This is a genomic window from Nonlabens sp. (assembly GCF_018401815.1).
Lineage (GTDB): Bacteria > Bacteroidota > Bacteroidia > Flavobacteriales > Flavobacteriaceae > Nonlabens.
In genome coordinates this window covers 1-230,686 of the sequence record NZ_JAGYKG010000004.1, presented here as the reverse complement: position 1 = coordinate 230,686, position 230,686 = coordinate 1, and the positions used below count along the sequence as shown (strand labels likewise).

The window sequence follows — 230,686 nt, the reverse complement described above, 5'->3', positions numbered from 1 at the left end:
TCTACCGCATGACATACGATCTTCCTTACAGTTTAGTGACAAATAACCCTTGGTTTTTTATAGCCTTGACCAGCATGATACTAGGAACCCTTTTTTTTATTGCGGGATTTTTAGGAGAACTCATATTGAGAAATAGCCATCAAGGAACTCGCTATAAAGTGGCAGAAGAAATTTAGTAAGCAGTAGGCGGGCTGTTTTACAGCAAGCTGTAAATTGGAGTAGGCAGTCACTACTTCCTACAGCACACAGAAGGCGTATTCCATTTTGCTTACTCAACTATCAATGCCATCTACTGCCTACTCACATTTGTGAGCATAGCAAACAAATGAACCTTCCTACTGCCTACTCTTTTTACTGCCTACTTATTCCTATATTTGTCTAAGCAAATAAGATGACCCCACATGAATAAAGACCACATTCTTAAAACGGCACAATCCTGGACTCACGAGCCATTTGATGAGGCTACCATAACGCGCACACTAGCCTTAATCACGGCAGATAATGATGAGTTTAAAGAATCATTCTACAAAGATTTGGAGTTCGGTACTGGTGGAATGCGAGGTATTATGGGAGTGGGAACCAACCGGATTAATAAATATACCTTAGGAAAAAACACCCAAGGCCTTTCTAAATATTTAACTGAACAATTCCCTAAGGAACAAGTAAAAGTAGCTATAGCCTACGATTGCCGACACAATTCTAAAGAACTTGCACAAGTAGTCGCAGACGTTTTCAGTGCTAATGGTATTCATGTATATCTTTTTGCAGAGTTGCGCCCTACTCCACTGCTTTCTTACACCGTAAAAGCAAAAGGATGCCATGCAGGAGTTGTATTGACTGCAAGTCATAATCCGCCAGAGTATAATGGTTACAAAGTATACTGGCAAGATGGTGGTCAGTTGGTCCCACCACAGGATCAAGAAATATTAGATAGTATAGGATCCACAGACTTTAGTGACATCAATTTTAATGGAAATCCTAAATTGATAGAATTCCTTACTGAGGAAGATGATAATGCCTTTATAGAAGACAGTATCAAAGCCGGCCGAATAGCTGGTGATATAGATCGATCTCGATTAAAAATTGTTTTTACCAGTCTTCACGGTACGAGTATTACCTTACTACCAGAAACGTTGAAACGTGCGGGTTATACCGATTTACATGTCGTTAAAGAACAAGCTTTTCCAGATGGTGATTTCCCAACGGTTCCATCTCCTAACCCCGAAGAGCCAGAAGCATTAAAAATGGCTGTTGATCTGGCTGATAAAATTCATGCTGATATTGTAATAGGAACAGATCCAGATGGCGACCGTTTAGGTGTTGCCGTGCGAGACAATGATGGTAACATGCTATTGCTTAATGGCAACCAGACCATGATTGCTATGACCGATTTCCTTTTGAAGCAAACCGATTTAAAAACCTTAAAGAATCCATTTATAGGCTCTACAATTGTTTCTACACCTATGATGCACGATTTAGCGCGTTCCTATGACGTAGAATGTAAAGAAGGTCTGACTGGTTTTAAATGGATTGCAAAGATGATTGAAGACTATCCTGGCCAAGACTTTATAGGTGGTGGAGAGGAAAGTTTTGGATATATGGTAGGAGATTTTGTACGTGATAAAGATGCTATTACAGCAGCATTATTAGCTTGTGAGATGTACGCTTTCGCGAAAGCGAATAACTCTACCACTTACAAAGAGTTGATAAAACTCTACCTAACACACGGCTGTTATCAAGAAAAACTCGTTTCCCTTGTTAAAAAAGGAATTTCTGGAGCAGAAGAGATCAAACAAATGATGGTAAATTTAAGGGAAAACCCGCCTGCTCAGATAGGTGGACAAGATGTCACCATTATAGAAGACTATGCTGCCAGTACTCGAATAAACAAGCAATTGAACAAAAATGAACGCATTAATATTCCTAAAGCTAATGTGTTGATCTTCTATCTAGCCGATGGCTCAAAGATTGCAGCACGTCCTAGTGGTACAGAACCAAAAATAAAATTCTATATCTCGGTAAAAACAGCGCTGCATGAAGTAGAAAATTATACTAACGTTCGCGCGCAGTTAGAAGAAAAAATTAAAGGCATTCTTGCCAGTTTTGACATGTAAGCAATGAATTATTTTAAAGAGATTTTACAGTATGCTAAGCCCTATAAGGGCTATGGAATACTCAATATAATTTGCAATGTGTTTTTTGCTTTTTTTGGAGCCTTGAGTTTTATTTCATTGATTCCAATGCTCGATGTTCTTTTTGACAAGACGCAACAAGTCACCACAAAACCAGAGTGGACCGGAATACTTGACCTAATGTCTTATATCAAAGGTTCTTTGGGATTCTATCTCACTAGCGAAATAGGTGACAAAGAAACGGCCTTATTACTGGTCATAGGATTGGTATTGGCCCTTTTCTTTTTGAAAAATTTATTCGGTTATTTAGGAATGTACTTTATTGCGTTTCTGCGCAATGGGGTTTTGAGAGATATTAGAAATGATATGTATTCTAAAATAGTGCATCTTCCCATCGCCTATTTTTCTGAAAAAAGAAAAGGTGATGTAATTGCAAGAACAAGTGCTGATGTACTGCAAGTACAAAACAGCTTTCTATCCATATTGGAACTTATAGTTAAGGAGCCTTTAAATATTCTATTCTCCCTAGCCCTTATGATTGTTATCAGCCCTAAACTGACCATCTTTATGCTTCTATTTTTGCCTGTTTCTGGTTTTTTAATCTCTCGAATAGGTAAGAAACTTAAAAAACGAAGCGATCAAGTTCAAAAAGAACAAGGATATTTCATGTCCCTACTGGAAGAAACTCTGGGTGGCCTTAAGGTCATAAAAGGATTTAATGCTGAAAATAGGTTAGAAGAAAGTTTTCAAAATAGCACCAGTAGGCTTTATAGATTTGCGGTCAAGCTTAACCACAGAAAAGGACTAGCGAGTCCAGTTAGTGAATTTCTCGGCATTTTGGTTATAGGTATTTTACTTTGGTATGGTGGTCGCCTTGTTATTGTAGAACAAGATATTGAAGGGACTACTTTTATAGGGTTTATGTTACTTGCTTATGGAATTTTAACTCCGGCAAAAGCACTGTCAAAAGCCAGTTATCAAGTAAAAGAGGGCGATGCAGCTGCTCAGCGTGTGCTCGAAATACTTCATACTAAAAATGATATTGCAGATCAACAAGGAGCTGTAACTATTCCCGCTTTCGCGAAAGCGATAAACGTCAACAATATCACCTTCTCTTACTTGGAAGAACCCGTACTCAAAAACTTTTCCCTTCATATTAAGAAAGGATCTAGTGTGGCCCTAGTGGGGCAAAGTGGTTCTGGGAAAAGTACTATAGCAAATTTACTTACCAGATTCTATGATGTAGAAAAAGGAAGCATTAGCATAGACGACTTAGATATTAAGGAAGTAACGCTTAAAAGTCTAAGAGATCAAATAGCTATTGTGACCCAAGATTCTATCTTATTCAATGATTCGATTGCTACCAACGTGGCCTTAAGCGACAAAAATGCGTCTGAAGAACAAATTATCGAGGCCTTAAAAATTGCCAATGCTTGGGAATTTGTAAAAGAACTTCCCGAAGGCATTTATACCAATATTGGTGACAGTGGGAATAAACTCAGTGGTGGACAAAAACAGCGCCTTTCTATTGCCCGAGCAGTACTCAAAAATGCCCCAATCCTGATTCTAGATGAAGCTACTAGTGCTCTAGATACCGAAAGTGAACGACTGGTGCAAGATGCCCTAGAGAAAGTGATGAAAAACAGAACTTCTATAATCATTGCCCACCGTCTATCTACTATTCAAAAAGCTGATCATATTGTAGTTATGAAAAAAGGGGAAATCGTAGAGCAAGGAACTCATGCAACTTTAATTGCTCAAGCAGGACTTTACCACAGTTTAGTAGGCATGCAAAGCTTAGGGGCATAAATTTTAGTATATTTATCTGATAAAATTGAAAAACATGAACAAGCTTCTTCTTCTAGTTGTATTTCTAATCGCAGGCACTTCCCTATCAAAGGCTCAAGAGACTGTCGATGTGCTAATGAAAAAGGCACTGAGTGAGGCGGCAGCTTCAGAAAAACACGTACTCGTTAAATTTGAAGCTTCTTGGTGTGGGTGGTGTCACCGCATGAATGAGCAACTAAAAGATCCAAGTGTAGCTTCTTATTTTAAAGAAAATTATGTGATGCTTCCAATCGTTGTTTTTGAAAATGGCAATAACGTATCCTTAGAAAACCCTGGCTCTAGAGAGTTATTAAAGAAATATAAAGGGGCAACGGCTGGACTGCCATTTTGGGTCATTCTTGATGGATCAGGAAATGTGATTACCAACTCTTTTAATGAAAAAGGTGTAAACCTAGGCTGCCCAGCTTCTCAAAAAGAGGTTGTTGTTTTTATTGAAAAATTAAAAGCCACCTCTGAGATGAGCAAGGAAGACGAAAAAAATGTGGCCATCGTGTTTACTAAAAAATAATTTCAAAAAAAACTTGCCTTAATAGCTTATTTGACGTTTTAACAGGAAGTATAAAGGTTGGTTTTTTTACTGTAATTAACTGTATCCAACCTGTACTAAGCGCATGTCCTCCAACTGCGTTCCCATTTAAGAGTTCCTAGAAGCAATCTTTTAATCCTACCTTTGTTATATTAACAAATCCTTCTATTTAATGAATTCTATTTTGCACCGATTTGATCTAAAAGAAACTATCGATGTGCCTTCAAAATTCACTTTTCCCTTTCTTTACGAGCCACATCCACTGGCGGTAGAAGCTGTACAACAATTAAAAACCTATCTAGATGGGTTTAAAAATTGGTTTTACGATTTGAATTTAGGACCCAAAAATTACCAGCACCCTCTTGGAAAGATGTTTGGAGTTCTAGTTGTAGAAGATAGCTCCGGAAAATTGGGACATCTATGGGCTTATTCTGGTGTCATTACTGGAGAACAAAAGGATTCTCTATTTGTTCCTTTAGTATTCAATATGTTCTCAGAGAATAGTAATTATTTCAAAGAAAATTCTCAGCTCGATGTCTGGAATAAAAAAATCACTATCTTAGAAAAGGATGTCCTTTACCTGAAAAATAAAAAACAGCTTCAAAAATTAGAAAAAGAAAACGAGCTGCTGCTCTACAATCAGCGTAAAAAACATTCACAACTTAAAGCCGAGCGTAAAAAACAACGTGAAGAGGCAGTGCATTCTCTAACTGAGAGCGCCTATCAAAAATTACTGGATTTGCATCAAACAAAGGGAATGCATGCCAAGTTTCTTTTAAAGGAATACCAGGTGTTTTTAAATGCGAAGAAGGCTCCGCTAGAAAAAGCTATTGCCATACATGAGGAAGAAATTAAAGAGTATAAAACAGCCCGGAAGGAATTATCCAACAAGCTTCAGAGTTGGATTTTTGAACAGTATCAATTCCTCAATGCAAAGGGAGTTTCTAAAAATGCCCTACACCTTTTTAAAAATATACCGCCCTACTTTCCACCTTCGGGTACTGGCGACTGTGCTGCACCTAAATTGTTGCAATATGCATATCGCAACAATTTAAAACCAGTTGCGATGGCAGAGTTTTGGTATGGAGCATCTCTAAAATCACAAATTAGAAAGCACGGCCATTATTATCCGTCTTGTCGTTCTAAATGTGAACCCATCCTAGAACACATGCTACAAGGTCTGGAGGTGGATGATAACCCTATGTTGATCAATCCTGCTGTAGGGAAAGAACTTTCACTCATTTATGAGGACGATTATATTATGGCAGTAAATAAGCCAGAGGAGTTCCTTTCTGTGCGGGGTAAAACTATAGAAGATTCTGTGGAGTATAGAATGAAGAAGCGTTTTCCTCAAGCTACTGGACCACTTATAGTTCATAGACTGGACATGAGTACTTCTGGAATCTTAGTACTTACAAAATCCTTAGAAGTTCATAAAAAACTACAAGAACAGTTTGAAAACCGCAGCGTTAAAAAGCGGTATGTGGCTTTATTGGAAGGGGAAGTAAAAGAAGATATTGGGTTTATTGATTTGGCTCTACGCGTTGATCTGGATAACCGTCCTTTTCAAATGGTAGATCCTGTGTACGGTAAAAGTGCTCGAACAAAATTTGAGGTTTTGGAGCGTAAAGATGGCAAAACTAGGGTGTATTTCTATCCCATAACAGGTCGCACGCATCAGTTGCGTGTTCATGCCTCCCATCCCTTAGGACTGAACTGCCCAATTATAGGCGATGATCTATACGGTTTTAAAAAAGACCGATTGTACTTACATGCAGAGCAACTGGAATTTACACATCCGGTAACTTTAAAACCTGTTGTGATTCACGTACCTGCACCTTTCTAAGCTGTTATTAGACTTGTGGATAACTAGATGCCCTTATTATTTTAAGACGGGAGCACAGGTCGTATTTTTACCATAAATGTATTTTTATGTCTCAAGAATTGAATTGGTTGTTGTTTTTGACCATCGGTGTGTTGATCGGTGCTGTTGTGGCTTGGTTTTTTGCAAAAACACGTTTCGCAGGAACTATAAATCTTCTAGAATCAGAGAAAAATCAATTGGACTCTCAACTTTCCAAATTGCAGCCTGCTTTAGAAGAACGCGATCAACTGCGACATGAAAATAGCCAGTACAGCGCACAATTAGAGCAAAAACTAGAAAACCTGCAAGAATTGGCTGGTCGACTTCAAAGACTAGATAAAGAATATCGCGAGATCGCTATTGAAAAAGAGAACTTAAATATATTACTTGCTGAGCAACGTACCGCTTTCGCGAAAGCGGAAGAAAAGCATACAGAAGCACAAGGGGAAATAGAAAAACTCAATGAAAAGTTTACCAAAGAATTTGAGAACCTCGCCAACAAAATTCTAGATGAAAAAAGCATCAAGTTTACCGACCAAAACAAAAAAAATATAGAACAAATTCTGAGTCCGCTACAAGAAAAGATCATAAGTTTTGAAAAGCGTGTAGAAGACACACATAAAGATACCATAGACCGTCAAAGCGCCTTAAAACAACAGATTTTAGGTCTTAAAGAACTCAACCAACAAATGAGTAAAGAAACCAACAACCTCACCAAAGCATTAAAAGGAGATTCAAAAATGCGTGGGAATTGGGGAGAGTTGGTACTGGAACGAGTGCTAGAAAAATCTGGTCTTGAAAAAGGATCTGAATACGAAGTACAGCAAAGCATTAAAACTGAAGATGGAAGAAGCTTGTTTCCCGATGTAGTGATCCACCTTCCAGGAGGCAAGAAAATGGTGATCGATTCAAAAGTATCTCTTAATGCGTACGAGCGTTTTATCAATGAAGAAGATGAAGAGCTGCAACAACGTTATCTAAAAGAGCACGTAGCATCGCTTAAAAAACACGTGACCGACCTTTCTGGAAAGAACTATCACGATTACCATATAGAAAGTCCTGATTTTGTCTTGCTATTTGTGCCTATCGAGCCTGCTTTTGCTATGGCTTTAAATCTTGACGGCAACTTGTATAGTGAAGCTTTTGATAAAAATATAGTGATTGTTACCCCTACCACCCTACTGGCTACCTTACGTACGATTGATACCATGTGGCAAAATGAAAAACAGCAAAAAAACGCACTGGACATTGCAATTGCTGCTGGGGCTTTGTACGATAAATTTGTAGGACTTACAGAAGATTTGATCAAAGTAGGCACCCAAATGGATACGGTACAAAAAACCTATAAGTCTAGTATGAACAAGCTTACAGTAGGTTCTGGAAACCTGGTAGGCCGTATTGAACGATTAAAAAGATTGGGAGCAAAAGCTAACAAATCTCTTAATGAAAAACTCGTTAACCGAGCTATAGAGAGTGATCCAGACGTTTTGGAAGCTGGTGATGAGCCTTTGAGCTAGTGAAGAACCTGAGCTTTTTGTTCTGTTGTCCATTAGGAATTTTGTGCCATTAACACTAATTATTACGCAATAATGTAATAATGTGTTATTATTACGCTTTTACGTAATAATTTAAAACAGCTGATATGGAAGTAGTACTTGCCGGTGATATTATAGGTTCCCAGAAGAATCAACCAATAGCCTATCTCAAGACCATAGAAGAGGTATTAAAAAGATACTCAAGCCCCAACCGGTTCTTAATTTACCGAGGTGATAGTTTCCTAGCATGGATGGACCGTCCCGAACTGGCTCTTGATTGTGTTATAGAGTTAAAAGCTGCATTAAAAAGGACAGCACTTCTGGAGGTGCGTATAGCCATAGGTCTGGGTAGCGTAACCATGATCGATAACGATATTGCAAAATCTACTGGAACAGCACTTACAAAGTCTGAAGAGTTACAGGATATACTAAAGTCTAAAAAGCAAGAAATAATGATAGACAGCGGTAGACACTTAGATGTGTATATGAATAGTTTATTAAAAATGGCACTCCTCTTCATGAATGAATGGACAGAAAATGCTGCTGCTACCGTTTATGAGATGTTCAAAACACCACATATTACTCAAGCAGAGTTGGGTAAAAAACTAGGGGTTCAACAAGCTACTGCTAGTAGAAGACTCAACCGAGCTCACTGGCAAGAAACCCAAGAAGTTTTAAGCGTATTTAAACACTATTATAAAGACGGGAGCGATGGAAGTATTGATTAAACTTTTAATAGTACACTTTCTGGGCGATGTTGTCTTGCAGACTGATCAACTCATAAAGAAAAAAGAAAAACACCTGTTGGGTTCTGACCACCTTTATTGGAACCTTCTTCTTTTGGGGCGATACCAAATACTTTATTACAGAGGTAACAAGAGAGAACAGTCCTCATTTTAATCGAGATTAATTATTGAAATTCCGCTTTCGCGAAAGCGATATACCTATACCTATTATTGAACTACCCGTAAATTATGAAAGATAAATTCAAATCCCCAGAAGAATCTAGAGTGATGCTATCACTACTCATGTTACCTTCTAATGCTAACTTTTCAGGCAAAATACATGGTGGCTATGTGCTTTCCCTTATCGACCAAATTGCGTTTGCTTGCGCTTCAAAACACAGTGGGGTTTATTGTGTAACGGCCAGTGTAGATGTAGTGGATTTTAAAGCACCCATAGAGGTAGGCGAGATGTTGACTCTCAAAGCCACTGTTAATTACGTAGGTACCTCTTCTATGGTAGTAGGAATACGTGTAGATGCAGAAAACATTCAAACAGGCGAGTCTAAGCATTGTAATTCTTCTTTTTTTACTATGGTAGCCAAAGATGAGCACGGAACAACCGTACCTGTTCCTGGACTTAAAATAAGTAATGAAACTCATGTGCGCCGATTTGCACGAGCCATAAAAAGGAAGAAAATAAAAATAAAAAGCAACCGAGAAATTGACACCGCTAATTTCTCTGACGCTAGCTATAAAGAAGAGTTAAAGAAATATAATGTAGAAATCAATCTTTAAAAAACACGTACCAGATTAAATCCAAAATAAAACCTTCCTTCTGTCCAGTCGCCTGTTGCTTGACTCAAAAAACCATTGGTTAACATAGGCTGAGCGTTTGTAAAATGCATTTGGAAAACGTGGCCTCCGGTTTCCAGGTCCACACCTATACTTAAAGGATTTACAAATGGACTGCCGTCTGCGCGATTCAAATGATACCCGTAATCGGCATTGAGACTCCACCTGTTAGTTAATTTATATCGGGCACCTAATCCCATAGCATATTGCGTATTGTCTTGTGGATCAAAAGCGACAAAATTTTGGTGGAATAAGGTAGGACTTAGTTGGGCCGACAATCTTTTAGATATTTTCCTAGCTATAATAAATTGAGCGGTATACCCCAGTCGATCTATAAATTCTAATTTAGGGTAAATGGACTTATCTAATTCCGTATTGGCATCTATTGCTGTAAATAAAGCAATAGAAAAAGGAACACCTTCTTCTTGTTGTTTTTTTAATTTAAATTTTGTGGCAAGTTGGTAGGTTTTATTAAAGCCCGTACGACTTGCTTCCACATGCATCCATTCGGTAAGTCCGTAAGCAAATTGAAATCGAGTAACGGCATTATCCATACCGAAGAGGTCATCGATACCATTCTCTACACTTCCAAAACGGTGAGAGATGATCAATTGAAATTCTTTAGGAGCTACTAATTTGGTAGTTTCAAAATTGACCACTTTCAATGATTTCCATGTAGCGATTACTTCTTGATCCTTCTCAGGATCGAGTCCTTCTAATAAATCTTCTTGAGCGCCAGCAATTAGAGCCGACAAGAATACGAATAAGGTGGATAGATGTTTCATAATATCAAAAAAAGCCGCCTAAACAAATAGAGCGGCTGTAATTAATGGGTTATTATTTATTTTTTGATGAATTTCTGAGTAGAAACTTTGTCACCTACGATTACCTGACTGATATAAATTCCTGTAGACAGAGAAGTCACATCAATTTGGGTTTGTCGTTCTATGCTGCGTTGTAATACGGGCTGTCCATTCATATTGTAAATAGTTAAGGCTGCTTCTTCAGAATTTGCCAATTCAATAGTCACGTCATTTACGACATGAGTAGGAAACAATTTAAAGGAACTGATCAACTCGTCTGCATTAGTTAACACCGCAGAAGACTGGCCATTAATCATTTGATCACCACTATTAGCTCCATTATTATTAGCTTGAAGGGTGGCGTAATAAAAAGTTACTGGTCCCTGATCTGAAGCTGGCGCTGTCCATCGTAACGTCCAGTTGTTACTAGTGTTTCCGGCAGAAGTATGTGTTAATCCAGTGCCCCCATTGCGCAATTGAGTGCCTGCTCCTGCAGTCCAAGAACCTACTTTAGTTCCGCCAGCAACTTCTGCTGTGATATTAAAACCAAATTTTGACACACTAGACCCATTAATCATAAGATTCATATCATAGGTTTGTCCTGCGATGTAAGCCGCAGGCACACTAGTAAGTGATGGTGTACCGTTATGGGTTGCTCCCGGAGCATGACAATTGGTACAGGTGTTACCGGCGTCTCCAGGTGATCCTGAAAAGCTAGCTGGTTGACCACTTGAAAAACTTACAAGTATCAATAATGCAACAGGAATTGCGGTTAAAACACTGTAAAATGAGTAGTTCTTTTTCATAAATTTTTAATTAGAGGGGTTTATAACTATCGCTTGATCTATTTTAATTTCTTCCAGTAAGTCGTCGTATCCCAAACAACGACCTTTTAACGTGTAGGTTTGATTTAAAGCAACCTTGTGTGGCGTGTTGAACTCTATAAATACTTGACCATCTAAAGTTATAGAGTTCGTTGATGTAGCAGTGGCTACCCCTGAAACTTCAATCACCTGATCTAATGCATCTGTATCATTAGCGCTGTCCTGATCAGTAAAAAGATCTATAAGTTCTGAAGAGGTATAGGATGCCGTTGCATTACTTGTTACCACGTCACGGTGATCCTGATACAAATAATTGTACCCAAGAATGCCTAGGATGACGATAATAAAAAAAACTATAAGTACTATTTTTTTCATCTGTAATGCCAAATATCTTCTAAATTTATAACATATTGCACATAATTATATATTTAAAGCAAAATAATCCGACATGAAATACACGTTTTTTAGCATATTTGCTGCTCTAACACTCGCCTCTTGTTCTAATACGAGTCCGGATGATCTGGTAGACGATACTCCGATTACAACAACCATAAAGTATACTACAGACATTTTTCCAATTGTAGAAAGTCAATGTTTGTCCTGTCACAACGATAATTCTGCTTCTGGAAATAATAGTTATAGCAGCTATACTCAATTTAGAAACGCCACAGAAAACGGCAATGTTATTGATCGAATTACTAGAAGTGTAGGAGACCCGTTACTCATGCCTCAAGGCGGTCAATTACCTCAAAACAGTATTGACATTATTCTGCAGTGGCAACTTGATGGATACCTAGAAAATTAATCTTATGAAAAATATTTTTATTTTATTACTACTAAGCTCTTTATCGCTCCATGCTCAAAAGAAGGTGACCAAAACAGGAAGCATACACTTTGAAGCTTCTGTACCTTCTTTTGAACCTATTCAAGCTACTAATAATAGCACCACCGTGGTACTTGATGACCAAGGAAACCTAGCAGCACTGGTTTTGATCAAAGGCTTCAGGTTCCCTATTGCTTTGATGCAAGAACATTTTAATGAAAACTATATGGAAAGCGATGACTATCCTAAAGCTACTCTAAGAGGTGCATTATTGAATTATGAGAATTACCTAAAAGACGGCTCCAGGCAGACGTTAAGATTTAAAGGAACTCTCGAGATGCATGGAGTTATAAATGATATAGAAATTCCAGTAGAGCTTGTCTCTACTCAAAAGGGTTGTAAATTACACGCTGATTTTAAAATCAATCCTACCGATTACAAGATTGATATTCCCTCTGTTGTTAGAAAAAAAATAGCGGATCAAATAAAAGTAGCCGTTGATGCTACTATGCTTGAATAAGTAAAAAATGTCCAGATACATTCGGTTTGCACCTTTTTATTTTATTCCTTTGCTCCTATTCTACTCTCTTAGCATTCATTTCATCAAAAAAGAAGTCGTCGTTAGGAATATCAAAAGTGATTCCTGTTACCTTTCCATAGGCATCACTTTCAAATTTGATGGTTCCAAAACTGAACCAGGCTTGTGGCTCCTTCCATAATACTTCATAGGAGTCGTAATTAAAATGCTTCAAACTGCTGTTCAATAATGGCGTGTGTTCCCATAGTAATTGGAGCTTTCCATCTTTTTCAACCACTTCAAAGTTTCCATAAATATCTGCATGATACCTTCCTAGGATGGCTTCTTTTTTGAGAATAGGCTGAGTTCCTTTTATTTGCTTTTCCTTTCTTTCTGCTATTCTCGTGTCGCTTGCTTTCCATTGATCATAACTTTCTAGCATTTCCTTGCTCCAGTCTTTTTTATCTCTGTTCAGGAAACGATCTAATATGTAATAGGCGATAGCATTGGTTGGTGCTTTCACACCATTGGTCAGCACCACTACACACCCAATTTTTCATCTGGTAACATTTGCACTGTAGAAATCATTCCGTCGTAACCACCGCCATGACGCACTCTAAAGTTACCGTAATAATCACCTAAAAACCATCCCAAACCATAACCCGCATATTGGGATCCAGTAGCATTTCTTTTTACCTGATTTACACCAAAACTGTTGTGTAAATTCCACATAGTATTGCGGCTGTCTATAGAAAAAAGAGTGTCCTGATCTTTTACCCCGTGATTCATGTTGAGAATCATCCATTTGCTCATATCATGAACGCTAGAGATCATTCCACCTGTAGACTTCACATTATCCCAACCTACCCATGGAATTGCATAATTCTTATTATTAGCATCCAGCGCATGAGGAGTCGCCACATTGGTATTGTTTCCAAAATCTTGAATGCTCACCACTGTATCATGCATCTCTAACGGTTTCAAAAAACGCTCCGTCACATTTTCTTTAAAGCTCTTGCCGGTTACTTTTTCTATCAAGGCCCCTGCGGTAATAAACATCAAATTAGAATACCCATAACCATCTCTGAATCCGTAGGCTTGGGGAACAAACTTAATGCGCTTTACCACTTCTTCTGTACTCAACTCAGACTTGTACCAAATCACATCACCAGAAAAAGTCCCAAGTCCTACATTGTGACTTAGCAAATCTTCAATAGTCACCAGCCTGCTTATCGCAGGATCATATAGCTCAAAATACGCCAAATGATCTTGCACTTTATCTTTCCAATTGACTTTACCCTCGTCTACCAGTTGTGCCATAATTGCCGCTGTAAAAGCTTTTGTATTACTGGCAATCGCATAAAGTGTGTGCTCATCTGGCTGTTGCTTTTCATTTACATCCATCTGACCGTAACCCTTTTCAAAGACTATTTTACCGTCTTTTACAATACCAACACTCAAGCCAGGAATATTCCAGTCTTTTTGTGTCTGAGAGATGTAGTTGTCTAGCGCTTTGTAATCTACTTTTTGAGCAAATACCGCTGTAGAAATGAATACAACAGATAGCAATAGAATCTTTTTCATGAAATAGCTTTTAAGGAATGAAGATAGGGATTGTTTCGCTTTCGCGAAAGCGAAACAATATCCATAAAAACAACAAAGCCACAGAAGCTATCAACTTCTGGGGCTTTGAATATAAAATCAGTAGTTAGTGGGTGGAAAAGGAACCCTTACTATTTTCCAAAACTAAACCCGGATTGTTTTCTTTCTAACTGCTTCCGGATCTTATAAATCAAAGGAAACGTCATCCACATGCCTATGATTCCTAAAAATAACAATCCCAAAACTTTATTCGTTTTTGAAAGCTGTCGCATGGGAGCTACTTGAAGAACATACCAAATAGCATAAGCTGTAATTGGTAAACCTAATGCCGTAATAAATAGGAATGGCACCGCATCACGGAAGAACTGGTCATAAAAATCTGGAAAGCCGAAACTTAAAACAAATCGGCTTAAAAAGATAATGGAGTAAAACAGGATCAACCATTGCACATTTCTGGTATGCTTATATATGCGCTCTTTGTTTATATCTTCCATATTCTAAAAGTAACATTTTAGTTATGTCTTGACAAGTATTTAAACAATAATAATTTTAAGAATATCAGAAGGTCTTCCTATATCTTGAAATCTCGCCCTTCTCGACTGCGCTCCAACTGACCCATAATGCTTTCATATGTCCTCGCTTTCGCGAAAGCGAAACTCAAGGTCTACCAACAAGAAAACCCTAAAAGTTAGTTGCTTTTAGGGTTCTCTTTTGTAACATTTCATACTGTAAAATGCTTGGTCGAGCACTGCATAAATTTCAGCAAAGGCTTGGTCTAGACCTCATTTAATAATCTCGATGTGGAATCGATCTCGACTATAGCTCGAACTGACAACTTTTACTTACTCAAATACATTCTGCGTCTCGCGTATAAATCATAAAACGCATCGTCTTTTAAGCTGTCGATAAACAAGATGCTTTCTCCTGTAGATTTCATTTCTGGTCCTAGACGCTTGTCCACGTTAGGGAATTTATTGAATGAAAATACAGGTTGCTTGATCGCATAACCATCCAGTTGAGGGTTGAAATCAAAATCGGTCACCTTGTTGTGTCCTAACATCACTTTTGTAGCATAGTTCACATAAGGTTCTCCGTAAGCCTTTGCTATAAATGGAACCGTACGTGATGCTCTTGGATTAGCTTCAATGATATATACCATATCATCTTTAACCGCAAACTGAATATTGATCAAACCTACCGTTTCTAATGCTAGTGCAATCTTTTTAGTATGGTCTTTAATTTGTTGCATCACCAGATCCCCTAATGTAAAAGGCGGTAGCAAAGCGTTAGAATCTCCAGAGTGCACTCCGCAAGGTTCTATGTGCTCCATAATACCGATGATATAGACATTTTCTCCATCGCAGATCGCATCTGCTTCTGCTTCTATAGCTCCATCTAGATAATGATCGAGTAAGAGCACATTATTAGGTATTTTTCTTAAAATATCTACTACGTGTTCTTCGAGCTCATCTTTATTGATTACGATTTTCATTCCTTGTCCTCCGAGCACATAAGAAGGTCTTACCAAGATAGGAAAGTTCAATTCGTCTGCCGCGGCGAGCGCTTCAGCAGGTGTAGTTGCTGTAGCAAATTCTGGATAAGGGATATCATTATCTTGTAATAATTTAGAGAACAATCCGCGATCTTCAGCGAGGTTGAGTGCTTTATAGCTGGTACCCAAAATCTTTATTCCGTATCGATCTAGTTTTTCAGCTAGTTTTAGAGCGGTCTGACCACCTAATTGTACGATCACACCTTCTGGTTGTTCATGACGTATGATGTCGTAAATATGTTCCCAAAAGACTGGTTCGAAATACAATTTATCTGCTGTATCAAAATCGGTAGAAACCGTTTCTGGATTACAGTTGATCATGATAGTTTCATAGCCACATTCCTGAGCAGCATAAACGCCGTGAACACAACAGTAATCAAACTCAATTCCTTGCCCTATACGGTTAGGACCAGAACCTAAAACGATTACTTTCTTTTTATCAGACACGATACTTTCGTTTTCCACGTAGCGTTTCCCATCAGCAGTTTCAATGTCTGCCTCAAAAGTCGAGTAGTAATAAGGAGTATCTGCCTTGAACTCTGCCGCACAGGTATCCACCAATTTATAAACTCGGTTGACATTCATTTCCTCACGCAATGTGTAGACCTCAGACTCGAGACATCCCAACATATGTGCGATTTGACGGTCAGCAAATCCCTTTTGTTTTGCTTCTAGTAGTAGCTTTCGCGAAAGCGTGCTCACATCAAACTTCCCGATTTCTTTTTCTAGTAAGAAGAGTTCTTCAAACTGCTTTAAGTACCACATATCTATTCTGGTAATCTCGTGAATGCGCTCCAATGAGATTCCCATAGCAACAGCATCGTATAATGCAAAAACACGATCCCAACTGGCGTTAGTTAGTTTTTCAATTACTTGGTTATAATCGGTATAGCCTTTTCCATCTGCTCCAAGACCGTTGCGCTTAATTTCTAGCGACTGTGTGGCTTTGTGAAGGGCTTCTTGAAACGAGCGACCTATACCCATCACTTCACCTACCGCTTTCATTTGAAGACCTAATGTACGATCTGCACCTTCAAATTTATCGAAATTCCAGCGAGGTATTTTTACAATAACATAATCTAAAGTAGGTTCAAAAAGAGCTGAAGTGTTACCAGTAATCTGGTTGTTCAACTCGTCTAGTGTATAACCTAGGGCTAATTTAGTAGCAATTTTTGCGATAGGATAACCTGTAGCTTTACTTGCTAAAGCTGATGATCGAGATACACGAGGATTGATCTCAATAGCAATGATCTCTTCTCTTTCATCTGGACTTACTGCAAATTGTACATTACAGCCACCTTCAAATTCACCAATACTGCGCATCATGTGAATAGCCATATCGCGCATCTTTTGATACGTACGATCTGACAAAGTCATTGCAGGTGCTACCGTAATAGAATCTCCTGTATGGATTCCCATAGGATCCATATTCTCGATGGTACAGATAATAACTACATTATCATTTTTATCACGCAGTAATTCTAATTCATATTCTTTCCAACCCAAAAGAGCTTTATCAATCATGACTTCATGGATAGGAGATACCTCTAGTCCCATGGTCAATAACTCGTCATAATCTTCTTCTTTATGAACAATCGCAGCACCAGCACCTCCTAAAGTAAAAGAAGAACGAATACATAATGGAAAACCGAATTCTTGAGCAATTTCTTTTCCTTTCAAAAATGATGTAGCGGTAGCTTGAGGTGCCATCCCGATACCTATTTCACCCATCAATTTTCTAAACTTCTCTCTGTCCTCTGTAATATTAATAGCGTCAATATCAACACCTATTAAATCTACACCATGATCTTCCCAGATCCCTTTTTCTTGGGCCTCGATACATAAATTTAATGCTGTTTGACCACCCATAGTAGGTAAAACTGCATCAATTTGTGGATGCTCCTTTAAAATTTTTCTTAAAGAAGTGGTATTCAATGGCAATAAATAAACATGATCTGCCATACTTGGATCAGTCATGATGGTTGCTGGGTTGGAGTTGATTAAGATAGTTTCAATACCTTCTTCCCGTAGGGATCTTAGTGATTGAGAACCAGCATAATCAAACTCACAAGCTTGACCTATGATGATCGGTCCACTACCTATTAATAAAATGGATTTGAGGTCGTTTCTTTTTGGCATTGTAGTGTATTTTTCTAAAGCTTAAATATCGTAAAATTTGGGTATAAAAAAGGGCGTCAATTCTAAAGAATTAACGCCCATTATATGATTATAAGTAACTCATTACCTCTTGTGTCTTCTTTCAGTAGAAACAGATAGTTTTTTACGTCCTTTAGCTCTACGACGTGCAAGAACTTTACGACCACTTACAGAAGCCATGCGCTCTCTGAAACCGTGCTTGTTTCTTCTTTTTCTTTTACTTGGTTGGTATGTTCTCTTCTGTGCCATAGCTTGAAATCTGTGTCTATATGTAAAAAGGCTTAAAAACCTTCATTTTTAATCGGCTGCAAATATAGCAACTCTTATATTACCTACAATAGATAATGTATTTTTTTTACAATTATTTTCTCTGCGGTAAATATAAGCTTGTTACAGCACTAAAAGTCCTTTTTAACGGCCGATTGTCTTTTGAAATCCCTTTTACTAGTCCCCCATACTTAGCTCCTGTTCACAACTACTTACTTACTTCGATACTTCTTAAAAGTAAAATAATAAGAAGCAACCCTTTTTACTAAATAGCAAACAGCTTCCGTATTGAAGAAAGAGTAATCGTGTTCTTCCAAAAATACCCCCCTACAAGTCGCAACACAATTAAAAATAGATCAAACATCTTCTCTAACAAATAGAAAAATAGAGCCCTTAGGTTTAAAAAACCTATGTAGTTATTTTATCCTATAACAACCAAAGTTAACAAGTTTTAAAAATCACAGGTAGGCCCTCTCCTAATCTGTTAGCTCTTCGCATCAAGCATAAATAAATGAGGTTAAGTTATTTCTTTATTACAGGTTTTTACAGTTCCGGAAGAATTACTAAAAACGTACCGTTGCTTGTAGCAGGCAACACCTATGTACCAATTAGACTAAACTACATCATTATCTATTTTTTACCTATGAGCTAAATGAATTACTAAAACCTCATGTCACTATACTTGAGTATGGTAAAACCCAACATTACAAAGACAGCAGGTTTTTCAAGGAATACGCATTTATAAAATGAATACATAATTCACTTTATCGATGATTTTAATGATATAAAACTCTTTTAATAGGTAAAATCTTACATTTAATCTAAAATAAATAACCTTTAGGTAATTATTTAAGTGTGCATAATTTTTGTTTTAAACTATTAATTATTTTTGGACCGGTGGTTGCATAAGTGATTAGAAGGGTTAGGGGACTGCTAATTACATTTCACCACTGCAGCTTTTTAAAAGTTGCTTAAATGGAGCTTCGGCTCCATTTATTTTTTTGTTTGATGTCATTTCTAGTTTCCATTAGTAACGGCAAGAATAATTGAAAAGCTTTCCACGACCTTACATTTCAGAAAAACCTGGTTTATGTTGACAAAAATTTACGGAAGTGCTGTTTTTGGTATTGAAGCTACCACAATTACCGTAGAAGTCAATGCCGATAGAGGAATAGGCTATCATCTAGTTGGACTTCCAGATAAAGCGATAAGCGAAAGTTCTTACCGTATTACTGCCGCCCTTAAAAACGTGGGTTATAAAATGCCTGGCATGAAATTGATACTTAATCTCTCTCCAGCCGATTTGAGAAAAGAAGGAAGTGCCTACGACTTGCCCCTTGCACTAGGAATACTTAATGCTTCTGGACAAATTAACAGCGATTTATTTAAAGATTATATCATTATGGGAGAGCTTTCTCTCGACGGACAGTTACAGCCGATAAAAGGAGCTTTACCTATTGCCATTAAAGCACGAGAGGAAGGGTATAAAGGGTTTATTTTACCTCAACAAAATGCAAGAGAAGCAGCAATTGTAGATGGCCTTCATGTGTATGGAATAGATAACATTCTGAAAGTAATTAATTTTTTCAATGAACAAGAAGAGCTGGAACCAACTATTGTGGATACTAGAGATGAATTCTTTCAAGCACTAGAACACCCAGAATTTGACTTTGCAGACGTCAAAGGTCAAGAATCAATCAAAAGATGCATGGAAATCGCCGCTGCAGGAGGGCATAATATCATTTTAATAGGTCCACCGGGTGCGGGAAAAACCATGCTAGCTAAAAGATTGCCTTCTATATTACCTCCAATGACCTTGCATGAAGCCTTAGAAACTACCAAAATTCATAGCGTTGCTGGTCGTACACAAGAAAAATCAGGATTGATGGCGCAACGGCCTTTTAGAAGTCCTCATCATACCATTTCAGATGTGGCCTTAGTCGGCGGTGGTGCCTACCCCCAACCTGGTGAAATTTCTCTTAGTCATAACGGCGTATTATTTTTAGATGAATTACCCGAATTTAAACGAACGGTGTTGGAGGTGATGCGCCAACCTTTAGAAGATCGAGAGGTAACCATCTCAAGAGCAAAGTTCACAGTTACTTACCCCTCCAGTTTTATGCTGGTAGCCAGCATGAATCCAAGCCCGGGTGGGTATTTTAATGATCCGAATGCCCCAGTGCAAAGCAGTCCATCTGAAATGCAACGCTATCTAGGAAAAATTTCTGGACCACTGCTCGATCGCATTGATATTCATATTGAAGTAACTCCTGTGCCTTTTGAAAAACTAACTGAAGAGCGACTTGCAGAAAAATCAACTGTTATTAGGGAACGTGTTACTGCAGCTAGAGACATTCAAACCGTACGCTTCAGCAAAAATGAAAAAACACATTACAATGCACAAATGACCGTAAAAGATATTAGAAAATACTGCACTCTTGACGAGGAAAGCAAACAAATGCTTAAACATGCAATGGAACGATTAAATCTAAGCGCCAGAGCATATGATCGCATACTCAAAGTTGCTAGAACTATCGCTGACTTAGCTGCTATAGAACAAGTAAATTCAACTCATATTGCTGAGGCTATTCAATATAGAAGCCTAGATCGTGATGGTTGGCTAGGTTAATCATACAAATCATCAGTAAAAGTTGCTTTTACTGATGATTATCAAATTTTAATTCGATTACTCTATCAGTTGATGTATATTGACTTACTTTATCGCCTTTTCTATAATTTTAAAGCTTTGATTTATGCCTTTAACTATACTTCCACTAACTGATCTCAGAGAGTCTTTTGACAATGACAAAGACATCCTCAGCTCTATTTTAGATATTTTCATGGTAGAAGTACCTGAAGACTGTCTTTTGCTCCAACAAAGCATAGAAAGTGGCGATTATGGGACTGCAGGAATGCAAGCCCATAAAGTAAAATCTAGTTATAGAACCTTAGGAATTACAGGAATGGCAACTATTTTACAAGAAATAGAAGATCGTGCAAAAAACAAAAAGGACATGCAGGATATTCCACATTTACTCGCTCAATTTAATGAAAATTATGAGCAAATTAATGCGCAAGTTTTATATACCAGAGAACAGTTATAAATGTTCGTAACATTTTCCTATTTATTTGTTTTTTTTTAAATTAGAATGCCTGAGTCTTATCATTACTTCCTTTTTTTAAAAAATAAAAAGGTCTACAACTAGTTGTCGATAAAGTCTTGATACTCCCTAAAGAAAAACTCTAAGCGATCCATATAGGTGTAAAAAAACTCATAAACCTTAGGCCAGTCGTGTTTCTTCTGTATTTTTACACCTTCGCATGTGACAAATACTCTAGAAATAGTCTTACCTGATTCCACTACATAATTCTCTTCAAAAATAAGTTCCTCACTCACCTCTTCCTTCATTATATTTTTAAGGCTTATTAATTTTTCATAGTAATAAGCTCTAAAAATGCTATCATCATGAGTGATATCTATAGATACCAATGCCCGCCTATCTTCAAATGAAAATTTGAGTATCACATTTTTTAGTTTTGTGTCGTACAACAACCATTTGCGATCGTATCGCTTTCCAAACATAATCCAGAACTGTTGTCTTACATTCTTTGCTTCTTCTTTAGAGTACATTTTAATCGATAACATATCAAATATATCTTATAATTATAATATTTGTTTGATACTACATCGATTTCGTTATTTTTTAAAAAAACATTTTACACCACTTAATAATTATTTTATTTTTCTTCCCGATTTTAATCATTTAATAAGTAATTACCATGAATTTCAAATACGTACTTTGCTCAATTACGTCGCTTATTGTCTCTTATGGAATCGCTCAAGTAAGCTTTACAGCTAATGGAAACAGTGGTTTTGGTAGTGCAATTGGTGGCAGCTCCCTAAGTATTAGCGAAAATGCTGGAACAGTCACCATAGACTTCAATAAGGGAGTTGGTGGTGATTTTAATGATACTTTGGTGATCTATTTTGACACGGGCGTGTCAGGCAGAACAGTTATAGATGCCAATGTGGATGACGAAAATGATGTTCACAGACGGGCTATCAGCTCGGCCGGTTTCGATGCTTCTGACATAAGCTTTCCACCTGGCTTTGAAGCCACTCATGCAATTGCAGTAAATACTTCGTTTGGTGGTTTGTGGAGTATTCCAGCTACGGGATTTGTTAGTAATGGTGGACTACCTTTTGTTGTGGCTGTAGGTCATCCGGGATCTAACACATCTAGTTCTTTTCAAATGACTTTTAGCTATACGGATTTGGGCACAACTCCCGCTAATGGCTTTGATTTTGTAGCTACTTATCTCAACGGGAGCAACGGATTTCTTTCTAACGAAGGATATGGCGGTGGTTTCCAAACTTCAGGAAATTACGGAAATCAACCCCTTAGCATCACCACATACTATAGTTATCCAGACGATCAGATTTTTGGGGTTGCCACAACTGCTACTGATGGATTATATGCAGACAATAGTACTTGGACCAATGGTAACCCGCCTGCAAGTACGGATCAAATTACCATAGATCATAATGTGACCGTTAACACTAGTCCTATTATAAATAATTCACTAACCATTAACTCTGGTAAAAGTCTTACCATCGATCCAGATCAGGTGCTGACCTTAAATGATAGTATCAACAATATAGGCACCTTAACATTTAGCAGTAGTAGCTCGGGAAGCGCTCAATTGATTAACGGCCCTAATGCTAGCATCTCACAACCGGTCGAAGTCAATAGGTTTATACCTGCATTAGACAATAGCCGTCGTGCTTTTAGATTTGTAACCTCAGCCGTAACTACTTCGGGTTCAATTTTTGAAAATTGGCAAGAAAATGGAGGAACAGCAGCTGGTTTAGGAACGCACATTACAGGAAATGGAGGTGCTACTAATGGTTTTGATACCACAGGAACCAATAACCCATCCATGTTTGATTTTAATCATACTACAGGTCAGTGGGCAGCAGTAACAAGGACCAATTCCAATACTGATATTTTAACCGCAGGAGCGCCTTATCGTTTGATGGTACGAGGAGATCGCAATTATAATTTGGGATCTGTTCCTGCAGACCCGGTTAATAGTAACGTTACCTTAAGAGCAACTGGAACACTGAATCTAGCTTCGAGCGTTAATACAGGCCCTTTGAACCCTGTTGTAAATGGTTTTAGCTTTGTGGGTAACCCATACCAAGCTACTGTAGATATAGCGCAGGTAACTAAAAACAATGTAAATCCTAACTTTATTTACGTTTGGAATCCCAACGCTAATACCCGTGGTGCGTATGAAACTGTTACTGTCAACAATGGTACTCCAGTCGCCAATCAGTTTATCCAGCCAGGACAGAGCTTTTTTGTATCCACTATAGCCAACGGTCCTGCTTCTCTAGATTTTAAAGAAAGCGACAAGCAGACTAATGGAAACTCCATCGGCTTTTTTTCAACACCTTCACAGCGACCCTTTATTTCAGTTGCTCTGAACAAAGATTATCAAGGAAATGATATTAGAACCGATGAATTAAGAATGTTTTTAGATGGAAACAATGCCGTTACTATAGAAGATGCCATCAAATTGGATAACTTAGACGAAAATATCGCAAGCCTTAATAATGGCTTGCGCTTCAGTATTGAGAATAAAGCTATGCCTATAGGTGGAGAGGTAATCGCATTAGATATCCAAAACTACCGTGCTACGGCATATTCTTTTAAAATAGTCCTGAATAATTTAAATACTGGCATCAGTGCCAAATTGCATGATGCCTATTTAAATACCAATCATGATCTTAATAATGGTGAAAATATAATTTCTTTTACAGTAGATCCCGCAATTACTGGAGCTGCAGCGGCTAACCGTTTTTCATTACAGTTTTCCAATAGCACGTTAAGCGAGAACGAAGAATATAAGAGCTTATTTAATTTCTATCCTAATCCTACTGAAAATGGTGTTATCATTTTAGAATTGGACAGGCTACAGCATGAGACTGATTTAATTATTTATGACTCTTTAGGCCAAATGGTTGATTTCTATCGTTTAAACGACACAAATACAACTTTAGACCTCTCAAAATTCAGTGCTGGTATCTATGTTATAAAGGTACAATCTGGCGATCGATCTGCTACTAAAAAATTGATCATCCATTAAATTCAACATCAATCTAAAAACTCCCTTGAAAATCATTTCAAGGGAGTTTTTTCTTTTACTCAATTAAATCTGGGTAAATCCAATCTTAGTAAAGTTATTTTTTAGTTATTCTTTAATCTTTATTTTAGATTCCCACTACCTTTGTAGTATGTTTAAAAATGATACTATTGTTGCCTTGGCAACTCCTGCTGGCTCTGGTGCTATAGCCGTAATTAGAATCTCTGGTTCCAATGCGCATCGTATTGCAGGAGCTATTTTTGTTCCCGCTTTCGCGAAAGCGGAATCAAAATCATTACAAGAAACCTATAATCAATTAGGAGCCAATACGGTCACTCTCGGACACATCTATAATGGCGACCGAGTAATAGATCAAGTAGTATTGACCAAATTTGTGGCGCCAAAATCATACACTGGCGAGCATGTAGTAGAACTATCCTGTCACGGTTCCATATATATCCAACAAGAAGTCATTGCGGTTTGCTTAAAGCATGGTGCGCGTATGGCACAAGCAGGAGAATTTACCTTACAGGCATTTTTAAATGCAAAAATGGACCTTTCACAAGCAGAAGCCGTAGCAGATTTAATCGCCAGTGAAAGCGAGACGGCACACCAGATCGCCCTACAGCAAATGCGAGGTGGTTTTTCTAGTGAGTTAAAAAACTTGAGATCACAATTACTCAACTTTGCTAGCTTGATAGAGTTAGAATTGGATTTTAGTGAGGAAGACGTTGCCTTTGCCAACCGTGATGAGCTCCGAACCTTATTGAATAACAGTCAGCACACCTTGAGAAAACTCATCGACTCCTTTGCTTTAGGAAATGTATTAAAAACAGGTATTCCAGTCGCTATAATAGGCGAGCCTAACGTAGGGAAATCAACTTTATTGAACGCCTTGCTCAATGAAGAAAAAGCTATTGTAAGCGAGATTGCGGGAACCACACGAGATGCTATTGAAGATGAAATTAATATAGAAGGAGTGCGCTTTAGACTTATTGATACGGCAGGCTTGCGAGAGACAACAGATACTATAGAAGGTATGGGCATTAAGCGTTCTTATGCTAAGGCAGAACAGTCCAGACTAGTTTTATACCTACTCGATGCTACCCAACTCCATACCGCTCCTAATATTATTCATTGCTTGATGCGCATACAAATTATGCGCGAAAAATTCCCTGATAAACCTTTGGTAGTTATTTTAAACAAGATCGATCAGATATCAGGACTCGAGCATGCTGAAATTACCAAACAAATTCAAAAGAAATCACCAGATACCATTCTGATTTCGCTCAGTGCCAAATCTCACGCTGGTGTAGACGAATTAAAAACGGCTCTGGTACAAAGTTTTAATAGCGGTGCCCTTTCTCAAGATGATTCTATAGTGAGTAATGCCAGACATTATGATGCATTACAAATGGCCTATAGCTCTTTGCTAGAAGTACAAACAGGAATAGAAAACGATATCTCCAGCGAGTTTCTTGCCATAGACATACGCGCTACAGCCGAGTCGTTAGGCATTATTACCGGTGAGATCACTAACGATGAATTGCTGGGTAATATTTTTAGTCAGTTTTGTATTGGGAAGTAACCCCAAGAATTACCTATCAGTATCTTTTTTAGAACTGCAAGCCCAAAAATAAATAGGCCTGTTGTTATGCCTATTTAAGAAAAGGGTGTCCTGCTAGCGGCTAAAAATCCTACACCCAGTTCCAAGAACTACACTAGCCCATTCCCAAAAGAAACTCCTTAATTATAGGGTGTTTTAAGAACTCTTGACCCATTTAAGAAAGTATAAAGTTACCTAGAATACCAGATCAAACAGAAGCCTATTTTGACCACGTAAAAGCTTGTGTACCTACAAGAGTTACACAACAGTGGCAATAAATATACTGAAAGGTAGAATGATTTGCCAAACCCTGAAAATAGCCCTTCCCTGTATTCTTCGTGCTTAACCTTAAAAAAATGAAGAAGCTGCTGGATTACTGTAAGGAAAGTTGTAAAAGTAGTATTAGTTTGGACGAATAATTGAAAAGAACAATTACTTAATGAGAACATGAAAATAAAGTTCATTCCTTTTCAAATCATAAAATAACTAACTACTTCTGTCAAAATAGATAGTACAAATAAAAACAAGGCGTGGTCTGAAAGCCACATATAGGAGCAAAAATAAAATACAAAAATGAAAAAGATCTGTTCCCAATTTTAGCTATTCTTAATGATAGCCTTATCTAGTTGTTCTTCAGATGACGAAGGAGGAAACAACAACACCGAAAACGCTACCGAGCTAATTCTTGGAACTTGGCGGCTTGTATCATCAACGGAAAACGGAACAAGCCTTTCGCAGGATGAATGTGATTTACAAGAAACATACAGCTGGGATTCTTCTGGCAATTTCACAGAAATACTATATGACAATAATACAGAGCCTTGTGGCAGCCCATTTGAGAATAATGGCTCTTATACGATTTCTGCCACTGTAAATGATGTTACTTTTACATTGGGTAATGATATACTTTTACTCAACAGACTAAAATATAAATGAAAAATCAACTTGTACTACTGCCAGAAATATACAGATAATGGAACGACTATTGAATTCATAGACAATTTATCAAAACTAATGATTCACCATTAATTAACTAATACTAACTGTCGTATATATCTCATAAATAAACAATGCTTAATTAAGTCTAAGCCATATATTTACTCAGGTCACAAATTTTTTAATTTGGCTTATTGAAAAGGTAATAAAAAATTAAAAAATTCTTGCTTGTGTATAACTGGTGTCAGTATTTGGCTTCATTTACACATGAGCCATACACAAACGTTAGTTGGCATATGTGATGTCATTGCACATTTAAAATTAAGTTTGTTTAGGATTCATCATTTCAAGGTCGATGTAGTTAATTTCAAACTTGACTAAATATAGACAAATGATTTTTTTATTAAACAGATAGATTGTTAAATGTTAATTTAAACAATGATTATTATGGAAGAAGAAAATTAATTTTGGGAAAAACGTTCGCCTTCACAGGTGACAAATTTTGATTTTACATTTTGTGTTTAATCCTTTTGCCTGTATTTGGATTAGGCTTAATAATGTTTTTAGTTCGATTTTAAAACTAAGTTTACTAAATCATGAGGTTACAGAAGAAAGAATTATTGAACAAACTGGTATTTTTTCTAGAAAACAGACGAGACAGAATTGTATCGTATTAAAGATATTAGATTAGAAGAACCGTTTTTTTTAAGAATGTTCGGATTATCAACAATTTTATTAGTTACATCAGACAAATCTTCTCCAATAATAAAAATACATGGAGTAAAGAATGGAAATGATTTACGAAAAGAATTAAGGATTGCGGTTGAAGCAAGACGTGATAAGAAAGGTGTGAGAGAAAGAGATTTCGAATAACATACGCGAGCTAACACGTGATCACAAAACATAGCTATTATCTCCTTTATGAGAGGTTTCAGTTTATTTGTGCTAGATCCAGTTTAATAGAAAACATCGCTATTTTCAAGCTACTATTTTCATATACATCACCATTGCAATTAAGAATGAAAGCAGAAAAATACATTATTGGAATTGTACTTGGATACGTTTTGAAAATAATGAAAGCACGTAAAAAAGAAACTAAATTCAATAAAGAATTTGCAAGTATAAGGCACGGAAACTACCCTAAATTTATAAACTTAGTTAATGGTGATATTCCTGAAATGGTTGTATCCAATCGTGGCAAAATTGAAGTAAATCCTAAACCTAAGGCTGAAAATATTGACTTTTTAGGATTGATAATGGCAGGTCCATCAATGAAGGATTTTTATGAAAAATGTGTTTCCGAATACGGGCGTGTTTTTATAGATAATGTACCCTCAAACCAACCATTATCAAATTTGGACTGGTTGTTCACAGCTTAATGCACTCACGCGAATAATTATAAAAAGTTGAAGAGAATCATACATTTGAAAACATAATTAATGACTTAGACAAAGTCTATTTCATTAATGAAATAGATATCAAAAAGGAAAAACTATTGAATGCGATTAAACACGGAACAGAAAAAAAACTACTCTTGGTCTGAGGGAATAACTGATTTTAAAAAGCACAAGATGCTATGACCGAAAGACAATAGTATTAGAATATTAAAACTTTCCTAACAACCCAAATAATAAATTTAATCAAGCAGCCCTCACCTATACTCACAAAACCCTTGTGTAATTCCCCAGACCTCATTTGTATTCACTAAATCTTGTTACATGCAGCAAACCATACACAAACCCTGAATTTCAAATAATCCTGAGTAAAACAAAACAAACAAAAAAATCGAGGCAACACCTCGATTTTTTTGTTTACTGTTTACGCTACCCAAATAAATTATAAGCTGTAATATGGTTTCCCGTAACCGTATGGATCAAATTAAAAATACCTTTATAACCTTTAGTTGCTTTTTTCAACGCATAAGCCAAGGCTAAAAACAACAAAAGAGCTATTTTTAGCCTATGCTCTACAAGAGCCATAAAAAGAAGAAATAAAACACATGTTCGAACAAACATTTAAAAATATAGACGACCTGCTTTATAAAGATCCAGGCAGACAGTTAATCTGATCAAGAGAGCCAACCTCTTGGGTGCATACCTTACGTTACTTAGACGAATTAGAACAAGACAAAGCAGACGAAGCCGAATTTGGTGCTGAGAAATAGTCACAGTTTGCCATTAGATGAAGAGCAATGTTGGGCCAAAAGGGCAATGCCTAAAGGAGAAAGTGCGTGGACACTGAGGTTCTCGAAGTGGACCATCACGTTGCCCTAACAGGACCAGACTTGGTTCAGTTTGTAGATGGCAAGCTATTTCCTTATTTGGCTGCATTCAAACAAAAAGCCGACAATCCCAAAACCATTGAATACAAGATTGGAGAAATATTCTCTGAGCTAAAAAACAAAATTCAAAGTGGGAAAGCAACTTATGAGAGATTTTAAATGTTTTTTTTGACGCGCGCTTCCCTTTTTCGTGCCTCAACTGACAAACATGAGTTAAGTCATTTGTACGAGACCAAGATCAAGAACATGGGGAATGCAGGTCGTAATGGTGGACAATACTACACCCCAAGACCGCTTATTCGTGCGATGATTCATGTGATGGACCCACAAATTGGCGAAACCATTTATGATGGTGCAGCAGGTTCTTGTGGTTTCTTAGTAGAAGCCTGGCCGCCGACCATGTGCATGAACTGCAATGGAAAAACAATCAGACACCTTAAAAACGCTACAAGAAGACACCCTTTACGGTAAAGAGAAAAAGAACTTGGCCTATGTCATTGGGATTATGAATATGATTCTCCACGGCATTGAAGCACCCAATATTCTTCATGTAAATACGCTAGGCGAAAACATTCGTGACATACAAGAGAAAAACCGTTACCACGTTATTTTAGCAAATCCACCCTTTGGAGGAAAGGAACGACCAGAAGTACAGCAAAATTTTGATATTGTAAACAGGAGAAACTGCCTTTTGCTTTATGTGGCATTTTATCAAGAGTCTAAAAACATAGTGGTCAGCAGCAATTGTTATTAAAAAACACGGTATTAAGCTGTCAGACAACGCTGTAAACAGGAAACTCTGTCAGCTGCCCCGAACCTACATACCTTAATCTACTCAGGTACCCTCAGTGCAGGCGTTGTAAAACGGTGGTCTCGTTTCTTCCAAAAGGCGAACCTATCGTAAAAGATTTGGCACTACCGCTAGACCCAGGACGCAATTACGGAAAAACCAATCCTTTAAATGATACCGATATGGAAGAGTTTATCGCTTTCGCGAAAACGAAACCCGAAAGCGAGCAATCGTGGAATATAAATGTAGCAGACATAGTATCTGCGAAACCTGATTTAGACATCGGTTAAAAAATCTTAACACAATCTGAAAGAAGCAGACCTTTTACGCAGTCCGATGTTATTTTAGTGAATAGTCGTGGAAAGTTTGATACAGACAATGGTCACCTGATTCTTCAATCAATCAAATAAATTGATATGAGTTGGGGCGAAAAATATTAAACGATTAATTAATGTCATGGAAGTAATGTAGGGCAGGTCAGTCACCAAAAGGTAAATATTATAATAAAGTTGGTGAAGGGGCTGCCATTTTATCAAGGCAAAAAAGAATTTACAGATAGAGAAATAGGCGAGCCAACTACTTGGACAACAAAAACAACAAAAGAAGCATTTAAGGATGATATTTTAATGTCAGTAAGAGCACCTGTTGGACCTATTAACATAGCTACACAGCACATCTGTATTGGAAGAGGTTTAGCTGCAATTAGAGCTTCTGACAAAGTGGATAATGATTACTGGTTTATTCAAAATTATTGGAAAGCGAAATAATTGGTAATGTTGGAGCTGTTTTTAATTCAATTAATAAAACACAAATTGGTAATATTCCACCTAACCACCAATTTCAGAACAAAAACAAATGTAAAGGATACTTTGATAAAGCCTTTGTAGCCATGACCAAGCCAAAGCCAATACGAAAAACATGTGTAAAAAACGCGCTAAAGAGCTGTTTCAATCTAAACTCAATGACATTTTTAGTCAAAAAGGCGATGGTTGGGAGGAGAAGACTTTGGGTGATATTGGTCAAGTGCAAACAGGAACTACACCTTCCACGAAGGATAAATTAAACTATGGTGTTTACATCCCTTTTGTCAAACCGCCACATTTCAATAAAGATGGCTCAATTGATTCAGGCGAAAGTATGTTAAGTAAAAAAGGATTAGAAAAGGGTCGATTGTTTTCTGCCAATTCCATTTTAATGGTTTGTATTGGAGCAACAATTGAAAAACTGGATTTTCTGAAACTCCTGTTAGTTCAAATCAACAAAATTAATGCATTAACTCCAAATGAAAATTATATTCCTAAATTATTGTATTACGCATTAATTTCTCCTTTCGTACAGAATCAAGTATTGTCCATTGGAAAAAGTGCTCAAGCTACTTACTGATACAATAAATAAATCTAAATGGTTAAAATTAAAAGTTCATCTAATACAGACAAAAAGAAGCAATCCACTATTGTTGAAACACTTGAAGAATTAAAAGAAAATTGCATTGAAATTGAAATAAACTACAAGAAAAAACTAGAAGATTTAGAAGACCTCAAAAAATCCATTCTTCAAAAAGCCTTTGCAGGGGAACTAACTAAACAATTGATAATTGAAAATGTATGATGGAAAATTAATAAAGCAACTGTCGCAAAATATAAGATAGTTCAACTATACAGAAAATGTATTATGCAAAACATGCATGATGGAGTTGTAAAGAAATCCTTGACTGTTAGAAAAGAATTGAGTTGTTGTAAAAAAGGCACCAACTAAAAATAGTAGTATGGAAAATAAAATAGATATATTTAAATCCACTGACGGTATAGAAATTCAGGTAAAACTGGAAAACAATACCATTTGGCTTGATGCTCACTTAATTGCAAAGTTATTTGGAGTGCAACGACCGGCTATTGTAAAACATGTTGGTAACATATACAAATCTAAAGAGTTAAACGAAAAATCAACCTGTTCCAAAATGGAACAGGTTGCATCTGATGGAAAACTTCGTAAGATGAAATTGTATAATTTAGATATGATTATTTCAGTTGGGTATCGCGTTAACTCTTCTCGTGCTACACAATTTAGACAGTGGGCAAATCAAGTCTTAAAAGATTATTTAGTTAAAGGTTACGCACTTAACGAAAAAAGACTAGCACAAAAAGAACAAGAAGTAAAGTTACTAAAAGATGGTATTCAGATTCTAACCAGAACGGTTAGTGCCATTGAAGAAAAAGCATCTAACAATACCATTTTAGAAACCTTGCAAAAGGCTTAAGCCTATTAGACGATTATGACCATGAACAATTAGATACTAAAGGATTAACTACTAAAGCTGCTAACTACCCAAGTTTAAAAGACTATCAAGCAATAATAAACGAAATGCTTAAAGACTTTGATAGTGATGTCTTTGGAAAAGAAAAAGACAAAAGTTTTGAAAGTTCTGTTGCTCAAATAGGAAAAGGATTTGGAACAGATGATTTTTATCCTACATTAGAAGAAAAAGCAACCACACTTTTATATTTAGTAGTAAAAAACCACGCGTTTGTAGATGGAAATAAACGTATAGCAGCAGCTTGTTTTCTGAAATTTTTGGAGCAAAACAACATGCTTTTTAATGCTGAAAATCAACCTATTATTAGCAATGATACCTTAGCGAGTTTAACGCTTTTTATTGCCTCTAGCAAACCCGAAGAAATGGAAACCATAAAACGATTGGTGATTAGCGTATTAAACAGAAACAAATGAACGAAGCACAAACCAAACATGATTTAATAGAACCTGCATTGCGTGAAGCAGGTTGGGGTATTGTTGAAGGCAGTCGTTTGCGTTTGGAGTTTCCTTAATACCAGTGTTGGTCAAAACAGGCGTGCAACACCATTGTTTGCAGATTATGTTTTAGAATACAAAAACAGACGCATAGGTATCAGCCCTCAAAACGAGATCTATATTATACTGATGGTGTTGGTCAGGCCAAAGATTATGCAGAGCGTTTAAAACATTCGTTTTAGCTATGCTACCAATGGTTTGCAAATCTATGGATAGACATGGACGTAAAGGTACTGAAGGTGATGTATCAACTACCCAACACCAGAGCTATGGAAATGACCTTTCCAACACCCAAAGAGGATTACAAAAATTGAGATTGCCAATTGAAAGAACGCTTATTCACCATTCCATTATGGCTAGGCACATGCAACCAAGATGTCAATGGGCAAAATGCCATCGCCAAAGTATTAGAAGGTTGTTTCTGAGAAAAAGATAGAATTTTACTAACCTTAGCCACAGGGACAGGAAAAACAGCTATTGCCTTTCAAATAGCTTGGAAATTGTTTCATGCTAAATGGAACTTAAAAACGTGTGATGGGAGTCGCGCTCCACGTATATTATTTTTGGCAGATAGAAATATTTTAGCAGATCAGGCTTTTAATGCATTCAATGCATTTGATACCATAGATGAAAATATTAAGGTGCGTATTAGACCTTCTGAAATTAAAAAGAAAGGTGGTGTTCCAAAAAACGGAAGTATATTTTTTACCATTTTTCAAAGTTTCATGACTACAGTAAAAATGGAAGAAGAAGAAAATGAACTATCCCTTGCTGCTGAACCAAAAGCAAACTATGCAGCTTCGGACTTTAACTTTGGTCAATACCCAACAGACTTTTTCGATTTCACTGCAGACGAGTGTCACAGAGGTGGTGCAAACGATGAAAGTTCTTGGCGCGCCATAATGGACTACTTTGCTCCTGCTGTTCAGTTAGGTTTAACCGCTACGCCTAAACGAGATGTAAATGTAGATGCCCTACGACTATTTTGAGACCCAAGTGTACAGCTACAAACTAAAAGTTAGAAGGAATTAAAGATGGTTTCTGTAACGTCTTTAAGGTCGTGTGTTGTAAATAAATGTCACAATAGATGATTATACTTATACTTCTGACATTAAGAAGGTGATATTGAAGATGCAGGATCATATACAGAAGCAGATTTTAAGAGAATTTGGTTGAGATTAAAGCAAGAGAACAATACAGAGTAAAACTCTTCATGGATGCTACAGGTAAATAAACCAAAAATTGTTTTGTGCTACCAAATTCACAGGCAGCAGTTAGAGATTTAATCAATCAATATGTGCCAGTAAAAGTTCCAATTACTGCCATAGGTGCAACTCGCTGATGATGGTAAAATTGGAGAACAACATTTACGGGATTTTCAAGACAACGAAAAAAAGCATTCCGTCCATATTAACTACTTCACAAAATTAAGCGCTATGGAGTTGATGCCCTGAAATTAGAAATATAGTTTTAATGCTAGACCAGTTAATTCAATGGTTGAATTTAAGCAGATCGTTGGTAGAGGAACTCGCCTTTTTGATGGGAAAGATTATTTCACCATTTTCGATTTTGTAAATGCCCACAAACATTTCCAAGACCCAGAATGGGATGGCGAACCATTAGAACCTGAACCATCAACAGGAGGCGGGAAATCAAAAGATTGTAATGTTTGCGGAGAAACACCCTGCGTTTGCGAAAAACCAGAGCCAAACCCTTGTCCTGAATGTGATAATATTCCTTGCGTTTGTGAAACGCCACCGCGACAAATGATTAAAGTGAAACTCTCAGATAACAAAGTGAGAGAAATAGATTCTATGGTTAAAACATCTTTTTGGAGTCCATCAGGAAAACCAATAGGCCATCAAGAGTTTTTAAATCAACTATATGGAGATTTACCAGCATTCTTTAAGGATGAAGAAGAATTGCGAAAACTTTGGAGTTTACCAGACACTCGTAAAAAATTGCTGACGGAGTTAAGCGAAAAGGGATATACAAATTCGCAATTAGAAGATTTGAGAAACTTAATTCATGGAGAAGATAGCGACCTTTTTGATGTGTTAAGTTATGTAGCCTACCACAAAGACCTTGTTCCAAGATTGGAAAGAGCAGGAAGAGCTAAAATTCAAATGAATGATTACAATCCAAAGCAACAAGAGTTTTTGAATTTTGTACTAGACCAATATGTAAAAGAGGGATTTGAGGAGTTGGACATTGATAAACTATCACCCTTATTATTATTAAAATACAATGCCATTTCAGATGCAAAGCGTGAACTAGGAGATATTAAATCGATTCGAGACACCTTTATAGGTTTCCAACAACATCTCTATCAAGAAATAGCAGTGTAGAGTGAAAACCAAAGCTCAAAGCCATACACCTTACCAAGTCGCTTAAAAGACGAAAATGAAGGTAGCGTATGTCTTTGACAGTGCTAAAAACAGAATAATGTGTTGAAGTATAAATAATAGTTTGATGTAATTTTAAACTGAATGAGCACATTTTGAATTAATAAATATAATGGAAGTTGTTTCTCTACAATGCATATCTAGAATGTGTAATAAAAATTGATTTAGTGGTAGTGGTGTGATATAACTTCAAGTTCTGAACTTCCTTAAAGTCCTTAAAACCCTTAGAGTCCTGCCTACCCTTTCACCCACACAAGGACTAGCTTGACCGCACAAACATCTTATTTTTCTTTATCCTGCAATTTCTTTTTTTATAGCTTATTTGTACCCTATTTGTTGCCCAAAGTCTTGAATCCCTTCTATAGCAAGACTAGGCAAATACTGTATCGGAAAGTAAGCAGTAAAAAAGACAGATATATATTTCTAGAAGTTCTAAGCTACGTATGCGAGTGTTTTAAATTAAATCCACCAAGTAGTGTATGTATCCCCATTGACATTTTTATGTTCAATCAAAGAAGTATTCCTGTTTGTTTTCTTAAGAAATATGGTAGCTATCCATAATTAAAATAGTTATTAATCAACCTGAAACGCATCTTAACCTCTTTAATACCAGTTTATTTTATAAAACTGAATAGAACAACCCCTTTAAATCGAAAGAAATACTGCCTAAGTAATGAAATAAAAAAAGCTTATATTGATCAGAATGGGAAAACCCGTAATACATCTATAAATGGAACCTTTATTTTTACCCTAGAAGAAAATAACACCTATAAAATAATAATTAGTTAAGAATGTTCCAAAAAATATTGATATCGGATGACTTTGGTAGTGTCAATCAAGGCGTGCTTAAAGTATTAGAGCAATTAGGCATTTCAAATACGCAAGAAGTGCACTACTGTGATGATGCCTATTTACAACTAAAAAGTGCTCTAAAGAATAATGATCCTTTTGATCTATTCATCACAGATCTCAATTTTAAAATAGATCATCGAGCTCAAAGATTTGCTTCAGGAGAAGCTATTATTGAACAATTAAAAAAAGAAATGCCCCATCTTAAAATCATCGTTTACTCTGTAGAAGACCGATTACAGAAAGTCCGACAACTGATTAACCAGCTTAAAATTAGTGCTTACGTTTGTAAAGGCAGAAATGGATTAGTTGATTTATCAAAGGCCATTCTTTCTGTTCACGACAACCGCTTATTTTTATCTCCTCAAATAGAACAGGCCCTACATGATCGAAATAATATAGAAATAGATGATTACGACATAAAACTCTTAAATTATTTGGCGTTAGGTAATTCCAAAGAAAGGATCAGTGAATTTTTTAAAAATGCCGGTATTTCACCTAACAGTTTGAGCTCTATAGAAAAAAAACAGAGCAAGCTATTTATTAAATTTAATGCTCATAACACTGCACATCTCATCGGCATTGTAAAAGATCTTGGACTTATTTAATTTACTCAATTGAGGGAACCCGTAAGTTTTCTATCCAATAACCTCTTAAGTTTGTAATTGTAAATAACAAAAGGTTATTTATATCCCTGGGGGGGGGGACTAAGCACACACTGTTAGGGTGTGTGCTTTTGTGTTTTTATAAGACTTGCTTTCGCGAAAGCGGAGTAACATCTTCAACTTCGATAAAATCACATCACAGCCTTATAGCAGGTGATTAGGTTAAAGCCACTTTTAAAAAAGGTTGTAATGGTCATCAACATGGTTTTTACCTGCTGGCAACAACGTGTTTTTAGGAATACTTCCTTGTTGCCAATTACTTAGGTTTTCTACGGTGGTCTGCGCAATATTTGCTAGTGCTTCTTTTGTGGCAAAGCCTTGATGAGGAGTAAGTAAGATGCGATCGTCTTTAAGCATTTTATCCAGGTCATCATCATGAGGGTGATTATTTGACCTATCATAAAAAAACACATCGCTTTCTTTTTCATACACGTCGGTTGCGTAACCTCCTAAGAGATTTTTACTTACATGTTCCAAAACATCTTTGGTATGTATAATTGCACCTCTTGCTACATTGATCAATAACGTTCCCTTTTGCATCAAAAGCAGCTTTGATTTATCGATAAGATGATGCGTTTGTGGAGTTAATGGAACACTTAAGATGATGACTTGGCATTTTTGAAGTAACTGCTCCAAGGAACTATAGGAAAGCTGAAATCTTTTTTTAAGCTCTTCGTTTTCAAAAGGGTCTACAGCCATAAGCTGACAACCAAATCCGTTCAATAGTTGAACGATAACACTTCCTATTTTCCCTGTTCCTACAACCCCTACTGTTTTATCTTTCAGATCAAATCCAATAAGATGATCAAGGGTAAAGTTGTAGTCTTGTGTTTGTTTTCGTGCAAGAACCACCTTCCTATTTAACGCCAACAAAAGCATTATTGCGTGCTCTGCAACGGCATAGGGAGAATATCCAGGAGAATGTGCTACTTTAAAATCCAATCGTCTTGCTACTTTAAGATTGACATTATCATATCCGGCAGAGCGTAACGTAATGTATTTTACGCCGAAATCCTTGAGCTTTTCCAGCACAATCCCACTGGCATCGTCTGCAGAGAAAATAGAAATCGCTTCAAATCCTAAGGCCATCTTGGCGGTCTTTGTCGTTAGCCTATCCGTGATGTATTTAAAAGAGTGTAGGTCCTTATTTGCTTCTTCTAAAAAAGGAATTTCAAAATCTTTTGAAGAGTATAGTAGTGTTTTCATAATTAAAATTTAGAGCTGCTGATTAACAGATCTTGTTCTTCGAGAGTCCACAAGAGCATTTTTATATATTCTTTAATGGCTTTTTTGTCAGAATCTAATTTAGTTACATCTATAGATGCTCGCCATATGACTTGCCGCTTATTCTCTGGACAGATACAGTAGAGGACACTTTGCGCATGATAAACCACATAGTTCTCTATTTGATCCTCTATATTATCCAAGTCCTGGTTCGAATAATAGTCACTTCCAAAATTGTCAAACGTCTTATTTAAATTGCGGTAGCTTTGTACTAGAGTTATCTTATCCTCAGCACCTATTACTTTAGAAACCAGCACAGCATCATAACCTTGGGAAAGCAAAAGGGCCTCAAGATCTTCCAATTCTTCTTCTGTGAAGGCTTTGTTTTTATTATGATTCTTAAAAAAATCATCGCTGTTAAATGCATTCACTCCTTTAGTTCTAAGATCAGTTACCAGTCTTTTTTCAAAATCACTGCTGTTCTTTTTATCATTAGATATAGAAAGCACTAGTACCTTTTGTGCTTGAAATGCATCTATTTCTGGATTTTTCCAGTTTTCTACTAGCTCTGAATCCGAGCAATTAAATAATCCACAACCAAAAATTAAAAAAGCATATACGAATCCATTGTTCATTGCAAAAAGTTTATCGTGAAAAATATAATGAGTTTACTTAACTATAGTTGAATTCACAATTGGTTGCTCGTTCTATGATTTTAGAGCGTGTAAAAAAAAGGAGACAAGTTCCCACTCCCCTTAAAAATAGGAACTGTCTCCTAACACATCCAATTAATTGGATCGTGGTATGGTAGTCTTAGATGATGTATCACTCAAAAAATCTATAAGAGTGGTGACGTATCTCCTACAAAAAGAACTTTATTGCTAATTTCAATACGTATTGAACTGATAGCTTCAATGGATCTTTTTATATGTTGTAAAAATAACTTGTGAATCTTTCCGAAAAAATGATATAAGTCAGTACTTGATTAAAGTATTTTAAAAATATATAAATCACCTATTAAGTTGAAAGCTCCACACTCACTACTTCGTTAAGTTCTGGAATATGTATGCGCCACTTTTTTTCTGTTTGTAGTTTTACGCGTAAAGCATCAGCAGCAGCAGCTTCACCATGTACGAGATAGGTCATATGAGGTGCTGTATCTAAATAGCCCAGCCAGTCTAGTAATTCTCGTTGGTCTGCATGTGCTGATAAACTCATTAATTGATGCACTTGAGCCTTTACAGGAACATACTTGCCATATAGTTTCACCTCGTGAACGCCTTCTTGTAAGTGTCGACCTCGAGTTCCTTCAGCTTGATAACCTACGAGTAGTAGTTGTGTGCTTTCCATGTCAATCATCTGTTTTAAATAAGTAAGCACCCGCCCACCAGTGACCATACCACTACCGGCGATTACAATCTTAGGCCCTTGTTTATCTATAACTTCCCAAGTCTCTTTATATGATGTCACTATATTGATGTGATCACACATTGCTTCATATTCTTGCAAAGACAGTTTATGCCATTTTGGGAATTGTTCAAAAACAGCGAGCACATTATTCCCCATAGGACTATCCACATATATTGGAATATTAGGAATTCTATTCTTTTGATACAATTTCCAAAGAATATACATCAGAGTTTGTAAACGTTCCACTGCAAAAGAGGGGATAATAAGCGTGCCTCTACTCTCTATAACCTTGTTCACTAGCGCTATAATTTTATCCTCTGGTGGGTCCTCTTCGTGAAGCCTATCACCATAGGTGCTTTCTAAAAATAGATAGTCTGCTCGCAATGGTCGTTCTGGAGGTGCTAATAAATAATCTATGGGCCTTCCTACATCTCCTGAAAAAACAAATCGTTTCCCATACATTTCTAGTTCAATAAAGGTCGCGCCTATAATATGACCTACGGGTTGAAACCTGCACTTTACATGCTGGCTTAATCTGATCCAACTTCCCTCTTCTATAGGTTTAAAAAATCTCAGCGTGGCAGCAGCTTCTTTTTGATTGTAAAAGGGTTTTGCAGGATGGTGTTTTGTAAAGTGTTCTTCGTTAGCGCGCTCAGCATCCTCTTCATGAATTCGCGCGCTATCCTCCAGTATGATACGAGTAATTTCCAAAGTAGGAGCTGTACCCATGATGGTACCTTTAAATCCTTGTTGAACCAATCTAGGCAAATAGCCCGTATGGTCCAGATGACCATGAGTAACCAGCACCATAGCTATAGCCGAAACATCAACGGGTAAATCTACCCAATTGCGCTCTCTGAGTTCTTTAAGGCCTTGAAACATACCGCAATCAATTAAAATATGAATCTCTGGGGTTTCTATAAGGAATTTGGAGCCGGTAACCGTCTTTGCTCCACCTAAAAAGTGAATTTTTAGACGATGCTTTTCTGTTGGTGGGTGCATTACAAAGTAGTTTTATTTCATGAAGTATTTTTGCCTTTCTCGTAGCTGCAATTTTTAAATGGTCCAAGTAAGACGGGTCATTGAGCAATTGTTGACACAAGACTATATCTTTGCTCAATAAGAAGTTTTTTTCTCGACTAGAAAGCAGTGTGGACACTGTAATGGGATAAAGACCTAATAGATCAATACGTTCTTTAAGTCCGTTTTCTTTAGGGTAATCCCAACTCAAAAGTTTTAAGCCTACGCAGTTTCCATAAGTGACAGCGTCTGTAGTGAAACGAGTATTAGTAACCACCCAACCTTGGGTGGTTACTTGATCACTTTTGCCTTGGTTCTCGACAATATCCCGATACCTAGAATGAATGTATAAGGGTATTTTTACATCGCAATTGCGCCCCTCTTCCCCGTGAAATTTACATTCTATATATAATTTTACAGTTCCTAAAGTGGCTACTACATCCACTTCATGCTTCACACATTTACCTTGCAACAGCTCCCCTATTTGCGTCTTATATCCAGAATAATTGAATACTTGACCTATGAATGTTTCAAATGGAAAACCTGTAGGACCCAACTCATAAATGGCCTTTTTAAGTTTGTATTTAGAAGCAAAAACCGATTGCTTCTTTTTGAGTAATTCATAGGCCTTATTGTGAATTTCATTGCTAGAAATTCCTTGGTACAAGTCCTCTCCTAGGACATCAAGGATGTGCTGTATTTCCTTTTCATTTGCTCCACTGTATCCTAAGGAGCGCCTCAATTTATCTAGAGAAAAAGCTTCTTTTTCTCCAGATGATTTTTTTATAATAATTTTAGACTTAGACAATAGTGAGAATTAAAGTGGTTGCTATGTTGTGTTTCGCTTTCGCGAAAGCCTTATACCCAGCAGAAAAATACGGCACATTCTATTTTGACGGGTAGTTCCATCCATAGCGGTGCAACTCCATAACCTAATAGCTTTTTAACTAATTCCGTAAATCGTGCATCACTAATAAAGGCACTTTACTAAACATTCCTAATTCTTTTACCATAGGTTTTGAAAATATATTGGAAAAAAAACTGTGCTTTCTATTGATAAAAGCAACCATATCACTGTTGCGACTTTCAATAAATCGCTGGACCCCGTTAGCTACATTAGAACCACCTAAGTGATGCCAGGTGAACGAGGCTCCTTCTAAACATTCTTCTAGAAGTTTTCTATCTTCTAATTGTTCTTCATCTAATTCTTGATCTTCACCAATATGCAATACGCAGATATTAGCATGTTGAATTTGTGCGAGCTCTACCAGATATAGCAACTCCCTTCTTTTGTAATGCGTTTTAAAACTAGTAGGAAAAACAATCTCTTTTAAATGTACCACATGAGCATCTAATGGAATACCGAGTATGGGACAATTGCGCAATTCTTCCATGACTCTGACTGTATTACTACCAAAAAGTCTGTTCTCATAATCACTAGCACCTTTTGTTCCCATAACAACAAGTTCTATATCTCGTTTCTCTACCACAGAATATATCGCCCTTAAAGGGTCGTTAAATTGAGAAACGGTGATGTAATTGTGCTTGTGATTTTTATCTCTAAAATCAAGCATTTCTAAGACTTTTGCCAATCCTTCTTCTGACTTTGCCTTTGCACTGTCATAGGAAAGCGTGCCGGGCTCTGAAACCATCATTTCACTGGTACTATATATAGTGGAACCATGTGCATTTAATAAATAAAACGTACACTCCTTTTCTTTAAAAAGAGCTGCAGCGTAAATGATGGCATTCCAAGCGTTTTTTGAAAAGTCGGTTGGGATAAGTATTTTCTTTTTCATTTTTAAGCCTTTACATTGAGCCATAAAATTAAAACGTCCTCCAATAGCGTACTATGACATTTATCAGATGTTGTCTGGCAGTATCAGCAGAGGTACTTCCAAGTGAAAACTTGCTTTTTCTACAAATGATGTTTTGAGAATGCTCTTGAAAAAACCATACTTATGATAGGTGAGTACCAATAAATGTATATCGTGCTGCTCACAAAATTCAGTAAGCGTTTCTTCTATTGATTTAGTACTATCTATCCAGTGAGGGATATAAGCTAGGTCTTGCAATTTATTTTTAAGATTTATGTAATGAAGCTCGACATCTGAAGATTCCTTAGATTGATGGTAAACATGCACCAAATGAAAATTTGCCTGGTGTTCTTTTACTATTTTTTTTAAAAAAGCAAATTGGTTTTCTTGATAACTATATTTAAGATCAGTAGCATAAACAACATTTTTAGGTTCCTTAAAATCCGATTTTTCAGGTATTAAAAATACCGGAATAGGCGTGATGTTTTTAACCACTCTCACTGCTTGACTTCCCATAAATACCTCTTTTAAGCCAGTAGCTCCCGTTGTCCCCATTATCAAAAAGTCTGTCTCCACATTATCAATTAAATCATTGATAATATCTATCAAAGGTAATGCTCCATAGAAAAATTCCACTGTTAAGGCTATACCCTCACTATCTCTTATTATTTTATGTTTCATCTTCTCTAATTCATTATAAACAGTAGCTCTTACTTTTTTTGCAATAGCATCATTCATCCTGTTGTCCAATCTGCTTAAACTTTCATATAGTTGCTCTTCATAAGAGTGCACTAATAGAATTTTGCAACCTTCACTAGGTAGTAATCTAGTTGCATAAAATAAAGCGTTGTATGCATTATCGGAGAAATCGGTAGGTACAATTATAGATGCCATAATGGTTGTTTTAATAGTTAAAGCGCTACACTGCTATTTTCCATGTTCTGTGATACTCATCAGTTAGGTGTAGGCAGTATTAAAAATGGTAACTTGGTATGAAAAGTGATGTTTTTAACGATGGATTTTCCCATCAACCGATCAAAGAAATTTAATGGATAGTCTATTACAACCATTAAATCAATTTCTAACTCTTCTTCAAATACATAAATACAATTCTCTAAAGATGAAAACTTAGGAATCACATGAAAACTGCACGGAATATCTTTTAATATAATTTTTAGCTGCGTTAGGTATTTTTCTTCCAGGGTACTCAAATCTGGATCGCTGTAAACTTGAACGAGATGTACAGCAGCTTTACCGATCTTTGAGAGTTTTATTAAAGGCTCAAACACTGCTTTGCTACAGCTTTTACTAACATCTATTTCTAATCCGATTTTTTTTAAAGTTGTAAAACTTGCCTTTTCTGGAATAATAAGAATTGGGATTTCTTGTTGTAGAGCAACTATACTATAGGTAACACTCCCTATAAATATTTCTTGAAGTCCTGTAGCACCTTTACTTCCCATAACGATATAATCATAGGCTCCTTTTTCAAAAGAGGCTATTCCTTCCTTGAGATGCCCTTCATAAGCCTCTATTGCATACTGATGCCATTCTGGTTGATTTGTTTGAAAAATTTGAGATTTAAGCGAGTTTAATTTATGAGTAGACTTCACTTTTAAATCTTGATAAATAGTAGCTAATCGCTGTGGACTGATATTTCCCAATAATTGCAGTGCAGTAGGCTCATAAGCATGAAACAAAGTAACCTCTACGGCAACTCTTAAAAATAACTGTTGGATATAAGATATCGCATTATAAGAATGTGAACTAAAATCGGTAGGTAAGAGAACTCGTAACATAATTATTGAGTTAGTTGCTGCGGAAGAATCAAGAAAGGCACATTAGAGTGATGTACTATTTTTTGCACTGTAGGAGTGAAAAGTAAATTTTCAAAAAAATTATGCCTGTTGTGCACCAGCACTAGTAACTCTATGTTATGCTCTAATTGAAACTCTTCCATTGCATCTAATACTTCAACTCCTTTAACGATATGTGTGACAGAAGTATCCGATTTAAAGAAGGCTTTTAAAGCTTGTTGGTTTTTAATTTGTTGGTCTGTGAAACTTGCTCCTTTTAAGACATTTAAAAAAATTAACCTAGAACTGTATTTGGAACACAGTTGCTCTAAAAGGTCTAATCCCTTTTGATTGGTATCCGTTTTAAAATCTGTTGTAAAGAGAATATCTTTAGGAAGCTGGTAAGCGTATTCTGCTGGCACTCCTATAACCGGAACTTTGGCATTCTTTATTACATGCAAGGTCTGTGAACCAATAAAGACTTCTTTCAACCCTGAAGCCCCTTTGGTCCCCATTATTACAATGTCAATATCAAGGTATTCCACCTGTTCTTTTACCTCTAGACTCAACATATTGAAAGAGGATATTCCACGAAAAACATGCTTGCTGTCTTGAAATTTTAAAGCGACTTTGTCTATTGCTTTTTGTACTTTTTTTTCGGACGCCTCTTTAAATAGTTCTCCTATATCCATATTCAAGGCTGGATCCATTCCATAAGCTGTTGCAGAATACAAGGCTACCGGCTCATAGGTGTTTAATACAAAAAAAACACAATTCTCATCTCTAAAAAGCTGCACAGCATACTCCATTGCATTTAAAGAAACATCAGAAAAATCAATAGGTAATAAGATATTTTTCATAGTATAAAATTTTATCTGGGTAAGTTTTGAAGCGTTAGAAATGGAATCTTAAGATGCGTGCTTAAAAAATCTACCGTTGGTAATTGTAATAAAGACTCCAGAAAAGAATGTTTAGAATTTACTAATACTAATAAGTCACTATTATTTTGGATAATGAAATTATGGAAGATCGTTGCAGGAACTCCAGGATCGTGACGCTGGTAGGTTATTTTGCTTTCGCGAAAGCGAGATTCTAACAAGGCCTTAATTTTAAGCTGTCGCAATGATAAGGTATCGGATTTTGCGAGGTGTAGTAAGGTGATCTCAGATCCATGATGGTGTGCGATATCACTAACAAGGTCCAATTCCCTATTTTCAAATGGAATCAATAATTCTGAAGGAAATAAAATATGATCTGGGCTTTTAAACTCTAGCTCCAATGGAATTGCTAGTACGGGACATGTTACACTTTTTTTTACTTCTAATGTGTTACTGCCAAAGCTTAATGTGCGATCAGCTGTTTTTCCTTTGGTCCCCATAACAATGAGGTCGGCGTTTTGAGCATCTACTAGATCATTTATCTGAGTAATAAACGTTCCGCAAATAACTTTAGTTTTAAAATGATGGAGTGGATTATCCGTCAGATAGTCTACTCGTTCAAGTAAGTGGTCCAATTGCGAATCAAATTCTTGTAGTAAATGTCGCTCCCTCTCTTCATAAGTGTGAACTATAATAAAGGTAGCCTCCACATTAATAAAATACTGCAAAGCACAAGTTAAAGCGTTAAAAGCATTCTCTGAGAAATCGGTAGGAATGATAATAACTCTCATAGTAACATTGGGTTTTACAATACCAAAACTAGTGGCTATCCCAATTTAAAACTATGACTTTAATCAGTTCTAGCTTACAGCACTTAGCTTTTCAATCAAGAGCGATTATTCATGTATAATCAAAAAAGGCACTTCTTCACGATAATCCCTGCCTCGTTCTTTATTTTTTAAAAACAGTATATGTTCTAAAATATTGATGTTTTTTGCAAATAAAATAACCAGATCTACCTGATTCCTATTGATATAAAATTGGAGTCCCTCATCCATCGTTTTATCGATAACAAAATGAAAACTATGAGGAAGACGACCTAAGGTACTTTGCAAAAAAGATTTGTTAACATTTTGATTGATAGTCAATGCCTGACGTAATTTGCGAAGTTGTAAGACGTGAAGATGGCTTTTGTTATCCTTGATAAATTTTACTAAAGTGTTTGTAGAGCGTGCCCGATGTGCAAAGTTAAAATCAGATAGGAGCACTAATTGTTTAGGCTGCTCACATTTAAACTTTTTGGGCAGCATGAGAATTGGGCATTTTACTCTGGTTATAATATCTTTAGGAAGGCTTGTCTCTTTACCCTGATTTGAAATGATCGGATGCCTGGTTTTAAGTACAATTAACTCTATATCATAGTCTGAAACCGCTTCTTTTATATTTTGAATAAAATTTCCTCTCCATGGCAACGAAATGATTTTTTGATTACGAGTTAAACGTTCTTCAAGATCTGTTAACTGTTTTTTTAAATTTGTTTCTTTGAATTCCCTTTGAATGACATGAGCATCTAATTTAAGATCTAGAGCAGTTACATAAATAAGGTAAAAACGCATTCCTGCATAGGGATACATGGACAGCACGCATTTAACGAGCTTCCATGAAGGGCTTTTGAAATCAATAGGGATAAGGATGTTCTTCATTACAAACACGTTTAATAAAACAAATGTATTTGCCTAAGAGTTAAGAATTGATGATAAAAATCAATTTTGGATCATCAACTACTAAATAAGCCTTTAAAAATAGTACTATTCTAAATGTTCTAGCTTTTTTAGATCAAGTATTCTAATATTGCGACCTTCGATTTCAATAAGACCCTCTTTCTTAAATCCAGATAAGGTACGTATCAAGCTCTCTGTAGCAATACCAGCAACACTAGCTAGGTCATTACGAGCAATACATATAGTTCCTTCGGTAGTTTTATTAAGTACTTTTGCAAATTGCAAAATGGTTTGTGCTGTTTTCTTGCGCACGGAGCTGTACGCCATTTGCAATAATTGGTTTTTTATCCCCGCCACATCGTCCGTTAAAAGTTGTAAAAGCTCCATAGAAATATTCATACTCTTATTTAGTATTTCTCTAAGTGTTGATTTTAAAACTCCTACCACTATTACATCTTCTAGTGCTTGTGCCGATTCTTTATAAGCGACATTATCTAGAAGAGAAGTAAAGCCTAAAAAATCATCGGCTTTATAAAGTGCTGTAATTAACTCCTTCCCGCTTTTATCTATTTTATAAGTTTTAATTATTCCTTTTAAAATGAGATAAATTCTAAAAGAACGACCAGTTTCTTTATATACATGCTCTCCTTTTAGAAAGGTAAATTGTTCTCCTTCATCATCAAAAAAATTCTTTAAATCGCTGAGATTGCGCAATTGATCCTCTTCAGGTATTGCGTTTGCTGCCAGCATTAAATCATTAAGTATAGTAGCTTTTGCGATTCTACTTTCTATGGCGCTAACCAGTTCCTCTTCCTCAAAAGGTTTGGCCAGGTAATCATCTGCACCCAAGTTCATTCCTTTGCGTATTTCTTTATGCTCGGTTTTGGCAGACAGGAATATAAAAGGTATTTGAACGGTGCAAGGATCTAAAGATAAGGCTTCAAGGACTCCATACCCATCTATCTTTGGCATCATAATATCACAAATAATCACGTCTGGACGGTTTTGTTTTGCAAGGGCAATGCCTATGTGGCCATTTGAAGCTGTAAGTACTTGAAAATTCAATAACTCTAATAATTCTGCAGTGTTTTCTCTCAAGGCAGTATCATCTTCTATAAGGAGTACTTTTTTCATGAAACACTATTATTTACTAATGGTAGTAAGATACAAAAAGTAGACCCTTTACCTGCATCACTAACAAATGATATTGTAGCATTCAAATTTTTTAAATGATTTTGAACAATATTAAGACCAATTCCTGTTCCTGGGGTGAGTAATACATTTTCTGCTCTAAAGTAGCGATCAAAAATAAAAGGCTGCTCCTGTTTTGGAATACCTATACCTTGATCTATAATTTTTATTTCTAGATGCTCTGAAAGTTCCTTTACTTCGATAAGCACCTTAGTGTGCTCTCCAGAGTATTTTATGGCGTTATGAATAAGATTACTCAGAGATAATTCGAGAATTTTTTCATCAAAGGCTAATATGATGTCATCGGCATTTTTAGGGTAGTGAATGTTCTGCCCATTTTTGAGGTGCATATTGGCATCATAAATCACTTCGTTGAGTACTTTACTTAAGGGAAATGAAGTAGTTTTATAAATAGCTTTCCCTGTATCTAGTCGCTCTATAGACAAGAAATCGTCTATAATAGTGTTGAGGTATTTCACCTTATTTTTTATGGTATTGAGGTGCCTTTCTCTTTGTTCTTGTTGGTCTTCAGTAGTATATTTTCCAACAAGTGTCGCAGAGGTAAGAATACCACTAATAGGGGTTTTGAACTCGTGTGAAACCAAGGATAAAAACTTCGTTTTTAATTCATTGAGCTCCTTTTCCTTTTGTAAGGCTTCTTTAGCGTTATTTTCGGCATTAATACGCAAAATGACCTCTTGCTTTAGTTGCTCTACGGCTTTATTTAAAGAATCCGTACGTTCATTTATCTTTTCTTCTAGGTGGTCATTGAGATCGGCAATTTTCATTTCACTTTCTTTGCGTACAGTGATATCGGTAATTAGAGACATGACATACCGATGATTGTGTAATACAAATGGGTTCAAACCAGCCTCTACTGGAAATTGAGTCCCATCCTTGCGCAACCCAAAGAGATCCCTTCCAGTTCCCATTTCTCGCTTCTGGCTGTGCTTCATGAAATTTTCAAAATGAGAATGATGCTCCTTATGATAAGAACTTGGAATCAGAACCTGCAAGTGTTGACCTTCTAATTCATTTTTGTTATATCCAAAAATCTTCCTAGCAGAAGAATTGGTTGCCACAATAACCTGATCAGAATTAACTACTACGATACCTTCTGAAGCTCCTTCGAATAAAATCAAAAAAGCTTCCTCTATACTTTCTTCAAAAAACCCCATAGCATAAAAATACAAATAAAGAATTATTAATTACGACATAAATCTAACTATAAATAACTAATATCTAATAAGATAGAAACTTAAAATTACATCAATTAAAATTATAGTCGCCTGTAATTACCACCCTCTTCTTACCAATTAATTCTATAAGTTCATATGGTGTAAGCTATCAATGAAAGTGAGGGAATGTTTCATTCTTTTCATTTAGAGAGGTACGCTACTTTACAAATAGTCTTACCTGCTATTGCTGTACTGACTTGTGTTATTCTTTGGTAAATCATGGAACCTGATCACATCCGACTTCTTTAAAAAAATACAAAAAAAGCAAAGGTTACATATTTCAGAATTCTGAATTGAAGAAGCTCTAATTTTTCTAAAATGTACTGCTCCTATAGGAGAAACTTGAGGTGTTAATCATGTGTGATAAACTTTACTTCAGGTATACATAACAGTCAGCTAGTAAAAAAATAGACTAAAAGTGGTAGTTAACAATGATAAAAATCATAGATTCTAGAAGTGAGTTGCTTTAGTTTTGAAACAAATATCTAGTTATGGAATCCACTATCAAAACAACAGAAACCTTCTACCACAACTTAGGTAAATTATTTTATGCCATTGCCTTTGCCGATAAAGCTATACGTAAAGAAGAGATCAATACCTTGCAGGAATATGTACAACAGTATTGGCTGGACTATGATGATTTAAAGGATGTTTTTGGCAGTGATGCTGCGCATCTTATAGAAATCGTTTTTGAAGGAGTTCAAGCTTTTGAGGAGACATCTAAAGAAATGTTTGATGATTTTATTATTTATAAAAACGAACAACCTCAATTATTTACCAAAAAAGTAAAGAAACTTATTATAGAAACATCCAAGGCCATTGCTAATTCTTATGCGGGAATTAATAAGTCAGAACTCGTTATGATAAGTCAACTGGAAATAGAATTAAACCGATAGTAACTACTCTTCTTGAATGAACTTTATAGATTACTATAACATATTAGGCCTTTCAAAAACTGCAAAAGAGGGCGATATTAAAAAGGCCTATCGCAAAATGGCGCGTAAATACCATCCTGATCTGAACCCTAACGATAAGGAAGCTGAACGCAAGTTTAAAGAAGTTAATGAAGCAAATGAAGTGCTTAGTCACCCTGAAAATCGAAAAAAATACGATAAATACGGAGAGAATTGGCAAAATGCTGAAGCTTATGAACAAGCACAAAAACAACAAAGAACGTCACAACAAGATACGTATAGAAAACGCAGAAGCTATAATCAAGAAGGGTATTCAGACTTTTTTGAATCAATGTTTAGTGGCCGACAAAGACCTGGTACAGCGTACCGAGGCCAAGATCTTAAAACAGAGTTGCATCTCGATTTAATGGATGTTTATACCAGCAGTAAAAGAACACTTTCTGTCAATGGTAAAAATATAAGAATTACTATTCCAGCTGGGGTTACCAACGGGCAAACCATAAAGATTAAAAATCACGGTGGAGAAAGCCCTTCTAATGGGCCTAAAGGAGATCTATTCATCACCTTTATCATCAACAATAACACGCCATTTCGCAGAAAGCAAGCCGATTTATTCATTACTCAAGAAATCCCTTTGCTTACTGCAATATTAGGCGGATCACTGCTTATTAATACCATAGATGGTCAAGTAAAACTAAGTGTTAAAGAGGGAACTCCAAATGACACTAAAGTAAAATTAAAAGGAAAAGGTTTTCCCAAATACAAGCAAAAGGATTCCTATGGAGATTTATATGTCACTTACAAGGTTCAGATACCTCAAAGACTTTCTCAAAAACAAAAAGAATTGTACCGAGAACTCTTAAAACTGGAAGACCAATAAATATAAAACGTTGAAACTCTCATTAGCTTTTGGAACCAACAGCCCAGTAGAATCCCATTAGTAACTAGCCTAATAACGGAGCACCTACCCTTGTCATGATCTACCTAACGCTTCTATCTTACAAAGAATACCAAAAACTAAAATTCAATTAACTACCCGCTTCACAAAAATAAAAAGCTAGCTATCACTAAGCAGATGCATAAGGGATTAAAGCAACAACCTCTACAAAGATCATTAAAACTCCCTGCTAGTGAGCCATTAAAATGGTACAACTGCTTCATATCACTACTATAGGACCTTCTAGTTCTGAAACCGATGAATTAGCACCAAGGAATACTATAAAAGCATTAAAATCAGTGACTGATAAAAGTCATGTGGTATGCGTTTTACTCCAATTATCTTAGAGCTCTAAAATATCTGCATGAAGGCCATCATTCTCATTTTTGCTCTATTCCCTATCGCAAGCTGCAAACAACAAATTGATAATTCCAAAATTTCTGAAGAAATTATAGGAATAGAAGAGGAAGCTATACCTACAAATGTACCCGACTCTATGTATTTTATCTTTAAAAAAATTCAAGAGGAACAACTCAGAAGTCAACGGTTAAAAAAAGAAGGGTTAATCGGTACAGAAAACATTCTTCCAGCTTTAAAAGAATTAGTAGCGTCGAAAAGCATCTATAAAGAATCTGACGATTATCTTTTGGACTACACCTATCCATATCTCAATGAGCGCATAGATTCGAGCTTCCGCACATTTAATGAATTCTTTGCCAAAAACTATCTCAATACAGAACGTACCATAAATGACATTCTAGAAGATTATGAAATCATATGCGATACCTTGAGCATCCCGCGATTTAGAGATCAACGCATTATCAATTACAAATTAAAATCTGCTCATAATGATTTAATAAGTATCCTCCTCTACAAAGAAAATTATTACTCTGGGATGTTGCATTCTACTTATATGTTTGATTGCCTAAACTATGACTCTAAAAATCAAGAGTTCATTTACTTTGATACTTTCTTTATTGAAGGATCAGAAAAAATGGTGCATGACTTGATCAATAAAACCATCTTAGACCAAAGTTATCCCAGTGGTGACTATGCCGACTGCTGGCAACTCTCCCTAGATGATTTTATCATTTATAAAAACAACTTTGTTATCACTAATAATCACATCGTTTTCTATCTAGATGATTGTATTATTTGTCCCTATTATACGGGAGCCTATAAAGTCGCCATTCCGATCAACAAATTAAATCATCTTATTAGAACGCATCATAAATCCTTACTCCTTTAAATAAAAATTACAGGTTGTAACTCATCTAATTGTAAATTGTGAAAAGTAATTTTAAAAATATCGTTAATGCTGATAAGCCCGTTCTAGTGGACTTTTTTGCTGACTGGTGCGGCCCATGTAAAATGCTTATCCCAGTACTTGCAGAAGTAAAGAAAGAACTAGGTGATGCTATTAAAATTATAAAAGTAGACGTCGATAAAAACAAATTTCTAGCCGACCAATTTCAAGTGAGAGGTGTTCCTACTTTAATCCTTTTCAAAAAAGGAAAAAAAGTATGGAGACATTCTGGCGTACTTCAAAAAGCCGATTTAATCCAAATAATAAAATCATCATGAAACCAATCAATACTTATATAGACCATACCTTACTCAAAGCGACAACAACTCCTGAAGAAATTTCTCAGCTATGTAATGAAGCAATAGACCAACAGTATTATGCCGTATGCATTAGTGGTTTTTATACCGCTTTCGCGAAAGCAGTACTTGAGAAATCTCCAGTCAAAATAGTCACCGTTATTGGATTTCCTTTTGGGACTGACACCACTAGCACCAAGGTGTTTGAAACCCAAGAAGCCATTGCAAATGGTACTCACGAAATTGAAATGGTCCTGAATATTGGAGTGCTAAAAGCAGGGTATTTAAAACAAGTAAAGGAAGATATTGCAGCGGTGCGAAATGCTTCGCAACATAAAATTCTAAAAGTCATCTTGGAAAACTGTTACCTGACAGATCGAGAAAAACGCATCGCTTGTAGGATTTGCTTAGATACTGGAGTCGATTTTATAAAAACCTCTACAGGATTTGGAAGTGGTGGAGCTACCATAAAAGACATGAAACTCATCAAGTCAGAAGTAGGTAATGACATCAAAATAAAAGCCTCTGGCAAAATTAACAACATAGAAAATGTGCATCAGTTCATAAGGTTAGGTGCTGATAGAATTGGAACTTCATCTGCGTTACAAATGATAGAGAATTAAATACGGCCTATTTCACGCACTACCTTATCAAAGAACCATAGCAGAAAAACAAAAAAAAGATCAATAGCAACATAATAGCACTAGCTCTTCTCAAATGATCCATTGCAAACTAAATAAATGATCTCTAATTTTCTAGATGATAACATCTGCCATACTCCTATTTTCAGAATACTTCAAACTGCTAGTGCTCACAAAGGAAACACTTATGTGCTTAAGATGCTGAATTGAATTACGCACGGAAATAATCCATGACTGTGGAAAAAAATAACTTGGACGCAGAGGTACTGAACGATCAAGTCAAAATACATCAACATAACATCTATTGTCTTCGAGCTGTCTTTACTGCTACTCATTTGATAATTCAATAAAATAGAAGTCAGGAACAGCTCGCTGCAGATGTGGTTCATCCTTTTTTGTTTTTTAAAATAAAGACCTCTCTAATTGGAAGTTCGCTTTTGCGAAAGCGTCATTTAAAAAAAGACTCCTAACAACATTGAAAGATACAGATGATATTTATCATTCTTAAGTTGGTTCCTATTAGTGATATTTGAGTGATAATAGAATGATTAAAAATGAAATTAGGCTTTCTTGTTTGTTGCTCATTACTATTGGGATGCACTAGTGAAAGTACTAAAGTGTATCCGCAACGCACCAGCATCATAGAATCTGTATATGCCTCTATTATGGTGCAGCCCGACAGTCTATACCAAGTCCATTCTAGTGTGCAGGGAATTCTAGACGCACAATTTGTTCAAGAAGGTGATGAAGTAAGTAAAGGTGATGCCATCGCGCAAATAAAAAACACCGCCTCTACCCTACAAAAATCGAATGATAAGTTATCTTTTACTCTGTCACAACAGCAATATTTGGGTAATATATCCATACTTAAAACATTAAAAAATGATATTAAACGCGCTGCTCTACAACATAACAACGACTCCATTAATTTTTACAGACAAAAACGATTGTGGGAACGTAACATAGGTACTAAAGTTACCTATGAAAATAAAAAACTGATCTATGAACTTTCAAAAACGGCTTTAGAATCTCTTCAAAAAAGATATGGTTTGACCAAAATAGAGTTAGAAACTCAAATGAAACAGGCCCAAAACAAATACATGAGTTCTATAGCAACTGCTCAAGATTTTATAATTGCTAGTGAAATCTCCGGTAAGGTATATGCCTTATATAAAAAGCCTGGGGAACTAATAAATAGCCTAGAACCTATCGCTATGATAGGTAGCGATCAAATCTATGTGATAGAAATGTTGGTAGATGAGAAAGACATTGTTAAAATAAAAAATGGACAGTCAGTGCGATTAGTCCTAGATGCTTACCCAGAGGAATTGTTCATTGCTACCGTATCAAAAATTCACCCAAAAAAAGACGAACGCACACAGACATTCTTAGTAGAAGCACTTTTCAATGATCAACCCAGTGTCTTATATCCTGGACTTACCGGTGAAGGCAACATTATTATTGCGCAAAAAAAAGAGGCCTTAATCATACCTAAATCTTATCTAATAGGGAACAACCAGGTTCTCACAGAAAAAGGAATAATAGAGTTAGAAACTGGCCTGGAAAACATGGAAAGTATGGAGGTAATCTCGGGCATTAACGAACAAACACCACTTATAAAAAAGAGCGATGATTAACTGGTCTGTGATATTAAGCATTGCAAAGACACATTTGCTCAGCAGATTCAAACAAACTGTTGTTGCGGCTTTAGGGGTGACATTTGGGATAGGCTCTTATATCACGTTAGTTTGTTTTATGACAGGTTTGAACCGCATGTTGGACAGCCTTATTTTAAATCAAACCCCACATATACATGTTTTTAATGAAGTAGAACCCTCTAAAAAACAACCTATAACCTACGACAAAGCGTTAGTAAGTGGCTTTAACATCATTCACTCTATAAAACCTAAGCAAAACCAGCTGCGCATTACAAATGCTCTACCACTGATGCAGTACCTGAACAAAAACCCAGATATATTAAGTGTAGTTCCCCAAGTTAAAACTCAAGTCTTTTATAAATCTGGAGCCACAGAAATAAGCGGCTTAATTATAGGAATAGACCCTTTAAAGGAATCTCGATTTTCAAATCTGGACGATTATATTTTAAATGGCTCTTCTCAAAGTTTACTAAATAGTAGTAATGGTATTTTACTAGGTTCAGGAATTGCTAAGAAGATGGTGCTCCAAGTTGGTGATCGCATTCAACTCATTACCCCAGGTAATGAGTTACTTTCTTTAAAAATTGTAGGTTTATTTCAAACAGGAATAGCAGAAATAGATGATAGTAGAAGCTATACTAAAATATCTAAAGTCCAACAGATTTTAATGCAGCCAAAAAATTACATCACCGATTTAAATATCAACCTTAAAGATATCCAACAAGCTTCCCGAATTGCTCAGGAAATAGCCACACAACACCATCTTAATGCTGTAGATATCAATACGGCAAATGCCCAATTTGAAACGGGGACTACCATACGTAACTTGATTACGTATGCCGTTTCCATTACTTTATTGATCGTTGCTGGTTTTGGTATTTACAACATACTCAACATGCTTATTTATGAAAAAATGAATGACATCGCTATTCTAAAAGCTACTGGTTTCTCTGGTATAGATGTACAGTATATTTTTATGAGTCAGGCATTAATTATAGGTATTGTAGGTGGTATTCTAGGTCTTTTATTAGGTTTAGGATTAACGCTTCTTATTGACCAGACGCCTTTTAATACTGAAGCGCTCCCTACCATAACCACCTATCCTATCAACAACAACCCGGTATTTTATTTAATAGGAATCCTATTTGCTCTTTTTTCCACCTTTCTAGCAGGACTATTACCATCAATAAAAGCTAAGAATATTGATCCCGTTTCCATCATAAGAGGCCAGTGATATGAAATATGTTCTCGAAGCAAAAAATATCAATAAATATTTTAAAAAACCCAAGCCTTTTCAAGTCCTTAAAGATATTTCCTTTGGTATCAAAAAAGGGGAATTCACATCGATTATGGGCAAATCTGGGTGTGGAAAATCTACCTTATTGTATATACTCTCCACAATGGATACCGACTATAAGGGAGCCTTATATTTTAACGACACTCTAATAACAGGTCAGGACAAAAAGTTCTTATCTCGTTTTAGAAATGAGCACATAGGTTTTGTATTTCAGTTTCATTACTTGCTAGCTGAATTCAGCGTATTAGAAAACGTCATGTTACCTGCAAAAAAATTAGCTCAATTTTCCAAAGACGAAATAGAAGTTAAGGCTATAGAAAAACTAAAAATGCTAGGTATTGAAAAACTAGCTCTTAAAAAAGCTTCTCAAATATCTGGTGGCGAAAAACAGCGGGTTGCCATTGCAAGAGCTCTTATCAATGAACCGTCGATTATTATGGGCGATGAACCCACAGGTAATTTAGATAGTCATAATGCTCTGAATGTTTTTGATATCTTTAAAAAGTTGAGTTTAAAAGAGGGCTTGTCATTACTTATTGTAACTCATGATCACGATTTTGCAAAGAAAACAGATCGCATTATAGAAATGAGCGATGGTTGTATTAGGAACTCATAAAACAACCTCTATATCAAACTAACAAATAAAACTGAAATAGTAACACCCTTTTTATACCTATTAAATAAGGTGAGTATTCCAAAAAAATACATCACAAGACTTGATAATAATTAACATAAAAATTCATGAAAATAGGGTTAGCACTTTCTGGCGGTGGCGCAAAAGGCGCAGCTCATATAGGATTACTCAAAGCAATAACTGAACAAGGTATCAAAATAGATCATATCTCTGGAACAAGTGCTGGAGCAATAGTAGGCGCCCTATATGCTGCAGGACATTCTTGGGAAGTTATTTTAGAATTTTTTAAGCAAATTACGATTTTTGACCTCAGCAAGTTTGCCTATGGGAAGCCTGGATTTATTGATACTAATAAATTTGAGGAAGATTTGAGGCAATACCTGCCAGGTAATTCTTTTGAAAAATTAAACACCCGCCTGACTATTACAGCCACCGAAATTAAAAGCGGGAAATTAAAAGCTTTTCAGGAAGGCGATCTTATACACCGCATCCTAGCCTCATCAGCTTTTCCAGGTGTCTTCACACCTATAAAGATGGATGAAGGCTTTTATTTTGACGGTGGTGTGATTGATGATTTTCCAGTAGGCATTTTGATGGATTCATGTGATGCTATTATAGGCTCTTACGCAAATCCATTGAGTGCCGTTTCTATGAACTCTTTAGAACACTCCTATCAAGTGCTCCTCCGGGCTTTTGAAATAAATTTACACCATCAAGCAAAAAATAAATTTCATAATTGTGATGTTCTTATATGTCCACAAGGCCTGTCTCAATACCATACATTCAGTATAACTAGCATCCAAAATATATTTGAATTGGGATACCAAGAAGCTCATCAACAACTTCTACAATTTCAACAAAAATAAGAGGCGTTATACAATAAAATTGGTTTTGCAGGTTGGAGCTATAGGTTTAGATAGTTACTTAATATTCTACTGATTAACGTTTGATGAATAACTAGAACTTTTTATTTTCTGTACGGAATTGTTCCTATTGAAATTTCAAAACCCTTAACCAAAAAATTGATATCGGTATCATCTTAATTTAAAAGGAGCCTCCTACTTCTCTGTCCAAAAGCCATCATTTGGCTTATTGGTCAGCTGCTTCATTTTTAGTATTCCTTCGTGCTTTTCGCTCTAACTTTCTGAAATATCCTCTAAATAAAATATTGTGTTGTAAAGCTTTCAAATTCTCATTTAATCGTTCACTACTTTGATGAATTTCACTAATCGTTGCTTGGATATCTTTAGGGAGAAGGCTATCGTTTATGACATAATTAAGGGTTCCTTTACTATGTTCTACCTTAGTCATAAAGTTTTTAAGTTGCTGGCTTACTCCAACCAATTGCTCGCTAGAGACCTCCACATTTTTAATGACATTATGCATTGAATTTCCAGATAAAGAGTCTGAAAACAATGTGTAGGCAAGAGTTCCTTTGTTATCTAATAATTCTGAAAACTCTTGAATTTCCTCTAAACTTTTTGAGGCTAGAACAGTGCTTCGTTTTATTTGAGCTACAGATTCTTGTAAGTCTTTTGCTGTTTGTGGGTCCTTTAAAAGCAAGGTAAGTGTTCCTTCTCCTTCTAATATTTGGGAGGTGATTTGAAGTAAATCCTCCGTCAGTTGCAGCGCTTTTTGATTGGTCATGCTCAAAGTAGACAGCATATCGTCTGTTGCAATTTTATTGATGGTCTGTAAGGTATCACCAGTTATTACTGGAGGAGCATTGCCTTTTTCAGGCACAATATTGACGATCATATTTCCTACCAGACCATCAGATCCAATAGCAGCAATCGCATTTTTATGAATAAAAGTCATGGTTTCCTTTTTTAAACGCATTTCTACAAGTATGGTAGAATCTGATGTCATAGTTATTTTACTTACTGTTCCTGCGTCAATACCAGAAAAGCGCACATTATTGCCTACTTGTAATCCATTTATATTATGGAACTCTGCTCTAAGAATTATGTTATTTTGAAATAAATGCTGCCGCTTACCTATGAAGTAGAGTGCTAGAATAAAAAGTGTAGTCGAGATAACTACAAAAATTCCTAAATTCCATTTTTGCTTTGTTGTTTTCACCATCAGACTTTATTTAAAAAAAGCACGCACTTGAAGATCGGTGCTGCTCGATAGTTCTTGAAAGCTTCCTTCTATATAGTTTTTACCCTTGATCAGTAAAATAATCCGGTCTGCAACCACTCGGGCACAATCTACGTCGTGGGTAATAATTAGTGCAGAGGTTCCATAACTGCTTTGAATACTTTTCATAAGTGCAATTATTTCTTTTGCCGTGATAGGATCCAATCCAGTAGTAGGCTCGTCATAAATAATAATACTAGGGTTGAGTATTAATGCCCGGGCAAGAGCTACCCTTCTTTTCATTCCTCCAGATAATTCACTAGGCATAAGATCTAAGGCACTGCTAAGTCCCACACTTTTTAATGCCTGTTGCACTAGATGTTCTGTAGTTTCATTTATTTGCAACCGTTTTTTATGTTTGCGCAACGGGAATTCTAAATTTTCTCTTACTGTCATAGAATCATACAAAGCACTCCCTTGAAAGAGAAAGCCTATTTCTGTACGTAAAATATCCAAAGATTCCTGATTTAAAGAGGTAATGTCCTTATTATTAATTGTAATACGACCACTATTAGGTTCCATAAGGCCCACAAGACACTTCACCATAACTGATTTCCCCGACCCAGATTTTCCCATGACCACAAGGTTTTCACCTCTGAATAATCGGAGGTTAAAATTATCCAATACTTTATTGGATCCAAATGATTTTTGCAGGTTACTTATTTCCAAAATCACCTCCCTATGTGTATTACTTTCTGTCATATTTCAAAAAATATATCTGAAATAAAAACCGCGATAAAGTCTACCACAAAAAGAATCATAGAGGCATACACAACAGCAGAGTTAGAAGCCTTTCCCACTCCTGCGGTACCTTTTTCACAATAATAGCCTTTATAACATCCTATTAAACCAATTACAAAGCCAAAGAAAAAAGACTTTATCGTCGCTGGCAAAAGGTCATTAAATGTGATGGCATCAAAGACTTTATTAAAATACAACACAAAAGAAACTCCTCCTTTTAAATACTCTACTAATGCAGAACCAAACAAAGCTACTGCATCACCAAAAATAATGAGCAACGGCAGCATCAATGTTGTTGCTGTGACGCGTGTCATTACTAAATATTTAAATGGATTTGTACCAGAAACCTCCATTGCATCTATTTGCTCTGTCACTCTCATGGAACCTATCTCTGCTCCTATTCCTGAACTTATTTTACCTGCACAAACCAATGCTGTAATTACAGGCCCTATTTCGCGTACTATTGAAATGCTCACCATAGAGGGCATCCATGAAACCGCACCAAACTCAGATAAAGTAGGTCTGGATTGCAGGGTAAAAACCAATCCTAGAATAAAACCCGTTACCGCTACTAATAGCAATGATCTATTACCTACTAAGTAACATTGCCTCCATAATTCTTCCCATTCAATTGGAGCGGAACCTACAGATTTAAAATACCTCTTTGCAAAAAAGGTCATATCACCTATTTCAACAAGTGCGTTATACGTTTTATCAGCTATGTTTATCGATGAGGCCATTTTTTGTATCTCTTCAAATTTAAAACAGGCCTCCCCTAAAGAAAATGATATAAATCAGTAAAAGGTTCCTTGAAGCGATTTGTCATTATGAAGATCACTTTTAAAAAAGCATACACAGCTCTCGCATGCTTGCAGCAAGAAATAAGAAGTTACAACCAATTCCACTAAGTAGTTTTTAGTCCCTACAAAAGAGCGAGCGAGGATCTTCACGGTACGCAGTACTTTTATTGTGGTTCACAGGTTCTTAAAATTAAAATAGGAACCCGTGCCATGTTTACAATTTTTGATAGATGTGAATTAGAGAATATGCGATCGATAAAAGATTCTTTATGAGCCGATAAAACTTGCATTTGAATACCTAGCCGCTGTATAGACTCTTCAATTACAGCAATAGGCTCCTCGTCTATATGAGTTTCATAAATTACTGGGGTACCATGAAAGTATTTTATAATATCCTCTTGTTCCTTCTTATAATCTATAGAGTCAATGACAAAGCCATAATTAAGACGCATAACGTATATGGTGGATGGATACTTTTTAACCAGTTGAGCAAAAGGTTCCTTTCCACATTCATCAAAGGAATCATCATAATCCAATAAATATTCTATGTTACTCGGGTATACAAAATTAAAACCGTCTGGAATCGCTAGCAATGGACACTCCGTTTTACGTATAATACGCAAGGTATGCGAACTAAATATGGATTCAATGATATCGCTCTTGCCATCGGTGCCACAAACTATTAAATCAATATTATAGGAAATAACTGCGTCATTGATAGCTTTAGTAAAAACATCATAATCCACTATAGTATAAAAAGTAAAATCTTCTTTTGCTGTTTGCTTGATAAGCTGTTCTTTGATCTCTTTAAGACTGTCTTGATGATCTCTTAACAATGCCGAACTAATAGCGTCTTTAGGGTTAGCTACCATAAGGTCATCCATCGTGTAGTCCCAGAATTTTTGAACACTTAATAAGTGAAAATTACATTTTTTACCTTTAAAAAGTTTTAAAGCATAATCATGTGCGTTTTCAGATTTAACGCTTAAGTCAGTAAGTAGTAAAATGTTATCCATCCTGATTTATTTAAAGAATTAAAATTAACAGAAATGAATGAGGGAAACTATGACGAAAATCAATTAATCAATCCCCATTTTTCAAGATGACCCTATTGAATTTATAAGAGTTGAACCCCATTTTATTCCCCCTGAATACCTCTATAAACCCAGTGCCCATTTTCTTTGCAAAATCGAGAATTTTCATAAATCATCTCTACGTTGTTATTTTCTATGTAAAAGGCTTTAAACGCTACCGCACCAGTGCTATCTTTATTTAAACCTTCCATGCTATGAAGTACTACAAGTTTGATCCAGTTCACAGAGTTGGTCCAATTTTCTATTTGCTGAGCCTCTTTATTTTTAGGTCTTATAGAACTATGACAGCTCTCTTTTAAAAACGCGATATTACCTAGTACAAAAGCACTGTATCTAGAACGCATGAGTTGCTCTGCAGTGGTTGCTAGAAAGATATGTTGATGTACTTTTTTACAACAGTTTTCATAAAGACGGGAAGGATCGCAGGGACATTTCATAAAAGTGAGTGATTTATGCCTTTTTAATCTAATAAAAGATTGTTTTCAGTTAACTTAAAAGCCTGCTCTGCTACTAAAAACAAGGGATCTCCATGCTTTTCCGACCAAAATCCGTCAAGCACATTTTTAGAAAAACATTGGTAAGCCACCACACCTTTAATATACTGATTTTGCTCCCCTAAATAAGTAAAATTAATAACCAAAATTTGATCCCTAAAAAATCCAGCACCCATTTGAACCTGATGGCCACTGTTATTCCATACGGCGTCAATCCTTTTAGTAGCAACTAATGACAAACTAAGTTTCCCTTTGTAACTGCTCTTTACAGCGTCTTGATTGTACCCATTGATGAGGTAATCCCCAACCAATTCCTCTACAGTCATGTACCTCTCATTTTTATACAAAGGTAAGACCTACCACGTTGAAGTGGATATACTTTATATTTGTGCTTTATCTAATGATTATGGCCAAGCAAGGGAAAGAAAAAAATCTCAGAAACAAGAATAAGCATACCGAGCTTATCGAGCGCATTAAAAACAAAAAACGTACCAAAAAAGAACTGCGTACCGAGCGTCTAAAAGCGATTACTAAGGCTGCACAAGAAGCCGCCAAAAAAGAAAATTCCTGATCGAAAAAAGAAAATAAAGCAACTGATCTGTTTTTAAGACAGCTATTTAATCGTAAAAGAAAGTGGGTCTTGATAAACGTTCCCCTCGCTCCCTAAAATTGTTAAGACTCCCTATCATTCCCTACCTTTGCAACATGCGCAACCTACAGATTGATAATAGCTTTACCAATTCCTTACCTAAAGATCCCATAACGGAAAATTACACCCGACAGGTAGCACATGTAGCGTTTTCAACAGCGCTACCACTAAAATTCCCTAAGAGTAGTTTGATACATGTTTCCAAGCTCGCAAAAGAACTAGGTTTTACCAAAGAAGAGATAGAGTCCGATGAGTTTTTACTACTCTTTACGGGCCAGCACCTGTACCCAAACACAGAATCTTATGCAATGGCTTATGCCGGACATCAATTTGGCAATTGGGCTGGACAGTTAGGCGATGGCCGCGCGATCAATTTGTTTGAGACCTTGCAAGATGGCAACCGCTGGGCTTTTCAATTAAAAGGCGCTGGTCCAACGCCCTATTCGCGCCGTGGTGATGGCCTAGCGGTCTTGCGATCCAGTATCAGAGAACATTTGTGCAGTGAAGCCATGCATCATTTAGGCATTCCTACCACTCGATCCCTATCCCTGGCATTAAGTGGCGAAGAAGTATTGCGAGATATCATGTACGAAGGCCATCCCGCTTTTGAAAAAGGAGCTATCGTCTGTCGGGTAGCCCCTAGCTTTATACGATTTGGTAATTTTGAGTTGGCTGCCGCTCAAGGCGATAACGAACTTCTCAAACAACTTGCCGATTATACCATTGCCAGCTTTTTTACAGACATCAAAACCAGTGGTGCCGCAGCTTATATACAATTCTTTCAAGAAGTAACAGATCGCACCTTAGCAATGATCATGCATTGGCAGCGAGTAGGCTTTGTACATGGAGTGATGAATACCGATAACATGTCCATTCTAGGACTGACTATAGATTATGGACCTTATGGGTGGTTAGAGCCTTACGACCACGGCTGGACTCCTAATACCACCGATGGACAACATAAAAGGTACCGCTATGGTGCACAACCTGAAATTGGGCTATGGAATTTACTTCAACTGGCCAATGCCCTTTTTCCATTGATAGAAGATGCGCCGGCTCTTCAAAGAATTCTAGATAGTTATACAACCGCTTATCAAGTACAGTATTTAGATACCATGATGAATAAGATCGGTATCTATTACACTCATAAAGACGACCGTGATTTGATACAAAAACTAGAAGAAAACCTGCACCTTCACGAGACTGACATGACTATTTTTTATAGGGAATTGAGTAAAATTGATGCAACAACAGCCGTAAAAGACGCTTTTAAAATCATTTCAGCGTCATTTTACACCAATACTGCTCTAAACGAAAAGCATAAAAATACTTGGTTAGAATGGTTAGAAAGCTATATTTCAAGGCTAGAATTTGATTTAAAACAAACTGATCATGACGACTTCGCTTTCGCGAAAGCGAGAATAGAAAAAATGAACAAAACCAATCCTAAATACGTTTTGAGAAACTACATCTCACAGCTGGTTATCGATGCGGCTGACCAAGGTGATGATGAATTACTTGGAGAGGTATATGAAATGCTACAACACCCTTATGACGAGCAGCCCGAATTTGAAAAATGGTATGCTTTACGACCAGAATGGGCGCGATCTAAAGTAGGTTGTAGTATGTTGAGTTGTAGTAGTTAAAAGGTACACAAGTCTCGATGCTCCCATTATAGATGTTGCCCAATATATCACGAACACAATCTTTTTTTAAGTCACAAGAACCATACACCTTATCTATGGGCTGGTCATTAGAGAGTTGGAGCGTTAACAAGTTTTAGTCTGTCTATTGTCTATCAGATAAATATTATATTTGAGGTATTCACTAACCAAAAACGATGTCCATTTACCTTACCTACCCCAACCAAATAATACTGTAAATTTGAGAAAAGCAACTTATCTAGACAAGAAGCTCGTATCTGAAATACTGGTTTCTGCCTTTTTACCATTGAAAGGAGAAAACTCTATAAATCTTGTGGTAAAACAAGATCGAAAAAGAACAGAGCGCATGCAGGTGCTAATGGAGTACTTATTTGAAAGAGCCTTACTTTTTGGAGAAGTTTATATATCAGATAATGACCAAGCATGTATCTTATTGAAATTCCCTCACCTAGAAAAAATCACTTTTAGAACCATCATTCTAGACCTTAAAATGGCCTTTACATGTATAGGTATAGAACGTATTTTTGGTGTGATAAAAAGGCAGCACATAGCACATAAAAACTATCCTAAAGAAGAACATATAAGACCGGTTATACTTGGGGTTAAAAGGGAATCTGACGGTAAGGGGACTGCTGTCCGTTTAATGATAAAACTCAGAAATAAATATAAGAACAACACGCTACCCGTCATCATAGATGCGGCATCCATAAACAATGCTCAAATGTATCAGAAATTTGGGTTTAGGCTTATTAAAAAAGAAGAAACTCTTGGTTTTCCTATTTACTTTTTAAGGCTCAATTAGTACTTGGCTGCAATGGTTAAAAGTTTATTTAGAGCGACTGGTGTTTGATGTGCAGCAAACTGATGATGACGACTCCGCTTTCGCGAAAGCGAGAATAGAAAAAAGGAGCAAGACTACAAAATACGTCTTGAGAACCTACAATCTCACAGCTGTTAGAGATAAGGCTGACCAAGGTGTTTATAAATTACTTCAACACCCATACGACGAGCAGCCAAAATTTGAAAAATGATATGCCTTGCGACCAGAACGGGCGCGCTCTTATGTAGGTTGTAGTATATAGAGCTTTAGCGGTTAAAAAGTCCGTTAAGTCTAGGGTCTCCTTTTATTCATGTTGCACAACTGTTTTGCCTTGATTCAAATTCATGATTTATTAAAAAAGACCTATTTTGTTCACAACTTTTTGTTGGTCCACATTAATTAGTAGGGCCAGCATGATCAAAACTATCAACAAAAAAAACGATGCACCATGGGTGCACCGCTTTAAATGTTTTCACAACGGAATAATCCTTATTGTGAATTGCTTTCAGATTGTAAAGGTAAGAATAATTTTATTAAAGAATATAAAGGGAAACCGTAAGAGTTCTCTTTTTATTGTTAGTACATTTAATGCTTCTTATTAAAATGAACTATGAAAAAAATATTAGGACTGGATTTAGGCACAACGAGTATAGGATGGGCATTGATTGAAGAAGCTGAAAATAGAGAAAACTCAAAAATTATTAAGCTTGGCGTAAGAGTCAATCCTCTGTCGGTAGATGAAAAAATCAACTTTGAAGGAGGAAAACCTATTTCAACTAATGCTGATAGAACCTTGAAAAGAGGAGCTCGAAGAAATCTAGATCGCTTTCAGCTACGCAGAGATAATTTAATAGGAATATTAAAAGATCATAGTTTTATAAAGAATGACACTGCCTTGACTGAAATAGGCAAGAATACAACTCATCAAACCTTGTTTTTAAGAGCTAAAGCAGCTAGAGAAAAAATAGCCTTAGAAGATCTCTCAAAAGTGCTTCTTGCCATCAATAAAAAACGTGGCTATAAAAGTAGCCGAAAAACAAAAGAGGAAAGTGATGGTGTTGCGGTAGATGGAATGGCGGTAGCAAAAATATTATATGAAGATGAACTTACGCCAGGTGAATACACTTTTAGTTTATTAAAAAATAAGAAAAAACATATTCCTGATTTTTATCCTTCAGATTTAAAAAGTGAGTTTACAGCGATTTGGAAAAATCAAAAACTGTATTACCCTGAGTTACTTACTGAAGACCTTTTCCTAGAACTACAAGATAAAAATAAAGGTCAGACATGGACTATTTGTTCCAAACCTTTTGGAATAGAAGGTAAATACTTGAAAGGTTCTAAAGACGAACAGCGTTTACTAAAGTACCAATTTAGAAAAGATGGGCTTAAGGAACAGCTGGATCTAGAACAACTTGCCATTGCGCTACAGGAAATTAACAATGATATTAACGGCACAAGCGGCTATCTAGGTAAAATTAGTGATCGTAGCAAAATCTTGTATACTGATAAAATTACTGTAGGCGAATACATGTTTGATCAAATCAAAAAAGATCCTCATACTCCACTTAAAAACCAAGTCTTTTATAGACAAGATTACCTTGACGAATTTGAGCTCATTTGGAATACTCAAGCTGCGTTTTACCAACAGCTTTCTGAAGAATTAAAGTCAGAAATCAGGGATGTCGTTATCTTTTATCAAAGACCCCTTAAATCACAAAAAGGACTGTTAAGCCATTGTATATTTGAGAGTTGGGAACAGGAATATTATGATCAGATTAAAGAAAAAACTAGAAAAAGGACCGTAGGTCATCGAGTAATTCCTAAATCTTCACCGCTTTTCCAACAATTTAAAATCTGGCAAAACATCAATGACCTTGAGTTCAAGTATATCGGGAAAAATATTGATGAATTAAAAAAAGAAGATCTCATTATTGATAAAAAGTTAGTTACATTAAAAATAGATCAAGAAGACAGAGAACTTTTGTTTAACGAAGCAAATTCAAAAGCAAACTCAAAAGGCAAAATAAGCACAACAGAAGTATTAAAACTACTAGGGCTTTCTTCAAAGGACTGGAAATGTAATTTCGAGGAGGGCATTAATGCAAACACAACCAATCAAAAGCTACTCGATGTTTATCAAACCATTGCTACTAGAGAGGGTTATGGCCACGACTGGAGCAAAAAAACTTCAAGAGAGATTTGGGAAGAACTACAAGTTGTATTTAACGATATAGGAATAGATAACGCCATATTAGGTTTTGACCCTTTAATAGAAGGAAATGAATACAGCAGTCAGAAGAATCTAGAGTTATGGCACCTACTCTACTCTGCAGGAGATGGTGGCAAAGTACAGGAAGATGATCGACTCATTTATGGAAATCAAGATGTAGCATTAAGAAAGAAACTACATCTTAAATATGGCTTTAAGCCAGAATATGCCAAAATGTTAAGCAATATTTCCTTTCCCAACGATTATGGAAGTCTTTCTTCTAGAGCTATTCGGAAGATAATGCCACATCTTATGGAAGGTCATGATTATTATGAGGCTTGTGATTTAGCAGGTTACAACCATTCCAGCAGCTTAAATAAGGAAGAAAACGACAATAGAATATTAGCAGACAAACTAGAACTAATAAGTAAAAACAGCCTACGTAACCCTGTGGTAGAGAAAATTCTTAATCAAGTAGTAAATCTAGTTAATCAGGTTATCGATACCTATGGAAAACCCGACGAGATACGCATAGAACTTGCGCGCGAACTCAAAAAGTCAACAGAAGAGCGTAAGAGGATGACCCAGTACATCAACACTGCAACAAAACTAAATCAAGACATTGCCAAAACTATTCAGAAAGATTTTGGGTTTACACCTACAAAAAATGATGTAGTTAAGTATAAACTTTGGGAAGAACTCTCTTCAAGAGGCTATAAATCACTTTTTTCTGACACTTATATTTCAAAGGAAGATTTATTCAGTAAAAAAATTGACATAGAGCATATTATTCCCAAAGCCCTGGTCTATGACGATTCCTTTTCAAATAAAACACTGGCATACCGCGAGGTTAATTTAAAAAAAGCTAACCGCACTGCCATGGACTTTATAAGTCAAGATAAAAGTAAGGATATCGAAGTTTATAAGGAAAGGGTTGAAGCCCTCTATAATAAAGGAAAGGGCGCTATTACTAAGGCTAAACGAGATAAACTGCTCAAGGCTGCTGGAGATATTAATGAAGGTTTTATAGAACGTGACCTTAGAAACAGCCAGTATATAGCAAAAAAATCTAGAACACTTTTAGAAAAAGTTTGCAAAACCGTTACCCCTACCACAGGTATGATTACTGATAAATTACGAGAGGAATGGGGAATTATCAATGTGTTAAAAGAACTTAATCTAGATAAGTACAGAGCATTGGGTCTTGTAGAAATGGAGCAACGCAAGCATGGCAAGGAGGTAGAGAAAATACAAGATTGGACCAAAAGAAATGACCACCGCCATCACGCGATGGACGCTCTTGCTGTGGCGTTTACCACGGTTAGTCATATTCAATACATCAATAATCTTAACGCTAGAAAAAACAAGCTTCATGAAAAACACAAGCTTATATTAGGAATAGAAAATAAGATTACCAAGCTGGTCGTAAATAAAAATGGTAAAAACAAAAGGATCTATATAAAACCCTTCCCTAACTTTAGAAGCCAAGCAAAAACCAACTTAGAAGAAATACTCATTTCCTTTAAGGCGAAAAACAAAGTCGTTACAAAGAATATTAACAAAACAAAAAAAGAAGGTGGTTACAACAGGAAGATATCTCTTACTCCTAGAGGTCAGTTGCATAAGGAAACTATATACGGTAAATCTTTGACTCCAGAAGTCAAGACCACTAAACTTAATAAAAAATTTGCTTTCGCTAAAGCGGAACAAATTATTGATCAAAAACAAAAAATTCTAGTCTTGGAGTATTTAAAAAAATACAAGGATAATCCTGAGATAGCATTTGATGGCAAGACCTTTAATGAAGACCCCCTATTATGGCATAACAAACCGCTAACAGACGTTCTTTGCTATAAAGAAATTTATACCATAAGAAAAGATGTTGCACCCGATTTAAAAATTGACAAAGTTGTAGATAACGGCACAAAAGAAATACTGAGAAAGAGGTTAAAAGAATATGGTGACAATGCTAAAGAAGCTTTTTCAAACCTTGAAAAAAATCCTATTTGGCAAAATGAAGAAAGAGGTATTGCTATAAAAAAAGTGACTATCACAGGAGTCACAAATGCAGAGCCTTTGCATACAGCTAAAGATCACTTAGGTAATGATTTAATAGGTGAAAACAGTATCAAAATACCTGCGGACTATGTGAGTTTAGGAAATAATCATCATGTAGCTATATATAAAGATCGTAAGGATAAGTTACAGGAAAAAGTAGTTTCCCTATATGAAGCGGTTATCAGGTCCAATCAAGGTCTCCCTATAATTGATAAAACTTACCAACAAGAAGAGGGTTTGGAGTTTCTATTTACCATGAAACAAAACGAGATGTTTGTTTTCCCAAGTGAAGAATTTGATCCTAAGGAAATTGATTTAATGGATGATAAAAATAGAAAATTGATAAGTGCAAATTTATTTAGAGTTCAAAAAATGGGAAGTAAAGATTATTGGTTTAGACATCACTATGAAACAGAAGTAACAAATAATATCGATTTTGCGTACAAGAGGATACAAACCGCTAATCATTTATCTGATATTAAAAAAGTGAGATTAAACCATATTGGCAAAATTGTTCATATAGGAGAGTATTAAAATAAAATGATAAAACGCACCCTATTCTTTGGTAATCCAGCGTATCTCAGTACTAAAAACGACCAACTGGTCGTTTCTTTTCCCGATGAAAGTCGGGAACAAAAAACCATCCCTATTGAAGATCTAGGGTATATTGTGTTGGAACATCCTCAAATCACGATAACCACAGGATTGATTAGAAAACTGGTAGATAATAAAACCGCTGTGGTCACTTGTAATGCGCAGCATTTACCTACTGGTTTTCTACAACCTTTGCAAGGGCATAGCGAGCAAACGGAGCGTTACCGGCATCAATTAAATGCCAGCGTACCGCTTAAAAAGAACCTATGGCAGCAAACAGTAACAGCTAAAATTGAAAACCAAGCACTACATTTTAAAAAACTAGGAAAAAATCCATTGCGACTAGAACGTTATGCCAAAGAAGTGAAAACGGCTGATCATGATAACCAAGAAGCCCTAGCTGCTGCGTTTTATTTTCAAAATTTATTTGAGCTTCCTGAATTTAGCAGAAACCAGAAAGGAGTCGCACCCAATGGCTTATTGAATTATGGTTATGCGATTTTAAGAGCCGTTACCGCAAGAGCTTTGATCTCTAGCGGCTTGTTACCCAGTATAGGAATCTTTCATTCAAATAAATACAATGCTTTTACTCTAGCAGATGATATTATGGAACCTTACCGCCCATTTGTAGACCACATCATTTGGGAAATGGTACAACGTGGGGCTGACATAGAAGAAGTTTCTACAGATCTCAAAGCGCAATTATTAATGATTCCTGCCATAGATGTTTTTATAGATGGGAGAAACAGTCCATTAATGAACGCCATGAGCCGCACTACCAATTCCCTTTGGGAATGTTTTTATGGCAGCAGCCGCAAGATTAAATATCCAGAATTTCAAGGAAATTTTTTGAATATGTAAAAAAAATGAAACAACATGAATCATCTGGAAACGCTCAATCAATATCGATCTATGTGGGTACTCGTATTTTTTGATCTTCCTACAGAAACCCGACTCGAACGCAAAGCTGCTAGTGGTTTTAGAAAACGACTGCTAGACGATGGTTTTAATATGTTTCAGTTCTCTATTTACCTACGCTTCTGCCCTAGCCGAGAAAACAGCACCGTCCATATTAAGCGAACTAAAAACAACTTACCTAAAAAAGGAAAGGTATGCATCATGCAAATTACCGATAAGCAATTTGGTATGATGGAGTTATTTCATGGTAAAAAGGAAATAGAAAAAGAAACAGGAGAGCAGCAATTAGAATTATTCTAGAACTACAAAATGTCAGTTCGAGCAGAGTTGAGAATGATTTAAAGTCATTAAAAACCTTTCCTAAGAACATCTATCAAACACAGAGAACCAAAGCGATATGACCTGCGGGTTTCCATAAAGATACGACTGAGCGTCCATAAAAGCTGCTGCAAAGGTTTTAGAGAGAGGTTGTGCGATGGCTGCAATTACTATTTAGGATCTCAAAAACGAACAACAATCCTACGTCTACATTTAAAAAACAACCTCTTTTACCTTTTCTAGGTAGCTGTATAAAACACAGATACCCAGCAATATATACTGGGTATACTGTGAATTATCCTGTAAAGATAATGCCTGAAAGCAATTCACAACTAGATTCTTTAAGCACTCTTACGATTCTATACTGTGAATTATCCTGTAAAGATAATGCCTGAAAGCAATTCACAACAACTACTAGGAAGGGATCAGGACTTTGTAGACTGTGAATTATCCTGTAAAGATAATGCCTGAAAGCAATTCACAACAGTAAAGGATTTAGACATTAAAGAGCATGTACTGTGAATTATCCTGTAAAGATAATGCCTGAAAGCAATTCACAACTCGTCTTTTCCCTTGTCGAGTTCTGTTTCTACTGTGAATTATCCTGTAAAGATAATGCCTGAAAGCAATTCACAACAAACTCGCCAAACCTCCAGTTTTGAAATACACTGTGAATTATCCTGTAAAGATAATGCCTGAAAGCAATTCACAACACATCTGCATGGTTTAAAAACAACTTAACGACTGTGAATTATCCTGTAAAGATAATGCCTGAAAGCAATTCACAACCGGCTTGCCTATCTGATTTGGATAAAGTAGACTGTGAATTATCCTGTAAAGATAATGCCTGAAAGCAATTCACAACAGTGCAACGCTGCCAATTCAAAGCGTAGCGACTGTGAATTATCCTGTAAAGATAATGCCTGAAAGCAATTCACAACAGGCTTTCTATTATTTGTATTTAAAAAACTACTGTGAATTATCCTGTAAAGATAATGCCTGAAAGCAATTCACAACAGGTAAGAACCAACCCCCTACCATGTTGACACTGTGAATTATCCTGTAAAGATAATGCCTGAAAGCAATTCACAACAAGGTCGTCGCCGTTCCCATCGTTAGGTTCACTGTGAATTATCCTGTAAAGATAATGCCTGAAAGCAATTCACAACACGAGAATTTCTATAAATGTTTATAAAATCACTGTGAATTATCCTGTAAAGATAATGCCTGAAAGCAATTCACAACTTTCAACAAGAGCTTCTTGCTTTGCAAGTTACTGTGAATTATCCTGTAAAGATAATGCCTGAAAGCAATTCACAACCGATCTTACCTTGCTCCTACTGGAATGTATACTGTGAATTATCCTGTAAAGATAATGCCTGAAAGCAATTCACAACGCGTGTCGCCGTTACTTGTGATGTCTACGACTGTGAATTATCCTGTAAAGATAATGCCTGAAAGCAATTCACAACACTTCGGGGTACATTCACGAAGATCAAAAACTGTGAATTATCCTGTAAAGATAATGCCTGAAAGCAATTCACAACAAATACTCTACGTGTTCTTTGTCCCCTTTTACTGTGAATTATCCTGTAAAGATAATGCCTGAAAGCAATTCACAACTCAAGGTAAGTAGTATGTATATAATTAGTAACTGTGAATTATCCTGTAAAGATAATGCCTGAAAGCAATTCACAACTAAAACATCGCTAAAGCCTTTTATCCATCGACTGTGAATTATCCTGTAAAGATAATGCCTGAAAGCAATTCACAACTCTTACGGTGTTATCCATATTGGTAAGCACACTGTGAATTATCCTGTAAAGATAATGCCTGAAAGCAATTCACAACTCATCTTTGCCTTTGTCAAGCTCTGTTTCTACTGTGAATTATCCTGTAAAGATAATGCCTGAAAGCAATTCACAACTAGATTGGGCTTTAATACCGAAAGCACATAACTGTGAATTATCCTGTAAAGATAATGCCTGAAAGCAATTCACAACCATTCACGAAGACCAAAATGCAACTATTGAACTGTGAATTATCCTGTAAAGATAATGCCTGAAAGCAATTCACAACATGGACAGTAAACTTAAACGGATACTAAAAACTGTGAATTATCCTGTAAAGATAATGCCTGAAAGCAATTCACAACGGCTCTGGCTTAGATTACGCTAACTTTCAAACTGTGAATTATCCTGTAAAGATAATGCCTGAAAGCAATTCACAACTAAATTGTACGGTAAACATATGTTTTATTCACTGTGAATTATCCTGTAAAGATAATGCCTGAAAGCAATTCACAACAAGGAGTGGATATACAAAACATAAACTTAAACTGTGAATTATCCTGTAAAGATAATGCCTGAAAGCAATTCACAACACACTCCGTTTAGTTATAAAAGTAAGAAGCACTGTGAATTATCCTGTAAAGATAATGCCTGAAAGCAATTCACAACTAACGAAACCGTTTGAGCGTGCATTCAAAGACTGTGAATTATCCTGTAAAGATAATGCCTGAAAGCAATTCACAACTATAACCACCCTCAAAAGTTGGAATAATTGACTGTGAATTATCCTGTAAAGATAATGCCTGAAAGCAATTCACAACTTATCTTGCCATGCCCTTTCAAAACTAGTAACTGTGAATTATCCTGTAAAGATAATGCCTGAAAGCAATTCACAACTGATGGTGTATCAATAGGATTTAACATTCACTGTGAATTATCCTGTAAAGATAATGCCTGAAAGCAATTCACAACTATATTAATATTAGAAGTTGGTGCAAGATTACTGTGAATTATCCTGTAAAGATAATGCCTGAAAGCAATTCACAACTAAATAAAGTAAGCGGAAGCAAGATACTATACTGTGAATTATCCTGTAAAGATAATGCCTGAAAGCAATTCACAACTTCTTTAAAAGAATCTTTTGAACTGGCTTACTGTGAATTATCCTGTAAAGATAATGCCTGAAAGCAATTCACAACTATAGTTTTTCGTTAGTAGTGCATGAAGACACTGTGAATTATCCTGTAAAGATAATGCCTGAAAGCAATTCACAACAACAGTCACCGTCGAAGCTAGGTGAAATTTACTGTGAATTATCCTGTAAAGATAATGCCTGAAAGCAATTCACAACTATTGCAAGCTCTTGCTCTGGAATGCGAGACTGTGAATTATCCTGTAAAGATAATGCCTGAAAGCAATTCACAACAGTAATAGGACACCACGAACAAGGCAAGGGACTGTGAATTATCCTGTAAAGATAATGCCTGAAAGCAATTCACAACTAGCGTGCAATCTCAGATTTCTAATATGAAACTGTGAATTATCCTGTAAAGATAATGCCTGAAAGCAATTCACAACTGCCGCAAGGTAAGCCCCACAACTTGGGCAACTGTGAATTATCCTGTAAAGATAATGCCTGAAAGCAATTCACAACTAAAACCTCATCTGTGTGAGCATCGATAAAACTGTGAATTATCCTGTAAAGATAATGCCTGAAAGCAATTCACAACTATTTGAACCATAGAGAGACAGTCAAAGAAACTGTGAATTATCCTGTAAAGATAATGCCTGAAAGCAATTCACAACAGAAGTCAGATATACAATATTACTACGACAACTGTGAATTATCCTGTAAAGATAATGCCTGAAAGCAATTCACAACTATCCCAGCCCATTTAGTAACCTTTGCTATACTGTGAATTATCCTGTAAAGATAATGCCTGAAAGCAATTCACAACAAAGACTGCTGCGTAATTAGTGGATTGTCTACTGTGAATTATCCTGTAAAGATAATGCCTGAAAGCAATTCACAACTAGCATATTGCGATATGGCAAAGTCGAAGGACTGTGAATTATCCTGTAAAGATAATGCCTGAAAGCAATTCACAACTGTATGGGTAATGGGGAATGTTACACGCAAACTGTGAATTATCCTGTAAAGATAATGCCTGAAAGCAATTCACAACTAAGCTTCTATAATCTCATCGGGTAAATCACTGTGAATTATCCTGTAAAGATAATGCCTGAAAGCAATTCACAACATAATGCTTATTGGTTAAAAAATTCTTTTGACTGTGAATTATCCTGTAAAGATAATGCCTGAAAGCAATTCACAACGCCGTAGTAACGCATCAAATCATCTGGAAGACTGTGAATTATCCTGTAAAGATAATGCCTGAAAGCAATTCACAACCGCTATCTTGTACGTTGTACTGCCCCATTAACTGTGAATTATCCTGTAAAGATAATGCCTGAAAGCAATTCACAACTAAAGCCCAATCCGTATCAATGAAGTAACTACTGTGAATTATCTTGTAAAGATAATGCCTGAAAGCAATTCACAACTGATAATTATGACGAATTAAAGCGCAGATAACTGTGAATTATCCTGTAAAGATAATGCCTGAAAGCAATTCACAACTAACTTAATAAACTGGACTTTTAACATTTAACTGTGAATTATCCTGTAAAGATAATGCCTGAAAGCAATTCACAACAGTAGTCGGAGTATTAGGAGGAGTTGCTGCACTGTGAATTATCCTGTAAAGATAATGCCTGAAAGCAATTCACAACACATTCTTTAAGGCTGAAAAGGAAAGTGTTACTGTGAATTATCCTGTAAAGATAATGCCTGAAAGCAATTCACAACACAAATGGACTAACTGGCAAAAGAATTGGAACTGTGAATTATCCTGTAAAGATAATGCCTGAAAGCAATTCACAACAGGGATTGAATTTGTCCAAGACAAAACAAGACTGTGAATTATCCTGTAAAGATAATGCCTGAAAGCAATTCACAACAAAATACACATCTCTAATTACTTTAAAGTAACTGTGAATTATCCTGTAAAGATAATGCCTGAAAGCAATTCACAACTAAACTCCAATCAGTATCAATGAAGTAACTACTGTGAATTATCCTGTAAAGATAATGCCTGAAAGCAATTCACAACTAAATGAATAAACTGGACTTTTAACATTTACTGTGAATTATCCTGTAAAGATAATGCCTGAAAGCAATTCACAACCGCTCTTACCTTGCTCCTACTGGAATGTATACTGTGAATTATCCTGTAAAGATAATGCCTGAAAGCAATTCACAACAAAAACTCCAATCTTTAGCATAATTACCATACTGTGAATTATCCTGTAAAGATAATGCCTGAAAGCAATTCACAACTCCCTAGTATATTCATACCAATCACCATTAACTGTGAATTATCCTATAAAGATAATGCCTTACGACCAAAATGGGCGCGCTCTAAACTATGCTGTAGTTGTTAATTGTAGGATAGATTTTACTAAATTCTTTGGTATAAAGGACATCCGAAGCATCTGGCGTTTTGATCTACAGTAAAAATAACCGACAACTCGTAAATACCGCCTGTACGACCTAATTCCGATACATTGACATCGTAAGAAATACCAAATTTAAAATTCTCGTACTGAAGCCCTCCTAATAAATTAACTGAAGTAATTAAATGTGAATTGGAAGTATTGCGATTAGGATTAGTCGCCATTATAGTTCCAAAATAAAATAAATCAACTATGAATAAAGAACCGAAATCAAACCTATTGTAATCGCCTTGCTGCATATAATTTGCGGTGATCATTAATTTTGTAGAATACGGTAAGAATGTTAAATCTAAATAATCTGCTAGTTTAAATTCATAACCTGCAGTAATAGCAGCCAAAGAATTAAGAGGTAAATTACCTCCAGGTGCAAGAGAAATATTAGGCTTATTCAAATGTTTGAGAGAAGCTCCTATCCAAAAATCTTCGTTATTAAATAGCAGCGATGCACTGACGTCTAAATAAGAAACCTGATCATTAGGATTTAAATTATCTATAGAAATTGGATTGATGGTTTCATTAGTCAAGTCGATCTGATCTTCTAAAATAAGGTTATTGAAATTAAATGACTTGAACCCATAACCAACTTCAATACCTGGTCGAAAATCCCACTCGTCTGTCAACTTTACTTTATAGGCATAGGCCAGGTTGAGCTGCGTGAGACTGAAGTTGGTAAAACGTTCTCGCTGACTCAATACATTTACGCCCACTCCACTATTCATGGAAGGAACCCAAGTATTAAAATTGGCGTAGTCACTATCTACCCTAAAATTAAGGTCAGGCCATTGGGTTCTATGCAACACCCCAGCTTTGGTTGTTTCTTGAAATCCAGTAAACCCTGGATTTAATGTTTCAGGGAATAGGTAATACTGAGTAAATATGGGATCTTGAGCATCTACAGTGGGTACAAAACCTAAAATACAAACAGAAATAATTAGTATACTTCTCATTATGTTTAATCTATTTTTATGAATGGACCTTCGGCAGTAATACGTTCTCCGAAGAATGTTTTGGCATTTAATTGGTAATAGTAATTCCCGTTTTCAGCCTCTCTTCCATTGATTAAACCATCCCATCCAGCGATCGTCTCCCCAGATTCAGAAAAAATAAGAGAACCCCAAGTATCATAAATATTAAATTCCAACTCTTCTAATCCTTCTTGTCGTGGTCTAAAGTTATCGTTCAAATTATCTTCATTAGGGGTAAATGCGCTAGGCATGATCAATTTGTATCCTTTGGATATAAAAAGTGTGATGACAAAGGTCTTGACACATCCGTATTCATAGGTAACCGTTTGAATAATGGTATACTGACCAGCAGTCACATAACTATGTATTGGATTCTCTTCGGTGGAGAACGTACCATCTCCAAAATCCCAAGAAATAGATAAAGGGGCTCCTGTAGCTGTATTGGTAAACTGTATGGGATCTTGAATAGAGTATTCCCCATATGTAGAGAACCCTATAGAATCACTTAAAAAACCAGGATCTCCTATAACTTGTAACGCAACATCAAAGTTGTAGGTTTGAATACAACCTCTGGCATCTGTTGCCGTAAGTGTAATCAATCCATTTTGACCAGTGGACATAAATTCATTATTGGCACCACTAACACTCCCATTGGACCAGCTAAAAACAAATGGCGGGACTCCACCAGAAACAGCTGCGACAAAATCTTGAGAAACGTTGTTAGTTGCACAATCTACATCAATGCTATCGATGACAGAAAGCTCAATAGGTGAAGGTCTGGTTATCGTAAAACTTCTATCCTCAGTACAACCTTGACTGTCAGTCACAGTAACTAGATAATTACCTGATGTAATGTTATCTAAATCCTCAGTGGTTGCTCCATTAGACCAGCTATAGGTAAAAGGCGGTGTTCCTCCAGATACGATGACATTGATGGCACCCGTAGTTGCATTGTCACAATCTATAGCATTAGTACTGCTTCCATCTACTACAAGTGGTGATGGCTCTACAATAGTAAAAGTTTCATTTATAAAACAAGGTGTTCCATCTTCAATAGTAACAGAATAGATTCCTGGTGCTAGATTATTCCTGTTCACACCAGCAGTACTACCATCACTCCATGTCAGTGTTAAGGGTTGTAAACCTCCAATAAAATTGAGTGCTATACTTCCGTCATTTGCTCCAGTACAGGAGATATTTGTCACCACTGGACTGATGTCAAAAATAGGCGCTTCAGGAACAAAAAATGTTGCGGTCTTTGTGCATCCCAAACGGTCTGTTACAGTAATATCATAATTATCAGAACCTAAGTTTGCCTGAAAGAACCCTGTGGCAAGATTGCTCCATGCCGCCGTATACGGCCCACCATTCCCACCGCTAACACTTATGGTCATCGTGGCATCATCTGCTCCATAACAGGTGATTGGCGTTTGTATATTAGTAATGACCATATCGTCCGGTTGAAGAATCTCTAAACCTGTAAGTTCTTTTACTCTTCCATTTGCATCTGTGATACGCACCGTGTATATTCCAGCTGATAAACCAGTAACTACTTGTGTAGGACCAAACATGTTGATGATGCTTGTTACCAAAGTTCCTGAACTATCAAAAATTTCAAACGTATAAGGCGCTACAGAATCTTGAGTAATAACAATACCAAGTGCTCCATCAGAATCTCCAAAACAAACCAAGTCCACATGCGCACTTAGATCTTCCTCAAATAACAATTCTGGTGGTTGTGTCAAAGTAAAATTGAGGAGTACTGGTGGACATACACCGTCATCAATAGCTACTGTATAATCGCCAGCTGCTAGATTGTTGATATCCTGAGTAGTCGCTGCAAAACCATTGGGACCCGTCCAAGAATAGGAATACAGGCCAGACCCTCCATTTACAGAAAGGTCTATTGCACCGTCACTACCTCCAAAGAAACTAACGTTAAAACTGTTATAATCAGAGAGTGTAGCACTTGCGTTGATCTGTGGGTTAACGGTAATCGCATAAACAGCTGGCGGCCCTTCACAGCTAGAACCATTTGTGTTAAAAGTAGCTGTAGCGGTATACGTGACTGTTAGCGGATTTGTAGTACTATTTACAAGTGTTTGCACAGGAATAGTATCAGTTCCGGTTAAGGTGACCCCAGAGATTCCAACAGGTACATTTGCCGTCCAGTTGTACGTAATATTTCCAGGTAAAGCAGAGGAGAGCATCACCAAATCTGTTGAGAATTGATTGCATAACGTTTGGTCTGGAATACTAAAGTCTATTAGCGGGGTTGGAAAAACATCAATAGTTACGGTAAAATTGTTTCCTGTACAAATTCCAGCAATAGGACTCAAAGCATAGACCACGGTTCCTATTTGTGCGGTCGTATTTGTCAAGTTTTGAGTAAAGTTAGCCTGCGGAGTAACTTCTGAAGTGGCCCCATTCACAACACCAGTAGGAGTACTACTTATAATTGTCCAAGTATATTCTGTATTAGAAGGAACTGTATTCACTCCTCCTTGATTAGGATCCATAGTAAATACTTCTGACGTACAAACCACATAATTCTGATCTTGAATCACTGGAAACTGAGAAATAATCACCTCTGCCGTATCAGAAACAATAAGTGGACAACCACCAGTGGTAAACGTAATTTCACAGTAGTAATAGGTAGTCCCTGGAATCGTGTTTTGTGGCAGGAAAGAACTGGAAGTCGCTCCAGTAATAGGAGTTCCACCAGTGGTACTGTCTAACAAATTACTGAACCACTGATAATTAGGCGTTGCTGTACCATTACTAAAAGCTACATTCATTAAGTTAACAGTATCGCCTTCACATACATTACTATCAACAGGTTGAACAGTTACCATAGGTGCTGGAACTATTTCCACCACACTGACATCACTGGTAACATTACAGCCTAGACCAGTTTGGACAATTTCACAATAGTAATAAGCGATCCCTACCGTATTTGTAGGTGGAGTAAAGGTATCAGAAGTCTCACCAGTGATTAGTGTTCCACCGCTATTAGAGTTGGAATTATTAGTATACCACTGATACGAATAACTTCCTAATCCTCCAGTTGCCACAACTACTAAATCATCTGAAGCAGCTCCTTGACATTGGGTTTGATTGGAAATGGGTTGGGAAGAAACCATCGGATCTTCTATTACTATAACCTCAGCTGCTGCACTGCTAATGGAACTACAGCCATTACCTGTGAAGGAAGCTATTGCATAAAAGTAATAATTCCCAAATGTGGTGAACGCTGGAGGTGTATACGTATCCATAGTAGCACCAGAAATAAGGCTTCCTCCTGTATTTGAATTGACTGTGTTAGAATACCACTGATAAGAGATTAATCCCGCACCATCTTGAACGGCAACTGTAAGTGGCACAATGGATCCTCCTACACATATATCTTGAGTTCCTAAGGGATCTGTAGCTATTGTTGCCTCAGCAACCACTTCTACTCGAGCAATAGTCGATGTGATCGCTGAACACCCACCTTGAGAAAACATGATCTCACAATAATAAAACAACTCTCCTAATACATCAGATGGCGGAATAAAGTTAGCGTTGGTCTCTCCTGCAATAGCAGTTCCCCCGCTAGCACTAGCAGTGGTATTACTGTACCATTGATAACTTGCTGTTCCTGTTCCATTTGAAAAAGCAACAGTCAGTACATCTGCACTTCCGTTAATACACAGCTCTTGGTTGGTTAAGGGCTGGATCGAAAATGACGGAGCAGGAACAATCTCGACACTAGCTACATCACTAGTAACATCACATCCTATTCCGGTCTGTGTAACTTCACAGTAATAATAAGTAATACCTATCACACTAGTATCTGGAGTAAAGCTCACTCCATTTGCACCTGCTAATAACGTTCCACCGATAGAAGAGTTGGAAGTGTTTTGATACCATTGATAACTAAATGTACCTGTTCCATTTGCTGCAGCAACAATTAAATCATCAGGAACTGCTCCTTGACAATGCGTCTGAGTAGGCAGCGGTTGCATGCTAATATCAGGGTCAGGTCTAACGATGACTTCTGCAACATTACTCGTAGTTGATCCACAACCTATGCCATCAAGTGTTGCTACCACATAGAAATAAAAGGTTCCCGCTGTCACGAAAGTAGCCGGAGTATAAGAATCTTGATCAGCACCAGCAATCAAGGTTCCACCAGAAGTAGAATTACTTGAATTGCTAAACCATTGATATGTAATGACACCTGTTCCGTCTTGAACAGCAACAGTCAATGGCATAATAATACCTCCTTCACACAATTCTTGTGTCACTAAAGGTTGAGAAGAGATCGTCGGTAAAGGTACGACCTCTACTCTAGCTGTTGTTGAAAAAATAGAACTACAACCTCCTTGAGAAAAGGTGATCTCACAATAATAGAAGGTTTCTCCTAAAGTGTCTGCAATAGGGTTATAGGTACTAGAAGTAGCTCCCGTTATTAGAGTTCCAGTGGTAATATCATTAACACTGTTGCTGTACCATTGATAAGAAGGAGTTCCTGTTCCATTAGCATAAGCTAAGGTGAGCGGATCTGGCATACCGTTAATACAGACTGTTTGATCTATTATAGGTTGAGAGGTAATGATAGGTGCTTCCACTACAATGACTTCGGCAACATCACTAAGAGCATTACAACCTTCACCTGATTGTATTATTTCACAATAATAAAAGACCGTTCCTACAGCTGCAGTAGGTGGTGTAAAAGTATCATTGGTCTCACCTACTATAGCGGTACCCCCAGTGTTGGAATTGGTTGAGTTAGTGTACCATTGATAACTAAAGGTGCCTGTACCGTTTGCTGCTACCACATTTAAGTCATTAGGAACTGCTCCTTGACAATGAGTTTGTGATGCAAGTGGTTGTGCCGTCACGTCTGGATCGGGTACAACGTTTACTTCCGACACATCACTAGCAGTATTTCCACATCCTGTTCCATTTAAAGAAGCTACCGCGTAATAATAAAAGTTACCAGCCGTATTAAAAGCAGGTGGTGTATAAGAGTCTAAAGTAGCTCCCAAAATGGCAGTACCACCAGTATTCGAGTTGGTCGTATTGGAATACCACTGATAGGTTATAGTTCCTGTTCCTCCAGTTACTGCTATGTTTAATGGCATGATCATCCCGCCTTCACATATATCTTGTATCACAGCAGGTTGTGCACTAATGGTTGGAAGTGGCTCTATATTCACTTGGCCTGTATTTGTTACTATAGAACTACATCCTCCTTGAGAGAACGTCAATTCACAATAATAAAAAACAGTTCCTGTCGGAGTATTAGGTGGCGTGTAAGAGCTCATAGTTGCTCCAGAAATTATAGTTCCAGAAGACGTGTCATTTACCGTATTGCTATACCATTGATAACTTACGGTTCCTGTTCCATTGGTAAAAGCAACACTTAGCGAATTTACCGTCCCATTCAAACAGAGTTCTTGTAATGCTTCAGGCTGTGTAGTAATCGTTGGCGCAGGAACTATTTCTACTCTAGAAGTAGCACTCACCACCTCACAACCAGCAACGTCTTGTGTAATTACACAATAATAATAGGTTATTCCCACAGCTGTTGTAGGTGGAACATAGGTTGCGGTAGTAGCTCCTGCAATTGCAGTACCCCCTGTGTTTGCATTGACTGAGTTGGAATACCATTGATAACTGATGGTTCCCAATCCATTGGCTATGCTTAGCGTAAGATCATTTGGGATGGCTCCTTGACAGTGTGTTTGATTTGCAAGAGGTTGTGCTGTCACCTCTGGATCAGGGACAACCTTTACCTCAGCTACTTGACTAGATACAGCATTACAACCTATTCCATCTAGAGTAGCTATTGCATAGAAATAAAAATTACCCGGCGTATTAAAAACAGACGGCGTATATGCATCTGCAGTAGCTCCTGAGATGGCAGTACCACCAGTATTGGAATTGCTTGTATTAGAATACCACTGATAGGTTATAGTTCCTGTTCCTCCAGTTACTGCTATGTTTAACGGCATGATCATCCCGCCTTCACAAATATCTTGTGTCGTTAAAGGTTGTGTAACAATAGTTGGTTGTGGATACACCTCTACTCTTGCCGTATTAGAAAAAATAGAACTACAACCTCCTTGTGAAAAAAGTAATTCGCAATAATAGAACAACTCGCCTACAGGGCTACTAGGTGGTGTATAGGAACTACTAGTTGCACCGCTAATAGGTGTTCCGCCTGTAGTGCTATTTGAAGAATTGCTGTACCATTGGTAGGTTGCTGTACCTGCACCGTTAGTAAAGGAAATGTTTAAAGCAGCTAAAGTACTATTAATACAAATTTCTTGATTCGGATTTGGTTGTGTTGTAATACTAGGTGATGGAACAATTTCAACAGTTGATATATTACTAGTCACCTCACATCCGGAAGCTGCTTGAGTAATCACACAGTAGTAGTAAACTGTTCCAACAGTACCTGTAGGAGGAGTATAAGCAGGAGACGAAGCTCCTGCGATAAGAGTTCCTCCTGTATTAGATGCGGTATTATTAGAATACCATTGATATATTAAAGAACCTATCCCGCCTGACGCAGCTACGACCAAATCATCAGCTGCAGCATTTTGACATTGAGTTTGAGATGTTTGAGGTTGAGTAGTAATGATCGGGTCATTGACAACATTAATAGTGGCTACGTCACTAAGAGTAGAACCACAACCTGTACCGTCAAAAATAGCTTCTACATAAAAATAATAAACTCCAGGAGCAGTAAATACGGGTGGTGTATAGGAAAGCTGAATAGCTCCTGCTATAGCGGTCCCACCGCTTGTATTGGAATTTGTAGTATTGCTGTACCACTGATAAGTAGCATTTCCAAAACCTCCAGAGGTTGAAATGCTTAGCACTTGACTTGTCCCTCCCTCACAAATGTCCTGAGTATTGATAGGGTTTGTTGAAATTATAGGCAACGGATGTACTTCAACTCGAGCCGTGTTAGAAAAGATAGAACTACAACCTCCTAGCGAAAAAGTAATCTCACAATAGTAAAATAACTCCCCCACTGCATCAGTAGGAGGTACATACGTATCACTTGTTGCTCCTACAATCAAACTGCCGCCAATAGTGGCATTTGTGGTAGTGCTATACCATTGATAACTAGCTGTACCAGCTCCATTTGTAAAGGCTACCTGAAGGGACTGTGCATTGTTCGTGGAATTGCCATCTAAACAAACATCTTGGTCTGGTATGGGTTGAGAAGTTATTAGGGGAGCCGCCACGATGATCACCTCAGCCGTATCACTTGTGGTTTCACAGCCTGAAATACTTTGAGTAATCACACAATAATAATATAAGGTGCCTAAATTAGTAGTAGGTGGCGTAAAACTAGCGTTAATTTGTCCTACCAATAGGGAACCTCCTGTATTGGAATTGGTCGTATTGGAATACCATTGATAGCTTGGAGTTCCTAATCCATTAGCGACAGCAACGTTTAGTGCGGTAGCATTAGCTCCTTGACAATGGGTTTGAGTAAGTAATGGTTGAGTGGTAACAATAGGATCTGCAACGACATTAATAGATGCTACATTGGAAGCTACGCTTCCACAACCACTTCCATCATAGGTAGCTACAGCGTAATAATAAAATGTTCCAACAGTTGAAAAAGTTGGTGGTGTGTAAGTTGCTTGATTAGCTCCGGGTATGGAAATTCCACCTGTATTCGTATTAGAAGCGTTTGAAAACCACTGATAAGAAAGGTTTCCTATACCACCAATAGCTTGCACATTTAAATCAACAGCGTTTCCTCCTTCACAAATTTCTTGGGTATTAAGTGGGCTTGTTATAGTGGGCAATGGAAAAATAGTAACTCTAGTTGTATTGGTGAGAATTGATGCGCAATTACCTGAAGGAAATGTGATTATACAATAATAGTACTCGGTGCCTACTACTGTATTATCAGGAGTAAAAGACACATTAGTTGCCCCTGTTATCAAAGTTCCGCTAGTAGTAGTATTATTTAAATTGCGATACCATTGATATGTGGGGGTTCCAACCCCATTAGCAACAGTAAAAGTGACCGGGCTTAAAACTCCACCTGTACAAATTTCCTGAAAAGCTATGGGTTGATTTGCAACTATAGGAGCTGGAATTACGTCAAAACTTACGGAATCACTACATCCATTGTCGTCGGTAAAGGTAATAGTAGCATTCCCTGCATTTCCACCCGTTACAAGACCACTAGAATTGACAGTAGCTACAGAAGAATCTGAAGACATCCAGTTTGATCCACTTGTACTCGCAGTCAACTGTGATGTTTGACCCGCGCAAGCAGTCAGTTCTCCTGTAATTTCTGCTTCTGGAAAGATTTCAAATGTTTGATCTAATGCGGTAACCGTCCCACATTCATTCGTCACGACAAGAGCAACCGTATAAATTCCAGAAGTTGGATAAGTAATATTGGTAGGGTTAGCTTGGGAAGATGTCGCTGGCGTCCCGCTAGGAAAGCTCCATGCATAAGTAATATCATTAGAGTCAGGAGCACACGGGTCCACCACAGCAGTAGGAGAAATGGTACTGTTTATGCCGTTTTGGCAAAAGTCTGCAATACTATTGATGCTCACCGTAGGAGGCTTTTTGACAATAATATTTTGAGGAACAGACGATACCGTACCACAACTACTTCCAGAAATTGTAGCTTGTAGGGTGTAGATCCCCGGTGTTACAAAATTAAATTGCGGCTCTTCAGAAGTAGCATTTGTGCCGCCTTCATAACTCCAATTTTCTGGAGCTATTCCACAATACGCATCTTGATAGGTAACCTCCCAAGAGTAACTTAAGGTGCTGCAATTATAAGTGAGGTCGGTATTGTTGGTTGTCGCTACATTTAATGGCGTACAACCCTCTTGTGTACTGAAAGCAAAATCAGGAATTAAGGGTGCTTCAATACATATTTGTTGAGTAATAATATTTGTAGTTCCACAAAAGTTTTCCGCGTATAAAGAAACCGTATAAGTGCCCGGGATAGAATACGAATGAATTGGTTCAAAATCCGTGTAAGTAGTACCATCTCCCATATCCCAAAACCAGCCAGCTGTAGTGGTACAATTTATATTATATCCCCCTGTAGTAGTATTAATTATAGGTAAAGCTACATTTATACATGCTTTATCTGGAATATTGAAACTCACTTCTGGTTTTTCAAAAACCGTAATTGGACCAGCTGTAAAATTACTTTCTCCGCATGACGTGATGATATCTAAGAGGACAGTGTAACTAGTATTCGGACAATTAGATGAAACATAAGCGTGTGGAATTGGATACGCTGCGGAATTAACGGGATCAGTATTATCATAGTATATGGACGAAACTAAATCGTTTTGTGTTAATGTAAAAGTGGTTCCATCTCCATAATCTACATTATAAATAGCATCAATCGGATTTGTACCCCATTGGGTAATAGCAAATTGTAATGGGCTCATAGGCGTGCATAAATTCACCGTAGACCCTGGAGACGAAAGGCCTCCTTGAGGATTACTAGAGTTTTTGACTACAAAGACTTTTTGAGCTTGGCATCCATTACTTCCCACTCCACTAATTACCATATTAAACAAACCTAGAGTTTGATAGGTATGTGAGAGTGGAAATGTCACATTACTTGCCGAAGTTCCATCACCCCAATTTATAGAATAAGAAGTTATACAACTACTTGAGTTGGAAGTGTTTCCTACCGTAACTGTATAATTTACAGGACCTTGAGTACAATTTTCAAATGGCACACCGAAGCCAGCATTCACATCTTCAAAACTAATATCTGGTATCTTTTCAATCGTTATAGGTTTTGAAATTGTTGTAGTATCATTATTTACATCTGTTACAACTAGTGTAACATTGAAGTTTTCTGAACCACAACCCAATGAGGCTTGAAAAGAGTGATCAGGGTTTGCCAAAGTAGAAGTTGACCCATCTCCAAAATCCCAGGCATAAGTAAAAGGATTGTTACCCGTAACCGTAGAAGTAAAAGATATCGTTTGACCTGAACAAACATTATTACTTGAAAATGTAAAATCAATTATTGGTGGCAGATTTATTGAATAATTTCTATCAAAAACAGTAAGAGGTGCTGCTGAAATATCAACATATTTAGTAGCATCAGAAAGTACAGTGTCATTAACAAACATAGTATCTATAAGACATTCCTCGTCTTTAGAACTACTAGCACTGAATGAATAGTTATGCAGTAAGCAAATAAACAGACTTAATAACAGTAGGGAATTGCATCTTTTAGTCATGAACAAATGTTTTTAAATCTAAAGAAAACATTTAGTCTCAAACGCTTTATTTAGGGGGCTTTGAAGAATTACATTTGCTCGGTCAAATGCAGTCTCACGAATCATAGGGTAAATCTACAAATTTTTAGTGTCTATTTTTTGATCAATCATTAAGAATGAATAAAAAAAATCCCGAGCCTTTAAAAAGGTTGATTTTTCTAGTTGGTTTAGTTCGTTTTTGTAAAAGCAATACAAATGGCTGTATTTACTCATTTAAAATATCTCAACTCGTTGATCAAGGCCGCTCCAAATGGTATTGGGAATCACTTCAAAAATTCATACTGTTTTTTTAAACCATATACAATTGTCAGAAGCTCTTTTAGCAGTTGCAGTAATTAAAACAAAAAATTGCATGAGTGCCCAAAATATAGAATTCCGCTTTCGCGAAAGCGCCATAAAAACAAACGCTGTTAAAAATAAGAATAGTACTCTTTTATTAGGAATTATTCCATAATTTTGGAACATTTCCATATAAAATCAATTAGTGAATTTTAAAGAACAGTATTACAGTGTCATCGATGTAGAGACTACGGGCAATAGAATAAGTAATAACCGCATGACAGAGATCTGTATAGTGCGCATGCTGGGAAGCAAGGTGATTGAAAAATTCACAAGTCTTATTGATCCTGAGAGTTGGATTCCCGATTTTATTACTGGTTTAACCGGGATTGATAATGAAATGGTCGCTGCGGCTCCTTTGTTTTCTGAAGTGGCTGAAGAAATTGAACGCATGACACGCGACTGCATTTTTGTAGCGCATAATGTCAACTTTGATTACCATATTATACGTAACGAATTCCAACGTTTAGGTTATGATTTTCAACGTAAAAAGTTATGTACCGTTCGACTTTCAAGAGAATTGATTCCAGGAATGAATTCCTATAGTTTAGGAAAATTGTGCCATTCTTTGGGCATCTCGCTAGAAAATAGACATCGTGCCGAAGGGGATACCGATGCTACCGTGACTTTATTTCAAAGATTGCTAGAAATAGATCAAGATGGGGAAGTGTGTACCAAATTTCTAAAAGGAAGTAATAAAGAAGGAACTTTTCCACCGCATTTAAACCGGTCTCTTTTTGATGAGTTGCCAGACACTCCTGGAGTATATGTGTTTAAAAATCAGGCTCAAAAGGTCATTTACGTAGGTAAGGCCATCAATATTAAAAAACGGGTGCTGTCTCATTTTTATTCTAAAACGAGCAAGTCTTATCTGATGTGTCAAGAGATCTTCCATATAGAACACATTCCTACGGGTAATGAATTGGTCGCCTTATTACAAGAAGCAGATCTCATCAAACAATACTACCCCAAATTCAATAGTGCCCAGAAGAAACCAAGAGCTGCTTATCAAATCCTACATTACAAAAACCAAATAGGAGTGATTCAATTTGCCGTAGGATTGGTCAAGTCCTATGACTGTTCGGTAGTCACTCATTACGATAGATCCCATGCGGTAGAAGAATTAGAGCAACTCTGTGCAGACTTTAATCTCTGTCCGCGATATTGCAGTTTTAAAACTCCTTTAGATTGTTCAGCTCACTACAAACTCAAAAATTGTAAAGGCGTTTGTAAAAAAGAAGAACTGGTAGCGCTCTATAATATCAGAGCGACTCAAGCGATCACTGCGTTGCACCATCAAAACTCTAATTACCTCATTAAACAACCAGGTCGCACAGCTGAAGAAGCTTGTTTTATCATGGTTAAAGACGGAGAGTATCAAGGTTATGGATTTGTAGATCAATATGCTTCTATAGCTACTATGGAGGATTGTGAGGACTACATCGATCGCAAGGCTGCAAATTACCATACCAATCAGATCATACGCTCCTATCTAAAAAAATACGGAGAGCAACATGTGGTCTATGATCAACCGCTGGCTAGTTAACGACCTTGAAGATATTTACTGAAGTATTACCAACTCTTTTGATAGCAACCTCACTTTTCACTTTTCACTAGAACCCACAAAGGAAATCGATCTGAGGATCGTCTTTTTTCTATTTAAAAGATATTTTTCATCATTACTTTTAAATTCTTCATTTCATGCGGCTGTTATGATTTACATTTTCAGACTACCAGAGACTCCAACTTCTGTCTCGTGGCCAGTTACTTTTGTGTAAGCTAATTTTGCCAAAGTAATAAGAGCATTGGTTTTATTATCCCAGTAATGTCCCTTTTGCGGACTAAAAATCAGTACCGTTAAGGTAGGATCATTTTTACTTTCAAACCAGTTGGCATCTAAATTATCATAGTACTTATCAATTAAGTCTTTGTTTTTAGATATAAGTGTTGTTCCATAAACGCTTAAGAATTCTTTAGATTTTACATCGCTAAAAATTAGTTGTGTCTGATTGTTTTTTTCAATATTGGCATTGTGCTCACTGGTGGACTTGCTGAAGAAGATCACATCCCCATTATCGAGTATTTCTTTAGATCCCATAGGTATGGTATGAATAGGTACTTTTCCTAAATCCGTTAACATCATGGCCGTTTTAATAGTTCTAGAAAGTTCTAAAAATTTTTCTCTTGCTTCTCTTTGGCTAAGGTTTTTTTTACTCATTTTTTATTTTAAGATACAAATAAAAGTGTGGTCTTTTTCTTAATAAAAGCTGAATTAACAGGAGTTTTTGAATGGAAACCCCGCTTGGTACCAGCTCTATTTAGATAGTTCCATTTTAGTAAGAATCCAGTCAGGCATGCTCTTCTGATCAAGGTAGAAAACAAAAAACCTGATAATCAACAAAAAAGTACCCTTTTATAAATAGAAGAAATACCTCGTGTACGTACGCCCTATCACCTTAACTGAGGAAAGGTGCTAAGCTTCGTCTTCAGCATTATTGTCAGCATCTGGCATATCTTTCATATCCTTATCAGTTACCTCTTCTCCTTTATGTATAAAAACCAGTTTCTCCTCATACTTTAATGCTTAAGATTTAGGTTGGATTCCATTATCATATCTAGGTACATTTACCAGATTGAACGCTGCCTTATAAAAAAGCATCCAACAGGAATAAGAAACCCATAGCAATAACAGCACAACAAGTCCTGCAGCATCGTAAGGCTTGTCTCTTAGTAAATACTTATAGGACTATAAAATCAACTTGACTTCCTACTCTCTTTTGAGCAACACTGGAAATTGAAGTCTCATCTAATTGTAATACTCGAGGATATCCTCCGGTAGTTGGAGCATCTCGCATCAATACAATAAGTTGACCATTTGCCGTAAGTTGAACAGTTCCTGGAAGCACTGGACTGCTTTTTAATTGCTCCAGACTATTGTAGATTTTTTCTTCCAATTGGAAGGCCATGCGGTTCCAATTTTTTGAAATAGTAAAACTAGTATTCAGTAATTTCTCTTGCTGTTTTCTATCTAGCAAATGAAATTCTGCACCTGCATAGCATCTTAAAGCACTTTCCTGGCTCACGGGTTTCCAATTTGCCTTTGTGAATTGGCGGTCGGTATATGGAGCATAATCTATATCATGACCCTTTTGTAAGTTCCCCATTAAGGTAATACCTGTATAAAAGGATTTACTCCCCAATACTTCTTCTGTTTGAAAACCACCACCTATAGCAACATACATAAAATTGCCTGTTGTGGCTGCTCCTATTTTTAATACCTCTCCTGATTTTATTTCTAATAACTTGTTTTGCTCTACCGCTATATCATTTACCGTCACTTTAGCTTTTGCTCCAGTAATTGCTATACAAGTAGGCGTTGAAAACAAATAAGTTCCTCCACTTAAAACCAGCTCCAGCACCGCAGCATCCAGCGTATTATTCAATATAGAGTTGGCTAAATCTGCTGCTTTTTGATCCATAGCACCGCTGCAGGGTACTCCTAAATGACGGTGTTTTTTTCTACCTTTATCTTGAATAGAATCATAGAAACCAGCTTGGAGTATAGTTATTCTAGGCATGGCTTTTAAAATTTTCTAGTGCTACTTTACCCGTCTCTAGTTGTGCAGTAAGTTGATCGTGTTCTTCTTGTGAAACTGCATAAAATTGCACCTGATCTCCAGCTTGAAGCAAATTAGGAGCAACTCTATGAATGTCAAAAAAAGGCAGCGGACAATTTCCTAAGACGTGCCAGCCTCCTGGACTTGAAGTCGGATAGATCCCGCAATACTCATTAGAAACAGCAACAGATCCTGCTGCAACTTTTAAAGCTGGGGTTGTTTTTCTAGGCAGTTGCAAACGACTGTCCAGCCCCTTCAAATAGGGGAAACCAGGTAAGAACCCTACAAAGTCTACCACATAAACGGAAGAACTATGAATGCTAATGATTTCATTCACATCGCAAGAAGGTTTTAAAGTTTCGGTCAAACTTTTTTCTATATCGTAAAGAATAGGCAACTTCCATAAGCTTGTGGTTGGTTCTAAAAGCTTTTTACTTTGTAAGCGCTTATCAATTAGATCAATCACCACATGGTGATCCATCTTCAGTTCAGTTACCACTAAAAGAGAATAGGCACCTTGATTGATATACACTTCTTCTTTAAAGAGTTTTTTAATCTGATGTTCGGCAGTGGTTCGTTTAGAAATTATGTCCAGCGTTTGTTCCTCCCATGAAATCAACAGTGCCTTTTCACTGTATATGTGATATGTAATTTGATGTTTAGGCAATGTATATTCCTTCTGTTTTTAGTTGCTCGACAAGGTATTCTAAACTGCTTGCCAATCCTAAATTATCTCCATGTATACAAATAGTATCTACTTCCAGTCTATGTGAAATACCTGCTATAGAGGTTACTTTTTGCTCGTTGACCAATGCAGCTATTTGTCGCGCTGCTATTTTATAATCGGTAATCATTGCGTTAGGCAAAGATCTGGCTACTAGCTTTCCGTGTGCGTCGTAATAACGGTCTGCAAAGGCTTCTCGCATATAAGGAATTTTATTTTTCGCGCATTTTTTTTCTAACAAGGACTCCGGCGGCACATAAAGAATGGTCGCGCTGTAAACCTCCTTCATCCATTCTACTAACCAGTCAGAAAAGTCTTCTCGATAAGCGGTGGCATGATACAGAGCACCATGCATTTTGATGTGGTGCAGCTCCACTCCTACTTCTTGTGCCGTTTGTGTAAAGAGTTGCATTTGTTGGGTGACGCTTTCGCGAAAGCGAGACCTAGAAATATCCCTAAACACACGACCAAAATTCTCTTGATCTTCAAAAGACGGGTGCGCGCCTGCTTTTACCCCATGACTCAAAGCCAATTGCAAGGCTGTTCTAACCGAATTCCCATCGCCATAATGACCGCCACAGGCAATATTGCAGGAGCTGATAAATGACATGATGTGCTCGTCAGTTGCCATTCCTTCTCCTAGATCACAATTGATATCGATGCTTTTCATGTTATATAAATTCAAATACTTTTAAAAGTGTTTTGACTCCTAAAATGACAGCAATAAGAAGGACGATAACCGCCATGATATTTTGCCAGATTTTATTTTGAAAGCTGCCTAATAACTTCTGATTCACCAGCCAAAGTAACAAAATAGCAATAATAGGAAGTAACAATCCGTTTGCTATTTGAGCAAATGTGATGATATCCAGTGGTTTCAAACCTATACTAGAAAAGAGTACACCTATCACGAGAATAAATATCCACACCCCTCTAAACGACCAGCTTTTCATGGTTCCTTTCCAGCCCAAACAACCTTTTACTACATAAGCGGCAGCAAGTGGTGCTGTAATCGCGCTGGTGATTCCTGCCGCAAGAATACCTACAGAAAATACATAAGTCGCCCAGGATCCATACACTGGCTCTAGTGCTGAGGCGAGCGCCGCTCCTCCAGCAACTTCAGTCCCTTGTAATGCTGTTGCTGCAATAATGATGGCCATAGAAACCAATCCGCCTAGAGCCACACTGATCACAGTATCTTTTCGTACGGCACTTAAATCGCTGGGCAAATTCCATTTTTCACTGACCAAAGAGGCGTGAAGAAATAGGTTATAAGGAACCACCGTGGTACCTATCAATCCTACTATAGTCAGGATATTATCGCTATTTATTTGAGGTGTAAAAAGACCTTGAAAGACCTCTTTAAAATCGGGGCCTATCGCAGCAGCAGTGGCTATAAAAGAAGCTCCCATAAGGACTACCATAGTGATCAATACTTTTTCCAATACTTTATAATTGCCATAAAAAAGCAAACCAAAAGCAATCGTTCCTAAAAGCAAAGGGAAGTACCAGTGCGCGCCAAAAATGGTTTGCAATCCCAAAACTCCACCGCTTATATTTCCGGCTTCATAAGCTGCGTTTCCAACAGCAATGGCTGCAAGAACTAAAACAATCAGGCTTGTTCTAATGATTTTGTTAGAGATCGCACTTCTTAAAATCTCTGGCAGTCCTTTACCAGTGATCAATCCTAAACGAGCCGCCATTTCTTGTAAAATGATGGTAGCAAAAATGGAAAGCACTAGCGCCCACAAAAGGCTGTAACCATAATTTGCCCCTGCAAGTGTACAAATCGTAACCGTTCCCGGACCTACAAATGCTGCCGCAATTAATGTGGCCGGACCTATATTTTTAAATAGATTACGGAACATTTTCGGCATTTTGTAATGCGTAGATCGCAAAAGTCCCTAACCAATGTCCGCCGGCATAATCATCTGCTACCAAGTTAGGTAAGGTGTTGGTGATATGTGCATCTGCAATTTCAGTAAGATTGCTGTATTGAGGATACTGAGCTATAAGTCCATAAAGCACCCAAGCTCGACTGAGGTTTAAGCCATCGATGTGAACCAGTTTCCCATCGGTACGGTCCGAGACTTTACCTATCTCGATGTCTAATACGCCCTTTTCGATTTCTGGTAAAAAGTCTTTTACCCATGAATGAAATAGAGCGGCAGGAAGTATTCTTCTCATAATATCTACCTCTTCCAGACAAGGAGAGAGGAAGTCGTAACCACTAGGCTCCCAAGAAATAGGACAACCAGTATCCTTAAGATAAAATTCCTTTGCCTTTGCTTCTATAGTCGTTTTTAAAGCTTCATTTTGGGCGTGAACTGCATAATCGTAAGCAAAGGCCATCCCAAAAGCCGTATTGGAATGTTCGCCAACTCGTATGGCATAATTTAATTTAGGCAGGTATTCCACATAGCGTTTTGTTACCACATCAGATAAGGGTTGTAGCATTTGAGAAAGTTTCTCCCCTTCTGCACTATCCCATGAATCCAATTCTTGTTGTAATTTGAGCAACCATGCCCAACCATAAGTGCGTTCAAAGCTAGTGTTGCCTTTTGTGTTTAAATACGCAACCTCCACTTGTATATTCTCTTCGGTAAGGTTGCGTTGGATTTTTTGAAGCAGGGCTTCTCGTTGGTCCAATTCTGGAAAATTCTTGATTAAAGTGATGGCACTCCAATATCCATGAACGGCACTGTGCCAGTCAAAACAACCATAAAAAACTGGATGTTGTACAGTAGGCCTTTTTTGATCTTCAGGACTGGCCGTAACATGCCCCATTTTATTAGGGTATTCTGTTTCTAAACAATGTAATGGGAGTTCAGCAAGACGGTTTGCTTGTTCCAAATGGAGTTGAGGTGTTGGAATCTTGTCCTGTACCATTTCATTTGGAGCATTATTCTCATCCAAGGACTGATCGGCCACACCGATTTCTTTACAACTAATAACAATAAATAAAAGTAGTGCGTAGTAACCGTATTTCATCTTTAAATTTTAATTGAGGTTGAAAGATAGGTATTTGCAGGAATATTTTTGCGCTATCCGACCCATTGTAGTGAAGAGGTTGTATTCTAGAAAAAATATGATTAGTAATAAAGCGCAACATCCTAGAAATCAACAACTGCTTTTTTTAATCCTGCTACACAGAATGGAAATAACTATCCAAAACCCTTCTCACAAGTGGTAAATACTTCATTCAATGCTATTACAACTTTTCCAACAAGACTACGCCATTCTCTACCATCACCGTCACTTTTCCATTGACAACCGGAAGTTTCTTTTCTGTATAAGCGTTGCGCAATCGGGAGGCTTTTGGAAAGACCTTAGCCACTTGAATTTCTAGCAGCCCGTCTGCTAATCCTGCACCTATAAGTACGGTATCTTGATGATCGTTGTTATCATAGAATCGAGCAGCAAGTGTTCCAGCACCTTTATATTCTAATGAAAAGTGATCTCCTGCACCTACTGCTACATGACGGTTTCTAAACTTCCCTAGCTTTTGCCAGTGGGTAAGGATTTCTAAATTCAAATGATCCCAGTCCATCACGGTGCGTAAATTGGCATCTCCTACAGCGCCTTCTGCTACTAGGGGTCGAGCAATTTCATCACCATAATATATTTGAGTCATTCCTGGAGTCAGTAATAATTTAGCAGCCGACTCCATTGCTTTTTCACGATGAGCATCAAAGGGCTGCCCATCATCATGAGAGCTGATGTAATTCATGAAATAAGCGCCACTGCCTGGTTTTTCGTTGAGTAGGTTTTTTCTAAAACCATCATATCTTTTAAAAAGCTCTTTGTAGTCTGCTACAGCATGGTTTTTAAATCCAAAGTTGATCATCGCATCATAACCCGCATCAAAGTAATCTACTTGTTGGTCTGAAAACGGATATACCCTTCCTCCACTAGCTTCATAGCCGTACAATTCTCCTACTATAAAAAACGCATCATCGTGAAAACTTTGTTCCGGATGATTTTTCTTCCATTCTTCAAAGGCGAGTATTGCTTGTTCGTTAAAAGTAGCCCAAACCGATTCTTCCACATGTTTTACCGTATCAATTCTAAAACCGTCCACACCAGTTTCTCTAGCATAATCGGTTACCCATTTAATGAGGTAATTGACTGGCGTTCTTGTCAATCCTGAAAAGGTGAAAAACGCATCTAATTCTTTTACTTCTTGATCATACCTTCCTTCCTTTTTCCATTTCTCAACGAGATGCTGTGGCAATGCTACTTCTTGACTGCTTTCTGTTTTGATGTCTGGTAAATTATTAGTCAGTGTGCAGGTTACCGCAGTGGATTGATCTTGATATGTACAACTAGGTCCGGTGCGCACCCATTCCTCTGGCCACAAAGGATCTTGCTCTGTTACTGGCCCCGTATGATTGATCACGACATCGAGAAGGATTCTAATATGATTCTTATGTGCTATATCCACCAGTTTTTTGAACTCTTCTAAGGTTCCATAAGAAGGTTCTACAGCAGTCCAATCCTTTGCCCAATAGCCGTGAAATGCATAGGAATAACCAGTACCTTCATCTACTCCTCCGTGAATCTGTTCCCAGATAGGAGTTAACCAAATGGCATTCACTCCTAAATCAGTGAAATAGCCCTCTTCTATTTTTTGAATAATTCCAGCAAAATCACCTCCCTCAAAACCGCGCAATTTTCCTGTTTCTTTAGATCTGTCGATGATGCTGTCGTTAGACTTGTCCCCATTATGAAATCGATCTGTCAGTAAAAAATAAACGTTTGCTGCGCTCCAGTCAAAGTATGCCGGCTGCTCATCAAAAACGACTTCTTCTATCAGACTTTCTTTACAAGAAGCCGTTAGAAGTAAAAAAAATAAGAAGTAAAAAAAGGATCTCATAAACTCAATTTTGTGTTGTAAAAATAAAATAAGCTACTGATTTTATATCATTATAGATTTCTAATATGATACAACGTTATCGTACCTTTTATTTAAATGGTAATTTTACCTCCATAATACGACTATAAGATACATGGAAAAGTACCTGGAAATTTTTAGCAATTCTTTTAAAGGATATGCTTCTTACCTTTGGAGAGAACTAATACATCCGTCCTGGACCAATTATTTCTACTGGCTCGTGGTTATTTCTTTATTGGTCTTTGTTTTAGAAATCTGGTTGCCGTGGCGAAAGAATCAAAAGGTCTTACGCAAAGACTTCTGGTTGGATTTATTTTATTTGTTTTTTAATTTCTTTCTATTCTCCTTAGTAGGATACAATGCCGTCTCTGATGTATTTGTAGAATTATTTAACGATGGACTGGCAGCTATAGGAGTCACCAACCTAGTCGCTATCGAGGTAAGTACTTTTCCTTTTTGGACCCAGTTGCTGATCATGTTTGTCATCGCCGATTTTATTCAATGGAACATTCACAGGTTACTGCACCGGGTTCCCTTTTTATGGGAGTTTCATAAAGTACACCACAGCGTTAAAGAAATGGGCTTTGCCGCGCAGTTTAGGTTTCACTTTATGGAAACTATTATTTACAAAGGTTTGCAATATTTACCTCTAGCGATGATAGGTTTTGGTATCAATCAATTTATAGTGATTCATATGATTGCCGTATTTATAGGTCATTTAAATCATGCCAATTTAGATTGGGATTATGGCCCACTTAAATACGTCTTTAATAATCCTAAAATGCACCTGTGGCATCATGCCAAGAAACTGCCTGACGGAGTAAAATATGGAGTGAATTATGGTCTTTCGCTAAGTATTTGGGATTACTTATTTGGTACTGCTCACATTCCTTATCATCAAGCCGAGTTAGAATTAGGCTTTCCAGGAGACGAGAATTATCCTGAAGCTTTTCATGAACAACTTTTAGAACCTTTTACTTCAGACCACAAGAAGGATGCCTAGAGATAGCACCGCTGCTGTTTAGTTTTTATTTGTATGGATTAAGGCCATAATGCGCTAGATCCATTACCGCAACAAATTCAAGAGCCGCTTATAAACCATAATGTTTCTTCAACATTTTTTCATAACGTTTCTCAGGAAGAATTTTCTTGAGAACAATAGAACACTTTTGTAAAAAGCTACCTACTTTATAGTGTATTCCGGGGTTTTTTAGTTGGAGTATTTCATAAATTTTATTCGCTACTTCTATAGGGTCACTTCCGTGGTCCACATGTTCATCGATCAACTTTAGCGTATGCGCATAACCTACTTCATAATCACTTCCTGATACAACAGGTGCATGAAATCTACCCGCAGCAATATTAGTTGCAAAATCTCCTGGAGCCACGTTGCTAAAATGAATATTCAAATGCGCGCATTCCATGCGATAGGCTTCTGTAGCAATTTCTAAAGCACCTTTGCTCGCACTGTAAATACCGCGATAAGGCAGTCCCATATAACCAGCAATACTGGTGATATTGATGACTCGTCCGCTTTTTTGAGTCCTCATTTGAGGCAATACCGCTTGTAACAGTCGTAAGGGACCGTAGAAATTAGTTTCCATAGTATTTTTGACCTCATCAATGGGTGTTTCTTCCATAGGACCTGTAATTCCTACTCCGGCATTATTGATTAAAATGTCGAGTTGTCCTTCTTTCTGAATCAGTTCTTTAACGGCAAGATTGATAGAATCTTGATTTTGAACATCAAGTGCTAGCAATGGAATGGGGCTATCTGGGTAATTAGAAGGATTTCTACTGGTACCGTAAACAGTATAATTTTTTTCTTGAAGAAATAAGGAAATGGATTTACCTATACCAGAGGAACCGCCAGTAACTAGAACTACTTTTTTCATAAACTCTTTTAAATCAAAGGATTAGATTTCGCTAAAGGGTATAAAAAAAGGCAAGCTACCTACATCACACCGCTACGACCGCTTACCTTTGCTGCGTTCCCGCCCTGGAGGAGTTCAGCAGGAGCTGGTTGTGTAGGACTTGCCCAGTGCAAATATACAGCCTTGTTTTACTTACACAAAGGTTTTTCTCATGCTTTTTTATGGCTATCTTTCGCCTTGATAAAATGACATTATGAAATTGAACTATTTTGTTTTAATGATAGTTATAACACTCTCATTATCATCTTGTAAAACAGATATAGAAGTTTTTAAAGACAATTACGAACTTGAGATTACCAATTCAAAATTAAATTGGAGTGACGAAGATACCGTGCAAATTTCTTTGTTAGATAGCATGTCTATAGGTATCGATAGTGTCTTATGGACCCAAAATGCTGCTCTTATAGCTGGGGCTGATGGAAGCACGCTTTCGCGAAAGCTAAAAAATCAACCTTATGGTAACCTAACTTTTAAAGCTACCGTTTACAGAAACGGTATGAATACAACAGTGGCCACACAAATCAAGAGAATGCCAACTCAAAAAGCAACGATTTACAATTACAACATCCTGAATACCTACGTACATGATACCTTAGCCTACACGCAGGGACTGGAATTCTATGGAGATTCTTTATACGAAAGTACAGGGCAATACAAAGAAAGCGATATCAGAATTACCGATGTAACCACTGGAGAAACCATAAAGAAGGTAAGTCTTCCAGACAGCCAGTTTGCTGAAGGAATGACTATTCTCAAGGATAAAGTATACCAGCTGACATGGCAAAGTAAGATGGGTTATGTGTACGATCTTGATCTTAATAAAATAGACGACTTTAAATACAATCAAAGTCAAGAAGGTTGGGGACTTACTAATGACGGTACCTATCTTTATAAAAGTGATGGAAGTTCTAAAATATGGAAAATTGATCCCAATACCTATGAAGAGTTGGGGTATATAGAAGTGGTTTCTAACGACCGCGTCGTTTCCAAAATCAATGAACTGGAATGGATAGATGGTAAAATATATGCCAATGTATACACCACTAATTTGATCATGATTATCAATCCTACTAACGGCTTGGTAGAAGCTGCGATCAATTTAAATACCTTAAAAGACGAAGTTCCTAATTATTCTGAAAAGGATAACGTGTTGAATGGTATTGCTTATGATAAGAAGAATGACCGACTTTTTATCACTGGGAAAAGATGGCCTAAAATGTTTGAAATAGAAATTATAAAGTAGTGATTGATCCTAATTTACCCATTTTTGAAAAAAGACGTGTTGTAACTCCTGATGAGATCGATGACCTAGACCATGTCAATAATGTCGTATACGTGCAATGGGCAGCACAAATAGCTAGTGAACACTGGCTTCAAGTCGCTACTACAAAAATACTGGAAAGATTTGGATGGGTAATGCTTAAGCACTGTATTACCTATAAGAAATCGGCTGTGTTGGGTGACAAAATTTTGATCAAAACCCAAGTAGGAAGAGCAACAAACGTGCGTTATGAGCGTTTTATTGAAATTTACAATGAAAACACCATGGATTTACTTGCCAAGACCACCTCGGATTGGTGCGCCATAGATAAGAATGGAAAGCCTATTAAAATATCTCAAGAATTAAAAGATCTATTTGAAACCAGATGAAATATATAGTTACTGTACTTCTTTTCTTTATTACTTTGGTAATCCTTTCTTCTTGTAGAAATGATTTTGAATTCACCTCTAGTACAGGCAGTTTAGAGTTTTCTCAGGATACGGTCTATTTAGACACTGTTTTTTCTACCATAGGATCGAGTACACGAACTTTTAAAGTGTACAATCGCAGTAGTGATGATATTGTTATTCCTAGAGTAGCATTAGCACAGGGAACTAATTCCAAATACCGAATCTCTGTTGATGGTGTGCCCGGACAGGTATTTGAAAATGTAGAACTATTAGCTAAAGATTCCATGTTTGTTTTTGTAGAAACAACGGTAGATATTATGGACTTTAGCACCAACACAGAGTTTCTGTATGAAGATGCGATTGAATTTGACTCTGGCGCCAACCTCCAAAAAGTAGCATTGGTTACCTTAATACAAGATGCTGTTTTCCTCTTTCCTGAACGAGATGCACAAGGTATAGAAGAAACATTGCTTTTAGGAATGGATGAAGAAGGAAATGACATACGTATTTCTGGTTTTTTCCTCGATGACGATCAACTTAATTTTACCAATGAAAAACCCTATGTGATCTATGGATTTGCAGGAGTAGCTTCTAATAAAACACTTCACATTGATGCTGGCGCAAGAATACATTTCCACTCCAGAAGCGGCATGATAATAGCAAATGAGGGAACACTCAAGGTGAATGGTACTCTTTCTACAACAGAAGATTTAGAAAACGAAGTGATTTTTGAAGGAGACCGATTAGAACCTCTTTACGAAGATGTTGCTGGACAGTGGGCTGCTATATGGCTTACCAGTGGCAGTAAAAACCATGAGATCAATTATGCCACTATAAAAAATGCCAGTGTGGGAATTATTATGGATAATAATAATCCTACTTCTAATGGAGCGACTTTAAAAATAAACAACTCTAAGATTTTAAACAGCGCTAACTCAGCTCTAGTAGGAACCACTGCTTCCATAGAAGCAACCAATTCTATATTTCACAATTCTGGACAATCTACTGTGGTTGCGCGTTTAGGTGGAGATTACAATTTTAACAACTGTACGATCTCTAATTACTGGAATACTAGCTTTAGACAAGACCCTAGCCTATTGGTTTCTAATATCATTCCTAATACGAGTCTTACAGAAGATGTAACCGCTGCAACCTTTACCAATTGTATCATATACGGTGACCGTAATATGGAGTTGGCTCTCTTAGACGATGGGGTTTCTGCTTTTAATTTCAAGTTTGAAAACTCATTGATCCGTTTTAATGATTTCTCTAATAGTTTTAGTGGGATTCCTAATTACGACTTTAGCAACTCAAGTCTTTACGAGCAGTGTGTTCTCAACGCAGATCCTTTATTTGAAAATGTAGCTGCTTTTCAACTGCGTATCGACAACACAGGTGGTGCAAATGCTATTGCAAATCCTGCTACTTCCACCCTACAAGATATCTCTGGAACAACAAGAGGTACTTCCCCTGATGCTGGAGCTTTTGAAAGCAGTGACCTTTCTGGTGGCTAGAAAACAAGCAGCTTTCCTTGAGCCTCTATTTCAAGCATCAGCTCCTAAAAGAGGAGCTCCTATAAACGAGTAGTGCCTTTTCAACAGCCACAACTCCTGCACCCCTTGATCAATTTGGGGGATACAGGCAAAAAAAAAGAGCATGTCGTTCAACATGCTCTTCCTATAAAATTGGGATCAATTTATTTGATCAAACCATAACTGCGGTTTACAAATTCTGTTAACTTTTCTCCTTTTAAAAGGCCTTGTGATAACTTAGCAAGATCTACTCCTTGTTGGATCAATCCAGCTTGCTTTGTTTTATCCTTTTCATTGAAAATAGATTGAACCAAGTCGTTATTCCCATTTACCACAAGGTTGTACATGTCTGGCATAGTACCAAAGCCCATCATACCTCCACCACCAGTAGCTTGCATCTCCTTCATGCGACGCATAAATTCTGGTTGGGTAATCATAAATGGCGCTGCATCACTACTCATCGCTTCCACTTGAACGGTATATCCAGAATCTGCAATGGTCTCGGTGATTGTTTTTTGTAGCGTTTCTTTTTCCTCGTCAGTAAGTTTTGAAATCTGCTCTTCCTCTTTCTTGATTAAATTATCTGCATGCTCAGCATCTACTCTTACAAATGAAACTTTCTCTTTAGAAGATTCTAGTTTTTGCATCAAATGTGATACAATAGGAGAGTCTAATAAAAGCACTTCGTAGTCTTTATTTTTTGCTGCAGCAATGTAAGAGTGTTGGGTTTCTTTATTGGATGCATAAAGAACCACTGTCCGACCGTCTTTATCTGTCTGCGTAGGCTTGATTTTTTCTAATAGTTCCTCCCATAAGAAATAAGACCCATCTACGGTAGGATAAAGTGCAAATTTGTCAGCTTTGTCAAAAAATTTGTCTTCGCTCAACATTCCATACTCAATAACGATTTTGATATCGTTCCATTTTTCTTCAAATGCTTTACGGTCCTCATTAAAAAGACTTTTAAGTTTATCGGCTACCTTACGAGTAATGTAACTGGAAATTTTCTTCACCGCTCCATCTGCCTGTAAGTAAGAACGAGATACGTTTAATGGAATATCTGGAGAATCAATCACGCCACGTAACATGGTTAAGAATTCGGGTACAATCCCTTCTACATTATCAGTGACATACACTTGATTTTGATACAACTGTATGCGATCCTTTTGTACATTAAGGTCCTGAGTCATCTTAGGGAAATATAAAATTCCTGTTAGATTAAACGGATAATCCACATTTAAATGAATGTGAAATAAAGGCTCTTCAAATTGCATAGGATACAACTCTCGATAGAAGCTTTTATAATCTGCATCTTCTAAGTCTGTAGGTTGCTTGGTCCATGCTGGAGAAGGGTTGTTGATGATGTTATCAACCTCTTGAGTAGGCGCAGGATCTTCTTCTTTTGCTCCTTCTGGCTTTTCTAATGTTTTTGTCCTGGTACCAAATTTAATAGGCACCGGCATGAACTTGTTGTATTTATTAAGAAGTTCCTTGATGCGGTTTTCGTCTAAAAACTCCGTATCCTCTTCAGAAATATGAAGGATGATTTCTGTTCCAAAATTTTCTTTATTTCCTGGCTCAATCGTATAATTAGGAGAACCATCACAAGTCCAATGTACTGCTGGTGTATCTTTATACGATTTTGTAAGAATCTCTACCTGACTCGCTACCATAAAAGCAGAATAGAATCCTAGACCAAAATGACCAATGATACCACTATCCTTTGCTGTATCCTTATATTTCTCCAGAAATTCTTCAGCTCCAGAAAAAGCCACTTCATTGATGTACTTCTGAACTTCTTCTTCAGACATTCCTAAACCTTGATCGATAATATGAAGCGTTTTGGCTTCTTTATCAATCTTAATTTCTATTTGTTGATCCCCCAATTCAACAGTTGCCTCACCAATTCTCACTAGGTGTTGTAATTTAAGTGTTGCATCTGTAGCATTTGAAACGAGTTCTCTAAGAAAAATCTCGTGATCGCTGTACAAAAACTTCTTAATGAGTGGGAAAATATTCTCCACCGCAACATTAATTTTTCCTTCTTGTGCCATAATTATTTCCTGTTCTATTTAAATTTTTAATTGTTCCGCTTTCGCGAAAGCGATTTTATTTATAACTACTCTAGTATTTCAAGGCTTGTACCAATTCCTAATTTATGACAAGCTGGCAGTAACATATTAGTCCATCTAAGACGTATCGTCAAGCTACAAAGATGGCTCAATAGTAAATTTTTCTTAATGGGATACCCGTCTAGACCTACCGACTAATTTGTTTTATCAAGCATCTTTATTACTTCTAACAGATCTCATATCCTATTCAAATACCTTAATTTTACCTTTAAATATAAACCGTGGATATTCACACTGACCTATTTGGTACTGCATTATTAGATTTTCATCAAGGAAATTATACAGAAGACATCGGCGTTCTTAGCGATAGCATGGAAGATGATGTTCTGCCACTACCCTATCTTTTTAGGGATTATAAACAAATGCCTGTCATCGAAAAAAAAGCACTCGAACTATCTAAAGGAGCTGTACTGGACGTAGGTGCTGGTTCTGGATCACATTCCCTATATCTGGAAGTAACAGGTTTGCAAGTTACCGCTCTGGATCAAAGTTCCGGAGCTATTCAAGTACTAAAGGAACGACTTCAACAACCTGGTTCCAAAGTGCTACATGAAAACATTTGGAACCATAAAGGAAGCTATGATACCATTCTACTACTAATGAATGGAACTGGAATTTTTGAAAAGCTAGATCGTGTTCCGTTATGCTTGGAATTACTCAAAAAACTACTTCATAAAAACGGACAGATTCTAATCGACAGTTCTGATTTGAGATTTCTATATGAAGACGAAGAAGATGGTGGTCTATGGGTAGATTCCAGCAAAGAATATTATGGCGAAGTGAGCTTTTCTCTACATTATAAAGGAATGGAATCAGAGCCCTTTGACTGGTTGTATATGGATTACAAGCTCTTAGAAACCTATGCGACTCAAGCCGGATTTAAAATCGAAATGGTTCAAAAAGGAGTGCATTATGATTACCTTGCTCGACTTTATATATAATGGTGAAACGTTGATGAATTGTTCATCTTAAAACAAACATTGAAGCAGTTTCACCTCCGTATTGTAACTTTATTAATTTTTATAAAAACCAGATGAATACAGCATTAATAACAGGCGCCAGCAGTGGTATAGGTAAAGATCTTGCAAAAATACACGCTTCAAAAGGTGGCGATTTAATCATTGTTGCCAGAAGCGGTGATGCGCTGCGACAGCTTCAACTAGATTTAGAATCTGCCCATCAAATTCGAGTTCATGTGATTGTTAAAGATTTGACAGCTCCTCATGCAACTCAAGAACTTTATGATGAAGTAAAAGCTACGGGTATTCAAGTGGATTACCTCATCAATAACGCAGGTTTTGGTGGAATAGGTAAGTTTTATAAGCGCAACTGGGAAACCGATCAACAGATGATACTTCTCAATATTATGGCACTCACACATTTGTGCCGTTTGTTCATTCCGGATTTTGTAAAAAGAAATGAAGGAAAAATATTGAATGTTTCTTCCACAGCTAGTTTGATGCCTGGACCTATGCAAGCCGTCTATTTTGCTAGCAAGGCGTACGTCTCCTCACTAAGTAATGCCATCGCGCAAGAATTATCTGAAACAAATATAACCGTAACTAACCTCATGCCTGGTGCAACGGCTACTGGTTTTGGCAAAACTTCTGGAATGGATCAAACCTCCCTTTTTGATCAAACAGCCACTTCAGAAGATGTAGCACAAACAGGTTATACAGCCATGATCAATGGTGATATGAATGTGAAGGCAGGACTTAGCTTTTCTCAAAAAGCCATGCTCGCTGCCATACCCCTTACTCCTAAAAAAGTATTGCTTAAAATGGTAGAAAAAATGCAACAACCTCGGGCGTAATTATTTAATCACCTGGTGACTAAGGAAGCTGTCCTCTTTTCTATGATAACTGTCACATAATAGAATGGCTACGCACCCGTAAATAGGTATGGAATCCAACAGAACCGAGTCGATGATTACTTGAAACATAAAGCTGGTAGAATACCTCCTAAGGGCCTGCTAGATCTTGGCGTGCCACCTTACCACCATGACCTCTTAAGACCTCTGTTTGTATAATGATTTGAAAAGCTCGTTCCAACAAGATAATAAAGAGATCCATTGTCCTTATCCCCTCTGTGGTAATGCATCGCTGCATCATCCTTAAAATAAAGAGATTGCGATAGTTCCAAATGTTTAATTTACTCCCTACAAAACGAGAACAGTTGATCGAGTTCAAATAGATTACCATCTGAATACTTTACCTTTGTAAATCGAAACCATCCTTTATGTCATTTGAAAAATTAGGACTCGATCCTGCACTCTTAAAGTCCCTTAACGATCAACAATTACTTAAACCTACTCCAATACAAGAACAGGCTATTCCTGTTATTTTGGAAGGCAAAGACGTATTGGGAATTGCCAAAACTGGTTCTGGAAAAACAGCCAGTTATGCGCTTCCTTTACTTCAAAACCTCAAAGGAATTGAATCTAAAAACAGACATATTAGTGCGCTAGTCATGGTGCCTACTCGTGAGCTTGCGGTGCAAGTAAGCGATGTGATAAAAACGTTTTCCAAAGCATTAGACAAGCCGTTGATCACCATGCCTGTTTACGGTGGTGTGAGCATCAATCCGCAAATGATGAAAATGAATACGGTGGATGTACTTGTCGCGACTCCAGGAAGATTGATTGAATTGATAGAGGCAAATGCCGTGGTACTCAAAGACTGTAAGATTTTGGTACTGGATGAGGCTGATAAAATGCTCTCCATGGGATTCAAGGAAGAAATGGATGCCGTACTGTATCATTTGCCTAGAAAGAAACAAAACTTATTATTCTCGGCTACTTTAAGTCGCGAAGTTAAAAATATTGAAGAAGGGCTTTTAAATGACCCGGTAGTTATTGAAATTGAAGAGGAAGAACAAGACTACTCGTTGATCAAACAATTGGGCTATAGAGTTACCGAAGAGAAAAAAGGAGTGCTCTTAAGACACTTGATTCAAAAGCATGATATGCAGCAAGTGTTGATTTTTTGTTCCTCTACCTATCAAGTAGAGCATGTCAATGACAAGCTCAATACCAATGGCATCAAATCAAAAGCCATTCACGGTAAAAAAGCACAAGGAGTTAGAAATACCAATCTAGCCGACTTTAAAAACAGCGCCGAAACTGCGGTGCGATGCCTGGTCACTACCGACTTACTTTCTCGTGGTATAGACATTGAATTCCTTCCTTATGTGATCAATTATGAATTGCCTCGATCTCCTAAAGATTACATTCACCGTATAGGAAGAACTGGTCGTGCAGAAAATCCGGGTACAGCCATTTCTTTAGTGACGCAGGAAGATGCTAACCATATGCGCATCATCCAAAAAAAGACGAAGTTAAAAGTCTGGATGGAAGATTTGCCGGAGTGGAATAGTTAGTTTTCAGTCCCAGTTTGCAGCCGCAGTCGCAGTTTTTCAGTAGGCAGTAGGCAGTCGCAATCGTAGTCGCAGTTTTTCAGTAGGCAGTAGGCAGGTTCCTACCGAATTTCATTCGGCAGGTGAGTAGGCAGTCTTAGCTTTTTGAAATTTTGCTATAGTAATCAGTATTGCTCAATATATCTAGAAGTTACTCCTACCTATTTTTTGAAGTTTTAGCGCAATTTTTCAGGACGACAAGCCCATTTCACTACCGCTTATAAAACATATTCTGTCAGACTGCAAACTTCAAACTGAGACTGTAAACTGAAACTCTAAACTAATCCTCTTTCTTAAAATCCAAGCTCAAACTATTCACACAATGCCTGATTCCAGTCGGTGTAGGTCCGTCGTTAAAGACATGTCCTAAATGGCTCCCACAATTGGAACACATAATTTCTGTTCGTATCATACCGAGAGTGGAATCTCTCTTGCGCTCGATGGCCCCTTCTATTTCATCATCAAATGAAGGCCATCCACAACCAGAATCAAATTTTTGTTCTGATTTAAAAAGTTCATTACCACAAGCAGCACAGCTATAAACTCCTTTGTCATAATGTGTGTTGTACTCTCCGGTAAAAGGTCGTTCGGTTCCTTTTTCTCTCAGAATGTAGTATTGGTCTGGAGTGAGTTTTTCTTGATATTCTTTTTCTGTCATTGGGTGGTATTTAATTCATGTGATTAATATTTATTCTGCTTTCGCGAAAGCGAAACAAAAATAAAGCTCCTTAACTAAATCAGGAGCTTTTCTTAAATCTTACGTCATACAGCAACTATTTTCTTAAGGCTGGTAGCGCTTCTCCTTTAGGAACAAAGTCTAATGCCACACCATTAATGCAATGACGCTTACCTGTTGTCTTTCTTGGACCATCATTAAATTCATGTCCTAAATGACTGCCACAAGTACTGCATTTTAATTCGGTACGCGCATACCCTATCTTATAATCTACATCGCGCTCTACTTGTCCTTCAATGGCTCTATCATAACTAGGCCACCCTGTACCTGAATCAAATTTGTTTTCATTTTCATAAACAGGTGCAAAACAAGCTCCACATATCAGAGTGCCTGGAGCGTACTGTTTATTAAGCGGACTCGTGTTTGGTCGTTCCGTTCCTGCTTCTCTTAACACCTGATATTCTTGGGCACTCAAGAGTTCCTTCCACTCTGCAGCCGTTTTAGAGATTGGATATATTTTTTCTTGCTGCAGCTCTTCATTAGAAGAATTTAACGCTACTTCTTTTGAAGTATTTCCACAAGAAACAGTTAGTAAAGCAAGTAATGTAAGGCTTATGAATTTGATCATCGCTATTTTTATTTGCGGTAAAATTAAGGAGTATTACCGCTATAAGATGTTGTAATTCTGTTAAGTATTACCTCATGACGATGACCAAATAATTAAGCTAATTTTTAGGCATTAAGCTTTCATAAACCAGAAAAAGCGGCATTTCAACCGCTCATTAAAAAGAATGCTACAAACTGAAATACAGATACCAAACAGCGAGCTTCAGACCGTCAACTATAATGATTATTAGATTTGATTCTTGGGTTCCTTTTACCATAAATATTACTTTTACTTTTCATTTTACTTTTATTTTTGTTTTTGTTCGTAGTTTTACCCTATGAATAAAAAAGTAGCTATTATCATGGGGTCTACTAGCGATCTTCCCGTGATGCAAGAAGCCATAGATGTTCTTAAAGAACTAGATATAGAAATTCAAGTAGATGTGGTTAGTGCTCACCGCACACCAGAAAAGATGTTTGAATTTGGTAAAACAGCCCATGAAAATGGTATTGCTGTAATTATAGCAGGGGCTGGTGGTGCAGCTCATTTACCTGGGATGATAGCGAGCCTCTCACCACTACCGATAATTGGTGTACCAATAAAATCAAGCAACTCTATAGATGGCTGGGATAGTATTCTCTCTATTTTACAAATGCCAGGTGGCGTTCCTGTTGCTACCGTTGCTTTAAATGGAGCAAAAAATGCAGGAATTCTTGCAGCGCAAATTATAGGTGCAACACAAGAGGATGTGAGATCTAGAATCATTTCTTATAAACTACACCTTAAAGATAAGGTCATTCAAGCTGCTGCAGAAATGCAAAAGAATGTCTAAAACCTACCAATTCGCCTCTATTATTGTCATAGCAGCAACCTTATTTTGGTTGTGCTATGCGGTGATGCAGCGACATCCAGAAAAATGGCAATTTCTAACCGCCGGTGGCATTCATTTTTTAATGTCTATCATTATCAATAGACAATTTACTCAAAAGAACCGCAACTACTTAGGTATCATTCACAGCATTATGATGCTGTGCTTTTTTGGTTTCGGTTATTTCTTCCTTTAACTGATTTGTTTAATCTTCAAGGTCAAAAGTTTAACAAAATTGTGAGGAACAATTGATTATTGAACTTTACCTTTACGGTCCTATGAGCATTGAAGATAATCCCCTGTTGCAAAAGTTTAATACTTTTCATGATACCGCACCTTTTTCTTTGATAAAGGAAGTGCATTATGAAGCTGCTTTTGCGAAAGCGATACAGCTTGCAAAAAAAGAAATCAATGCCATCACTGAGAATACCTTAGAACCTACCTTTGAAAATACTATAGAAGCTCTAGACAGCGCTGGAGAATTATTAGGTCGTATTTCTAGTATCTTTTTTAACCTCAACAGTGCAGAAACCAATGATGAAATTCAAAAAATTGCTCGTGAGGTAAGTCCAAAATTATCTGAATTTGCTAATGATGTCATCCTTAATGTAGCCCTTTTTAAAAGAGTAAAAGAGGTTTATGAAAATAAAGCTTCTTTAGATTTAACAGAGGAACAAAAAACATTATTGGACAAAGAGTACAAACGTTTTTCCCGTAATGGAGCCAATCTTACGGAAGATCAAAAGAAACGTTTAAGAGAAATAGACAACGAGCTTTCGCAGTTGTCTTTAGATTTTGGAGAGCGTGTTCTTGCAGCTACTAATGCTTATGAACTACATCTAGAAGATGACTCTAGGTTGCTGGGCTTACCAGAAAGCGCAAAAGAAGCAGCTGCCGAAGCGGCAAAAGAAAAGGGTAAAGAAGGCTATCTGTTTACCTTAGATTATCCCAGCTACATTCCTTTTATGACTTATGTGGACGACAGGAAATTAAGAGAAGAGCTTTCAAAGGCTTTTGGGTCCAAAGCCTATAAAGACGAGTATGACAACCAACAAAATGTTTTAAAGATTGCACAACTTCGCTTTGAAAGAGCACAGTTATTAGGGTACAAAACCCATGCACATTTTGTTTTGGAAGAACGAATGGCAAAAACACCTGAAATGGTGAATAGCTTTTCGCAAGAGATCCTTGAAAAAGCCAAACCTGCTGCACAAAGAGAATTTGATGAGTTGACTAATTTTGCCATCTCTATTTCCAATCAATCAGAAACCTCAGAAGCTATTACCAAATTAGAGAAATGGGATGCTGCTTATTATTCAGAAAAGTTAAAGCAACGTCTTTTTGACTTGGACGATGAGTTGTTAAAACCATATTTCAAATTAGAGAATGTGATCAATGGTGTTTTTGAAATCGCCAGTCGTTTGTACGGATTGAGTTTTGAAGAGACGACCGAAATAGAAAAATACCACCCAGATGTTTTGACTTATGTGGTTAAAAATGAGGATAACACATGGAACTCTATCTTCTATGCCGACTTTTTCCCTCGTAAGGGAAAACGCAATGGTGCTTGGATGACTTCTTATAAAAGCCAGTGGTATGATGAAAATGGTCACAACATAAGACCACATATCTCTAACGTATGTAATTTTACAAAACCTACAGCTACTAAGCCGTCCCTACTTACTTTTAATGAAGTAACCACTCTCTTTCATGAATTTGGCCATGCGCTTCACGGGATGCTAGCAGATACCAAGTACAGAAGCCTATCAGGAACATCAGTGTTTTGGGATTTTGTGGAATTACCTAGTCAAATTTTAGAGAACTGGTGTTATGAAAAAGAGGCCCTAGAAATTTTTGCAAGACATTACGAGACCGACGAAGTGATACCTTCCACCTATATAGAGAAAATCAAAGCTGCGGCAAACTTTCAAGAAGGGTTACAAACATTGAGACAACTTTCTTTTGGAATGATGGATATGAGCTGGCACGGAATTGATCCTACAGGAATTACAGATGTAAAAGCTCATGAAAGAAAAATATTTGATCAAACAGATGTATATCCAGATGTGGCAAGCAGTTGCATGAGTACTTCTTTTGCACATATTTTTCAAGGAGGGTACAGTGCAGGATATTACAGTTATAAATGGGCAGAGGTGCTCGATGCAGATGCTTTTGAAGTATTTCAAGAAAAGGGAATTTTTGACCGAGTAACAGCCAAGAAATTTAGAGACAACATACTCTCTAAAGGTGGAACAGAAGACCCGATGTTGTTGTATACCCGCTTTCGCGGAAGCAAACCTAAGATAGATGCATTATTAAAAAGAGCAGGATTAGTGGCTTAAGGACAGGCAGAAGTAATCAATGAAACGATACCTGTTGCTGTTATAAAACAAACGTCTGAAACAACCTATATTCTTAGAAACAGGAAGTACTGTTCCCAATAAGAAAATAGTACCGAACAAGGAAATGATAAAAGTTGAAATAGATTCCGTTAAAAGTGCGGAAAGAAATAGAAAAACAATTGCCAGAAGTTAAATTAATACCAGAAAAATGGGTAGATCGCTACGGTGATTACCTTTTTAACTTTACCATAAGTAGAGTTAATGACCCTATTATGGCTCAAGACTTGGTCTCAGAGACTTTTCTAGCTGGTTTGAAAAGTGCGCACCGATTTAAAGGAAATTCTACAGAGCGCACTTGGTTAATCTCTATTCTCAAACGTAAAATAATCGATTATTACCGCAAGATCAATTCCAATAAAGGTAAGGCTGAAGTGCGTATGAGCTATCTTACCAATAGTGATCAAGAAGGGGACTGGATGGAAGAAAAAGCCGCAGACCTGCGCAATCCCAACGTAGAGGACATGATTGAACAAAAAGAATTAAGTGATGTTCTCGAAGAATGTATTGCTTGTTTACCAGAGCGATATGCCACTATCTTTGTCCAAAAAACCATTGATAATTTGGAAACCGAAACAATATGTAAGGAACATAATATCACGGCGTCCAATCTTTGGGTGATCATTCACAGGGCTCGAGTCCAGCTTATGGAATGCCTCAATAATAAATGGCACAAGAATAGTTAATCTAATGAGTAGATTCTTTATCAATTGCGATCAAGCAAGTATATTAAGTACACGAGAACAATACGGCGACCTTAACCCCAAGGAAGCCTTCCGTCATCAACTACACAGAGGTCACTGTATAGGTTGTCGCTCTTTTCACAAAAACAACCAACGTTTCCAACGCAAACTAAAAAGTCTGAAATGGGTTGCTTTGACCATAGCTCAAAAACAATCTATAAAGAAATGTCTTGTTGAAGCCATGACCAAGTAGTTGTTAACTTGAGTAAATCACTTTTAAATTCTCCTCTTGATTATTGCAGATTTCTTCTGTTATTAGGCGTATGTTCCAGTTAAAAAGAGCAACAAACCTAACCATAATACTGGAATTGCCTCCACAAAGAAACTCGCGTAGTAATCAGATTTAAATACATCTGAAAACCAAATGGATAGTGCTATAAAAGGCACTATACAGTACGAGCTTATCGCCGTAATAGTTGTTGCAAAACCAAAGGGTATAAACTCCATTAACAAGTAGACTGCACACAAGGCAATACCTAATAATTTAGTGCGAGTGATTCCTATCAGTTGTGGAAGTGTTTTAAGCTGAGGAGCATCATATTGCAAATCCCTAATTTCAAAAGGAATACATAGTGCGATGATCAATAAGAATAATTGAACAATATCTATAGCATAAAGCCATGGTATGGAATCTGTAATAGAAAAAGCCAAGGGATCAATCAAATACTCAAAATCTGCATAAACTGATTTTAAAGGAAGAAAACAAATAATGATGATCCATGAACTAGCTACCAGAGCCAATTTAAAAATAGGAACTTGCCTTAAGTTGTGCTGTCTGATCAATGGAAATGCATAAAAGATTGAAAAAGCACTAGCCAAAGCAACCATCGCAGCAGTCCACAGACTGTCTGTTACGATTAAATAAGCCGCGATACCACTTGCTATTGTTGTAATGGTGATCACCGCTTTTTTAAAACGGAATTCTTTTTGTTCCAAAAGCAGCACTGCATATTTTATAATGTTATAGCCTATCACCACTCCACAAAAAATAAGAAGCAGTATAGCATCATCTAACTTTGACAGGTTCTGAAAATGAAATACTAGAAATAGCGCCACAAAACAAAAAGCCACATGAAAACTGCTCCTGATATAAAAGTCTAATAGGGTTTGGAACCACTTCATGAGGCAAATGTAAACCTGATAGTTAATAACTAAGCAAAAAGCGTTGAAAAATCATTTATTTAGCAACTAACTCTTGTTAGTTAGGCCAGCTTAAACGACTACTTTTGCAAAGAATTCTGTTAGAATTTAATATCTTAACTATAGACCATATAAGTACTATGAATACAGATCGTTTTGCCCTCAGACATATCGGACCTCGAGAGGAGGACCTTGCCTCCATGCTTGAAACAATAGGTGTAGAATCTATTGACCAATTAGTTTATGAAACTGTCCCAGCAAACATACGCCTTCAACAAGATCTAAAATTAGATCCTGCGATGAGTGAATATGAATTCCTGAGCCATATTAATAAATTAGGTAGTAAAAACAAACAATTTAGATCCTATATAGGTCTTGGGTATCACGCTCCAATTACACCGGCCGTTATCCAAAGAAATATTTTAGAAAATCCAGGTTGGTATACCGCTTATACCCCGTATCAGGCAGAAATTGCTCAAGGACGTCTAGAGGCTTTATTGAATTACCAAACCATGATATCAGACCTTACTGGTATGGAATTGTCTAATGCTTCACTATTAGATGAGTCTACGGCTGCAGCTGAGGCGATGACCTTACTTTTCGCTGTTCGTGACCGCGCTCAGAAAAAAGATGACCTGGTAAAATTCTTTGTAGATCAAGATACGTTACCACAAACCAAGGAGCTTTTGAAAACTCGCGCAATTCCTCTAGGAATTGAGTTGGTTGAAGGAAACCCTCAGGAAATAAATGTTAAAGATGGCTATTATGCGATTCTATTACAATATCCTGGTGCAAGTGGAAATGTAGTGGATTATACCGCTTTCGCTAAAAATTGCCAAGAAAATAATATCCGTATAGCAGTAGCTGCTGATATACTTTCATTGGTATTGCTAGAAGCTCCAGGACATTGGGGAGCAGATGTAGTGGTAGGAACCACACAGCGTTTTGGTATTCCACTAGGTTATGGTGGACCGCACGCAGCTTACTTTGCAACACGTGAAGAATTTAAAAGACAAATTCCAGGACGTATCATAGGGGTCACTAAAGATACTGATGGAAAACGTGCCTTAAGAATGGCGCTTCAAACGCGTGAACAACACATTAAAAGAGATAAAGCCACGTCAAATATTTGTACTGCACAAGTATTACTTGCTGTAATGGCTGGTATGTACGGAGTATATCACGGGCCACGTGGCTTGAAGTTTATCGCAACAAAACTGCACGCTCAAACAGCTACTCTTGCAGATGCCGTTGAAAAACTAGGTATTTATCAAACCAATGCTAATTTCTTTGACACCTTGAGTTTTAAAGTAGATGCAGCAGCGGTTCAAAAAGAGGCCTTAAAGCTAGAAATCAATTTCTATTATCCTGATGCCGATACGGTTCAAGTTTCTTTAAATGAAACTACTTCTATGGCAGACTTGAATGATATTGTTTCCGCTTTCGCGAAAGCGGTCAACAAAGACTTCTCTCCAATTACAAAATTATTAGAGAAAACGTATTTAGGAACAGGACGTCAAACAGAATTCTTGACCTATGAGGTATTCAACTCCTATCATTCTGAAACAGAGTTAATGCGTTACATCAAAAAATTAGAACGTAAAGATTTAGCCTTAAATCACTCGATGATTGCGTTGGGTTCTTGTACGATGAAATTGAACGCTGCAGCCGAAATGTTGCCTCTTTCAAATCCGCAATGGGGAAATATCCACCCATTTGTACCACTAGATCAAGCTGAAGGTTATCAGCACATGTTGAAGAAACTGGAATTGCAATTAAATGAAGCAACTGGTTTTGCAGGCACTTCCCTACAACCTAATTCTGGTGCGCAAGGAGAGTTTGCAGGTTTAATGACCATACGTGCCTATCATATATCACGAGGTGACGATCATAGAAATATCTGTTTGATTCCGTCTAGTGCTCATGGAACAAATCCAGCGAGTGCCGTAATGGCAGGAATGAAAGTCGTAGTGACTAAGGCGCTAGAAAACGGAAACATCGATGTAGATGACTTACGTGAAAAAGCAGAAAAATACAAAGACAATTTAAGTGCGTTGATGGTGACTTATCCATCTACTCATGGAGTTTATGAAAGTGCCATTAAAGAAATTACAGGACTCATCCATGAAAATGGTGGTCAGGTGTATATGGATGGGGCTAATATGAATGCACAAGTGGGATTGACCAATCCTGGAAATATTGGTGCAGACGTTTGTCACTTGAATTTACACAAAACTTTTGCCATCCCTCATGGCGGTGGAGGTCCTGGTGTAGGACCTATATGTGTCGCACCGCAACTGGTTCCATTCTTACCTACTAACCCTATCATACCTACAGGTGGTGCTCAAGCAATCACACCTATTAGTGCAGCGCCTTTCGGTAGTGCACTAGCCTGTTTGATCTCTTATGGTTACATCTGTATGTTGGGAGCTGAAGGTTTAAAACGATCTACAGAATATGCAATTGTAAATGCTAACTATATCAAGGAACGTCTAGAAGGTAGTTATGCTTGTTTATATGTAGGTGAAAAAGGTCGTGCTGCTCACGAAATGATCATCGACTGTCGCCCATTTAAAGACCACGGTATTGAAGTTGTAGATATTGCAAAACGGTTGATGGATTATGGCTTCCACGCTCCTACTGTATCTTTCCCTGTAGCGGGAACGATGATGATTGAGCCTACAGAGTCGGAATCTAAAGAAGAAATGGATCGTTTTTGTGATGCGATGATTTCCATTAAAAAAGAGATTGATGCAACTTCTGTAGACGAGCCCAACAACCTTCTTAAGAACAGTCCGCATACCTTACAAATGATCACTGCAGACGAATGGGATTTTCCATACACAAGAAGTCAAGCGGCATATCCTCTAGAATATGTATCTGACAATAAATTCTGGCCTACCGTACGTCGTGCAGACGATGCTTATGGAGACCGTAATTTGATGTGTACTTGTGCTCCTATGGAGGAGTATATGGAATAATCGAACTCGAACATCTGAATTTCTGCAATAGATGCGACAACTGCTAGTATAAAATTCAGTGTTCGTAACCGTTATCGACTCTCGCTCGAACTGACATTAAAAACCGAATCAACTTTGTTGATTCGGTTTTTAATGATCTTCATTTAATAGGAAATGGAATTATGGTTTTCCTCATCGCTGTTTAGTTAAAGAGAACTAATCTAAGTGGTTTATTGATATCCCTTAACAGTTATGAATCTTTTCATAATTATTGCGCTTACTTTAATTTCTGTTACAACCACAACGTTACAGAGTTGTGAAGAAATCATTCATTTTGTGCAATGAGAAGATTATGGAGCAGTAACCATTTTTAAGATTTAAGAAGAGGACTTTAAAAATTCAAAAAATGGACTCCAACAGGATATAAAAATCTTATCAATTTCTTTAGTTTTTATTAGTATCTTTAAGAAAACCGGTTCTTTACTATTCACTGCATTATATATTTCTCAATAAAATGGCACATCTGATTCACGATTATCAATAAAATAAAAAACAAGTCATATTCTAAGATAAATTATTAGGATAAAACCAGATAAATCGCTTTTTTTGTTAGTCATAAGATTGAAAACTGCCTGCATGAGAGCAAAAATTACTGGAGTAGGAAGTCATATTCCTGATATTGTAAGAAAAAACGAAGAATTCATGAATCATGAATTTTTAAACAATGATGGAAGTTCCTTTGGAAGCGATAACGCCACCATCATACAAAAGTTTGTAGCTATAACAGGTATTGAAGAACGTCGTTATATAAGCAATGATTTATTGACAAGTGATATTGCTGCATTTGCCGCTCAAAAGGCAATAGCAGATGCTCATTGTGATCCCGAAAGCATAGATTTTATAATCGTTGCACACAATTATGGTGACGTAAAGCCTGATGGTGGTTCTAGTGATATGGTACCCAGTCTTGCGAGCCGTGTAAAAAATAAACTGGGCATTAAAAACCCAAAATGTATTGCTTACGACCTCTTGTTTGGCTGTCCTGGATGGATTTTAGGTGTTACTCAAGCAGATTCTTTTATCAAATCTGGACTTGCTAAAAAAGTGTTGGTCATAGGTGCTGAAGCTTTATCTCGTGTGGTAGACCCGCATGATAGAGATTCGATGATCTATTCTGATGGAGCTGGAGCGGCTGTATTAGAAGCTAGTCATGATGAACACGGTATCTTAGGGCAAGCAACAGCTACTTATACAGAAGAAGAAACCTATTTTATCTTTAATGAAACGTCTTACAACAAAGTCCTAGAAGATAAAACCACATACATTAAAATGTACGGGCGCCGCATTTACAACTTTGCCCTTTCTAAAGTCCCTGAAGGAATGAAGGAGGCGATGGATCAAGCTGGTGTCCCTATTAACGACCTTAAAAAGATTTTTATACATCAAGCTAATGAAAAAATGGACGAAGCCATAGTCAATCGCTTCTATAAACTTTACGATATGGAAGTGCCTAAGGACATCATGCCTATGGTGATTCATAAATTAGGGAATAGTTCAGTGGCAACAGTTCCTACGGTAATGGATCTTGTCGTACGTGGAAAAATGCCGCAACACCGAGTAGAAAAAGGAGATGTGGTAATGTTTGCTAGTGTAGGGGCTGGAATGAATATCAATGCGATCGTTTATAGATACTAAAAAACTAGACCTTTTTTTAATCCTAAACCTCTTTAAAATCTTCGATTTTAAAGAGGTTTATTTTTTCTGTTATTCAACAAAATTAGCCCCTTACACCCCTTTATTATCTGGAAAAAGCACTTTTAAATGGATCCTAATAATCAGAAAAGAAGGATCTAAAAAAAGCTTCAGAAAATAAACTATTAACATTTTTTTAAACCTTTTCGCATATGGGTAGTCTGATCTATAAAGACCTTATTTATGAAATACCTAGCGTTGTTTGCCTTTTTACTACTAAGTGCCTCATTTATAACTTCTTGTAGTAAAAACACAAGTTACACCCCTGTCAGCCCATCATCCAGTATATTAAACTTACCTGATACCCCCTATAATTACACTGATATCAACATACCCAATCACCTTTCCAATAATGTACTCATAGGTATTGGACAAAATGCAGCGATTGACAATGACAATACGCCTGCTACTAATACTACTACCAATGATGGCGCTACCCTAGGTAGGGTGTTGTTTTATGATAAAAACCTAAGTGCCAATGGAACTATAGCCTGTGCCTCTTGTCATATACCATCCAAAGGATTTTCCGATAGCAGCGTTCTCAGTATAGGTTTTGATATAGGAAATACCAGAAGGCATTCTATGAGCCTTATTAATGCAAGGTGGTATGCGAGAGGTCGTTTTTTCTGGGATGAAAGAGCAGCTTCTCTAGAAGAACAAGTCTTAGAACCATTCCAAGATCCGGTAGAAATGGGAATGACCCTAGCAGAAGTTGTTACCAATGTTCAAAATCAAGATTTCTATCCACCACTTTTTGCCAATGCTTTTGGAAGTGAAGAGATCACATCAGATAAAATATCAAAAGCCTTATCTCAATTTATTAGAAGTATAGTGAGTGTTTCTAGTAAATACGATACCGGTAGGGCTACCGTTAATATACCAAATACCAACTTTGCTAATTTTACTACAAGTGAAAATAACGGTAAGAGTTTATTCTTTAGACCCAAAAATTTAGGGGGGTTAAGCTGTATAGGTTGTCACGCTACTGAAGCTTTTATTAATCCTGATGCAGGAACCACTAATAATGGTTTGGATTTGGTCTCCACTGACGATTTAGGGGTTTTTGAATCCATAGCTAATCCACAGTTTTTAGGAGCATTCAAAGTACCCTCATTAAAGAACATTGAACTCACCGCACCATACATGCATGACGGTAGGTTTGCCACTCTTGAAGAGGTAGTGGAGCATTACAATAGTGGTGTACAAGACCATCCTAATTTAAATAATGCTTTAAAAGATGCCAATGGAATGCCGCAGCGTCTCCACCTGACAGATCAACAAATAGCAGATGTTGTGAACTTTCTTAAAACCTTAACCGATACCGATATTACTACTGACCCTAAGTTTAGTGATCCGTTTTAAAACCATACCCTTAACTTCAATGAGAAATCTCTATATATCAGAGAAGGAGCGTTGCTTTTTTTAACTCAACCTCGCTCCCATCATTAAGACAATGAAAAAAATTAATCAATGACCTCCATATCTATAAAAATATTTTCTTTAGGCCAGTCGCTATTATCGGTAGGTACTCTCGCAAGTTGATCTGCGATTTCTATTCCTTTGGTAACCCTACCGAATATGGTATGCTCCTGATCCAGATGTGGAGAGGAATTTAAAGTGATAAAAAAATCAAACGGATCATGCCAGTTTTGAGGATTATCAATCCATTGTTTGGCATTGCTTAAAGTACCTCGTTCATGTGTTATGCCTGGTAAAAAATGTGGTGGAAGTTTATAATTACCCGCGCTCGCTCTTTTCAAAGCCGGTAAAGTTTCATCACTATTACCAGCTTGTACCACAAAGTCTTGAACCACTCGGTGGACATAAGTTCCATTAAAATATGCATTTTTTACCAAGTAAATAAAGCTCGCTCTATAAATAGGAGTCTCTGTGAATAGTTCCATTTCTATAACTCCATAAGTGGTTAATAAACGTACTCTGGTCTCGGGATTTTCTTCACCATACCTCGTAAAAAATACCTTTACACTATCCTGTGGAATGTACGCAAGCAAGGTATCACCACTAGCTGAAATCTGGCGTTTGTATGTTCGGTCGAGAATGCGTTGCTCTTTTGTTAATGGTGTTACCCTGTCCGGTAGTTCTTCTTTTATAGCTTTTTGAACTTCTGTACTATCTTTACAAGAGAAACAACACCACACCAGCATTAAAAAGAAAATAATTGACTTCATTTAACGATTTTTTGAATCAAGTGTCAAAGCTAAAGAAATTACCTCTTCCAGGCTTAGAATCACAGCTTAAAATGGCTGTGATAAATCGTATAGAGGAAATGCAGCACATTACTTTAGACAACCGCACTCCCAAAGAAGCCTCTGTAATGATGCTGATTTATCCTAAAGATGGTATTCCCCATTTTGTTCTTATAGAACGCACCACATCTACAGGCAAACACAGCGGTCAGATAGCTTTTCCTGGTGGCAGAAAGGAGAAGACTGATCATGACAATAGCGTGACAGCTTTGCGTGAAACCGAAGAGGAGATTGGTGTGGACAGAAACGATCAACACTTGGTCATGCCATTGACTTCTATCTACATTCCCCCTAGTAACTATATGGTGCATCCTTATCTCGCTTTCGCGAAAGCGGAACTAACATTCACCCCTCAACTAAGCGAAGTGAAATCTGTTATCGAAATAAAGCTTTCTGACTTGCTAAACCATAATAACAAAAAACGTACAACACTATCAACCTCTTACATGAAGGAAGTGAGTGTGCCTTGCTTCTACTTTGGGGAGGTAATGGTATGGGGGGCTACAGCAATGATGCTACAAGAAATAAAAGATGTTTTTATAGCAGCTGGGTTGAAATAAGCACTAGCCTTATTTAAAAAGCTATTCTTATATTTGCTACTCCTCTAAAACTAAAACTTAAATGGGATTGTTTAAAGAAAATCCTTTTGGCCATATCTTATTTTTAAAAAAATGGCTGATACGCATTGCTGGAGTCTTGTCTCACCGTCGTTATCGAGGTTTTAATGAACTGGAAATTGAAGGAAGCGAGATTATTAGAACCCTTCCTGAAACAGGTGTGTTGTTTGTTTCTAATCATCAAACTTATTTTGCAGATGTGGTTAGTATGTTTCATGTTTTCAATGCTTCTTTAAAAGGACGGGACGACAGTATTAAAAACGTAGGTTACCTATGGAATCCTAAATTGAATATCTATTATGTTGCCGCCAAGGAAACCATGCAAAGTGGCTTATTACCCAAGATATTTGCCTATGCCGGCGCCATTACGGTAGAAAGAACTTGGAGAGCAAAAGGAGAAGAGGTGCATCGCGAGGTAAATCCAGACGACACTAAAAATATAGGCGTTGCATTAAATGACGGTTGGGTGATCACTTTCCCACAAGGAACTACCAAACCTTTTAAGCCTATTAGAAAAGGTACTGCCCACATAATCAAACAGTACCGTCCTATTGTGGTACCTATCGTAATTGACGGGTTCCGCAGGAGTTTTGATAAAAAGGGATTGCGTATTAAAAAACGCAATATTCTTCAATCTATGGTCATTAAAGAACCGCTTAAAATAGATTATGAAAACGACTCTATTGAAAAGATTGTGGAGCAGTTGGAATATTCTATTGAACAACACCAGTCGTTTTTAAAAGTAATTCCTCTTGAAGAACTAGAGGCACAAGAAGAGTTGAACAAAATGCGCAGGTGGGAGTATTAAAGCTACGACTGCCGTCTGGATTGCCTCTGCTCGTTGCCAATAGAGATGATGGAACGCACCGCTTATTTAATTACATCAAATTAATAGCTGCTATGCTTTTGATTCTATTGCGTTCTAAAAAGGCATCTATAGATTCAAAATGTTCAATCACTCGTTGTTCTTTAAACTCAAATACCTTCTCAGAAAGTCCTTGAAGAAAATCTCGGTCGTGAGAAACTAAAATCAATGTTCCATCGTAAGTAGAGAGCGCTTCTTTCAGCACGTCTTTTGACTTGAGGTCTAGGTGGTTGGTAGGTTCATCTAGAATAAGCAAATTCACTGGCTCTAGAAGTAACTTTACCATGGCGAGTCTTGTCTTTTCACCTCCAGAAAGGACACTCACTTTCTTTTCTAGATCATCACCACTGAACATAAAGCGACCTAATATGTTCTTCATTTGAGTGCGTATATCACCTTCTGCCACTTCGTCTACTGTTTGAAAAACAGTAAGGTCTTTATCAAGCAATGCCGCTTGGTTCTGTGCAAAATACCCCACCTTAATATTATGCCCCAATTGGCAGGTTCCCTCTACTTCAATTTCTCCTAGAATAGCTTTTATCATGGTGGATTTTCCTTCACCATTACGGCCTACAAAAGATACTTTCTCCCCGCGAGCAATCGACATATTTGCCTCCTTAAAAACCACATGATCCTTATAAGACTTGGAAACGTCCTTTACGGTCACTGGATAATCTCCTGATCGAGGCGATGGTGGAAAACGCAGCTTTAAAGCACTGGTATCTACCTCATCAATTTCGATAATTTGTAATTTCTCCAGCATTCGTTCCCGAGAAGATACTTGATTCGTTTTAGAGTAAGTCCCTTTAAAACGCTCGATAAAAGTCTTATTATCGGCTATGATTTTTTGCTGTTCTTGATAAGCCTTTATCTGGTGAGCTCTGCGATCTTCCCGCAACACCAAGTAATGAGAATAGGTGGCTTTATAATCAAATATTCTTCCCATACTCACTTCTATAGTACGATTGGTAATGGTATCAATGAATGCTCTATCGTGAGAGATCACCATTACTGCGTTAGCTTTATGGACCAAAAAATCTTCTAGCCATATCACCGATTCAATGTCGATGTGATTAGTAGGCTCATCTAGTAAAATCAAATCTGGTTTTTGAAGAAGAATTTTAGCTAGCTCCATGCGCATGCGCCATCCACCGCTAAACTCAGACGTCTGTCTGGTAAAATCTTCTTGTTTAAAACCTAATCCTTTGAGGGCTTTTTCAACTTCAGCATCATAATTGACCTCTTCTAGGGCGTAGAATTTGTCTCCTAATTCGGTCACCTGTTCTATGATCGCCATGTACTCATCACTTTCATAATCGGTTCTTACGGTAAGCGCTGTATTGAGACGCTCCATCTCTTCCTTCATAGCAAAGACTTGTTTAAAGGCTTTGGCCGCTTCTTCAAAAACAGTACAATCGTCTTCCGTGAGTAAATGCTGTGGTAAATAAGCGATCACTATGTCTTTAGGGGCCCGTACATGTCCACGAGTGGCTGTTTGTTCTCCAGCGATGATCTTCATCATCGTAGATTTTCCTGCGCCGTTTTTCCCCATCAATGCTATTTTATCGGTAGGATTAATAACAAAGGAAACATCGCTAAATAAGGTAGTACCGCTAAATGCTACGGCAAGATTATCTACTGTGATCATGATTTGGTTTTAAAAGCTGCAAAAGTAAGAACAAAAGAAGAGAGAATATATAAGGCTAACTAAAAGAAACTAGAAACAAGAGGTGAGAATACTATAAGTTCATCAGCTTATAAATTTTGAGAAGTCTATTATAGGAAGTTTAGTAAAGCAACAAGGCTACAATCACCTATGACAACACAAAAACTCAAAGTTTAACCGCCTCAATAACAATAGCCCCTAGTTCCTGAGAACTTGTAAAGAACAAATAATCGGTTTCGTGTTCTGAAAACTGGTATTTCTTGCGCAGCTGTGCTACCGATTCTTTGTTGTTGCGGGTAACGATGGCTTTAGCACTCTTAGCATAAAGCCTTTTTAATATTTTGGAAGTGTTTGGAGCAACCTTTTTAATTTCAAAAATGCGCCCGGGAAAATCACATAACTTTTCTGAAGTAAACAAGTGAGCATCTTGATCTAGCTTTTGTAAGGCATAATGCTGCATTAGAGAATCAAATTGTTGTGATTTCATGATAGCGGCGTTGGGCTCATACAGGTATTTTTGAGGTTTGGAATAGGTAGGACTGTGCTGTGCACCCAATATACTTTTAAAAACAGGTTGCTCTGTCAACAGGTTGATACAAGTTAAACGGACCTGACTTACCTCTTCTTTAGTTAATACCCAAAGCAATTCTTTGACTTCATTTTTTACCGCAACGATATGCAAAGAGCTTACTTTTTTTAGTTGCTTGATCCCTGCCGTAATATCAAGCATGGGAGATGTTTTGATCATCACTCTTTTACCTCTTTGAAGTAATAATTCTAAATTTACCAGCACATTAGGCTCGTAGTCTGATAACATAACCGCCTTCGCATGTGTGGCTGTTTTTCTGCTAGGATCCAGATAAATCAAGTCGTATACCTCAGCAGTATCTTTTAAAAATTGGATGCCGTCACTTTGAAATGACTTTGTTTGAAGTTCTTGTATTTTAAAAGAATGTTGCGCGTATTCCTGTAGCGATTTTGAAAGTTCTATATGTGTTGTTGAGGAGCATGCTTTCGCGAAAGCGGAAACATCAATACCAAATCCTCCGGTAAGATCAATCATGCTATCTATAGCATACAACTGCGATTTGTAAACCGCCGTTATTTCTGAACTGGTTTGCTCTAAATTCACTTTAGGCGGATACAAAATATGAGGATTCTTAAAAAGAGAAGGAAATTTATAACGCGCCTTTTGTAAGCCAACTAATTGCTGTGTGAGCTCCTTATTGGAAACGTACTCAAAAGGGTGATTCATGAGCATAAAAGCAGCTGAAGTTTCTTGTAAATGACCTCTTAGGTATTTAGTAACTTCTGTTCTTATGACTGCCTGATTCATCTATAAATTTTGAGTCAGTTTCTTAACGATTTTGTACTCACTTAAAAATTCTTTGGAAATCACTTTTATAGCTGTATAGGTAGGTACAGCAAGAACTAAGCCTATAATACCAAATAAAATTCCAGCGATTAAAATAATAATAAAAATCTCCAACGGATGTGATTTTACACTTTTTCCAAATATCAACGGCTGATTTATAAAATTATCAATCGCCTGAACAAATCCGTAGCCAATTACTATAATGATTAATTTAGGAAGAATAATTTCAGAAAAATTAGAACCTAAATGATCACTAATTACAAAAGCCGACATCAATACGTATCCTATTGCAGGCCCCAAATAAGGAACTAGGTTAAGCAATGCACAGAAAAAGGCAATGATGATCGCATTCTCCACTCCTACCGTAAACAATATAATACTGTACAGCACAAATAAAATAACTACCTGAAAAACCAGTCCTATAAAATACCTAGAAAGTAATTGCTTTATTTTAGTAAATGCCCTTAAAAACTGACCTTCGTTTCCTTTTTTAGAAAACACTAAAACTCCTTCTAATAAAAGACGGCTGTCTTTAAGAAGGAAAAAGGTAATGAATAATATAGAGAATAGGCCTATGCCAAAACTACCTAAAGTACCAAAAAAACCGTTTACAAACTGTGGAATAAGATCTATATTCAAGTTCTCATAATAATCCATTTGTTGAAGTCGCTCCAGAATATTTACTCTTTGAATACCGAAATAATCACTGATTTGCTCATTGAGGATTTCTACATTTATTTGTAACTCTTCAAGATCGATCTGACTTAAGTTTGCGCTTTGCTCTGTAATTACTGGTATCATCAACAGTATAGCTCCTATAATGATCATAAAGAGTATCAATAGCGTCACTATTACGGCAATGGTATTGTGAAGTTTTAACCTATCGCGCAATAATAGCACAATAGGCCTTCCTATTAAGGAAAGAACAGCAGCAACTCCTATATAAGCGAGCACCGATTGTACTTCCCACAGGAACCATAAAAGGATTAAGATTCCAAAAATAATTCCCAAGGCTCTTAGAATACCAAAAGCTATTGATTTTGAATGTATTGCTTTGCTCATAGCTTAGTTGGTAAAAACGTATTGGATGATATTGGCACCCATATCTAAGGCTTTTTTGCGCACCTCAGGTGGATCGTTATGTATTTCTGGACTTTCCCATCCATCACCTAAATCACTTTCATAAGTAAACAATAGAACTAGCCTTCCCTCATAAAACAAACCTTTAGCTTGTGGTCGTTGTCCTTCGTGCTCATGTATTTTAGGCAAGCCCTTAGGGAAGGTTGCATAACTACTAAAAATAGGATGTGAGGCTGGTAACTCAACTAATTCCTGTTGAGGGAATAATTTAATGAGTTCTTTATTGAGATAAGGTTCCATTCCATAATTATCGTCTATATGAAGAAAGCCTCCACTTAAAAGATACTCTCTAAGATTTTGAACATCGGCTTCATTGAAAACAACATTACCGTGTCCAGTCATATGAATAAATGGGTACTGAAAAATAGCTATACTACTGGGTTCGACGATCGCTACCTCGGTATTTAATTGAGTACTAATATGATCGTTACAATAGGTTATTAAATTAGGAACCGCAGTAGGGTTAGCGTACCAGTCGCCACCGCCGTTGTATTTTAATACGGCTAGTTGTTGTGCATCCATGTTTTTTAAGACCAACAGGCAGATGAAAAGAAATGCTTTTTTCATAGGCTAGCAAATTACAAACTTATCTGACATTTTAATTCATGTTGATTATTAATATTATAAGAAAAGGCTAATTTATGATTATTTAAGAAGTTTAGTTTTTATATTTGATTTCCCCTTACGCTAATTGATGATAAATTTTGTTTCTTCGAATAAGTTGTTTATTCCCGTTTTAAGCTTATCTGCAGCCCTGAGTATACTGGTATTCCAGCATATTGAAAATAGCTCAAAGCCTTTGCCTATTGGACCACAAAGCAGTCCTATTGTTTTAGAGCTTTTTACTTCCCAAAATTGTCCCACTTGCGAAAAGGCAACCCTTCTTGCCAATACTGTAAAAGATGATGAAAATGTGATCGTCTTGTCCTATCATATTGATTACTGGAATCATTTAGGATGGATAGATACCTTTTCAAACGCAAGCCATACCAATTACCAACGTAATTATGAAAAAATATTTGATCGCAATTTGTATGCCCCTCAAATGGTCATAAATGGAAAATCAGAATTTAATGGTGCTAATATTAGATTGCTTAATTCTTCTTTAAAAAAGAAAAGTATTATAGAAAAATTAAATGCCCCTCAAATTAAAAGGTATAAAAATGAATCTGTTCATCTGTTTTTCAACCTGTTTACAAATAAAAAATATGACAAAGCATATGCCTTACTTCTCCTAAATTCTAATGATGTAGCAATAAATAACGGTCCCAACAGGGGCAAAATGATAACCAATACCAACATTGTTATGGACCGAGTACTACTTCAACCAGAAAACTCTGAAGGAAATTATATTTTTGAATTACCTCCTAACGTAAAAGAGACTGATCAATTTAAAGTCGCTATCATCTTACAAGATAAGAACTTGAATATCGTAGGAGCCTCTGTTTCTAAGATTCAGTAATACCGTTAAAAATAGCAGCTGTATAAACACCCGCAGTCTCTGTACGCAACCTTTTAGATCCTAAAGAAGTTGGTATAAAGCCGTTTTCTAAAGCCATTTGTATTTCAGTCAATGATAAGTCTCCTTCTGGTCCTATAATCATGGTGACATCTTGGTCTTTATGTAGGAGTTGAGAAAGCATTTTCTTATCAGTTTCTTCACAATGTGCAATACATTTCAATCCATTTAGGTCAGTTTTTAAGAACTCTGTAAAAGAAGTCAGCTCTTCTAGAACTGGAAGATACAACTGATTGCTTTGCTTCATAGCACTGATTACAATTTTCTGAAATCGAGCTGGATTTATTTTCTTACGTTCACTATGCTCACATAATAAAGGCGTTATTTTTGAAATCCCCATTTCTGTAGCTTTTTCTAGAAACCACTCCATGCGATCGTTCATTTTAGTGGGGGCAATAGCGATATGCAACTTTGATGCTGGAGGAGGATCTGCTTTCGCGAAAGCGATAGCTATAGTACATTTATTACTAGTCACAAGATGTATCCTGCCATCATATAGATTTCCTACTCCATCGGTGATGTGAACTTGATCACCGACTTTTTTGCGCAACACCTTAGTCATGTGCCTGGCTTGTTCCTTATCCAGCTCCAAGATGTTGGATTCTGGTGATATGTCTGAATAATAAAATAATTGCATTAGAGCTGTATTCTAGGTGAGGCAGTAGTTTCCATTCCTGCTGTATATCCATCTAAAAACTTATAATATCCAGAAATTCCTATCATAGCGGCATTATCTGTAGTATATTCAAAAGGAGGTATAAAGGTATTCCAACCCTTTTTTTCATAAGACCGTAACTTTGCTCTTATTCCAGAGTTAGCACTCACACCACCACCTATAGCGACTGTTTTTATGCCCGTTTGTTGTACTGCCTTTTCGACTTTTTGAAACAATATCTTTATTAAGGTATACTGTATACTGGCACAAATATCCAAGAGATTTTCTTTAATAAAATCAGGGTTATTATTCTCCTCACGCTGTATAAAATACAATACGGCGGTTTTAAACCCACTGAAACTGTAATTTAAATCTGGCGCTTTGGGAATAGGAAATGGAAACTTTTTAGGATCCCCTTCTTTTGCAAGTTGATCTATTTGTGGTCCTGCAGGATATCCCAAGCCCAGCATTTTGCCACTTTTATCAAAAGCCTCACCTATCGCATCGTCTTGTGTAGTTCCGATCACTTCCATTTTATGGTAGTCGGTCACTTTTACAATTTGGGTATGTCCGCCACTTATAGTGACCGCTAAAAAGGGAAATATAGGTTTTTCTTGGCCGTTATCTATAAAGTGTGCTAAAATATGCCCCTGCATGTGATGTACATCGATAAGAGGTATCTCTAATGCCATTGCTAAAGACTTTGCAAAACTGGTTCCTACTAGAAGGCTTCCCATAAGTCCAGGACCTCTTGTAAAAGCGATAGCACTTAAATCTTCTTTTGTAATACCTGCTTTTTTTAATGCTTGATCTACCACTGGTACTATATGCGATTGATGCGCTCTAGAAGCAAGCTCAGGCACCACGCCTCCGTACTGAAGGTGTATTTCTTGACCCGCAACTATGTTAGATAATACGTGATCATTTTTAAGGATGGCACAAGCAGTATCATCGCAGGAAGATTCAATTGCAAGAATATAAGAATTTTTTGTCTGCATGAAGGCTTTAAGGCATAAAAGTTGTAATCTTTGCAAAAGTAAAGGATATATCATTAAGAAACTTCTTAAAATACTAGCCAAAGCAATGGTAGTGCTGCTTATATTATTTATAATACTAGCAGTAACATTCTCATTTCCAAAAGTTCAAACAGCTGCAGCACAGTATACCACCTCTTATCTCAATAACAAATACGGTACAAATATAGAGATTAAAGCTATAGACATTTCCTTTTCTGGAGACCTTATCCTTAAGGAATCCAGAGCTTTAGACAGTCGTAAGGATACCATTATTTACTTTAAAGAACTCCGTTCTTCTATTATTGGTTTTGGGGACATGATCGCTGGACATCCAGATTTAGGGAATACTTCCATAGATGGACTTTACCTGAATATGAAAAGGTACCAAGGTGATAAAGACGACAACCTCAATGAATTTATAACTAAATTTGGCACTAGTCAGGAAAGCTCCTCTACCCCTTTTAAACTCACCACAGACGACTTAAACATTACCAATTCCAGGATACGTATTATTGATGAACATCTAAAATACCCAGAAACTTTTATAGCACAAAACTTGAACCTTCAATCTGACGGACTGACCATAAATGGCTCTGAAATTAGTGCTAAAATAAAAGGAGCTGATTTTGACATGTACACAGGCGTTATGAAAGCAGATGCTAACGGGAATAAAAACCTTAGGATTAAAAATTTAAACGCAGACTTCTCCTACACACCTACTCAACTACTTGCTGATAACCTAATCATCAATACAGCTGGTTCTCAAATAGAAGGAGACCTTAAATTATCCTATAACAGAAAAGATTTTGCCGAGTTTATAAAAAAAGTAGCATGGGATTTTGATATTAAAAATGCCGATTTATCTACTAACGAGCTTAGAAAATTTTATAATGAAATTATAGAAAATGATAAGGTAAAATTAAAAGGCCGCTTAAAAGGACCCCTTAATGATTTTGTAGTAGAAGATCTTGTTGCGACCGCCTTAGGTGACATCACTATAGATGGAAATATGCACTTTAAAAATCTTATCGAGAACGAAGATGACTTTTTTATAGAAGGCGACTTTAACAGCCTGCAGGCCAGCACTACCGATCTTAAAAAATTCTTACCCAATATTTTAGGAACTACTTTACCAATAAAGTTAAATCAACTAGGGACGGTAAAAGCAACAGGTTACGCAAGCGTTAATGCCAATCAGGTAGCCACCAGACTTTCTGGGAGCAGTCGTAAAGGAAATTTTAAATCAGATCTGCTGCTCGATAATATACAAAGTGGCACTATTGCTTATAACGGAAATATAAAATTTCAACGCCTGGATTTGGGTTCTTTATTAGGTATAAAAGGTTTGGGGAAAGTCACTTTAGATCTTGATGTCAACGGTCGCGGATTTGACCTCGAAAATGCCAATACCACCTTAAAAGGAAACATTGCACAACTTTATTTTAATGGGTATTCCTATCGCAATATTAGAGTAAATGGCAAATTTAAAAAACCAATATTTAATGGTAAAGCATCTATAAATGACCCTAATCTTCAAATGGATTTTGACGGTCTTGCCGACTTTACCGCTGCCGTAAACACCTATGACTTTAATGCAAAAATCAAGTATGCTGACTTAAATGCCATCAATATTTTTAAACGTGATTCTATCGCTATACTTCAAGGGGGTATTGTTATGAAGATGCAGGGTACTACTTTAGATGATGCTGTAGGGACCATAGACATTACCAATGCTAGTTATAAAAACCCTAATGAAACTTATGTTTTTGACGACTTCAGTATTAATTCTAGCTTTAGAAATGAAGAACGATTTATTTCTATAAATAGCACCGATATTATAGAAGGAGAGTTATCTGGTGTTTTTAAAATTGCTGAAATTCCTGAATTATTTAAAAATAGCATTGGTAATGTCTATACAAATTACCAGTCAAAAAATATCACACAAGATCAATATTTAGATTATGAATTTAAAATTCATGATAAAATAGCAGATCTTATTTTTCCAGGTATCGCTCTAGGCGAAAACACGATTTTAAAAGGCCAAGTAGCCAGTAACGAGGCCCAGTTCCGTATGACATTTAGATCGCCATATATTAAAATTTACGACGTAAAACTGGATCAAGTCAACGTACAAATCAATAACCAAAACCCTTTATTCAATACCTTTATTAAAGTAGATGGCGTTAAAAATAGTATTTATGACATCCAAGACTTTCAGCTCATTAATGTAACAAACAAAGACACATTACTTTTCCGTACTAAGTTTAATAGCTCTTCAAGAGATACCGATAAATTCAATCTTAGCTTTTATCACACCGTAAATAATCTGAACCAATCTGTTATAGGAATTAGAAAAAGTGATGTGATCTTTCAAGGTCAAAAATGGTTGTTAAACAAAGCCGATAAAGAGGTGCAACTAAAATTTGATCACGATTTTAAAACATTTAAGTTGGACAGCTTGGTGGTTAAACACCAAGAAGAATTGATCACTCTTTTTGGCGATATTACTGGTAAAGATGATAAAAATGTACATTTAGATTTTAAAGATGTTCGGATTTCTAGTCTCACTTCACCTATTGATAGTTTAAAACTCAAAGGTCGAATTGATGGTGTGTTGTCTTTAAAACAAACCAATGGGAATTATGCTCCCACTAGTGATGTTACGGTAAAAGATTTAGAAGTAAATGAAACTCCTCTAGGAGATTTTGAACTATCGGTTGCTGGAAACAAAGATTTAAGCCTTTATGATGTTTATGCCCAGCTCAAAGACGACGTTCAAAAAACATTTACCGCACAAGGCTATATAGATACTAGTGGGGAGGATAGTAAAATCAATGTAAATGCTGTTTTTAAAGATTTTAACTTATTAGCCTTAAGTCCTTTGGGCGGGGAGGTATTAGACAATATAAGAGGGTTCACCTCTGGACAAGCACGTCTGACAGGAGATCTTACTGCTCCTGATATCAATGGATCTTTAAAATTGAGAGATGCTGGCATGCGCATTCCTTATTTAAATACCGACTTTGATATAGAAAATGACTCACAAGTCAGCATCACGTCTACCGCTTTTAATTTTAACAATTTACAACTTCAGGATACCAAATACGATACTCGTGGATTATTATCTGGGGCCATTAACCACAAAAACTTTGGGTTTTGGGATCTGGACTTGAAAGTAGAATCAGAAAGATTGCTAGCCCTAGACACCAAGTTGACCCCAGAAGCTTTGTACTACGGAACTGCATTTATAGATGGTCAAGCAACGATTACTGGACCTGTAAAAGAGCTTTTGATTAATGTGATCGCTACTACAGGAGAAGAAACTGTTTTTAAAGTACCTATCAATGATGGAGAATCTCTCGGAGATACCTCTGCCATATACTTCTTAAGTCCTGAAGAAAAGAAAGCGCGTATCTCTGGAGAAACCGTCATTACAGATAAAATAAGTGGCCTAGAACTCCGATTTGAACTCCAGGTGACACCAGCTGCAGAAGTAGAGATCACCGTAGATCCCACTAATGGAAGTTACCTACGAGGAAGAGGTGTGGGGAACTTACTATTAGAAATCAATACCAATGGTAAATTCATCATGAATGGAGACTTTATCGTGACTGAGGGGATTTATAATTTCAAATATGCAGGCATCGTCAATAAAAACTTCACTATTCAGCCAGGAGGTACTATGGAATGGAATGGAGACCCTACTAATGCCACTATAGATGTTGAGGCGGTATATGCCACTAGAGCAAATCCGTCGATACTTTTAGACAACCCTAATCTAAACGCCGAAGTTCCAGTTGAAGTACTAACTAAATTACAAGGTGACCTTAGCTTTTTTGACCCAGAATTTATTATCAGATTCCCTAACACCAATTCTGTAGTAAGCTCGGAGCTGCAATACCGATTAGATGATAAATCCCAAAGACAATTACAAGCCTTATCTTTAGTAAGTATAGGTTCCTTTTACAACCCCAATAGTATAGGACAAAATGCGGTCACTGGCAATGTCGTAGAAAGTGTTACCGGAATTGTAAATGATTTGGTAAGTCGTGAAGACAGTAAATTGAATTTCGGCGTGAGTTATGAAGCTTCAGAGCGCAATCCCAACTCTGATTTACAACGATCGGACCGTTTTGGAATAACGCTAAGCACACAAATAACAGATCGTGTTTTAATCAATGGTAAATTAGGAGTTCCAGTAGGATCTACGAGTTCTAGTGAACGTGCGGTTATCGGAAATGTAGAGATTGAATTTCTTATCAATGAAGATGGTACGTTGCGGTTAAAATTATTTAATCGAGAAAACACCTTACAGCAATTAGGACAACAAGAAGATTACACCCAAGGTTTAGGGTTGCAATACCGCATCGACTTTAATAGTCTTAAAGAACTTTATGAGCGTATCTTCAAAAAGGAAATGGTCAAACAAAGAGATATTAAAGCAAGTGAAGAAGTAGACAGTGCTCCTGTGCAATTTTAGTCAACAATAAATTCTGCAAAGGCTAACTAAATGAATATAGTTTTTATCTCAATACTAATTTTTCTATCATCTCACGATCTAAATGATCGTTGAGGTTTTTAATTATTTTAGCTCGGCCGTAAAGCAATTCCTGTCTTAATACAGAAGAAGAAAGACTTATCAACAAGGTACCCGCTGTAAACTTTATCTGAGTGGTGTAATTTGACACACCGCTTCCCATAACCGCTTTCCAAGCAGCTTCTATATCGACCTTCTCAAAACCTTTTTGCAACTTGTCTTGAGCTTTAAAATCACTCAACACATCGCTCATGCGCACAAAATCTTCTTTTCTATTATTCCTCATTAGGGGTATATGATTTGTAAGTGTAACGCGTCCCATTCTCATGTAGCAGGACGAGTATCTCTTTTGTTGCTTTTTCTACTGTTTGTGTGTATGCGCCATCGCCTTCTTGAAAGGTAAGGCTTAAATCACCATCTTTCTCCTCCCATTGAAAATAAATAGGATTTCCATAGCTTACAAAACTGCCGTCGTAAGTTGGACTTACTCTGTTTTTAACGCCTTTGAATCCGTCGATCTTAAAGTGATCCATGTGATTAGAAAAAGGAAATTCACGCTCGCTCCCATTTGGTAAAATGACTTCATCTATATTCCAATAACCTTCTAAGGCTTTTATTTTTTTTTCATTACTCGTGCAAGAAATCAGTACTACTGCTAGTACTAGGTAGATGATCTTTTTCATAATTTAAAAATCTTATAAGATTGCTGGGTCTGCTTGATCACGGCCTCTGTTCTTTCAGGGTGCGTATCGCTTATAAACAACTGACCAAATTGATCGTCGTTCACCATATCAATGATTTGAGCAACTCTAGACGCATCTAATTTATCAAAAATATCATCGAGAAGCAAGATAGGGACCGTACCACTTTCTTGCTTGATAAATTCAAACTGCGCTAATTTTAAAGCGGTTAAAAAGCTCTTTTGTTGTCCTTGACTACCAAATTTCTTCACCGCATGATCATCCAGCAAAAACAACAAATCGTCTTTATGGGTTCCTGCACTGGTATACTGCAACTGCATGTCTTTTTGTTGCGCATCTTTTAAAACTTGAGCAGGATCCCTTTGGTTAAAATCGGCTTTATAATAAATATCTACTACCTCTTCTGAACGAGAAATTTGTTGGTAATACTTCCTGAAAATAGGAGTAAATGATTCTAGAAAAGCAGTTCGAGTGGCATGGATATAACTTCCTAAATCAACCAGTTGCTCGTCATAAACGGACAGCGCTGTACTGTCAAAAGTACGGTTCATGTAAAAGTATTTAAGTAACGCATTGCGTTGTTGAAGCAACTTGTTATAGGTCATCAACTTGATCAAATATTTGGAATCACTTAAAGAAATTACACCATCTAGAAATTTTCGTCGCGTATCACTTCCTTCAATAATCAAATCACGATCTGCAGGAGAAATGATTACAAGAGGAATAAGCCCTATGTGATCGCTGACCCTATCGTACATTTTCCCGTTACGCTTCACCACGCGTTGAACCCCCTTTTTAGCACTAACAACAATCTTTTCTTCTTGTTCATTTTTCAAAAAGTTGCCATTGATTACAAAAAATTCTTCATTATGCTTGATATTTTGTACCGTTATAGGATTGAAGTAGCTTTTTGCAAAAGCAAGGTGATAAATTGCATCCAAAACGTTGGTTTTTCCCACACCATTGTTTCCCACAAAGCAATTTATCTTCTCATCAAACTCAAAATCGGCTGAAGAAAAACTTTTATAGTTGATAAGACTTATGGAATGAAGCTGCATAAAATATGTTGTAACTATTTACGAATAAGGCACTTGTAATCAATTTGCTTTCGCGAAAGCAGGATAATCACTACCCTAAACACACTCCCGCAAATTTAACCTAACAAAAGGTAGAGAATAAAGCTTTCACACATTTTTATATACCGATAAAAATTATATTTTTACGCGCTCAATTAAAGACTATTATGGCTACTTATAACAAAAGAGGATACAAACCCAAATCGAAACCAGAAAATGAAGATCAGGAGGAACTTTTTAATGATTCTGATTCGACTACGGCTGAAGTATTTAGTACCCTAGATGAAGGTGCGAGCAAGACCGAAGAGTGGATAGAGAAAAACCAAAAGGTGATTATTATAGTTGTCGCTCTATTAGCAATAGGTGCTATAGGTGCTTGGGCGTACAATCAGTTTGTGATGAAACCCAAGCAAATAGAAGCTTTTGGTGAATCTAGTGAAGCTAATAAATATTATGATCTCGCTCTTAATTCTACTGGGAAAGAAAAAGACTCTCTTTATAACATAGCACTAAAAGGAGCAAATGGAAAATATGGCCTTCTTCAAATCGCAGAAGAATATCAAGGAACTGATGCCGGAAATCTTGCAACTTATCAAGCGGGAATGGCTTATCTTAATATAGGTGGTGATCAACTTCAAAACGCCATTGATTATTTAAAAGCTTATGAAGGTGGTGACTCTGTTCTAAAATCTATCGCGCAAGCAGGAATAGGTGATGCCCTCATGCAAGCAGGACAAACTGGCGATGCAGTATCCTATTACATGAACGCAGCCAATACCAACCAGAACGAGTTTTCTACTCCTAAATACCTTCTTAAAGCAGCTCAGGCAGCTTTGAAAACTGGAGATTACAGCACAGCAATTACTGCCTTAGAGCAAATTGAGGAAACCTATCCGGATGCCGTTGAAGCAAAAACAGCACAAGTTCTTTTGGGACAAGCTCAAGCAGCTTCTAACTAATAACTGATGGCTACTGCAGGTAAAAATCTATCCAATTACGACAAGGAAAGTCTTCCGGACACGACACCAATGCGTATAGGTATCGTTGTTTCTGAATGGAACAACGACATCACTGAAAATCTTTTTAAAGGAGCTCATGAGACCTTATTGGATTGTGGGATAGATGCAGATTGCATCTTCCGCATGAATGTTCCTGGTTCTTTTGAATTGATCTACGGATGCAAAAACATGCAGTATGCTTCTTATCCAGTAAAAAACAGCAAATTAAGAAAAGGCTTAGATGCTATTATTGCTATAGGTAATGTCATTCGTGGCGAAACAGCTCACTTTGATTTTGTATGCCAAGGAGTTACCAGTGGCATCAAAGAATTGAACCTCAATAAATCTAAAGTTCCTGTCATCTTTTGTGTTTTGACAGATGATACTCATGCGCAGTCGGTCGCTCGAAGTGGCGGTGTTCATGGCAATAAAGGTAGTGAAGCAGCAGTCGCAGCAATTAAAATGGCTGCCATCAAGCAAGGCTTATAACTCAGCTCTAGTATAAACATCTAAATAAAGAACGTAGATACAGCTTAAGAACTTTTATTAATAACTCCTGAAATCGATTTAAGAGACACTACTACACCACGAGCACTTTGGGGTCGCGCATACTTTAAAACATTAGGAGCATGCCTATTTCTTTCTCAGGCCTATCAATTGATACACTCCTAAAACAACAAGTCCCGCTGCAAGAATCCATTGGTAACTTTCCACCTCTTTTTCTTGAATAAATTTATCGTACAACTTCCAAGCACCTATTGCTATAAATGCAATAGAAAGAACTAGGGTATAATTGCGCTTAGTTGAATTGGGCTCAGGCATCCTTTTGAACAATTAAAGCGTACACCAAGTACAATCCATATGCGATAATCCCATAACCCAATACCAATTGCCAGCTAGGCATCTCTTCTGCTAGTGCATAATACCTGTATAACCTGTAGCTTCCAAAACCTATAAAAGCTGCTGCCATTAATCCGCCTAGAATCGGATTTCTTTTTCTTACTGCCATAACCCTATTTTATAATGGTAAAGATATAAAAAAAGCGCTCCTAAGATTCAACCAGGAGCGCTTCAAATAATATCGTATAATTTATTACTTAGGCGTTGAAATATTTAGAATTCCAGATCGCTGTATTAAAATTCTTTCCTGCTGCAAAAGAATAGTACAACACCATACTGGCTATAGACTTAAACGTAAAAAAGAATATCAATAAAAACTCAACTCCTGTCGGATTCTTGGAAAAGATACCGTTAGGAATTAAATAGGCCGCCAGCAAACTCACTAGGATAGTAGATAATATCAAGTTTTCAAAACTTTTGAAACTCCATGCCCATATTTTTCTAAACGGATTCAAATCATTTCCCCATTTGTGAATCAGATAAAAATAACCGTTTCCTATAGGTGCAAAAAGAAGTGGGTCATCAGCATTTTCTAGTTTAAACATTTTTGATGGTGCCACAATTTTAAAACCACGCATTTCCAGATCGTGGGCTTTTTCCATGTCTTTAATTTTCATCAAAGCCTCATAAGGAACCTCATTTTTAAAATATTTGGTATCCAAAAATCGAAGACGGTAAGTAACACAGATGTCTCGTATTTGATCTACGTGATAAATGCGGTCTGTTTCTAAAAGGTCAATATTAAAATGATTGCGAGGAGTAGGTTTCTGAGGGCTTTTCATACGCGCCATGATCTCATCTTCCTTGCGATCTTCTTCTTTAAGAATAGCCGTTACCTGATCAAGAATGTCGTTTTCTTTAAAAGCTTTGGCTTTAGACTTCTTGAGTTTATCTTCAATATTGGTGCGTTTCAACATAATTAGTGCCTGGTTAAACTATTTAAATTTTAAGGAGCCGTTTCAAAATAAAAGCTCCAACTCCCTATAGGTCGTAAAGGTGTTGTAATTATTTCAAAAAGAAGATGTTATTTTTTTTACCGCTTTCGCGAAAGCGAAACAGATCAGTACCTAATTTAATAAGCAATAATCCTAGCTGCATAGGGCAACGATGTTATTCCTTTTGATAGCTGTTCTAGAATAGATAAAAGAGATTATAAAGCGATAAGTTGTAGAGACATTAAAAACCAGAATTAAACAGCTTATAAGTCACCTACCAAGCTTTTACATCAATCATAGCTGGATGTAATTCCTAGAAATCATTACTGGTCGTACCCTTATCCCTTGTAAAAATTCCTCAACAAAATGCAAGGATAACAAAAGGTAATTTTAAGATTTAAAAGCCTGGCTGCAAGACTATCTTTAAAAATTTTTGATTTTAACGACTACTACCTCAACACGGCACCAGAAAGCCGTTCTAATTGCTGCTGTATCTTATTCATCGCCTTATCAATTTGCTTATCCGTGAGCGTTTTACTGGTGTCTTGAAGTGTGAAATTCAGGGCGTAAGACTTTTTGCCCTTGGGCAATTTACTTCCTTCATACACATCAAATAACTGCACCGACTTCAGCAGCTTCTTTTCAGAGTTAAGTGCGATTTCTCTTAGTTGCTTAAAGCTTACCTCATTATCTACTAAGAGGGCAAAGTCTCTACTTACTTCAGGGAATTTAGAAATCTGGACTACTGGAATATAATCCTTAGAAACCAATTTTAAAACCTCTCCCCAATAAATATTGGCAAAGTGCACCGTTACTTCTACCCCAAAATGTTGAGCAACTTTCTTTTTGACCACTCCTAAGTCAGCGATTTTCGCACCACTACTTAATGCAATTCCTTCACTTAGAAATTCTAATTTGGTAGGATTTTCATTTACTGTATGAATACCTAATCGGTTTAAAATCGAAATCACAGCTCCTTTTAAATAAAAGAAATCGGCAGGCTGTGAAGCACTGTTCCAATTTTGATGACCTGTGGTTCCAGTAGTAATGATGCTTAGGTGTTTGTTTTCTGTAAACTGACGTTCTTGATACTGGTGATAAGAATTACCGAATTCAAACAATCTTAAATTCTCTTGCCTTCTATTACAATTATGGGCAACTGCTTCAAGACCGCCATAAATAAGACTCTGTCGCATCACCGCAAGATCACTGCTCAAGGGGTTCAACATGCGCACTTCGTTTTTAGGCAAGATATGGTCTGTCAACATATGGTTCTTTTCTGATGTCAGACTATTGGCCATTATTTCGACAAAACCTTGTCCTACGAGTTGTTGCGCTACTATGTTTTGCAATCTATTATTCTCTAATCTAGAAGAGGTAGCAATGCTCGCATTGAGTTTAGAAGCACCTTCTATGCGATCGTAGCCATAAACCCTTAGAATCTCTTCGATCACATCTACCGGTCGAGTTACATCATTTCTATAAGCAGGAATGGTAAGTCCTAAACCAGATTCGGTAACATTATTTACGTTGATATCCAGCGTTCTCAAAATACTCTTAATTTCCTCACGAGGAATTTCTTGACCTATCAAGGAGTCTACTTTTTGAAAAGGAAGAAATACTTGTTGGTCTTCTATTTTCTGAGGATACACATCAGTAATATCACTAGAGATTTCTCCACCTGCAGTTTCTTGAATCAGTAGGGCTGCCCTTTTCAAGGCATACTCGGTAATATTAGGGTCAATACCACGTTCAAATCTGAAAGAAGCATCGGTATTAAAGTTATGCCTTTTGGCCGTTTTACGCACGCTTACCGGGTTGAAGTAAGCACTTTCTAAAAATATAGAAGTGGTTCCATCAGTAACCCCACTATTCTCACCACCATAAACTCCGGCAATACACAAAGGTTTCTCTGTATCACAAATCATTACATCTTCTTCATGCAACAGGTGTTTTACACCATCCAAGGTTGTAAAAGGAGTATCTTTTGCTAATGTTTTTACAATGATTTTATTACCTGCTATTTTGCTTAAATCAAAAGCATGTAACGGCTGCCCCAATTCGTGCATCACGTAATTGGTAACATCAACTACATTATTTTTAGGAACTACCCCTATAGCTTTCAATCTGTTTTTAATCCACTCAGGAGATTCTTTTATCTTAATACCGGTTAGGGTAACTCCACAGTAACGGGGTGCCAACTCTATATTTTCTACTTCTATATCTACTCTTCCAGAACGGTTATCGATGTGAAAACCGCTTACTGACGGAGTAATAAATTCTATAGCGTCTGCCTTTACAGCAAGACCAGCTCTTAAATCACGGGCAACACCCATATGTGACATTGCATCAGAGCGGTTAGGTGTTAATCCTATTTCAATCACTTGATCATTTTCTATAGAGAATACGTCTTTAAGTAAAGTGCCTACCTCTAGATTTTCATCCAGCACCATAATTCCTGCATGAGAAGTTCCTAAACCTAGTTCGTCTTCAGCACAGATCATTCCGTGGCTTTCTTCACCTCGTATTTTACCTTTTTTAATCTTCCATGCTTCACCTTTATCGTCATAAAGTGTTGTTCCTATTGTAGCTACAGGTACTTTTTGACCAGCCGCAACATTAGGAGCTCCACAGACAATTTGTACTATGTCACTTCCTATGTTGACTTTCGTCACTTGAAGCTTATCGGCATTGATATGTGGTACACAAGATTCTACATAACCTACAACGATGCCTTCTAAGCCGCCTTTGACACTTTCAAATTTTTCCACGCCTTCCACTTCTAGGCCTAAAGAAGTCAGTAATGCGGTATGCTCTTCTAGCGCATCTGGGACGTTGATGAATTGCTTGATCCAGTTATAGGAAACTTTCATAAAATCGGTGCTTTTTAAGGTGGGTAAAGATAGTATTATGAACGCTTTCGCGAAAGCGGAACGTTAACAAACCTCTCTTTTAAATTTGCAGCTTGAGAAGTCCCTATATAGTGGAAAAATCAATCTCAAATGGAGTTCTTAACCTCAATAAGCGGCAGTCTATCATAAGACTCTAGGGAAGAAAAGGCTGGAGGTATTTCAAAGTTTGTGGAAAACCCCTATTTTTAGACCTAAGAAAACTCCTATGAAAAATCTTGTCGTACTCTCAGGGGCTGGCGTGAGCGCCGAAAGTGGTATTTCTACTTTTAGAGATGCTGGAGGTCTCTGGGAAGGGCACGATATTATGGAAGTAGCTTCTCCTGAAGGATTTGCAGCTAATCCTAGGTTAGTGCTGGATTTTTACAACAAACGCCGTGCTCAACTGCATCAAGTGCAACCCAACGAGGCACACTTTTGCATTGCTGGACTAGAACGCAATTACCAAGTGCAAGTGATCACACAAAATGTAGATGATCTACATGAACGCGCTGGATCTTCTCATGTAATACACCTGCATGGCGAATTGAGAAAAGCACGTAGTTCTAATAATCGTTATGAAATTCAAGATTGCCTTGGCGACATCAATTTAGGTGACTTAAGTGCCGATGGATCGCAACTACGCCCACATATTATATGGTTTGGTGAGGAGGTTGCTGCCATGGATGAAGCCATAGAAATCGTATCAAAAGCAGATGTGCTGCTCATTGTAGGAACCTCCATGCAAGTATATCCTGCAGCTGGACTGAAAGATTTTGCGCCCAGCACCACACCTATTTATTTTGTGGATCCTGCGCCTTCTTTAAATTCTCATGGCCGGCTGCACGTGATTAAAGAAAAAGCGGGCAAAGGAGTTCCAATGGTAGCCGATTTATTGAGCTTCTAAAATATGAAAATAATAGTGACTTCTATCAACATCCTTTGATGAATAGAAAAGAATTCCTGTTTACATAAAAATCCTTGATTCTAAAATATTTACCTGTGGTCGTTCTAAGTTGATTTGTTGCCGATTGTGGAAATTCAACTACCTATAATACAGAGGAAACAACCAATTAAGGAACTTCTTACCGACTGCAGTGCGGTCGAGTGTATATCTTGAGATTTATTCACATACATTTGAATATCCTATAGTTGGTTACCCTCTATTTCAAGTTAAAAACCTATACCAAATAAGATTCCTTAACTTTATATCAAAAAAACATGAGAACTAGCATCGTACTATTAGCACTAAGTATCATCCTTATCAGTTGCAATAATCATCAAAAAGATTTTTCAAATTTAGAGTCTATTTCTTTTTATGATTTTAAAGGTTCTGAAATCACTATGGATCAATTAAAAAAAGAATGGAATACAACCATAAACCCTATAATTCATGAAGACATACGCAACGAACAAAGGGTAAAAGACCTCTATATAAAAACCATACGCGATAACTCTTCCAATGAAGATTACCTGGTTCTCGTTGCCAGTACTTCAAATATAAATACCTATTCTGGAAAAGTAATTAGTTCATTCAAAGATGGTTTTAAATTGAGTGATACAACAGTAACCTGCACCAACTGTGGTCCAGAATTTCAAGGAGAACTGGTAGATGGAGAATGGATTTGTGCTAACAAGGGCAAGGCTACTGATGATTGTATGAAAACAAGCACGCTTGATTATTAAATCTATTTCGACATTAGCAAATAATACCTAATGACTCCTCAAAATTTAAAGCAAGAACTTCAAAAAAAATACCGAAATGGATTCAAGTCGAGTGCTAGAAGAATCTTGGCAAAAATAGAGGGATAAATATATGCTTTCACACTTTTAAAAAACGTAATTTAGCAGGCTTTAAAGACATAACCTATGCCTACTGCTTTACAAGCTATTTCTCCTATCGATGGACGCTACCGTTCTAAAGTCGAGCCCCTTGCCAATTACTTTTCTGAGTTTGCCTTGATACGTTACCGCGTCCTTGTAGAAGTGGAGTATTTTATCGCTTTAAGCGAAAGCGGAATTAAACAACTGCAACCTCTTCCAGAACCTACTCAAGAACAATTAAGAGATTTATACCGCAAGTTTACAGATGAACAGGCACAGGCTATTAAGGACATAGAAAAGGTGACCAACCACGATGTCAAAGCTGTAGAATATTTTCTAAAAGAACAATTTGATCTTTTGGGTTTATCGGCTCATAAGGAATTTATACATTTTGGATTGACTTCACAAGATATCAATAATACGGCCATCCCGCTTTCTATAAAAGATGCTATAGAAAACGTATACCTGCCAGAATTAGAGGAAGTACGCGATGAAATCTACCGACTTTCCAACAACTGGAAAGACATTCCGTTGTTAGCACGTACGCATGGACAGCCAGCTTCTCCTACCCGTTTAGGTAAAGAATTCTATGTATTTGTAGTGCGTATAGAAGAGCAAATGAATATGCTGGAACACGTACAACACGCAGCAAAATTTGGTGGAGCAACTGGAAACTACAATGCGCATCATGTAGCATTCCCACAAGTGAACTGGCAAAAATTTGGTCAAGACTTTGTAGAAAACAGATTGGGTCTTAAGCACAGTTTTCCAACAACTCAAATCGAGCACTACGACCATATGGCCTCTCTATTTGACAACCTAAAGAGAATCAATACCATTTTTATAGATTTAGATAGAGACATCTGGACCTATATCTCTATGGATTACTTCAAGCAAAAAATTAAAGCTGGCGAAATAGGTTCTAGCGCTATGCCTCATAAAGTCAACCCTATAGATTTTGAAAATTCTGAAGGGAACTTAGGAATTGCAAACGCTCTTTTTGAGCACCTGTCCGCTAAATTACCAATCTCTAGATTACAACGCGATTTAACCGATTCTACTGTATTGCGAAATGTAGGAGTACCAATAGCACATACTATTATTGCCTTTAAAGCCACGTTAAAAGGACTTGGCAAGCTTTTATTAAATGAGGCCAAAATCGCTCAAGACTTAGAGAATAATTGGGCAGTAGTTGCAGAAGCTATTCAAACTATTTTACGCCGTGAAGCCTATCCTAATCCCTATGAAGCTTTAAAAGAACTGACGCGTACCAACGAAAAAATCACCGGAAAAAGCATTGCTGATTTTATTGAAACTTTAGAGATAAGTGAAGACATCAAAGCAGAAATGAGAGTCATCACCCCTAGTACCTTTACGGGTATCTAATGGTACCTGTCGATTAGCTTAAAAAACAGCAGCTTTAAGTATTATCCCTATTATTTTCAATGGTTTTATCTTACCTATTAGGTGTTATACCTGTAGTCATATATGCCTTTTATACCTCCTTTAAATAATTAAAATTGTAAAGCCCTAATACCACCTAAGCCTCAAAGCATCGATTTTATTATTAGGATTCATCTTAAATCAATAAAAATAAAGTGCAAAAGAAATTATAGCGTCAACTTTAGCTTTTTAATCATCTCTTTTTTGATAGTAGGTAAAAAACAGGCACACCAGTTGAAAAGAGTCTTTTACTTGCTTCCTTCTTTTTGCCGCCTGTACAACAAATGCTTGTTTCTACCAGTTTTAGCGCTAATAGCTTCTGACATACCAATTTTATTTCTAGGTATAGTGGTATTGGAAAAAAAAGCGTTTTCAGCAAAAGAAAATAGAAAACAATTTAGAAAACAACCTGCTTATCAAGCTGTAGCTTGATAACTTCAAGAAATAAGGGTACTTTATTTGTAATCTCACATGGATAGCATGCTTTTTTATAAAGAAATCTTGAATTTCTTACCAAGCGCTTCGTTCTTAAATAGTGATAATTGATTTATAAAAACATGATATCCTAATTAACAGATGAATGATAATGTTTTTCCAGCATTATGCAAAAGCCAATTACATAAAAACAAAAGCATTGAACTTATTCTCATAAGGTTGAAATAGGTTCGAATTGCTTATGGTCATGCATGCCGATATCAACAAAACGAACTAACTGAGGGTATTTAGACCAGTTTAGCTTACTTAAAGGACGCTAGCTTTCCATAATAACCTACCCCTTTTTTGCTTCTTCCCAATATACATCCATCTCAGCGAGAGTCATATCCCGTAATTCCTTGCCTAATTCTTTAGCTTTGGATTCTAGGTACTGAAAGCGTTTGATAAACTTTTTATTGGTGCGTTCTAAGGCATCTTCTGGATTCACTCCTAGATGCTTGCCATAGTTCACTAAGGAAAACAGCACATCACCAAATTCGGCCTCTATTTTATCCCGATCACCAGCATCTACCTCTACCTGCAACTCGGCCAGTTCTTCTTCAAGTTTTTCTTTCACCTGTTCTGGCCTTTCCCAATCAAACCCTATTCCAGCGACTTTATCTTGTATGCGTTGGCTTTTCACTAAAGCTGGCAATGATTTAGGCACTCCTTCCAAAACACTGGTTTTTCCTTCCTTCAGTTTCAGCGCTTCCCAGTTGGCCTTTACCTCTTCTTCATCCTTCACTTTTACATCTGCATAAATATGTGGGTGCCTAGAGATGAGCTTATCACAAATACCATTTGCTATACTTGCTATGTCAAAGTCGTTGGTTTCTGAACCTATTTTGGCATAAAAAACAATATGTAATAACAAATCTCCTAATTCCTTAGGAATCTCTTCCATATTCTTATCTAGAATCGCATCGCCCAGCTCATAGGTTTCCTCTATGGTTAGGTGACGTAAGGATTCCAACGTTTGCTTTTTATCCCATGGACATTGCTCCCGCAATTCTTGCATAATAGTCAACAATCGGTCTATAGCGGCAAGCTGTTCTTTTCTGTTATTCATTTATGTTTAGTTAAAATGCATCAGTTTTGTAAATAACTCTGTTCTCTATAAAACTATTTTGTGAGCTTTGAAGTTTATATTTGTCTCGCTTTCGCGCCAGCAGGCAAGAAAGTAAAAAAATCTCCAACAATAATACTGGCATAAAACTAGTTAGTATAAAGAGAAAAACAGCCCTATGCGAATTCTATTTATAATTACTTTTTCACTTTTATCAATAACGGCATCCTTCTCTCAGGAATATGTTACCGATGCCAGCATGGAAGAAACTGTTATGGTGAAGGATGACCAGATTAAAGTCCTTTATTTTACCGCGCCTTGGTGTGGCCCTTGTAACTATATGGCCCCTGTTATCAAATCCATTTCAGAAGATGAACGTATAGACGTGACCATCTTTAAAATGAATACAGACGATAATACCTCAGACGATATTCTTAAAGTGTCTTCCATTCCCACTTACTTTTTTATAAAAAATGGTCGTAAATTAGGACAAAGCAGCAGTGTCATGCGCCGCGATAACATGGTAGAATTAATTAAAAAACACGATGCTATGAAGGTAAAAGGAGGCCTTCTTCCCTATCGTGGAACACCTTCTAACTATGAAATCGTAGCAGGTGCCCATGAAAAGCTGACTAAAAAAAATCTAGAACAACTGTGGCATAGCGCACAAGAATTAAATGAACTGAGCTGGAATATTTATAAAAACCTTAAGGCTCCAAAAGACCTTGCGTGTGCCTTAACCCTTGTCAACCGTTCCATTGAATTGGAAGAAAACACGTATAATCTTCAGACTAAAGCACATGTGCTTTATCAAATGAAAGATCATAAAAAGGCCTTACAAACGGCTCAAAAGGCAAAAAAACAAGCTGCACGTAATGCTAGTTCTACCACTATCATAGAAGAATTAATTAAAAAAATAGAAGCCGAATAACACCTATTTTTAAAGCATCTTTGTTACGGTAAAAAACTGAAAATTGTTTCACTTTATAGTTGCTTATTTTTCTCATTATATCAAGTCCTTTCACTTGCATGGCATACACTCGCCTTTTGTTTTTCAATTGGAAAAAAAGTGCCTTAGAGATGCCAGTTCCTATGTGGATTATATAAAATTATCTCGCTTTCGCGAAAGCTTACACCACAACAAAAGCAGCTTACACATAGAAGATCACGGTGCGGGAAGTAGGGTGTTTGCATCTAATGAAAGAAAGGTGACTGACATTCTCCAGTACAATTGTAGTACTCAAAATGATACGCAATTGCTGTACCGATTGTGTGCTTATTTTCAAGTGAATAGGATTCTAGAATTAGGCACTTCTTTAGGAATAGCGACTCATGCCATGGCAACCTCAAGACCTCAAGCACAAATTACGACTGTAGAAGGAAGTCCTGAAGTTTATGAATTTGCAAAAAAAGCGTTTGAAAAAGAGGCCGAGCAACAGGTGAACTTTGTGAATGCCACTTTTAAAGAGTTCTTTAAAAACCAAAAGATCCCTACTACTATTTACGATCTGATTTATATCGACGGACATCACAATGGTGACGCTACCTGTGGTTACTTTGAGAGTATTTTAAATCACGTACACAATGATACGGTCGTGATCTTTGATGACATCTATTGGTCTAAAGACATGACTCGTGCGTGGAGCCAAATTTGTCATCACCCAAAAGTAACCGCAAGCGTGGACTGCTTTAATTTTGGATTAATTTTCTTCAGAAAAGAACAGATGCAAGAGCGATTTTATGTGAAGTTGTAAATCGTTGAAATCAAAGTTCTAAAGGATACATTTATTCAATTGAATCCAACACTGCTAGAACCCAAATCAACAGATACGTGTAAATTATTAGGCCAGCTATTCTAGTTTTATTTTGAGAAAAACAGGCCATCGCGAATATCAAAACTAGCTTTTTCTTTGGTAAAATGACAGGCTTCCACTGAGTTGGTCGAATGTAGGATCATCAGACTACTCTTATAGAGCATCATTTTTTAAATTCCTAAAATTGTAACTAAATAACCATAGCTGCGTCATATGCTTACAATTCTTATAAATCAAAAATTCATAATTTAGTCGCATGAGTGAAAATGTTATCGAAGTACGCAATATTATTCGCGATTTTAAGCTTGGTCAAGAAGTCGTTCACGTTCTTAAAGGAATCGATTTAGATATTAAAAAAGGAGATTACATTGCATTTATGGGACCCTCTGGATCTGGTAAATCTACATTAATGAATTTATTGGGCTGTCTGGATACGCCTACTTCTGGAAATTACAAACTCAATGGTACTGATGTTTCTAGTTTGAGCGATGATCAACTGGCCGATATTAGAAATACAGAAATAGGTTTCGTCTTTCAAACCTTCAACCTCCTACCGAGAACGACAGCACTGGATAATGTCGCCTTGCCTATGGTTTATGCTGGAATGTCTAAAAAAGACCGGGTGGCAAGAGCAAAAGAAGTCCTTACTAGCGTAGGACTATCAGACCGTATGGATCACCAACCCAGCCAACTTTCTGGAGGGCAGAGACAGCGCGTTGCGGTAGGAAGAGCTTTGGTCAACCACCCCTCTATTATTCTTGCCGACGAACCCACAGGAAATCTAGATTCCAAAACTGGTATAGAAATCATGGCTCTTTTTGATAAAATCCACAAAGATGGTAATACCGTTATTTTAGTGACTCACGAAGAAGAAATTGCAGAGCATGCGCATCGAGTGATTCGACTGCGTGATGGTATAATAGAAAGCGATGTAAGAAATCAACCATGGAAATCTTAAGCGAACATAAAGACTGGATTTATATAGGAACAGTTGTACTGGCCTTTATCTTATTTTTATTTTGGAACAAAAGCAAACAAAATAGCATCCAAAACCGAAAACGAAAAAGCTTTAAGCAACGTCTTAAAGACAAACGAGAAGGGCGTGACTAGCGACAGTAAAGAAAAGACTTGTCAATCCTCTTTATAAAGAAGCATCTTAGTTTTAAATCAATTCAAGCTTATATTTCTCTCGTTTTATCCTATACTTATAACCCAATTGCTCATCTGTAGTCATTGAAAATACATAGCTTTAATAGATAAGAAGGCTGGAAACGTTCTTCTTTTACTTTAAAAAGGAATTGCTGTTACAGCCAAAATTACTTCACTGATGAATAACCTTATTAGTAGATACTTCTTCTAATCATTCAGGACCTCCTTTAATAGCAATAACGCCTCAGCATTACCCGCTAAGTTATTATGTCCTTGATCTGTTAACTTATATAGAGGAAGATCAAGCTCCTTACTCAACAGTTCTGAAGATTCTATAGGAATTAGGCCATCATCAACTCCATGAAAAAGGTAAACGGGCATCTTGCAATCCTTTAAATAGCTATTGGTAGCCAGGTCGTATTTTAGAATAAATGAGGGTATGTACGAATAATTAAGTCGCATCATATAAGTCATGCTGTAGTAAGGAGCATGTAACACTAATTTATCAGGACGGTTGTGAGAAGCGAGCTTTGCCGCTAGACCAGTACCTAAGGAATAACCCAAAACTACAATAGTATCTTCTGAGTACCGCTTTTTTAGCTCGTTGTAAACATCTTGAATATCCTCAAAAAGCTCATCTTGATTGTTGATAACTGAAGAGCTTTTTCCATAACCCGGATAATCGATCATAAAAACATCGTAGCCCAAAGGCAAGAAATGCTGAGACACATTACCCACAGATCTCAAGCTACCAGCATTTCCATGTAAATAAAAGATAACTCCTTTTGAATTCTCTTGCTTAAATAATAAGGTATTAATAATATTGCCAGAGCCTGTACTAATATTCCTTTCTTCAAAACTATTTAGAAATTCAAACTGATACCCTTCTTTTAATTTTTCTGGAGCGAAAAGCAGTTGTTCTTGACAAAAATAAAGCAAGCCACAAAGGAGTAAGTAGCCTGCTATTCCCAATATGGCTGCTAGCTTAAGAAATCTCTTAAAAAATATCATGCTACCTATTTAATAAGATTGCTATTAGTTCCCAAATTAAGGCGTACTATACTAGGTCTGTATTACTCCAAGGTTAAAGTCCTTGGTAATTGGAGCGTGATTTGCCGCCTCTATTCCCATTGAAATCCATTTTCTAGTATCTCTAGGGTCAATAATCGCATCGGTCCAGATTCTAGATGCAGCGTAATAAGGAGATACTTGTTTGTCATAACGGTCTTTGGTTTTAGCAAACAACGCTTTCTCTTCTTCTTCCGTTAATTTTTTACCTGATTTTTCTAAAGATGCTTTTTCTATTTGCATCAATACTTTTGCCGCACTATTACCACTCATTACTGCGAGCTCTGCCGTAGGCCATGCTACTATAAGTCTTGGGTCATAGGCTTTACCACACATCGCATAATTTCCTGCTCCATAACTATTCCCTATAATCACCGTAAACTTAGGAACGACAGAGTTGGAAACTGCATTTACCATTTTAGCTCCATCCTTTATAATGCCTCCGTGTTCTGATTTAGAACCTACCATAAAACCAGTAACATCTTGTAAAAAGACTAAAGGAATTTTCTTTTGATTACAATTGGCTATAAATCTGGTTGCTTTATCTGCGCTATCGCTATAAATCACACCGCCGAATTGCATTTCGCCTTTTTTTGTTTTTACGATTTTTCTTTGGTTAGCTACTATTCCAACTGCCCAACCATCCATACGAGCATAACCCGTAATGAGTGTCTGTCCATAACCATCTTTATAGGCTTCAAAAGAATCTGCATCTACCAAGCGGTTAATGAGTTCCATCATGTCGTATTGTGCATTGCGTTCTCTAGGAAGCGCTCCAAATAATCCTTCTGGATCCAATTCTGGTTTTTTAGCAGCTACTCTATTATAACCTGCTATGTCACTAGCACCTATTTTATCAAAAATCTTTTTGATCTTATCCAGCGCGTCTTTATCGTCTTTTGCTTTGTAATCAGTCACGCCACTAATTTCGCAATGTGTTGTTGCGCCACCTAAAGTTTCATTATCAATTGTTTCACCTATGGCTGCTTTTACTAAATAAGAACCGGCTAAGAAAATACTTCCTGTCTTATCCACTATCAATGCTTCATCGCTCATAATAGGGAGGTAAGCACCACCAGCGACACAACTCCCCATAACTGCTGCTATTTGAGTGATTCCCATGCTACTCATCACCGCATTATTTCTAAAAATACGGCCGAAGTGTTCCTTATCTGGAAATATCTCGTCCTGCAAAGGCAAATACACTCCTGCACTATCTACCAAATAGATAATTGGCAATCTGTTTTCTATTGAAATTTCTTGAGCTCGTAGGTTTTTCTTTCCTGTAATAGGAAACCAAGCACCCGCTTTTACAGTCGCATCATTTGCAACAACAATAACTTGTCTACCTTGAACATATCCGATTTTTACCACGACGCCTCCACTTGGGCAACCACCGTGTTCTTCATACATACCATCTCCAGCAAAGGCTCCTATTTCTATAGCTTCTTCAGCATTATCAAGTAAGTAATCGATGCGTTCACGAGCCGTCATTTTACCTTTTTCATGGAGCTTTTCAATGCGTTTTTTACCTCCACCTAGGGCTACTTGAGCAAACTTTCTTCGCAATTCAGAAAGCAGCATTTTATTGTGATCTTCGTTTTTATTGAAGTCTAAATCCATTTCATAAATCTTTGTTCAAAAATAAGGATTTTGTATTGTAAACGACAGGGAATTGTTCGGCTTTCGCGAAAGCGATACACTCTACCAATTCTCCGCTGAAAACCAGCATTTAAGGTTTGCGATACCTGTGATGTTCTACCAACAAACTTGAAAAAGCATCAGCACCTATTTGGAATCGAACAGGCAGCGTTTTACTTTTCTTTCCAAAAGACTGCTGGTAGACGCTAAAATGAAGATGCGGGCCAGTAGTCCACCCTGTATTACCGCTATAAGCAATACGATCATCTTGCTTTACAAAATCGCCTTTCTTCACTATAGAACCGTGTTGTTTTAAATGAGTATACTCGGCGATGGTACCGTCTTGATGCAGGATTCTAATAAAGTTGGCCCTTTCCAAACATTTGGGAGCGTTACAACCTATGGCTTCATTCTCCTTGACTTGAATAACCATACCACTGCGAGAGGCATGAACTGCGGTGCCTATAGGCATCGTAAAATCTACAGCATACGTATTTTTATGAGTACTGCTGCCGTTATACCCTTGAGAAACACGCCAAGAAGCATTTTTTGCATAAGGTAAATGATAGTTGAATAGCTCGTCATGCTGCTGTTTTCGTTGATCACCCCATAAATAAGAAGCCGTCACCTGATAGGCGTACCTGCCCTTCTTAACTATAGTAAAATCGAGGATTTTATAATTCACAACACGAGCTGGAATAACAAAAATTTGATCCGTTCTAAGACTGGATTTAAGGTTGGTCAGTTCTAGATCCAGCTTTACAGAAATAGCAACCGGCTCCCCATTAGTAACGTAATAGGAATACCCCGTAGCTGTCTTTACCGCACCACTATGCACCTGCGGACTTTGAGCCGCGAGAAAGGAGTAAAAAAATAAACTTAATAAAATACTTAACCGCATATATAGGGATCCTTTCGTGAATCCGATCGTTCACCATATGATAACGATAGCCTCCTGTAAAATAGTGCTCTAAAACGTACTAAAAAGAAAAACAGGAAATAGAAGTACCTATGGTGCTCTAATGGAACAATTGTATATTTCCTACCACCACAGATAAGGTTCTAAAAAAGCTACCTTTATTTAAGACAAGTAAAATACTATACTTCTGCGTCTAATAGATCTGTAGCAATATGATAACGCGGGTCTTCGATGCTGCTTTCTATAATCGTATCAAACTCTGGATTGTGACGCATCAGCAATCTTTTACACTCTGGGCTTAAATGGGTGAGTTTGATTTCTTTTCCTAAATCCAAATATTTATTTGCTACACCTCTTAAAGCCTCAATACCAGAATGATCTTGTACCCTTGATTCAATAAAGTCTATTTCTATTTTATCTGGATCGTTTTTAGGATCAAATTTCTTATTAAAATCCGTTACCGAACCAAAGAATAAAGGCCCCCAAATTTCGTATACTTTAGTTCCATCTTCTTTCATGCTTTTGCGAGCTCTAATGCGTTTAGCACTTTCCCAAGCAAATACTAATGCCGATATAATAACTCCTACAAATACAGCTATAGCAAGATCAAAAATAACCGTCACTACAGAAACGATCACTAGAACAACTGCATCTGATTTAGGTATTTTACCCAAAATTCTAAAACTGGACCAAGCAAAAGTCTCGATAACCATCATAAACATCACCCCTATCAAAGCAGCTATAGGGACTTGCTCGATAAGTTTATCGGTAAACAACAGAAAAGTTAATAAGGTCACTGAAGTCATGACACCAGATAAACGTCCACGACCACCAGCGTTGATATTAATTACGGTCTGACCTATCATACCACAACCACCTGTTCCACCGAACAATCCGCTAAGGATGTTTCCTGCTCCTTGAGCGACACATTCTCGGTTACCACTGCCTCGAGTTTCTGTCAATTCATCGACTAGATTCATAGTCATTAATGATTCAATAAGTCCTACTGCAGCAGCAAGAAAGGCATAGGGTAAGATGAACAAAAAGGTATCATAACCAATAGGTAAATTCTCCCAAAGCTCCATATTAGGCGTTGGCAACTCCCCTTTCAAACCAGTTCCTCCACCTTCTATAATATAAGAACCTACCGTACTTACATCCATACCACTAAAAATAACTACTGCGGTTGTGACTAATATGGCTGTAAGTGCCGCTGGGATTTTCTTAGTTAATTTAGGCAATAACCATATAATTGACATGGTTAGAGCCACCAGTCCTATCATGATCCACAACTCTGTTCCTTGCATATAAGTAGAGGTGTATGTGTCTATACCATCTGCTCCTACTACTAGTTTTTTGTGTGCAAACATTTTTACCTGTGCGATAAAAATGACAATGGCTAGACCATTTACAAATCCCATCATCACAGGATGCGGAATCAGTCGTACAAATTTCCCTATTTTTAAAACACCTGCTAAAATCTGGATTAGCCCCATAAGAATTACAGCACCGAAGAGGTAATAAAAACCCATATTCTCCACTGGTGTTTCCATCAACATTCCTCTCTCATGTCCTTTGATAATCAAATCCACAAAAATAACGGCCACTGCTCCAGCAGCTCCAGAAATCAACCCAGGCCTACCACCGAAAAGCGCTGTAATCAAACCAATAATAAAGGCACCAGAAAGCGCTACTAAAGGATCTATTCCTGCCACAAATGCAAAGGCAACCACCTCTGGAATCATTGCCAGAGAAACAGTAATTCCCGCAAGAATATCGTCCTTCGGATTTTTACTGAAATTATTGAAGATCTTGCGCATAGTGCTTAATTTTTAAGCGCGCAAAAGTACGGCTTTTTAAAAGATATATAAGTGTTCCGCTTTCGCGAAAGCGGTATCAAAATCATAGCTCTCGAACAAATTTAACAGAAGTGCTATTTCTCACTTAGGAAAACAATATTTTTACCACATGAGCAGCAGTTCTTTCTTCTTATCAAAAAAGCATGTACGGCTTGGTATATGGGGATTTCTATTGTATTGCGCTTCCTGCCTTGCACAAAAAGATTCCTTGAAAGTAGAGGTCAATGGACTGCTCAAACCACATCTAGCCTCTACCCATCATTTTGGATTATTTTCTTCTCGCATGACGCAAAACTTTAAAATACACGCGAGTACTACCCCTCAATTGCATCTGGAAACACAATCAGGAAATAATTTTCATGCGCCTGTACAGGCATTTCTTCCTGACGATCCAAGCCTAAGAGCCCAATTTGCTGACCAAATCTGGTATTTTAGAGTCTTTGATTTTGTAGATCAAGAAATAACACCTGCGCAAGTAATGAATATTGAAATCGATGCGGTATACAAAGTCTATCGTCCCGCACTAACGTTGCCTTTAAACGATCGCAATGAGATAAGAATAGGCTTGCGAGCTTTTCAAACGGTACAAGGTAATTTCTTTGATGCTCCTTTTACCAATGATGCATCGATTGAATGGTTTCACAGCAATATTGCTGGTGGTGAAGATCCTTTTGGTAGGAAGTTTTATGGGGTGAATGAAGTGGCTGTGAACTACACAGACCGCAATGGTAAAAGGTTACATATGCAAGCTGGCGATATCATTCTAGGAGGTTTGGAACTGGCACACTCGTATTACCCAGAACTGCAAAAATGGAACGAGCGCAATCTGTTTGTTAACTTGCAGTCACATATAGGCTGGAACACCAGTTCCTATAATAACTCGCTGGACTTAGGCATAGGAATCAATGCGGTAAAAAAATACCCCTTAACTACTAAAAGCGATCTTTGGTTCGGTTTGGGCTATAGTGTATTGTATAAAAATGTTATTGATGGACGTGATAATCTCGATCTGGGAAACAATAGGTTTTTAGGATCTGGAGAGGTCATGGCACAATGGACCCATCAAACCTGCAAAGGCAATCAAAATATCATAGGCGTGAATTATCAAAATCAGACCTCCTACTTTAAAAAAGAAGAAGCTGACTATTTTCACCTGAAAGGAGATTATGCTGCTATCAATCAAGGCTGGCATTATGGCTACACCACGCTTATTGAAAATTTAAGCAGCTGGTCTTTGTTATACACACATGCACGACCTAAGATATCTTATACCATTTATGTCAAAGAAGACCTTAACGTCAATAATGCCCCAGATATGGAAACAGGTATTTCTGTGCAAATTCCGTTATGACAAATCCATGCAGGTGGAACCAAAAAGAAAGCTTAGCAATTCCAAGTCGAGCTGGACACTGCTAAGCTTTCTATAGTTCTCATTTGGAGTTCACCCTGTCAGGTAGGGAGAAGGTGTTAACGCAATTTTGTTGTTCCAACCTTCGCATCTAGCATTAGTACTTGATCACATACTACTTCTGTGGTATACTGCTTTTGGCCGTCTTTGTCTTCCCACTGTCGATGAACTAATTTTCCTTGAACACATATTTTACTCCCTTTCTTCACATACTCAGAAATGATATTTGCTGTTCCATTATAGGCTAGGAGACGATGCCATTGTGTATCGGTTACTTTCTCGCCTAGCTTGTTGGTATAACGGTCTGAGGTGGCGAGTGAGAACTTTACTAGTATGTTGTCATCGTTTAAATTAACGATTTCTGGATCCTGTCCTAGGCGTCCAATTAACTGTACTCTGTTGTTTAGATTGCTCATGATAAATTGGTTTATATGGGTTAAAAAATAATTACTGCCATCTGTTTTTTGATGACGGTACAAAGATGAACAGTCTTCAGATTTGGAATCGACTATTAACCGTTTGTTTACGTTTATTTTCGTTTGTAGTTGATTACCAATAATAACAAGTCCACTAAGAAAGGGAACACATCAGTCTAAACACAACTGGAAAATTTTAGGACTAAACCAATTGCTTGGTGTACTTTTATCGAATCGTAAAATTTTGATGAATTTACTTAATAAAACAAAAGGTTTTGACCAGATGCTCCTAGAGAACCAAAAATGCTTCTTACCTGATCATCACTAGAAGTTAAAGCCCAAACTTATAAGCCCATACTAATATGACAAAGCAATATAGGAACATTACATTAATCGCTATGCTGGGAATGTTCATCCTAGTTTCCTGCAGCAGCAGGTTAGCACCTACTGAACAAAAAGCAACTGCTTCAAATTCTGAATCGGCCCTTAATAAACCCTATGTAATATTGATTTCCCTAGATGGATTTCGTTGGGATTATGTGAATAAATACAGACCTCCCAACTTTATTGAGTTTATTTCTAAAGGAGTTGAAGCAGAAGCATTAATACCATCGTATCCTTCCAAGACTTTTCCTAATCACTATACGATTGCTACGGGCATGTACCCAGATAACCATGGTATCATCGGCAATATTTTCTACAATTATGATAAACAGGTTACCTATAACATTCGAAATAGAAAAATGGCCGAAGATGGAAATTTTTATGGAGGCTCTCCTATATGGATAGAGGCAAATAAGGCAGCTATGGTTACAGCCAGTTACTTCTTTGTGGGCACCGAAGCAAACATTCAAGGAATCACTCCTACCTATTACTATAAATATGATGGTAGTGTAAAAAATAAAGATCGTATTGCTCAAGCCGTACAATGGCTAAAGATGCCCGCTAAAAAAAGACCTCATTTAATTACAATGTACTTTAGTGATATGGATGATGTAGGTCATAGTGTTGGTCCGTCCAATGAGGAGCAAATAAAAAACAAACTGCTGGCTTTAGATAAAAACTTAGGGGATTTATTTAAAGGTGTAGCAGCAACAGGACTTCCTGTAAACATTCTCATTGTTTCAGATCACGGTATGGCAGATCAATCGATCGAGAACCTTATACCCATAGATGACATTCAAAACGACAGCTTGTTTTCAACCATTAATAACGGTTCCATAGTAAATATTCATCCTAAAGAAACTAGAGATACCAATGATTTGTTTGAGGATTTAAAACGAAAAGAACAACATTTTAAAGTTTATAAAACCGAAGACACTCCTGGTTTTGAAAAAACACCTACCAATAAAGACTGGGGACCCATCCAATTAGTGCCTGATCTGGGTTATTATTTTTCTACTAAAAAAAGTATAGCTGAAAAAATTGAGAAAAACATCACCACTATAGGTGTACATGGTTTTGATACCACATACAAAGATATGCATGGCATCTTTTATGCAAAAGGTCCTGCTTTTAAAAACAATTACGAGATACCCGCAGTAAAAAACATTCATATCTACCCATTAATGTGCAAGCTATTAGGACTTGACATTCCCGAAGGCATTGACGGAGATTTAGAACAAATAAAAAGTGTTTTAACCCCATTCTTCAACAAGGAGCAGGATTGAAAATAAAAAAATATGAACTCTCTCTTGTAAACACTGCCTGACCTACTATCTAAAAACTATAAATTGATGTATCACAAATTATACGAATGGGGCACTAGGTTGTTATCTGAATCCACCTTATTTAAATTTGGATTGAACTGGTCGCCTATGTACAGGCGAAGTACAGCAAAAATAACCTTTGTATCAACCGACCTATTGCAGGTAAAGATGAAGTTACCTATCAGCTGGAGAAATAAAAACTATATGAACTCCATTTTTGGCGGAAGCATGTATGCAGCTGTAGACCCCATACCTATGTTTCAATTGATCAATATAATAGGAAATCAATATGTAGTATGGGATAAGGCGGCTCGTATCAAATTTAAGAAACCCGCAAAAGAACACCTATACGCAGAGTTTCTATACTCAGAAAAAGAAGTGACTGAAATCAAACAACTAGTAGAACGAGATAAAGAAATTGAAATCGTAAAATTAGTAGAGTTGACCAACAAAAGCGGTACTCAGGTGTATTGCGAAATAGAAAAGGTCATCTACGTCGCAAATAAAGAGTTCTATAAAAACAAGCGGCTAGGTGAGCAAAAAGGATGCAAGAGAATAAATGGCATGCCACTTCAATAAACTTTATATAAGGTGGTTACTAGAACCCCTTTCCCTTTATCTAATCTAGTAAAAAGTAATTGCTTCGCTTCTTTTACACTAAAATGAAATGGTGCTACTAAGACGTTTAATCCACTTTGCTTTTTAAGTCTGATGCCTTGACCTGAGATGATATCCTTATTAGGCACAAAATCAGCTTCAGGCAGGTGCTCTGTTAGTATCACATATTTATAAACTCTTAATTGATCGAGGATACTTTGAATTTCGGAATTAGACAGGTGTTGTAATACCTGCCTTAGTAACGCACAGTCTGCTGCAGGTAAGGGGTCCACAGCAATATCTAAGCAAAGGAATTTTAAATTTTCTTTTTGGAACTTTTTTTTGTTCTGCGTGATCACATTAGATGCTATATCTATAGCTGTATAGCTCTTTGTATAGGGTACTAATTCTTTACCTATATTAAAATCCCCACAACCCAGATCGCATAAGGAGATGGGATCTTCAAACGAGTTTAAAAATAAGGTAACTGCATTGATATAAGGTACTACTATATCTGGATGATGTGAACCTTCTCCTGAATAATAAGCAGCACCAGAAGTCGTTCCCCATAATCCCTTGTCATAAATCTGCTCCATGGCCGCTTTAGTAGGCCAGGGCTTCTTAATAAGTTGCTTTTTACTATTCTTATTCATACCCCTTTTATAAGGACAAGATAAACTATACCTGCATGATATCCCCCAACAACTCGTATTAGTAAAAAAATATAACTAGACAAAAACAACATTTACAGTAGTTGGTAAAATTAAACCCATTCTTTAAGAAACTGTAAAGAACAATAACACTAATAGTGTACCTGCTTAATGAAGAAAAAACACTTGGATTTTATATCGATTAACAATTGTACATTTGACAACAAGCCCATTTATGAAAAAGCATTACTTATTGGTAATTTTTATTGGATGTTTTACAGTTGTTCAAAATGCCATAGCGCAAACTAATGATGTAGAAGATGTACTCACCGATATCCTCTTTATACTCGATCACTACAACGATCCCGCAGCCGAAGCTAGCGTGATGCAAACAGGTGCTGGCTGGTTTCATACCGCCAAATCTTTAGAGAAATTTAAGGTAAATGTAGCTGTTGGGATGAGCGGCCTTCCCTTTCCCAAGAGCAAACAAAATTTTAGTGTGCGGGAATCAGACTTTATCAACTTGGACATAAGAGATGGAGATCGAGCTTCCATACCGACTGCCTTAGGTGGGCAGCGCCGTGTATTTTTTGACTTTATGATCGACGGAGAGACTTATGAATTTCAAGCTTTTTCTGGATTAAATACAGACTTTTTTGCTTTTCCTTATATACAAAGCCAAGTAGGTTTATGGAAAGAAACAGAAGTGAGTTTGCGCTTTGTACCGCAAATCACTATTGAAAGGTCCAGCTATGCCGTTTATGGCTTAGGAGTGAAACACAACCTTTCTCAATACTTTTATAACGAGCAACGCGGTTTTGACCTTGCTTTTTATACCAATTATAGCCTTACAGACCTTAATTTGGGTTATGACGAGCCTCTAGACCTAGAGCCTTCAGACGGTGGAGCACCTTTAGCTATTGTAGATGGATCCCTGATTGATTTTCATTCTATTAATGCTGGTCTAGTGGCCAGTAAAGATTTTAAACAGTGGACTTTTTCTAGCGCACTGAATTACAATACGAGTTGGGTGAATTACAGCCTTACCGGAGAACGCAGCTTGTTTTTTGATTTGTTCAACAACGTACTTACAACCCTTAGTGAGACCAAACATTCTTTTAAGCTGGACTTAGGGGCCGCCTATCAACTCACTCCTAAATGGAATTTAAACACACAATTGAGTGCTGGGCAGTTTATCAACCTCAATATTAGCGGTGTTTACAGCATCAATTAAGCTGTTTACTTGTTAAGGAGTTGTACTGATACCGCTTTCGCGAAAGCGGAACACTTTTCCATATTCCTATAACAGCTCCTTACTGTCATCACAAGACATTGTGAAGGGGAAGGTACATAAAAAAATCCCCATCATTACTGATGAGGATTTTCTAAGTGCGAGAGGTTGTTCAACCTAAATTATTTTACTTTTTTTACTACTGCTTCAAAAGCTTCTGGGTGATTCATGGCAAGATCTGCAAGAACCTTACGATTTAACTCGATGTTGTTCTTTTTTACAGCTCCCATAAATACAGAATAGCTCATACCATGTAAACGTGCGCCAGCATTAATACGGGTGATCCATAATCTACGGAATGATCTTTTCTTGTTTCTTCTATCGCGGTAAGAATAAGACATTGCTTTTTCTACTGCGTTCTTTGCTACTGTCCATACGTTTTTACGACGTCCAAAGAACCCTTTTGCCTGCTTGAGGACTTTTTTTCTACGAGCTCTACGAGCTACGGCATTTACTGATCTAGGCATAATTTTAATTTTTTAACAGCAGGCGATCCATTTCTAGATTCTTTTATTGTGCACTACTATTGGGTTATATTGTGAATTAATAAACCATCAAGGTTTACAACGAGGTCTTACTTAAGACGTAATTGTAACATGACATTAGGTACATCTGCTTTGTGCACAACCGTATCGTGCGTCAAAGCTAGTTTACGTTTTTTACTCTTCTTAGTCAAGATATGACTTTTAAAAGCGTGTTTTCTTTTGATCTTTCCAGTACCAGTAAGCTTAAAACGCTTTTTAGCACTAGATTTTGTTTTCATTTTAGGCATAATTTCCTTTTTTTTAATTCTCGCATCCCTTTTAAAACCAATCTAACTCATTGTATATATGTGTTATAACGCCTATAAGCAATAGACTTTTAAAACAATCAACAAGGACGTCAATGAAGGTCTTTTATTAAGGAGTGCAAAAATAGGTTTTTATTTGGAAATTATATGACAAATTACTGATTTATTACTGATTTATTACTTCTTAGTATTGAAATAATAAAAGTTAAAACCGCTTTGCTGTATTAGACTTTTGGCGCCTTGAGGGACTTTGTCAATTTTAAAAATCTTATTTACATGATCAGTAGTGCTATGTAAAAAAATACACCTATTTTTTAAATCAAAAAGACTGCCTATTTGACAGGGCAGTCTTAATTAATGATGCTTTAAGTAGTAGTAGTAGTTGGTAAGCTTAAAATCGCTACCAATGAACTCCTTTGATGGAGCAAATAACTTACTTTTTCTTAGGTGCGATAAACATATTCATACGCTTGCCTTCCATTTTAGGCATTTGTTCTACTTTACCCAACTCCTCCAAATCTTGAGCTAATCTCAACAATAAGATTTCTCCTTGATCCTTATAAATTATAGAACGACCTTTAAAAAATACATAGGCTTTTAACTTAGATCCTTCTTTAAGGAACTTCTCACCGTGTTTTCTTTTAAATTCATAATCGTGATCGTCGGTATTAGGTCCAAAACGGATTTCCTTAATAACGACCTTACTAGCATTTTGCTTGATTACTTTTTCTCGCTTTTTTTGCTCATAAACAAATTTCTTATAGTCTATGATTTTGGCTACTGGTGGGTCAGCATTAGGAGAAATCTCAACCAGGTCGAGTTCTTTCTCTTGTGCTTCTTTAAGAGCATCACGAGTATCCATAACACGTGGTTCTCCGTCGCCTACTAGGCGTACTTGTCTGGCACGTATCTTTTCATTGATTGCATGCTTGTCTTCTTTGATAATTCGAGCCGGACCACGGCTTCTGCGTCTACGTATTGCTATGACTGTATAATTTTAATTAAACTTCAAATGTTTTTATGGTTTCAGAGATTTTCTTTTGTACCAGCTCTGCAAATACTGCAACACTCATACTTCCTAAATCCTCTCCACCGTGTTTTCTTACAGAAATCGTGCCCTCTTTTTCTTCCTGCTCTCCTACGATAAGCATATATGGCAATTTGTTCATCTCTGCCTCACGAATTTTTTTACCCATGGTTTCGGCACGATTATCAACTGTGGTGCGAATTTCGTTAATTTCTAACAAATTTGCTACCTGTTTAGCATAATTTTCGTATTTCTCACTTAAAGACAAGATCGCGCACTGCTCAGGCATCAACCATAGCGGGAAATTTCCGCCAGTATGCTCTAATAAAATAGCTATAAAACGCTCCATACTGCCAAAAGGCGCACGATGTATCATTACCGGTCTATGTGACTCATTATCTGCACCTTTATACCATAAATCAAAACGTTCTGGTAAATTGTAATCTACCTGTATAGTACCCAATTGCCAGCTTCGACCTAAGGCATCCTTGACCATAAAGTCTAATTTGGGACCATAAAAGGCAGCTTCACCTTCTTCAATCACATAATTAAGGCCTTTATCTTTTGCAGCACTGATAATTGCGTGTTCTGCAATTTCCCAATTCTTGGTATTTCCTATATATTTTTCTGGCTTTTTAGGATCTCGTATGCTTACCTGTGCAGTAAAGTTTTCAAAACCTAACGAACCAAAAACATACATCACTAGGTCTATAACTGCTTTAAATTCTTTATCTAGTTGTTCTGGCATACAGAATATGTGCGCATCATCCTGTGTAAAACCACGTACACGAGTCAATCCGTGCAGCTCACCACTTTGTTCATATCTATACACCGTACCGAATTCTGCAAAACGCTTCGGTAAATCTCTATACGACCACTGTATGCTTTTATAAATTTCACAGTGATGTGGACAGTTCATAGGCTTTAATAAAAACTCCTCATCATCGTTAGGTGTTTTTATAGGCTGAAAAGAATCTGCTCCATACTTTTCATAATGACCCGAAGTAACATACAATTCCTTAGATCCTATATGAGGAGTCACTACCATTTCATAACCTGCTTTCTTCTGGGCAGCTTTTAAGAAGTTTTCTAGTCGCTCGCGCAAAGCCGCACCCTTGGGTAACCATAAAGGAAGCCCTTGACCTACTCGTTGAGAAAAAGTAAACAATTGTAATTCTTTACCTAATTTTCTATGGTCCCGTTTTTTTGCTTCTTCTAGTAATTCCAGGTAATCTTTTAAGTCCTTTTGTTTAGGGAACGAGGTCCCATACAAGCGAGTAAGCTGCGGGTTTTTCTCATCTCCACGCCAGTAAGCACCAGCTATACTCATTATTTTTACCGCCTTGATAATCCCTGTATTAGGAACATGACCACCACGGCATAAATCTGTAAACGTATCGTGATCACAAAAAGTGATCTCACCATCCGAAAGATTTTCTATCAACTCTACTTTAAATGGATTGTTTTGATCTTTATAGAATTGTATCGCATCAGCTTTAGACACACTGCGCATGGTAAACTCGTGTTTACCACGCGCTATTTCTAACATACGAGCTTCTATCCTAGGGATTTCAGACTCTGAAATAGCATGTTCTTTAAAGTCAATATCGTAATAAAACCCATTATCAATAGCTGGTCCAATAGTTAGGCTTACTCCAGGAAATAATTCTTCAATCGCCTGTGCCATAATATGAGAGGTAGAATGCCAGAAAGCCTCTTTCCCTTCAGGATTACTAAACGTAAAAAGAACCAAGCTACCATCTTCTTTTAGAGGTGTTTTGGTTTCTACTTTTATACCATTAAAGCTAGCGCTGATTACATTACGAGCAAGTCCGTGTGATATGCTCATTGCGATATCCATAGGAGTGGTACCGCTTTCCATTTCTTTAATACTGCCGTCTGGCAAAGTGATTTTAATCATAACTACAACATATGAACCGGTAAAGGTAAAACCTTTATGCAAAATCACCATTAATTAACACAACAGTTTTTGACGATTTTTAGTTGGTTTTTGTCCTTGATCCAACAAAGGCACTTCCATTAATTAAGCTTACACCTTAAAAGAAATGCAAAGCCTTGCACTTGTTCCTTTTTAATGGACTACTCTTCTACTTTTCTTTTTTACCTATTGGCTTTTAAATAGTAATCAAGATGTAGAACCCTTATTTAGAACTGGATAAGGTTAGTTTTGTAGACTATAACGGTACGGTTTTTTCGTTCCCCAGACCTTGCATTTGAAGATATACAAGGTCTTTCGTTTATTTTTTAAATAAAAAGAAAGCCCACCACGTCTAGAAAAAGTGTTGCTTTTTAAAGTTCAAGTGACCAGCACCCTGATTTAAATAAGTAGCATTTAATTGTGGTCATTCCGCTTTCGCGAAAGCGAGACAAACATCCCCCTATAGGATCTAAAACAATAAATGATTAAGAAAAATATACTTGTACACTTAAACACTGGTAATAGCTTACCTTTGCAGCTTAATTGAATACATGACATTTAAAGAATTAGGGTTAGTAGAACCCATCTTGCGAGCTTTGCAAGACCAAGGATATGAACGTCCTACACCAATCCAAGCACAAGCCATTCCAGTATTATTAGAAGGAAAAGATTTATTAGGCTGTGCACAGACTGGAACCGGTAAAACTGCCGCGTTTTCCATTCCCATCGTTCAAGATTTATACAACCGACAGCCGCCAAAAGGAAAAAGGCGTATCAAAACATTAGTAGTTACTCCTACCAGAGAACTGGCTATTCAAATAGGCGAGAATTTTTCAGCTTACACAAAATATACCGATATTAAAAATACGGTCATTTTTGGTGGAGTGAAGCAAACTTCTCAAGTATATGCGTTGCATCAAGGAATTGATGTATTAGTAGCTACTCCTGGAAGATTACTGGATTTGATCAACCAACGTTACATCTCTCTAGATCATGTCGAGCATTTTGTGCTGGATGAGGCAGATCAGATGCTGGACATGGGATTTATCCACGATATCAAGAAGTTGTTAAAGCTTTTGCCTCAAAAAAGACAGTCGCTATTTTTTAGTGCAACCATGCCTAGCGCCATTGTAAAACTCTCTAACGAGATTTTAGGAAATCCAGCTAGAGTAACTATAGAGCCCGAAAAGACAACTGCTGAAAAAGTAGAACAACGTATTTACCATGTTAATAAAATGAACAAGACCAAGCTCTTGATCGATTTATTAGATAATGAATTGAACGATGCAACCTTAGTTTTTTCAAGAACCAAACACGGTGCTAATAAAATCGTTAAAGATCTAGATAAAGCAGGTATTAAGAGTGCCGCTATACATGGTAATAAATCTCAAGCGGCAAGACAAAAAGCCTTACAACAATTTAAAGACGGAGATCTTCATGCACTTATTGCGACAGATATTGCTGCTCGAGGTATCGACATCGACGAGTTGAGCTATGTTGTGAATTACGATTTACCTAATGTACCAGAGTCTTATGTTCATAGAATAGGGAGAACTGGTAGAGCTGGAGCAAGTGGTCTTGCCATTTCCTTTTGTATGTTAGAAGAACGCCCTTTCTTAAAAGACATCGAGAAGTTGATCAGAACAAGCATTCCTGTTGTGGAAGTGCACGATTTTGAATTTAAAATGGAAGATGCTGCAGAACCTAGTTTGAAAAAACAAAGTGGTGGCCGCGGTCGTTCTCAAGGAACGAATAACAAGCCTAAAAGTGGAGGTGGTAACAGTTCTTCCAGAAGTGGTGGAGGAAATCACAACACGAGTAGAAATCGAAGTAGGTAGACAGCATTAGTTAGTACATCGCATCCTAAGTAACTTGGTTACAATTAAGAGTCTTTTATCGATAGATAAAGGACTTTTTTTGTGTAAAAAAGCGAATTAACACCTGATAATTAACAAGATAGCTGTTTTATTTAAAATTTAACGTAACTTTAAAAAGAGGGGTAATAGTATCCACTTGAATAACTAGTTTAATACTTATAAATGAAAACAAAACTACCCAGCTGTATTGCTTTTCTATTTATTTGTTGCAATATTTATTTATTCCCGGCACAAAACGTTTCTCTTTTGAATACACCCTACACGACTGCATCAGAGCAGGGATTAGACAGTTTACTTAAGGTAGTACGAAATCATTATTATAATAAAGATTATAAAAATGCTATTGAAAAAGGTAATTTACTTCTCCAATTATCTGAAAAAATTGGTTCTTCAAGAAATGAGATTGCCGCATCGAGCTTAATCGGTAATTCCTTATTACATCGAGGCGACACTATAGCATCTCAGAAAATTTTTGAAAAATCTCTTTTAAAAGCTCAAAAGGCTAACGATTTAGAGAAAATTATAATTGCATCCATAGACTTGGGTAATGTTTATGCGATCAGTAAACAATATAAGAAAGCAATTAAAAGTTATACTAAAGTATTACCTCTAGCTCAAGAATTCAATCAACCCATATATTTATTCCTGTTAAATTATAACGTAGGAGAATCATATTTAGAGCTCAATTTGCCAAATCAGGCATCCGTTTTTATTTCAAATTCCAATACCTATGTGAGTGACTTAGCGACTGCTTATAAAGCAAGTCAAAAATCTCTTTCAGGAAAACTTTCATATGCTTTAGGGGATTATAAAAAAGCTACAGAAGATTTTGATGAAGGAATTGTTTATGCCAAAGAATCTGATTTTAAAGAAATCTTACTTGAAATCTATGAATACTACGCTCTAATTGAAGAAAAAAAAGGAAACTATCAAAAAGCAAATGAACTATTAAAGCGATACAATGATCTGAATGAAGAAAAATATAAACTCGATAAAATAGCCGCTGCAGAAAATGCAGTAGCTAAATTTAATGTAGAGCAAATGAAGCAGGAGCTTATAAATACACAATATGAAAATGAAATAGCCAAGGAACGAGCCACAAGAAATACCATTTTAATATCAAGTAGCGTAGCATTAGTGTTTTTAAGTATTCTTAGCCTTTTTCTCTTTAGAAATCAACGCAAACGCAACAAACTCTTGATAGATTTAAAAAACAACAATTATTTATTAGCTTCTGCTAAAGAAAAGAGTGATCAATTAAGAATGTCTAAAGATGCTTTATTCTCTAGAATTAGTCATGAACTACGAACCCCGATGTATGGAATCATAGGGATTTCTAATCTCATGGTTAGTAATGAAACCGAAGCGGTCAATTCTGATAATATAAGGTCCTTAAAGTATAGCGCTGACTATTTACTTTCCTTAATCAACAATGTTCTAGAAATGAACAAAACAAACAAGCTGAAGAACCCTCGTTTAAAAAAAGACATTATCAATGTTCGACAAGCTTGCACTTATGCTATGGATTCTGCGCGTAATATTTCACAAAACAGTACCAATGTATACCAGCTTTGCATAGATGATGGCATACCTGAAAAAGTAATAGGAGACTCCTCTAGGTTATCACAAGTACTTATCAACCTATTAGGTAATGCTGGCAAATTTACAGAATATGGAGAGATTTCACTTGAAGTGAAACTTCAATCGTTGAATGATTTAAAATGCTGTATACTGTTCCAAGTAAAAGATAACGGGATAGGGATAGCAAAAGATAGGCAAGAGGCTATCTTTGAAGAGACAGCTTTTGTAGGTCAACATGAAAATGAGGGAACAGGCTTAGGCTTGCCTATCTCCAAAAGAATTATTGAGTTGCATAATTCTAAACTTGAACTGATCAGTGATCTTGGTAAAGGAACAGAGGTCAGGTTTATATTCTGTTATGAACTAAGTAAAGAAAAGCTGATAGAAAATAAATTTTTAAAAACTAATGAAGATCTTAAAAGATTAAAAGGTAAGAAAATATTGGTTGTTGAAGACAATAAAATAAATCAGTTGATCACACGTAAAATGTTGGAAAACTTAAAAATTGAAGTGGACACTGCCAATGACGGAAAGACAGCTATAACAAAAGCCCAAGCAATAAATTACGATCTTATTTTGATGGATATTAATATGCCTCCAGGTATGGATGGCTTTGAAACTGCAAAGAGAATAAGAGCGTTTGATAAAATTACACCTATCGTAGCACTCACTGCAGCAGAACAAATAGAAGTTAAAAAACGCATAAAAGATAGCGCTATGAACGATTATATTATAAAACCATTTAAGATGGAACACTTTGAAATCAGTCTGTTAAAACTCATAAAATAGCGTGTGATCTGCTACAACAAGAAAAATTAGCTTGCCGTGAATCTCATAATTATCAAAATTACACAGCAAATACCTAATTAATGAAAGCTCATAACTACCCATTTTTCAGAAGCACTATCATACACTAACTGCATCATTTCATATTGACTGCATCGCAACCGAATGTTATTTTGAATTTGATTTTCTAAAGTAGAATTAGAATTTAGAGCTAATAATACCAAATCGCCTTCGGTCGGATACAACCAAATTTGAGTTCCATCAGGTGCCGATTTGATTCCCGAGACCGTTAGTTGATTACTACCCGTTGTACTTGGATTAGGGTGGGCCATTCTAATAATTGATTTACCATGGTTAGGCTCTCCGGGTAAAATTACAATATCCAAATTATCTATCCTTCCGTTACTAGGAATGATCAATGAAGGAAGTTCTCCAAATTCTAATCGCTGCTTTTTTGTTACAACTTTGTTATCTTCAATCTCAATATGTTCTCCCATGGACACAGGAACCATTCTACCCTCAGCATCAACACCTACCAATCTTATAGCTAATCTTGTCGTAATATCGGTCGACAATGACCTCACAATAACACTTCCATTGATATCTAACTCTGCTTGGGGATGAGCTGTGTTGATTCCCACCTGAGTAAAAGCAAAAGCACTAAATAACAAAGCCAAAGGTACAGTCGTAATTTTCATGTGGATAAAGTTTGCTTGAATGTAAACGAAATAAACCCTTCTAAAAAAAATATTCCCATTTCCTAGTCAATTGAACCAAAAAGAGACCGTTCGTCGATTTTTGAGGTAATGATTTGAAAAAGAAGGATATAGAAGATGATAAATTATGTTAATTTGAAGAAATTTACTGTCGTATTTATTTAAACAGTGCTCCTTTTAATTCTTTACAGTTCACTGAACATCCATTTTTTGTCTTAAATGTTACAACAGGATGAAAAAATAAAGAAAAATATCGATGGATGTGCTACTCCCAACAGTTTTTATAAAGTCTTTAAAAAAAATAAAACCCCACAAAATCTTTAATCACCTACCTCTTCAAAAATACAATCATTTACAAACGTAAATAAACGTAAATAAACGGTTAACATACGATTGTAGTAATAATGCGATCACATCTTTGCACTGTCGTCAAAACAATCGATGACAATAACTAATTTTTAACCATTTCAACTAATTTATTATGAGCAATCTAAGCAACAGAGTACAATTAATCGGGCACCTAGGACAGGATCCTGAAATCGTAAAGTTAAACGATGACAAAAAACTAGTAAAGTTTTCACTAGCTACCTCAGATCGGTATACCAACAAACTAGGTGAGAAAGTAACAGATACCCAATGGCATCGTGTCGTAGCATTTAATGCTGCGGCAAACATTATTTCTGAGTATGTTAAAAAAGGGAATAAAATTGGTGTGGAAGGAAAACTAGTCACCAGACAATGGGAAGACAAAAACGGTGAGAAACAATACACCACAGAAGTTGTTTGTGATCAAGTATTAATGTTAGATACTAAAGCATAAGTACCCAAATCAGCTTACACATTATTAGAGCATCTGATAGACTTAACTCAGAAGTAGAAATACAGAAAGCTTATTGTTTCCACATTTATATGGAGGCAATAAGCTTTTTTTTATCAGAATCAACAGGTTTAAAAGCATCATCGGCTTGCTAATAATAAGCTGCTGCTACCTGATATTCTCCTAAAATCTGTGAGTAAGTAACTTTTAGGGCGACATAAGAAAATTCTATAACATCATGCTTTGCAGGTAGAACTGGCTTTTACCACTTTTACCTATTCGTTCTTGTTCATGCGTCTCGTGCTTGTTACGCCTTGTTACAAAGATTAGAATTACAAATAAACTTCCTAAACAATTAACTGAATTGATTACATGCCCCTTACAAAGTCGCTGTATAAATCATTGAATTGGTAGCCTTCTGTAAATCGTTTTTTACTGAGTTTGTTAAATTCTACTAAAGACCAAAGGATAAATTCTTTCATAAAATTACGATCTTCCTTACTTGTCTCTGGTTGATATTTCTGAACTAAATCTTCTAATGGTTCTATGTGATCGATCAATACTTGGTAATCACTGTTATTGAGTTCGTCTAGTAATTCTACACCTTCATTATTGAAGAACCACTCGACCAATTTATCGTAAGGGGTTTCTTCATTTTCTTTTACCAGTTTCTTAATCTCTGGAAAGTAGTTAGGAAAGAGTGTTTTAGTCGCAGCTCCTATCAACTCATTTGCAACAAAAGCGCCCCCCTCTTGTTCCCCTTCATACACCAACTCAATCTTTCCAGTGATCGAGGGAATAACTCCAGTAAAATCAGAAAAACGTATGGTTGTTGTATCGTCTCCATTCATTAAAGAGCGACGCTCTGCGGTACTCAATAAGTTTTCAAAAGCCGTGATGCTCATACGCGCACTTACACCACTTTTCTCATCCACATACTCACTCTCTCTTGCACAAAAACTAATTTGTTCTAATAAGTCTTTAGCTAGTTCTGGCACATAAACAGCCTTTTCGGTACGCGCATCTTTCTTAGCTTCTTGTTGCGTAATCATTTTGGCGATTTCGATGCTTTCAGGATAATGTGTTAAAATCTGAGATCCTATTCTGTCTTTTAAGGGTGTAACAATACTACCACGATTGGTATAATCTTCTGGATTTGCTGTAAAGACAAATTGCATATCTAATGATAAACGCAATTTGAATCCGCGTATTTGAATATCGCCTTCTTGTAGAATATTAAAAAGCGCTACCTGAATACGAGCTTGTAAATCTGGCAGCTCATTAATAACAAAAATACATCGGTTAGCACGAGGTATCATGCCATAATGAATAACGCGATCATCTGCATAGCTCAATTTTAAGTTGGCCGCTTTTATAGGATCTATATCTCCTATTAAATCTGCAACAGTTACATCTGGTGTAGCTAATTTTTCATAAAACCTATCGTCTCTGTACAACCATGAAATAGGGGTATCATCTCCATGTTCTTCAATCAGCTGCTTTGCTGTTCTTGAAAGTGGGTGTAAGGGATCGTCATGAATCTCACTTTGTGTCACATAAGGAATGTATTCATCCAGTAATCCAGTCATAAGTCTTGCCAGTCGCGTCTTTGCTTGACCTCGCAATCCTAATAAATTGATGTTGTGACGTGATAAAATGGCACGTTCCAATTCTGGAATAACCGTGTTGTCATAACCGTGAATCCCTGAAAAAGAGTTCACCTCATTTTTAATGTTGTGAATCAGGTTATCTCTTAATTCTTCTTTTATCGATTTAGATTTCCATCCCGCTTTTTTGAGTTGGCCTAATGTATTTATTTTATTGTGATCCATATTTGTTCTCCTAGAGGATTACAAATTACAACCCATGGCCTACTCTGGCAATCATTAAAGAGATATTTAACAAAAGTGTTTCCCAACCCATGTTCTTCATTCCTACAAGCTTTTTTTTAATCTCGCTTTCGCGAAAGCGGAACAGGTTTATTTATACTTCACTAACTAGTTTTTTTTAAGTTAGTATAAGGTTGAAAAGCTTGAGCATTAAAAAACCGTGAAAGGGTTGCAACCGTTTATTTTTGAATGAGCAATTGTTTAATAATCTTACTCATTGCTATCTTACTGGCAGATCAGTTGTATTTATATTTCGACTTCTACTTCTTCTAGCTGATGTACTTCCAGAGTCCTTTTTTATTTTGCAGAAAAGTCATGACTCGTTTTACCCCTGCATGTTCTGGTCTTACAATTTTGACATCTTTGGCGAGTAATTTCTGAGCCGCTTCTCTAGCTAGGGCTAAAATCTGGTTATCTTTAACAATATCGGCAAGTCGTAAATCCATCACCCCACTTTGTTGTGTTCCCATCAAATCTCCTGGACCACGCAATTTTAAATCCACCTCAGCAATTTGAAAACCATCAGTTGTGGCCACCATGGTTTGTAGTCTGGTTTTAGAATCACTACTCAATTTGTGACCCGTCATAAGAATACAATAACTCTGGTCTGCTCCACGCCCTACTCTACCTCGCAATTGGTGCAATTGAGAAAGCCCAAAACGCTCGGCACTTTCAATGATCATCACACTGGCATTAGGCACATTGACCCCTACTTCTATGACTGTGGTGGCTACCATAATTTGTGTTTCTCCTTTTACAAAGCGATTCATCTCGTAGTCTTTATCCTCTGGCTTCATACGACCGTGAAGAATACTTACTTTATATTGAGGCAATGGAAACTCTCGAACGATGCTTTCATAACCATCTTGAAGATCTTTATAATCCAGCGTTTCTGATTCTTCAATCAGCGGGTACACCATGTATATTTGACGCCCAAGAGCTATTTCATCTCTAATAAAAGCAAAAACAGCCAATCTGTTTTTATCAAAACGGTGCACTGTTTTGATCTCTTTACGACCAGGTGGTAATTCGTCAATGACCGATATATCTAGGTCCCCATATAAACTCATGGCCAGCGTTCTAGGAATAGGTGTTGCTGTCATGACCAGTACATGAGGTGGCAGGTCATTTTTCTTCCATAGTTTGGCTCTTTGTGCAACGCCAAAACGGTGTTGTTCATCAACAATAGCAACCCCTATGTTTTTAAACCTTACTTTATCTTCTATAAGTGCGTGCGTGCCTATCAAGATATCTAGACTACCGTCTTCTAGTCCTTCATGAATTACCCGACGATTTTTAGTTTTTACAGATCCAGTTAAAATGGATACTGTAATTCCTGTTCCTTTCAGTAGTTCTGATACGCCACTGTAATGTTGCTGAGCAAGTATTTCTGTAGGTGCCATGATACAAGCCTGGAAGCCATTATCAAGAGCTAGTAACGCAGTGAGTACCGCAACAATGGTTTTTCCTGAGCCTACATCACCTTGGAGCAATCGATTCATATGAGCACCAGTTGCCATATCGGCACGTATTTCTTTTACGACTCGTTTTTGAGCTCCCGTGAGTTCAAAAGGCAAGTGATTTTGATAAAAATCAGTGAATTTAGCCCCTACACGGTCAAATACGTATCCTTTAATTTTGGTTTTTCTAATTAGGTTTTGAAGCAGCAATTCCATCTGTATAAAGAAGAGCTCTTCAAACTTCAATCTATAAATAGCCTGCTGCAGGAGCTCTGGAGTACCAGGAAAGTGAGCATTGAGCATGGCTTCATTTTTTCCTATAAGTTGATACTGTGCCCGCATATCGTCTGGCAAGGTTTCTATAAACGCACCATTGATTTCACTAAAAAGCTTGCGCATGCATTTTACGATATAGGTATTGGTAATCTTGCGTTTAGCAAGCATTTCTGTACTTGGATATACCGGGGCCATCGCACTTTGTTTGCGGGATTTATGATCTGCTAGTAATTCTAAGTCTGGATGTGCAATATTGTATTGAGAACCATAACGAGCTACTTTACCAAAAGCTACATAAGGTTCATTGATCTTTAAACTATCTCTAAAATGTTTCTGACTGCGGAACCATACCAGCTCCATTCTTCCCGTCTCGTCTGCAAAGGTGGCTACCAGTCGTTCTGACGCCCCTGCTCCTACAGTTTTTATGTTTAGGATATTACCTAAAACCTGAACTTGGGCACTATCGGGAACCAGCTGGTTGATTTTATAGTACTTGGTTTTATCTATATATCGATTAGGAAACAAGTTTGCTAAATCACCATAAGTGTGAATATGCAATTCACTGCGCAACAACTTAGCTCTTTCTGGACCGATGCCAGCGAGATAATCTATAGGAGTAGAAAGAAAGTTAAGTGGCACGTGCTATTTATTTCTGGTGTGTATTCAAAGGTAATTGAAAGATATTTTAAATCCCAATTTGTTAAATTAGGAAAACAAGATGCCTGTCTGAGCGGGAGTCGAAGACGTGAACTTATAAAAGAGATCACACTAAGCACAAAGGTTTTGACTGTCGCTCCACCAAACATTTTACTTATTCAACAAGTTTACGATGCTAGTCTAAGCGATAGCCGAAGACGTGAACTGATCTAAACATTCCTTTCAACAAAAAACCCAGACGTGATCAAGTCAAGTCTAGGTTTTTGTTAGAACAATTCAATTTATTTATTTATTTAGCCTCTACGTCTTTCTAAAAGAATCATCATCATCAAACCTAGCATCACTCGTTCTTTATCGTCTTCATCGATATCTGCAAGCTTGGTCAATTCAAATTCTTTACCAAAGAAGGATGGCATCTTTTTGAGCTTTACTGCAATCTGACCAGCTTTATTGGTTACGTTGTAAGTAGGGTTGAACAGATAACCAGTGAATACGCCTATAATAGGAATGCCGCCTACTAGGGCGTCTGCTATACGTACCCAAGCATTATCCTCTTGTACTTTGTATTGTGGCTGGTTGTTTTGATCTACAATGTCGTACTCTGCCTTCCACATGCTGCGCCAGCCTTTACGAGCAATCTTTCCTATCTCCTTATTATTGTGATCAAACATGGAGTACGCAGCACTAAAATCCAACCACTTATTAGCAGCAATAGTAAACAAAATCTGTGTTTTACTCTCATCGCTATAAACGTTGATGGCCTCTTTAAGCTTGAACATTTTTTGCTTGACATAGGCAATGGTTTGTCCTGAAGCATTTTTTGCAGTAAAATCATTACTAAGAGTCGTAATTTTAAATGAAAAGGTAATGGGGTATTGCAGGTTATTCATATGATCTTAGTTGAATTTCTAAAGGTACTACAACTTAAATAAAAATCTTAACCAGTGATGTGATAACCACCATCTACGTGTCTTATTTCACCTGTTATGCTACTTTCTGGTCTGAAGAGGTGACAAATTTCATATGCCAGGTCCATAGGCACTGCATTTCCTAAGGGGCTCATTCTATTTGAGGTAGCTACATCTTCTATTTTTAAAGTGGCATTACCTGCTTTACTACCCATGTAAGGAGAAAACCGAATAGCATTCACTCGTATACCGTGTTTACGACCTAGTTCATCTGCCAGTTCGATTGTAATTCGTTCCAGTGCAGCTTTTGCAATACTTATATTTCTATAAGGATGAAAAGTTACTTTAGCTGCAGCGATATAACTTAAAGAACAAATGGAGGCCCCATCTTGCAAAACACCATGCTTGAGCAAATAGTGGGATACTCGTATTAAAGAATAGGCACTGACGTTCATAGTATCACAAAACTCCTCTTTTGTAACGTCAATTAAGGGCTTAACTTCCTTATTGCGTATGGTTTTATCCATAGCTATGGCATGAAGGAAACCGTCCAGCTTAACCCCTTTTTGAGCCAAGTCTTTTGCAAAATGTTCTATATTTTCATCTATAGTCACATCTAAGATTTCAACCCTTGCATCTCCTAAAACGTCATGTACGGAGCTTTTAAAATCTTCAAAATTCTGATTTAGAAAAGATTTTGCTTTATCTGATAAGTCATTGTGAAAGGGGCTTACCCCAAGACCAGTGCAGACTACTCTACCGCCGTTTGTTATAATTTCTCTTGCAGCATACATAGCTAGGGAATGCTCATCTGCAATACCGGTAATTAAAAAAGTTTTGTTTGTCAACATTTGTATATCATTTTAGTTCTTATCTACGTCAGGTATCCTGGATGGATTTCCTACTAATTTCGCTTTCGCGAAAGCGTTCACTATACCTAATCACCAATTTACTCGCTATCATTCAACACGACAATTAGTCGGTTGTAGCACCATAAAAAACTACCATTTATAAAGAGCAGTTCCCCAAGTCCAGCCGGCGCCTACGGCAGCAAACAAAACCAAATCCCCCTCTTTAAGAAGGTTTTTCTTGACAGTTTCATCCAGCATCATCGGTATGGTACCTCCAGAGGTATTGGCATAACGATCCATATTAGTCATTACTTTCTCCCAAGGTAAGGAGATGCGATTTGCAATCTCTTCCAGTATTCTTACACTGGGTTGATGGGGTATGAGGTAGTTCACCTCATCTATAGCAACCTTATTCTTGGAGAGCAATTTTTTTATAGACTCTGGAACCACTTTTATGGCAGTTTGAAAAACAGCAGGTCCATCCATTTGAAAATACTGCAGGCCTTCTTTAAGAGTTTGATCAGTAGTCGGTAACAAGGATCCTCCAGCTGGAATATTCCAACTGTCCTTACCTCGGCCATCGGTATGCAGTAAAAAATCTATAAAACCTTTATCTTCATGGGTATGAGAGAGAACCATGGCTCCCGCACCGTCTCCAAAAAAAACCGCATCTCTGCGGTTCCAATCCGTAATGTTTGAAAAAGTGTCGGCACCAATGACTAGTACATTTTTATACATTCCTGACTTAATAAATTGAACCGCTGTGGTTGTTGCAAACAAAGCACCCGAGCAAACAGCAGAAATATCAAAGGCAACTGCATTGAAAGCTTCTATTTTTTCTTGTACAAAACAAGCACAAGAAGGAGCAAGCCTGTCTGGAGTAGCAGTAGCCAGTATGATTAAGTCGATATCCTGCGGGGTTAAGCCTGCATTTTTAATAGCTTCTTTTCCAGCCATAGCAGCTAGATCACTGGTAGTTTCTCCTGTAGAAATCCGTCGTTCTTTAATTCCTAAGTTTTTTTGTATCCAAGCATCGTTGGATCCTACAGATTCAAAAAAATCATTTTTTACCACATTTTCCGGAGCATAAGATCCGGTACCTCTTATATATGCATTATCCATAAACTAGTATAAGCCTATAAAAATGTGCTATTTAATTAAAATAAAACAGAAAATTTAATAAAAATTTTAAATAATTACACAATTATCAAGAAGTGATATTGTAAAATGATAAAGCATTAAAATTATACATGTAAAATATGAATTTCTCAATAAAGAAAAAGAGCTTTTCAGAAATATGCTATCCAAGGACCTCTAATTTAGCAAAACGCAACAACAGTTTTTTTAATCCGCCTACATTAAAATTTATTTCGGCCTTTTTTTCGCCGCCTATTCCTTCGAGGCTCACCACTGTTCCCCTTCCAAAACGGGCGTGTTCTACCAGCATTCCGGGTTGTAAATTAGCTTCAAATCCTGCTGGAGCGATGGAATCGGTTGCCGCGCGACTTACAGGACGCATCTTTCTCAATTTCTTGATTTGTTCCTCATTAGGCTGGCTCAAGCTAGGTGGTGTTCCGTTCTTAGGTTTGGACTGACGCAGTTTAGATTTATCTGGTTCGTCCCACAAATCGTTACTCATTAAAGGTTTGTAACGGTAATCATCTGGCGGGGTGGTGTATTCTAAATACTGATCGTCTATTTCAGTAATAAAACGACTCGGCTCGGCATCTACTAATTTACCCCATCGGTAGCGGCTTAATGTATAGGTTAAATAAGCCTGATGTTCTGCTCTGGTGAGTGCCACATAAAAAAGACGGCGTTCTTCTTCTAGGTCTTCACGAGTATTCATTGCCATCCCGCTAGGGAATAAGTCTTCTTCCATTCCAACGATGTACAAGTATGGAAATTCAAGACCTTTAGACAGATGAATGGTCATTAAAGAAACGCGGTCTTCATCTCCTGTATCGTTATCGAGATCTGTAGCCAGGGCAACATCTTCTAGGAATTCAGAAAGGGCTCCACGAGCATCTGCTACTTCTTTTTGGCCTTCGACAAAATCCCGCATACCGTTAAGCAATTCCTCCATGTTTTCTATACGAGAAATTCCTTCTTGAGTGCCATCCTTTTTGAGTTCTGTGATCAGTGCTGTTTTCTTGAGAACATATTCTGTCAATTCAAAGACGTTTTGAGTTTCATCCAGTACTTGGAAACTCTTGATCATGGTAGCAAAGTTCTTTAACTTTGATTTAGTGGCGCTATTGATTCCAATGTCTAACCGATCGATATTATCGATGACTTCAAACAGGCTGCGGTCGTATTGTTTTGCAGCAACTATCAGTCGGTCCAAGGTCGTTGTGCCTATACCACGAGCTGGGTAGTTGATTACTCGTTTGAGCGCTTCTTCATCTTTAGAGTTGACCACGAGACGTAAATAAGAAAGTACATCTTTGACTTCTTTACGCTGGTAAAAACTCAAGCCACCATAAATACGGTAAGGAATATCGCGCTTGCGCAAGGCATCTTCCATCGCACGAGATTGTGCGTTTGTTCTGTAAAGAATAGCAAACTTACCGTTATCCAACTGGTGGTTCATCTTATTTTCAAAAATAGAACCTGCTACAAAACGTCCTTCTTCAGAATCGCTCATCAATCGATGGACGATTATTTTAGGACCGTCATCATTTGCGGTCCAGACTACTTTATCGAGTTTGGTTTTATTGTGCTCAATTATGGAGTTTGCTGCTTCTACTATGTTTTTAGTTGAACGGTAATTTTGCTCTAATCTATAGGCTTTTACATCATCATAATCCCGCTGGAAATTGAGGATGTTATTAATGTTTGCTCCTCTAAAAGCATAAATAGACTGTGCGTCATCACCTACCACACATATATTCTGGAATTTATCCGACAGCGCCTTTACGATCAAATACTGGGAATGATTGGTATCTTGGTACTCATCTACGAGTATGTATTGAAATCTGTTTTGATATTTTGCCAGCACATCCGGAAAACGGTTGATCAACTCATTTGTTTTTAATAGGAGATCGTCAAAATCCATGGCTCCAGCCTTAAAACATCGCTCTACATATTCTTTGTAAATTTCGCCAAAACGCGGTCGACGCGCCATCGCATCTGCCTCTTGTAAGTCGGCATCATTATAATAAGCTCGCACGGTAATCAAACTGTTTTTTAAAGAAGAGATGCGAGAAAAAATCTGTTTGTATTTATAGACATCTTTATCCAGTCCCATTTCTTTGATAATGGCACTGGTAAGGCGCTGAGAATCTTGCGAATCGTAAATCGTAAAGTTAGAAGGATATCCTAACTTATCGGCTTCTACACGTAATAAACGGGCAAAAACCGAGTGAAAAGTACCCATCCATAGGTTTTTTGCCTCGCTTGCTCCGACGATCTCGCCTATACGTTTTTTCATCTCTTTTGCCGCTTTGTTAGTAAACGTAAGTGACAAAATATTGAAGGGATCAATACCTTGCTGCATCAAATAGGCGATGCGTATGGTCAGCACACGGGTTTTACCGGATCCCGCGCCAGCAATAATGATCATAGGACCTTCTTTTTGCAAAACAGGTTCTTTTTGGGCGTCGTTGAGTTGGGAAATATGATCTTGCACTGGTCTTCTTTTTGTAGCTTATAAAGATACGGCTTGTCAGGTTCTCGCTTTCGCGAAAGCGGAACATTTACAAGTGTTTTTTCAACAATAAACTAAATACGTATTAACATTAATTATCAAAAAAATTGTTACTCTCATTTTTTTTTTTTTAGAATTGATGTATTATTAACTTTTAATCTTTTTATTATGAAAAAAGTACTTTTAACATTTGCTTTAATAGCTGGAACGGCTTTTACGGCAAACTCACAATGTGGGGACAACGCATCTCCTATCTCTTCTAGTTGCTGGAGCGGCTGTGTGTCTGTATACCCACCTTTAACTGGATTTCTTGAAATAGATGCCAGAGGTCCTAGAAAGCCTAACGCTACGGAATATGCCGAGGCACAAGGCATATTAGATTCTTATTGTAATAGATAATAGAATATTATGAAGTATTTACTGATACCTTTACTAATTTTAACCTTCCTTTTAGGTTCTGTCAATTATGAAGAATCACAACCTATCGAAAGAGGTGCTGAAAATGAAAAGTATTACAGTGTTCTCTACCTTGCTACCTTTAAGCCTCATTTAACGAGTAAAAACCATAGAAAAGAATATGCAAATTTATATTTAAAGGGAAATACATCAATTTTTCAATGGTACGGTATAAGAAAACAAGACAGCATTCAATTACATCGCAAATTAGAAAATGAAGATGTCAGTAAATATTATTCCTTAGAACAATATGCTATTGAATTTTACAATAATCAACTTACTTATTACGATAATATAGGATATGATGAATATGAGTATAAAGAAAAAATAAATCATCAATGGAAGTTAGGCGATAAATCCAAAAACATCGCTGGTTACAATTGTAAAAATGCATTTGTTGATTATGGAGGAAGAAGTTGGGAGGCATGGTACACTTTAGAAATCCCTATTAATGCAGGTCCTTACAAATTTAAAGGATTGCCAGGACTAATTATAAAAATAACAGACAGCACTTATTCTTATGATTTTGAGGTTACTGAGATTAAAAATAAAAAAAAACTTATCTTAAAAAAAACTTATCATGAAATGAGTGATAAAGATAGATATCAAACTAATCGGAGCTCTTTTAACCTTCTTAAACACCGATTTAAATCAATGTCATTCAATGAACGTATATCATACATGAACAGAAACAAAGAAGCCAATCAAGAAGTAGTATTTACAGATGAAAATGGGAATGAAGCGAGTTTTAGAGATATCAAGTTTTCAAAAACACTTAATTTGATTGAAATAGATCATGAAAGCAAATGAAGATAAAATTGTTTAGAATCAATAAACATATTCTGACGGTGTTCTTTTTTGGAATACCGTTTTTTTGTTTAAGTCAAAATATTGAATTGTTTGTTACTGTTAAAGATTCTATTACCAAACCCATAGCCTTCTCAACTATTATTGTTTCTGATTCTAAAGAAGAAAATAACATAATTGCTTTTGCTAGCTCTAATTCTAAAGGTCAATTTACTCTAGCCTTTGAAACTGCTTTAGATTCTTTATGGGTTTCTTGTAGACATATATCACATAAAACTATTCAGAAGAAAATCAAGGCGACTTCTCAAAGTATAAATTTTATAATGCAAGAATCTCCAGACCAACTTAAAGAAGTACTTGTTAAAGCAAAAAAGAATTTTACGGTAAAAGGTGACACCATTTCTTATCACGTAGATAATATCAAAAGTGAAAAAGATTATACTATTGAAGAGGTGATTTCTAGAATACCGGGAATTAAAATAGAAGACAATGGCCAAATTAAATATAATGGTAAAGCCATAAGTCACCTTTACATCAACGGTTTGGATTTACTGGAAGGTGGTTATAATATAGCTACTAGAGGTATTCCTGCCAGCGCAGTAAAAGATATAGATGTGATGCGCAAGCATAATCACTCTCGTATCGACATAGGAAGAACTGAAAGTGATGATGTGGCATTGAACCTAGAAATTAAAAAAGGCCAAAATCTAGTTTTTGGAACCGCTCGTGGCGATATAGGCGATCCATTTCTTACCACATTAGGAGAAACTACACCTTTGTATCTTAAAGATAACGTACAAAACGTGACCTCTTTAAAAGCAAACAACATAGGGAAATCCTTAAAAAACCTAGGGGAAAGTCTTATTTCTGGAGATATACATCTGAACAGTTTACAGTTTCAAACCGATAACTTGATACAATTACCTAATGTAACCGGAGTGAATCTATCTAATCTCTACTGGTTAGATAATGAGTCTCTAGCTGCAACAAATAATACGCTGGTAAAAATAAATGAAACCGACTTAATCAAAATTAATTTACTCTATAACAATGGAAATGAGCAAATATCAAATAGTTCAACAACCACTTTTATTGATGATTCTAGCAATAATACTATTAATAATCAATCTAGAAATATTCTTGAAACAGAGAAAATAGAAATAGGACTAAAAAATGAATTGAATCGCGATGACTTCTATTTTAAAAATAACTTACAACTCAAAAATATAAGAAACCAAGGAGTCAGCAATAATATACTGAATAGCAGTACCATTAATAACAATGTCAATTCAGAACAGCTTCATCTGGTGAACTCCTCCATTTTGAAAAACACCATTTTTGATGATAAAATTATAAAGAGCGGTTTATCAATAGAATTGCATCAAAATGAAGAATTAAGTAAGACGACACCATCACTTTACACCGATTTATTGGGAAATTATAATACAACGACTCAAACCGCGACTCAAAAAGCATTTAATGCAGGAGCTTTTACTACAATAAATTTTAATCTATTCTCTATGAACTGGAAAGCTTCACAAGAATTGAGCTTTCTAACAAGAACGATAGAGACCTCTATTTTTAACGGCCCTAATAACTCACAGACTAGCACTTTTCCATTCACAGGAAATCATGATTTGAATCACCTTAAAACCATCACTTCATTAGAGAGTATTTTAAAAAAAGATAATTGGAAAATTACTTTACGACCATCTTTAAACTACCATGATATTCAAACAGATGAAGTTTTAAATGATGATTTTGATTTTAATAAATCCTATTTGTTTTTTAATCCCGATGCGACAATAGGATATAAATGGAATTCAAAATGGTACACAGGAGCAAGTTATAGACGTAGATTAAGCCTTACGGATGATAATAATCTGTTCAACTCGTTTATTTTAAGGTCTTTTAACAATCTCAATCGATTTCCAAATGAGATTAATGTAACAAGAAGTAATAATTATGGAGTTTTCCTTTCTTATAGTGATATTTTAAATAGCTTGTTTATAAAGGCAAATCTGGATATTTTTAATAATCAATCCGACTTTACATTTTCAACTTCTTTAGATCAAGATGGCCTATTGCAGACAGAAGCTTTAGAAATACCAAACAAATCAAATGGTTACAAGTTTACAACAAACATTTCTAAAACTATATTTTCTTTAATTAAACTAGATGCAAGTGCTGGTGCGGAGCAATTTAATACAGAACAATTTTTTAACAACTCATTTATTGAAAATCAAAACGATAGGTATTCTACTACTTTAGAAATGGCAATAGATCAAGGAACTTGGTATGGCTTCAGCATTCTTTCCAGCTACTTTTACAATAATTCAAAAACATCCTTTTCTCAGGCAAACAGTAGGTTTCTATCTAATAAAATGACCTTAGATTTGTATACTTCTTCAAAAACTAGGATACAACTAGGTATGGAAAATATCAATTCCTACACCGCTGAACAAAACAACAGCAATACCTTAGTTAATATGTCATTTTATTATAAACCTAGTAAAAAACTATTTCTTCGTTTATCATTGAATAATATTTTTAATGAAGAATTTTACAGTACCACATTTTCAAATGCTAACAGCATTAGTATTTCTCAATTTGGTCTTAGACCTAGGCAAATAACAGCTGGATTCAACTATACGTTCTAGATCTTTTTTGGAGTTCTCGCTTTCGCGAAAGCGAAACATTTACAAGTGTTTTTTCAACAATTAATTCTGGATATTAGATATAAACAGCCTCTCAAAATTTTTCTTAGAGCGTTGTGAATTGATAAAATGAATAGGAGCATCAAAAGTCCTCAGCTAACTTTTTTCCCGAGCTATTGCTCAACTAATTTTTAATTGATTTCATAAAATTGAATCTTAAAATTGCAGTCGATAGAAAATAACCCCTTATTTTTGATCTTTACCTATCACTAAAATTAGACTATGCAAGACAGTATTTTTTCTTTGTTTCAAACTTTATTACCAACCTTTATTGTAGCGGTAATTGCCTATTATTTTCTCTCTTCTTTTATGAAAAATGAAGAACGTAGAAGAAGGTTTATCACGGTAAGAGAGTCTCAAACAAAAACACTTCCTACTCGTATGGCTGCTTATGAGCGATTGGTTCTTTTTTTGGAACGAATAAAACCAGCTAGTCTGGTGGTCAGAACAAAATCTGGCAATATGACTAAAGCAGATTATGAGCAAACGCTCATAGCCGCTATAGAACTAGAGTTTGAGCACAACATCGCACAACAAGTTTACGTCAGTGAGGAGTGCTGGAACGTCATACGGGCTGTTAAAAACACTACGATTCAACAAATACGTCAAGTCTCCATGTCACATAAAGTCGCCACTGCCGATGCATTACGTGAGGCTATTCTCAATGATTTGATGGATAAACGCGCTCCTAGCGCTACCGCTATCAGCTTTTTAAAAGCTGAAGTAAATGATTTGTTTTAAGGTTTAAAAAAGATCATAAAAGGAGTGCCTTCTTTCCCGCAAACTGTTACTGCGACTGTGACTGTACACTGCTCCTTTGACTACAAACTAATCCTTCAAGCCTAAAACTTGCTTTAATTTTTCTTGACTCTCCGTGTCAAAATTACCTAAAGATTGATCAATAAAGAATTGCCCCTTTTCTTTTTGGTATTGGACGTTTAAAACAGCTCGTGCATTTTCATAAAACCGCCACACATGATGCAAACTAGCATTCATAAGGTCAGTATAATTTTGCTGACTCATCGCGTCGAGATTGATCAAGTAATCAAAAGCTGCTGTTCTGGTTTCTGTGCTGTATTCTGAACCCGTATACGCTTGTAAACGAACTAAAAAAGGCAATAATTCTTCATTGGTATAGCCGGTAGAATTGAGTGCTAATACGATCCATGCCATATCTAAGTTATAATTTAATTCCTCCCATTGTGCTCTTGAGTTTTCTAAAACAGCCCTTTTATCGCTGGCATCATTCCACAATAAAAACAAAACGGACTCTCTGGTCACATAAGAAGCATCATGAAGCATGCTCGCAATTAATTCTCGGTTCTTATGGTTTAAAGTTGGCGTACTTAAAACAATAAGCTGGTTGACTTCTACATCATTTAATGCTGCTGCTTGCTGCAGCAGTTCGTATTTCTTCTCATTATCATGAATGCTCAACTGAGCTACCATTTCTTTGACCAATACCCTTTCAACAGGTTGTTGAAGTGTTTCTTGATACGAATTATAAGACTCTTCAAAAGTAGAAATACGTCTTGCTGACAGTTGAAGGTATTGTTCCATTACAGGCTGTTTTCTCAATATTCTCAATGCTTCAGCAGTAGGGAAGACTGTGGAAGTAAGCCAAGTTGCCTTAAAAGCAGTTAAATCTTTTTCACTGACCTCAGCGACCACATCGAGAAAACTAGCTGTCGTAACATTTTGATACTTGTTTCTTAACAGGTACTTGATAACGCTTTCGCGAAAGCTCAACACCCCAACTTCTTCTTTTAACGCATGTAACGCCCAGGCTCCATGTTGGTAAAAGCTTAGTGAGGTTGCCTTTTCATCCAGAAGTGCGGTACTAGTTCCTTTAGCAGTTTGCTCGTTCAAAGCCTCTGCATATTCAAATAATTGTGCTTGAAAATAGGAAGTTCCATATAAGTGTTTCTCTGCTAGTAATGCGTAATAACTGGCAAAACCTTCGTGCAACCAGTGGTGTTTTGCTTCCGTTTCTGTCACCAAATTACCAAACCATTGATGCGCCAGTTCGTGTGCATTCACATTTACATAACTGCGGTCGTTTGCACCTAGTTCGTCTGTAAAAAATGCGTCATTAAAGATGGTCATCCCCGTGTTTTCCATACCTGAATACAAAAAATCTTTGACGGGAACTTGCTTGTAATTTTGCCACGGATAAGCAACTCCTATCTCTGCCTCCAAGAAATCAAAGATCTCTTTAGAATGTTGATAGGTAGGTGCTACTTTTTTCTCTTCTTTAGGGTAATAATAGTATTCTAGGGGTACTCCAGAAGCGCTGGTATCTTTTTTAACTTGATAATCTCCAGCGACAAGAGCAACCAGATAACTGGACATAGGTTGTTCCATGTTGTAGCTCCAGATCATTTGATCAGCGTCAGGTTGTACTTTGGTAAGTTTGCCATTTGCGATCACCCTTTTTGATTTGGGTGCGGTGATCTGGAAACTCCAAATCATTTTATCATTCATATCATCGATACACGGCAGCCAGTTGCTGGTGTATTTTCCTTGTCCTTGGGTCCAGACTTGATCCCATAGCCGGTCATTATTTTCGTCTATATGGTACATGGCCTTCGATGGGTAGCTGGTAAACTTTATTTTGAGTTTTTTGTTATCGCTTGCGCGAAAAGGAGCTTGCACCACCAACTTTTCCCCATCATAAATAGTTTTTACCTCTTTATTATCTAAAAAAACTTGATAAGACACCAGGTTTTTTGCGTCAATAAAAATAGAAGAAGCATCTTGAAGCATCTTGATATCAAAAAGAAGTTCTCCTGTTACTTCGTTAGATAATTCATCTAAGGAAATCAGTGCCTGCGCCTTCTGAAAATCAACTGTTTTTAACTGGCTCGATGTATGTTGACCTAGCGATAAAAACGCTACCAATAAAGCAATAATTGTGATCCATTTCATAGACGTGAAAAATACAAAAGATGAACGTCAATTAACTATGTACTTCTTATGCTTAACTTTTATTAACTTTTTAGAGTACTCATCAACCACAATGGTGATATGCGGTATTCAAAACTCTTTTTAATTGGTAACATCTCTTTGCATAAGTTCCCGTCTTCGACTGTCGCTCAGACTGGCATCGTTAAGTTTGTTGAATAAGAAAAATGTTTGGTTGATCGATTGTCGAAACCTTCATACCTAGCACAATCTCCTGTTATAAGTTCTCCTCTTCGACTCTCGCTCAGACTGACATCTGTAGCTTTTATAAACTCTTCACTGAGTTTTCTATTTCAACTTTTTACAAAAGACCGTCTACTCAAAGGCGAGAAACCTTTATTTTCGTAAACTAAAGAAGATTGAACCTTGTACGAGAAAAGCGTTCCACATAAAAGATTTGGCCTTACCCTAGAATTTCTAGAAAAACACCTACCTAAAACAGATCGCATTCTAGATTTAGGAGTAGAGAATCCGTTTACGCTAATTATGAAAGAAGCTGGATATCAAGTTTTTAATACGGGCGGAGAAGATCTAGATGACGACACCTCAACTATAGAAAATTTTAAAGGTGAAGTAGTCACTGCTTTTGAAATATTTGAACATTTAGTCTCCCCTTACACCTCATTGAAAGCCATTCCATGTGATAAATGTGTGATTAGTGTTCCATTAAGGCTTTGGTTTTCTAATGCGTACCGCAATAAAAACGATATCAGAGACCAACACTACCACGAATTTGAACCTTGGCAACTGGATTATGTACTGGAAAAAGCAGGCTGGAGGATAGTCGATCACATCAAGTTTACCAATCCTGTAAATAAATTTGGAATACGTCCACTTCTTAGAAAATTTACCCATCGTTATTATCTGGTCTATTGTGTAAAGGCAAATCCTTCCTAGATTTTGAAAATAGCCATCATCATACCAGCTCATAACGAAGAGCAATGCATACACTTAACGCTGGACAGTTTGGTGCAACAATCGCTAGCAGTTACTCAAATAGTTGTGGTAGACGACAACTCAACCGACCGTACTTTTGAAATTGCCAGCTCCTACTCAACCTCCTTACCTATCAAAGTGGTGAAAAAATTCTCGAGTGCAGAAAATGTTCCTGGCAGTAAAGTCATACAGGCATTTAACTATGGTCTGGCTCAAATAGATAGAGCAAGTTTTGACCTCATTTGTAAGTACGATGCTGACTTGATATTCCCTAAAAATTATATAGAAGAGGTGGTAGCTCGCTTTAGCGAAAGCGAAACTATAGGAATGGTTGCTGGACATTGTAGCATTCTAAGGAACGGCCGTTGGGAAATGGAAAACCAAAACAATCCAGATCATATCAGAGGAGCTCTTAAAGCCTACAGACGAGAATGTTTTGAACAAATAGGCGGACTTCAAGCCAGTATAGGATGGGATACCATAGATGAAATGCTCGCGCGATTTTACGGCTGGGAAGTACTGACCATTCCAGAATTGCATGTAAAACACTTAAAACCTACTGGAGCAGCTTATAATGCCAGGTCCAAATACTTGCAAGGAGAAGCTTTTTATAAAATGCGATATGGTCAACTGCTCACTTTTATAACCGCTGCAAAAATGGCCTGGAATAAAAAACAATTCAACCTGATAACCGATTACTTAAAAGGTTACCAACTGGCACAAAAAAAGAACCTTGCTCCACTGGTAACAGAAGAGCAAGGTCGTTTTATTAGAGCATACCGCTGGAACGGTATCAAGTCAAAGTTGGGGTTTTAGAAATTAAAAGCCAAACCAAAACTCATCGTAAACTGATTGTAAATCTCTTCAGCTGGAGTTAGGTTTTCGGTTTTGTATTTTGCTAGTGGAAAAGCTGCTTCTGTATAGATTCCAAAACCGTCTGTAAAGAAATACCTCGCACCTATGTGCCCTCCGAAGTTTTTATTACTGAAAGCAAGTCCAGGATAAAAATCAAACATCGGGTCGATGTTCAAGACATTACCTATGTTAGCATTGAAACGCAATTTTACAGCAGCTCTTTCATCAAAGTCAGCATCTATAGTATCGTCTAGACTTAGTGCATAATTCACGCCTAGACCCATAGAAAAGTTTTCTGCTATTGCAACATCCTAAGTCCCATGAATTCCCTTAGCACCACTCTGAAAATTAGCTCCTATTTGCATTTTTTGGTCTCCTTAGCTTTAAAAATTTGGGTCGTTGTCGTTACACTTGCGACTAGAGCTGCTATAAGCACTATTTTTTTTGACACCCCTTTTTTTGCTAGTATACCTAAATGTGATCAGTAGAGGTCGCTACGATTTAATTAACACTTCGCTTATCGGATTTCCAGTGGCCGCATTAGGAAAGCTTATTTTAAGCAAGCTCGAAATCGTAGGAGCGATGTCGATAATTTCTGTGCGCTTGCTGCTCGACCCTTGGTTAATTCCGTTGCCGTAAAATAATAAAGGTACATGAGTGTCATAACTCTGAGAACTTCCGTGAGTAGAGCCTGTTTTGGAATAAGAAATCACCGCTGGTTCTAAAACATAAATTACATCCCCACTTCGCTTATGATGGAACCCATTCTGAATGAGTGTGCCAATTCCGTCTTGCATAGACCCAGAAACGAGTGCTTTTCTCGTATACACTTTATCAATAGATGTGTAATCTATGATGGTACTGGCAATAAAATGTTCTAAATCAATAGGATTGATAGTGTTCTTTATGAGATTGACTTTATTAAAGAAAATCTGATCGTTAGAAATATTTGAAATTAAATCATCAAAGCCGTATTTTTCTATAAGGGCATTATTGAGTTTATTTCTAAAATCTGATCTATCAAAATATCCCGCATTGATATTCCTGCTTTGTAAATAAGCAGGATTATTAACTGCACCATGGTCTGCTGTTAAGAAAACGGTGTAATTCCCTTTTCCTACTTCTTCATCTAAAGCTTTTAAAAAACGTGCAATATCTTGGTCCAATCTTAAATAAGTGTCTTCAATCTCTATAGAGTTCACTCCATATTGATGCCCAATATAATCCGTGCTAGAAAAACTTACTGCTAGAAAGTCTGCAATAGAGTCCTTTCCCATTTCTTCTTTTTTCAAAGCTTCAATAGCAAAATCTGCTACGATACTATTACCATAAGGAGTTGCTTTTATAAGACTGTAATTTCCGTTTTCAGCTTTGAGCTTATTTAAGTCATAAGGAAAAACAGCAGCTTCTTTTCCTTTTGGAGCTTTTTCAAAATCATTGAGATCGGAGCCACTTGCCGTATAGGTCTCTATGGGATATAAGGTATTCCATGTTTTTAAATATTCTTCTGCTTTTTTTAAAGCATTAAAATCGGTCACCCATTGCGGTAATTGATCCATATAAAAGCTGCTAGAAATAAAGTTTCCTTGATCGCTTCCTTCAAACCAGTACGCTGCATCTGCAGCATGTCCAGCAGGTAAAATCGCCCCGCGATCTTTAATAGAAATACCTATGACTTTTGATCTTCCTTGAGTTTGAAGCTCCAATTGATCCGTTATGGTGGTAGTTAACATTCTGCGTGGTGACATTCTACCTTCATCACTAGCTGTTCCAACCCCTATTACCTGATCATCACCTGCATTGTAAATGACTTTATCTTCAAATTTATCGTACCAATTATTTCCTATAATACCGTGATTCATAGGTGAAGTTCCCGTATAGATTGAAGCATGTCCAGGAGCGGTATAGGTAGGAACAAAATTATAATGATTATTGGTAAGCTGGAAACCTCCCTTCATTAATCTTTTAAATCCATCTTCACTATAGCGATGGTAAAACCTACTTAAATAATCATAACGCATTTGATCTACTACTATTCCTACGACCAGTTTTGGGCTATCTTGCACTGCTTCAAGGGAGTTTAAAGGGGTTGGTTGATCTCGCTTTCGCGAAAGCGTGCTACAAGACGTTATAAAAACAAAAGCTATTATTAGAAAGAGTACATTTTTCATAAAAAATTATTTATTACAAAAGTAACCTTTGAAAAAAAGAACAAGTTTAAGATAGCATTAAATCTTTAGGTTTTTTTTTTATCTATTTTTACCAACGATGAGATTTATAAGACACATAGGTCGTTACATGATCATGCTTTTTAGCGTTTTTAGGCGACCTACCAAAACTAGCGTTCTTAAAGAATTAATTCTTAAAGAAACAGACGATTTAATTATAGGCTCCTTGGGAATTACCGCATTCATATCTTTATTTATGGGAGCGGTTGTTGCGTTACAGACCTCTTTGAATCTGGACAACCCTTTGATTCCTAAATCTCTGATAGGTTTTGCCACCAGACAGTCCATTATTTTAGAATTTGCCCCTACCTTCATATCCGTAATTATGGCTGGTAAAGTAGGTTCTTTTATTACCTCTAGTATAGGATCTATGCGTGTTACTGAGCAAATAGACGCACTTGAAGTAATGGGTATCAACCCGCTTAATTATTTGATTTTCCCTAAGATTATTGCCTTACTGTTCTATCCTTTTTTGATTGCTATTATCATGTTTGTGGGCATTGGTGGTGGGTATCTAGCCAGTGTCTATGGCAACCTAGTAAGCTCAGAAGATTTTATAATAGGCTTGCAGGATAGTTTTATTCCTTGGCATGTTGGTTATGCGTTTATAAAAACAATGGTTTTTGGTCTTATTCTAGCAACTATACCTAGCTATCACGGCTATTATATGGAAGGTGGTGCACTAGAAGTAGGGAAGGCAAGTACGACTAGTTTTGTATGGACTTGTGTTGCGATCATTATATCGAATTATATTTTAACTCAATTACTGCTTAGCTAATGATACAGGTAAATGATTTACGAAAGAGCTTTGGCGGTGAGGAGGTTTTAAAAGGAATTACAGCAACCTTTGAAAAAGGAAAAACCAATATGATTATAGGAGCCAGCGGTTCTGGTAAATCTGTTTTTCTTAAAAATATGCTGGGGCTTTTTGAGCCAGATGCTGGCGAGATTATTTATGATGGCGAGCCACTGCACGACATGGAAATAGAGCGCAAAAGTGAACTGCGAAAAGAAATGGGAATGCTTTTCCAGCACAGTGCGCTTTTTGATTCCATGACTGTTGAGGAAAATGTAATGTTCCCCTTACGCATGTTCACTAAAATGAAACTTCCAGAGCGGTTGGCACGAGCCAATGAAATACTGAGTCGAGTAAATCTTATAGGGCTTAATAAAAAAATGCCTAGTGAGATTTCAGGCGGTCAACAAAAACGTGTGGCACTTGCCAGGGCAGTAGTGAACAATCCAAGATTTCTTTTTTGTGATGAACCCAATTCTGGTCTTGACCCAAATACGGCAACCGTAATAGATCAACTTATCCAAGAAATTACTCATGAGCGTAAAATTACTACGGTAATCATCTCTCATGATATGAACTCCGTAATGGAAATAGGAGAAACCATCGTATTTCTCAAAGACGGGAAATTGGCTTGGAAAGGCACCAATGAAGAAATTTTTAGGACCGACAACAAAGCGGTAACAGAATTTGTATACAGCTCTAATTTGTTTCATAAAGTGCGTATCGCACAAAATAAAGGGTTTTAAACTTGATCATTCCCCTTCTTTTTTTTGTTAATAATTCCATAACTAGATTTTATTTAAAAAATCAGACCTTATTTTTAAAACGTGCTAGTTTTAAATAAAAATTTATGATAAGTAATAAAATTAAATGGTCGGCTGGATTGTTATTAGTAATTGTGCTTATTGTCTTTACTAATTTTATAGATCAAAAGAACTTTCAACGCATACAAGACTCTGTAGATAGTATTTACAAAGATCGATTAATAGCAAAAGACTTGCTTTTTGACATCCAACTAGAGATTCATGACAAGGAATTGCTTCTGGCCGAAAACAAGGATGCTATCTTGTTATCAAATCGTTCGGCTTCTGAAAAAAAAATCCAAAACTTTTTACAAAGCTTTTCAAATACGGCTCTAACTCGCGATGAAGAACAAATCTTTGAACACCTAAAAGAAGAGATCCGTGCGTTATTCTCTATGGAAATGGCTTACTTACCTTCCGAAAACAGTCAGCCCTCTTCTGCACAATTAAAGGGCCAAGCTAAAAAGATAAATGCTATAGTAGCCCAACTTTCAGACATTCAAATAGCCGAAGGTCAAAGACAAATGCAATTAGGAAGAAAAGCAATGGAATCTATTGATTTGTTGACTCAATTAGAAATATGGGTCATGATCATCTTAGGTGTTTTAATACAATTCGTTATTCTTTACAGCCCTAAAAAAGAACTTACAGAGTAAGCTATCAATTGGTAACATCAGAAACATCAGGTTTTATTTCATTGATCTTCACCTTTTCAGATTGCAATCGGTAGCGAAGCCATTTGCCCATGCGTGTTTTTACTTCTGAGCGATTTTCAATGGATAACGTACTGTCGTTAAACATGATATTGTAAACAGCTATGGTATCTGTTTTTTGTGTTATAAAATCTTTATTCACTGATGCTGCATAACTGATACTAGCTATTTGTGGATAATTCAATCGCACCTCTTCACTTAAAACATCAAAATCTTTACTTCTACTATTCAGACTTCTCAATTGATCTTCTAAAGCTTTTATGTGTGTGTCCTTATCTTGAATCAATCGCAACTTATCAATCAATTCTTCTTGCACCATTTCTACCCCTTCATTGGATGCTAAAGGTTTGGAATTGCCTTGGTAAAAACGCACCTTACTCAAACTCAAATGCTTTGTTTGTTTAAATTTCTTACGCCATTCTTCTATGATAACTTCTGGTACTGGCTCGCCCAGCATTACTATGTCTAACGTTTGCGTCAACTTATCCCATTCTTCATTAGGTCGCATCCCATCATACTGAACAATATTTTTAACAAATGAGTTTGCAGCACTGCGCATTATTTGATCTTGGTACAATTGATAAAACAACCATATGGAAGGCAATAAAACTAAAAAACCTATCAAGGATGCCCATCGAGAAACTCGCTTGCGTTTTGCTTGATTGGCATAATTTGCCATAGGAAACCTCAATAATTTACATACTAAAAAAGTGGACAAGGCAATAAAAACAGCATTGATACAAAACAAGTACATCGCACCTACAAAGTAGGTCCATTGTCCAGTGGCAATACCATAACCTGCCGTACATAACGGAGGCATCAATGCCGTTGCTATTGCTACACCTGCAATAGCATTAGAAATGGTCCCTTTTTTAGCTTTGGCAACTATAAGTGCCAAACCACCAAAAATAGCGATCAATACATCTAAAATCGTAGGATAGGTTCTAGCAGCTAACTCGTCGGTAATCTCTTTCATAGGAGAAATAAAAAAGTACAATGTTGCTGTGAGTAATGATAATCCTACCATAACCCCTAAATTGATCAAAGAACGGCGCAACATGGTAGCATCATTAATTGCGGTACCTAATCCCATCCCTACTATAGGTCCCATTAAAGGAGAGATCAACATGGCTCCTATGACCACAGCAGTAGCGTCTGCATTTAATCCAATGGAAGCGATAAAAATAGAAAAAACAAGAATCCAGGCATTATGGCCTTGAAATAAAATGTCCTTTCTGACCGCTTCAATCGTTTCTTCGCGCTCCGATCCTTCTCTTATATCTAGCAGGTCACCTAAAAAAGCTGTGATATTTTGCCATATACCGGTAATGCGTTGTTGGTTTGCATCCAGAGTATTGTCTGCTGAAGACTGCTGGCTTTGTGATTCTTGTAGCTCCATTATCCTATTTCTTTACCATATTTATGCATAACTGCATTGCGTATTTCTTTAATTTCTTGTTCAGCAGTTTTGGGAATGATCATCAATACGTCGTCTTGATCGATAATGATATAATCTTCCATCCCTTGTAAGATGACTTTTTTTCCAACAGCCGTTCGTACCATATTCCCATGTGAATCGATAGAGGTCAGACTGGCATTGATAACCGCATTAGCATCCTTATTTTTGTCGAGTCGATCGTAGAGAGAACCCCAAGTTCCTAGGTCGTTCCAAGAAAATCGGGCTGGCAGCACATAGACAGCTTCACTTTTTTCCATGAGTGCATAATCCACCGAAATATCCTCAGCATTAGGATAGTTTTCTTCCAACCACAAATTTTCTTTACTGGTATTCAATACTGCTACACCTTTATTAAATAAAGAAGTCAATTGAGGTTGCGCTTTCGCGAAAGCGGATACCACACCGGCTACATTCCAAATAAAAATTCCTGCATTCCATAAAAAATTACCTGCTGCGATAAATTCTTGAGCCTTTTTTACATCTGGCTTTTCTCTAAATTGAGACACCTTTTTTATTTGGCTTTCTTCCTTTTGGTATTCAATATACCCATAACCTGTATTAGGTGAAGTAGGTTGAATACCTAGGGTCATTAATGCTTGTGGATGTGTTGCACAGAAATCAAAAGCTGCCGCTAGATCTTCATTAAAAATATCCTGTTCGGCGATATAATGATCACTTGGAGCCACAATCATGCTGGCATGCGGATTCATTTTTTGAATCTTCAAAGCTGCTAGCAAAATGCAAGGTGCAGTATTGCGCATAGCGGGCTCTGCAACAATATTACTGAAATCCATATAGGGTAATTGCTCTTTTACAAGGCCTACATAGTTTTGGTTGGTAAGCACCAAAATTTGTTGTGGTGGTATCTGTTGCTCCAATCGTTCAAAGGTCATTTGCAACAAGGACTTACCCATTCCTAGCATGTCGTGAAACTGTTTGGGAAAAGCTTGCTTGCTCACAGGCCAAAATCGAGAACCCACACCACCGGCCATAATTACGGCATATTTATTATTGCTCATACTTTTAATACTTCTACTTGTGCATTGGGCTGAAAAAGGTATATCCTACCAGAGACGATCTCTACACAACGAAAGCGCTTGCGCAGCTTGTTGCCTTTTTGAAATTTTTTACCACTAGGGCCTAAAAATATACTGCCGTATTGCAACTCAAATATATAGCTTTTATCAGTTTCCGGATCAAATGATTTTAAAGCAACACTCATCATTGCATCTGTGTCGCTACTGGCTTTAGGACTTTTAAAATGACGCGCTAAAACAGGAAGTAAATCGTTAGGAAAAATATCTGGCCTTAAAAACGGCAACATAAGTTGTTGGAAAGTGTACTTCCACTCCACTCCATGAGGTTTGATAAGGCGACCATATTTTTGAAAAGCTACTAAATGAGCTATCTCATGAACAAGAGTTATTAAAAACCTGTAGGGATTAAGGTTTGCGTTAATCGTTATAGCATGAGAGCCATCAGCATTTTTGCGGTAATCACCATGCCTGGTCTTGCGCTCGTCCACAATTTTAAGGTGTACCTGATACCGTTCCAGCAAAGCCGTTAAGGGTGCTACGGCAAGATGTGGTAAATACTTATCTAAAACACTCATAAATCATGATAAAATTCTACTCTTGCGATATTAAAAATAATTAAAGAAGTATTCTACATTTTTAAGAACAATTATTTATTAAAAATCTAATAAACTCATTAATTATTAATGCTTTGTCGCTATGTTTGTTGGTCAGTCAGGTAAGGTGAAGGTTGTAAAATTGCGAGTAATCATTAAAAAAAAGAAATGAGAAAAGAAGTCGGAGAAAAAGGTTGGAACGATTTAAAAACCAACGATAGCTGGGCTACCTTTAAGATTTTATCTGAATTTGTCATGGGATTTGAGCGCATGAGCCGCATAGGACCTTGTGTTTCTATATTTGGTAGTGCCCGTTTAAAATCAGATAATGAATACTATCAACTAGCCACAGAAATAGCTGGAAAGATTGTAAATAATGGTTATGGTGTAATTACAGGCGGTGGACCTGGAGTTATGGAAGCGGGTAATAAAGGAGCACACCTCGCTGGCGGTACTTCTGTAGGATTAAATATCGCGTTGCCTTTTGAACAACACGACAACCCCTATATTGATAGTGATAAAAGTCTTGATTTTGACTACTTTTTTGCTCGTAAGGTAATGTTTGTTAAATATTCTCAAGGGTTTATAGTGATGCCTGGCGGCTTTGGAACCTTGGACGAGCTATTTGAAGCAATCACTCTTATTCAAACTAATAAAATAGCCAAATTTCCTATCATACTTGTTGGTACCAAATTTTGGAACGGTTTACTAGACTGGATAAAAACTACATTAGAACAACAATTCCATACCATAAGCCCAGGCGATATGGACTTAATACATGTGGTAGATACTAGTGACGAAGCAGTAGCCATTATCAATGACTTTTATGCTAAATACAGTTTGAGCCCTAATTTTTAAAAATAAATAGCACGTTGTGCTGTGATCAGCAACAGGAATTGATGTTGGAACAAGCGCATATTAGACCTTTTTCAATAACTAATTTTTATCTAATCCAGCACAAGCAAATCTGATAAGCGATGATTAAAAAGTTAAGGCTCTTTTGGCTCTTATTTCCCAGTGTACTTTTTGCGCAGCACAAAACACAAATTATCGCCTATTTAGATAACGATAAAAACGTGCTGAAAATAGAACAAAAACTAGAAATTTACAACAATAGTGATGCCTCTTGGGATCATATCATACTGCTGGACTGGGCCAATGCGTTTTCGTCCAATCAGACGCCACTAGCAACGCGCTTTGCCGAAGATTTTAAAAATAGATTTCAGTTTGCTAATGATGAAGATAGAGGCAGCACTAAGGTTATAGCAATAGATAGCCTTAACACTCCTTACCGCATCGAACGAATAAAAGGGCAGCAAGATATCATCAAACTTTATTTTAAAGAGCCGTTACTACCTGGAATTACCCGCCAGCTGGAATTGAACTACCTCGTTAAGATTCCTAAAGACAATTTTACAGGTTATGGTAGCAACTCCAATGGAGCGTATTCTTTAAAGTATTGGTATGTACATCCAGCGCCTTTTATTGATGGAAAATGGGAGTACTACTCTCACAAAGATTTAGACGATTTTTTTGGAGCGCCTATGGATTTTTCCATTTCTCTTCACCTACCAGTAAGCCATCGCGCCATAAGCAGCTTAACAACCGAATTAGAAACCAAACAGACCCAGCGCACTAGTTATTTATTTACAGGAAAACAACTCGATGCCGCAGAGATACACCTTTTGCGCAGTATAGATGCTTTTAAAACCTATAGCGTTGCTGGAATTAATATAATTACCGATATAGAAGATGTAGACGTACCTCTAGAAATGAAAGTTGTTTTTAATGATAGAATTGCTAGCTTTTTGCAAAATAGATTAGGGAGTTTCCCAAAAAAAAACCTCTTCGTTTCAGACCTATTCTATCGTGAAAATCCAGTTTATGGATGGAGCTCGTTACCTAGTTTTATTAATCCATTTCCAGCAGGTTTTACTTATGAAGTAAAAATGCTAAAGACCTTATCCCGTAAATGGCTAGAAACCGGTCTTCACGTCAATCCCAGAAAAGAAGCTTGGGTAAAACAATCCATACTAATTTATTTAATGATGGAATACCAACAGTTGTATTATCCTGACTTAAAAATAAGTGGAAAACTCAGTGAAATATGGGGGGCAAGAGGTTTTAATGTCACCCAACTAAAATTTAATGAAAGCTATCCCTTATTGTATTTAAATAGCGCAAGACTTAATCTTGACGAGGCCATTACAACCCCAGCCGATCAACTCGTTAAATACAATCAACAATTAGGAATGCCATTTAAAGCTGCCATAGGACTCCGGTTTTTAAATGATTACTTGGGAGATGACAGTCTAGAAAAATCAATTAGGGATTTTTATTTAGAAAACCAACAACGCTTTACAAAGGCTTCTGATTTTAGAAAAATACTAGATAAAAATGCTTCCAAAAACACAGATTGGTTTTTTAATGATTATATCACCACCTATAAAAGACTGGACTGGAAAATTAATGAAGTTAAAAAAACAGGAGATTCTGTATTCTTTAGAATCAAAAACAAATCACAACTAGAGATTCCCGTTCCCTTATATTTATTGAATAACGACAGTATTGTTACTAAAAAATGGATAGAAGGGATCAAGAAAGACAGTTTGATCTCGCTTCCGCGAAAGCGTGCTAATAGAATTGCCATCAACTATGAACAGCTCATTCCAGAATTTAATCCTCGCGATAATTATAAAACATTAAAAGGGTTTCCTTCTTTAAACAGACCTTTAGAATTTAGATTGTTCAAGGACATAGAAGACCCAGAAAGGTCGCAAGTGTTTTTAATGCCCGACATCGAGTTTAATATTTATGATGGTCTTACACTGGGAACTCGTTTTTACAATGGCAATTTACTACCTAAACCGTTGCGCTACAGCATCAAACCCGGTTATGGAACGAATTCTAATAGGCTGGTAGGTTCTCTAAATTTAGGATATGCTCATCCACTACAGAACCGCGACGAACGTTTATACGAAGTGAGGTATGGAGTCAGTGCCAACACATTTTCCTATGCCGACGACTTATTGTACCGTCGTGCAAGTGGCTGGCTGCAATTTAACTACAGACCTAAAGACTTGCGCAATAATAAAAGGCAAAGCCTTAGCTTTAGAAATATATATGTAGATCGCGATCGCGATCCATTGAACGCTGTAAATGAGCCGGACTATAACGTGTTTTCTATAAATTACTCGCAATCCGATGATAACCTCAAGAGAGTTTTTAATTACCATATAGGTACTGAAATATCAAGTGACTTTACAAAAGCTACCTATAGACTGCGATGGCGTAAATTGTTTAAAAACAACAGGCAACTGGATTTCAGGGTTTTTGGCGGCGCATTTCTAACCAACAATTCTCAGGCGAGTGGCGACTTTTTTTCCTTTGCTTTGGATCGTCCAACTGATTATTTATTTGATTACAATTACTACGGCAGGTCAGAAGACAGTGGACTGTTTTCACAACAATTGGTCGTTGCTGAAGGAGGTTTTAAATCTCAATTAGAACCTGCTTTTGCAAATGAATGGATCACCACGGCAAACGCTTCCTATAGTTTATGGAATTATATTCATGCTTATGGAGATATAGGTTTTGTAAAAAACAAAGGTGACGACGCAAAATTTGTTTATGATTCTGGAATAAGATTGAACTTTTTACAGGATTATTTTGAACTATATTTCCCTATATACAGTAATAATGGCTGGGAAATAGCACAAGATAATTACGATGAAAAAATACGCTTTATTGTGACTCTAGATATTAACACTTTTGTAAAACTTTTTACCAGGCGTTGGTACTAGCTTTGCCTTTGTAACTCGCAGCTTAAAAACGTACCTTTGCTATAATGGAAAAAGTAATACAAAACTCAGTAAAAGAATCTCAACAACTAGCTAAAGAAGACTTTAAAGAAGAGCTAATTAATGATTACAAAATCGCTGTTACTAGTAGAGAATGTAGTTTATTAGGGCGACGTGAAGTGCTTACAGGTAAAGCAAAGTTTGGAATTTTTGGAGATGGAAAAGAACTTCCCCAATTAGCTTGGGCGAGATCTTTTGAAAACGGAGACTTTAGAAGTGGTTATTACCGTGATCAAACCTTTATGATGGCCATAGGTGAACTTAGCATACAGCAATTTTTTGCAGGACTATACGGGAATACTGATATCAATGAAGAACCTATGAGCGCTGGCCGTCAGATGGGCGGACATTTTTCGACACACAGTTTAAATGAAGATGGAAGCTGGAAAAGGTTGATCGATCAAAAAAATTCCAGTGCAGACATCTCTCCTACCGCTGGTCAAATGCCTAGATTATTAGGTCTTGCACAAGCCTCTAAGATATACCGACACAATGACCTTATTGCAACTGATAACGGTTTCTCTAACCAAGGAAATGAAGTAGCTTGGGGAACTATTGGTAATGCTAGTACCAGCGAAGGTCATTTCTGGGAAACTTTTAATGCTGCAGGTGTATTACAAGTACCTATGGTGATCAGTGTTTGGGATGATGATTACGGTATTTCTGTACATGCTAGATACCAAACTACTAAAGAAAGTATTAGTAAAATTCAAGCTGGTTTTCAAAGGGACGAAAAACATGATGGTTATGAAATCATTGTGGTGAAGGGATGGGATTATGTCGCTTTAGTAGAAGCATATGAAAAAGCGAGTAAAATTGCTAGAGAAGAACACGTACCTGTTTTAATTCACGTAGAAGAATTGACTCAACCCCAAGGACACAGTACTAGTGGTTCTCACGAACGATATAAAAATGAAGACCGACTTAACTGGGAACGAGAGTATGACTGTAATGTTCAATTTAGAAAATGGTTGCTCGACAACGATTTTGCCAAAGAAGAGGAGCTTTCTGAAATAGAAAAAGTTATAAAAAAAGAAGTGAGAGAAGGGAAAAAAGCAGCTTGGAATGCCTACTTAAACCCAATTCTTGAAGAACGCAATCAAGCAGTTGAACTCATCAATGCCGTTGCAGCCGTGTCTGAAAACGCTGTTTTTATACAACCCCTTTCCTCAAAATTGGAGAAAGAACAGGAGCTGTACCGCAAGGATATTTTTGAAGCAGTTAGAAAAACATTAAGAGTTACTCTTAAAGAGAACCATGCTTCTATCACTGCACTTCACCAATGGCTTAGTAAAAACAAGGCGAACAACCAACAGAAATTCGGCAGCCTTTTATTTAGCGATTCAAAAACTGCCGCCATAAACATAGCTGCCGTAGCCCCAGTTTATGACGAGACTAGTGAGGAAGTAGATGCACGACTCATTATGCGTGATAACTTTGACGCTTTATTTGCTGCTCATCCAGAGATCATGGTATTTGGTGAAGATGCTGGTAAGATAGGTGACGTCAACCAAGGCCTTGAAGGCATGCAAGAAAAGTACGGAGAATTAAGAGTTTCGGATACTGGTATTAGAGAAGCTACTATCTTAGGTCAAGGAATAGGTCTCGCCATGAGAGGCTTACGCCCTATCGCAGAGATTCAATACCTGGACTATTTACTCTATTGCTTGCAGTTGATGAGTGATGATTTAGCTACCCTACAATACCGCAGCGCAGGAAAACAAAAAGCTCCTGTGATTATCAGAACAAGAGGGCACCGATTAGAAGGAATATGGCATAGTGGCTCTCCAATGGGAGGCATCATTAATCTGGTAAGAGGCATACACGTTCTGGTTCCCAGAAATATGACACAAGCGGCAGGATTTTACAACACCCTTATGGCTAGCGATGAACCTGCGCTGATTGTAGAATGTTTAAACGGTTACCGACTTAAAGAAAAATTACCAGCAAACCTTGGTAAATTTAGAACTGCATTAGGAAAAGTAGAAACCTTAAGAGAAGGAACAGATATCACCCTAGTTTCTTATGGATCGACCTTGAGACTGGTAGACCTAGCAGCTACCGAATTAGAACGAGCTGGAATAAGCGCCGAAATTATTGATGTACAATCCCTTTTGCCTTTTGATTTGAATCATGACATCTTAGAAAGCGTTAAAAAAACCAACAGACTGCTGGTCATAGACGAGGATGTGCCAGGTGGAGCAAGTGCTTATATATTACAAAAAATTGTAGACACTCAACACGCATGGCCGCATCTAGATAGCAAACCACAGTGCCTTACTGCTCAGGATCATAGGCCTGCTTATGGAACTGATGGAGATTACTTTTCAAAACCTAGTGCAGATGATATATTTGACAAAGTATATCAAATAATGCATGAAGTAAACCCTTCTAAATTCCCGAAGCACAAAGAATAAATGAACACAGACAAACAGCATAGTTCCAGTAAATGGAGGCGTAAAGTTCATGAAGTGATTTATGAGGCCGACACGCCTGCTGGAAAGCTTTTTGATGTTGTGCTTTTAATTATCATCATTATTAGTCTGGTACTAGTAATGATGGAAAGTGTGCCGAGCTTAGGAGCAAAATATGCAGAGGAATTTATTCTTGCAGAGTGGATCATCACCATCTTCTTTACAATAGAATATATACTTAGAATCATATCGATTAATAAACCCACTAAATACCTATTTAGTTTTTACGGGATCATCGACTTCCTGTCAACCATTCCCTTATACCTCACATTTTTCTTCGGTGGACTCAATGCATTACTAGCTGTAAGGTCTTTAAGGTTGCTTAGAGTTTTTAGAATTTTAAAGATCACACGTTATATAGGCGAAGCTGATAAACTTACTAAAGCTATTAAATCCAGCGGCCCTAAAATTGCTGTTTTCCTATTTGCTGTGTTAGTAATTTCCATTATAATGGGTTCGGTAATGTACCTGGTAGAAGGTCCAGAAAGTGGTTTTGTAAGTATCCCAGTTTCGATCTATTGGTGTATTGTAACACTGACTACCGTAGGTTTTGGAGATATTGCTCCGGTAACCCCTTTAGGACAGTTTCTAGCTACTATAATCATGATCATGGGTTATGGAATTATCGCTGTTCCCACAGGGATTGTAAGTGCCGAGTACTCTCAAAGTAAAAAAAGTGATAAAGGGGAAGACACCCCTCCAAAGGATCCTATTTACCGTCAGGTCAACACACAAATTTGCCAAAATTGCCATTCAGAAAAACATCAAGACGGTTCTCACTTTTGCCATAACTGTGGATATTCCTTAGATGACTAAGAAAACTCTTTTATGTATTGTTGGGCCTACTGGTATAGGTAAAACTGCTTTAAGTATCGCTTTCGCGAAAGCTTACAACACTTCTATTATCTCTTCAGATTCCAGACAATTTTACAAAGAAATGACTGTTGGAACAGCGGTTCCAGAAAAAGAAGAGCTAGAGGCGGCTCCACATTATTTTATTCAAGATAGAAGCATTCATGAAGACTATTCTGTAGGGGATTTTGAACGAGATGTGATGAAGAAATTGCCAGAGCTTTTTGAAAAGAATGACCTTGTAATTATGGTAGGAGGTAGTGCGCTATATGAAAAAGCAGTGACTCACGGCCTTGATGTGCTTCCAGAGGTAGCTATTGAAATTCAAGAAGAATTAAAGAAAGAATTAGAAGTTAAAGGCATTCTTTGGTTGCAAGAAGAATTAAAAAAAAATGACCCGGAATATTTTAAAACCGTAGACGTTCAGAATGCTCACAGACTTCTTAGAGCTTTAGGTATTTTTCGCGCAAGCGGTAAAAAAATGAGTGAATTGAGAACAGGGAAATCACAACAAAGAACCTTTCATATTGTTAAAATAGGCCTGGAAGCTGATCGTGAGGATCTTTATGACCGCATCAACCGTCGTGTGGACCTTATGTTGGAAAGAGGTCTTGAAAAAGAAGCTCAACAACTCATAGCCCACAAAGAGTTAAACGCATTACAGACGGTCGGGTATAAGGAACTCTTTGATTATTTTGAAGGAAATTGTGATTTAGCTGAAGCGGTAAGACTTATAAAACGCAACACACGTCGATTTGCAAAACGGCAGCTTACCTGGTACCGAAAAGATGAGAGCGTTAGTTGGTACCACTACAAAACTCGCCATACAGAAATAGTACAGCGAGTGAGTGAACAACTTATGGAGGTATAGCTATTTAATAATCTACTTGATCCCTAACTAACAGCCGGAAACCTTCTCCGTGAATGTTAACGATTTCTACATTATCATCTTCTTTAAGGTATTTACGCAATTTTGCTATATAAACATCCATTGATCTAGAAGTGAAATAATTATCATCTCTCCAGATTTTTGTAAGTGCTAATTCACGAGGCATCAAATCGTTGAGATGCAAGGCAAGTAACCGCAGTAATTCATTTTCTTTAGGAGAAAGTTTGATAGGTTCTTTATCACCAACAGAAAGGAATCTAAGCTTGGAATTTAAATGAAAGTTTCCGATCTGGAATTCAAATTCTTTAGAGTCAGCAATGCTGTCTTGACCTTTGCGTTGCATGATCGCTCTAATCTTCATAAGAAGAACCTCACTATCAAATGGCTTATTTAAATAGTCGTCTGCGCCTACTTTATAACCTCTTAATACGTCTTCTTTCATCGCCTTAGCAGTCAAGAAAATAATAGGCACTTCTTCATTTTTTTCTCTGATCTCTTTTGCTAGCGTAAACCCATCCTTGTAAGGCATCATAACATCTAAGATGCACAGATCATAATTATCCTTTTTAAACTTCTCAAAGCCTTCCATACCGTTTTTGGCATGAGTGACATCAAAGTCATTCATTAAAAGGTAATCTTTCAATACTGTTCCGAAATTCGGATCGTCCTCTACTAAGAGTATTTTTTTGTTTTCAGTTTCCATAAGTAATTAATTTAAATTTATGTTATTATCGGCAGATGAATACTAAAGGTACTGCCTTTTCCCTTGGTACTATCCACGTGTATTTCACCGTGACAATCGTCTAAAATTCTTTTTGCATAAGCCAGTCCTAATCCATGACCCTTTACATTGTGTATATCACCAGTATGCTCTCTAAAGAATTTTTGAAAGATCTTGCGCTGGGCTTGTTTGCTCATTCCAATTCCTTGATCGCGTATTTTGATTACCAGCTTGTTTTTTACATTTTCTGTAAACACATCGATTACAGGTGCCCCTTCTGTATATTTTATAGCATTTTCCAAAACATTAACAATCACATTAGTCATATGACTTTCATTGACAAGAACTTCTGTTCTTAGCGCACCCAAATGAGTGGTAACTACTCCTCCCTTTTCTTCTAATATCAATTGAATGTGTGAGATGGAATCCTCAATAATTTCATCCATATCCATACGCTCTTTATCTATATTAAGGTCTTCCCTCTCTAGTTTTGAAATCCTCAGAACGTTTTCTACTTGACTGTGCATGCGCTTGTTTTCTTCTCTAATCATTCTCAAGTAATTAGAAACTTTATCTGGATCAGCACATATTTTAGGATGTTTTAAGGAATCTAAAGCCAAATTTATAGTAGCAATAGGGGTCTTAAACTCATGAGTCATATTATTGATAAAATCTGTTTTAATTTGTGATATTTGACGTTGTTTAAAAATTTGCTTTATAGCATTAGAATAAGCCACTACGATAACAGTAGTAAATATCAATGACAATAGAGCCATACCAGCCACAGAAGAGAGTATATATTTCTTTCTGTCCGGCATGTTTAAATATAGTAAATAAGGCTCTGACTCTAGATTGCTATTTTTATAAATTGGATACCCCCAAGTCGCCTCTGTTAAAAAATCAAAATTGTCTGATTGAACTTGTGTGGCAAACCCATCTTGATAAATCGCAAACTCAAAATCTGCTTCTATAGGTCTATTTTGTAATTCTTCCCGTATGATTTGCTCTAATTCCTCTTTGGAAATGCGTTGAGAAATGGGCAACAAACTATTGTAATTACTTATCAACTCCTCGTCCACTTTCCTAGCATATTTATCCAGCTGTGAAAGCTCTTGAAAGGTCTTTTTCTTTCTTTTAGGATTGACCTTTCTGTCCGATACGGTTTTTTTACTCAACAGCTTATTGAAAGTGATGCTATCTAACTCAAGATCTAATAACTGAGGGTTTAACTTGTAATTTTCATTAAGCAAACTATTGCTGTAGGTAGAGGCTTCTTCTTGATTTTGATTGCGTTGTATCAGCATCAACTCACTTATCGTCCTTGTATCAGGCTGAACACTTAAACTGTCTCTTATTTGATCTAAAACATTATAAAATTTTTCTACTTCGCGGCTGTCTAACTCTGAAGATACTGAGGCTAGTGTTTGTTTCACTGCAAATGAAAATTGATATTCCTTATCGCTTACACTATTTATGATCCAGTAAATTTGGACCACTACAATTCCTGCAAGGGACACACTCATTAATCCTATAAGAAAATATAAAATACGTTGTTGCACCTAGCAAATTTAACATATAGAGAAAGTGTTAAAAACTCTTTAACCATATATTAACTTTGTGAAAATTGTAGCAGTAATTATTTTTTTAACAAAACTTCATGAATACTCTTTACAATAGAAGCCATTTGTTGAAGATCTTCATTTGCTATAACAAAATCTGACAACTCCAGTCGTTGCCCTTCAGACCATTGATTGCGCAGTCTAGACACCACCTCTTCCCTACTCACCGCATCGCGGTTCATAACTCTTCTAATTCTTTCTTCTACTCCAGCAGATACTAAAATAACCCTATCGCATAATAGGTGACTGTTGCTTTCAAACAAGATAGCGGCCTCGTAAATAACATAGGGATAGTTTTGATGGCGCACCCATTCTCTAAAACTGGCCTTCACTGCAGGATGCATAATATGATTTAGAGATGTCAAAAGCTCTTTATCACTAAACACCTTTGATGCAATATATTTTTTATTAGGTACAACGATGCCATTATCGTTTCGATCATAAGATTCCTTACCTAATAAATTTACGACAGCTTGAATAACTGTCGGGTCTGTAGCTAATAGTTTTTTAGAAACATCGTCTGCAATAAAAACAGGTACTCCTAGACTTTTAAATGTACGGGCAACGCTTGATTTACCGCTGCCAATCCCTCCTGTTAGACCAACTATTTTCATTTATTTAATCGTTAACACTTGAATTTGTTTAAGGTTGGTGCGATAAGAAATGATTTTGTCATTATTTATTTCTATCGCGGGTATTACGGCTACATTGAGCTCCTTAACAAGATCATAGTTGATGGAAACACTAATATCTTCTGGTATTATTTGATCATAGTTAGCAACCTTTATAGAATAAACAACTTCCACGTGATCTGGTATAAGTTTTACCTGTTGATAGGCAGGCGCATTTAAAAGTCTTACAGGAATGTTTATTTTACCTTCAGTCATTTGGGCAGCCTCCACGTGTAAGGTGAGTATTTGAGGCTCAAAATCCAACTCTGGATCAATTTGCTTCAAATTAATATCTAGTGTAGTTAAGCTGTCCTTTATTGTCAGTTGATCACCCCTAGTGATAATCAATTCTTGAAGGGCTTCCACCTTGGAATCATTACCAGTCACGGTAACACTATCCTTTTGAAAATAAGGTTTTTTTACAGCGACATAATTCAAGGTGTAATGTAATGCTATATTATTGATCACCGGTACTTTTTTTGACTTGTACCTGGTCAACTGTATAGGAATATCCAGATCATCTGCGCTTAATATTTCATAAGAAAGCATATTAGATCTCTTCATCCTTTTGACGCTTCTAGCTGGATTAAAGTACAATGTATCATTTCGTAAAAAAGTATTTTCTTTAAAATCCAGTACTACCTGATGTCCAAATATTTTTTCCCATATTAGAGTAAAACCTGTAGCACTTATTTCCACCGGAGCACTTAACTGCCTTGAGCTATCGTCCAAACTAAGTCGATGGGGCACATTGATAAAACTGATCTTAAAAATAACCTCTTGCTTATAAACATCTTTATACTTAGATATGAACCACAAGCTGGCCACTAAGGTTACCACAAGTATAAAACTTATAAAGCTTTTGTATTTCATTTATTTAAAAAATAGATTAGGAAATGCCGTTGTCTCTTCCTGTTTTAATACAGTGATTTTTATCCATGATAGTAGAAATCCCATTCCATATCCGTAGAACTGAATAAACACTGCCAAAACAGAGCTCAAACCTATACGTATTCCATTTTTCATAGAGCTATGAAAAAACAAGATACTGAAATAAAGGAGGTATAAGCTTAAAAATAAAAAATATCCTAAAATTGACAATAAGACTGCTATGCTTAGAAACAGGCAAAAAAAAGTAGGAAACCAAAAGGTGATGCGCTTAGTACCAGGATGCCATTTATTGAGAATTACACGTACTTTACCAAATTTATTTACCTGTCTATAAAACAATTTCCATGAAATGCGTCTTTCATGATAAACATAAGCTTCCTTGATCAGTGCGGTATCAAATCCAAGCTGCCATAACCTGATCGACAAGTCTGGATCTTCTCCTGGATGAATTTTTCCAAAGCCACTCGTTTGTTCAAAGGCCTTTTTACTTAATCCCATATTAAAACTTCTGGGTTGAAATTTACCTAATTTTTCACTCCCACCTCTAATTCCTCCTGTGGTGAGAAAGGAAGTCATGGAATAGTTAATCGCTTTTTGAAGATTACTAAAACTTTCATGAGCAGCGTCTGGACCGCCATAACAATCTACATAATGGTGAGACAAGTAGGTATCAACATTCTTTAGATACTGTTTAGGTAAAACACAGTCACTATCTAGGATAATAAAATAATCCCCCTTAGCTTTCTTCATACCAAAGTTCCTAGAATCACCAGGGCCGGAGTTAGGTTTATAAAAATAGTTGATGCTTAAGCTTTCGCGAAAGCCAGCGCATACCATTTCACTACTCCATTCCGATCCATCCTCCACAACAACCACTTCAAAATCTCTTTCAAAGACTAATTGAGAAAGACTAACAAGTAGTTTTTCTATTTCTTCAGGCCGGTTAAAAACCGGTATAATAAAGGAGTAATAGATGGCATTCACAGTTCAAAAATAGACAATAAAAAAAGGCCATTCTATAAAGAATGGCCTTTTTATCAATTAGAATTCTATTCTAGTTGCGAATCACCTTCACCACTCTGCTCTGATCTCCTGAGGACACCTCAATAAGATACATTCCAGATGGGAAAGCAGATAAGTCGATGCTAGAAGAAGTCGCATTAGGTTGAGCCATTAATAATTGCTGTCCTAATAGATTTCTTACCATTATTCCATCAATAACTTGCTGCCCATTAAAGTTGACCACATTATCTGTAGGGTTAGGATAATAACTGAATTCGAAAGAATCCGTATCATCAACTCCTACTGTGCCATCTACTGTAAAGTTATCTACGAAGAAGTCCACATCGTTACCATCAGCAACGGTACCATTAGTTGACCAAAAAGCAAATCTAACCACACCAGAATACGCTCCCAATGGGAAGGTTTCTAGTTGACCCGCAGCAGGTAAGTTATCGGCAGCATCATAAGTTGTGATGTTATTCCAAGTAGCACCAGAATCTGTAGTAATCAAGAATTGAACTTGATCATCACTACCAAAGTTAGCGGTATTTGTTGAAGCAAAATCAGTCAAAGCCACATCAAAGGTGACACTTAAGGCAGTCGCTGGATTAGCACCTAGATCAATTTCTGGAGAAACTAACCAGTCATTAGCTCCACCACTATTCCAGATATTTACGCGAGCTGCTTGGCCAAATACATGTGATGTATTATTTGCAAAGTTATCACTTAACCAGTCACCGTTTAATCCGTTTGGACCAGTAGCTATATCGGTATTATTACCTTCTTCCCAGCATGCTCCAGGGAATGTTGCAAAGTCATTTCCAGCAGTTCCTCCTGCAGTTCCATAAGGAGCTATAAAAGGAGCACATAGTGTTGTAAAGGTTTGGACAGATGTCCAATCGCTGTAGAATCCGCCACCACAATCTGCTCTTACATAAACTTCATAATCCGTTTGTGAAGAAAGACCTGTTGCTGTATAAGGATTGTTCATGGTACTCACACCATTACCTGTAGGAATTCCTGTTCCAGCAGTTTCAACGGCAACTTCCCAAGTTGTAGCGGTACCATTTTCGGTCCAGTTTACTATTACAGAATCACTACCTATTGCAGAAAGAGTAACTCCAGAAGGAGTTGCACAGAACGTACCACAAGTTTGAATTCTCATCAGGTCAATAGCAACATCTCCTACATATCCAGTTTCATTACCAGGTTCTTCGGTTCCTGAAATTTGGATATAAATAGTTTGTCCTATTAAAGTAGAAGGCAACATCGCACCTACCGCTTGAAAAGGATCCCCTTGAGCAGCTTGTACTGGCCCAGCATAAGAGAATATTGGAGTAAATGGTCCTGTTGCTGCAGTACCGTAAGCTACTTGAACTTGGGTAAGGTCTCCACCAAAGGAATGGTAGTAGAAGGACAATTCTAACTCGTCATTTGCTCCGGTGGTTAAATCAATAGGAGGGGATACAATACGAGCTGTACTAAGATTAGTTCCTGAGGTTTCAAAGAACAAGTATCCTGATCCATCAAAGGCTCCATTAGGTCCAGTACCACCAGAAACAGTACCACCATTTCTACCAAAGTTCCAGTCACCAGCTGTTGTCCCTGTACCTACATCACCAGTCCAGTTGGTAGCTATAGTTTCAAAACTATCTTCCCAAATATACCCTGGCGCACCAGTAGTACAAGAAACTCCTTGAGGAGCAGCAAGAGCTGTAGTAAAAGTAAATGGACCAACCCACAAACTAGTTTCTGTCGGGCTACAAATGGATCTTACATAATAATCGTAAGAAGAAGCAGCCGAAAGTCCAGTAATAGGGTTGCTTGTATTATCCATTGTAGATACAATACCATTAGCTCCTGTTCCTTGAGTAAACCCAGTTACATCGATTTCATATTCCCATGTAGTAGCAGACCCATTTTCTGTCCAACTAAGGTCAGCAGAAGTATCTGTCACAGCAGTTGCGGTAAGTTGAGAAGGATCTGGACAAAAATTACCACAAGCGGTAACCTCAATCAAATCTATAGACATATCGCCTTCAAAACCTGTTGAAACATGACTGTTAGCAAATTCAAGATAAATCACCTGACCGTTGTAGGCCGTAAGATCAACACCAATAGGTGCCCATGAGTCCACGTCACTAGTTTGCAAGTCACCACTCCATGTAAACACATTGGTAAATGGACCTGTTGCAGATGTAGAAACACCTACATCTAAAGTACCCATATCACCACCAAAAGCGTGCATATAGAAACTCAGTTCTGCTGCGCCAGTTCCTGTAGAAAGGTTGATCGCTGGAGAAACAGCAGAAGCTCGGGTATTATTTGCGGTAGAGGCTTCAAACTCCATATGATTAGCAGCGTCAAAAGATGCAAAAGGACCCGTATCAAAACTATTGGTGTCCCCTGCAGTAATATCCCAATCTCCACCATTACCGGAGAAGGTAGTTCCCGTCCATCCCACAGCTCCACTCTCAAAGCTTTCTGTAAAAACAGTTGCGGCAGAACCTGTAGTACAAGTAACTCCTTGCGGTCCTGTAGGGAAAGTTCTTATTAAAATAGGATTTGTAGAAGGGCTGATATCCGTTGGTGCACATACTGCAAATACTCGTATTTCATATTGAGTATTAGCGGTAAGCATATCCAGTACATAACTTGTATTAGAAGTTATTCCTGTTCTTGTTCCTAAAGAACCAGCACCACCAGGAGTAAATCCAGGAGTGCCGTATTCTACGATCCATTCTGTTTCTGTTCCACCTGCGGTCCAAGATAATTCAACAGAAGTATCAGCTAAATTGGCAGTAGTTACCAAACTAGGTTGTGGACAACTAGGAATTTCTTCATAGTTCACATCATCCAAGTACATCGCGTCAAAAGTTCCTGCCGGCACAAACCTGAAAGCAACCCATCCACCTGTAGTTGTCAAGGCAGAAAAATTAACCGTTTGTTCTGCATATTGATCGTCTGGTAAATCAGCGTTTGTAAAGGTTTGAGCAACTGTAAATGTTGTAGCATCAGCAGGATCTGTCATGGTTCCTACCTCAAGTCCTCCTAAATCTCTATCATAAGCAAAGAAACGAACTCGTTTAGTAGCATCTAGATCAGAGAATTCTGGTAAGATATAATACAAGGCCGCAGTAGCTCCTGTAGATCCACTGTACATATAAATATGTTGGTTACCGGAGTTGGCAATTATATCTTCTACCTCGACTAGAGGCGCCGTTCCTGAACCAGAGCCAACCACGATACGACTATCACAGTTATTCAATCCATCTAATGGATCGGCATCAAAGTTGGTGAAGTAAGCAGCTGTAGTGGCCAAACAACGTGTGGTAAAAGAAAACGGACCAATGTAAATACTTTCATCACCAGGGGAACATACAGCTCTTACCCAGTATTCATAAGTGGTATTATCAGTTAATCCAGTAATTGTTGTTGCAGGGGTGGTTAAGACATCTATAACAGATCCTATTTGCGTCCCTGTATTAGGAACAAATCCAGGTAAACCTACTTCGACATCCCATTCTGTTTCCGTACCGACAGCAACCCATGAAACGTCAGCTGTAGTTGAGGTTACCGCATCTAAAGCTAAGGTATTTGGTGCATCACATGTTGGTGGTGGTGCACAGGTAACGCTAGCAGCCCATCCTGGTCTTTGCACTGAACCGTCTGATGAGAATACAAATGTCAAACAACCAGAAGTGGAAGTCCCTATGAGCAGTTCTTGTGTTAAATCTCCCGTACCTGAATTGTTAATAGGATCCCAACACCATTCTGTACCTCCACCTGGGGTATTGATAGTAGGGAAAGTAGTATCAGGACCATCATATATAGTAAGACCGTCATAACAACCCGTCGAAGAAAGATCTTCCATGTCGTTAAATGTGAAATTCACAAAAACCACATCTCCAACATTATCCGGACAAATATTATAAGTAATATTTTCATTATTTTGATAGTTACCTGTTATACCACCAGAATCTAAGAATAAATCTCCCGCACAATAATCAGGTGTAGTAAGAACTGTTGCACAGGCCTGAGGAGACATATCATTTGTGGTACTATCACATATCGCAGTCACACAAATTTCGTACTCTGTAGCGCTTGTTAACCCAGAAATACTAACGCTGGTAGTTACAGGGTTAGGAGTAACCGTTGTAAAAGCGGTGGTTCCAGTCTCTCGATATTCTACTAAAAATTCTGATGCGGTAGAATTATTCACCCATGAAAAATCAACAGATGTTGCTGCTAAAGCTCCAAAAGACAATTGAGTTGCCTCTGGACAAGAAGGAGACACTTCATAAGTAATGTCATCAAGATACATCGCATCAAAAGTTCCCGCAGGATTAAATTTAAAGGCTATAAAACCACCTGTTGTTGTTATGGTATTAAAGTAAACCGTTTTCTCTTCATAAGTATCATCTGCCAGATCTGCATCAGCAAATGTTGAAATAGAGTTAAATGTGGTCAAATCTGCAGGATCGGTCATCGTTCCTACTTCAAGGCCTCCATTGTCTCTATCATAAACATTGAATTTCACTCTCTTATCAGCGGAAAGATCAGAGAATTCTGGAAGAACATAAATAATATCTGCCGCTCCATCACTACCACTATACATATAAATATGCTGGGAACCGGATAAAGAAACTAAATCCTCCACTTCAACAAGTACGTTGGTACTTCCTGATACTATCAAGGAACTGTCACAATTATTCAATCCATCTAGAGGATCTGACTCATAATCGGTGGTATAAGGCGCCGTAAGAGGAGCACATCGTGTTCTAAATTGCAATGGTCCTACCCAGTTACTTGTCCCATCTACACCACAGTTGGACTGTATGTAAAATTCATAAGCAGTATCTGCAGATAGTCCAGTGGCATTAAAAGGATTGGTAGTTGCTGCAAAGGCAAACAACTCAGCACTGGTATCTACAACAAAACCAGGAGCTCCCACCTCAATATTCCAGTTGGTTGTGCTTCCTAATTCACTCCAGCCTAAATCAGCTGCATCACTTGTTACTGCTGTAGCAGTTAGCGCATAAGGATCCACACAGGCAGGAGACTCTGCTATAGCTAGATTATCAACAGCTATATCAGATCCAAAACCATTTCCTCTGGTCGCTTTAAACACGACTTGTATGGATTGTGTAGCAAAACTAGGAATAGGAACAATAATAGATGTATAAGGTGCCGTGTCTGAAGACTGTTGTTGACCAGATATCGTAAATACTGTTGTATCGGTACCTCCGGATCTAATAACAAGCTCTAACTTATCCATGTTATCACCAAACATATGGTAATCAAAACTCACGGCTGGAGTTGTTAAAGCAGTAAGATCAATGATAGGAGAGGAAAGCTCAGCTACATCACCTGTAGCTCCTGAAGAACCTTCTGTAATAAAATAATTTCCTGTTGCAATAGAAGGACTTGGACCTGTTCCAGAAGATCCAGCGAGACCAGCTCCAGCAGCAACCCAATTGAATTGGTCATCAGTTCCTGCCCAACAATTTTCGTTTACAAATCCGCTAGCTGCATTAGGAAAACCTGTAGCAACTACCGTAAATCCTGTATCGAAATTTTCACTATAAGGGCTGGTAAATGGCAAACATAAAGTGGTTAGCGTAAGCTGAGTGACCGAGCTATAATCTGGCAATACTGGATCACATACCGCTCTTACATAAACATCGTATACCGTAGCATCGGTTAAACCTGTTATAGAGATTGATGGAGTTGTGGTAACATTAGCAACAGTTCCCTGTGCTGGAGTAGAGAACGGAGCTGTTATAGTTCCTGCAACTGCATATTCCACTTCCCACTCGGTCTCCGTTCCACCTGCGGTCCAAGACACATCAAGAGAAGACTCTGTTACTACATCTGCTTGAAGTCCAGATATTGCTGGACATGAAATTGATGTTGTTGCGGTATAAGGACCTGCCCAGAGACTAAAGTCTCCCAATCCACAATCAATTCTTACATAAAAGTTATAGGTAGTATCTGACATTAAACCATCTACAATAGCAAAAGGTGCTGTAAAACCTGGTTCAGTTACCCCTCCAGGGCCCCCTTGATTAAATGGAGCAACACCGTAATTAACTTCATAATTAGGGCTGGTATTACCATTGGCGTCCCAAATAAATTGGATCTCAAAAGCAGATTGAGTTACCGGTGCAAAGTTAGATGGAGATGGGCAAGATTCTGCGGTTGTAAAAGTTACAGGCCCCACTGAATTGCTGAGATCTGTTCCTGGAACACATACTGCTCTTATATAAACATCATAAGTTGTGATGCTATTCAATCCAGTTAAGGTAAATGGATTGGTTGTCGCTGGAACAGTAACTCCACCAGAATTTACCGTATACGGACTCACGCCATATTCTATTTCCCATTCTGTTTCAGAACCACCGTTGGTCCAACTTAAAACCGCTTCATTGGCAGTAACGCTTGAAGAAACAAAATTAGTGATTACCGGACAAGTAGGACATGAAGCCACTCCTGTAAAAATATTCATCATGGATGACTGAGCAATAGGAGTTTCATAAACTAAAAGTCCTTCAGAATCCAATAATCGAAACTGACCATCCCCAGGAAGGCTGGTAGCTCTGTAGTCTATTGCAATACTTGATGCATTGTTTACAGGTATCGTATAAGTCTCAATTACCGGTGTATTAGGCGTTGAACTAGGATTTACAATACGATAAGTTGTGGTGACCCCATCGATTGTGACATCAACACCTGTGTTAGCGGTTGCATTTGCCCCACTATCCCAATCGCTACCGAAAAAATCTGTTAACTCTAGCTGATAATCACACTGAGCATGCGCATTATAGGAGAGGGTTAAACAAATCAGGGAAACGAGTAAAACGTAAATTTGTTTCATAATAATTATTTAAAAATTTTAATAATCGCTTAAAATATAACTATTCTTTCATATTAAGAAAACGATATTTAATTATTCGTTAACATGCATAAAACTGCGTTAAAGATAAGAATTGGTAAATAGGTTTCTTTGTTAGAAGATCATTTTATCTCTTAAAATGCAACTACTACCATGTATTTTTTTTCATTTTATTTTTTTGAAGAAGACTTCCAATAATGTTTTGTGAAATTGAGCTTCTATAAAGCTGGCTACTTAATAAGTGACAAGTACCACTCCTTATAAATAGCAATCCAAGGCCTTTGGCTCCAAACATAAGACCGATCATTTTTCCGATTTCTTCGGATAAAAAAAAAGGATCACTTTACCGTGATCCTTTCATTACAACTATCCCTCTTGATGTTTATTCTTTGATAAATCTCAAGGTTGTGGCATTCCCTCCACTTTCTACTTTTAAGAAATAGACACCAGATGGTAATTCTTGAACGTTTATTTGAGCAGGTTCTGATGCGATATTTTGTTTTATCAATTGTCCCATCAAATTATAGACTGATAATCGATCTATAGCAACATCTGCAGTTACAAATAATGTAGTAGCTACTGGATTAGGATATATTACAAGTTCCGCTTTCGCGAAAGCGTTAGTACCAGCAGAGACATCAATAGTAAAATTATCTACAAAAAAGTCCACATCTTCATTATCATTAACCGTACCTCTTGAAGACCAAAATGCAAGTTGAACAAGGCCAGAGTAAGCTGCAAGACTAATCGTTTCTAACTGGCCTGTGTTACTTACGCCACTCGCAGCGTTCCAAGTTGCTAAATTGTTCCAAGAAGCACCATTGTTATCGGTAATCAATAATTGAATCTCGTCATCACTACCAAAGTTAGAAGCAGCTGTACTATTCCACTGTGTTAGCGCAATATCAAAATAAGCACTAAAGTTATGACCCGGGGTAGTTAAGTCAAATGATGGAGTAACTAACCAATCCCTATCAACACTTGCAGTATGATAAAGGTTAATTCTTGCGGCTTGACCGTTTACAGACGAATTATCGTTTGCAAAATTATGTGTTACCCAGGATCCGTCCAAACCATTAGGTCCAGTTGCAATATTGGTATCATTCCCTTCAGTCCAACAATTACCAGGAAAGCTTGCAAAGTCGTTTCCAGGCAAGTTAGGAGATCCATAAGGCACCGCAAAAACATCACAAGGTGTAGAGAATGTGATTGGGCCTTCCCACGCCGAGAAATCTCCCATTCCACAGTCAGATCTAACATAAACGTCATAAGAGGTCTCGGAAGATAAACCAGAAAGCACTTGTGGGTTAGTGGCTGTTAAATTTTCAAAGACAGCTCCTGCTGTACCTTGAACGAATCCCGCAGGTTGCACCTCTACTTGCCATACCGTAGCCGAACCATTTTCAGTCCATGACAAATCTGCAGTAGAACTAGTAATTTGCGACACTGCAAGTGCAGAAGGAGCAGTACATGAAGGTGGAGGCGCACAAGTTACCGTTGCAGACCAACCATCTCTTACCGCTGAACCATCAGACGACCATACAAAAGTTAAACATCCAGAAGCACTAGTACCGACTAAATTTTCTAAAGTCAAATCACCCGTACCTGAGCCATTGTCCCAGCACCACACCGTATCACCACTAGGAGTGTTGATAGTAGGAAAAGTAGTATCAGGACCGTCGTAAATAGTTAAACCATCCCAACATCCTGCAAATGAATCTTCCATTTCATTAGATGTAAAGTTTACATAAACCACATCACCAGGATTATCTGGACAGATGTTGTAAGTGATGTTTTCATTATTTTGATACTGGCCTGAAGCACCTCCTGAATCTAGGAACAAATCACCGGCACAATAATCTGGAGTAGTACTAAAACTAAATGGACCTATCCATAAACTAGTTTCTGTCGGGCTACAAATAGATCTTACATAGTAATCGTAATCAGTATCAGACAAAAGTCCTGTAATAAGGTTGGTCGTATTATCCATTGTAGATACAATACCATTAGCTCCTGTTCCTTGAGTAAAGCCAGTTACATCAATTTCATATTCCCATGTAGTAGCAGAACCGTTTTCTGTCCAATTAAGGTCAACAGTAGTGGCTGTTACAGCAGTTGCATTAAGCGCAGTAGGACCTGGACAAGATGGAATATCTTCAACAACCACATCATCTATATAAACTCTCCACCCATCTAATGCCGTAGGAGGAATTCTCCAAGCGATATAAACTGGACCAGCAAATGCAGAAAGATCAATAGTTTGCTCTGCATAAGTAGTATTGCTATATGGTGTTACTGGTAAAATAACGTTATTGAAATCTGCTGGATCGATTCCAGTAGTAGATAACAAAACTTCCATATTATTGGGCTCAAAAGAACTTTGAACTCTGTAGTGATAGATTAATCTTTGACCAGCAGCTGTTAAATTAATTTGAGGCGAGATTAAATAATCATCATCAGTACCCCCGTTAAAATCAGTGTTGATTGCAGCTGACTCATCTCCTTCAAAAGAATTAAATGTGTAATCTAAATTCCATTGATCTCCATCGGCATTAACATCTAAAACGGTCCAACATTGTTGAGTAGGGCTGTCTGAATTAAACCCTTCAACAAAAGGAACATCAAATGCAGCACACAGGGTACATAAATTACCTGCTACCGACCACGGGCTGAAACTTCCAGGAGCACACTCCGATCGAACATAATAATCGTAACAAACCCCGTCTGTTAACCCTGTAATGGTAAACGGATTAGAAGTGGCACTTACAGTAGTACCTGTACCTAAGGAAAAACCAGGTGCACCATATTCTATCTCCCATGCTGTAGCAGTACCTCTTTCAGTAAAAGAAATATCTATAGATGTAGTTGTAGCACCTGTTGCTTGCAACATAACTGGTTCATCACAGCTAGGAATAACTTCAAAACGCACATTATCAATATACATTCTCCATCCATCAGTTGTAGATGGTGGTATTCTCCATGCAACGTAAACCTCTCCCGTATAAGCAGAAAGATCGATCACTTGCTCCATATAAGTGGTATTAGAATAAGTCGCTACTGGCAATAACACAGTAGAAAAATCTGCTGCCTCAGTACCTGTTGTAGAAATTAGAACTTCCATCACATTAGGTTCACCAGCACTTTGCACTCTGTAATCATACCTTACACGATCCACACCAGTAAGAGTTATCGCAGGGGAGATAAGATAATCATCATCATTCCCACCATTAAAATCGGTTGAAATTGCAGCCGCTTGATCTCCTTCACTAGGGTTAAATCCATAATCTAAAGTCCATTGATCTCCATCAGAATTAGCATCAAGAACACTCCAACAATCTTGCGTCGCACTAGTAGAATTAAAACCTTCCGTAAAAGGAACTGTAAAAGCAACGCAGTTGGTTCTTCCGGCAGTAGGACCTATCCATATACTTTCATCACCTAAAGCACAAACAGATCTTAAATAAAAATCATAAGCAGTGTTTGCCGATAAACCAGAAACTGTAAAAGGATTGGTTAGAGCAGGAATCAAAACACCCGTACCTGGAGCAGCTCCTGGAGTTACATATTCAATTTCCCAAGCAGTCTCTGAACCACCATTAGTCCAGGATAAAACAATATCGCTAGGCGTTGTAGAGTCGACTGTCAGACCTAATGGAGCTGGGCATGAAGGAGCCTCGTCTATAGTTAAATTATCTATTGCAATATCGGATTCAAACCCTGCACCTCTAGTAGCTCTAAATACCACTTGAAAGGTTTGACCTATAAATCCATTTAAAGCAACGTTTAAATTAAGGTAAGGATCTGTGTCAGCCGCTTGTTGCTCACCAGTTAATGTGGCTACCACTGTATCTGCCCCTCCAGCTCGTACAATAACTTCCAATAAACCTATATCTCCACCAGTCATATGATAATCAAAACCTATTGCAGGTAGTGTTAAACCAGTAGAATCAAATAAAGGAGTAACTAATTCCGCAACAGCGCCTAAAATACCTCCAGAACCTTCTGTATAAAAATAATTTCCAGTAGTAATAGATGGATCAGGACCAGTAGCTGAAGAAGCAGTTAAGGTACCTGGTGCCAATACCCAAAAATAACTTGTATTTAGTGCTGAATAGCAATTTTCTAATACAAAGCCATCGGCAACCCCTGGAAAGCCACTTGTGATGGGTGTGAAACCCGTTTCAAAATCTTCCACATATGGTGCAACAACAGCGTCACACTGAGTAGTTCCTGTAACCGGGCCAACTTGTGCACTATCATCTCCAGGGCCACAAACACTTGTTATGTAAAAATCATAAGTTGTATTTGGAGTTAGGCCAGAGAGATTATAAGGGTTTGTTATAGCATTTACGGCTGTTCCCATACCTGGAGTAAATCCAGTAATACCGTATTCAATATTCCATTGCGTCTCGCTACCACCGGCGGTCCATGATAAATCTACCGCATCGTTAGTCGATCCATCAAAAGAAAAATCGAAAGGCATAGGACATGTAGGTGCCGCAGCACAGGTAACATTTGCTACAAAACCGTCTCTTTGTGCGCTTCCATCAGATTCAAATACAAAGGTCATACAGCCAGAAGGTAACTTTCCTACAAATTGCATACCTGTTAAATCTCCTGTTCCAGAAGTCACATCCCAGCACCATTCTGTACCACCATTTGGTGGGTTAATAGTAGGAAATGTGGTGTCAGGACCGTCATAAATAGTGAGGCTATCATAACACCCGGAAAAAGAATCTTCTAAAGCAAAACTTATAAAGTCAACATAAACAACGTCACCTAAGTTATCTGGACATACCGTATAAGTAATGTTTTCATTTGCGCTATATGCTCCAGTTGCACCACCACTATCTACTAATTGATCTCCATTACAATAATCTGCAGGAGTTAAAACTGTTGTGCATACCGGAGTTGACCTATCTGTAGGTGAACAAACTGCTGTAACACAAACATCATAGGAGGTTCCAGACATTAAACCTGTTAAAGTAAATGGATTGGTAAGAGCGGTAACTACACTACCAGAACCTGGTATTAAAGGCTCTGGAGCATATTCTATTTCCCATTCAGTCTCAGTTCCTCCAGCAGTCCAAGATATATCCACACTGGTCTGATCAATATTAGAGAAATTAATTCCTGAAATATCTGGACATGACTGGGCTGTAATGGCAGTATAAGGACCTGCCCAGAGACTAAAGTCTCCCATTCCACAATCAATTCTTACATAAAAGTCATAAGTGGTATTTGATATTAAATTGCTAACAATAGCAAAAGGTGCTGTAAAACCGGATTCGGTGAGACCCCCAGGGCCCCCTTGATTAAATGGAGCAACACCGTAATTAACTTCATAATTAGTGCTGGTATTACCATTGGCGTCCCAAATAAATTGGATCTCGCTGGCAGTCTGAGTTACCGGTGCAAAGTTAGATGGAGATGGGCAAGACTCTGCGGTTGTAAAAGTTACAGGCCCCACTGAATTGCTGAGATCTGTTCCTGGAACACATACTGCTCTTATATATACATTATATGTACTGACACTACTTAATCCAGTTAAAGTAAACGGGTTGGTTGTCGCTGAAACAATAACACCTCCAGAACCTACCGTATACGGACTCACGCCGTATTCTATTTCCCATTCTGTTTCAGAACCACCGTTGGTCCAACTTAAAACCGCTTCATTGGCAGTAACGCTTGAAGAAACAAAATTAGTGATTACCGGACAAGTAGGACATGAAGCCACTCCTGTAAAAATATTCATCATGGATGACTGAGCAATAGGAGTTTCATAAACTAAAAGTCCTTCAGAATCCAATAATCGAAACTGACCATCCCCAGGAAGGCTGGTAGCTCTGTAGTCTATTGCAATACTTGATGCATTGTTTACAGGTATCGTATAAGTCTCAATTACCGGTGTATTAGGCGTTGAACTAGGATTTACAATACGATAAGTTGTGGTGACCCCATCGATTGTGACATCAACACCTGTGTTAGCGGTTGCATTTGCCCCACTATCCCAATCGCTACCGAAAAAATCTGTTAACTCTAGCTGATAATCACACTGAGCATGCGCATTATAGGAGAGAGTAAAACAAATCAGAGAAATTAGTAAAACGTAAATTTGTTTCATAATAAATGTTTTAAAAAATTGTTTGAAAAAGTTGTTTGAAAAAGTTTAATGTACGACTATTCCCTTGTGGAGAAAAAAAATAACTTAATTATTTGTTAACATTTATAAAAATAGGATAAAACCAGTAGGAATAACCGGATCTATCGGTTAAAAGATTCTTTTTTTTCAATTGCGTTTCCTAAAATACAAGTACCTTCTATTTTTAAAAGCCCCATAATGCTTTTCATTATAAAAGAACCTGTAGAACACCATACCAAAAGAAGAATGCGATAAACATCTAAAAAAATACCTATGACTAATATAGGAGCATTTAGGGTGGAGGACTGCATCTACGTTAGCACCCCAGTTAAGGGTGGTTCTCCTTCGATTTTTTAAGATAACAGGAAGCACTAACAAGAAAAAGCCTTATCTTTTTTTGATAAGGCTTTTAATATTTATAGCTAGCACAATGCTTCTAAAACTTCTCGATCACTTCTTGACTCACTCCTGTGTTGGAAAATCCTCCATCGTGGAATAAGTTTTGCATAGTTACCTTTTTAGTATAATCTGAAAATAAAGTCATGGTATACTCTGCACAATCTTGAGCGGTAGCATTCCCTAAAGGACTCATCTTCTCTGCATAGCTTAAGAACCCTTCAAATCCTTTTACTCCACTTCCTGCAGTGGTAGGAGTAGGTGATTGAGAGATGGTATTAACTCTTACCTTTTTATCTTTCCCGAAGAAATAACCAAAGCTACGAGCAATAGATTCTAGATAGGCTTTGTTATCTGCCATATCGTTGTAGTCTGGAAAAGTGCGTTGTGCAGCCATATAGGTCAAAGCCACGATACTGCCCCATTCATTCATGGCGTCATTTTTATGAAGCGTTTGCATCACTTTATGAAAAGAGACCGCACTTACATCCCATCCTTTTTCTGTGTATTTATAATTTTGGTCGGTATAGTGATTTCCTTTGCGCACATTGACACTCATACCTATAGAATGTAAAACAAAATCCAATTTACCCCCTAAAATCTCTACTGATTTAGCTACTAAATTTTCAAGATCTTCAATACTGGTAGCATCTGCTGGAATAATTTCACTGCCTGTGCTTTTAGCCAGTTGGTCGATTTGCCCCATGCGCATTGCTACTGGAGCATTTGTAAGTACAAAAGTCGCTCCTTCTTCATGAGCTAATTGTGCTGTTTTCCAAGCAATAGAGTTTTCATCCAACGCACCAAAGATGATTCCGCGTTTTCCTTTTAATAAATTGTAAGCCATAGTTATTGATTAGTTAGCAAATATATAAAACTAATTGAGTAGCACACGTGCATTTTCTCTTGCAGCGTTGGAAATAGTTCCACCACTTAACATCTGTGCAATTTCTTCCAGGCGTGCCTCTTGATCTAGGCGCTGTATGGTACTGTAAGTCCTGTGCTCATCAGTAACTTTTTTTACGATCAAGTGGTCCTTACCTGCAGCAGCAATTTGAGGTAAGTGTGTTATTGAAAGCACTTGCATTTCTTCACTCATCGATTTCATGATCCGAGCCATTTTTGTAGCGATAACCCCGCTCACTCCCGTATCAATTTCGTCAAATATAATGGTAGGTAACTTTTTGCATCTTGAAAGTATGGATTTGATGGCCAGCATCAACCTAGAAAGCTCTCCACCAGAAGCTGCTTTATCCAGTGATAATAGCTGGGAGCCTTTATTTGCGGTAAAGGTGAACTGTATAACATCTGCACCTGAATAACCGTATATACCTAGTGGCACTACTTCTATAAGGAATTGCGCATCTGGCATACCTAGATCATTCACAATGTTGATCACTTCGGTTTCAAGTGCTGTTTTATGCTTTGTTTTTAAACCTGTAAGTTCTTGGGCTAATTGAAACAACTTGTTTTCAGAGTCTTGGAGCAACTTTTCTTGGGTTTTAATCTTTTTTTCCAGCCCTAAGGAAACGAAAACCTTGTCGGCCAATTCATCTCTTAACTGAATTAACGACGCCACATCTTCGACTTGGTGTTTTCTATAAAGATTCTCTAAAAGACTCAATGAAGTATTGATTTGAAGCAATCTTTCTGGATCTGCTTCTACTTTATCAACTTCGTTAGAAGATTCTTGATAAATATCTTCTAATTCCAGTAAAACCGAAGTCAGTCTTCCCTTAAGGGCCGCATACGTCGCTGAATAACTACTGATGCTTTGTAGTTTATTTTGCAACTGCCTCAATTGATCTAATATTCCCAAATCATCTTCAGAAAGCACTGCATGGAACTCGGTAAGCACCTCTGTGATACTCTCTACATTACTGAGTTGTTCATTTTCTTCTTCTAATGCCAGTTGATCTAATCGATCTAGTCCGGCTTCTTCCAGCTCTTCTAGTAAGAAATTATTGTAGTCCAGCTCTTTAGATAACTCAGCCTCCTGAGCTTTTAACCTTTTCAGTTCTTTTTGGGAGTTTTTAAAAATGCCTAACTCGGTTCTATAACGCTGTAATATCTGTGAAGCTGGCTTTGAATCATTCTTAGTGGCCTCAATAATAAAAGCGTTTAAAACATCGGTTTGAAATACATCTTTAGAAAGTTGTAAGGTTTGATGCTGGGAATGAATATCAACAAGGCGTTTGCCTACTGTATTCATTATAGCGAGTGTTACCGGAGTATCATTAATAAACGCCCTACTTTTCCCAGAAGGCAATATCTCCCTTCTTAAAAAGCTCAGGTCCTCATAATCCAGATCCAGCTCTTCAAACAATTCCTTTACATCTAAACTTGAAATTTGAAATTGTGCTTCTACCACACATTTACGAGAGGTATCTCTGATAGCAGTTAAATCTGCTCGATTACCTAAGATTAAACCTAAGGCACCCAATAGGATAGATTTTCCCGCACCCGTTTCTCCTGTAATCATGGTGAGGTCCTTATTAAGCTCTAATTCTAAAGAATCGATCAGCGCAAAGTTTTCTATTTGAATATGTTTAAGCAATTGATGTACAGCAATTTGAACAGCTCACAAGCCATCTGGTTATAAAGTATAAAACTAATCAAAAAGAAAGTAGTAAAAAAGATACTAAACCTTAATATTACGCCATTTGGAAGACTGGTTTGGGGCTAACTTTTGCAATATCGTTTTTAGTTCTCTAATATCAACAGCTGGACCTGAAGAATAAATACTCATAATCTCGTCTGCCTTTGCGTCAAAAAAGCTGCGCTGAAGTAAGCTATTAGGTCTGCGGTTATGCAATTCATCAAGCTTTAGTAAGTAGTTTTTTAGAATAATTTTACCCGCTTTGGGGTCTTTTGAGAAGGTATCTAAGCCTTTTAAATGGTACCAATACATCACTTCTCTATATTCTTTATAGGTATCTGACAACATATCGTCATTTAACCTAAACCTCGAGATCAATCCGTCACTTGCCTTCCAACCTTGGACTCCCTGAGATCCCTGAGCGAGGTTGACCACGTTTTGTGCTTCTTCATGAAAAGGCTGACCTCCTCTTAGCTCAAAGGTATCTGCATCAATTCCTATAAGGGTATAAGCATAAAATGAAATAAGCGAGATTAAATTACTTTCAAACCTGTTGGAATTATAGAAAAACGGAGCGTACTCTACATATTCAAAGGCGATATCGTCATCCTTAAAATTAAAAATAGGCGTGGTATAAGAAGAATTAAAAACAGGTCGAGAGGCCGAAATTTGGAAATTCCCTCTAAATCGGTCATTATCATAACTAGTCACCACAAAAACTAATGATGCATTGATCTTTTCTTCATCTCTGAATTTTTGATCGGTCCATTTTGTATTGTTAAAAAACTCCTGCATAGAGGTTTCTAACGTCTTAAAAATAGTCTGATCTGGTTGCGCGACATTTTGAGCGTTTACCTGCACTGTAACATTCAACTCTTGTGCGTTTGAGAAGAACAGAGTAAATAAGGCCAGGAAACAACTATAAAATCCTTTTGATAATTTCATATGCGATATCTTTTGCTACTTCCGTTTTTGGTTTGGTATCAAATCTGGAAATATTTTTATCTTTATCTATAATAGTAATTTTATTGGTGTCCACACCAAAACCGGCACCTTTATCTCGCATCGAGTTCAATACGAGCAAATCGGTTTGTTTTTTTTCCGCTTTCGCGAAAGCGTGTTGCATTTCATTCTCCGTCTCCAAAGCAAAACCTACTAAAAAGGGCTTTTTATCCATTGCTCCCACACTCGCGAGAATATCTGGGTTTTTAACCAACTCAATAGATAACGTATCCGACTTCTTTTTTATTTTTTGACCTACAGGATGTAAAGGTCGGTAATCTGCTACCGCAGCGCTAAAAATAGCCACATCTACGGTTTGAATCACTCGGTGAACCTCATCGTACATTTCCTGAGCACTTCTAATGTCCACTCGATGAACCAAAGGATGATGGACGAGTACAGCACTAGGCCCCATAACCAAATGTACTTGTGCCCCTTGATTTGCCAGTTCCATAGCAATTGCAGCGCCCATTTTACCGCTACTGTGATTTCCTATAAATCGCACAGGATCTATAGCCTCATAAGTAGGCCCAGCGGTAATAAGACATTTTTTACCTCTTAACGGCAACTTACTTGAAATATCCTTTTCTATAAACTGAATGATTTCTTCAGGCTCTGCCATACGCCCCTTTCCTGAAAGACCGCTTGCAAGCTCGCCATCTCCAGCAGGAATCATCAGATTGCCATAAGAGGTTAATTGATCAAAATTATGTTGAGTAGAAGGGTGTTTGTACATGTCCAGATCCATGGCTGGAGCATAATAAACAGGACATGTTGCACTACAATAAATGGCTAAAAGCAAATTATCTATAGCGCCACTCACCATTTTACTCATGGTATTTGCAGTCGCTGGGGCGATAATCATCAAGTCTGCCCAAAGACCTAACTCTACATGGTTATTCCAAGTATCGTTTTCATCTTCTTGATTGGTAAAATGACTCAAGACAGGGTTTTTAGAAAGAGTAGATAGGGTGAGTGGTGTCACAAAATCTCTTGCAGCAGGAGTCATAATTACTTGAACAGAAGCGCCCGCTTTTACAAGCAGGCGCACTATATACGTCGTCTTATAAGCAGCAATACCACCGGTAACCCCTAGCAATACCTTTTTACCACTTAATACTGACCTCATTTTGTTTGAATTACTCTTCAGTAGCTCCAGTATCTCTAAAGTAGATCTTACCTTGTAACCATTCTTCAATTGCTATTGCAGCTGGTTTAGGCAAACGCTCGTAGTACTTAGAAACTTCAATTTGTTCTTTGTTTTCAAAGATCTCTTCTAGAGAATCATTGTAAGTAGCAAATTCTTCTAGCTTTTCAATAAGCTCTTCCTTAACATCTGTATTGATTTGTTCAGCGCGTTTTGCGATGATAGAAATCGCTTCATACATATTACCTGTAGGTGCGGTTAACGCATCGCGGTTATAGGTAATGGTCGTGTTAGGTGCAGTTAGATTTTTAGTATCCATTGTTATTATTTACTTATATTCTTAGAATTATAATCCTCTATTTTAGCTAGTATCATTTCGGCATCTTCTTTATACTCACTATTGGGATATCGTTTTGCAAAGGTATCATAATATTTCTTAGCTTTTGCTAGTCTTTCTGGAACTAACTCAGGAAAGCTATTAATCCCATATTCATATTGAGATTCCAACAAGTAAAACTGAGCATCATCTTGATAGGCCGAACCTGGATGATCTACTATAAAGTTCTCAAAAGCACTAATTGCCGAAATATACCCGCCTCTGAAATTTCCAAAATGGTGGTACTGTTTTGCAGTTTCGTAGGCTTTCTTATCTAGTTTATCTCTTAATTCATCTACCAACGAGTTGGCTTCTGCTAAGTATTCCCCTGAAGGATACACATTGATGTATTCTTGCAGTTTTGTTAATGCGGTATTGGTGTCGGTTTGATCCTTAGAATAAACAGGAGACATTTGATAATGACTTTTTGCCGCCATAAATAAAGCCTTCTCTGCATTAGGATCTTGAGGATGTGACTGTATAAAACGTTCGTATTGGTATGCGCTATTGATATAACTTTGGTCTTCATACAGGGCTTTTGCATATTTAATAGCCATAGGCGCGGCACTATCTGTCCCTCTATAAGCAGGGATGATCTGTTCAAAAAGCGCTAGAGTTTTACCGTACTTCCCTTTTGCAAACAAGGTGTCTATCATGGCCACTTTCACGGCGTTATCTTCAGATTTAAGAGCTTTTTGATAAGAGCCACAACTGGCAAGAGTTATGACGAGAATCAATACAACAAGAAGGTTTTTCATAGGTAATTTTAATGGAGTACAAAGGTAACTTTTTCTAGGGAAAAATAAAGCAAGTTCACACTGCTTAACGCAGGAATCTAATTTATAGTTCAAAACCAGTCTCTCATTATTTCAATAAGGCCCCTATGTAATACGAAAACAAAAACAACACTATAGACCGCTATAATTTTCTTGTCCTTTGGTGATTTTTATGGTTTCTACGGTACCCAAAGACGCTCCTACTACTTCAATATCCTCGCCACTTAGTATCACAAACAATGGCTTTTCATCAGCCGACATCAGGTAACCAACTCCATAATCGGCTTTAGCATAGGTGAGTTTAAAAGCCCCTTTTTCATCAATGGTAGATGATGAGATGGGGTAGGTTGTGAGACCGTTGAAGCCTTCTAGATTTATCGGCTTATTTATTAATTGAGATAAATTACCTGTTATACTTTGGGCATTTAAGAAAGCATTGTAAAACAGAATTAGTAATATGGTGATAATTGTTTTTATCATTAGGTAAGCGCTAATTTGTGTTTTTTCTTTTAATGTCATATGTTTCCTTACTTATAAAAAACCGACCCTGCCTTCGGCAGGCTAACGCTACGCGGTATTAAAAACTCCCTGCCCTGCGGGACAGGGAGTTAAAGTGTCAAATTGTCAAATCGCTTCGCTAATCAAAGTATCAATCCTTAAGGCAACGAACAGCGACTCCGTCCGCCCGGTCGCCGGTGTCCACACTGGCAGTGCTGCTAGCGAAGTCGAGGCGGCGCGAACCGGCGCTGCTAACCGTACTGCTCCAATAGTTGCCGATGGCACCGACAAGGGCGAGCGAACCATTGCCGTCGTCGCGGCGGCCCACCATGGGCAATTTAAGCGGTGAGGCAAAAGCACCTGCTGAATTGTTGCTTCCCCAACTTACACGTTCGGCATCCCATTCTGCTTCTGTAGGCAGTCGATACCCACTCGGGCAGGGATTGTTGACGCCATTTACCCCCTGCCATAAATTATCGTTTTGTGGGATGCGCCAGTCATAAGGTGTAGTTGGTGCTAAAATAAAGTCACCATTTCCTGGATTGTCAGTTGTGCTTAAAGTAGTCGTTGTGGCAGACGTTCTTAATTGATGGCCGTCTGTTCCTCTTCCCCATTGGTATAAGTCACCGTAAGAAGCTGCATCGGTACTGCTTGTTGCTACTTGTGAGGCTCCCAGGTTGCGGTCTAACCAACACGTACTGCCAGTTCCGGAAACCGTTCCATAAGTCACACTTGAACCGTTATAAGTAAATGTAACATCGTCACCACAAACAAATGGC

189 protein-coding genes, 1 other RNA gene, 3 pseudogenes and 1 CRISPR repeat array (1 of these 194 cut by a window edge) are annotated in these 230,686 nt (G+C 37.3%); of the genes and pseudogenes, 97 read left to right on the top strand and 96 right to left on the bottom strand.

Annotated elements, in window-relative coordinates:
* The 9 genes from KG732_RS09455 to KG732_RS09415 all read left to right on the top strand — a co-directional run.
* Nucleotides 1-176: the end of a glycosyltransferase family 2 protein gene (locus KG732_RS09455; protein ID WP_213522905.1), read on the top strand. It extends 802 nt beyond the left edge of the window; 176 of the gene's 978 nt are visible here — the last part of the coding sequence; its start codon lies off the left edge, out of view; its stop codon occupies nucleotides 174-176.
* A gap of 225 nt (nucleotides 177-401) precedes the next feature.
* Nucleotides 402-2,114, top strand: coding sequence for a phospho-sugar mutase (locus KG732_RS09450; protein WP_213522903.1), 1,713 nt, complete (start codon nucleotides 402-404; stop codon nucleotides 2,112-2,114).
* Nucleotides 2,115-2,117: 3 nt separating this feature from the next.
* Nucleotides 2,118-3,941 (top strand): ABC transporter transmembrane domain-containing protein, encoded by a 1,824-nt coding sequence (locus KG732_RS09445; RefSeq protein WP_213522895.1) that lies wholly within the window; start codon nucleotides 2,118-2,120, stop codon nucleotides 3,939-3,941.
* 34 nt (nucleotides 3,942-3,975) lie between these two features.
* The gene (locus KG732_RS09440) at nucleotides 3,976-4,488 is read left to right on the top strand and encodes a thioredoxin family protein (protein WP_213522893.1); all 513 of its coding nucleotides are present in this window, start codon (nucleotides 3,976-3,978) and stop codon (nucleotides 4,486-4,488) included.
* Nucleotides 4,489-4,678: 190 nt separating this feature from the next.
* The gene (locus KG732_RS09435) at nucleotides 4,679-6,352 is read left to right on the top strand and encodes a pseudouridine synthase (RefSeq protein WP_213522891.1); all 1,674 of its coding nucleotides are present in this window, start codon (nucleotides 4,679-4,681) and stop codon (nucleotides 6,350-6,352) included.
* Between the two features lie 86 nt (nucleotides 6,353-6,438).
* The gene (rmuC, locus tag KG732_RS09430) at nucleotides 6,439-7,887 is read left to right on the top strand and encodes a DNA recombination protein RmuC (RefSeq protein ID WP_213522889.1); all 1,449 of its coding nucleotides are present in this window, start codon (nucleotides 6,439-6,441) and stop codon (nucleotides 7,885-7,887) included.
* Nucleotides 7,888-8,012: 125 nt separating this feature from the next.
* Nucleotides 8,013-8,633 carry a SatD family protein gene (locus KG732_RS09425; protein WP_213522887.1) on the top strand — a complete coding sequence of 207 codons (621 nt, stop codon included), beginning with the start codon at nucleotides 8,013-8,015 and terminating at the stop codon, nucleotides 8,631-8,633.
* Nucleotides 8,617-8,805: a DUF3307 domain-containing protein gene (locus tag KG732_RS09420; RefSeq protein WP_213522885.1), complete on the top strand. Its 189-nt coding sequence runs from the start codon at nucleotides 8,617-8,619 to the stop codon at nucleotides 8,803-8,805. Before KG732_RS09425 ends, KG732_RS09420 begins: the two co-directional genes overlap by 17 nt.
* A 74-nt stretch (nucleotides 8,806-8,879) precedes the next feature.
* On the top strand, nucleotides 8,880-9,425 hold the full coding sequence (locus tag KG732_RS09415) for an acyl-CoA thioesterase (RefSeq protein WP_213522883.1): 546 nt from the start codon (nucleotides 8,880-8,882) through the stop codon (nucleotides 9,423-9,425).
* Here the strand turns inward: KG732_RS09415 and KG732_RS09410 are convergent.
* The 3 genes from KG732_RS09410 to KG732_RS09400 are packed head-to-tail and all read right to left on the bottom strand — an operon-like array spanning nucleotide 9,422 to nucleotide 11,484.
* Nucleotides 9,422-10,267 (bottom strand): DUF5777 family beta-barrel protein, encoded by an 846-nt coding sequence (locus KG732_RS09410; protein WP_213522881.1) that lies wholly within the window; start codon nucleotides 10,265-10,267, stop codon nucleotides 9,422-9,424. The genes KG732_RS09415 and KG732_RS09410 overlap by 4 nt on opposite strands.
* Before the next feature lie 56 nt (nucleotides 10,268-10,323).
* Complete coding sequence (locus KG732_RS09405) at nucleotides 10,324-11,091, bottom strand: choice-of-anchor V domain-containing protein (protein WP_213522879.1); 768 nt, start codon at nucleotides 11,089-11,091, stop codon at nucleotides 10,324-10,326.
* A 6-nt stretch (nucleotides 11,092-11,097) separates the two neighbouring features.
* On the bottom strand, nucleotides 11,098-11,484 hold the full coding sequence (locus tag KG732_RS09400; RefSeq protein ID WP_213522877.1) for a hypothetical protein: 387 nt from the start codon (nucleotides 11,482-11,484) through the stop codon (nucleotides 11,098-11,100).
* A 73-nt stretch (nucleotides 11,485-11,557) separates the two neighbouring features.
* Here KG732_RS09400 and KG732_RS09395 point away from each other — a divergent pair, with 73 nt between their 5' ends.
* Nucleotides 11,558-11,914 carry a hypothetical protein gene (locus KG732_RS09395; RefSeq protein ID WP_213522875.1) on the top strand — a complete coding sequence of 119 codons (357 nt, stop codon included), beginning with the start codon at nucleotides 11,558-11,560 and terminating at the stop codon, nucleotides 11,912-11,914.
* A 4-nt stretch (nucleotides 11,915-11,918) separates the two neighbouring features.
* Nucleotides 11,919-12,452: a YceI family protein gene (locus KG732_RS09390; RefSeq protein ID WP_213522873.1), complete on the top strand. Its 534-nt coding sequence runs from the start codon at nucleotides 11,919-11,921 to the stop codon at nucleotides 12,450-12,452.
* 55 nt (nucleotides 12,453-12,507) lie between these two features.
* Here the strand turns inward: KG732_RS09390 and KG732_RS09385 are convergent, their stop codons facing one another.
* The 5 genes from KG732_RS09385 to rpmH all read right to left on the bottom strand — a co-directional run bounded on the left by KG732_RS09385 (nucleotide 12,508) and on the right by rpmH (nucleotide 18,009).
* Nucleotides 12,508-12,990, bottom strand: a complete 483-nt coding sequence (locus tag KG732_RS09385) for a DUF3471 domain-containing protein (protein ID WP_213522871.1) — start codon at nucleotides 12,988-12,990, stop codon at nucleotides 12,508-12,510.
* On the bottom strand, nucleotides 12,990-14,033 hold the full coding sequence (locus KG732_RS09380; protein ID WP_213522869.1) for a serine hydrolase: 1,044 nt from the start codon (nucleotides 14,031-14,033) through the stop codon (nucleotides 12,990-12,992). Before KG732_RS09380 ends, KG732_RS09385 begins: the two co-directional genes overlap by 1 nt.
* A 149-nt stretch (nucleotides 14,034-14,182) precedes the next feature.
* Nucleotides 14,183-14,545, bottom strand: a complete 363-nt coding sequence (locus KG732_RS09375) for a hypothetical protein (RefSeq protein WP_213522867.1) — start codon at nucleotides 14,543-14,545, stop codon at nucleotides 14,183-14,185.
* 344 nt (nucleotides 14,546-14,889) lie between these two features.
* A complete protein-coding gene (carB, locus tag KG732_RS09370) occupies nucleotides 14,890-17,742 on the bottom strand; it encodes a carbamoyl-phosphate synthase large subunit (RefSeq protein ID WP_213522865.1) in 2,853 nt (950 codons plus the stop codon).
* 102 nt (nucleotides 17,743-17,844) lie between these two features.
* Nucleotides 17,845-18,009, bottom strand: coding sequence for a 50S ribosomal protein L34 (gene rpmH / locus KG732_RS09365; RefSeq protein ID WP_015363895.1), 165 nt, complete (start codon nucleotides 18,007-18,009; stop codon nucleotides 17,845-17,847).
* Between the two features lie 1,108 nt (nucleotides 18,010-19,117).
* Between rpmH and KG732_RS09360 the strand changes: the two genes are divergently transcribed.
* Together KG732_RS09360 and KG732_RS09355 are read left to right on the top strand one after the other, a co-directional pair.
* Nucleotides 19,118-20,656 carry a YifB family Mg chelatase-like AAA ATPase gene (locus KG732_RS09360; protein ID WP_213522857.1) on the top strand — a complete coding sequence of 513 codons (1,539 nt, stop codon included), beginning with the start codon at nucleotides 19,118-19,120 and terminating at the stop codon, nucleotides 20,654-20,656.
* A gap of 124 nt (nucleotides 20,657-20,780) precedes the next feature.
* Nucleotides 20,781-21,131 (top strand): Hpt domain-containing protein, encoded by a 351-nt coding sequence (locus KG732_RS09355; protein ID WP_213522855.1) that lies wholly within the window; start codon nucleotides 20,781-20,783, stop codon nucleotides 21,129-21,131.
* 98 nt (nucleotides 21,132-21,229) lie between these two features.
* Here KG732_RS09355 and KG732_RS09350 read toward each other — a convergent pair whose 3' ends face one another.
* Nucleotides 21,230-21,673, bottom strand: a complete 444-nt coding sequence (locus KG732_RS09350; RefSeq protein ID WP_300980412.1) for a DUF4268 domain-containing protein — start codon at nucleotides 21,671-21,673, stop codon at nucleotides 21,230-21,232.
* Between the two features lie 134 nt (nucleotides 21,674-21,807).
* Between KG732_RS09350 and KG732_RS09345 the strand changes: the two genes are divergently transcribed.
* From KG732_RS09345 to KG732_RS09275, 16 genes and pseudogenes are all read left to right on the top strand, one after another.
* Complete coding sequence (locus KG732_RS09345) at nucleotides 21,808-24,180, top strand: T9SS type A sorting domain-containing protein (protein ID WP_213522853.1); 2,373 nt, start codon at nucleotides 21,808-21,810, stop codon at nucleotides 24,178-24,180.
* A 148-nt stretch (nucleotides 24,181-24,328) separates the two neighbouring features.
* Nucleotides 24,329-25,765 (top strand): tRNA uridine-5-carboxymethylaminomethyl(34) synthesis GTPase MnmE, encoded by a 1,437-nt coding sequence (mnmE, locus tag KG732_RS09340; protein WP_213522851.1) that lies wholly within the window; start codon nucleotides 24,329-24,331, stop codon nucleotides 25,763-25,765.
* A 627-nt stretch (nucleotides 25,766-26,392) separates the two neighbouring features.
* Complete coding sequence (locus KG732_RS09335; RefSeq protein ID WP_213522849.1) at nucleotides 26,393-26,719, top strand: lipocalin family protein; 327 nt, start codon at nucleotides 26,393-26,395, stop codon at nucleotides 26,717-26,719.
* A 657-nt stretch (nucleotides 26,720-27,376) separates the two neighbouring features.
* A pseudogene (locus KG732_RS09330) lies at nucleotides 27,377-27,592 on the top strand (PH domain-containing protein); the annotation flags it as partial.
* A 146-nt stretch (nucleotides 27,593-27,738) separates the two neighbouring features.
* Complete coding sequence (locus KG732_RS09325) at nucleotides 27,739-28,098, top strand: hypothetical protein (RefSeq protein WP_213522845.1); 360 nt, start codon at nucleotides 27,739-27,741, stop codon at nucleotides 28,096-28,098.
* An 851-nt stretch (nucleotides 28,099-28,949) separates the two neighbouring features.
* Complete coding sequence (locus KG732_RS09320) at nucleotides 28,950-29,159, top strand: hypothetical protein (protein WP_213522843.1); 210 nt, start codon at nucleotides 28,950-28,952, stop codon at nucleotides 29,157-29,159.
* Nucleotides 29,160-29,168: 9 nt separating this feature from the next.
* On the top strand, nucleotides 29,169-29,471 hold the full coding sequence (locus KG732_RS09315) for an N-6 DNA methylase (protein ID WP_213522841.1): 303 nt from the start codon (nucleotides 29,169-29,171) through the stop codon (nucleotides 29,469-29,471).
* Complete coding sequence (locus tag KG732_RS09310; protein ID WP_213522839.1) at nucleotides 29,416-29,754, top strand: N-6 DNA methylase; 339 nt, start codon at nucleotides 29,416-29,418, stop codon at nucleotides 29,752-29,754. The genes KG732_RS09315 and KG732_RS09310 overlap by 56 nt, the downstream gene beginning before the upstream one ends.
* A gap of 113 nt (nucleotides 29,755-29,867) precedes the next feature.
* Nucleotides 29,868-30,080, top strand: coding sequence for a hypothetical protein (locus KG732_RS09305; protein ID WP_213522837.1), 213 nt, complete (start codon nucleotides 29,868-29,870; stop codon nucleotides 30,078-30,080).
* Nucleotides 30,081-30,302: 222 nt separating this feature from the next.
* On the top strand, nucleotides 30,303-30,557 hold the full coding sequence (locus KG732_RS09300; protein ID WP_213522835.1) for a hypothetical protein: 255 nt from the start codon (nucleotides 30,303-30,305) through the stop codon (nucleotides 30,555-30,557).
* Between the two features lie 151 nt (nucleotides 30,558-30,708).
* A complete protein-coding gene (locus tag KG732_RS09295) occupies nucleotides 30,709-31,173 on the top strand; it encodes a restriction endonuclease subunit S (RefSeq protein WP_213522833.1) in 465 nt (154 codons plus the stop codon).
* An 18-nt stretch (nucleotides 31,174-31,191) separates the two neighbouring features.
* Entirely contained in the window at nucleotides 31,192-31,398 is a 207-nt protein-coding gene (locus KG732_RS09290) for a hypothetical protein (RefSeq protein ID WP_213522832.1), read from the top strand.
* A gap of 157 nt (nucleotides 31,399-31,555) precedes the next feature.
* Nucleotides 31,556-32,047 (top strand): RhuM family protein, encoded by a 492-nt coding sequence (locus tag KG732_RS13110; RefSeq protein ID WP_300980411.1) that lies wholly within the window; start codon nucleotides 31,556-31,558, stop codon nucleotides 32,045-32,047.
* Nucleotides 32,048-32,151: 104 nt separating this feature from the next.
* Nucleotides 32,152-32,517, top strand: a complete 366-nt coding sequence (locus KG732_RS13105; RefSeq protein ID WP_300980410.1) for a type II toxin-antitoxin system death-on-curing family toxin — start codon at nucleotides 32,152-32,154, stop codon at nucleotides 32,515-32,517.
* A pseudogene (locus KG732_RS13165) lies at nucleotides 32,514-34,946 on the top strand (type I restriction-modification enzyme R subunit C-terminal domain-containing protein). Before KG732_RS13105 ends, KG732_RS13165 begins: the two are co-directional and overlap by 4 nt.
* Nucleotides 34,947-35,794: 848 nt before the next feature.
* The gene (locus tag KG732_RS09275; protein ID WP_213522830.1) at nucleotides 35,795-36,460 is read left to right on the top strand and encodes a DUF5932 domain-containing protein; all 666 of its coding nucleotides are present in this window, start codon (nucleotides 35,795-35,797) and stop codon (nucleotides 36,458-36,460) included.
* A gap of 231 nt (nucleotides 36,461-36,691) precedes the next feature.
* Here the strand turns inward: KG732_RS09275 and KG732_RS09270 are convergent, their stop codons facing one another.
* The 12 genes from KG732_RS09270 to KG732_RS09215 all read right to left on the bottom strand — a co-directional run bounded on the left by KG732_RS09270 (nucleotide 36,692) and on the right by KG732_RS09215 (nucleotide 48,767).
* Complete coding sequence (locus KG732_RS09270; RefSeq protein WP_213522828.1) at nucleotides 36,692-37,723, bottom strand: NAD(P)-dependent oxidoreductase; 1,032 nt, start codon at nucleotides 37,721-37,723, stop codon at nucleotides 36,692-36,694.
* Between the two features lie 2 nt (nucleotides 37,724-37,725).
* Nucleotides 37,726-38,376, bottom strand: a complete 651-nt coding sequence (locus KG732_RS09265; RefSeq protein WP_213522826.1) for a hypothetical protein — start codon at nucleotides 38,374-38,376, stop codon at nucleotides 37,726-37,728.
* 382 nt (nucleotides 38,377-38,758) lie between these two features.
* On the bottom strand, nucleotides 38,759-40,153 hold the full coding sequence (locus tag KG732_RS09260) for an MBL fold metallo-hydrolase (protein ID WP_213522824.1): 1,395 nt from the start codon (nucleotides 40,151-40,153) through the stop codon (nucleotides 38,759-38,761).
* Entirely contained in the window at nucleotides 40,041-40,979 is a 939-nt protein-coding gene (locus KG732_RS09255; RefSeq protein WP_213522822.1) for a restriction endonuclease, read from the bottom strand. The genes KG732_RS09260 and KG732_RS09255 overlap by 113 nt, the downstream gene beginning before the upstream one ends.
* A 139-nt stretch (nucleotides 40,980-41,118) precedes the next feature.
* On the bottom strand, nucleotides 41,119-41,970 hold the full coding sequence (locus KG732_RS09250; protein WP_213522820.1) for a universal stress protein: 852 nt from the start codon (nucleotides 41,968-41,970) through the stop codon (nucleotides 41,119-41,121).
* 63 nt (nucleotides 41,971-42,033) lie between these two features.
* On the bottom strand, nucleotides 42,034-42,882 hold the full coding sequence (locus tag KG732_RS09245; RefSeq protein WP_213522818.1) for a universal stress protein: 849 nt from the start codon (nucleotides 42,880-42,882) through the stop codon (nucleotides 42,034-42,036).
* A 59-nt stretch (nucleotides 42,883-42,941) separates the two neighbouring features.
* On the bottom strand, nucleotides 42,942-43,787 hold the full coding sequence (locus KG732_RS09240) for a universal stress protein (RefSeq protein ID WP_213522811.1): 846 nt from the start codon (nucleotides 43,785-43,787) through the stop codon (nucleotides 42,942-42,944).
* A 2-nt stretch (nucleotides 43,788-43,789) separates the two neighbouring features.
* Nucleotides 43,790-44,644: a universal stress protein gene (locus KG732_RS09235; RefSeq protein WP_213522808.1), complete on the bottom strand. Its 855-nt coding sequence runs from the start codon at nucleotides 44,642-44,644 to the stop codon at nucleotides 43,790-43,792.
* Between the two features lie 11 nt (nucleotides 44,645-44,655).
* On the bottom strand, nucleotides 44,656-45,453 hold the full coding sequence (locus KG732_RS09230) for a universal stress protein (protein ID WP_213522806.1): 798 nt from the start codon (nucleotides 45,451-45,453) through the stop codon (nucleotides 44,656-44,658).
* A gap of 105 nt (nucleotides 45,454-45,558) precedes the next feature.
* The gene (locus tag KG732_RS09225) at nucleotides 45,559-46,365 is read right to left on the bottom strand and encodes a universal stress protein (protein WP_213522804.1); all 807 of its coding nucleotides are present in this window, start codon (nucleotides 46,363-46,365) and stop codon (nucleotides 45,559-45,561) included.
* 105 nt (nucleotides 46,366-46,470) lie between these two features.
* Entirely contained in the window at nucleotides 46,471-47,517 is a 1,047-nt protein-coding gene (locus KG732_RS09220) for a response regulator (RefSeq protein WP_213522802.1), read from the bottom strand.
* The gene (locus tag KG732_RS09215) at nucleotides 47,514-48,767 is read right to left on the bottom strand and encodes an ATP-binding protein (RefSeq protein WP_367271498.1); all 1,254 of its coding nucleotides are present in this window, start codon (nucleotides 48,765-48,767) and stop codon (nucleotides 47,514-47,516) included. The genes KG732_RS09220 and KG732_RS09215 overlap by 4 nt, the downstream gene beginning before the upstream one ends.
* Nucleotides 48,768-49,303: 536 nt before the next feature.
* On the opposite strand from KG732_RS09215, the gene KG732_RS09210 reads away from it, so the two are divergent.
* The 9 genes from KG732_RS09210 to KG732_RS09170 all read left to right on the top strand — a co-directional run bounded on the left by KG732_RS09210 (nucleotide 49,304) and on the right by KG732_RS09170 (nucleotide 57,361).
* A complete protein-coding gene (locus tag KG732_RS09210) occupies nucleotides 49,304-49,708 on the top strand; it encodes a hypothetical protein (RefSeq protein ID WP_213522800.1) in 405 nt (134 codons plus the stop codon).
* Nucleotides 49,709-49,724: 16 nt separating this feature from the next.
* Nucleotides 49,725-50,606, top strand: coding sequence for a DnaJ C-terminal domain-containing protein (locus KG732_RS09205; protein ID WP_213522798.1), 882 nt, complete (start codon nucleotides 49,725-49,727; stop codon nucleotides 50,604-50,606).
* Nucleotides 50,607-51,027: 421 nt separating this feature from the next.
* Nucleotides 51,028-51,912, top strand: coding sequence for an RsiV family protein (locus KG732_RS09200; protein ID WP_213522796.1), 885 nt, complete (start codon nucleotides 51,028-51,030; stop codon nucleotides 51,910-51,912).
* A gap of 38 nt (nucleotides 51,913-51,950) precedes the next feature.
* Complete coding sequence (gene trxA / locus KG732_RS09195) at nucleotides 51,951-52,247, top strand: thioredoxin (RefSeq protein ID WP_213522794.1); 297 nt, start codon at nucleotides 51,951-51,953, stop codon at nucleotides 52,245-52,247.
* Nucleotides 52,244-52,888 (top strand): deoxyribose-phosphate aldolase, encoded by a 645-nt coding sequence (deoC, locus tag KG732_RS09190; protein ID WP_213522792.1) that lies wholly within the window; start codon nucleotides 52,244-52,246, stop codon nucleotides 52,886-52,888. Before trxA ends, deoC begins: the two co-directional genes overlap by 4 nt.
* A gap of 572 nt (nucleotides 52,889-53,460) precedes the next feature.
* Nucleotides 53,461-54,543 carry an HlyD family efflux transporter periplasmic adaptor subunit gene (locus KG732_RS09185; RefSeq protein WP_213522790.1) on the top strand — a complete coding sequence of 361 codons (1,083 nt, stop codon included), beginning with the start codon at nucleotides 53,461-53,463 and terminating at the stop codon, nucleotides 54,541-54,543.
* Nucleotides 54,536-55,798: an FtsX-like permease family protein gene (locus KG732_RS09180; protein ID WP_213522787.1), complete on the top strand. Its 1,263-nt coding sequence runs from the start codon at nucleotides 54,536-54,538 to the stop codon at nucleotides 55,796-55,798. The genes KG732_RS09185 and KG732_RS09180 overlap by 8 nt, the downstream gene beginning before the upstream one ends.
* 1 nt (nucleotide 55,799) lies before the next feature.
* Nucleotides 55,800-56,477, top strand: a complete 678-nt coding sequence (locus KG732_RS09175; protein ID WP_213522785.1) for an ABC transporter ATP-binding protein — start codon at nucleotides 55,800-55,802, stop codon at nucleotides 56,475-56,477.
* 125 nt (nucleotides 56,478-56,602) lie between these two features.
* Nucleotides 56,603-57,361: a patatin-like phospholipase family protein gene (locus KG732_RS09170; protein ID WP_213522783.1), complete on the top strand. Its 759-nt coding sequence runs from the start codon at nucleotides 56,603-56,605 to the stop codon at nucleotides 57,359-57,361.
* Between the two features lie 223 nt (nucleotides 57,362-57,584).
* On the opposite strand, the gene KG732_RS09165 is transcribed toward KG732_RS09170, so the two are convergent.
* From KG732_RS09165 to KG732_RS09140, 6 genes are all read right to left on the bottom strand, one after another.
* Nucleotides 57,585-58,580 (bottom strand): MlaD family protein, encoded by a 996-nt coding sequence (locus KG732_RS09165; protein WP_213522781.1) that lies wholly within the window; start codon nucleotides 58,578-58,580, stop codon nucleotides 57,585-57,587.
* Nucleotides 58,581-58,586: 6 nt separating this feature from the next.
* On the bottom strand, nucleotides 58,587-59,339 hold the full coding sequence (locus tag KG732_RS09160; RefSeq protein WP_213522779.1) for an ABC transporter ATP-binding protein: 753 nt from the start codon (nucleotides 59,337-59,339) through the stop codon (nucleotides 58,587-58,589).
* Entirely contained in the window at nucleotides 59,336-60,118 is a 783-nt protein-coding gene (locus tag KG732_RS09155) for an ABC transporter permease (RefSeq protein ID WP_213522777.1), read from the bottom strand. Before KG732_RS09155 ends, KG732_RS09160 begins: the two co-directional genes overlap by 4 nt.
* Nucleotides 60,119-60,342: 224 nt before the next feature.
* Entirely contained in the window at nucleotides 60,343-61,194 is an 852-nt protein-coding gene (locus KG732_RS09150; RefSeq protein WP_213522775.1) for a universal stress protein, read from the bottom strand.
* Nucleotides 61,195-61,316: 122 nt separating this feature from the next.
* Nucleotides 61,317-61,709 (bottom strand): YchJ family metal-binding protein, encoded by a 393-nt coding sequence (locus KG732_RS09145; protein WP_213522773.1) that lies wholly within the window; start codon nucleotides 61,707-61,709, stop codon nucleotides 61,317-61,319.
* A gap of 23 nt (nucleotides 61,710-61,732) precedes the next feature.
* Nucleotides 61,733-62,092, bottom strand: coding sequence for a hypothetical protein (locus KG732_RS09140; protein WP_213522766.1), 360 nt, complete (start codon nucleotides 62,090-62,092; stop codon nucleotides 61,733-61,735).
* A 38-nt stretch (nucleotides 62,093-62,130) separates the two neighbouring features.
* On the opposite strand from KG732_RS09140, the gene KG732_RS09135 reads away from it, so the two are divergent.
* The 7 genes from KG732_RS09135 (at nucleotide 62,131) to cas2 (ending at nucleotide 70,981) form a co-directional block, all read left to right on the top strand.
* On the top strand, nucleotides 62,131-62,337 hold the full coding sequence (locus KG732_RS09135) for a hypothetical protein (protein WP_213523214.1): 207 nt from the start codon (nucleotides 62,131-62,133) through the stop codon (nucleotides 62,335-62,337).
* 134 nt (nucleotides 62,338-62,471) lie between these two features.
* Complete coding sequence (locus KG732_RS09130; protein WP_213522763.1) at nucleotides 62,472-64,061, top strand: YdiU family protein; 1,590 nt, start codon at nucleotides 62,472-62,474, stop codon at nucleotides 64,059-64,061.
* 169 nt (nucleotides 64,062-64,230) lie between these two features.
* Nucleotides 64,231-64,881, top strand: coding sequence for a GNAT family N-acetyltransferase (locus KG732_RS09125; protein ID WP_292891173.1), 651 nt, complete (start codon nucleotides 64,231-64,233; stop codon nucleotides 64,879-64,881).
* A gap of 40 nt (nucleotides 64,882-64,921) precedes the next feature.
* Nucleotides 64,922-65,110 (top strand): hypothetical protein, encoded by a 189-nt coding sequence (locus tag KG732_RS09120; RefSeq protein WP_213522762.1) that lies wholly within the window; start codon nucleotides 64,922-64,924, stop codon nucleotides 65,108-65,110.
* A 399-nt stretch (nucleotides 65,111-65,509) separates the two neighbouring features.
* Entirely contained in the window at nucleotides 65,510-69,703 is a 4,194-nt protein-coding gene (gene cas9 / locus KG732_RS09115; RefSeq protein WP_213522760.1) for a type II CRISPR RNA-guided endonuclease Cas9, read from the top strand.
* 6 nt (nucleotides 69,704-69,709) lie between these two features.
* The gene (gene cas1, locus KG732_RS09110; protein WP_213522758.1) at nucleotides 69,710-70,624 is read left to right on the top strand and encodes a type II CRISPR-associated endonuclease Cas1; all 915 of its coding nucleotides are present in this window, start codon (nucleotides 69,710-69,712) and stop codon (nucleotides 70,622-70,624) included.
* Nucleotides 70,625-70,639: 15 nt separating this feature from the next.
* Complete coding sequence (gene cas2 / locus KG732_RS09105) at nucleotides 70,640-70,981, top strand: CRISPR-associated endonuclease Cas2 (RefSeq protein WP_300980407.1); 342 nt, start codon at nucleotides 70,640-70,642, stop codon at nucleotides 70,979-70,981.
* 305 nt (nucleotides 70,982-71,286) lie between these two features.
* Nucleotides 71,287-75,810: direct repeats of the CRISPR family, unit length 46 nt; unit sequence ACTGTGAATTATCCTGTAAAGATAATGCCTGAAAGCAATTCACAAC.
* Between the two features lie 500 nt (nucleotides 75,811-76,310).
* On the opposite strand, the gene KG732_RS09100 is transcribed toward cas2, so the two are convergent.
* Nucleotides 76,311-77,312: a PorP/SprF family type IX secretion system membrane protein gene (locus KG732_RS09100; protein WP_213522756.1), complete on the bottom strand. Its 1,002-nt coding sequence runs from the start codon at nucleotides 77,310-77,312 to the stop codon at nucleotides 76,311-76,313.
* 5 nt (nucleotides 77,313-77,317) lie between these two features.
* Nucleotides 77,318-87,586: a PKD domain-containing protein gene (locus tag KG732_RS09095; RefSeq protein ID WP_213522754.1), complete on the bottom strand. Its 10,269-nt coding sequence runs from the start codon at nucleotides 87,584-87,586 to the stop codon at nucleotides 77,318-77,320.
* A 343-nt stretch (nucleotides 87,587-87,929) separates the two neighbouring features.
* On the opposite strand from KG732_RS09095, the gene KG732_RS09090 reads away from it, so the two are divergent.
* Nucleotides 87,930-88,079, top strand: coding sequence for a hypothetical protein (locus KG732_RS09090; RefSeq protein ID WP_213522752.1), 150 nt, complete (start codon nucleotides 87,930-87,932; stop codon nucleotides 88,077-88,079).
* 30 nt (nucleotides 88,080-88,109) lie between these two features.
* Entirely contained in the window at nucleotides 88,110-89,510 is a 1,401-nt protein-coding gene (locus tag KG732_RS09085) for an exonuclease domain-containing protein (RefSeq protein WP_367271497.1), read from the top strand.
* 171 nt (nucleotides 89,511-89,681) lie between these two features.
* Here KG732_RS09085 and KG732_RS09080 read toward each other — a convergent pair whose 3' ends face one another.
* From KG732_RS09080 to KG732_RS09050, 7 genes are all read right to left on the bottom strand, one after another.
* Complete coding sequence (locus tag KG732_RS09080) at nucleotides 89,682-90,182, bottom strand: pyridoxamine 5'-phosphate oxidase family protein (RefSeq protein ID WP_213522751.1); 501 nt, start codon at nucleotides 90,180-90,182, stop codon at nucleotides 89,682-89,684.
* A gap of 520 nt (nucleotides 90,183-90,702) precedes the next feature.
* On the bottom strand, nucleotides 90,703-91,542 hold the full coding sequence (locus tag KG732_RS09075; protein WP_213522749.1) for a biotin-dependent carboxyltransferase family protein: 840 nt from the start codon (nucleotides 91,540-91,542) through the stop codon (nucleotides 90,703-90,705).
* Nucleotides 91,535-92,248: a carboxyltransferase domain-containing protein gene (locus KG732_RS09070; protein WP_213522746.1), complete on the bottom strand. Its 714-nt coding sequence runs from the start codon at nucleotides 92,246-92,248 to the stop codon at nucleotides 91,535-91,537. Before KG732_RS09070 ends, KG732_RS09075 begins: the two co-directional genes overlap by 8 nt.
* Complete coding sequence (locus tag KG732_RS09065; RefSeq protein ID WP_213522744.1) at nucleotides 92,241-92,975, bottom strand: LamB/YcsF family protein; 735 nt, start codon at nucleotides 92,973-92,975, stop codon at nucleotides 92,241-92,243. Before KG732_RS09065 ends, KG732_RS09070 begins: the two co-directional genes overlap by 8 nt.
* Before the next feature lies 1 nt (nucleotide 92,976).
* A complete protein-coding gene (locus KG732_RS09060) occupies nucleotides 92,977-94,173 on the bottom strand; it encodes an Nramp family divalent metal transporter (protein ID WP_213522736.1) in 1,197 nt (398 codons plus the stop codon).
* Nucleotides 94,163-95,296 (bottom strand): DUF2891 domain-containing protein, encoded by a 1,134-nt coding sequence (locus KG732_RS09055; RefSeq protein ID WP_213522734.1) that lies wholly within the window; start codon nucleotides 95,294-95,296, stop codon nucleotides 94,163-94,165. The genes KG732_RS09060 and KG732_RS09055 overlap by 11 nt, the downstream gene beginning before the upstream one ends.
* Nucleotides 95,297-95,516: 220 nt before the next feature.
* A complete protein-coding gene (locus KG732_RS09050; RefSeq protein WP_213522732.1) occupies nucleotides 95,517-97,181 on the bottom strand; it encodes an alpha-amylase family glycosyl hydrolase in 1,665 nt (554 codons plus the stop codon).
* A gap of 133 nt (nucleotides 97,182-97,314) precedes the next feature.
* Here KG732_RS09050 and KG732_RS09045 point away from each other — a divergent pair, with 133 nt between their 5' ends.
* On the top strand, nucleotides 97,315-98,202 hold the full coding sequence (locus KG732_RS09045) for a sterol desaturase family protein (protein ID WP_213522730.1): 888 nt from the start codon (nucleotides 97,315-97,317) through the stop codon (nucleotides 98,200-98,202).
* Between the two features lie 88 nt (nucleotides 98,203-98,290).
* Here the strand turns inward: KG732_RS09045 and KG732_RS09040 are convergent, their stop codons facing one another.
* Complete coding sequence (locus KG732_RS09040; RefSeq protein WP_213522728.1) at nucleotides 98,291-99,094, bottom strand: SDR family oxidoreductase; 804 nt, start codon at nucleotides 99,092-99,094, stop codon at nucleotides 98,291-98,293.
* A 45-nt stretch (nucleotides 99,095-99,139) separates the two neighbouring features.
* Nucleotides 99,140-99,239, bottom strand: an RNA gene (gene ffs, locus KG732_RS09035) — signal recognition particle sRNA small type.
* Nucleotides 99,240-99,326: 87 nt separating this feature from the next.
* Between ffs and KG732_RS09030 the strand changes: the two genes are divergently transcribed.
* The 3 genes from KG732_RS09030 to KG732_RS09020 are packed head-to-tail and all read left to right on the top strand — an operon-like array spanning nucleotide 99,327 to nucleotide 102,318.
* Complete coding sequence (locus tag KG732_RS09030) at nucleotides 99,327-100,376, top strand: glutaminyl-peptide cyclotransferase (protein WP_213522726.1); 1,050 nt, start codon at nucleotides 99,327-99,329, stop codon at nucleotides 100,374-100,376.
* The gene (locus tag KG732_RS09025; protein ID WP_213522724.1) at nucleotides 100,376-100,783 is read left to right on the top strand and encodes a thioesterase family protein; all 408 of its coding nucleotides are present in this window, start codon (nucleotides 100,376-100,378) and stop codon (nucleotides 100,781-100,783) included. The genes KG732_RS09030 and KG732_RS09025 overlap by 1 nt, the downstream gene beginning before the upstream one ends.
* Complete coding sequence (locus KG732_RS09020) at nucleotides 100,780-102,318, top strand: hypothetical protein (protein WP_213522722.1); 1,539 nt, start codon at nucleotides 100,780-100,782, stop codon at nucleotides 102,316-102,318. Before KG732_RS09025 ends, KG732_RS09020 begins: the two co-directional genes overlap by 4 nt.
* A gap of 182 nt (nucleotides 102,319-102,500) precedes the next feature.
* Here KG732_RS09020 and htpG read toward each other — a convergent pair whose 3' ends face one another.
* Nucleotides 102,501-104,390, bottom strand: a complete 1,890-nt coding sequence (gene htpG, locus KG732_RS09015) for a molecular chaperone HtpG (protein WP_213522720.1) — start codon at nucleotides 104,388-104,390, stop codon at nucleotides 102,501-102,503.
* 299 nt (nucleotides 104,391-104,689) lie between these two features.
* On the opposite strand from htpG, the gene KG732_RS09010 reads away from it, so the two are divergent.
* A complete protein-coding gene (locus KG732_RS09010) occupies nucleotides 104,690-105,409 on the top strand; it encodes a bifunctional 2-polyprenyl-6-hydroxyphenol methylase/3-demethylubiquinol 3-O-methyltransferase UbiG (RefSeq protein ID WP_292889415.1) in 720 nt (239 codons plus the stop codon).
* A 92-nt stretch (nucleotides 105,410-105,501) separates the two neighbouring features.
* On the top strand, nucleotides 105,502-106,281 hold the full coding sequence (locus tag KG732_RS09005; RefSeq protein ID WP_213522718.1) for an SDR family oxidoreductase: 780 nt from the start codon (nucleotides 105,502-105,504) through the stop codon (nucleotides 106,279-106,281).
* A 148-nt stretch (nucleotides 106,282-106,429) separates the two neighbouring features.
* Here KG732_RS09005 and KG732_RS09000 read toward each other — a convergent pair whose 3' ends face one another.
* Nucleotides 106,430-106,669 carry a hypothetical protein gene (locus KG732_RS09000; RefSeq protein WP_213522716.1) on the bottom strand — a complete coding sequence of 80 codons (240 nt, stop codon included), beginning with the start codon at nucleotides 106,667-106,669 and terminating at the stop codon, nucleotides 106,430-106,432.
* A gap of 37 nt (nucleotides 106,670-106,706) precedes the next feature.
* On the opposite strand from KG732_RS09000, the gene KG732_RS08995 reads away from it, so the two are divergent.
* Nucleotides 106,707-107,846, top strand: coding sequence for a DEAD/DEAH box helicase (locus KG732_RS08995; RefSeq protein ID WP_213522714.1), 1,140 nt, complete (start codon nucleotides 106,707-106,709; stop codon nucleotides 107,844-107,846).
* Between the two features lie 316 nt (nucleotides 107,847-108,162).
* Here KG732_RS08995 and msrB (KG732_RS08990) read toward each other — a convergent pair whose 3' ends face one another.
* The gene (gene msrB / locus KG732_RS08990; RefSeq protein WP_213522712.1) at nucleotides 108,163-108,540 is read right to left on the bottom strand and encodes a peptide-methionine (R)-S-oxide reductase MsrB; all 378 of its coding nucleotides are present in this window, start codon (nucleotides 108,538-108,540) and stop codon (nucleotides 108,163-108,165) included.
* Between the two features lie 115 nt (nucleotides 108,541-108,655).
* The gene (msrB, locus tag KG732_RS08985) at nucleotides 108,656-109,186 is read right to left on the bottom strand and encodes a peptide-methionine (R)-S-oxide reductase MsrB (protein ID WP_213522710.1); all 531 of its coding nucleotides are present in this window, start codon (nucleotides 109,184-109,186) and stop codon (nucleotides 108,656-108,658) included.
* Between the two features lie 316 nt (nucleotides 109,187-109,502).
* Between msrB (KG732_RS08985) and purE the strand changes: the two genes are divergently transcribed.
* The 5 genes from purE to KG732_RS08960 all read left to right on the top strand — a co-directional run bounded on the left by purE (nucleotide 109,503) and on the right by KG732_RS08960 (nucleotide 113,368).
* Nucleotides 109,503-109,997: a 5-(carboxyamino)imidazole ribonucleotide mutase gene (gene purE / locus KG732_RS08980; RefSeq protein ID WP_300980406.1), complete on the top strand. Its 495-nt coding sequence runs from the start codon at nucleotides 109,503-109,505 to the stop codon at nucleotides 109,995-109,997.
* On the top strand, nucleotides 109,990-110,229 hold the full coding sequence (locus tag KG732_RS08975) for a hypothetical protein (RefSeq protein WP_213522708.1): 240 nt from the start codon (nucleotides 109,990-109,992) through the stop codon (nucleotides 110,227-110,229). The genes purE and KG732_RS08975 overlap by 8 nt, the downstream gene beginning before the upstream one ends.
* Nucleotides 110,230-110,311: 82 nt before the next feature.
* The gene (locus KG732_RS08970) at nucleotides 110,312-112,375 is read left to right on the top strand and encodes a M3 family metallopeptidase (RefSeq protein ID WP_213523189.1); all 2,064 of its coding nucleotides are present in this window, start codon (nucleotides 110,312-110,314) and stop codon (nucleotides 112,373-112,375) included.
* 179 nt (nucleotides 112,376-112,554) lie between these two features.
* Nucleotides 112,555-113,118 carry a sigma-70 family RNA polymerase sigma factor gene (locus KG732_RS08965; protein WP_213523187.1) on the top strand — a complete coding sequence of 188 codons (564 nt, stop codon included), beginning with the start codon at nucleotides 112,555-112,557 and terminating at the stop codon, nucleotides 113,116-113,118.
* A 4-nt stretch (nucleotides 113,119-113,122) separates the two neighbouring features.
* Complete coding sequence (locus KG732_RS08960) at nucleotides 113,123-113,368, top strand: hypothetical protein (RefSeq protein WP_213522706.1); 246 nt, start codon at nucleotides 113,123-113,125, stop codon at nucleotides 113,366-113,368.
* A 62-nt stretch (nucleotides 113,369-113,430) separates the two neighbouring features.
* Here the strand turns inward: KG732_RS08960 and KG732_RS08955 are convergent, their stop codons facing one another.
* Nucleotides 113,431-114,297, bottom strand: a complete 867-nt coding sequence (locus KG732_RS08955; RefSeq protein ID WP_213522703.1) for a hypothetical protein — start codon at nucleotides 114,295-114,297, stop codon at nucleotides 113,431-113,433.
* A gap of 158 nt (nucleotides 114,298-114,455) precedes the next feature.
* On the opposite strand from KG732_RS08955, the gene gcvP reads away from it, so the two are divergent.
* The 3 genes from gcvP to KG732_RS08940 all read left to right on the top strand — a co-directional run bounded on the left by gcvP (nucleotide 114,456) and on the right by KG732_RS08940 (nucleotide 120,389).
* Entirely contained in the window at nucleotides 114,456-117,296 is a 2,841-nt protein-coding gene (gene gcvP / locus KG732_RS08950) for an aminomethyl-transferring glycine dehydrogenase (protein ID WP_213523185.1), read from the top strand.
* A 615-nt stretch (nucleotides 117,297-117,911) separates the two neighbouring features.
* The gene (locus KG732_RS08945) at nucleotides 117,912-118,970 is read left to right on the top strand and encodes a 3-oxoacyl-ACP synthase III family protein (RefSeq protein WP_213522701.1); all 1,059 of its coding nucleotides are present in this window, start codon (nucleotides 117,912-117,914) and stop codon (nucleotides 118,968-118,970) included.
* 240 nt (nucleotides 118,971-119,210) lie between these two features.
* Nucleotides 119,211-120,389 (top strand): cytochrome c peroxidase, encoded by a 1,179-nt coding sequence (locus tag KG732_RS08940; RefSeq protein ID WP_213522699.1) that lies wholly within the window; start codon nucleotides 119,211-119,213, stop codon nucleotides 120,387-120,389.
* A 101-nt stretch (nucleotides 120,390-120,490) separates the two neighbouring features.
* Here the strand turns inward: KG732_RS08940 and KG732_RS08935 are convergent, their stop codons facing one another.
* Entirely contained in the window at nucleotides 120,491-121,216 is a 726-nt protein-coding gene (locus KG732_RS08935) for a peptidylprolyl isomerase (RefSeq protein ID WP_213522697.1), read from the bottom strand.
* 71 nt (nucleotides 121,217-121,287) lie between these two features.
* Here KG732_RS08935 and KG732_RS08930 point away from each other — a divergent pair, with 71 nt between their 5' ends.
* Together KG732_RS08930 and KG732_RS08925 are read left to right on the top strand one after the other, a co-directional pair.
* A complete protein-coding gene (locus tag KG732_RS08930) occupies nucleotides 121,288-121,854 on the top strand; it encodes a CoA pyrophosphatase (RefSeq protein WP_213522695.1) in 567 nt (188 codons plus the stop codon).
* A gap of 61 nt (nucleotides 121,855-121,915) precedes the next feature.
* Nucleotides 121,916-122,719 carry a 1-acyl-sn-glycerol-3-phosphate acyltransferase gene (locus KG732_RS08925; protein ID WP_213522693.1) on the top strand — a complete coding sequence of 268 codons (804 nt, stop codon included), beginning with the start codon at nucleotides 121,916-121,918 and terminating at the stop codon, nucleotides 122,717-122,719.
* Between the two features lie 70 nt (nucleotides 122,720-122,789).
* Here KG732_RS08925 and KG732_RS08920 read toward each other — a convergent pair whose 3' ends face one another.
* The 4 genes from KG732_RS08920 to KG732_RS08905 form a co-directional block, all read right to left on the bottom strand.
* Nucleotides 122,790-124,424, bottom strand: coding sequence for an ABC-F family ATP-binding cassette domain-containing protein (locus KG732_RS08920; RefSeq protein WP_213522691.1), 1,635 nt, complete (start codon nucleotides 124,422-124,424; stop codon nucleotides 122,790-122,792).
* Between the two features lie 184 nt (nucleotides 124,425-124,608).
* A complete protein-coding gene (locus KG732_RS08915; protein WP_213522689.1) occupies nucleotides 124,609-125,778 on the bottom strand; it encodes a methyltransferase in 1,170 nt (389 codons plus the stop codon).
* Complete coding sequence (locus tag KG732_RS08910; RefSeq protein ID WP_213522687.1) at nucleotides 125,779-126,879, bottom strand: AI-2E family transporter; 1,101 nt, start codon at nucleotides 126,877-126,879, stop codon at nucleotides 125,779-125,781.
* 3 nt (nucleotides 126,880-126,882) lie between these two features.
* Nucleotides 126,883-127,524, bottom strand: a complete 642-nt coding sequence (locus tag KG732_RS08905) for a DUF4159 domain-containing protein (RefSeq protein WP_213522685.1) — start codon at nucleotides 127,522-127,524, stop codon at nucleotides 126,883-126,885.
* Between the two features lie 127 nt (nucleotides 127,525-127,651).
* Between KG732_RS08905 and KG732_RS08900 the strand changes: the two genes are divergently transcribed.
* The gene (locus tag KG732_RS08900; protein WP_213522683.1) at nucleotides 127,652-128,419 is read left to right on the top strand and encodes a DUF1223 domain-containing protein; all 768 of its coding nucleotides are present in this window, start codon (nucleotides 127,652-127,654) and stop codon (nucleotides 128,417-128,419) included.
* Here KG732_RS08900 and KG732_RS08895 read toward each other — a convergent pair.
* Complete coding sequence (locus KG732_RS08895; RefSeq protein WP_213522681.1) at nucleotides 128,406-129,113, bottom strand: 16S rRNA (uracil(1498)-N(3))-methyltransferase; 708 nt, start codon at nucleotides 129,111-129,113, stop codon at nucleotides 128,406-128,408. The two genes, KG732_RS08900 and KG732_RS08895, sit on opposite strands and share 14 nt — an antisense overlap.
* A complete protein-coding gene (gene tsaD, locus KG732_RS08890) occupies nucleotides 129,113-130,129 on the bottom strand; it encodes a tRNA (adenosine(37)-N6)-threonylcarbamoyltransferase complex transferase subunit TsaD (RefSeq protein WP_213522679.1) in 1,017 nt (338 codons plus the stop codon). The genes KG732_RS08895 and tsaD overlap by 1 nt, the downstream gene beginning before the upstream one ends.
* An 85-nt stretch (nucleotides 130,130-130,214) precedes the next feature.
* Here tsaD and KG732_RS08885 point away from each other — a divergent pair, with 85 nt between their 5' ends.
* Nucleotides 130,215-134,627: a translocation/assembly module TamB gene (locus tag KG732_RS08885; RefSeq protein WP_213522677.1), complete on the top strand. Its 4,413-nt coding sequence runs from the start codon at nucleotides 130,215-130,217 to the stop codon at nucleotides 134,625-134,627.
* A 43-nt stretch (nucleotides 134,628-134,670) separates the two neighbouring features.
* Here KG732_RS08885 and KG732_RS08880 read toward each other — a convergent pair whose 3' ends face one another.
* Genes KG732_RS08880 through KG732_RS08870 form a run of 3 tightly spaced genes read right to left on the bottom strand, consistent with a single transcriptional unit; the run spans nucleotide 134,671 to nucleotide 136,443 of the window.
* Entirely contained in the window at nucleotides 134,671-134,970 is a 300-nt protein-coding gene (locus KG732_RS08880; RefSeq protein WP_213522675.1) for a DciA family protein, read from the bottom strand.
* Entirely contained in the window at nucleotides 134,960-135,367 is a 408-nt protein-coding gene (locus KG732_RS08875; RefSeq protein ID WP_213522673.1) for a lipocalin family protein, read from the bottom strand. The genes KG732_RS08880 and KG732_RS08875 overlap by 11 nt, the downstream gene beginning before the upstream one ends.
* Nucleotides 135,364-136,443, bottom strand: a complete 1,080-nt coding sequence (locus KG732_RS08870; RefSeq protein WP_213522671.1) for a DNA replication/repair protein RecF — start codon at nucleotides 136,441-136,443, stop codon at nucleotides 135,364-135,366. Before KG732_RS08870 ends, KG732_RS08875 begins: the two co-directional genes overlap by 4 nt.
* Before the next feature lie 185 nt (nucleotides 136,444-136,628).
* Here KG732_RS08870 and KG732_RS08865 point away from each other — a divergent pair, with 185 nt between their 5' ends.
* Both KG732_RS08865 and ribH read left to right on the top strand, forming a co-directional pair.
* Entirely contained in the window at nucleotides 136,629-137,420 is a 792-nt protein-coding gene (locus tag KG732_RS08865) for a tol-pal system YbgF family protein (RefSeq protein ID WP_213522669.1), read from the top strand.
* A 6-nt stretch (nucleotides 137,421-137,426) separates the two neighbouring features.
* A complete protein-coding gene (gene ribH, locus KG732_RS08860; RefSeq protein WP_213522667.1) occupies nucleotides 137,427-137,948 on the top strand; it encodes a 6,7-dimethyl-8-ribityllumazine synthase in 522 nt (173 codons plus the stop codon).
* A 144-nt stretch (nucleotides 137,949-138,092) separates the two neighbouring features.
* On the opposite strand, the gene KG732_RS08855 is transcribed toward ribH, so the two are convergent.
* The 4 genes from KG732_RS08855 to pheT form a co-directional block, all read right to left on the bottom strand.
* Nucleotides 138,093-138,281: a hypothetical protein gene (locus KG732_RS08855; protein ID WP_213522665.1), complete on the bottom strand. Its 189-nt coding sequence runs from the start codon at nucleotides 138,279-138,281 to the stop codon at nucleotides 138,093-138,095.
* Nucleotides 138,274-138,468 (bottom strand): hypothetical protein, encoded by a 195-nt coding sequence (locus tag KG732_RS08850; protein ID WP_213522664.1) that lies wholly within the window; start codon nucleotides 138,466-138,468, stop codon nucleotides 138,274-138,276. Before KG732_RS08850 ends, KG732_RS08855 begins: the two co-directional genes overlap by 8 nt.
* 88 nt (nucleotides 138,469-138,556) lie before the next feature.
* Nucleotides 138,557-139,276 carry a hypothetical protein gene (locus tag KG732_RS08845; RefSeq protein WP_213522662.1) on the bottom strand — a complete coding sequence of 240 codons (720 nt, stop codon included), beginning with the start codon at nucleotides 139,274-139,276 and terminating at the stop codon, nucleotides 138,557-138,559.
* Nucleotides 139,277-139,743: 467 nt separating this feature from the next.
* Nucleotides 139,744-142,167 (bottom strand): phenylalanine--tRNA ligase subunit beta, encoded by a 2,424-nt coding sequence (gene pheT, locus KG732_RS08840; RefSeq protein WP_213522660.1) that lies wholly within the window; start codon nucleotides 142,165-142,167, stop codon nucleotides 139,744-139,746.
* 244 nt (nucleotides 142,168-142,411) lie between these two features.
* Here pheT and KG732_RS08835 point away from each other — a divergent pair, with 244 nt between their 5' ends.
* The 4 genes from KG732_RS08835 to KG732_RS08820 all read left to right on the top strand — a co-directional run bounded on the left by KG732_RS08835 (nucleotide 142,412) and on the right by KG732_RS08820 (nucleotide 145,881).
* Nucleotides 142,412-143,089: an NAD-dependent deacylase gene (locus tag KG732_RS08835; protein ID WP_213522658.1), complete on the top strand. Its 678-nt coding sequence runs from the start codon at nucleotides 142,412-142,414 to the stop codon at nucleotides 143,087-143,089.
* A gap of 314 nt (nucleotides 143,090-143,403) precedes the next feature.
* Nucleotides 143,404-143,868 carry a hypothetical protein gene (locus KG732_RS08830; RefSeq protein ID WP_213522656.1) on the top strand — a complete coding sequence of 155 codons (465 nt, stop codon included), beginning with the start codon at nucleotides 143,404-143,406 and terminating at the stop codon, nucleotides 143,866-143,868.
* A 183-nt stretch (nucleotides 143,869-144,051) separates the two neighbouring features.
* Entirely contained in the window at nucleotides 144,052-145,392 is a 1,341-nt protein-coding gene (gene purB / locus KG732_RS08825; RefSeq protein WP_213522655.1) for an adenylosuccinate lyase, read from the top strand.
* A 261-nt stretch (nucleotides 145,393-145,653) separates the two neighbouring features.
* Complete coding sequence (locus tag KG732_RS08820) at nucleotides 145,654-145,881, top strand: hypothetical protein (protein ID WP_213522653.1); 228 nt, start codon at nucleotides 145,654-145,656, stop codon at nucleotides 145,879-145,881.
* A gap of 337 nt (nucleotides 145,882-146,218) precedes the next feature.
* Here KG732_RS08820 and mazG read toward each other — a convergent pair whose 3' ends face one another.
* A complete protein-coding gene (gene mazG / locus KG732_RS08815) occupies nucleotides 146,219-146,992 on the bottom strand; it encodes a nucleoside triphosphate pyrophosphohydrolase (protein ID WP_213522651.1) in 774 nt (257 codons plus the stop codon).
* Between the two features lie 175 nt (nucleotides 146,993-147,167).
* On the opposite strand from mazG, the gene KG732_RS08810 reads away from it, so the two are divergent.
* From KG732_RS08810 to KG732_RS08795, 4 genes are all read left to right on the top strand, one after another.
* Entirely contained in the window at nucleotides 147,168-147,920 is a 753-nt protein-coding gene (locus KG732_RS08810; protein ID WP_213522649.1) for a thioredoxin domain-containing protein, read from the top strand.
* Between the two features lie 43 nt (nucleotides 147,921-147,963).
* Nucleotides 147,964-148,743, top strand: coding sequence for an O-methyltransferase (locus KG732_RS08805; RefSeq protein ID WP_213522647.1), 780 nt, complete (start codon nucleotides 147,964-147,966; stop codon nucleotides 148,741-148,743).
* A 316-nt stretch (nucleotides 148,744-149,059) separates the two neighbouring features.
* Nucleotides 149,060-149,761, top strand: coding sequence for an ABC transporter ATP-binding protein (locus tag KG732_RS08800; RefSeq protein ID WP_213522645.1), 702 nt, complete (start codon nucleotides 149,060-149,062; stop codon nucleotides 149,759-149,761).
* The gene (locus KG732_RS08795; protein WP_213522643.1) at nucleotides 149,749-149,913 is read left to right on the top strand and encodes a hypothetical protein; all 165 of its coding nucleotides are present in this window, start codon (nucleotides 149,749-149,751) and stop codon (nucleotides 149,911-149,913) included. Before KG732_RS08800 ends, KG732_RS08795 begins: the two co-directional genes overlap by 13 nt.
* Nucleotides 149,914-150,159: 246 nt before the next feature.
* Here KG732_RS08795 and KG732_RS08790 read toward each other — a convergent pair whose 3' ends face one another.
* The 4 genes from KG732_RS08790 to KG732_RS08775 form a co-directional block, all read right to left on the bottom strand.
* Nucleotides 150,160-150,963, bottom strand: a complete 804-nt coding sequence (locus KG732_RS08790) for an alpha/beta hydrolase (protein WP_300980405.1) — start codon at nucleotides 150,961-150,963, stop codon at nucleotides 150,160-150,162.
* A 51-nt stretch (nucleotides 150,964-151,014) separates the two neighbouring features.
* Nucleotides 151,015-152,643, bottom strand: coding sequence for an acyl-CoA carboxylase subunit beta (locus KG732_RS08785; RefSeq protein WP_213522641.1), 1,629 nt, complete (start codon nucleotides 152,641-152,643; stop codon nucleotides 151,015-151,017).
* 109 nt (nucleotides 152,644-152,752) lie between these two features.
* Entirely contained in the window at nucleotides 152,753-153,562 is an 810-nt protein-coding gene (locus KG732_RS08780; protein WP_213522639.1) for a M23 family metallopeptidase, read from the bottom strand.
* Nucleotides 153,563-153,759: 197 nt separating this feature from the next.
* On the bottom strand, nucleotides 153,760-155,400 hold the full coding sequence (locus KG732_RS08775) for a SulP family inorganic anion transporter (RefSeq protein ID WP_213522637.1): 1,641 nt from the start codon (nucleotides 155,398-155,400) through the stop codon (nucleotides 153,760-153,762).
* A 247-nt stretch (nucleotides 155,401-155,647) separates the two neighbouring features.
* Here KG732_RS08775 and KG732_RS08770 point away from each other — a divergent pair, with 247 nt between their 5' ends.
* Complete coding sequence (locus KG732_RS08770; protein ID WP_213522636.1) at nucleotides 155,648-156,790, top strand: hypothetical protein; 1,143 nt, start codon at nucleotides 155,648-155,650, stop codon at nucleotides 156,788-156,790.
* 116 nt (nucleotides 156,791-156,906) lie between these two features.
* On the opposite strand, the gene KG732_RS08765 is transcribed toward KG732_RS08770, so the two are convergent.
* Nucleotides 156,907-157,263 (bottom strand): single-stranded DNA-binding protein, encoded by a 357-nt coding sequence (locus tag KG732_RS08765; RefSeq protein WP_213522634.1) that lies wholly within the window; start codon nucleotides 157,261-157,263, stop codon nucleotides 156,907-156,909.
* Between the two features lie 362 nt (nucleotides 157,264-157,625).
* Between KG732_RS08765 and KG732_RS08760 the strand changes: the two genes are divergently transcribed.
* Nucleotides 157,626-158,933 carry an ectonucleotide pyrophosphatase/phosphodiesterase gene (locus tag KG732_RS08760; protein ID WP_213522632.1) on the top strand — a complete coding sequence of 436 codons (1,308 nt, stop codon included), beginning with the start codon at nucleotides 157,626-157,628 and terminating at the stop codon, nucleotides 158,931-158,933.
* Nucleotides 158,934-158,999: 66 nt separating this feature from the next.
* Nucleotides 159,000-159,551: a DUF4442 domain-containing protein gene (locus KG732_RS08755; protein ID WP_213522629.1), complete on the top strand. Its 552-nt coding sequence runs from the start codon at nucleotides 159,000-159,002 to the stop codon at nucleotides 159,549-159,551.
* On the opposite strand, the gene KG732_RS08750 is transcribed toward KG732_RS08755, so the two are convergent.
* The gene (locus KG732_RS08750; protein WP_213522627.1) at nucleotides 159,545-160,222 is read right to left on the bottom strand and encodes a class I SAM-dependent methyltransferase; all 678 of its coding nucleotides are present in this window, start codon (nucleotides 160,220-160,222) and stop codon (nucleotides 159,545-159,547) included. The two genes, KG732_RS08755 and KG732_RS08750, sit on opposite strands and share 7 nt — an antisense overlap.
* A 232-nt stretch (nucleotides 160,223-160,454) precedes the next feature.
* Between KG732_RS08750 and KG732_RS08745 the strand changes: the two genes are divergently transcribed.
* Nucleotides 160,455-161,453: a DUF6588 family protein gene (locus tag KG732_RS08745; RefSeq protein ID WP_213522626.1), complete on the top strand. Its 999-nt coding sequence runs from the start codon at nucleotides 160,455-160,457 to the stop codon at nucleotides 161,451-161,453.
* Between the two features lie 179 nt (nucleotides 161,454-161,632).
* On the opposite strand, the gene rplT is transcribed toward KG732_RS08745, so the two are convergent.
* The 4 genes from rplT to thrS form a co-directional block, all read right to left on the bottom strand.
* Nucleotides 161,633-161,977: a 50S ribosomal protein L20 gene (rplT, locus tag KG732_RS08740; RefSeq protein ID WP_213522624.1), complete on the bottom strand. Its 345-nt coding sequence runs from the start codon at nucleotides 161,975-161,977 to the stop codon at nucleotides 161,633-161,635.
* Nucleotides 161,978-162,084: 107 nt separating this feature from the next.
* Nucleotides 162,085-162,282 carry a 50S ribosomal protein L35 gene (gene rpmI, locus KG732_RS08735; protein ID WP_101014909.1) on the bottom strand — a complete coding sequence of 66 codons (198 nt, stop codon included), beginning with the start codon at nucleotides 162,280-162,282 and terminating at the stop codon, nucleotides 162,085-162,087.
* Nucleotides 162,283-162,733: 451 nt separating this feature from the next.
* Nucleotides 162,734-163,246 carry a translation initiation factor IF-3 gene (gene infC, locus KG732_RS08730; protein ID WP_292889493.1) on the bottom strand — a complete coding sequence of 171 codons (513 nt, stop codon included), beginning with the start codon at nucleotides 163,244-163,246 and terminating at the stop codon, nucleotides 162,734-162,736.
* A gap of 55 nt (nucleotides 163,247-163,301) precedes the next feature.
* Nucleotides 163,302-165,248, bottom strand: coding sequence for a threonine--tRNA ligase (gene thrS, locus KG732_RS08725; RefSeq protein WP_213522622.1), 1,947 nt, complete (start codon nucleotides 165,246-165,248; stop codon nucleotides 163,302-163,304).
* 569 nt (nucleotides 165,249-165,817) lie between these two features.
* Here thrS and KG732_RS08720 point away from each other — a divergent pair.
* Both KG732_RS08720 and KG732_RS08715 read left to right on the top strand, forming a co-directional pair.
* Entirely contained in the window at nucleotides 165,818-167,104 is a 1,287-nt protein-coding gene (locus KG732_RS08720) for a DEAD/DEAH box helicase (RefSeq protein ID WP_213522620.1), read from the top strand.
* 201 nt (nucleotides 167,105-167,305) lie between these two features.
* The gene (locus KG732_RS08715; protein ID WP_213522618.1) at nucleotides 167,306-169,513 is read left to right on the top strand and encodes a response regulator; all 2,208 of its coding nucleotides are present in this window, start codon (nucleotides 167,306-167,308) and stop codon (nucleotides 169,511-169,513) included.
* 77 nt (nucleotides 169,514-169,590) lie between these two features.
* On the opposite strand, the gene KG732_RS08710 is transcribed toward KG732_RS08715, so the two are convergent.
* Nucleotides 169,591-170,208: a hypothetical protein gene (locus KG732_RS08710; RefSeq protein WP_213522616.1), complete on the bottom strand. Its 618-nt coding sequence runs from the start codon at nucleotides 170,206-170,208 to the stop codon at nucleotides 169,591-169,593.
* Nucleotides 170,209-170,707: 499 nt separating this feature from the next.
* Here KG732_RS08710 and KG732_RS08705 point away from each other — a divergent pair, with 499 nt between their 5' ends.
* On the top strand, nucleotides 170,708-171,046 hold the full coding sequence (locus KG732_RS08705) for a single-stranded DNA-binding protein (protein ID WP_213522614.1): 339 nt from the start codon (nucleotides 170,708-170,710) through the stop codon (nucleotides 171,044-171,046).
* A gap of 365 nt (nucleotides 171,047-171,411) precedes the next feature.
* On the opposite strand, the gene KG732_RS08700 is transcribed toward KG732_RS08705, so the two are convergent.
* The 6 genes from KG732_RS08700 to KG732_RS08675 all read right to left on the bottom strand — a co-directional run bounded on the left by KG732_RS08700 (nucleotide 171,412) and on the right by KG732_RS08675 (nucleotide 180,715).
* Nucleotides 171,412-172,875, bottom strand: coding sequence for a magnesium chelatase (locus KG732_RS08700; protein ID WP_213522606.1), 1,464 nt, complete (start codon nucleotides 172,873-172,875; stop codon nucleotides 171,412-171,414).
* A gap of 326 nt (nucleotides 172,876-173,201) precedes the next feature.
* Nucleotides 173,202-175,307 (bottom strand): ATP-dependent DNA helicase RecG, encoded by a 2,106-nt coding sequence (gene recG, locus KG732_RS08695; protein ID WP_213522604.1) that lies wholly within the window; start codon nucleotides 175,305-175,307, stop codon nucleotides 173,202-173,204.
* Between the two features lie 311 nt (nucleotides 175,308-175,618).
* On the bottom strand, nucleotides 175,619-176,215 hold the full coding sequence (locus KG732_RS08690; RefSeq protein ID WP_213522597.1) for a hypothetical protein: 597 nt from the start codon (nucleotides 176,213-176,215) through the stop codon (nucleotides 175,619-175,621).
* Between the two features lie 47 nt (nucleotides 176,216-176,262).
* The gene (locus KG732_RS08685) at nucleotides 176,263-177,084 is read right to left on the bottom strand and encodes an SDR family oxidoreductase (protein WP_213522595.1); all 822 of its coding nucleotides are present in this window, start codon (nucleotides 177,082-177,084) and stop codon (nucleotides 176,263-176,265) included.
* A gap of 150 nt (nucleotides 177,085-177,234) precedes the next feature.
* A complete protein-coding gene (locus KG732_RS08680; RefSeq protein WP_213522593.1) occupies nucleotides 177,235-178,206 on the bottom strand; it encodes a 3-oxoacyl-ACP synthase III family protein in 972 nt (323 codons plus the stop codon).
* A gap of 178 nt (nucleotides 178,207-178,384) precedes the next feature.
* Nucleotides 178,385-180,715, bottom strand: a complete 2,331-nt coding sequence (locus tag KG732_RS08675; protein WP_213522591.1) for a UvrD-helicase domain-containing protein — start codon at nucleotides 180,713-180,715, stop codon at nucleotides 178,385-178,387.
* Between the two features lie 186 nt (nucleotides 180,716-180,901).
* On the opposite strand from KG732_RS08675, the gene KG732_RS08670 reads away from it, so the two are divergent.
* The 4 genes from KG732_RS08670 (at nucleotide 180,902) to KG732_RS08655 (ending at nucleotide 185,454) form a co-directional block, all read left to right on the top strand.
* Entirely contained in the window at nucleotides 180,902-181,132 is a 231-nt protein-coding gene (locus KG732_RS08670) for a hypothetical protein (RefSeq protein ID WP_213522589.1), read from the top strand.
* Between the two features lie 9 nt (nucleotides 181,133-181,141).
* Complete coding sequence (locus tag KG732_RS08665; RefSeq protein ID WP_213522587.1) at nucleotides 181,142-181,999, top strand: GLPGLI family protein; 858 nt, start codon at nucleotides 181,142-181,144, stop codon at nucleotides 181,997-181,999.
* An 86-nt stretch (nucleotides 182,000-182,085) separates the two neighbouring features.
* Entirely contained in the window at nucleotides 182,086-184,656 is a 2,571-nt protein-coding gene (locus tag KG732_RS08660) for a hypothetical protein (RefSeq protein WP_213522585.1), read from the top strand.
* 279 nt (nucleotides 184,657-184,935) lie between these two features.
* Nucleotides 184,936-185,454 carry a hypothetical protein gene (locus KG732_RS08655; protein ID WP_213522583.1) on the top strand — a complete coding sequence of 173 codons (519 nt, stop codon included), beginning with the start codon at nucleotides 184,936-184,938 and terminating at the stop codon, nucleotides 185,452-185,454.
* 87 nt (nucleotides 185,455-185,541) lie between these two features.
* Here KG732_RS08655 and KG732_RS08650 read toward each other — a convergent pair whose 3' ends face one another.
* Complete coding sequence (locus KG732_RS08650) at nucleotides 185,542-187,641, bottom strand: M1 family metallopeptidase (protein WP_213522581.1); 2,100 nt, start codon at nucleotides 187,639-187,641, stop codon at nucleotides 185,542-185,544.
* A gap of 402 nt (nucleotides 187,642-188,043) precedes the next feature.
* Here KG732_RS08650 and KG732_RS08645 point away from each other — a divergent pair, with 402 nt between their 5' ends.
* Together KG732_RS08645 and KG732_RS08640 are read left to right on the top strand one after the other, a co-directional pair.
* Complete coding sequence (locus KG732_RS08645) at nucleotides 188,044-188,574, top strand: methyltransferase (RefSeq protein WP_213522579.1); 531 nt, start codon at nucleotides 188,044-188,046, stop codon at nucleotides 188,572-188,574.
* Nucleotides 188,575-188,577: 3 nt separating this feature from the next.
* Nucleotides 188,578-189,429, top strand: coding sequence for a glycosyltransferase family 2 protein (locus tag KG732_RS08640; protein ID WP_213522577.1), 852 nt, complete (start codon nucleotides 188,578-188,580; stop codon nucleotides 189,427-189,429).
* On the opposite strand, the gene KG732_RS08635 is transcribed toward KG732_RS08640, so the two are convergent.
* On the bottom strand, nucleotides 189,426-189,752 hold the full coding sequence (locus KG732_RS08635; RefSeq protein ID WP_300980404.1) for a DUF6646 family protein: 327 nt from the start codon (nucleotides 189,750-189,752) through the stop codon (nucleotides 189,426-189,428). The two genes, KG732_RS08640 and KG732_RS08635, sit on opposite strands and share 4 nt — an antisense overlap.
* 210 nt (nucleotides 189,753-189,962) lie before the next feature.
* A complete protein-coding gene (pafA, locus tag KG732_RS08630) occupies nucleotides 189,963-191,639 on the bottom strand; it encodes an alkaline phosphatase PafA (RefSeq protein ID WP_213522575.1) in 1,677 nt (558 codons plus the stop codon).
* Nucleotides 191,640-191,736: 97 nt separating this feature from the next.
* On the opposite strand from pafA, the gene KG732_RS08625 reads away from it, so the two are divergent.
* The 3 genes from KG732_RS08625 (at nucleotide 191,737) to KG732_RS08615 (ending at nucleotide 193,951) form a co-directional block, all read left to right on the top strand.
* The gene (locus tag KG732_RS08625; protein ID WP_213522573.1) at nucleotides 191,737-192,474 is read left to right on the top strand and encodes an ABC transporter permease; all 738 of its coding nucleotides are present in this window, start codon (nucleotides 191,737-191,739) and stop codon (nucleotides 192,472-192,474) included.
* Nucleotides 192,474-193,238 carry an ABC transporter ATP-binding protein gene (locus tag KG732_RS08620; protein ID WP_213522571.1) on the top strand — a complete coding sequence of 255 codons (765 nt, stop codon included), beginning with the start codon at nucleotides 192,474-192,476 and terminating at the stop codon, nucleotides 193,236-193,238. The genes KG732_RS08625 and KG732_RS08620 overlap by 1 nt, the downstream gene beginning before the upstream one ends.
* Nucleotides 193,239-193,342: 104 nt before the next feature.
* Nucleotides 193,343-193,951, top strand: coding sequence for an MCP four helix bundle domain-containing protein (locus KG732_RS08615; RefSeq protein WP_213522570.1), 609 nt, complete (start codon nucleotides 193,343-193,345; stop codon nucleotides 193,949-193,951).
* Between the two features lie 4 nt (nucleotides 193,952-193,955).
* Here the strand turns inward: KG732_RS08615 and KG732_RS08610 are convergent, their stop codons facing one another.
* From KG732_RS08610 to KG732_RS08600, 3 genes are read right to left on the bottom strand one after another with little or no spacing between them, the layout of a single operon-like run.
* The gene (locus tag KG732_RS08610; protein ID WP_213522568.1) at nucleotides 193,956-195,407 is read right to left on the bottom strand and encodes a DUF389 domain-containing protein; all 1,452 of its coding nucleotides are present in this window, start codon (nucleotides 195,405-195,407) and stop codon (nucleotides 193,956-193,958) included.
* Nucleotides 195,407-196,486, bottom strand: a complete 1,080-nt coding sequence (locus KG732_RS08605; RefSeq protein WP_213522566.1) for a mannose-1-phosphate guanylyltransferase — start codon at nucleotides 196,484-196,486, stop codon at nucleotides 195,407-195,409. Before KG732_RS08605 ends, KG732_RS08610 begins: the two co-directional genes overlap by 1 nt.
* Nucleotides 196,483-197,079, bottom strand: a complete 597-nt coding sequence (locus tag KG732_RS08600; protein ID WP_213522564.1) for a SprT-like domain-containing protein — start codon at nucleotides 197,077-197,079, stop codon at nucleotides 196,483-196,485. The genes KG732_RS08605 and KG732_RS08600 overlap by 4 nt, the downstream gene beginning before the upstream one ends.
* A 186-nt stretch (nucleotides 197,080-197,265) precedes the next feature.
* Between KG732_RS08600 and KG732_RS08595 the strand changes: the two genes are divergently transcribed.
* The 5 genes from KG732_RS08595 to miaA all read left to right on the top strand — a co-directional run bounded on the left by KG732_RS08595 (nucleotide 197,266) and on the right by miaA (nucleotide 205,154).
* Complete coding sequence (locus KG732_RS08595) at nucleotides 197,266-197,955, top strand: TIGR00730 family Rossman fold protein (protein ID WP_213522562.1); 690 nt, start codon at nucleotides 197,266-197,268, stop codon at nucleotides 197,953-197,955.
* A gap of 119 nt (nucleotides 197,956-198,074) precedes the next feature.
* The gene (locus KG732_RS08590) at nucleotides 198,075-200,900 is read left to right on the top strand and encodes an aminopeptidase (protein ID WP_213522560.1); all 2,826 of its coding nucleotides are present in this window, start codon (nucleotides 198,075-198,077) and stop codon (nucleotides 200,898-200,900) included.
* A 44-nt stretch (nucleotides 200,901-200,944) separates the two neighbouring features.
* Nucleotides 200,945-203,374 carry a thiamine pyrophosphate-dependent enzyme gene (locus KG732_RS08585; RefSeq protein WP_300980403.1) on the top strand — a complete coding sequence of 810 codons (2,430 nt, stop codon included), beginning with the start codon at nucleotides 200,945-200,947 and terminating at the stop codon, nucleotides 203,372-203,374.
* Nucleotides 203,375-204,247: an ion transporter gene (locus KG732_RS08580; protein ID WP_213522557.1), complete on the top strand. Its 873-nt coding sequence runs from the start codon at nucleotides 203,375-203,377 to the stop codon at nucleotides 204,245-204,247.
* Nucleotides 204,240-205,154, top strand: coding sequence for a tRNA (adenosine(37)-N6)-dimethylallyltransferase MiaA (gene miaA, locus KG732_RS08575; protein WP_213522555.1), 915 nt, complete (start codon nucleotides 204,240-204,242; stop codon nucleotides 205,152-205,154). Before KG732_RS08580 ends, miaA begins: the two co-directional genes overlap by 8 nt.
* A 4-nt stretch (nucleotides 205,155-205,158) precedes the next feature.
* Here the strand turns inward: miaA and KG732_RS08570 are convergent, their stop codons facing one another.
* From KG732_RS08570 to KG732_RS08500, 15 genes and pseudogenes are all read right to left on the bottom strand, one after another.
* On the bottom strand, nucleotides 205,159-205,875 hold the full coding sequence (locus tag KG732_RS08570; protein ID WP_213522553.1) for a response regulator transcription factor: 717 nt from the start codon (nucleotides 205,873-205,875) through the stop codon (nucleotides 205,159-205,161).
* 17 nt (nucleotides 205,876-205,892) lie between these two features.
* Nucleotides 205,893-207,452, bottom strand: a complete 1,560-nt coding sequence (locus KG732_RS08565) for a sensor histidine kinase (protein ID WP_367271494.1) — start codon at nucleotides 207,450-207,452, stop codon at nucleotides 205,893-205,895.
* A gap of 77 nt (nucleotides 207,453-207,529) precedes the next feature.
* Complete coding sequence (coaE, locus tag KG732_RS08560; RefSeq protein ID WP_213522551.1) at nucleotides 207,530-208,126, bottom strand: dephospho-CoA kinase; 597 nt, start codon at nucleotides 208,124-208,126, stop codon at nucleotides 207,530-207,532.
* Nucleotides 208,127-209,056, bottom strand: coding sequence for a hypothetical protein (locus KG732_RS08555; RefSeq protein WP_213522549.1), 930 nt, complete (start codon nucleotides 209,054-209,056; stop codon nucleotides 208,127-208,129). It abuts the gene before it with no gap.
* Nucleotides 209,057-210,049 (bottom strand): glycosyltransferase, encoded by a 993-nt coding sequence (locus KG732_RS08550; protein ID WP_213523176.1) that lies wholly within the window; start codon nucleotides 210,047-210,049, stop codon nucleotides 209,057-209,059.
* 79 nt (nucleotides 210,050-210,128) lie between these two features.
* A complete protein-coding gene (locus KG732_RS08545) occupies nucleotides 210,129-216,953 on the bottom strand; it encodes a fibronectin type III domain-containing protein (RefSeq protein ID WP_213522547.1) in 6,825 nt (2,274 codons plus the stop codon).
* A gap of 400 nt (nucleotides 216,954-217,353) precedes the next feature.
* The gene (locus tag KG732_RS08540) at nucleotides 217,354-223,095 is read right to left on the bottom strand and encodes a choice-of-anchor J domain-containing protein (RefSeq protein ID WP_300980401.1); all 5,742 of its coding nucleotides are present in this window, start codon (nucleotides 223,093-223,095) and stop codon (nucleotides 217,354-217,356) included.
* 454 nt (nucleotides 223,096-223,549) lie between these two features.
* Complete coding sequence (locus KG732_RS08535; RefSeq protein ID WP_213522538.1) at nucleotides 223,550-224,356, bottom strand: SDR family oxidoreductase; 807 nt, start codon at nucleotides 224,354-224,356, stop codon at nucleotides 223,550-223,552.
* 30 nt (nucleotides 224,357-224,386) lie between these two features.
* Nucleotides 224,387-226,066, bottom strand: coding sequence for a DNA repair protein RecN (gene recN, locus KG732_RS08530; protein ID WP_213522536.1), 1,680 nt, complete (start codon nucleotides 226,064-226,066; stop codon nucleotides 224,387-224,389).
* Between the two features lie 84 nt (nucleotides 226,067-226,150).
* Entirely contained in the window at nucleotides 226,151-227,053 is a 903-nt protein-coding gene (locus KG732_RS08525) for a DUF4835 family protein (RefSeq protein WP_213522534.1), read from the bottom strand.
* Nucleotides 227,028-228,239, bottom strand: a complete 1,212-nt coding sequence (gene coaBC, locus KG732_RS08520) for a bifunctional phosphopantothenoylcysteine decarboxylase/phosphopantothenate--cysteine ligase CoaBC (RefSeq protein WP_213522532.1) — start codon at nucleotides 228,237-228,239, stop codon at nucleotides 227,028-227,030. Before coaBC ends, KG732_RS08525 begins: the two co-directional genes overlap by 26 nt.
* A gap of 10 nt (nucleotides 228,240-228,249) precedes the next feature.
* Complete coding sequence (locus KG732_RS08515) at nucleotides 228,250-228,576, bottom strand: DNA-directed RNA polymerase subunit omega (RefSeq protein WP_101014948.1); 327 nt, start codon at nucleotides 228,574-228,576, stop codon at nucleotides 228,250-228,252.
* 5 nt (nucleotides 228,577-228,581) lie between these two features.
* The gene (locus tag KG732_RS08510) at nucleotides 228,582-229,391 is read right to left on the bottom strand and encodes an outer membrane protein assembly factor BamD (RefSeq protein WP_213522530.1); all 810 of its coding nucleotides are present in this window, start codon (nucleotides 229,389-229,391) and stop codon (nucleotides 228,582-228,584) included.
* A gap of 150 nt (nucleotides 229,392-229,541) precedes the next feature.
* Nucleotides 229,542-229,889: a hypothetical protein gene (locus KG732_RS08505; protein ID WP_213522528.1), complete on the bottom strand. Its 348-nt coding sequence runs from the start codon at nucleotides 229,887-229,889 to the stop codon at nucleotides 229,542-229,544.
* A 169-nt stretch (nucleotides 229,890-230,058) separates the two neighbouring features.
* Nucleotides 230,059-230,686: pseudogene (locus KG732_RS08500) on the bottom strand (FISUMP domain-containing protein); the annotation flags it as partial.

Coding starts and splice junctions, on each gene's coding strand:
- KG732_RS09450 (WP_213522903.1), top strand. CDS start 402: ATGAATAAAGACCACATTCTTAAAACGGCACAATCCTGGACTCACGAG.
- KG732_RS09445 (WP_213522895.1), top strand. CDS start 2,118: ATGAATTATTTTAAAGAGATTTTACAGTATGCTAAGCCCTATAAGGGC.
- KG732_RS09440 (WP_213522893.1), top strand. CDS start 3,976: ATGAACAAGCTTCTTCTTCTAGTTGTATTTCTAATCGCAGGCACTTCC.
- KG732_RS09435 (WP_213522891.1), top strand. CDS start 4,679: ATGAATTCTATTTTGCACCGATTTGATCTAAAAGAAACTATCGATGTG.
- rmuC (WP_213522889.1), top strand. CDS start 6,439: ATGTCTCAAGAATTGAATTGGTTGTTGTTTTTGACCATCGGTGTGTTG.
- KG732_RS09425 (WP_213522887.1), top strand. CDS start 8,013: ATGGAAGTAGTACTTGCCGGTGATATTATAGGTTCCCAGAAGAATCAA.
- KG732_RS09420 (WP_213522885.1), top strand. CDS start 8,617: ATGGAAGTATTGATTAAACTTTTAATAGTACACTTTCTGGGCGATGTT.
- KG732_RS09415 (WP_213522883.1), top strand. CDS start 8,880: ATGAAAGATAAATTCAAATCCCCAGAAGAATCTAGAGTGATGCTATCA.
- KG732_RS09410 (WP_213522881.1), bottom strand. CDS start 10,267: ATGAAACATCTATCCACCTTATTCGTATTCTTGTCGGCTCTAATTGCT.
- KG732_RS09405 (WP_213522879.1), bottom strand. CDS start 11,091: ATGAAAAAGAACTACTCATTTTACAGTGTTTTAACCGCAATTCCTGTT.
- KG732_RS09400 (WP_213522877.1), bottom strand. CDS start 11,484: ATGAAAAAAATAGTACTTATAGTTTTTTTTATTATCGTCATCCTAGGC.
- KG732_RS09395 (WP_213522875.1), top strand. CDS start 11,558: ATGAAATACACGTTTTTTAGCATATTTGCTGCTCTAACACTCGCCTCT.
- KG732_RS09390 (WP_213522873.1), top strand. CDS start 11,919: ATGAAAAATATTTTTATTTTATTACTACTAAGCTCTTTATCGCTCCAT.
- KG732_RS09380 (WP_213522869.1), bottom strand. CDS start 14,033: ATGAAAAAGATTCTATTGCTATCTGTTGTATTCATTTCTACAGCGGTA.
- KG732_RS09375 (WP_213522867.1), bottom strand. CDS start 14,545: ATGGAAGATATAAACAAAGAGCGCATATATAAGCATACCAGAAATGTG.
- carB (WP_213522865.1), bottom strand. CDS start 17,742: ATGCCAAAAAGAAACGACCTCAAATCCATTTTATTAATAGGTAGTGGA.
- rpmH (WP_015363895.1), bottom strand. CDS start 18,009: ATGGCACAGAAGAGAACATACCAACCAAGTAAAAGAAAAAGAAGAAAC.
- KG732_RS09360 (WP_213522857.1), top strand. CDS start 19,118: ATGTTGACAAAAATTTACGGAAGTGCTGTTTTTGGTATTGAAGCTACC.
- KG732_RS09355 (WP_213522855.1), top strand. CDS start 20,781: ATGCCTTTAACTATACTTCCACTAACTGATCTCAGAGAGTCTTTTGAC.
- KG732_RS09350 (WP_300980412.1), bottom strand. CDS start 21,673: ATGTTATCGATTAAAATGTACTCTAAAGAAGAAGCAAAGAATGTAAGA.
- KG732_RS09345 (WP_213522853.1), top strand. CDS start 21,808: ATGAATTTCAAATACGTACTTTGCTCAATTACGTCGCTTATTGTCTCT.
- mnmE (WP_213522851.1), top strand. CDS start 24,329: ATGTTTAAAAATGATACTATTGTTGCCTTGGCAACTCCTGCTGGCTCT.
- KG732_RS09335 (WP_213522849.1), top strand. CDS start 26,393: ATGATAGCCTTATCTAGTTGTTCTTCAGATGACGAAGGAGGAAACAAC.
- KG732_RS09325 (WP_213522845.1), top strand. CDS start 27,739: ATGAAAGCAGAAAAATACATTATTGGAATTGTACTTGGATACGTTTTG.
- KG732_RS09310 (WP_213522839.1), top strand. CDS start 29,416: ATGGAAAAACAATCAGACACCTTAAAAACGCTACAAGAAGACACCCTT.
- KG732_RS09295 (WP_213522833.1), top strand. CDS start 30,709: ATGTGTAAAAAACGCGCTAAAGAGCTGTTTCAATCTAAACTCAATGAC.
- KG732_RS09290 (WP_213522832.1), top strand. CDS start 31,192: ATGGTTAAAATTAAAAGTTCATCTAATACAGACAAAAAGAAGCAATCC.
- KG732_RS13110 (WP_300980411.1), top strand. CDS start 31,556: ATGGAAAATAAAATAGATATATTTAAATCCACTGACGGTATAGAAATT.
- KG732_RS13105 (WP_300980410.1), top strand. CDS start 32,152: ATGCTTAAAGACTTTGATAGTGATGTCTTTGGAAAAGAAAAAGACAAA.
- KG732_RS09275 (WP_213522830.1), top strand. CDS start 35,795: ATGTTCCAAAAAATATTGATATCGGATGACTTTGGTAGTGTCAATCAA.
- KG732_RS09270 (WP_213522828.1), bottom strand. CDS start 37,723: ATGAAAACACTACTATACTCTTCAAAAGATTTTGAAATTCCTTTTTTA.
- KG732_RS09265 (WP_213522826.1), bottom strand. CDS start 38,376: ATGAACAATGGATTCGTATATGCTTTTTTAATTTTTGGTTGTGGATTA.
- KG732_RS09260 (WP_213522824.1), bottom strand. CDS start 40,153: ATGCACCCACCAACAGAAAAGCATCGTCTAAAAATTCACTTTTTAGGT.
- KG732_RS09250 (WP_213522820.1), bottom strand. CDS start 41,970: ATGAAAAAGAAAATACTTATCCCAACCGACTTTTCAAAAAACGCTTGG.
- KG732_RS09245 (WP_213522818.1), bottom strand. CDS start 42,882: ATGGCATCTATAATTGTACCTACCGATTTCTCCGATAATGCATACAAC.
- KG732_RS09240 (WP_213522811.1), bottom strand. CDS start 43,787: ATGTTACGAGTTCTCTTACCTACCGATTTTAGTTCACATTCTTATAAT.
- KG732_RS09235 (WP_213522808.1), bottom strand. CDS start 44,644: ATGAAAAATATCTTATTACCTATTGATTTTTCTGATGTTTCTTTAAAT.
- KG732_RS09230 (WP_213522806.1), bottom strand. CDS start 45,453: ATGAGAGTTATTATCATTCCTACCGATTTCTCAGAGAATGCTTTTAAC.
- KG732_RS09225 (WP_213522804.1), bottom strand. CDS start 46,365: ATGAAGAACATCCTTATCCCTATTGATTTCAAAAGCCCTTCATGGAAG.
- KG732_RS09220 (WP_213522802.1), bottom strand. CDS start 47,517: ATGAAAAAAGTACTCCTTATAGAAGATGATACTGCCTTGAGAGAAAAC.
- KG732_RS09210 (WP_213522800.1), top strand. CDS start 49,304: ATGGAATCCACTATCAAAACAACAGAAACCTTCTACCACAACTTAGGT.
- KG732_RS09205 (WP_213522798.1), top strand. CDS start 49,725: ATGAACTTTATAGATTACTATAACATATTAGGCCTTTCAAAAACTGCA.
- KG732_RS09200 (WP_213522796.1), top strand. CDS start 51,028: ATGAAGGCCATCATTCTCATTTTTGCTCTATTCCCTATCGCAAGCTGC.
- deoC (WP_213522792.1), top strand. CDS start 52,244: ATGAAACCAATCAATACTTATATAGACCATACCTTACTCAAAGCGACA.
- KG732_RS09185 (WP_213522790.1), top strand. CDS start 53,461: ATGAAATTAGGCTTTCTTGTTTGTTGCTCATTACTATTGGGATGCACT.
- KG732_RS09180 (WP_213522787.1), top strand. CDS start 54,536: ATGATTAACTGGTCTGTGATATTAAGCATTGCAAAGACACATTTGCTC.
- KG732_RS09175 (WP_213522785.1), top strand. CDS start 55,800: ATGAAATATGTTCTCGAAGCAAAAAATATCAATAAATATTTTAAAAAA.
- KG732_RS09170 (WP_213522783.1), top strand. CDS start 56,603: ATGAAAATAGGGTTAGCACTTTCTGGCGGTGGCGCAAAAGGCGCAGCT.
- KG732_RS09165 (WP_213522781.1), bottom strand. CDS start 58,580: ATGGTGAAAACAACAAAGCAAAAATGGAATTTAGGAATTTTTGTAGTT.
- KG732_RS09160 (WP_213522779.1), bottom strand. CDS start 59,339: ATGACAGAAAGTAATACACATAGGGAGGTGATTTTGGAAATAAGTAAC.
- KG732_RS09155 (WP_213522777.1), bottom strand. CDS start 60,118: ATGGCCTCATCGATAAACATAGCTGATAAAACGTATAACGCACTTGTT.
- KG732_RS09150 (WP_213522775.1), bottom strand. CDS start 61,194: ATGGATAACATTTTACTACTTACTGACTTAAGCGTTAAATCTGAAAAC.
- KG732_RS09145 (WP_213522773.1), bottom strand. CDS start 61,709: ATGAAATGTCCCTGCGATCCTTCCCGTCTTTATGAAAACTGTTGTAAA.
- KG732_RS09140 (WP_213522766.1), bottom strand. CDS start 62,092: ATGACTGTAGAGGAATTGGTTGGGGATTACCTCATCAATGGGTACAAT.
- KG732_RS09130 (WP_213522763.1), top strand. CDS start 62,472: ATGCGCAACCTACAGATTGATAATAGCTTTACCAATTCCTTACCTAAA.
- cas9 (WP_213522760.1), top strand. CDS start 65,510: ATGAAAAAAATATTAGGACTGGATTTAGGCACAACGAGTATAGGATGG.
- cas1 (WP_213522758.1), top strand. CDS start 69,710: ATGATAAAACGCACCCTATTCTTTGGTAATCCAGCGTATCTCAGTACT.
- cas2 (WP_300980407.1), top strand. CDS start 70,640: ATGAATCATCTGGAAACGCTCAATCAATATCGATCTATGTGGGTACTC.
- KG732_RS09100 (WP_213522756.1), bottom strand. CDS start 77,312: ATGAGAAGTATACTAATTATTTCTGTTTGTATTTTAGGTTTTGTACCC.
- KG732_RS09095 (WP_213522754.1), bottom strand. CDS start 87,586: ATGACTAAAAGATGCAATTCCCTACTGTTATTAAGTCTGTTTATTTGC.
- KG732_RS09080 (WP_213522751.1), bottom strand. CDS start 90,182: ATGAGTAAAAAAAACCTTAGCCAAAGAGAAGCAAGAGAAAAATTTTTA.
- KG732_RS09075 (WP_213522749.1), bottom strand. CDS start 91,542: ATGCCTAGAATAACTATACTCCAAGCTGGTTTCTATGATTCTATTCAA.
- KG732_RS09065 (WP_213522744.1), bottom strand. CDS start 92,975: ATGAAAAGCATCGATATCAATTGTGATCTAGGAGAAGGAATGGCAACT.
- KG732_RS09060 (WP_213522736.1), bottom strand. CDS start 94,173: ATGTTCCGTAATCTATTTAAAAATATAGGTCCGGCCACATTAATTGCG.
- KG732_RS09055 (WP_213522734.1), bottom strand. CDS start 95,296: ATGAAATACGGTTACTACGCACTACTTTTATTTATTGTTATTAGTTGT.
- KG732_RS09050 (WP_213522732.1), bottom strand. CDS start 97,181: ATGAGATCCTTTTTTTACTTCTTATTTTTTTTACTTCTAACGGCTTCT.
- KG732_RS09045 (WP_213522730.1), top strand. CDS start 97,315: ATGGAAAAGTACCTGGAAATTTTTAGCAATTCTTTTAAAGGATATGCT.
- KG732_RS09040 (WP_213522728.1), bottom strand. CDS start 99,094: ATGAAAAAAGTAGTTCTAGTTACTGGCGGTTCCTCTGGTATAGGTAAA.
- KG732_RS09030 (WP_213522726.1), top strand. CDS start 99,327: ATGAAATTGAACTATTTTGTTTTAATGATAGTTATAACACTCTCATTA.
- KG732_RS09020 (WP_213522722.1), top strand. CDS start 100,780: ATGAAATATATAGTTACTGTACTTCTTTTCTTTATTACTTTGGTAATC.
- htpG (WP_213522720.1), bottom strand. CDS start 104,390: ATGGCACAAGAAGGAAAAATTAATGTTGCGGTGGAGAATATTTTCCCA.
- KG732_RS09005 (WP_213522718.1), top strand. CDS start 105,502: ATGAATACAGCATTAATAACAGGCGCCAGCAGTGGTATAGGTAAAGAT.
- KG732_RS09000 (WP_213522716.1), bottom strand. CDS start 106,669: ATGGTAATCTATTTGAACTCGATCAACTGTTCTCGTTTTGTAGGGAGT.
- KG732_RS08995 (WP_213522714.1), top strand. CDS start 106,707: ATGTCATTTGAAAAATTAGGACTCGATCCTGCACTCTTAAAGTCCCTT.
- msrB (WP_213522712.1), bottom strand. CDS start 108,540: ATGACAGAAAAAGAATATCAAGAAAAACTCACTCCAGACCAATACTAC.
- msrB (WP_213522710.1), bottom strand. CDS start 109,186: ATGATCAAATTCATAAGCCTTACATTACTTGCTTTACTAACTGTTTCT.
- purE (WP_300980406.1), top strand. CDS start 109,503: ATGAATAAAAAAGTAGCTATTATCATGGGGTCTACTAGCGATCTTCCC.
- KG732_RS08975 (WP_213522708.1), top strand. CDS start 109,990: ATGTCTAAAACCTACCAATTCGCCTCTATTATTGTCATAGCAGCAACC.
- KG732_RS08970 (WP_213523189.1), top strand. CDS start 110,312: ATGAGCATTGAAGATAATCCCCTGTTGCAAAAGTTTAATACTTTTCAT.
- KG732_RS08960 (WP_213522706.1), top strand. CDS start 113,123: ATGAGTAGATTCTTTATCAATTGCGATCAAGCAAGTATATTAAGTACA.
- KG732_RS08955 (WP_213522703.1), bottom strand. CDS start 114,297: ATGAAGTGGTTCCAAACCCTATTAGACTTTTATATCAGGAGCAGTTTT.
- gcvP (WP_213523185.1), top strand. CDS start 114,456: ATGAATACAGATCGTTTTGCCCTCAGACATATCGGACCTCGAGAGGAG.
- KG732_RS08945 (WP_213522701.1), top strand. CDS start 117,912: ATGAGAGCAAAAATTACTGGAGTAGGAAGTCATATTCCTGATATTGTA.
- KG732_RS08940 (WP_213522699.1), top strand. CDS start 119,211: ATGAAATACCTAGCGTTGTTTGCCTTTTTACTACTAAGTGCCTCATTT.
- KG732_RS08935 (WP_213522697.1), bottom strand. CDS start 121,216: ATGAAGTCAATTATTTTCTTTTTAATGCTGGTGTGGTGTTGTTTCTCT.
- KG732_RS08930 (WP_213522695.1), top strand. CDS start 121,288: ATGGCTGTGATAAATCGTATAGAGGAAATGCAGCACATTACTTTAGAC.
- KG732_RS08925 (WP_213522693.1), top strand. CDS start 121,916: ATGGGATTGTTTAAAGAAAATCCTTTTGGCCATATCTTATTTTTAAAA.
- KG732_RS08920 (WP_213522691.1), bottom strand. CDS start 124,424: ATGATCACAGTAGATAATCTTGCCGTAGCATTTAGCGGTACTACCTTA.
- KG732_RS08915 (WP_213522689.1), bottom strand. CDS start 125,778: ATGAATCAGGCAGTCATAAGAACAGAAGTTACTAAATACCTAAGAGGT.
- KG732_RS08910 (WP_213522687.1), bottom strand. CDS start 126,879: ATGAGCAAAGCAATACATTCAAAATCAATAGCTTTTGGTATTCTAAGA.
- KG732_RS08905 (WP_213522685.1), bottom strand. CDS start 127,524: ATGAAAAAAGCATTTCTTTTCATCTGCCTGTTGGTCTTAAAAAACATG.
- KG732_RS08900 (WP_213522683.1), top strand. CDS start 127,652: ATGATAAATTTTGTTTCTTCGAATAAGTTGTTTATTCCCGTTTTAAGC.
- KG732_RS08895 (WP_213522681.1), bottom strand. CDS start 129,113: ATGCAATTATTTTATTATTCAGACATATCACCAGAATCCAACATCTTG.
- tsaD (WP_213522679.1), bottom strand. CDS start 130,129: ATGCAGACAAAAAATTCTTATATTCTTGCAATTGAATCTTCCTGCGAT.
- KG732_RS08885 (WP_213522677.1), top strand. CDS start 130,215: ATGGTAGTGCTGCTTATATTATTTATAATACTAGCAGTAACATTCTCA.
- KG732_RS08880 (WP_213522675.1), bottom strand. CDS start 134,970: ATGAGGAATAATAGAAAAGAAGATTTTGTGCGCATGAGCGATGTGTTG.
- KG732_RS08875 (WP_213522673.1), bottom strand. CDS start 135,367: ATGAAAAAGATCATCTACCTAGTACTAGCAGTAGTACTGATTTCTTGC.
- KG732_RS08870 (WP_213522671.1), bottom strand. CDS start 136,443: ATGCAGCTTCATTCCATAAGTCTTATCAACTATAAAAGTTTTTCTTCA.
- KG732_RS08865 (WP_213522669.1), top strand. CDS start 136,629: ATGGCTACTTATAACAAAAGAGGATACAAACCCAAATCGAAACCAGAA.
- ribH (WP_213522667.1), top strand. CDS start 137,427: ATGGCTACTGCAGGTAAAAATCTATCCAATTACGACAAGGAAAGTCTT.
- KG732_RS08855 (WP_213522665.1), bottom strand. CDS start 138,281: ATGCCTGAGCCCAATTCAACTAAGCGCAATTATACCCTAGTTCTTTCT.
- KG732_RS08850 (WP_213522664.1), bottom strand. CDS start 138,468: ATGGCAGTAAGAAAAAGAAATCCGATTCTAGGCGGATTAATGGCAGCA.
- KG732_RS08845 (WP_213522662.1), bottom strand. CDS start 139,276: ATGTTGAAACGCACCAATATTGAAGATAAACTCAAGAAGTCTAAAGCC.
- pheT (WP_213522660.1), bottom strand. CDS start 142,167: ATGAAAGTTTCCTATAACTGGATCAAGCAATTCATCAACGTCCCAGAT.
- KG732_RS08835 (WP_213522658.1), top strand. CDS start 142,412: ATGAAAAATCTTGTCGTACTCTCAGGGGCTGGCGTGAGCGCCGAAAGT.
- KG732_RS08830 (WP_213522656.1), top strand. CDS start 143,404: ATGAGAACTAGCATCGTACTATTAGCACTAAGTATCATCCTTATCAGT.
- purB (WP_213522655.1), top strand. CDS start 144,052: ATGCCTACTGCTTTACAAGCTATTTCTCCTATCGATGGACGCTACCGT.
- mazG (WP_213522651.1), bottom strand. CDS start 146,992: ATGAATAACAGAAAAGAACAGCTTGCCGCTATAGACCGATTGTTGACT.
- KG732_RS08810 (WP_213522649.1), top strand. CDS start 147,168: ATGCGAATTCTATTTATAATTACTTTTTCACTTTTATCAATAACGGCA.
- KG732_RS08800 (WP_213522645.1), top strand. CDS start 149,060: ATGAGTGAAAATGTTATCGAAGTACGCAATATTATTCGCGATTTTAAG.
- KG732_RS08795 (WP_213522643.1), top strand. CDS start 149,749: ATGGAAATCTTAAGCGAACATAAAGACTGGATTTATATAGGAACAGTT.
- KG732_RS08790 (WP_300980405.1), bottom strand. CDS start 150,963: ATGATATTTTTTAAGAGATTTCTTAAGCTAGCAGCCATATTGGGAATA.
- KG732_RS08785 (WP_213522641.1), bottom strand. CDS start 152,643: ATGGATTTAGACTTCAATAAAAACGAAGATCACAATAAAATGCTGCTT.
- KG732_RS08780 (WP_213522639.1), bottom strand. CDS start 153,562: ATGCGGTTAAGTATTTTATTAAGTTTATTTTTTTACTCCTTTCTCGCG.
- KG732_RS08775 (WP_213522637.1), bottom strand. CDS start 155,400: ATGCGCAAGATCTTCAATAATTTCAGTAAAAATCCGAAGGACGATATT.
- KG732_RS08765 (WP_213522634.1), bottom strand. CDS start 157,263: ATGAGCAATCTAAACAACAGAGTACAGTTAATTGGACGCCTAGGACAG.
- KG732_RS08760 (WP_213522632.1), top strand. CDS start 157,626: ATGACAAAGCAATATAGGAACATTACATTAATCGCTATGCTGGGAATG.
- KG732_RS08755 (WP_213522629.1), top strand. CDS start 159,000: ATGTATCACAAATTATACGAATGGGGCACTAGGTTGTTATCTGAATCC.
- KG732_RS08750 (WP_213522627.1), bottom strand. CDS start 160,222: ATGAATAAGAATAGTAAAAAGCAACTTATTAAGAAGCCCTGGCCTACT.
- KG732_RS08745 (WP_213522626.1), top strand. CDS start 160,455: ATGAAAAAGCATTACTTATTGGTAATTTTTATTGGATGTTTTACAGTT.
- rplT (WP_213522624.1), bottom strand. CDS start 161,977: ATGCCTAGATCAGTAAATGCCGTAGCTCGTAGAGCTCGTAGAAAAAAA.
- rpmI (WP_101014909.1), bottom strand. CDS start 162,282: ATGCCTAAAATGAAAACAAAATCTAGTGCTAAAAAGCGTTTTAAGCTT.
- thrS (WP_213522622.1), bottom strand. CDS start 165,248: ATGATTAAAATCACTTTGCCAGACGGCAGTATTAAAGAAATGGAAAGC.
- KG732_RS08720 (WP_213522620.1), top strand. CDS start 165,818: ATGACATTTAAAGAATTAGGGTTAGTAGAACCCATCTTGCGAGCTTTG.
- KG732_RS08715 (WP_213522618.1), top strand. CDS start 167,306: ATGAAAACAAAACTACCCAGCTGTATTGCTTTTCTATTTATTTGTTGC.
- KG732_RS08710 (WP_213522616.1), bottom strand. CDS start 170,208: ATGAAAATTACGACTGTACCTTTGGCTTTGTTATTTAGTGCTTTTGCT.
- KG732_RS08705 (WP_213522614.1), top strand. CDS start 170,708: ATGAGCAATCTAAGCAACAGAGTACAATTAATCGGGCACCTAGGACAG.
- KG732_RS08700 (WP_213522606.1), bottom strand. CDS start 172,875: ATGGATCACAATAAAATAAATACATTAGGCCAACTCAAAAAAGCGGGA.
- KG732_RS08690 (WP_213522597.1), bottom strand. CDS start 176,215: ATGAATAACCTGCAATACCCCATTACCTTTTCATTTAAAATTACGACT.
- KG732_RS08685 (WP_213522595.1), bottom strand. CDS start 177,084: ATGTTGACAAACAAAACTTTTTTAATTACCGGTATTGCAGATGAGCAT.
- KG732_RS08680 (WP_213522593.1), bottom strand. CDS start 178,206: ATGGATAATGCATATATAAGAGGTACCGGATCTTATGCTCCGGAAAAT.
- KG732_RS08670 (WP_213522589.1), top strand. CDS start 180,902: ATGAAAAAAGTACTTTTAACATTTGCTTTAATAGCTGGAACGGCTTTT.
- KG732_RS08665 (WP_213522587.1), top strand. CDS start 181,142: ATGAAGTATTTACTGATACCTTTACTAATTTTAACCTTCCTTTTAGGT.
- KG732_RS08655 (WP_213522583.1), top strand. CDS start 184,936: ATGCAAGACAGTATTTTTTCTTTGTTTCAAACTTTATTACCAACCTTT.
- KG732_RS08650 (WP_213522581.1), bottom strand. CDS start 187,641: ATGAAATGGATCACAATTATTGCTTTATTGGTAGCGTTTTTATCGCTA.
- KG732_RS08635 (WP_300980404.1), bottom strand. CDS start 189,752: ATGGGTCTAGGCGTGAATTATGCACTAAGTCTAGACGATACTATAGAT.
- pafA (WP_213522575.1), bottom strand. CDS start 191,639: ATGAAAAATGTACTCTTTCTAATAATAGCTTTTGTTTTTATAACGTCT.
- KG732_RS08625 (WP_213522573.1), top strand. CDS start 191,737: ATGAGATTTATAAGACACATAGGTCGTTACATGATCATGCTTTTTAGC.
- KG732_RS08620 (WP_213522571.1), top strand. CDS start 192,474: ATGATACAGGTAAATGATTTACGAAAGAGCTTTGGCGGTGAGGAGGTT.
- KG732_RS08615 (WP_213522570.1), top strand. CDS start 193,343: ATGATAAGTAATAAAATTAAATGGTCGGCTGGATTGTTATTAGTAATT.
- KG732_RS08610 (WP_213522568.1), bottom strand. CDS start 195,407: ATGGAGCTACAAGAATCACAAAGCCAGCAGTCTTCAGCAGACAATACT.
- KG732_RS08605 (WP_213522566.1), bottom strand. CDS start 196,486: ATGAGCAATAATAAATATGCCGTAATTATGGCCGGTGGTGTGGGTTCT.
- KG732_RS08600 (WP_213522564.1), bottom strand. CDS start 197,079: ATGAGTGTTTTAGATAAGTATTTACCACATCTTGCCGTAGCACCCTTA.
- KG732_RS08595 (WP_213522562.1), top strand. CDS start 197,266: ATGAGAAAAGAAGTCGGAGAAAAAGGTTGGAACGATTTAAAAACCAAC.
- KG732_RS08590 (WP_213522560.1), top strand. CDS start 198,075: ATGATTAAAAAGTTAAGGCTCTTTTGGCTCTTATTTCCCAGTGTACTT.
- KG732_RS08585 (WP_300980403.1), top strand. CDS start 200,945: ATGGAAAAAGTAATACAAAACTCAGTAAAAGAATCTCAACAACTAGCT.
- KG732_RS08580 (WP_213522557.1), top strand. CDS start 203,375: ATGAACACAGACAAACAGCATAGTTCCAGTAAATGGAGGCGTAAAGTT.
- miaA (WP_213522555.1), top strand. CDS start 204,240: ATGACTAAGAAAACTCTTTTATGTATTGTTGGGCCTACTGGTATAGGT.
- KG732_RS08570 (WP_213522553.1), bottom strand. CDS start 205,875: ATGGAAACTGAAAACAAAAAAATACTCTTAGTAGAGGACGATCCGAAT.
- coaE (WP_213522551.1), bottom strand. CDS start 208,126: ATGAAAATAGTTGGTCTAACAGGAGGGATTGGCAGCGGTAAATCAAGC.
- KG732_RS08555 (WP_213522549.1), bottom strand. CDS start 209,056: ATGAAATACAAAAGCTTTATAAGTTTTATACTTGTGGTAACCTTAGTG.
- KG732_RS08545 (WP_213522547.1), bottom strand. CDS start 216,953: ATGAAACAAATTTACGTTTTACTCGTTTCCCTGATTTGTTTAACCCTC.
- KG732_RS08540 (WP_300980401.1), bottom strand. CDS start 223,095: ATGAAACAAATTTACGTTTTACTAATTTCTCTGATTTGTTTTACTCTC.
- KG732_RS08535 (WP_213522538.1), bottom strand. CDS start 224,356: ATGGCTTACAATTTATTAAAAGGAAAACGCGGAATCATCTTTGGTGCG.
- KG732_RS08525 (WP_213522534.1), bottom strand. CDS start 227,053: ATGAAATTATCAAAAGGATTTTATAGTTGTTTCCTGGCCTTATTTACT.
- coaBC (WP_213522532.1), bottom strand. CDS start 228,239: ATGAGGTCAGTATTAAGTGGTAAAAAGGTATTGCTAGGGGTTACCGGT.
- KG732_RS08515 (WP_101014948.1), bottom strand. CDS start 228,576: ATGGATACTAAAAATCTAACTGCACCTAACACGACCATTACCTATAAC.
- KG732_RS08510 (WP_213522530.1), bottom strand. CDS start 229,391: ATGAAAAACCTTCTTGTTGTATTGATTCTCGTCATAACTCTTGCCAGT.
- KG732_RS08505 (WP_213522528.1), bottom strand. CDS start 229,889: ATGATAAAAACAATTATCACCATATTACTAATTCTGTTTTACAATGCT.